General features: G+C 68.2%; 218 protein-coding genes and 1 tRNA gene (2 of these 219 cut by a window edge). 93 read left to right on the top strand and 126 right to left on the bottom strand.

Annotated elements, in window-relative coordinates:
- Positions 1-96: the 3' end of a carbohydrate ABC transporter permease gene (locus tag ACWF99_RS09470; RefSeq protein WP_452535593.1), read on the top strand. 717 nt of this gene lie to the left of the window's left edge; 96 of the gene's 813 nt are visible here — the last part of the coding sequence; the start codon falls outside the window, past its left edge; its stop codon occupies positions 94-96.
- 9 nt (positions 97-105) lie between these two features.
- Here ACWF99_RS09470 and ACWF99_RS09465 read toward each other — a convergent pair whose 3' ends face one another.
- The 8 genes from ACWF99_RS09465 to ACWF99_RS09430 all read right to left on the bottom strand — a co-directional run bounded on the left by ACWF99_RS09465 (position 106) and on the right by ACWF99_RS09430 (position 6,376).
- The gene (locus ACWF99_RS09465) at positions 106-1,035 is read right to left on the bottom strand and encodes a LysR family transcriptional regulator (protein ID WP_378627250.1); all 930 of its coding nucleotides are present in this window, start codon (positions 1,033-1,035) and stop codon (positions 106-108) included.
- Between the two features lie 107 nt (positions 1,036-1,142).
- Complete coding sequence (locus ACWF99_RS09460) at positions 1,143-1,814, bottom strand: O-methyltransferase (protein WP_378656229.1); 672 nt, start codon at positions 1,812-1,814, stop codon at positions 1,143-1,145.
- A 48-nt stretch (positions 1,815-1,862) separates the two neighbouring features.
- Positions 1,863-2,843, bottom strand: coding sequence for a hypothetical protein (locus tag ACWF99_RS09455; RefSeq protein WP_378627247.1), 981 nt, complete (start codon positions 2,841-2,843; stop codon positions 1,863-1,865).
- A 2-nt stretch (positions 2,844-2,845) separates the two neighbouring features.
- Entirely contained in the window at positions 2,846-3,175 is a 330-nt protein-coding gene (locus ACWF99_RS09450) for a type VII secretion target (protein ID WP_378627246.1), read from the bottom strand.
- 109 nt (positions 3,176-3,284) lie between these two features.
- Positions 3,285-3,830: a YbaB/EbfC family nucleoid-associated protein gene (locus ACWF99_RS09445; protein WP_378627244.1), complete on the bottom strand. Its 546-nt coding sequence runs from the start codon at positions 3,828-3,830 to the stop codon at positions 3,285-3,287.
- 143 nt (positions 3,831-3,973) lie between these two features.
- On the bottom strand, positions 3,974-5,695 hold the full coding sequence (locus ACWF99_RS09440) for an urease subunit alpha (RefSeq protein WP_452535592.1): 1,722 nt from the start codon (positions 5,693-5,695) through the stop codon (positions 3,974-3,976).
- A gap of 57 nt (positions 5,696-5,752) precedes the next feature.
- Entirely contained in the window at positions 5,753-6,064 is a 312-nt protein-coding gene (locus tag ACWF99_RS09435) for an urease subunit beta (RefSeq protein WP_378627242.1), read from the bottom strand.
- 9 nt (positions 6,065-6,073) lie between these two features.
- The gene (locus ACWF99_RS09430) at positions 6,074-6,376 is read right to left on the bottom strand and encodes an urease subunit gamma (RefSeq protein ID WP_101467224.1); all 303 of its coding nucleotides are present in this window, start codon (positions 6,374-6,376) and stop codon (positions 6,074-6,076) included.
- Between the two features lie 246 nt (positions 6,377-6,622).
- Between ACWF99_RS09430 and ACWF99_RS09425 the strand changes: the two genes are divergently transcribed.
- Positions 6,623-7,225 carry an exonuclease domain-containing protein gene (locus ACWF99_RS09425; RefSeq protein WP_378627240.1) on the top strand — a complete coding sequence of 201 codons (603 nt, stop codon included), beginning with the start codon at positions 6,623-6,625 and terminating at the stop codon, positions 7,223-7,225.
- Here the strand turns inward: ACWF99_RS09425 and ACWF99_RS09420 are convergent.
- Both ACWF99_RS09420 and ACWF99_RS09415 read right to left on the bottom strand, forming a co-directional pair.
- Positions 7,222-7,605, bottom strand: coding sequence for a PaaI family thioesterase (locus ACWF99_RS09420; protein ID WP_378628326.1), 384 nt, complete (start codon positions 7,603-7,605; stop codon positions 7,222-7,224). The genes ACWF99_RS09425 and ACWF99_RS09420 overlap by 4 nt on opposite strands.
- A gap of 268 nt (positions 7,606-7,873) precedes the next feature.
- Complete coding sequence (locus tag ACWF99_RS09415; RefSeq protein WP_378627239.1) at positions 7,874-8,578, bottom strand: TetR family transcriptional regulator; 705 nt, start codon at positions 8,576-8,578, stop codon at positions 7,874-7,876.
- Positions 8,579-8,660: 82 nt separating this feature from the next.
- On the opposite strand from ACWF99_RS09415, the gene ACWF99_RS09410 reads away from it, so the two are divergent.
- Together ACWF99_RS09410 and ACWF99_RS09405 are read left to right on the top strand one after the other, a co-directional pair.
- Positions 8,661-9,854, top strand: a complete 1,194-nt coding sequence (locus ACWF99_RS09410; protein WP_452535591.1) for an FAD-dependent monooxygenase — start codon at positions 8,661-8,663, stop codon at positions 9,852-9,854.
- A gap of 143 nt (positions 9,855-9,997) precedes the next feature.
- Positions 9,998-10,510, top strand: coding sequence for a L,D-transpeptidase (locus tag ACWF99_RS09405; protein WP_378627236.1), 513 nt, complete (start codon positions 9,998-10,000; stop codon positions 10,508-10,510).
- Positions 10,511-10,558: 48 nt separating this feature from the next.
- Here ACWF99_RS09405 and ACWF99_RS09400 read toward each other — a convergent pair whose 3' ends face one another.
- Complete coding sequence (locus ACWF99_RS09400; RefSeq protein ID WP_452535590.1) at positions 10,559-11,464, bottom strand: MerR family transcriptional regulator; 906 nt, start codon at positions 11,462-11,464, stop codon at positions 10,559-10,561.
- 70 nt (positions 11,465-11,534) lie between these two features.
- Here ACWF99_RS09400 and ACWF99_RS09395 point away from each other — a divergent pair, with 70 nt between their 5' ends.
- Complete coding sequence (locus tag ACWF99_RS09395; protein WP_452535589.1) at positions 11,535-12,155, top strand: maleylpyruvate isomerase family mycothiol-dependent enzyme; 621 nt, start codon at positions 11,535-11,537, stop codon at positions 12,153-12,155.
- A gap of 133 nt (positions 12,156-12,288) precedes the next feature.
- On the opposite strand, the gene ACWF99_RS09390 is transcribed toward ACWF99_RS09395, so the two are convergent.
- A complete protein-coding gene (locus tag ACWF99_RS09390; RefSeq protein WP_452535588.1) occupies positions 12,289-13,857 on the bottom strand; it encodes an MFS transporter in 1,569 nt (522 codons plus the stop codon).
- A gap of 165 nt (positions 13,858-14,022) precedes the next feature.
- Between ACWF99_RS09390 and ACWF99_RS09385 the strand changes: the two genes are divergently transcribed.
- The 5 genes from ACWF99_RS09385 (at position 14,023) to ACWF99_RS09365 (ending at position 22,477) form a co-directional block, all read left to right on the top strand.
- Complete coding sequence (locus tag ACWF99_RS09385) at positions 14,023-17,259, top strand: BTAD domain-containing putative transcriptional regulator (RefSeq protein WP_452535587.1); 3,237 nt, start codon at positions 14,023-14,025, stop codon at positions 17,257-17,259.
- A 93-nt stretch (positions 17,260-17,352) separates the two neighbouring features.
- Positions 17,353-17,517 (top strand): hypothetical protein, encoded by a 165-nt coding sequence (locus ACWF99_RS09380; protein WP_378627228.1) that lies wholly within the window; start codon positions 17,353-17,355, stop codon positions 17,515-17,517.
- Positions 17,514-18,026 carry a pyridoxamine 5'-phosphate oxidase family protein gene (locus ACWF99_RS09375; RefSeq protein ID WP_378627227.1) on the top strand — a complete coding sequence of 171 codons (513 nt, stop codon included), beginning with the start codon at positions 17,514-17,516 and terminating at the stop codon, positions 18,024-18,026. Before ACWF99_RS09380 ends, ACWF99_RS09375 begins: the two co-directional genes overlap by 4 nt.
- Before the next feature lie 1,986 nt (positions 18,027-20,012).
- Positions 20,013-21,050, top strand: a complete 1,038-nt coding sequence (locus tag ACWF99_RS09370) for an alpha/beta hydrolase (protein WP_452535586.1) — start codon at positions 20,013-20,015, stop codon at positions 21,048-21,050.
- Positions 21,047-22,477, top strand: coding sequence for a wax ester/triacylglycerol synthase family O-acyltransferase (locus ACWF99_RS09365; protein ID WP_452535585.1), 1,431 nt, complete (start codon positions 21,047-21,049; stop codon positions 22,475-22,477). Before ACWF99_RS09370 ends, ACWF99_RS09365 begins: the two co-directional genes overlap by 4 nt.
- 94 nt (positions 22,478-22,571) lie before the next feature.
- On the opposite strand, the gene ACWF99_RS09360 is transcribed toward ACWF99_RS09365, so the two are convergent.
- The gene (locus tag ACWF99_RS09360; protein ID WP_378627223.1) at positions 22,572-23,270 is read right to left on the bottom strand and encodes a hypothetical protein; all 699 of its coding nucleotides are present in this window, start codon (positions 23,268-23,270) and stop codon (positions 22,572-22,574) included.
- A gap of 110 nt (positions 23,271-23,380) precedes the next feature.
- Here ACWF99_RS09360 and ACWF99_RS09355 point away from each other — a divergent pair, with 110 nt between their 5' ends.
- From ACWF99_RS09355 to ACWF99_RS09300, 12 genes are all read left to right on the top strand, one after another.
- Complete coding sequence (locus ACWF99_RS09355) at positions 23,381-24,427, top strand: FecCD family ABC transporter permease (RefSeq protein ID WP_378627222.1); 1,047 nt, start codon at positions 23,381-23,383, stop codon at positions 24,425-24,427.
- Complete coding sequence (locus ACWF99_RS09350) at positions 24,424-25,584, top strand: FecCD family ABC transporter permease (RefSeq protein WP_452535584.1); 1,161 nt, start codon at positions 24,424-24,426, stop codon at positions 25,582-25,584. Before ACWF99_RS09355 ends, ACWF99_RS09350 begins: the two co-directional genes overlap by 4 nt.
- Positions 25,581-26,405, top strand: a complete 825-nt coding sequence (locus tag ACWF99_RS09345) for an ABC transporter ATP-binding protein (RefSeq protein ID WP_452535583.1) — start codon at positions 25,581-25,583, stop codon at positions 26,403-26,405. The genes ACWF99_RS09350 and ACWF99_RS09345 overlap by 4 nt, the downstream gene beginning before the upstream one ends.
- Before the next feature lie 62 nt (positions 26,406-26,467).
- A complete protein-coding gene (locus ACWF99_RS09340; RefSeq protein ID WP_279537543.1) occupies positions 26,468-26,857 on the top strand; it encodes a BlaI/MecI/CopY family transcriptional regulator in 390 nt (129 codons plus the stop codon).
- Between the two features lie 64 nt (positions 26,858-26,921).
- Positions 26,922-27,860 (top strand): M56 family metallopeptidase, encoded by a 939-nt coding sequence (locus tag ACWF99_RS09335; protein ID WP_378627217.1) that lies wholly within the window; start codon positions 26,922-26,924, stop codon positions 27,858-27,860.
- 255 nt (positions 27,861-28,115) lie between these two features.
- Positions 28,116-29,567 carry a DEAD/DEAH box helicase gene (locus ACWF99_RS09330; RefSeq protein WP_378627216.1) on the top strand — a complete coding sequence of 484 codons (1,452 nt, stop codon included), beginning with the start codon at positions 28,116-28,118 and terminating at the stop codon, positions 29,565-29,567.
- Positions 29,568-29,686: 119 nt separating this feature from the next.
- The gene (locus ACWF99_RS09325) at positions 29,687-30,547 is read left to right on the top strand and encodes a DMT family transporter (RefSeq protein ID WP_452535582.1); all 861 of its coding nucleotides are present in this window, start codon (positions 29,687-29,689) and stop codon (positions 30,545-30,547) included.
- Positions 30,548-30,598: 51 nt separating this feature from the next.
- Entirely contained in the window at positions 30,599-32,035 is a 1,437-nt protein-coding gene (locus tag ACWF99_RS09320; protein ID WP_378627213.1) for a GuaB1 family IMP dehydrogenase-related protein, read from the top strand.
- A 283-nt stretch (positions 32,036-32,318) separates the two neighbouring features.
- Positions 32,319-33,674, top strand: a complete 1,356-nt coding sequence (locus tag ACWF99_RS09315) for a hemolysin family protein (protein ID WP_378627211.1) — start codon at positions 32,319-32,321, stop codon at positions 33,672-33,674.
- Positions 33,667-34,731 carry a hemolysin family protein gene (locus ACWF99_RS09310; protein ID WP_378627210.1) on the top strand — a complete coding sequence of 355 codons (1,065 nt, stop codon included), beginning with the start codon at positions 33,667-33,669 and terminating at the stop codon, positions 34,729-34,731. Before ACWF99_RS09315 ends, ACWF99_RS09310 begins: the two co-directional genes overlap by 8 nt.
- Positions 34,732-34,875: 144 nt before the next feature.
- Entirely contained in the window at positions 34,876-35,241 is a 366-nt protein-coding gene (locus ACWF99_RS09305) for an ArsR/SmtB family transcription factor (RefSeq protein ID WP_452535581.1), read from the top strand.
- Entirely contained in the window at positions 35,238-35,762 is a 525-nt protein-coding gene (locus tag ACWF99_RS09300) for an SRPBCC family protein (RefSeq protein ID WP_378627208.1), read from the top strand. Before ACWF99_RS09305 ends, ACWF99_RS09300 begins: the two co-directional genes overlap by 4 nt.
- A gap of 12 nt (positions 35,763-35,774) precedes the next feature.
- Here ACWF99_RS09300 and ACWF99_RS09295 read toward each other — a convergent pair whose 3' ends face one another.
- The 3 genes from ACWF99_RS09295 to ACWF99_RS09285 are packed head-to-tail and all read right to left on the bottom strand — an operon-like array spanning position 35,775 to position 38,443.
- Positions 35,775-36,443: a TetR/AcrR family transcriptional regulator gene (locus ACWF99_RS09295; protein ID WP_378627207.1), complete on the bottom strand. Its 669-nt coding sequence runs from the start codon at positions 36,441-36,443 to the stop codon at positions 35,775-35,777.
- A 42-nt stretch (positions 36,444-36,485) separates the two neighbouring features.
- Positions 36,486-37,595 (bottom strand): MBL fold metallo-hydrolase, encoded by a 1,110-nt coding sequence (locus ACWF99_RS09290; RefSeq protein WP_378656177.1) that lies wholly within the window; start codon positions 37,593-37,595, stop codon positions 36,486-36,488.
- Complete coding sequence (locus ACWF99_RS09285) at positions 37,592-38,443, bottom strand: SDR family oxidoreductase (RefSeq protein ID WP_378627205.1); 852 nt, start codon at positions 38,441-38,443, stop codon at positions 37,592-37,594. The genes ACWF99_RS09290 and ACWF99_RS09285 overlap by 4 nt, the downstream gene beginning before the upstream one ends.
- Before the next feature lie 108 nt (positions 38,444-38,551).
- Here ACWF99_RS09285 and ACWF99_RS09280 point away from each other — a divergent pair, with 108 nt between their 5' ends.
- Complete coding sequence (locus ACWF99_RS09280) at positions 38,552-39,526, top strand: alpha/beta hydrolase (protein WP_452535580.1); 975 nt, start codon at positions 38,552-38,554, stop codon at positions 39,524-39,526.
- A 23-nt stretch (positions 39,527-39,549) separates the two neighbouring features.
- Here ACWF99_RS09280 and ACWF99_RS09275 read toward each other — a convergent pair whose 3' ends face one another.
- The 3 genes from ACWF99_RS09275 to ACWF99_RS09265 form a co-directional block, all read right to left on the bottom strand.
- Positions 39,550-41,187 carry an FAD-binding protein gene (locus ACWF99_RS09275; protein WP_452535579.1) on the bottom strand — a complete coding sequence of 546 codons (1,638 nt, stop codon included), beginning with the start codon at positions 41,185-41,187 and terminating at the stop codon, positions 39,550-39,552.
- Positions 41,188-41,259: 72 nt separating this feature from the next.
- Positions 41,260-42,324, bottom strand: a complete 1,065-nt coding sequence (locus ACWF99_RS09270) for an NAD(P)H-dependent amine dehydrogenase family protein (protein ID WP_452535578.1) — start codon at positions 42,322-42,324, stop codon at positions 41,260-41,262.
- Between the two features lie 25 nt (positions 42,325-42,349).
- Positions 42,350-43,138 (bottom strand): SDR family oxidoreductase, encoded by a 789-nt coding sequence (locus ACWF99_RS09265; protein ID WP_378656167.1) that lies wholly within the window; start codon positions 43,136-43,138, stop codon positions 42,350-42,352.
- A 122-nt stretch (positions 43,139-43,260) separates the two neighbouring features.
- On the opposite strand from ACWF99_RS09265, the gene ACWF99_RS09260 reads away from it, so the two are divergent.
- Both ACWF99_RS09260 and ACWF99_RS09255 read left to right on the top strand, forming a co-directional pair.
- Entirely contained in the window at positions 43,261-43,911 is a 651-nt protein-coding gene (locus ACWF99_RS09260) for a TetR family transcriptional regulator (RefSeq protein WP_452535577.1), read from the top strand.
- A gap of 71 nt (positions 43,912-43,982) precedes the next feature.
- The gene (locus ACWF99_RS09255) at positions 43,983-44,903 is read left to right on the top strand and encodes a 3-methyladenine DNA glycosylase (RefSeq protein ID WP_452535576.1); all 921 of its coding nucleotides are present in this window, start codon (positions 43,983-43,985) and stop codon (positions 44,901-44,903) included.
- Here ACWF99_RS09255 and ACWF99_RS09250 read toward each other — a convergent pair.
- Complete coding sequence (locus ACWF99_RS09250; RefSeq protein WP_378627192.1) at positions 44,900-46,642, bottom strand: BCCT family transporter; 1,743 nt, start codon at positions 46,640-46,642, stop codon at positions 44,900-44,902. The genes ACWF99_RS09255 and ACWF99_RS09250 overlap by 4 nt on opposite strands.
- 230 nt (positions 46,643-46,872) lie before the next feature.
- Between ACWF99_RS09250 and ACWF99_RS09245 the strand changes: the two genes are divergently transcribed.
- Positions 46,873-48,522 (top strand): LVIVD repeat-containing protein, encoded by a 1,650-nt coding sequence (locus tag ACWF99_RS09245; protein ID WP_452535575.1) that lies wholly within the window; start codon positions 46,873-46,875, stop codon positions 48,520-48,522.
- Entirely contained in the window at positions 48,519-49,145 is a 627-nt protein-coding gene (locus ACWF99_RS09240) for a DUF305 domain-containing protein (protein WP_452535574.1), read from the top strand. The genes ACWF99_RS09245 and ACWF99_RS09240 overlap by 4 nt, the downstream gene beginning before the upstream one ends.
- A 25-nt stretch (positions 49,146-49,170) precedes the next feature.
- On the opposite strand, the gene ACWF99_RS09235 is transcribed toward ACWF99_RS09240, so the two are convergent.
- From ACWF99_RS09235 to ACWF99_RS09215, 5 genes are all read right to left on the bottom strand, one after another.
- Positions 49,171-49,944 carry an isocitrate lyase/PEP mutase family protein gene (locus tag ACWF99_RS09235; protein WP_452535573.1) on the bottom strand — a complete coding sequence of 258 codons (774 nt, stop codon included), beginning with the start codon at positions 49,942-49,944 and terminating at the stop codon, positions 49,171-49,173.
- Complete coding sequence (locus ACWF99_RS09230) at positions 49,826-50,086, bottom strand: isocitrate lyase/phosphoenolpyruvate mutase family protein (protein ID WP_452535572.1); 261 nt, start codon at positions 50,084-50,086, stop codon at positions 49,826-49,828. Before ACWF99_RS09230 ends, ACWF99_RS09235 begins: the two co-directional genes overlap by 119 nt.
- 66 nt (positions 50,087-50,152) lie before the next feature.
- Entirely contained in the window at positions 50,153-50,809 is a 657-nt protein-coding gene (locus tag ACWF99_RS09225; RefSeq protein ID WP_452535571.1) for a GntR family transcriptional regulator, read from the bottom strand.
- Positions 50,796-51,527, bottom strand: coding sequence for a maleate cis-trans isomerase family protein (locus ACWF99_RS09220; RefSeq protein WP_452535962.1), 732 nt, complete (start codon positions 51,525-51,527; stop codon positions 50,796-50,798). The genes ACWF99_RS09225 and ACWF99_RS09220 overlap by 14 nt, the downstream gene beginning before the upstream one ends.
- Positions 51,528-51,592: 65 nt before the next feature.
- Entirely contained in the window at positions 51,593-52,333 is a 741-nt protein-coding gene (locus ACWF99_RS09215) for a maleate cis-trans isomerase family protein (protein WP_378627184.1), read from the bottom strand.
- A gap of 86 nt (positions 52,334-52,419) precedes the next feature.
- On the opposite strand from ACWF99_RS09215, the gene ACWF99_RS09210 reads away from it, so the two are divergent.
- Positions 52,420-53,385, top strand: a complete 966-nt coding sequence (locus tag ACWF99_RS09210; protein WP_452535570.1) for a D-2-hydroxyacid dehydrogenase — start codon at positions 52,420-52,422, stop codon at positions 53,383-53,385.
- Between the two features lie 12 nt (positions 53,386-53,397).
- Positions 53,398-54,792, top strand: a complete 1,395-nt coding sequence (locus ACWF99_RS09205) for an amidase (RefSeq protein WP_452535569.1) — start codon at positions 53,398-53,400, stop codon at positions 54,790-54,792.
- 67 nt (positions 54,793-54,859) lie between these two features.
- Here ACWF99_RS09205 and ACWF99_RS09200 read toward each other — a convergent pair whose 3' ends face one another.
- Both ACWF99_RS09200 and ACWF99_RS09195 read right to left on the bottom strand, forming a co-directional pair.
- Positions 54,860-55,354, bottom strand: a complete 495-nt coding sequence (locus ACWF99_RS09200) for a DUF3830 family protein (RefSeq protein ID WP_358072207.1) — start codon at positions 55,352-55,354, stop codon at positions 54,860-54,862.
- A 94-nt stretch (positions 55,355-55,448) separates the two neighbouring features.
- Positions 55,449-56,690: an aspartate aminotransferase family protein gene (locus ACWF99_RS09195; RefSeq protein ID WP_452535568.1), complete on the bottom strand. Its 1,242-nt coding sequence runs from the start codon at positions 56,688-56,690 to the stop codon at positions 55,449-55,451.
- Positions 56,691-56,796: 106 nt separating this feature from the next.
- On the opposite strand from ACWF99_RS09195, the gene ACWF99_RS09190 reads away from it, so the two are divergent.
- The 3 genes from ACWF99_RS09190 (at position 56,797) to ACWF99_RS09180 (ending at position 60,808) form a co-directional block, all read left to right on the top strand.
- Complete coding sequence (locus tag ACWF99_RS09190; protein WP_452535567.1) at positions 56,797-58,290, top strand: NAD-dependent succinate-semialdehyde dehydrogenase; 1,494 nt, start codon at positions 56,797-56,799, stop codon at positions 58,288-58,290.
- Positions 58,291-58,299: 9 nt separating this feature from the next.
- Positions 58,300-59,373: a tartrate dehydrogenase gene (locus tag ACWF99_RS09185; RefSeq protein WP_452535566.1), complete on the top strand. Its 1,074-nt coding sequence runs from the start codon at positions 58,300-58,302 to the stop codon at positions 59,371-59,373.
- A 226-nt stretch (positions 59,374-59,599) separates the two neighbouring features.
- Positions 59,600-60,808, top strand: a complete 1,209-nt coding sequence (locus ACWF99_RS09180; protein WP_378627175.1) for a molybdopterin-binding protein — start codon at positions 59,600-59,602, stop codon at positions 60,806-60,808.
- A 72-nt stretch (positions 60,809-60,880) separates the two neighbouring features.
- Here ACWF99_RS09180 and ACWF99_RS09175 read toward each other — a convergent pair whose 3' ends face one another.
- Together ACWF99_RS09175 and ACWF99_RS09170 are read right to left on the bottom strand one after the other, a co-directional pair.
- Positions 60,881-62,122 (bottom strand): SPFH domain-containing protein, encoded by a 1,242-nt coding sequence (locus ACWF99_RS09175; RefSeq protein ID WP_378627173.1) that lies wholly within the window; start codon positions 62,120-62,122, stop codon positions 60,881-60,883.
- Positions 62,123-62,124: 2 nt separating this feature from the next.
- Complete coding sequence (locus ACWF99_RS09170) at positions 62,125-62,556, bottom strand: NfeD family protein (RefSeq protein ID WP_378627172.1); 432 nt, start codon at positions 62,554-62,556, stop codon at positions 62,125-62,127.
- 107 nt (positions 62,557-62,663) lie between these two features.
- Between ACWF99_RS09170 and ACWF99_RS09165 the strand changes: the two genes are divergently transcribed.
- Together ACWF99_RS09165 and ACWF99_RS09160 are read left to right on the top strand one after the other, a co-directional pair.
- Positions 62,664-63,488: a DUF3097 domain-containing protein gene (locus ACWF99_RS09165; RefSeq protein WP_378627171.1), complete on the top strand. Its 825-nt coding sequence runs from the start codon at positions 62,664-62,666 to the stop codon at positions 63,486-63,488.
- A 112-nt stretch (positions 63,489-63,600) separates the two neighbouring features.
- Positions 63,601-64,413 (top strand): hypothetical protein, encoded by an 813-nt coding sequence (locus ACWF99_RS09160; protein ID WP_378627170.1) that lies wholly within the window; start codon positions 63,601-63,603, stop codon positions 64,411-64,413.
- 63 nt (positions 64,414-64,476) lie between these two features.
- On the opposite strand, the gene ACWF99_RS09155 is transcribed toward ACWF99_RS09160, so the two are convergent.
- The 10 genes from ACWF99_RS09155 to ACWF99_RS09110 all read right to left on the bottom strand — a co-directional run bounded on the left by ACWF99_RS09155 (position 64,477) and on the right by ACWF99_RS09110 (position 73,873).
- Positions 64,477-64,980, bottom strand: coding sequence for a hypothetical protein (locus tag ACWF99_RS09155; RefSeq protein ID WP_452535565.1), 504 nt, complete (start codon positions 64,978-64,980; stop codon positions 64,477-64,479).
- An 88-nt stretch (positions 64,981-65,068) separates the two neighbouring features.
- On the bottom strand, positions 65,069-65,464 hold the full coding sequence (locus ACWF99_RS09150) for a hypothetical protein (RefSeq protein WP_378627168.1): 396 nt from the start codon (positions 65,462-65,464) through the stop codon (positions 65,069-65,071).
- Between the two features lie 86 nt (positions 65,465-65,550).
- The gene (locus ACWF99_RS09145) at positions 65,551-66,600 is read right to left on the bottom strand and encodes a ferrochelatase (protein ID WP_378627167.1); all 1,050 of its coding nucleotides are present in this window, start codon (positions 66,598-66,600) and stop codon (positions 65,551-65,553) included.
- Positions 66,600-67,436: an NADH-dependent enoyl-ACP reductase InhA gene (gene inhA / locus ACWF99_RS09140; RefSeq protein WP_358181927.1), complete on the bottom strand. Its 837-nt coding sequence runs from the start codon at positions 67,434-67,436 to the stop codon at positions 66,600-66,602. The genes ACWF99_RS09145 and inhA overlap by 1 nt, the downstream gene beginning before the upstream one ends.
- A gap of 73 nt (positions 67,437-67,509) precedes the next feature.
- A complete protein-coding gene (gene fabG1 / locus ACWF99_RS09135; protein WP_101467171.1) occupies positions 67,510-68,226 on the bottom strand; it encodes a 3-oxoacyl-ACP reductase FabG1 in 717 nt (238 codons plus the stop codon).
- A gap of 84 nt (positions 68,227-68,310) precedes the next feature.
- Positions 68,311-69,315 (bottom strand): VWA domain-containing protein, encoded by a 1,005-nt coding sequence (locus ACWF99_RS09130; RefSeq protein WP_056810311.1) that lies wholly within the window; start codon positions 69,313-69,315, stop codon positions 68,311-68,313.
- Positions 69,312-70,268 (bottom strand): DUF58 domain-containing protein, encoded by a 957-nt coding sequence (locus tag ACWF99_RS09125; protein WP_378627164.1) that lies wholly within the window; start codon positions 70,266-70,268, stop codon positions 69,312-69,314. The genes ACWF99_RS09130 and ACWF99_RS09125 overlap by 4 nt, the downstream gene beginning before the upstream one ends.
- Positions 70,269-70,291: 23 nt before the next feature.
- The gene (gene moxR1, locus ACWF99_RS09120) at positions 70,292-71,455 is read right to left on the bottom strand and encodes a chaperone MoxR1 (protein WP_452535564.1); all 1,164 of its coding nucleotides are present in this window, start codon (positions 71,453-71,455) and stop codon (positions 70,292-70,294) included.
- A 176-nt stretch (positions 71,456-71,631) separates the two neighbouring features.
- Positions 71,632-72,993 carry an NlpC/P60 family protein gene (locus tag ACWF99_RS09115; RefSeq protein ID WP_452535563.1) on the bottom strand — a complete coding sequence of 454 codons (1,362 nt, stop codon included), beginning with the start codon at positions 72,991-72,993 and terminating at the stop codon, positions 71,632-71,634.
- A gap of 328 nt (positions 72,994-73,321) precedes the next feature.
- The gene (locus tag ACWF99_RS09110; RefSeq protein ID WP_378627161.1) at positions 73,322-73,873 is read right to left on the bottom strand and encodes an Rv1476 family membrane protein; all 552 of its coding nucleotides are present in this window, start codon (positions 73,871-73,873) and stop codon (positions 73,322-73,324) included.
- 283 nt (positions 73,874-74,156) lie between these two features.
- On the opposite strand from ACWF99_RS09110, the gene acnA reads away from it, so the two are divergent.
- The 3 genes from acnA to ACWF99_RS09095 all read left to right on the top strand — a co-directional run bounded on the left by acnA (position 74,157) and on the right by ACWF99_RS09095 (position 77,764).
- The gene (acnA, locus tag ACWF99_RS09105; protein ID WP_393282062.1) at positions 74,157-76,970 is read left to right on the top strand and encodes an aconitate hydratase AcnA; all 2,814 of its coding nucleotides are present in this window, start codon (positions 74,157-74,159) and stop codon (positions 76,968-76,970) included.
- 131 nt (positions 76,971-77,101) lie between these two features.
- Positions 77,102-77,671: a TetR/AcrR family transcriptional regulator gene (locus ACWF99_RS09100; protein ID WP_358072240.1), complete on the top strand. Its 570-nt coding sequence runs from the start codon at positions 77,102-77,104 to the stop codon at positions 77,669-77,671.
- A gap of 17 nt (positions 77,672-77,688) precedes the next feature.
- A tRNA-OTHER gene (locus tag ACWF99_RS09095) sits at positions 77,689-77,764 on the top strand.
- Positions 77,765-77,833: 69 nt separating this feature from the next.
- Here ACWF99_RS09095 and ACWF99_RS09090 read toward each other — a convergent pair.
- Positions 77,834-78,334, bottom strand: coding sequence for a MarR family winged helix-turn-helix transcriptional regulator (locus tag ACWF99_RS09090; RefSeq protein ID WP_378627158.1), 501 nt, complete (start codon positions 78,332-78,334; stop codon positions 77,834-77,836).
- 65 nt (positions 78,335-78,399) lie between these two features.
- Between ACWF99_RS09090 and ACWF99_RS09085 the strand changes: the two genes are divergently transcribed.
- The gene (locus ACWF99_RS09085) at positions 78,400-78,894 is read left to right on the top strand and encodes a cupin domain-containing protein (protein ID WP_378656115.1); all 495 of its coding nucleotides are present in this window, start codon (positions 78,400-78,402) and stop codon (positions 78,892-78,894) included.
- A gap of 76 nt (positions 78,895-78,970) precedes the next feature.
- On the opposite strand, the gene ACWF99_RS09080 is transcribed toward ACWF99_RS09085, so the two are convergent.
- The 6 genes from ACWF99_RS09080 to dpgA are packed head-to-tail and all read right to left on the bottom strand — an operon-like array spanning position 78,971 to position 87,921.
- Positions 78,971-82,807, bottom strand: a complete 3,837-nt coding sequence (locus tag ACWF99_RS09080) for a type I polyketide synthase (protein ID WP_452535562.1) — start codon at positions 82,805-82,807, stop codon at positions 78,971-78,973.
- Positions 82,808-82,854: 47 nt separating this feature from the next.
- Positions 82,855-83,901: a ketoacyl-ACP synthase III family protein gene (locus ACWF99_RS09075; RefSeq protein WP_378627154.1), complete on the bottom strand. Its 1,047-nt coding sequence runs from the start codon at positions 83,899-83,901 to the stop codon at positions 82,855-82,857.
- 32 nt (positions 83,902-83,933) lie between these two features.
- Positions 83,934-84,746, bottom strand: coding sequence for an enoyl-CoA-hydratase DpgD (gene dpgD / locus ACWF99_RS09070; protein ID WP_452535561.1), 813 nt, complete (start codon positions 84,744-84,746; stop codon positions 83,934-83,936).
- Positions 84,743-86,059 carry a (3,5-dihydroxyphenyl)acetyl-CoA 1,2-dioxygenase DpgC gene (gene dpgC, locus ACWF99_RS09065; protein ID WP_452535560.1) on the bottom strand — a complete coding sequence of 439 codons (1,317 nt, stop codon included), beginning with the start codon at positions 86,057-86,059 and terminating at the stop codon, positions 84,743-84,745. Before dpgC ends, dpgD begins: the two co-directional genes overlap by 4 nt.
- Positions 86,056-86,727, bottom strand: coding sequence for an enoyl-CoA-hydratase DpgB (gene dpgB, locus ACWF99_RS09060; protein WP_452535961.1), 672 nt, complete (start codon positions 86,725-86,727; stop codon positions 86,056-86,058). The genes dpgC and dpgB overlap by 4 nt, the downstream gene beginning before the upstream one ends.
- 48 nt (positions 86,728-86,775) lie before the next feature.
- Positions 86,776-87,921: a 3,5-dihydroxyphenylacetyl-CoA synthase DpgA gene (dpgA, locus tag ACWF99_RS09055; RefSeq protein ID WP_378656104.1), complete on the bottom strand. Its 1,146-nt coding sequence runs from the start codon at positions 87,919-87,921 to the stop codon at positions 86,776-86,778.
- 422 nt (positions 87,922-88,343) lie between these two features.
- Between dpgA and ACWF99_RS09050 the strand changes: the two genes are divergently transcribed.
- Genes ACWF99_RS09050 through ACWF99_RS09040 form a run of 3 tightly spaced genes read left to right on the top strand, consistent with a single transcriptional unit; the run spans position 88,344 to position 91,206 of the window.
- A complete protein-coding gene (locus ACWF99_RS09050) occupies positions 88,344-89,435 on the top strand; it encodes a hypothetical protein (protein ID WP_452535559.1) in 1,092 nt (363 codons plus the stop codon).
- Entirely contained in the window at positions 89,432-90,601 is a 1,170-nt protein-coding gene (locus ACWF99_RS09045) for a sensor histidine kinase (RefSeq protein ID WP_452535558.1), read from the top strand. Before ACWF99_RS09050 ends, ACWF99_RS09045 begins: the two co-directional genes overlap by 4 nt.
- Positions 90,601-91,206, top strand: coding sequence for a response regulator (locus tag ACWF99_RS09040; protein WP_378628320.1), 606 nt, complete (start codon positions 90,601-90,603; stop codon positions 91,204-91,206). The genes ACWF99_RS09045 and ACWF99_RS09040 overlap by 1 nt, the downstream gene beginning before the upstream one ends.
- An 85-nt stretch (positions 91,207-91,291) precedes the next feature.
- Here ACWF99_RS09040 and ACWF99_RS09035 read toward each other — a convergent pair whose 3' ends face one another.
- Positions 91,292-92,110: an alpha/beta hydrolase gene (locus tag ACWF99_RS09035; RefSeq protein WP_452535557.1), complete on the bottom strand. Its 819-nt coding sequence runs from the start codon at positions 92,108-92,110 to the stop codon at positions 91,292-91,294.
- A gap of 145 nt (positions 92,111-92,255) precedes the next feature.
- Positions 92,256-94,142, bottom strand: a complete 1,887-nt coding sequence (locus ACWF99_RS09030) for a thiamine pyrophosphate-binding protein (RefSeq protein WP_452535556.1) — start codon at positions 94,140-94,142, stop codon at positions 92,256-92,258.
- A gap of 461 nt (positions 94,143-94,603) precedes the next feature.
- Between ACWF99_RS09030 and ACWF99_RS09025 the strand changes: the two genes are divergently transcribed.
- From ACWF99_RS09025 to ACWF99_RS09015, 3 genes are all read left to right on the top strand, one after another.
- Positions 94,604-95,023: an acyl-CoA thioesterase gene (locus ACWF99_RS09025; protein WP_378627144.1), complete on the top strand. Its 420-nt coding sequence runs from the start codon at positions 94,604-94,606 to the stop codon at positions 95,021-95,023.
- Between the two features lie 287 nt (positions 95,024-95,310).
- Positions 95,311-95,730: a hypothetical protein gene (locus tag ACWF99_RS09020; RefSeq protein WP_452535555.1), complete on the top strand. Its 420-nt coding sequence runs from the start codon at positions 95,311-95,313 to the stop codon at positions 95,728-95,730.
- Between the two features lie 16 nt (positions 95,731-95,746).
- Positions 95,747-96,706: an MvdC/MvdD family ATP grasp protein gene (locus ACWF99_RS09015; protein ID WP_378627141.1), complete on the top strand. Its 960-nt coding sequence runs from the start codon at positions 95,747-95,749 to the stop codon at positions 96,704-96,706.
- A gap of 23 nt (positions 96,707-96,729) precedes the next feature.
- Here ACWF99_RS09015 and ACWF99_RS09010 read toward each other — a convergent pair whose 3' ends face one another.
- Together ACWF99_RS09010 and ACWF99_RS09005 are read right to left on the bottom strand one after the other, a co-directional pair.
- Positions 96,730-97,002, bottom strand: coding sequence for a helix-turn-helix domain-containing protein (locus ACWF99_RS09010; protein WP_266290315.1), 273 nt, complete (start codon positions 97,000-97,002; stop codon positions 96,730-96,732).
- A gap of 126 nt (positions 97,003-97,128) precedes the next feature.
- Positions 97,129-98,760, bottom strand: coding sequence for an ABC-F family ATP-binding cassette domain-containing protein (locus ACWF99_RS09005; RefSeq protein ID WP_378627138.1), 1,632 nt, complete (start codon positions 98,758-98,760; stop codon positions 97,129-97,131).
- 123 nt (positions 98,761-98,883) lie between these two features.
- Between ACWF99_RS09005 and ACWF99_RS09000 the strand changes: the two genes are divergently transcribed.
- Positions 98,884-99,648, top strand: a complete 765-nt coding sequence (locus tag ACWF99_RS09000; RefSeq protein WP_452535554.1) for an SDR family oxidoreductase — start codon at positions 98,884-98,886, stop codon at positions 99,646-99,648.
- A 66-nt stretch (positions 99,649-99,714) separates the two neighbouring features.
- On the opposite strand, the gene ACWF99_RS08995 is transcribed toward ACWF99_RS09000, so the two are convergent.
- Entirely contained in the window at positions 99,715-102,102 is a 2,388-nt protein-coding gene (locus ACWF99_RS08995; protein WP_378627136.1) for an MMPL family transporter, read from the bottom strand.
- A gap of 207 nt (positions 102,103-102,309) precedes the next feature.
- The gene (locus tag ACWF99_RS08990) at positions 102,310-103,377 is read right to left on the bottom strand and encodes a lycopene cyclase family protein (protein WP_452535553.1); all 1,068 of its coding nucleotides are present in this window, start codon (positions 103,375-103,377) and stop codon (positions 102,310-102,312) included.
- Positions 103,378-103,486: 109 nt separating this feature from the next.
- Here ACWF99_RS08990 and ku point away from each other — a divergent pair, with 109 nt between their 5' ends.
- The 3 genes from ku to ACWF99_RS08975 are packed head-to-tail and all read left to right on the top strand — an operon-like array spanning position 103,487 to position 106,262.
- Positions 103,487-104,389 (top strand): non-homologous end joining protein Ku, encoded by a 903-nt coding sequence (gene ku, locus ACWF99_RS08985; protein WP_452535552.1) that lies wholly within the window; start codon positions 103,487-103,489, stop codon positions 104,387-104,389.
- A gap of 15 nt (positions 104,390-104,404) precedes the next feature.
- A complete protein-coding gene (locus ACWF99_RS08980) occupies positions 104,405-104,941 on the top strand; it encodes a GNAT family N-acetyltransferase (protein WP_378627132.1) in 537 nt (178 codons plus the stop codon).
- A gap of 55 nt (positions 104,942-104,996) precedes the next feature.
- Positions 104,997-106,262, top strand: coding sequence for an NAD(P)/FAD-dependent oxidoreductase (locus ACWF99_RS08975; protein WP_452535551.1), 1,266 nt, complete (start codon positions 104,997-104,999; stop codon positions 106,260-106,262).
- Here ACWF99_RS08975 and ACWF99_RS08970 read toward each other — a convergent pair whose 3' ends face one another.
- Entirely contained in the window at positions 106,263-107,129 is an 867-nt protein-coding gene (locus tag ACWF99_RS08970; protein WP_452535550.1) for a MetQ/NlpA family ABC transporter substrate-binding protein, read from the bottom strand.
- A gap of 131 nt (positions 107,130-107,260) precedes the next feature.
- Between ACWF99_RS08970 and ACWF99_RS08965 the strand changes: the two genes are divergently transcribed.
- Genes ACWF99_RS08965 through ACWF99_RS08955 form a run of 3 tightly spaced genes read left to right on the top strand, consistent with a single transcriptional unit; the run spans position 107,261 to position 109,805 of the window.
- Complete coding sequence (locus tag ACWF99_RS08965) at positions 107,261-108,133, top strand: MetQ/NlpA family ABC transporter substrate-binding protein (RefSeq protein WP_379315017.1); 873 nt, start codon at positions 107,261-107,263, stop codon at positions 108,131-108,133.
- A complete protein-coding gene (locus ACWF99_RS08960; RefSeq protein WP_452535549.1) occupies positions 108,130-109,143 on the top strand; it encodes a methionine ABC transporter ATP-binding protein in 1,014 nt (337 codons plus the stop codon). Before ACWF99_RS08965 ends, ACWF99_RS08960 begins: the two co-directional genes overlap by 4 nt.
- Positions 109,143-109,805, top strand: a complete 663-nt coding sequence (locus ACWF99_RS08955) for a methionine ABC transporter permease (protein WP_378656069.1) — start codon at positions 109,143-109,145, stop codon at positions 109,803-109,805. The genes ACWF99_RS08960 and ACWF99_RS08955 overlap by 1 nt, the downstream gene beginning before the upstream one ends.
- A gap of 54 nt (positions 109,806-109,859) precedes the next feature.
- Here the strand turns inward: ACWF99_RS08955 and ACWF99_RS08950 are convergent, their stop codons facing one another.
- The 3 genes from ACWF99_RS08950 to ACWF99_RS08940 form a co-directional block, all read right to left on the bottom strand.
- Positions 109,860-110,360, bottom strand: coding sequence for a DUF4189 domain-containing protein (locus ACWF99_RS08950; protein WP_378627120.1), 501 nt, complete (start codon positions 110,358-110,360; stop codon positions 109,860-109,862).
- A gap of 242 nt (positions 110,361-110,602) precedes the next feature.
- Positions 110,603-111,157: an NADAR family protein gene (locus ACWF99_RS08945; RefSeq protein WP_378656065.1), complete on the bottom strand. Its 555-nt coding sequence runs from the start codon at positions 111,155-111,157 to the stop codon at positions 110,603-110,605.
- Positions 111,158-111,320: 163 nt separating this feature from the next.
- Positions 111,321-112,607 carry a PucR family transcriptional regulator gene (locus ACWF99_RS08940; RefSeq protein ID WP_452535548.1) on the bottom strand — a complete coding sequence of 429 codons (1,287 nt, stop codon included), beginning with the start codon at positions 112,605-112,607 and terminating at the stop codon, positions 111,321-111,323.
- Between the two features lie 159 nt (positions 112,608-112,766).
- Here ACWF99_RS08940 and ACWF99_RS08935 point away from each other — a divergent pair, with 159 nt between their 5' ends.
- Positions 112,767-113,390 (top strand): TetR/AcrR family transcriptional regulator, encoded by a 624-nt coding sequence (locus tag ACWF99_RS08935; protein WP_378656063.1) that lies wholly within the window; start codon positions 112,767-112,769, stop codon positions 113,388-113,390.
- 61 nt (positions 113,391-113,451) lie between these two features.
- Here ACWF99_RS08935 and ACWF99_RS08930 read toward each other — a convergent pair whose 3' ends face one another.
- From ACWF99_RS08930 to ACWF99_RS08890, 9 genes are all read right to left on the bottom strand, one after another.
- On the bottom strand, positions 113,452-113,880 hold the full coding sequence (locus ACWF99_RS08930) for a DUF4189 domain-containing protein (RefSeq protein WP_378627117.1): 429 nt from the start codon (positions 113,878-113,880) through the stop codon (positions 113,452-113,454).
- A 214-nt stretch (positions 113,881-114,094) separates the two neighbouring features.
- Positions 114,095-114,580: a DUF4189 domain-containing protein gene (locus tag ACWF99_RS08925; RefSeq protein ID WP_452535960.1), complete on the bottom strand. Its 486-nt coding sequence runs from the start codon at positions 114,578-114,580 to the stop codon at positions 114,095-114,097.
- A 116-nt stretch (positions 114,581-114,696) separates the two neighbouring features.
- The gene (locus ACWF99_RS08920; protein ID WP_378627114.1) at positions 114,697-115,104 is read right to left on the bottom strand and encodes a metal-sulfur cluster assembly factor; all 408 of its coding nucleotides are present in this window, start codon (positions 115,102-115,104) and stop codon (positions 114,697-114,699) included.
- The gene (sufU, locus tag ACWF99_RS08915; RefSeq protein WP_056810385.1) at positions 115,101-115,583 is read right to left on the bottom strand and encodes a Fe-S cluster assembly sulfur transfer protein SufU; all 483 of its coding nucleotides are present in this window, start codon (positions 115,581-115,583) and stop codon (positions 115,101-115,103) included. The genes ACWF99_RS08920 and sufU overlap by 4 nt, the downstream gene beginning before the upstream one ends.
- Before the next feature lie 3 nt (positions 115,584-115,586).
- On the bottom strand, positions 115,587-116,840 hold the full coding sequence (locus ACWF99_RS08910) for a cysteine desulfurase (protein WP_378627113.1): 1,254 nt from the start codon (positions 116,838-116,840) through the stop codon (positions 115,587-115,589).
- Between the two features lies 1 nt (position 116,841).
- The gene (sufC, locus tag ACWF99_RS08905) at positions 116,842-117,609 is read right to left on the bottom strand and encodes a Fe-S cluster assembly ATPase SufC (RefSeq protein WP_378627111.1); all 768 of its coding nucleotides are present in this window, start codon (positions 117,607-117,609) and stop codon (positions 116,842-116,844) included.
- 32 nt (positions 117,610-117,641) lie between these two features.
- The gene (sufD, locus tag ACWF99_RS08900; protein ID WP_378627109.1) at positions 117,642-118,820 is read right to left on the bottom strand and encodes a Fe-S cluster assembly protein SufD; all 1,179 of its coding nucleotides are present in this window, start codon (positions 118,818-118,820) and stop codon (positions 117,642-117,644) included.
- A complete protein-coding gene (gene sufB / locus ACWF99_RS08895) occupies positions 118,820-120,256 on the bottom strand; it encodes a Fe-S cluster assembly protein SufB (RefSeq protein ID WP_062983114.1) in 1,437 nt (478 codons plus the stop codon). The genes sufD and sufB overlap by 1 nt, the downstream gene beginning before the upstream one ends.
- Positions 120,253-121,047 carry a helix-turn-helix transcriptional regulator gene (locus tag ACWF99_RS08890; RefSeq protein ID WP_378656051.1) on the bottom strand — a complete coding sequence of 265 codons (795 nt, stop codon included), beginning with the start codon at positions 121,045-121,047 and terminating at the stop codon, positions 120,253-120,255. Before ACWF99_RS08890 ends, sufB begins: the two co-directional genes overlap by 4 nt.
- A 346-nt stretch (positions 121,048-121,393) precedes the next feature.
- Between ACWF99_RS08890 and ACWF99_RS08885 the strand changes: the two genes are divergently transcribed.
- The 5 genes from ACWF99_RS08885 to ACWF99_RS08865 all read left to right on the top strand — a co-directional run bounded on the left by ACWF99_RS08885 (position 121,394) and on the right by ACWF99_RS08865 (position 126,869).
- A complete protein-coding gene (locus tag ACWF99_RS08885) occupies positions 121,394-122,323 on the top strand; it encodes a rhomboid family intramembrane serine protease (RefSeq protein WP_452535547.1) in 930 nt (309 codons plus the stop codon).
- A gap of 79 nt (positions 122,324-122,402) precedes the next feature.
- Positions 122,403-124,121, top strand: coding sequence for a polyprenol phosphomannose-dependent alpha 1,6 mannosyltransferase MptB (gene mptB / locus ACWF99_RS08880; RefSeq protein ID WP_452535546.1), 1,719 nt, complete (start codon positions 122,403-122,405; stop codon positions 124,119-124,121).
- The gene (locus ACWF99_RS08875; protein ID WP_452535545.1) at positions 124,118-125,050 is read left to right on the top strand and encodes an ABC transporter ATP-binding protein; all 933 of its coding nucleotides are present in this window, start codon (positions 124,118-124,120) and stop codon (positions 125,048-125,050) included. Before mptB ends, ACWF99_RS08875 begins: the two co-directional genes overlap by 4 nt.
- Positions 125,047-125,829, top strand: coding sequence for an ABC transporter permease (locus ACWF99_RS08870; protein WP_378627102.1), 783 nt, complete (start codon positions 125,047-125,049; stop codon positions 125,827-125,829). Before ACWF99_RS08875 ends, ACWF99_RS08870 begins: the two co-directional genes overlap by 4 nt.
- Positions 125,830-125,897: 68 nt before the next feature.
- The gene (locus ACWF99_RS08865; RefSeq protein WP_378656042.1) at positions 125,898-126,869 is read left to right on the top strand and encodes a COX15/CtaA family protein; all 972 of its coding nucleotides are present in this window, start codon (positions 125,898-125,900) and stop codon (positions 126,867-126,869) included.
- A 74-nt stretch (positions 126,870-126,943) separates the two neighbouring features.
- Here the strand turns inward: ACWF99_RS08865 and ACWF99_RS08860 are convergent, their stop codons facing one another.
- Positions 126,944-127,309, bottom strand: coding sequence for a hypothetical protein (locus ACWF99_RS08860; RefSeq protein ID WP_452535544.1), 366 nt, complete (start codon positions 127,307-127,309; stop codon positions 126,944-126,946).
- Between the two features lie 76 nt (positions 127,310-127,385).
- Here ACWF99_RS08860 and ACWF99_RS08855 point away from each other — a divergent pair, with 76 nt between their 5' ends.
- Positions 127,386-128,351: a quinone oxidoreductase family protein gene (locus ACWF99_RS08855; RefSeq protein ID WP_378627098.1), complete on the top strand. Its 966-nt coding sequence runs from the start codon at positions 127,386-127,388 to the stop codon at positions 128,349-128,351.
- Between the two features lie 13 nt (positions 128,352-128,364).
- Here ACWF99_RS08855 and ACWF99_RS08850 read toward each other — a convergent pair whose 3' ends face one another.
- Complete coding sequence (locus ACWF99_RS08850) at positions 128,365-129,252, bottom strand: oxidoreductase (RefSeq protein ID WP_452535543.1); 888 nt, start codon at positions 129,250-129,252, stop codon at positions 128,365-128,367.
- An 89-nt stretch (positions 129,253-129,341) separates the two neighbouring features.
- Here ACWF99_RS08850 and ACWF99_RS08845 point away from each other — a divergent pair, with 89 nt between their 5' ends.
- On the top strand, positions 129,342-129,932 hold the full coding sequence (locus tag ACWF99_RS08845; RefSeq protein WP_378656035.1) for a TetR/AcrR family transcriptional regulator: 591 nt from the start codon (positions 129,342-129,344) through the stop codon (positions 129,930-129,932).
- Here the strand turns inward: ACWF99_RS08845 and ACWF99_RS08840 are convergent.
- The gene (locus ACWF99_RS08840) at positions 129,929-130,531 is read right to left on the bottom strand and encodes a TetR/AcrR family transcriptional regulator (protein WP_378656032.1); all 603 of its coding nucleotides are present in this window, start codon (positions 130,529-130,531) and stop codon (positions 129,929-129,931) included. The genes ACWF99_RS08845 and ACWF99_RS08840 overlap by 4 nt on opposite strands.
- A gap of 95 nt (positions 130,532-130,626) precedes the next feature.
- Between ACWF99_RS08840 and ACWF99_RS08835 the strand changes: the two genes are divergently transcribed.
- Positions 130,627-132,141, top strand: a complete 1,515-nt coding sequence (locus tag ACWF99_RS08835; RefSeq protein ID WP_452535542.1) for an FAD-dependent monooxygenase — start codon at positions 130,627-130,629, stop codon at positions 132,139-132,141.
- Between the two features lie 103 nt (positions 132,142-132,244).
- On the opposite strand, the gene ACWF99_RS08830 is transcribed toward ACWF99_RS08835, so the two are convergent.
- Positions 132,245-133,180 carry a heme o synthase gene (locus tag ACWF99_RS08830; protein ID WP_378628319.1) on the bottom strand — a complete coding sequence of 312 codons (936 nt, stop codon included), beginning with the start codon at positions 133,178-133,180 and terminating at the stop codon, positions 132,245-132,247.
- A 502-nt stretch (positions 133,181-133,682) separates the two neighbouring features.
- On the opposite strand from ACWF99_RS08830, the gene tkt reads away from it, so the two are divergent.
- From tkt to pgl, 5 genes are read left to right on the top strand one after another with little or no spacing between them, the layout of a single operon-like run.
- Positions 133,683-135,824, top strand: a complete 2,142-nt coding sequence (gene tkt, locus ACWF99_RS08825; protein WP_378656026.1) for a transketolase — start codon at positions 133,683-133,685, stop codon at positions 135,822-135,824.
- Positions 135,825-135,828: 4 nt separating this feature from the next.
- Positions 135,829-136,962, top strand: coding sequence for a transaldolase (tal, locus tag ACWF99_RS08820; protein ID WP_378627090.1), 1,134 nt, complete (start codon positions 135,829-135,831; stop codon positions 136,960-136,962).
- Positions 136,963-136,966: 4 nt separating this feature from the next.
- Positions 136,967-138,538: a glucose-6-phosphate dehydrogenase gene (gene zwf, locus ACWF99_RS08815; RefSeq protein ID WP_378627088.1), complete on the top strand. Its 1,572-nt coding sequence runs from the start codon at positions 136,967-136,969 to the stop codon at positions 138,536-138,538.
- A complete protein-coding gene (gene opcA / locus ACWF99_RS08810; RefSeq protein WP_452535959.1) occupies positions 138,535-139,443 on the top strand; it encodes a glucose-6-phosphate dehydrogenase assembly protein OpcA in 909 nt (302 codons plus the stop codon). The genes zwf and opcA overlap by 4 nt, the downstream gene beginning before the upstream one ends.
- Positions 139,436-140,221, top strand: a complete 786-nt coding sequence (pgl, locus tag ACWF99_RS08805) for a 6-phosphogluconolactonase (protein ID WP_378627087.1) — start codon at positions 139,436-139,438, stop codon at positions 140,219-140,221. Before opcA ends, pgl begins: the two co-directional genes overlap by 8 nt.
- 386 nt (positions 140,222-140,607) lie before the next feature.
- Here pgl and ACWF99_RS08800 read toward each other — a convergent pair whose 3' ends face one another.
- Together ACWF99_RS08800 and ACWF99_RS08795 are read right to left on the bottom strand one after the other, a co-directional pair.
- On the bottom strand, positions 140,608-141,678 hold the full coding sequence (locus tag ACWF99_RS08800; protein ID WP_378627084.1) for a hypothetical protein: 1,071 nt from the start codon (positions 141,676-141,678) through the stop codon (positions 140,608-140,610).
- A complete protein-coding gene (locus ACWF99_RS08795; protein WP_452535541.1) occupies positions 141,675-142,022 on the bottom strand; it encodes a hypothetical protein in 348 nt (115 codons plus the stop codon). The genes ACWF99_RS08800 and ACWF99_RS08795 overlap by 4 nt, the downstream gene beginning before the upstream one ends.
- A 130-nt stretch (positions 142,023-142,152) precedes the next feature.
- On the opposite strand from ACWF99_RS08795, the gene ACWF99_RS08790 reads away from it, so the two are divergent.
- Positions 142,153-143,055: a hypothetical protein gene (locus tag ACWF99_RS08790; RefSeq protein WP_452535540.1), complete on the top strand. Its 903-nt coding sequence runs from the start codon at positions 142,153-142,155 to the stop codon at positions 143,053-143,055.
- A 47-nt stretch (positions 143,056-143,102) separates the two neighbouring features.
- Here ACWF99_RS08790 and ACWF99_RS08785 read toward each other — a convergent pair whose 3' ends face one another.
- The 4 genes from ACWF99_RS08785 to ACWF99_RS08770 all read right to left on the bottom strand — a co-directional run bounded on the left by ACWF99_RS08785 (position 143,103) and on the right by ACWF99_RS08770 (position 148,405).
- Positions 143,103-144,785, bottom strand: a complete 1,683-nt coding sequence (locus ACWF99_RS08785; protein ID WP_452535539.1) for an ABC transporter ATP-binding protein — start codon at positions 144,783-144,785, stop codon at positions 143,103-143,105.
- The gene (locus ACWF99_RS08780) at positions 144,782-146,512 is read right to left on the bottom strand and encodes an ABC transporter ATP-binding protein (protein ID WP_452535538.1); all 1,731 of its coding nucleotides are present in this window, start codon (positions 146,510-146,512) and stop codon (positions 144,782-144,784) included. Before ACWF99_RS08780 ends, ACWF99_RS08785 begins: the two co-directional genes overlap by 4 nt.
- A gap of 38 nt (positions 146,513-146,550) precedes the next feature.
- Positions 146,551-147,516 carry an alpha/beta hydrolase gene (locus tag ACWF99_RS08775; RefSeq protein WP_378627078.1) on the bottom strand — a complete coding sequence of 322 codons (966 nt, stop codon included), beginning with the start codon at positions 147,514-147,516 and terminating at the stop codon, positions 146,551-146,553.
- A gap of 172 nt (positions 147,517-147,688) precedes the next feature.
- The gene (locus ACWF99_RS08770; protein ID WP_378656013.1) at positions 147,689-148,405 is read right to left on the bottom strand and encodes a hypothetical protein; all 717 of its coding nucleotides are present in this window, start codon (positions 148,403-148,405) and stop codon (positions 147,689-147,691) included.
- Positions 148,406-148,653: 248 nt separating this feature from the next.
- Here ACWF99_RS08770 and ACWF99_RS08765 point away from each other — a divergent pair, with 248 nt between their 5' ends.
- On the top strand, positions 148,654-150,777 hold the full coding sequence (locus tag ACWF99_RS08765; RefSeq protein WP_452535958.1) for a thiamine pyrophosphate-dependent enzyme: 2,124 nt from the start codon (positions 148,654-148,656) through the stop codon (positions 150,775-150,777).
- A 4-nt stretch (positions 150,778-150,781) separates the two neighbouring features.
- On the opposite strand, the gene secG is transcribed toward ACWF99_RS08765, so the two are convergent.
- Together secG and ACWF99_RS08755 are read right to left on the bottom strand one after the other, a co-directional pair.
- Positions 150,782-151,015, bottom strand: coding sequence for a preprotein translocase subunit SecG (secG, locus tag ACWF99_RS08760; protein WP_101468684.1), 234 nt, complete (start codon positions 151,013-151,015; stop codon positions 150,782-150,784).
- Between the two features lie 34 nt (positions 151,016-151,049).
- A complete protein-coding gene (locus tag ACWF99_RS08755; protein ID WP_452535537.1) occupies positions 151,050-152,645 on the bottom strand; it encodes an MFS transporter in 1,596 nt (531 codons plus the stop codon).
- Positions 152,646-152,881: 236 nt separating this feature from the next.
- On the opposite strand from ACWF99_RS08755, the gene ACWF99_RS08750 reads away from it, so the two are divergent.
- On the top strand, positions 152,882-153,412 hold the full coding sequence (locus ACWF99_RS08750; RefSeq protein ID WP_378627072.1) for an MmpS family transport accessory protein: 531 nt from the start codon (positions 152,882-152,884) through the stop codon (positions 153,410-153,412).
- Positions 153,413-153,483: 71 nt separating this feature from the next.
- A complete protein-coding gene (locus ACWF99_RS08745) occupies positions 153,484-154,269 on the top strand; it encodes an META domain-containing protein (protein WP_378656007.1) in 786 nt (261 codons plus the stop codon).
- A 72-nt stretch (positions 154,270-154,341) separates the two neighbouring features.
- Here ACWF99_RS08745 and tpiA read toward each other — a convergent pair whose 3' ends face one another.
- From tpiA to uvrC, 7 genes are all read right to left on the bottom strand, one after another.
- Positions 154,342-155,130: a triose-phosphate isomerase gene (gene tpiA / locus ACWF99_RS08740; RefSeq protein ID WP_452535536.1), complete on the bottom strand. Its 789-nt coding sequence runs from the start codon at positions 155,128-155,130 to the stop codon at positions 154,342-154,344.
- A 3-nt stretch (positions 155,131-155,133) separates the two neighbouring features.
- Positions 155,134-156,348 carry a phosphoglycerate kinase gene (locus ACWF99_RS08735; protein ID WP_378627067.1) on the bottom strand — a complete coding sequence of 405 codons (1,215 nt, stop codon included), beginning with the start codon at positions 156,346-156,348 and terminating at the stop codon, positions 155,134-155,136.
- Positions 156,349-156,353: 5 nt separating this feature from the next.
- Positions 156,354-157,370, bottom strand: coding sequence for a type I glyceraldehyde-3-phosphate dehydrogenase (gene gap / locus ACWF99_RS08730; protein ID WP_378627065.1), 1,017 nt, complete (start codon positions 157,368-157,370; stop codon positions 156,354-156,356).
- 216 nt (positions 157,371-157,586) lie between these two features.
- The gene (gene whiA / locus ACWF99_RS08725) at positions 157,587-158,570 is read right to left on the bottom strand and encodes a DNA-binding protein WhiA (protein WP_056810477.1); all 984 of its coding nucleotides are present in this window, start codon (positions 158,568-158,570) and stop codon (positions 157,587-157,589) included.
- Positions 158,561-159,625: a gluconeogenesis factor YvcK family protein gene (locus tag ACWF99_RS08720; protein WP_452535535.1), complete on the bottom strand. Its 1,065-nt coding sequence runs from the start codon at positions 159,623-159,625 to the stop codon at positions 158,561-158,563. Before ACWF99_RS08720 ends, whiA begins: the two co-directional genes overlap by 10 nt.
- On the bottom strand, positions 159,622-160,578 hold the full coding sequence (gene rapZ / locus ACWF99_RS08715; protein ID WP_358062678.1) for an RNase adapter RapZ: 957 nt from the start codon (positions 160,576-160,578) through the stop codon (positions 159,622-159,624). Before rapZ ends, ACWF99_RS08720 begins: the two co-directional genes overlap by 4 nt.
- A 120-nt stretch (positions 160,579-160,698) precedes the next feature.
- Entirely contained in the window at positions 160,699-162,684 is a 1,986-nt protein-coding gene (gene uvrC / locus ACWF99_RS08710) for an excinuclease ABC subunit UvrC (protein ID WP_452535534.1), read from the bottom strand.
- A gap of 181 nt (positions 162,685-162,865) precedes the next feature.
- On the opposite strand from uvrC, the gene ACWF99_RS08705 reads away from it, so the two are divergent.
- On the top strand, positions 162,866-163,279 hold the full coding sequence (locus ACWF99_RS08705) for a hypothetical protein (protein ID WP_452535533.1): 414 nt from the start codon (positions 162,866-162,868) through the stop codon (positions 163,277-163,279).
- Positions 163,280-163,303: 24 nt separating this feature from the next.
- Here ACWF99_RS08705 and ACWF99_RS08700 read toward each other — a convergent pair whose 3' ends face one another.
- On the bottom strand, positions 163,304-163,996 hold the full coding sequence (locus ACWF99_RS08700; RefSeq protein WP_452535532.1) for an HAD family hydrolase: 693 nt from the start codon (positions 163,994-163,996) through the stop codon (positions 163,304-163,306).
- An 80-nt stretch (positions 163,997-164,076) separates the two neighbouring features.
- Between ACWF99_RS08700 and ggt the strand changes: the two genes are divergently transcribed.
- The gene (ggt, locus tag ACWF99_RS08695; protein ID WP_452535531.1) at positions 164,077-166,029 is read left to right on the top strand and encodes a gamma-glutamyltransferase; all 1,953 of its coding nucleotides are present in this window, start codon (positions 164,077-164,079) and stop codon (positions 166,027-166,029) included.
- Between the two features lie 89 nt (positions 166,030-166,118).
- Here ggt and ACWF99_RS08690 read toward each other — a convergent pair whose 3' ends face one another.
- The 4 genes from ACWF99_RS08690 to ACWF99_RS08675 all read right to left on the bottom strand — a co-directional run bounded on the left by ACWF99_RS08690 (position 166,119) and on the right by ACWF99_RS08675 (position 169,184).
- Positions 166,119-166,604: a PH domain-containing protein gene (locus ACWF99_RS08690; RefSeq protein WP_452535957.1), complete on the bottom strand. Its 486-nt coding sequence runs from the start codon at positions 166,602-166,604 to the stop codon at positions 166,119-166,121.
- A 2-nt stretch (positions 166,605-166,606) separates the two neighbouring features.
- Positions 166,607-167,083, bottom strand: coding sequence for a 6,7-dimethyl-8-ribityllumazine synthase (gene ribH / locus ACWF99_RS08685; RefSeq protein WP_378627052.1), 477 nt, complete (start codon positions 167,081-167,083; stop codon positions 166,607-166,609).
- A gap of 25 nt (positions 167,084-167,108) precedes the next feature.
- Positions 167,109-168,353 (bottom strand): bifunctional 3,4-dihydroxy-2-butanone-4-phosphate synthase/GTP cyclohydrolase II, encoded by a 1,245-nt coding sequence (locus tag ACWF99_RS08680; RefSeq protein WP_378627050.1) that lies wholly within the window; start codon positions 168,351-168,353, stop codon positions 167,109-167,111.
- 207 nt (positions 168,354-168,560) lie between these two features.
- Positions 168,561-169,184, bottom strand: coding sequence for a riboflavin synthase (locus tag ACWF99_RS08675; protein ID WP_378627048.1), 624 nt, complete (start codon positions 169,182-169,184; stop codon positions 168,561-168,563).
- A gap of 549 nt (positions 169,185-169,733) precedes the next feature.
- Here ACWF99_RS08675 and ACWF99_RS08670 point away from each other — a divergent pair.
- On the top strand, positions 169,734-170,204 hold the full coding sequence (locus tag ACWF99_RS08670) for a hypothetical protein (protein ID WP_378627047.1): 471 nt from the start codon (positions 169,734-169,736) through the stop codon (positions 170,202-170,204).
- Here the strand turns inward: ACWF99_RS08670 and rpe are convergent, their stop codons facing one another.
- Positions 170,205-170,861, bottom strand: coding sequence for a ribulose-phosphate 3-epimerase (gene rpe, locus ACWF99_RS08665; protein ID WP_378628313.1), 657 nt, complete (start codon positions 170,859-170,861; stop codon positions 170,205-170,207).
- 153 nt (positions 170,862-171,014) lie between these two features.
- On the opposite strand from rpe, the gene ACWF99_RS08660 reads away from it, so the two are divergent.
- Positions 171,015-171,383: an anti-sigma factor gene (locus tag ACWF99_RS08660; RefSeq protein ID WP_378655992.1), complete on the top strand. Its 369-nt coding sequence runs from the start codon at positions 171,015-171,017 to the stop codon at positions 171,381-171,383.
- Between the two features lie 152 nt (positions 171,384-171,535).
- Complete coding sequence (locus tag ACWF99_RS08655) at positions 171,536-172,291, top strand: RNA polymerase sigma factor SigF (protein WP_266295523.1); 756 nt, start codon at positions 171,536-171,538, stop codon at positions 172,289-172,291.
- 28 nt (positions 172,292-172,319) lie between these two features.
- On the opposite strand, the gene ACWF99_RS08650 is transcribed toward ACWF99_RS08655, so the two are convergent.
- The 6 genes from ACWF99_RS08650 to ACWF99_RS08625 form a co-directional block, all read right to left on the bottom strand.
- A complete protein-coding gene (locus tag ACWF99_RS08650; RefSeq protein WP_452535530.1) occupies positions 172,320-172,664 on the bottom strand; it encodes an MmcQ/YjbR family DNA-binding protein in 345 nt (114 codons plus the stop codon).
- A 92-nt stretch (positions 172,665-172,756) separates the two neighbouring features.
- Entirely contained in the window at positions 172,757-174,115 is a 1,359-nt protein-coding gene (locus ACWF99_RS08645) for an RsmB/NOP family class I SAM-dependent RNA methyltransferase (RefSeq protein WP_387444445.1), read from the bottom strand.
- Positions 174,116-174,807: 692 nt separating this feature from the next.
- Positions 174,808-175,731, bottom strand: a complete 924-nt coding sequence (fmt, locus tag ACWF99_RS08640) for a methionyl-tRNA formyltransferase (RefSeq protein ID WP_378662499.1) — start codon at positions 175,729-175,731, stop codon at positions 174,808-174,810.
- Positions 175,731-176,270, bottom strand: coding sequence for a peptide deformylase (gene def, locus ACWF99_RS08635; RefSeq protein ID WP_378627041.1), 540 nt, complete (start codon positions 176,268-176,270; stop codon positions 175,731-175,733). Before def ends, fmt begins: the two co-directional genes overlap by 1 nt.
- A gap of 76 nt (positions 176,271-176,346) precedes the next feature.
- On the bottom strand, positions 176,347-177,366 hold the full coding sequence (locus tag ACWF99_RS08630) for an esterase/lipase family protein (RefSeq protein WP_452535529.1): 1,020 nt from the start codon (positions 177,364-177,366) through the stop codon (positions 176,347-176,349).
- Between the two features lie 62 nt (positions 177,367-177,428).
- A complete protein-coding gene (locus ACWF99_RS08625) occupies positions 177,429-178,106 on the bottom strand; it encodes a PadR family transcriptional regulator (protein WP_452535528.1) in 678 nt (225 codons plus the stop codon).
- Positions 178,107-178,192: 86 nt separating this feature from the next.
- Here ACWF99_RS08625 and ACWF99_RS08620 point away from each other — a divergent pair, with 86 nt between their 5' ends.
- Both ACWF99_RS08620 and ACWF99_RS08615 read left to right on the top strand, forming a co-directional pair.
- Positions 178,193-179,770: an HD domain-containing phosphohydrolase gene (locus ACWF99_RS08620; protein ID WP_452535527.1), complete on the top strand. Its 1,578-nt coding sequence runs from the start codon at positions 178,193-178,195 to the stop codon at positions 179,768-179,770.
- A 42-nt stretch (positions 179,771-179,812) separates the two neighbouring features.
- A complete protein-coding gene (locus tag ACWF99_RS08615) occupies positions 179,813-180,205 on the top strand; it encodes a nuclear transport factor 2 family protein (RefSeq protein ID WP_452535526.1) in 393 nt (130 codons plus the stop codon).
- 54 nt (positions 180,206-180,259) lie between these two features.
- Here the strand turns inward: ACWF99_RS08615 and ACWF99_RS08610 are convergent, their stop codons facing one another.
- Entirely contained in the window at positions 180,260-180,853 is a 594-nt protein-coding gene (locus tag ACWF99_RS08610; protein WP_378627034.1) for a TetR/AcrR family transcriptional regulator, read from the bottom strand.
- A gap of 81 nt (positions 180,854-180,934) precedes the next feature.
- Between ACWF99_RS08610 and ACWF99_RS08605 the strand changes: the two genes are divergently transcribed.
- The gene (locus tag ACWF99_RS08605) at positions 180,935-181,780 is read left to right on the top strand and encodes an SDR family oxidoreductase (protein WP_452535525.1); all 846 of its coding nucleotides are present in this window, start codon (positions 180,935-180,937) and stop codon (positions 181,778-181,780) included.
- A 21-nt stretch (positions 181,781-181,801) separates the two neighbouring features.
- On the opposite strand, the gene ACWF99_RS08600 is transcribed toward ACWF99_RS08605, so the two are convergent.
- The 7 genes from ACWF99_RS08600 to ACWF99_RS08570 form a co-directional block, all read right to left on the bottom strand.
- The gene (locus tag ACWF99_RS08600; RefSeq protein ID WP_452535524.1) at positions 181,802-184,024 is read right to left on the bottom strand and encodes a primosomal protein N'; all 2,223 of its coding nucleotides are present in this window, start codon (positions 184,022-184,024) and stop codon (positions 181,802-181,804) included.
- Positions 184,025-184,038: 14 nt separating this feature from the next.
- On the bottom strand, positions 184,039-185,250 hold the full coding sequence (metK, locus tag ACWF99_RS08595) for a methionine adenosyltransferase (RefSeq protein ID WP_101467096.1): 1,212 nt from the start codon (positions 185,248-185,250) through the stop codon (positions 184,039-184,041).
- A 214-nt stretch (positions 185,251-185,464) separates the two neighbouring features.
- A complete protein-coding gene (gene coaBC / locus ACWF99_RS08590) occupies positions 185,465-186,682 on the bottom strand; it encodes a bifunctional phosphopantothenoylcysteine decarboxylase/phosphopantothenate--cysteine ligase CoaBC (protein WP_378627030.1) in 1,218 nt (405 codons plus the stop codon).
- 28 nt (positions 186,683-186,710) lie between these two features.
- Entirely contained in the window at positions 186,711-186,989 is a 279-nt protein-coding gene (gene rpoZ, locus ACWF99_RS08585) for a DNA-directed RNA polymerase subunit omega (RefSeq protein WP_056810542.1), read from the bottom strand.
- Between the two features lie 27 nt (positions 186,990-187,016).
- Positions 187,017-187,601: a guanylate kinase gene (gmk, locus tag ACWF99_RS08580; protein ID WP_056810544.1), complete on the bottom strand. Its 585-nt coding sequence runs from the start codon at positions 187,599-187,601 to the stop codon at positions 187,017-187,019.
- Positions 187,602-187,607: 6 nt separating this feature from the next.
- Positions 187,608-187,928 (bottom strand): integration host factor, actinobacterial type, encoded by a 321-nt coding sequence (mihF, locus tag ACWF99_RS08575; RefSeq protein ID WP_056815410.1) that lies wholly within the window; start codon positions 187,926-187,928, stop codon positions 187,608-187,610.
- Between the two features lie 348 nt (positions 187,929-188,276).
- Positions 188,277-188,867 carry a TetR/AcrR family transcriptional regulator gene (locus tag ACWF99_RS08570; protein WP_378627029.1) on the bottom strand — a complete coding sequence of 197 codons (591 nt, stop codon included), beginning with the start codon at positions 188,865-188,867 and terminating at the stop codon, positions 188,277-188,279.
- A 30-nt stretch (positions 188,868-188,897) separates the two neighbouring features.
- Between ACWF99_RS08570 and ACWF99_RS08565 the strand changes: the two genes are divergently transcribed.
- Positions 188,898-189,242 (top strand): DUF6463 family protein, encoded by a 345-nt coding sequence (locus ACWF99_RS08565; RefSeq protein ID WP_452535523.1) that lies wholly within the window; start codon positions 188,898-188,900, stop codon positions 189,240-189,242.
- A gap of 4 nt (positions 189,243-189,246) precedes the next feature.
- Here the strand turns inward: ACWF99_RS08565 and ACWF99_RS08560 are convergent, their stop codons facing one another.
- Genes ACWF99_RS08560 through ACWF99_RS08550 form a run of 3 tightly spaced genes read right to left on the bottom strand, consistent with a single transcriptional unit; the run spans position 189,247 to position 191,665 of the window.
- Positions 189,247-189,903 (bottom strand): response regulator transcription factor, encoded by a 657-nt coding sequence (locus tag ACWF99_RS08560; RefSeq protein WP_378627026.1) that lies wholly within the window; start codon positions 189,901-189,903, stop codon positions 189,247-189,249.
- Entirely contained in the window at positions 189,894-191,018 is a 1,125-nt protein-coding gene (locus ACWF99_RS08555) for a sensor histidine kinase (RefSeq protein WP_452535522.1), read from the bottom strand. The genes ACWF99_RS08560 and ACWF99_RS08555 overlap by 10 nt, the downstream gene beginning before the upstream one ends.
- Complete coding sequence (locus tag ACWF99_RS08550) at positions 191,015-191,665, bottom strand: DedA family protein (RefSeq protein WP_378627024.1); 651 nt, start codon at positions 191,663-191,665, stop codon at positions 191,015-191,017. The genes ACWF99_RS08555 and ACWF99_RS08550 overlap by 4 nt, the downstream gene beginning before the upstream one ends.
- 191 nt (positions 191,666-191,856) lie before the next feature.
- Between ACWF99_RS08550 and ACWF99_RS08545 the strand changes: the two genes are divergently transcribed.
- Positions 191,857-192,924 carry a serine hydrolase domain-containing protein gene (locus tag ACWF99_RS08545; protein WP_452535521.1) on the top strand — a complete coding sequence of 356 codons (1,068 nt, stop codon included), beginning with the start codon at positions 191,857-191,859 and terminating at the stop codon, positions 192,922-192,924.
- A gap of 78 nt (positions 192,925-193,002) precedes the next feature.
- Here ACWF99_RS08545 and pyrF read toward each other — a convergent pair whose 3' ends face one another.
- The 8 genes from pyrF to ACWF99_RS08505 form a co-directional block, all read right to left on the bottom strand.
- Positions 193,003-193,824 (bottom strand): orotidine-5'-phosphate decarboxylase, encoded by an 822-nt coding sequence (pyrF, locus tag ACWF99_RS08540; protein WP_378628310.1) that lies wholly within the window; start codon positions 193,822-193,824, stop codon positions 193,003-193,005.
- A gap of 1 nt (position 193,825) precedes the next feature.
- Positions 193,826-197,188: a carbamoyl-phosphate synthase large subunit gene (carB, locus tag ACWF99_RS08535; RefSeq protein WP_452535520.1), complete on the bottom strand. Its 3,363-nt coding sequence runs from the start codon at positions 197,186-197,188 to the stop codon at positions 193,826-193,828.
- On the bottom strand, positions 197,188-198,303 hold the full coding sequence (gene carA / locus ACWF99_RS08530; protein ID WP_378627021.1) for a glutamine-hydrolyzing carbamoyl-phosphate synthase small subunit: 1,116 nt from the start codon (positions 198,301-198,303) through the stop codon (positions 197,188-197,190). The genes carB and carA overlap by 1 nt, the downstream gene beginning before the upstream one ends.
- The gene (locus ACWF99_RS08525; RefSeq protein WP_358111552.1) at positions 198,300-198,815 is read right to left on the bottom strand and encodes a PH-like domain-containing protein; all 516 of its coding nucleotides are present in this window, start codon (positions 198,813-198,815) and stop codon (positions 198,300-198,302) included. Before ACWF99_RS08525 ends, carA begins: the two co-directional genes overlap by 4 nt.
- A 12-nt stretch (positions 198,816-198,827) precedes the next feature.
- Entirely contained in the window at positions 198,828-200,126 is a 1,299-nt protein-coding gene (locus ACWF99_RS08520; RefSeq protein ID WP_378627019.1) for a dihydroorotase, read from the bottom strand.
- Entirely contained in the window at positions 200,123-201,076 is a 954-nt protein-coding gene (locus ACWF99_RS08515) for an aspartate carbamoyltransferase catalytic subunit (protein ID WP_378662449.1), read from the bottom strand. The genes ACWF99_RS08520 and ACWF99_RS08515 overlap by 4 nt, the downstream gene beginning before the upstream one ends.
- A gap of 76 nt (positions 201,077-201,152) precedes the next feature.
- Positions 201,153-201,788, bottom strand: a complete 636-nt coding sequence (gene pyrR / locus ACWF99_RS08510) for a bifunctional pyr operon transcriptional regulator/uracil phosphoribosyltransferase PyrR (protein WP_378627016.1) — start codon at positions 201,786-201,788, stop codon at positions 201,153-201,155.
- A 307-nt stretch (positions 201,789-202,095) separates the two neighbouring features.
- Positions 202,096-202,944: an SAM-dependent methyltransferase gene (locus ACWF99_RS08505; RefSeq protein ID WP_452535519.1), complete on the bottom strand. Its 849-nt coding sequence runs from the start codon at positions 202,942-202,944 to the stop codon at positions 202,096-202,098.
- A 99-nt stretch (positions 202,945-203,043) separates the two neighbouring features.
- Here ACWF99_RS08505 and ACWF99_RS08500 point away from each other — a divergent pair, with 99 nt between their 5' ends.
- From ACWF99_RS08500 to ACWF99_RS08490, 3 genes are all read left to right on the top strand, one after another.
- Positions 203,044-203,601, top strand: a complete 558-nt coding sequence (locus tag ACWF99_RS08500) for a TetR/AcrR family transcriptional regulator (protein WP_378627013.1) — start codon at positions 203,044-203,046, stop codon at positions 203,599-203,601.
- Between the two features lie 63 nt (positions 203,602-203,664).
- A complete protein-coding gene (locus tag ACWF99_RS08495) occupies positions 203,665-204,246 on the top strand; it encodes a GNAT family N-acetyltransferase (protein WP_452535518.1) in 582 nt (193 codons plus the stop codon).
- 199 nt (positions 204,247-204,445) lie between these two features.
- Positions 204,446-204,736 (top strand): hypothetical protein, encoded by a 291-nt coding sequence (locus tag ACWF99_RS08490; RefSeq protein ID WP_452535517.1) that lies wholly within the window; start codon positions 204,446-204,448, stop codon positions 204,734-204,736.
- Between the two features lie 139 nt (positions 204,737-204,875).
- Here ACWF99_RS08490 and ACWF99_RS08485 read toward each other — a convergent pair whose 3' ends face one another.
- The 5 genes from ACWF99_RS08485 to ACWF99_RS08465 all read right to left on the bottom strand — a co-directional run bounded on the left by ACWF99_RS08485 (position 204,876) and on the right by ACWF99_RS08465 (position 210,843).
- A complete protein-coding gene (locus ACWF99_RS08485; protein WP_452535516.1) occupies positions 204,876-205,787 on the bottom strand; it encodes an EamA family transporter in 912 nt (303 codons plus the stop codon).
- Positions 205,788-205,927: 140 nt separating this feature from the next.
- Positions 205,928-207,460 carry an FAD-dependent monooxygenase gene (locus ACWF99_RS08480; protein ID WP_452535515.1) on the bottom strand — a complete coding sequence of 511 codons (1,533 nt, stop codon included), beginning with the start codon at positions 207,458-207,460 and terminating at the stop codon, positions 205,928-205,930.
- 151 nt (positions 207,461-207,611) lie between these two features.
- Complete coding sequence (locus ACWF99_RS08475) at positions 207,612-208,787, bottom strand: tetratricopeptide repeat protein (RefSeq protein WP_452535514.1); 1,176 nt, start codon at positions 208,785-208,787, stop codon at positions 207,612-207,614.
- A 128-nt stretch (positions 208,788-208,915) separates the two neighbouring features.
- Positions 208,916-210,250, bottom strand: a complete 1,335-nt coding sequence (locus ACWF99_RS08470; protein WP_452535956.1) for a DoxX family protein — start codon at positions 210,248-210,250, stop codon at positions 208,916-208,918.
- Positions 210,250-210,843: a M15 family metallopeptidase gene (locus tag ACWF99_RS08465; protein ID WP_378627001.1), complete on the bottom strand. Its 594-nt coding sequence runs from the start codon at positions 210,841-210,843 to the stop codon at positions 210,250-210,252. The genes ACWF99_RS08470 and ACWF99_RS08465 overlap by 1 nt, the downstream gene beginning before the upstream one ends.
- A 90-nt stretch (positions 210,844-210,933) precedes the next feature.
- On the opposite strand from ACWF99_RS08465, the gene ACWF99_RS08460 reads away from it, so the two are divergent.
- Positions 210,934-211,608: a response regulator transcription factor gene (locus tag ACWF99_RS08460; protein WP_452535513.1), complete on the top strand. Its 675-nt coding sequence runs from the start codon at positions 210,934-210,936 to the stop codon at positions 211,606-211,608.
- 10 nt (positions 211,609-211,618) lie between these two features.
- The gene (locus ACWF99_RS08455) at positions 211,619-212,704 is read left to right on the top strand and encodes a sensor histidine kinase (protein WP_378626997.1); all 1,086 of its coding nucleotides are present in this window, start codon (positions 211,619-211,621) and stop codon (positions 212,702-212,704) included.
- Between the two features lie 20 nt (positions 212,705-212,724).
- Here the strand turns inward: ACWF99_RS08455 and ACWF99_RS08450 are convergent, their stop codons facing one another.
- Positions 212,725-213,300: a TetR/AcrR family transcriptional regulator gene (locus tag ACWF99_RS08450; protein ID WP_378626995.1), complete on the bottom strand. Its 576-nt coding sequence runs from the start codon at positions 213,298-213,300 to the stop codon at positions 212,725-212,727.
- Between the two features lie 98 nt (positions 213,301-213,398).
- On the opposite strand from ACWF99_RS08450, the gene ACWF99_RS08445 reads away from it, so the two are divergent.
- The 7 genes from ACWF99_RS08445 (at position 213,399) to ACWF99_RS08415 (ending at position 222,182) form a co-directional block, all read left to right on the top strand.
- The gene (locus ACWF99_RS08445; protein WP_452535512.1) at positions 213,399-214,364 is read left to right on the top strand and encodes a quinone oxidoreductase family protein; all 966 of its coding nucleotides are present in this window, start codon (positions 213,399-213,401) and stop codon (positions 214,362-214,364) included.
- A 94-nt stretch (positions 214,365-214,458) separates the two neighbouring features.
- Entirely contained in the window at positions 214,459-215,130 is a 672-nt protein-coding gene (locus ACWF99_RS08440; protein ID WP_452535511.1) for an HD domain-containing protein, read from the top strand.
- Between the two features lie 218 nt (positions 215,131-215,348).
- On the top strand, positions 215,349-215,816 hold the full coding sequence (locus ACWF99_RS08435) for a VOC family protein (protein ID WP_452535510.1): 468 nt from the start codon (positions 215,349-215,351) through the stop codon (positions 215,814-215,816).
- A 61-nt stretch (positions 215,817-215,877) separates the two neighbouring features.
- A complete protein-coding gene (locus ACWF99_RS08430) occupies positions 215,878-216,501 on the top strand; it encodes an alpha-ketoglutarate-dependent dioxygenase AlkB (RefSeq protein WP_452535509.1) in 624 nt (207 codons plus the stop codon).
- A gap of 107 nt (positions 216,502-216,608) precedes the next feature.
- Positions 216,609-218,582, top strand: a complete 1,974-nt coding sequence (locus ACWF99_RS08425) for a UvrD-helicase domain-containing protein (protein ID WP_452535508.1) — start codon at positions 216,609-216,611, stop codon at positions 218,580-218,582.
- A 51-nt stretch (positions 218,583-218,633) separates the two neighbouring features.
- On the top strand, positions 218,634-219,827 hold the full coding sequence (locus ACWF99_RS08420; protein ID WP_452535507.1) for a serpin family protein: 1,194 nt from the start codon (positions 218,634-218,636) through the stop codon (positions 219,825-219,827).
- A gap of 111 nt (positions 219,828-219,938) precedes the next feature.
- Positions 219,939-222,182, top strand: a complete 2,244-nt coding sequence (locus ACWF99_RS08415) for an NERD domain-containing protein (RefSeq protein WP_452535506.1) — start codon at positions 219,939-219,941, stop codon at positions 222,180-222,182.
- Positions 222,183-222,335: 153 nt separating this feature from the next.
- On the opposite strand, the gene ACWF99_RS08410 is transcribed toward ACWF99_RS08415, so the two are convergent.
- The 5 genes from ACWF99_RS08410 to ACWF99_RS08390 all read right to left on the bottom strand — a co-directional run bounded on the left by ACWF99_RS08410 (position 222,336) and on the right by ACWF99_RS08390 (position 226,072).
- Positions 222,336-223,292: a hypothetical protein gene (locus tag ACWF99_RS08410; protein ID WP_452535505.1), complete on the bottom strand. Its 957-nt coding sequence runs from the start codon at positions 223,290-223,292 to the stop codon at positions 222,336-222,338.
- Positions 223,293-223,531: 239 nt separating this feature from the next.
- Positions 223,532-223,798, bottom strand: a complete 267-nt coding sequence (locus ACWF99_RS08405) for a YciI family protein (protein WP_378626984.1) — start codon at positions 223,796-223,798, stop codon at positions 223,532-223,534.
- Positions 223,799-223,801: 3 nt separating this feature from the next.
- Positions 223,802-224,320 carry a transcription antitermination factor NusB gene (gene nusB / locus ACWF99_RS08400; protein ID WP_378626982.1) on the bottom strand — a complete coding sequence of 173 codons (519 nt, stop codon included), beginning with the start codon at positions 224,318-224,320 and terminating at the stop codon, positions 223,802-223,804.
- 2 nt (positions 224,321-224,322) lie between these two features.
- The gene (gene efp, locus ACWF99_RS08395; RefSeq protein WP_067452307.1) at positions 224,323-224,886 is read right to left on the bottom strand and encodes an elongation factor P; all 564 of its coding nucleotides are present in this window, start codon (positions 224,884-224,886) and stop codon (positions 224,323-224,325) included.
- 64 nt (positions 224,887-224,950) lie between these two features.
- Entirely contained in the window at positions 224,951-226,072 is a 1,122-nt protein-coding gene (locus ACWF99_RS08390; protein ID WP_378626980.1) for a M24 family metallopeptidase, read from the bottom strand.
- Between the two features lie 161 nt (positions 226,073-226,233).
- On the opposite strand from ACWF99_RS08390, the gene ACWF99_RS08385 reads away from it, so the two are divergent.
- Both ACWF99_RS08385 and aroC read left to right on the top strand, forming a co-directional pair.
- Complete coding sequence (locus tag ACWF99_RS08385) at positions 226,234-226,707, top strand: prepilin peptidase (protein WP_378626978.1); 474 nt, start codon at positions 226,234-226,236, stop codon at positions 226,705-226,707.
- Between the two features lie 182 nt (positions 226,708-226,889).
- A protein-coding gene (aroC, locus tag ACWF99_RS08380) for a chorismate synthase (protein ID WP_452535504.1) crosses the window boundary here: on the top strand, positions 226,890-226,946 show its beginning. 1,152 nt of this gene lie beyond the right edge of the window; the window shows 57 of its 1,209 coding nt (coding positions 1-57); it begins with the start codon at positions 226,890-226,892; the stop codon falls past the right edge of the window.

Below are 226,946 nucleotides of genomic sequence, written 5' to 3'. Positions count from 1 at the left end.
GCGCTGGCGGGTCTGGCCTGTCTGCCGGTGCTGCTGCTGTATCTGGTGCTGCAGCGCCACATCGTCAATGCGTTCGTGCGGTCAGGACTGAAATGAACGACGACTTCACGCCGTCAGAACCTGGTCGTCGGCCAGGGCAGGTGCCGTGGACGCGAGACAGTCCAGAAACATCGCCACCGCCGGATTCTGTTCGTCGGCCCGCCACACCACGTGCAGATCCAGGGTCGGGACCGGATCGACCAGTTTCACCGCTACCGGGTCGGTGTCCGAGGACCCCATACCCGCCGAGACTGCCCGCGGCAGCGAGGCGAATCCGACCAGTGGGCGTACCGAGACGATGTGGGCGGTGGCGCCCGGATCGTCGGCGATCTGGGTGATGTTCAGCGAGATCCGGGTCTGCGCGGCCGACCGCAGGATCGCGTCGTACATCGCCGGACACTGATCGCGGGCGAACAGCACGCAGTCCTGATCCCGCAGTTCGGCGAACGGCACGTGCGAGCGGTGGGCCCAGCGGTGCTGCCTGCCGACCACCGCCACCAGCGGTATCCGGTGCAGCAGACGCCGGTACCGGAAGTCGGCGGTGCTGGGGTGGCCGTAGACCATGGCCAGGTCGAGGGATCCGTCGGCCAGCGCGGCCAGCTGCGGCCCGGTTCGCTTCTCCCACAGCGACACCGAGATGCCGGGGTGGCGGTCGGTGAGCTGGGCCAGCGCGTCGGGCAGGATGTGCTTGCTGGCGGGCAGGTTGTAGCCGACGTTCAGGCTGCCGGCGCGACCGGCGGCGGTCGCCTTCGCGGCCTGGGCGGCCCGGTCGAGCTGGGCGATGATCTGGCGGGCCTGCAGCTCGAACTCCCGGCCCGCAGGTGTCAGCCGCACCTCGTGCGAATTGCGCGCGACCAGCTGCACTTCCAGGGACTTCTCCAGCTTCTGCAACTGAGCGCTCAGGCTCGGCTGCGTCAGATGCAGGCGCTGCGCCGCCCGTCCGAAATGCAATTCCTCGGCGAGCGCGATGAACGAGACGAGATGACGGAATTCCATGATGGCGGCTCCTGAAGTCGAACAGTCCCACGCTAGCGGCAGCGAACAACCTCCCGATGAATCCCGGGCGCCCGGCAATGACCCTGCGCATTGCCGGGCGGTGAAGATCAGGAATTCGGGCCGTTCACCACGGCGTAGGCGAATCCGTCCCACCCTTTCGCGCCGACGGTCTGGATGACGGTCGCGTCGACACTCGGTTCGGCGGCGAGCAATTCGATCAGGTCGCGGCTCGCTCGGGCATTGGGATCCTCGGTCTGCTCGTCGGCCACCGCGCCCGCGCGCACCACGTTGTCGACGATGATCACCGAGCCCGGGTGGGTCAGGCGCAGCGCCCACTGCACGTAGTTGGAGTTGTTGACCTTGTCGGCGTCGATGAAGACCAGGTCGAACGGTTCGGTCAGATCCTCGGCGACACCGGGCAGGGTGTCGAGGGCCGCGCCCACCAGGATCTCGACGCGCTCCCCCACGCCGGCGCGGTCGAGGTTCTCGCGCGCGACCTTGGCGTGGCGGGGTTCGAATTCGAGGGTGACGACGAGACCACCGTCGCCGACCGCGCGCGCCAGCCACTCGGTGCTGTAGCCGCCGAGCGTGCCGATCTCGAGCACCCGGCGCGCTTTCGCGGTGCGGGCCAACAGGTTCAGCAGTTTGCCCTGGGGTGGGGAGACGTCGATGGCGGGCAGCCCCGCATCGGCGTTGGCGGTGAGTGCGGGCGCTCCCTCGTCGCCGACGAGCGTGGTGACGAGGTAGCTGTCGACATCGGCCCAATCGTTGATCGTCATAAACGCAGTCTGCCACCGAGCACGGGCCGGCACCGGCTTCCTCGGCCGCTACTTCGCGGTCTCGACCTCGGTCACGCCCTGGATGATCTTCACCGCGCTCTGCGCCAGCATCTTCGTATCGATCAGCGCCTGCGCCAGTTTCACCAGCATCTGCGAGACCGTCACCGTGGCCAGCGAGATGTCGAGCAGCGCCCTGGCGATGAGCGCGGGGGTGGCGGTTCCGGCGGAGGCGATGAGCAGTGCGGTCATCTCGGCGAGCATGCCGGCGAGATTGCTCAGGATCTCGACCACGATCTCGCGCACTGTCTCGACGATGCCCTTCATCGCCGCGTTGCACTCCGACAGCACCTCGGCGACGGCCGCCTTCTCGGCGATCTTGCCCGTCAGCTCGGTCGCGGTGGCCACGTAGGCTTCGGCGGCGGCGCCCGCCCATTCACCGATTCCGCTGTCGAGCGCGGTAGCCCACTCCTGCGCGGTGGTCGTCAGACTCTCGGCGATCGCCTTCCACGAATCCGAATACGCCTGGACCATATCCGGGCTGCCGGTGATCGATTCCAGTGATTTGCGCATCGGTTCGACGTGCTCGAGCATCCAGGTCATCAGTTGCGAACCGAGGAAGTTGAACGGGTCGAACTTCGCCAGTGTGGAGGTGCCCTTGATCGCCTTGCTGAACATCGTCGCCGCCGACGCCCAATCACCCGCGGTACCGGCCGCTTTGGAGATGGCGTCGACCTTGGTCATGATCGACCCGTCGCCGGTCATCGCGTTGTAGAGGCCGAGGCCGTTCTCCCAGGTGTCACCCTGGAGCGTGCCCTTCATGATGCCCGCGTCGGGTTCGTCCCCACCCGTCGGCCGACCCACGTTGCTGAACAGGAAGTTGCTTTCCTGGTAGTAGGTGTCCCGATAGTCGACACCGTCTTGGAGCAGGTCGTTCTCAGGAGCTTCGCCGTCGTCGAAGGTGCTCACCGTGCCGGGCAGGACGGTGTGCTCGTTGAGGAACGTGCCCGCCGCGTTGGGTCCGTCGGCCATGGTCAGACGTTCCTTTCGATCTCGGCGGTCTTGCCCGTCAGATCGCCGGCCCGGGTGGTGTCACACGTTTCGAAGGTGTCGGCGGCGGTGCGGAGTTTGCCCGGCATCTCCGTGGTCAGGGTGTCGAGCTGCGCCAGTGCCTCGGTGATGTCGTCGTGGAGCGAGTTGAGGGTGCTCACCGCGTACGGCTTCACGAGCAGGCCGTAGCCGTCGTCGGCATGGGCGAGATAGTTCGCCGCTTCGAGCGCCTTGGCGACCCCGCCGGACACGCCGTCCACCGAGCAGGCCTGTGACCTGATCGCATCCAGATTCACATTCACCAGACTGGTCACGCAGAATCCCTCCTCCGGCGAACTCGGTCGAGTCCGCAGCTCTCGATCTAGTTGGACGCGCCCCGACCCCGTTCGGTTCCCTCGAATGTGTGCCGGGTTGTAGCGGTGGCTACTGCAACCAGGATTTGCGCTGGTAGAACATGTCCTCGTCGGACGGCTCCTCGGGCGCGACAACCCGATCCCGGTCGGGTTTGCGGGTGGCGGGAGCCTCGGGCGCGGACGGCCACGATGCGATAGGTGCGGCCGCAGCGGCGGGCGGCGCCGAGGGCGGCACGGGCGCCGGCGAGGTCGGGTCGAGGTCAGGGAACCGGTCGCTGTACTGGCCGACGATCGCCGCCCCGGCCTCGTCGGTGCCGACCGTGTCATGGACCAGGCCGGTGACCTGATCACGCAGGCGCGCCTGGGCGCGGTGCGTGCAGGCCATGAGTTCGGTCGCCACGGCGGTGGGATCCATGCCGCGCACGGCGGCCGCCAAAGTGATCGCGGTGGTCGAACCGTTGGCGTCCACGGTGACGCTGATCCGGCCGTCGGCCGAGGTATCGGTGACGCTCACCGCCGTCATCTTGGCGTGCAGCTCCTGGTAGCGCTGCGCCTTCTGTTCCAGGTCCTCCGCCCAGCGCGACAGGTCCGCGGCGGCGTTGTTCAGGTCGTCCATGCTGTGTTCCCCTCCCGCCGGGGTCCCCGGCGCTGTGCGGCGGAAGGCGTGCCGAAACCCGCCCCGCTCGGATCGCGACGAGCCTAATGGACACAGCCGCGACAGCGTTCGTCAGCCCGGCACGGACGCAGCGAAGGCGGCGCTCAGAAAAGGAAGTAGCGCTGGGCCATCGGGAGTTCGGTGGCGGGTTCCTCGGCCCAGACTTCGCCGTCGATACGGACGGTGAAGGTGTCGGGGTCTACTTCGATGTGGGGCATGGCGTCGTTGTGGGGCATGTCGGCCTTCGTGACGCGGCGAGCGTTCTTGACCGGCACCAGCTTTCGGCGCACGTTCAGACGGTTCGCGAGGCCGTCGTCGATGGCCTGTTCGGAGACGAAGTGCAGGGAGGTCGCCGCCGCGGCCGGGGCCGCGGCCCCGAACATGGGTCGTGGGAGCACGGGCTGCGGGGTGGGGATGGAGGCGTTGGCGTCGCCCATCGCGGCCCAGGCGATCATGCCGCCCTTGAGAACCGCGTGCGGTCGGACACCGAAGAACGCCGGTTCCCACAGCACCAGGTCGGCGAGCTTGCCGACCTCGATCGAGCCGATCTCGTCGTCGAGTCCGTGCGAAACCGCCGGGCAGATCGTGTATTTGGCGATATAGCGCTGCACGCGGGCATTGTCGGCCGCGCCGTCACCGGGCAGGGCGCCACGGCGGCGTTTCATCACGTGCGCGGTCTGCCAGGTGCGCATCACCACTTCACCGATGCGGCCCATCGCCTGGGAGTCCGAGCCGATCATGGAGATGGCGCCCAGATCGTGCAGGAGGTCTTCGGCGGCGATGGTAGACGGGCGGATCCGCGATTCGGCGAAGGCCAGGTCCTCGGGGATCGACGGACTCAGGTGATGGCACACCATCAGCATGTCGAGGTGCTCGTCGAGGGTGTTGACGGTGTGCGGCCGGGTGGGGTTGGTGGAGCTGGGCAGCACATTGAGATGAGAAGCGACAGTGATGATGTCGGGTGCGTGGCCCCCGCCCGCACCCTCGGTGTGGTAGGCGTGGATGCCGCGGCCCGCGATGGCGGCGAGGGTGTCCTCGACGAAACCGGCCTCGTTCAGCGTGTCCGAGTGCAGTGCCACCTGCACGCCCGCCGCGTCGGCGACGGTGAGGCAGGCGTCGATCGCGGCCGGAGTGGAGCCCCAGTCCTCGTGCAGTTTGAAACCCGAAGCGCCGCCGCGCAATTGCTCCCACATCGATTCCTGGCTGACCGTGTTGCCCTTGCCGAGCAGCACGATGTTCATCGGCCAGTGGTCCAGGGATTCCAGCATCCGGGCCAGGTGCCAGGAGCCCGGTGTCACGGTGGTGGCCTTGGAACCCTCGGCGGGGCCGGTGCCGCCGCCGATGAGGGTGGTGATGCCGCCGCCGAGCGCCTCGTCCATCAGCTGCGGGCAGATGAAGTGGACGTGGCAGTCGATGGCGCCCGCCGTGAGAATGCGGCCGTTGCCCGCGATGATCTCGGTCGACGGGCCGACGACGAGGGCCGGGTGCACGCCCGACATCGTGTCGGGGTTGCCTGCCTTGCCGATACCGCAGATGCGGCCGTCGCGGATGCCCACGTCGGCCTTGATGATGCCCCAGTGGTCGATGATCACGACACCGGTGATGACGGTGTCGGGTGCGCCGTCGGCGCGGGTGGCGCGCGACTGGCCCATCGACTCGCGCAGCACCTTGCCGCCGCCGAACACCGCTTCCTCACCGGCGAGTCCCGGTCCGCCACTGCGGTCTTCGGTGATCTCGACGATCAGGTCGGTGTCGGCCAGGCGAAGACGGTCGCCGGTGGTCGGCCCGAACAGTTCGGCGTAGCGGGCGCGGCTCAGTTCGGTCATCGGCTCTCTCCCGGACGTCGCGGCGAGCGGGCCGCCGCGCGATAGTTTTCGGTCAACTCAGGCATCCAGGTGCCCCGGCGGGTTCATGCTGATGCCGTAGACCTCGCGGGTACCGCCGAGCGGAACCAGCGAAATCCGCTGCGGCAGACCGGGTTCGAATCGAACCGCCGTGCCTGCGGGAATATCCAGCCGGTGCCCGTGGGCGGCCTCACGGTCGAACTCCAGCGCGGCGTTGGACTGCGGGAAATGCACGTGGCTGCCCACCTGAACGGGGCGATCGCCGGTATTGACCACATCGAGCTCGACGCGCACCGCGCCCGCGTTCAGTTCGATCGTGCCCTCGGCACAGAGGTATTCGCCGGGAATCATGGGTCTCGCCTATCCGATCGGGTGGTGCACGGTGACGAGCTTGGTGCCGTCGGGAAACGTCGCCTCGACCTGCACGTCGTGAATCATCTCGGGCACCCCCTCCATCACATCCTCACGGGTGAGCACCGACCGCCCCGACGACATCAATTCCGCCACGGTCCGCCCGTCCCGTGCTCCCTCGAGCACGTGATCGGTGATCAACGCGATCGACTCCGGATGGTTCAGCTTCAACCCCCGCGCCTGCCTGCGGCGCGCCAGCTCGGCCGCATAGCTCAGCAGCAGCCGTTCCTGCTCGTGCGGCGACAGGCGCATACGTTCTCTCCTCGGCGGGTGGTGGTCGGTGAGCGACATTCTGGCACGTCCCGCGACCGCGCGGCGACCGCCGCCGAGCGCGACCGGGGACGACCCCGAGGCGGTTAACGAGATGTTAACGATGGGTCCAGGATCGGCCCGGGAACGGCCGGCTCACCGGCCGAGCGGCGGGTGCGCCGGTGCCACGGATCGCCGCGCCACGAATATCACTGGAGCGCACCATGACGCGCCCGTACCGTCACCCCCATGAACGATTGGACCGGCCTGCTCAACGTGGTCGACGTGGAAGCCACCTGCTGGGCGGGCGACCCGCCCGCCGGACAGGTCAACGAGATCATCGAGATCGGGATCACCGTGGTCGATCTCGCCGCCCGGACCAGGGTGAGCAAGCACGACATCATCGTGCGCCCGGCCCGGTCCACGGTGAGCGATTTCTGCACCGAGCTCACCACTCTCACCCAGCGGCAGGTCGACAAGGGTGTCGAGTTCGGTGAGGCGTGCCGCCGCCTGGCCGACGAGTTCGCGGCAGGCGAGCGGCCGTGGGCGAGCTGGGGCGACTACGACCGCAAACAGTTCCGCACCCAGTGCGCGGCCACCGGCGTCGGCTACCCCTTCGGCCCGGAGCACACCAACGCCAAGCAGGTCTTCGCCGAGTCCTACGACCTGCGGCGGCGCCCCGGCATGGACCACGCACTCCGGATCGCCGACATCCCCCTCGAAGGCACCCATCACCGCGGTGACGACGACGCGTGGAACATCGGCGCGCTGGTCGTCGAGGTGCTCGGCCGCGGCGGATGGCGGGTCACCACCGTCGATCGACCCGAGGGCTATCGGCGGAGGGACCGCTAGGCGGCGAGATTCTGGAGGCGGACCTGGCCGCGGGCGACGGTGCGACCTTCCGCGTCGGTGATGACGACGACCCAGAGCTGCTGGCTGCGGCCGCGGTGGATGGGGGTGGCCTCGGCGGTGAGGAGGCCCTCGCGGACCGCGCGCAGGAAGTCGGTGTTGTTGTTGACGCCCACGACCGAACCACGCTCGCCGAACCAGACGCCGCCGCCGACGCTCGCGAGAGTTTCGATGATGGTGCAGTAGACGCCACCGTTCTGGATCCCCGCGGGCTGGTGCAGTTCGGGGCGCACCTGCCATTCACCGCGGACCCGGTCGGGGCCGACCTCGGTGTAGCGCAAGCCGATGAGGTCGGTGAAGGTGCCTTCGCTGGCCTTGGTCATCAACTCGGGGGTGACATCGGCCAGGGACAGGGGCGTTTCGCTCATACGGTCCGGTTTACACCATCCTAAACGGCGCTCGGCAGCCGGTAAGACGTAGCGGCGGGCTCCGTCTCGAAAACAGAGCCCGCCGCGGCAGGATGGCGGAGTCGACCGCAGCCCTCGGGACCACCGGCTCATCCGTACGCCGAGATCAGAGTAGGTCAGGCTTACCTAAGTCGTCAAGTGCGCGCGCAATCGTCTCATTAATGTCTCATAATTCGTCTCATAATTAGTCCTTGAGATACCGATACACGGTTGCGCGCGAGACGCCGAGGGCGGCGGCGATCTCCGAGGCGCTACGGTGCTCGACCCGGCTCATCCTGCGCGCCGCGGCTACCCCCTTCTCATCGAGCAGGGTGGGCCTACCACGGTGCGCCACAACAGCATTCGCTTCGTCGGGGTACAGCAGATCCACCCCGGCCAGCACTTCCGCACGCAGGGCAGCCGGCGATTCGTCCGCGAACAACACCACCGGGTCGCTGAGCACGCCCAATGCCTGTACGGCGCGCACGCGGTCGGACAGCGTCGGATTCGGTCCCGCCACCAGCACGTTCGCTGCCAGCACCAAGTCGCGGAACCGCTCGAAGATGCTGCCCGACGCGGCGAGCGCGAGATCGTTGACGTTGAGGCGCAGCAGATATCGATGCTCGATGTAGACCTCGAGAATGCCTTCGAGAGCCTGCCTGCGAGCGACCCGCGGATCGGGGTCGGCCGCCGCGGCCACGGCGTCGGCGAGGGCGACGAGCAGCGGCTCGGCCAGTCCGGCGAGGATGTCGTACTTGCTCGGAAAGTGGTAGAGGACACCGGCCTTGGAGATGTCCAGCTGGTCGGCGATCGCCCGCACCGTCGTGCGGTGGTAACCGTGCGCGCCGAACAGATCCATCGCGACGGCAAGGATGCGCTCCCTGGTGCCGACCGCTGCGTCATCACTCATCGGCGCATTCTATCCCTTGACTGACCACCGGTCAGGAGCTTACCGTGAAAACTGACCAACGGTCAGTCACTGAGGAGTCGTCATGTCGACCAGTCCCCGCATTCTCATCTCCGGCGCCAGCATCGCCGGGCCCACTCTCGCCTACTGGCTCGCCCGCCAGGGGTTCCGTCCCACCGTCGTCGAACAAGCTCCGGCGCTGCGCGCGGGCGGCAACGGCGTCGATCTGCGCGGCGCGGCGGTCGGTATCGCCGAATCCATGGGGGTGCTGCCCGCGTTGCGCGACCTCGCCACCGATATCCGGGCGCTCACCTTCGTCGATGCCGAGGGACGACGCGTCGCCGGTATGCCGACCAGCACCTTCGACGAGCCCGGCGATATCGAGGTGATGCGCGGCGACCTCGCCCGCGTTCTCTACGACGCCACCGCTCACGACGTCGACTACCGCTTCGGCGACACCGTCGACACCATCACCCAGGACGGCGACGTGGTGCAGGTGAGTTTCGCCGGTGGCACCAGTGCGGAGTTCGACCTGGTCTTCGGCGCCGACGGATTGCATTCGCGGGTGCGCAATCTCGCGGTGCTGAGCGAGGCCGAGGCGGCGCACCCGCTCGGCATCGGCTTCGCGACCGCCACGGTGGATGTGAGCTTCGGCGCGCGGCGGGAGGTGACGCTGCACAACACGCCGGGCCGCGTCGCCGGAGTGTATCGATCCGGCGATCACCGAGACGCGCAAGCGTTCTTCGCGTTTCGCACAGCGCGTGAGTTCGACTTCCCGCGCGACAGGCCGTCACAGATCGAGCTACTGCGCGAACAATTCGCCGGCGCTGCCTGGGAAATCCCGGCCCTGCTCGACGCCGCCACCGCCGATCCGACGTTCTACCTCGACGCGATGACGCAGATCCGCATGCCGAACTGGTCGCGCGGCCGTGTCGGTCTGGTCGGCGATGCCGCCTACTGCCCCACCGCGTTCTCCGGTTCGGGCGCCGCCCTCGCCATCGAAGGCGCGCATCGTCTCGCCACCACCCTCGCCGAAAGCGACGGCCACGCCGCCGCCTTCGCCCGCTACGAACACGACTTCCGCCCGATCGTGCGAGCTCGCCAGCGTTCGGTCGGCCCCGGCAGCGCCATGCTCGTCCCCGCCACGAACACCGGGATCTGGCTGCGCAACCAGCTCACCCGGCTGATGGTGTTGCCACCGCTGGCGGCCCGCGTGTTCCGGGCGAACCCTCCCGCGGCGGCCCGGGTCGATCCGCTGCGGCGCATGACGCGCCGGTAGCCCGGCCCTGGGCTTGCTCAACACGATCGTAATACTCCATGATCGCTGTACCTCTATGTTTCCGAGGCTTGTGTCGATGGTGAAAGCTCATGTTCTGGGCGTACGACGACCAGGGGTGGGCGCGGCGAGAGAGGCAAGATTTCGTGAGTAGTAGTCGTATTCCCCGATGGGCCGTGCAGGCGGCGATGTGCGCGGCGGTGGTCGGGGCCGCGGTCACAGCACCCGTTCAGGCCGAACCACTGTGGCCCGGCGGGCCCGATGTGCCCGGCGTGCCCGCCATCATTCCCGCTCCGCCGCCCGAGCCCGTGGTGGCCCCGTGCAGCGAGAAAGCCCGTGCGTGCCTGCAGTTGTCGACCAACAACGCGTGGTTGATGGACAACGGCAAAGTCACGTTCGGGCCGAGCCCGATGTCCCACGGCCGCCCCGGTTACGAAACGCCGCCCGGAGTCTTCAAGGTGGCCTTCAAGAAGCCGTTCCACTGGAGCACCCTGCACAACGCCCCCATGGAGTACGCGGTCTTCTTCAACGGTGACATCGCCTACCACATCGGACCCACCGAGGAGCAGTCCCATGGCTGCATCCGCCTGACTCCGGAAGGCGCCAAGGCACACTACGAGTGGCTGGAGCCGGGCGACATCGTCGAAGTCGTTCCCTGAGTTCTGCGTCGTGAAAAAAAGGGAGGCCGTTCATCGGCCTCCCTTTTTTCACGTCACCGAGGCGGTGAGGGCATCGACGAGCCAGAGTTGGGTGGTGCCGGAGGTGGCGGCTTCGCCGGTGAGAGTTGTTGTGAGGTGCCAGTATCGGCGGACTCGGTGGTCTGCGCCCGCGGCGTCGACGAGGAGTTGGCGGCGGAAGGACGGGGTGTCGTGGCGGTCGCGGGCGGTCGCGTGGATCGCGACGTAATGGTCCAGTTCAGGGCCGGGGCGGGGTGGCTGGCCTGCGGTGACGAGGGGTGCGACCGCGACGCAGGCATCGGCTACGTCGAACAGGAGGCGGCGTTCGTCGCGGATGCCGGGGGTGCTGCGGTGGCGGATGGTGTCGTACACGGCGGTGGCGATCTCCGGATCCGATACCGCGGCAATCAGTTCCGCGTAGGCGAGGAGGTGTTCGGGGTGGGCGTCGGGTGCCAGCTCGGGGACGTTCATGCTGAGGAAACCGTCGATGGCCGCGGCCGGTAGTGGGGTGAGTTGGCGGCGCCAGAACGTGACGAGCACATCGTGGGCCGCTCGCGGATCTACCACGGCGGCAAGCAGATTCAGGTGTTCGTCCTGCCGGTCGGGAGCGGCCGATTCGACGGCGCGCAGGAGCGCCCGGCGACGGTTCAGCTCGTCGAGTTCGTCGTCGACGGCGACGCGTTCGGCCGCGATCACCTCGGCGAGCGAGCGGGTGCCGTCGAGCACGTCCTCGATCGACGCGAGTCCGATGCCGAAGGAGCGCAGCCGGCGAAGCAGCACCAGCCGGTCGACCGCGCCGGGTTCGAACACTCGATGTCCGGTGGGCGTGCGCGCCGCGTCCAGCAGGCCCGCATCGCAGTAGTACCGGACTGTTCGTACCGCGACGCCGGTCCTGGTGGCGAGCTCGCCGATCGTCAGATATGTGATGTGAGTCACTTTCGCTGGCACCTCCACCTCGGTGGAACTCCTACGGTACCGAGGACGCCCACGCGAAGGAGAACCGACGATGACCGGACCGGACACGAGGAACGACACGATCTGGCAGGCGGTGGCCGACGAACGCACCACCCTGGTCGAATTGCTGCGCGGCCTGCCCGCATCGGCATGGGACACCGCGTCACTGTGCGAGGGGTGGCGGATCCGGGACGTCGTGGCCCACCTGGTACTGGCCACCCGCGTCACGGTCACGGCCTTGCTGGTGAACCTGATCCGCGCTCGCGGCAACACCGACCGCCTCATCCATGACACCGCTGTCCGGCACGCCGACCGGACACCGACCGCCGAGTTGCTCGCCGAACTGCGCGCCACGATCGACTGCAGGGTCATCCCGATCGGCACCACACCGATCGATCGGCTGATGGATCTGCTGGTGCACGGGCAGGACATCGCCGTCCCGCTCGGCATCGACCGGGTGATGCCACCTACGGCAGCGCAACTCGCACTGGACCGCGTGTGGACGATGGGCGCACCTTTCCACGCGCAGAATCGGCTGGCCGGATACTCGTTGCGAGCCACCGACAGCTCCTGGACCGCGGGCAACGGCACACCGATCACCGGCACGGCGGCAGAACTACTGATGGTTGTCACCGGCCGCACCTCCCCCGATGAACGAGCCGACCGGCGGTAGTCGCCGACGCACAACTGCGGGATCTTCGGCGAATCCCTTCGAAATACCTTGTAGTGCAACGAATTACAGCGATCCGCAGCACCCGGCGAACTGGTGCTGCGGACCGCTGTCGGTCGGTGAGATTTCGCGACCGTCAGACAGCGACAGTGGTTCGCTCGGCGACACCGCCTGCTTCCGTAACCTCCGTTGTCTCCGGCACCGAGGTCGCCCCCGCCGGGATCCGCCGCAGCAACGCCACCGCCAGCACCGCACCGGCTGCCGAGAGCACCGCAGCGGTCCACGCGGCGGCGTTGAGTCCGTTGGTGAACGCTTCCCGAGCAGCCAGTACGAGCGGATCGGCGAGGTCGGCGGGCAGCGACCCGGCCGAACTCAGCGCTGCAGGAAGGGTTTCCGAGGCGGCTCCCTCCGCGTCGGACATATCGGCGCGGTAGATGGCCGCGCCAACGCTACCGAGTAGCGCGACGCCCAATGCCACGCCCAGGTCGCTGGCGGTGCTGTTCACGGCCGAGGCCGCGCCTGCCTTCTCCGCCGGGGCCGCACCGATGACCAGGCCCGGGATCAGGGCCATCGCCGGGGCGATGCCCGGGTAGAGGACGTAGAAGCCGACGATGAGCAGCGGTAGCCCGGCAACGCTACCGACCTGGGTGAGCACCAGGTAGCCGACGGCCGAGACTGCCAGGCCCGCGGCGATGAGATAGGCGGGACGAACGCGGCGAGCGAGAGCGGGGGTGACGGTGGAAACGATGACCAGGCCGGTGGCGGCGGGCAGAATCCACAGCCCGGCCTGCAGCGGCGACTGGGCCGCGACCAGCTGCAAGTACTGGGTGAACAGCAGGTACACCCCGCCCAGGGCGACGGCGGCCAGCATGTATACACCGAGCGACCCACTGAACGTGCGATTCGCGAACAGTCGCACGTCGAGCAGCGGATCGGCCAGGCGCAGCTGCCTGCGGACGAAGACCACCGCGAACACCACACCGGCGAGCAGAGTGAGCAGCGATTCGGCGGCGAATCCGGTCTCGGCCAGCTTCTTCACGCCGTAGACGAACGGCAGCAGCGCGGCCAGCGACAACGCGACACTGATCGGATCGAGTCGACCCGCGCTCGGCGCACGGTATTCGGGAATCAGCACCGGTACCGCGGCAACGACGACCAGCATGACCGGCACACCGATGAGCATCGACGCACCCCACCACAGCGAGGCGAGCATCAGACCGCCCAGCAGCGGCCCGAGCGCCACACCCGCCGACACCGACGCGGCCCAGAGGCCGATGGCGGTGGCGCGCTGCCTGTCGTCCCGGAACATGGTCGTGATCAGTGACAACGTGGCGGGCATGACGGCGGCCGCGCCGAAGCCCATCACCGCCCGGGCGGCGATCAGCAGTTCGGGGCCCGGCGCGAACGCGGCCAGGATCGAGGCGGCGCCGAACAGCACGGCCCCGGCCAGCAGCAGCCGGCGGCGGCCGAGCCGGTCACCGAGGGTGCCCATGGTGACGAGGAAACCGGCCATCACGAAACCGTAGATGTCGTTGATCCACAGCAGCTGACCGCTGCTCGGCGACAGGTCGGCGGCGATATACGGGGTAGCGAGGAACAGCACGGTCATGGTCAGGAACAGCAGGACCGTGGGCAGGAGCAGGACCGCGAGCCCCAGCCATTGGCGGGTACCTGCCCGCTCGGGGACATCGGTGAACTCGGACATCAGGAGTTTCCCTTCGAGGACGATTCGAACTGGGATCGACAGTGCCGGGCCGTGCTTCAGGAACCCTTCGGGTCGACTCCAGACGACCTCGAGCGGTTGTCCGGCGCGATGGCCGAGGCGCAGCGCCGCCCGCCGTGCGCCGCCGGGCCGTTTAGGGTGGGTGACATGCGTTTCGGAGTGCTCGGTCCGTTGGCGGTCTGGACCGACGGGGGACAATCCGTCCGGGTTCCAGAGCTCAAGGTGCGGGTTCTGCTCGGCGCACTGCTGGTCGAACCGGGCCGGATCGTGCCCACCGACCGGCTCGTCGAGCATCTGTGGGATACGGCCCTGCCCGCCAACCCCGCTGGTTCGTTGCAGACGCGAGCCTCACAGTTGCGCCGGGTTCTCGGCGACGCCGAGGTGGGCGGGCGCGAGCTGCTGGTGTCGCGCTCCCCCGGCTACCTGCTCGAGGTCGCCGACGGCTCGGTGGACTCCCAGGTGTTCCAGCGATTGCTCCACCGGGCGCGCGCCACCGACGACACCGCCGCTCGGGCAACGCTTCTCGCCGAAGCCCTGGCGTTGTGGCGGGGTGAGGTCCTGGCCGACCTCGCCGATCACGAGTTCGCGCGGATCCCGGTGCTGCGGCTGGAGGAACAGCGGCTCACCGCTGTCGAGGAACTCGCGCAGACCCGGATCACGCTCGGCGAACACGATCAGGTCGCCGACGAACTCGGTGAACTCACCGCGCTCCATCCGCTGCGGGAACGGTTACGCTCGGCCCACATGCTGGCGCTGTACCGGTCGGGACGGCACGGCGAAGCCCTGGAAACCTACCGTCGGCTGCGCGAACACCTCGCCGAAGAGCTCGGCCTCGATCCCAGTCCCGAGCTCACCGCATTGCATCGTGCTGTGCTGGAACAGGATCCGGCTCTCGGTGCGCCCGCGCGGCCCGCGCCCGCGGCACCGGTGACACCGCGCCGGAACCTGCCCGTGCCGCCCACCTCCCTGATCGGGCGCGCGGACGATCTCGCCGCGGTCGAGGCGCTGATCGGCGCCGAACGGCTGGTGACGCTCACCGGGCCGGGCGGTGTCGGCAAGACCCGCCTGGCACTGGCCACCGCGGCCGCGCATCCGGCGCGCGACGGCGTGCTGTTCGTCGAGCTCGCCGGACTGTGCCTGGGCACCGACACCGACAGCGCGCTGACGACGGTCATCGAAGTCGTGGCGGGTGCCTTCGATGTCCGTGACGATTCGGCCGGTTCGAGCCCGTTCCCGGTGCCCGGCAACGGCTCTCAGCTCGACCATCTCGCCGAGGCGGTGCGGGCCAAGCAGGTGCTGCTGGTGCTGGACAACGGCGAGCACGTCGCCGACGCGGCCGCCACGGTGGTGTCACGGCTGCTCGCCGCCGCACCGGAGCTGCGGGTGCTGGTAACCAGTCAAGTGCCACTGAATATCGCGGGCGAGCACATCCGGCCGGTGGCACCGCTGGCCCTGCCCACCGCACCCGCCGCCGGACCGGGGTCGAGCGAGGTGGAAACCTCGCCTGCCGCACAGCTTTTCGTCGAACGGGCCCGCTCGAGCGCGCCCGGCTTCGCTGTCACCGACGACAATGCGGCGGCGATCGCGACGATCGTCACCCATCTCGACGGCCTGCCACTGGCACTGGAACTGGCGGCGACGCGAGTCCGCGCGCTCGGGGTGCACGTGCTCGCCGAACGGATCGAGGACCGTTTCACGCTGCTGTCGTCCGGCTATCGGGACGCACCCGATCGCCAGCGCACCCTGCGTGCGGTGATCGACTGGAGCTGGGAACTGCTCGACGAGCCCGAACGTGCTGTGCTGCGGCGGCTTTCGGCCCACGCCGACGGCGGCACGCTGGAATCGGCCGAGACCGTCTGCGCCGGTGGCGACATCGCGGGCGCCGAGGTCGCGGAGTTGCTGGCCCGTTTGGTCGACCGCTCCCTGATCATCACCCCCGCCACCGATACCCGCCCGCGCTACCGGCTGCTGAAGTCGGTCGCCGCCTACGGTGCGGACCGATTGCGCGACAGCGGCGAGGAACCCGACACCCGGCTGCGCCATCTCGCCTACTACCTCGCGTTCGCCGAACTGGCCGACCAGCACCTACGCACCGGTGACCAGCGCCGCTGGCTGTCCCGGCTCGATGCCGAGTCGGCCGACCTGCGACGGGCACTCGAGACCGCCCGTGCCGCAGGCAGATCCGAGGACGCGCTGCGGTTGGTCAACGCCCTCGCCTGGTACTGGGTGATGCGGGGACGACTCGCCGAGGGCATCCGGTCACTCGACATCGCTGTCGCGGTATCCGGCGAGACCGCGCCCGCCGCACGCCGGGTTGCCCTGTTGTGGCGCGGCGCTCTCGAGATCGGCGCCGGCCGTACGGTCGATGTTCTGCCCGCCCTCGCCGAGCGACCCACACCCGCCGAACTGCGTGCCCGCTGGTACCTCGCGCACGTCTACTCCGGATTCGCCGCCCACCAGGGCATGGACGACGCGGCCGACCTGCGAAACGCCTTCGCCGACAACGCCGATGACTGGGGCGTCGCGGCGGCCTCGGTGTCGCTGGCGCGCGACGCCTTCGCCCGCGGCGACCTGATCGGCCTGAGCGCGCACGCCCAGCGGAGCCGGGATCTGTTCGCGAAGGTGGGCGATCGCTGGGGCCAGGCCCTCGCCGGATTCCTGCTCGGCAGCCACGCCGAGGTGACCGGCGACCTCGACGCCGCCCGTGACCACCACCGGGGCGCGCTGGCCACCGCCGAGGAACTCGGTCTGTGGACCGAAGTCGGCGAGCGGCTCACCTCGCTCGGCCGGATCGCACTGCTACGCGGTGAGCTCGACCGCAGCGCCGAACTGCACGAACGGGCCCGTCGGGTGGCAGTCGACCAGGGACACTTCGTCGGGGAAGAATCCGCGGTACTCGGGCTCGGTCTCGTCGCGCGCCGCCGCGGCGACCTGGCGGCGGCGCGCGAGTACCTCGGCACCTGGCTGGACTGGCATCTGCGGGCGGGGTCGCATTTCGGTGCCGCCCTGATCCTCGCCGAACTGGGCTTCACCGCCGAACTCGCCGATGACGCCGGCGAAGCCGAACGGCAGCACCTGCGTGGACTCGGCTGCGCCCTGCGCACCGGCGACCCCCGTGCCCACGCACTCGCGCTGGAAGGCCTGGCCGGAGCGCGGTCGCTCGCCGGATTCTCGGCCCACGCCGCGCGGCTACTCGGTGCCGCCGACGCACTGCGCCGGTCCACCGGCGCCCCGTTGCCCGAGGCCGAACGCGGCGACGTCGACCGCATCGAGGCGCGCATCCTCGCCGACATCGGAGCGAACCGGTTCGCCGACAACCTCGCCGAGGGTGAGCGAGCCGAACCCTCGACCCTGCACCTCGCGGAAGTCCCGAACCGGCCCTGAGCCCACTGCGGACACCGTCGACCGACCTCGATCGCCCGACCGCCTCGAGTAGACCCTGAGTCCGTCCGAAGCCCACCCGGGCACGGTGAATCCATGACTCACACCGTGACCGACAGCTCCGATCTCCCGGTGACCGACCACGTCCGCCGCTACCTCGCCACCGACGGGCGTGACGGCTTCCTCGACGGCGGCACCACCGACCTCGTCCTCACCACCGTCGGCCGCCGCGCCGGCGCACGCGTGGAGGATCAGCAGTGAGCAACCGCACCCGCGCCCACGTGCACACGTTCGCCGATATCAAGCCCGACTTCGACGCCATCGTCGGCGCCGTCAACTACGCGACCATGACCACCGTCGACGCCAAGGGACGCCCACGGTCGCGCGTCCTGATTCCGGTGTGGGAAACCGATTCCGACCACCCGGCCGGCTGGCTCGGAACCTACCGCACGCCGGTGAAGGCCGCCCATATCGCGGGAAATCCGCATGTGACGTTTTCCTATTGGAGCCCGGCACAGAACACCGTCGCCGTCGACGCGGTCGCCGAATGGACCGATGATCCCGGCGAGCGCGCACACGTGTGGGATCTGTATCGGCACGGCAGTCCACCCGGTGCCGGCTACGACCCCGGACAGTTCTGGCAGGGCGCCGACGACCGGGCCTTCCAGGTACTTCGCCTCACGCCGTGGCGCATCCAGGTGCTGCGGCGACAAGATCTGGTCAGCGGAATTCCGGCACGTCTCTGGCGGGGCAAACTCCAGGGGGATTGACAGATCCGGCGGCGAACGTGGCCGTTCATCGTCGGATCTGACGGGATTGGACGTCCGTACAGGTCACGGCTCGATCCTTCGTGACAGGTACCAATACCCACCGGCACTTCCATCAGGAAGGATCTCTGCCCGAATTGCACGAATCGGACGATTTCCTTGCCGTAGGAAATGAGCGGAGCTACGTTACCCCCATCACAACAGAGATCTGATTGTGATCCACATTCCGACCGACGGTACGACCATTTTCCGGCGGAATGCTTACCGATCATGCAAGGAGATTCACCATGGGTTCGCTGACGGAAATAATGATGGCCGCAATTGCGGGACTGGGTTCCATGGTCGAGGGCGACGGCCTTCTCGCAGCCTTCCTCGGCTCGGTCGAGGCCTTCTTCCCGTAAACGCGCCGCCCGACCAACGATAATTACTTCATCACCCGAGGAGAAGACACAATGGGATCCCTGTACGAATTGATGGCGACCGGCGCAGGCAGCTTGAGCGACGCCGTCCTGCCTTTCATTCAGGCGCTGATCACGGTCAGCGGCGGGACGCCGACGCCGGGTAAGTAACACACGGCGACACAGTCGGGGGCGGGCCGTTGACGGTCCGCCCCCGACCCATTCCTACCTACCACCCACGCCAGGTGTCAACGCGTCATTTCAATAGCTGATCGACATGATTCACGCCAGGTCCGTCTCGGAAAAAAGAGGATTGCCGACGTCGGTGCGATCGCCGGACATCCAGCACCGGGGCGAACCACTCGACAACAGGAAGCTACGAAGCTACGGCCGTTTCGCCCGATGCGGCCAGAACCCCTCATCGAAGAACCTCACGCCGCAAGCCACAGTCTCCACTCACCCAGCCTCACAGAGCAGCCGCTGATCAGACTACCCAGCATCGGCATCACCCCCCCTTGACGCACTTGCGGCGAACGAGGACGTTCACGGTGGAATCCTGGTTTACTGTGCCAGACAGTCGCGGTAACTACAGGTCACACGCAGTCCGGCCGACAGTGACGGCAACCACTGAGCAGCTTCCATCAGGAATGAAAAGAATGAACGATTCACGATGAGTGAAACATCGCCTTGCCACACATCTACGACGGCGCTACGTTACCGGCATCACATCAGTTACCGATGGTGAGAGCCACCCGAACCGAGGGACCACCCCAGTTCCGGGGGCTGGACAACAGCGCAAGGAGAAACACCATGGGCTCATTCGATGAGCTGCTACTCGGCGTCCTGGGCGGAATGGCGTCCGCGAACTCGGGCGACCTCCTGCTCGGGACTTTCCTGGGCTCGGTGGAAGCGTTCTTCCCGTAACCCCGACCACCCGTCGGCATCGTCGATTCAGCCCAGATGCTGAATTTCCCCATATTCAGGAGTAACACGTGGGATCCTTTTACGAATTGTTCGCGACGGGCATGGCCAGCCTCGGCAACGGCGCGCTGCCGTTCGTCGACGCCCTGATCAGCCTGAGTGGCGGCACGCCCCTCGGCGGCGCATAGCCACCGAGCGGGCAATCGCCGTCGATTCCCGACATCATCGCAGCGGTTTATCCGGCTGTGATCAGACCTTTCACCCGAGCAAGGAGATTCACGATGGGTTCATTGACCGAGATCATGATGGCCGCGATCGCCGGACTGGGTTCCGCGGCCGAAGGCGACGGCCTGCTCGCCGCCTTCCTGGGTTCGGTAGAAGCCTTCTTCCCGTAGACCCGACCCGCATCGGCACTTCGGCTCGTTCACCGAGCCTGATCCACCTCATCACCAGGAGTTAGACATGGGTTCCCTCTACGAACTGATGCAGACCGGCGCCGGCAGCCTCAGCGACGCGGCTCTGCCCTTCATCCAGGCGCTGATCAGCGTGAGCGGTGGCACGCCCACCCCGGGCAAGTAGATCCAGCGCAGGTAGTTCAGCGCGGTACGGGGTCGGCCACGGTGTGGCCGGCCCCGCTTCCGCCCCGAGAAGTCAGCAGGCTCGCAACACCATGAAGAACGAAATGCTCCGCGCGATCATGTCGGCCGTCTGCGTCCTGGCTGTGGCCTCGACGCCCCTGTTCGTCGACCGCGCGCAGGCTTCGGCCGCGCCCGGCGCGCGCCTGATGAGCCAGACGCAGTCCGGCCAGGTCGCCGACATCAGCGTCTACTCCCCCGCCATGGATCGCACGATCGCCCTGCGGGTGCTCCGGCCGGTCGACACTTCGACCCCGGCACCGACGCTGTATCTGCTGAACGGCGCGGGCGGCGGCGAGGATTCGGCCAACTGGCCCGGTCAGACCGATGCCGGTGGGTTCTTCGCGGACAAACACGTCAACGTCGTCATCCCGATGGAAGGCGCGTTCAGCTATTACACCGACTGGCAGCGACCCGACGCCGGCCTGGCGAAGAACCTCGAGAACAACGGCAACAACATGTGGACGACGTTCCTCACCCGGGAGCTGCCGCCCGTGATCGACGCCGCCTTCGGCACCAACGGCGTCAACTCCCTCGCCGGTATCTCGATGGCGGGAACCTCGGTCCTCGATCTCGCGATCCAGGCGCCCGACCTGTACCGCAGCGTCTCCGCGTACAGCGGGTGCGCGATGACCAGCGATCCGATCGGCCGCGCCTTCGTCTCCCTCGTCGTGCGGATGGGCGGCGGCAACACCGAGAACATGTGGGGTCCCGAGACCGACGCCGCCTGGCGCGAGCACGATCCCTACGTGCAAGCCCATCGTTTGCCGAATATCCCGATCTATATCTCCGCGGGCACCGGATTGCCGGGACCACACGACACGTTGTCGAATCCGCGCGTGCACATCAACGGAAAGAATCCGACTTCGATTCTCACGAATCAAATGCTCGTCGGCGGTGGCATCGAAGCCGCGACGGCGTATTGCACCGCGAATCTGGCGCAGCGCACCCGAGAACTCGGCCGCACGAATATCACCTACAACATCCGACCGACCGGTACCCACTCGTGGGGCTACTGGGAGGACGACCTGCACGTCTCCTGGCCGATGATGGCGACAGCACTGGGCATATGAGCGCCGAACTCCGGGTGGGCTCCCGGCGACTGAGTCCGCGCGACGCGGTGTTCGTCTACGACGAAACCGACCGGCACCTGTCGAACATCGTCGCGGTCTACTTCGCCGACGCGTCGGGCCACGCCCCGCTGACGATCGAGCAGGTACTGGACTGGGCGCGCGCGAGGATCGGGCACGCGGAACTGTTCCACCGGCGCTTGCGGCGCGTCCCGATGGACCTCGACCTGCCGTACTGGGAGCCCGACCCGACCCTGTCGGTGCGCGACCACGTCAGCCTGGAGGTCGCGGCTTCGTGGGACGACGCCCGCGCCCGGATCGCCGAGATCACCTCCGCCCGGATGGATCTGACACGACCACCGTGGGAGATCCATGTACTGGACCGGGTCGACGGCGTACCGGCGATGCCGGGCACGACCACCGTCGTGGCGCTGAAGTTCCACCACAGCGCCGGCGACGGCGTGGCGACCCGGGCACTCGAGGGGCGGCTGTTCGGCACGGAACCCGCGCCCGCGATCCGGCTCGACGAGGCGCGGCCGCTGACCACCGCCGTGCGCACCGCGGGCGCGCTCGCGGCGGCGCCGGTGCGCTTCGTCGCCGGTCTGCGCCGGGCGCGGAAGGCGCAGGACGAGCTGCGGGCCCTGATCGATGCGGGTACCGTCCACGATCCCGTCGCCGAGCGCCCGGCCACACGGTTCAACCGGGACATCCACGCGGAGCTCACCTTTCACCTGTCACCGATTCCGATGCCGGAGGTACTCGCCGCCAAAACCGCGGCGCCCCACCGGGTCACGATCAACGACCTGATGCTCACCGCGATCTCCGGCGCACTGGCCGCCTACCTCGCCGAACACGACGAAACGCCCGACGGCGCGCTGGCCGCCATGGTGCCGATGTCGATGCGCGGTGTCGCCGAATGGGATTCGGCGAATCAGCTCAGCCAGATGATCGTCGACCTGCACACCGACATCGTCGACCCGATCGAGCGGCTGACCGCGATTCAGCGGTCGGCGAGCCGCGCCAAACAGCGCACCGCCGACCCGGTGGTGCAACGCACCGACCGGCGGGTGCAGACCGCACCCGCGCTCCTGCTGCGCGCCGCCGGATGGGCAAGGGCGCAAAGGCGTTTCGACGACACGGCGACAGTGCCGTTGTGCAACACCACGATCAGCAATGTGCCGCCGGTGACCGACACGCTGGTCTTCTGCGGCAGGCAGGTTCGCCGCGCGGTCGGGTCACTGCCCATCCTCGACGGCGACGGCCTGCGTCACCTGATCACCTCGCAGGGTGACGAGATCGTCATCGCGGTAACGACGAACGCCACGATGATGCCGGACCCGGAGCATTACGGCGAGTTGATTCTCGCCTCGTTCCGCACACTTGCCGCCGCCCTGCACGCCCTCGGGAAAGTGGCGCCTACCAGCGCGTGAGCGGCGGCCGCCCGACCGAGCCCGCATACGCGATCACCGAATTCGCGCGGCGGATACCGGCATGAGATCCTGGTGATCAACCGTCCAGATCTGGCTAGCGCTGCAGGCAGCTGCTGCGGCGCACCGGGAGGCCGCGTTCCTCGAAGGCGCCGAGCAGGAGCTGGCCACGGCGCGCGCCCGCGGAGACATCGGCGCGTGCCAGATCGGGGACGTAGGTCGCCGCGCCGATGATGGATTCGCCCACGAGGGTCCAGAACCGGCGAGCGGGCAGACCGGAGCAGCGAGTGAGGACCGATTGGAGCGGAATCAGCGACGACGCGCAGCGCTGGGCGAGCCAGACCGCCATGGCGGCTTCGCAGGGGAAGGCGACCGCACCCGGCTCGGAATCGCAGTCGACGACGCGAATCGTGGTGTCGGACAAGCCTGCCCAGTCGATGCCGCCGTCGTTGTCGTGGTGGATCCACAGGTTGTCGCGGCCGGGATCCCATGCCTGCGCGTCCATCACGAACAGTGCCGTGACGCGGCCCGCCACGGCGTGGATGAGCGCGGTGGCCACTACTTCGGCGGCGATCTCGTCGTTGATCATCTCCGCGGCGTGACGCCGGTACATCAGCTCGACGCGGCCCTCGGACAGCCCGTTGGGCACATGCCACCATCGCCGTTTGCCCTGCCCGCTCATCGCCGCGACGGCATACACGCGCGGATGCTCGGGTTGCAGCGCTTGCAACCTGGCACAGGCACGGTCGAACGCGGCGGTGGTGCGGGAAGTGGCGGTGGTGACGGGCTCGGACATCGAACCTCCTCGAACGTTGGTTCCCGTGACGATGATGTCTCGGAACATAGGTTAGGCTTACCAGACTTCACAAGTCGTGTCCGGTTTCGAGGCAGGAGAAGTTCGTCGCCGTGATCCACCCTGGCACCGTCAGACGTCGTCGTCTGACCGGGCTTCTGCTGCTCGTTGTCTTGCTCACCGTGGCGGTGGTGGCGAGCATTGCCATCGGCACCCGCTCGCTCACACCCACCACGGTGTTCGACGCCGTCACACACGCTTTCGGCTGCGACGGCGGCCCGTTCCGATGCCCGGCCCGCTCCACCGCCGAGGAAATCGTGCGTGAGCTGCGTCTGCCGCGCACCGCATTGGCCCTGGTCGCCGGAGTGGCGTTGGGCGTCGCGGGCGCGCTCATCCAGGGGTATACCCGGAATCCGCTCGCTGATGCCGGATTGTTAGGACTGAATGCGGGCGCGGGCTTTCTGGCCGCGCTGAGCATCTTCCTGTTCGGGTTCACCGCGCCCGCGCAGTACATCTGGTTCGCCTTCGCCGGGTCGGCGATCGCGGGGGTGATCGTGTTCGGGGTCTCCTCGATCGGTGGGGGCAAGGCGAGTCCGTTGAGCCTGATCCTGGCCGGCGCCGCGGTCACCGCCTTCCTCCAGGCGATGACCAACGCGATCATCGTGCTCGACAACGCGGCGCTCGACACCTATCGGTTCTGGGTGGTCGGCAACGTGGCCGGGCGCGAAGCGGAAGTGTTCTGGCAGGTTCTGCCGTTCCTGGTGGTCGGCGTCGGCATGGCCATGGCCGCGGCCCCCAGCCTGAATCTGCTGAGCCTCGGTGACGATGTCGCCCGCGGACTCGGCGTCGACGTCACCCGGGCGCGGGCCTTCGGCCTGCTCGCAGTGGTGCTGCTCAGCGGCGGGGCGACCGCGGCGATCGGGCCGATCGCGTTTCTGGGCCTGGTGGTTCCGCACATGGCCCGGACCATCACCGGACCGGACAACAAGTGGCTGATCCCCTACTCCGGGCTACTCGGCGGGTTGCTGCTGCTCGTCGCCGACACCGCCGGGCGGGTGATCGCCCGCCCCGGTGAACTCCAGGTCGGGGTGATGTTGGCCGCGATCGGCGCGCCGTTCTTCATCGCGTTGGTGCGTCGGAAGAAGTTGGTGGCGCTGTGAGTGGAGTCGAGATGGGCAAAGCCGCCGACCAGGTTGCCGCCGAACCCCCGAACGCCGACCGAGCGGATCGCGCAGTGACCCAGCTGCGCCGAGTGCGCCCCGCGCTGCGGGTCGGGCCGGTGTCGCTGGTGCTGCGGCCGGTCGTGTTCGGCGTCGTCGTGGCACTGGCGGTCGCGGTGTTCGCACTGTTCTGCCTGGACATCGCCGTCGGCGATACCCATATCCCCCTGGGACGCGTACTCGACGTGCTCGGCGGCGGCGGTACCAGATCCCAGCGCTTCATCATCATCGAATCGCGCTTGCCGCGTGCGCTGACGGCCGTGGTCGTCGGCGCCGCGCTCGGATTGTCGGGCGCGCTGATGCAGTCGATCCTGCACAACCCACTGGCCGGGCCGGACGTCCTCGGCATCACCACCGGCGCCAGTGTCGGCGCTGTCGCGGTGCTGGTCGGCAGCGGTGGTGCGACAACCGGGCTGGTCGCGACCGTCGGAGCCCCGATCGCCGCGCTGACCGGCGGCCTGTTGACCGCGGTCGTCATTTATCTCCTGGCGTGGGGTCGCGGGGGCGGCGGCGAACGTGGTGTCACCGGGTTCCGGCTCGTCCTGATCGGCATCGGCGTGAACGCGGTCCTGATGTCGGTGATCAGCTGGCTGCTCACCCGTGCCAGCCTGACCGATGCCGCCCGTGCCCAGCTCTGGCTCACCGGTTCGCTCAACGGAGCCGACATGTCGAGAGTGGTGCCGGCCGTCGTCGCGCTGTCCGTGGTGACCGTGGTGTCGCTGGTGTCGGCGCGCACGCTGGCCGCGCTGCGCCTCGGCGAGGACTCGACCCGGGTGCTCGGTGTGCGGATCCAGTCGCAGCAGGCGCTGCTCATCGGCGCGTCGGTGGTGGCGGCCTCGGTGGCGACCGCGGCTGTCGGGCCGGTCGGATTCGTCGCCCTCGCCGCACCGCAGATCGCGAGAATGGCGCTGCGGACCGCGGGTGAGCCGCTGATCGCCTCGGCGCTGACCGGTGCCGCACTGGTCGCGGGGGCCGATGTCATCTCGCGCGCGCTGCTGCCCGTCGACCTGCCGGTCGGTATCGTCACCGCCGCGCTCGGTGGACCGTTCCTGCTCTACCTGCTCGTCCGCATGAATCGGAAGGCCACGCTCTCATGACCAGCCCCGCTCATCGCCTCTCCGCCGACGCCGTCTCCCTCGGCTACGGCGAGCGGGTGATCGTCGACGAGCTCAGCCTCGACATCGCGCCCGGCGTGGTCACCACGGTCATCGGCCCCAACGGCTGCGGCAAGTCGACCCTGCTGAAATCGCTGGGCAGGCTGCTGCGCCCCAGCGCGGGACAGGTCGTCCTCGACGGCAAGGCCATCTCGTCGATGAAGACCAAGGACGTGGCCAAGGTGATCGGCATGCTGCCGCAGACTCCGGTCGCGCCCGAAGGGCTCACCGTCGCCGATCTGGTCGCGCGGGGACGTCATCCGCATCAGTCCTGGTTGCGGCAGTGGTCGGCCGACGACGAGACCGAGGTCGCGGCCGCGCTGGCCCAGACCGGTATCGCCGACCTGGCCGACCGGACCCTCGACGAGCTCTCCGGCGGCCAGCGCCAGCGCGCCTGGATCTCCATGGCTCTGGCCCAGGGCACCGACATCCTGCTCCTCGACGAGCCGACCACCTACCTCGATCTCGCGCACTCGCTGGAAGTGCTCGACCTCGTCGACCGGCTGCACGCCGAGTTCGGGCGCACGGTGGTGATGGTGCTGCACGATCTCAACCTCGCCATCCGCTACAGCGACGAGCTCGTGGTGATGCGCGCGGGCGCGATCGTGGCGCGGGGCAAACCGGCCGACATCGTCACTGCCGAGCTGCTCGCCGAGGTCTTCGGGCTCGAGGCCACCGTTTTGACAGATCCGGTCTCGGGGCGGCCGATGATCGTCCCGATCGGGACCCGGCACGTGCACGGCGCGGTCGGGTATGACGAATGACACACAGCAAACACCCCGTTACGACAATCTGTAGTACGCATGTTTGTCGTTGAGGCCGTAAAATCGGTGGGATGGCAGGTCTCGGCGAACTCGAAAAAGCGGTCATGGACCAGTTGTGGTCGGCCGATGAGCCACTGACGGTGCGGCAGGTCCACGAAGCGCTGGCCGCGCGGCGCGAGCTCGCGTACACCACGGTGATGACGGTGCTCCAACGACTGGCGAAGAAGGACCTGGTGGTTCAGCGACGCGACGATCGCGCGCATCGATACGCACCGGTTCACAGCCGCGACGAATTGGTCGCGAGCCTGATGGTCGACGCCTTGCAACAGGCCGACGCCGCAGGTAGTCGCGCCGCGGCGCTGGTGCACTTCGTGGAGCAAGTGGGCAAAGACGAGGCGGATGCGCTGCGCGAAGCACTCGCCAAGCTCGAATCCGACGAAAACAGCGGCTAGACTCCCTGGCGGCTCTCACAATGGAGTGAGCGCCCCTGGCCCCACAACGCAGTGAGCAGAGTCGATGAACGCAACCGCGGCAGTCTTTGCTGGTCTCGCCTTGCTTCTCGCAGGGCCGGTACCAGCGCTGCTCAGTCGCGCTACCTGGGTGCACCGCAGCCCGCGCGCGGCGCTGGTGTTGTGGCAGGCGATCGCGCTGGCCGCTGTGCTCAGCGCCTTCGGATCCGGGCTGGCCATCGCCAGCCTGCTGCTCGTCCCCGGCCCCGACGGTAGGCCCACCACCTCGCCCACCCAGGAGATCGACGCGCTCGGTCTGCCGCTGTGGACGCTGTATGTGCTGGTCTTCGCCCTGACTCTGATGGTCGGCGCCCGGCTGATGTTCTCGATCGTGCGCGTCGGTGTGCACACCCGGCGCCGCCGCTCCCGTCATCGCATGCTCGTCGACCTGCTCGATCAGGGCGGCCCGGTGCGTCGCGCCGCCGACATCCGCGTGCTGGCCGCCACCGAACCCATCGCCTACTGCCTGCCCGGCCTTCGCCAGCGGGTCGTGATCAGCGAAGGCACGCTGACCAGCCTCGACGACTCCGAAGTCACCGCCATCGTGAGCCACGAACGCTCACACCTGCGCGCACGCCACGATCTGGTGCTCGAGGCGTTCACCGCCGTCCACGAGGCCTTTCCCCGGGTTGTCCGCAGCAAGGCCGCGCTCGGCCAGGTGAAACTGCTGATCGAACTGCTCGCCGACGACTCCGCGGTGAAGGTCACCGGGCCCAAGCCGCTGGCCCGCGCCCTGATCGCCTGCGCCAAATCCACCGCACCGCAGGGGGCACTCGCCGCGGGCGGACCGAGCACCTTGATCCGCATCCAGCGGCTCGCGAGCACCACCGGAGACGTGAGAGTCGCCACCGCCGCCTACCTCGGCTCGGCCGCGATTCTGGTCGTGCCGACCCTGGCCGTCGCGGTGCCATGGCTGCAGGAGCTCAACCGGCTCTTCCACGGCTGACCTGGCGATCCGCCGCCAGGTCTCCCCCGCGCGCGCGGCGCGGCGACCGCACCACCACTGCCCGATTCGCGGCGGCACAGACCTTGCCACAACCACTTCGCTGACCAGCCTGTTTACCCAACCGAGCCCGAACACGCCTATCCTGGGAGACCGGTCCTTCCTGCTGGGCCGCACCCCGCTCACGCCGAGGCGCGTATTCGGGTAATCGGCGCCGATCATCGTTCGGCGCGATTCGCAGCCCAACGAAAGGCCACCTTGACCAACTCTGCCGTGCCCAACGAACCGACCTTCGCCGAACTCGGCCTGCCCGTCGAACTGGTGCAGACCCTGCGCAACGCGGGCATCGACAAGCCCTTCCCCATCCAGGCCGCCACGATCGGCGACGCCCTCTCCGGGCGTGACGTGCTCGGTCGCGGCCCGACCGGCTCGGGCAAGACCCTCGCCTTCGGCCTGCCGATGCTGACCCGCCTGGCCCAGGGATCCCCCTCCAAGCCCGGTCGCCCGCGCGGCCTCGTGCTGGTGCCGACCCGCGAACTCGCGACCCAGATCGAAAAGGCCCTCGAAGAGGCCGCCCGCTCGCTGGGCCTGCGCGTGGCCTCCGTCGTCGGTGGCGCACCGATCAAGCGTCAGGCCGACCGCCTCGCCCGCGGTGTCGACCTGCTCATCGCGACCCCCGGTCGCCTCGACGACCTGATCAAGCAGCGCGCCGCCGACCTGTCGGACGTGACGATCACCGCGCTCGACGAGGCCGACCACATGGCCGACATGGGCTTCCTGCCCCAGGTCACCCGGCTGCTCGACCGCACCCCCAAGCAGGGTCAGCGTCTGCTGTTCTCGGCCACCCTCGACGGTGACGTGGACAAGCTCGTCAAGCGCTACATGCACAACCCGGTGACCCACTCGACCGCGCCCGCCGAGGCCTCGGTGAGCACCATGACCCACCACCTGCTCTACGTGCGCGACAAGAACATCAAGCGCACCGTGGCCACCGAGATCGCCGCGCGTGAGGGTCTGACCATCATGTTCGTGCGTACCAAGCACGGCGCCGACCGCCTGGCCAAGCAGCTGCGCGGCGCCGGCGTCGACGCGGGCTCGCTGCACGGCGGCAAGGCCCAGAACAACCGCGTCCGCACCCTGGCGGCCTTCGCCGACGGGTCGGTGCCGGTGCTGGTCACCACCGACGTCGCCGCGCGCGGAATCCACATCGACGGTGTCTCGCTGGTCGTGCACTTCGACCCGCCCGCCGAGCACAAGGCCTACCTGCACCGCGCCGGCCGCACCGCGCGCGCCGGTGAGGACGGTGTCGTGGTCACCCTCGTCACCGACGAGGAGCGTAAGGACGTCGCCGCGATGACCCGCAAGGCGGGCGTGCGCACCGACGGTGTCGACGTGCGCCCCGGCGACCGGAACCTGGTGGAGATCACCGGCGCCCGCAAGCCCAGTGGGATCGCACTGGCCGCGCCGGTCGCCCCCGCGCAGCCCACCCGCGCGGCGAACGGCGGCGGGCGTACTCGTCGTCCGCGCACCGGTGGCGCTCCGGCCGCCGAAGCGGGCCGTGGTGGCGCACCGCGCCGCGAGCGTCCGGCGCACGAGCCGCGCACGCGCTCCGGTGGACACGCCCGCACGGGCGACACGCCGACGAATTCTCGTCGTCGCGCCGCGCGTCCGGCCGCTCCCGCCGCGCACCGCAACCGCACGGCAAACTGAATCAACGCGTGGCCGAACCGATTACGGTTCGGCCACGCGTCTGTTTCCAGGTACCCGAACCCCGCGACTCTCATTCGTAGATCAGCGCCGACGAGCGCCGGATCCCGCACACTGAGCCCGTGACGAACCACGAGATCGCCACCATCGTGTGCGCGCTGATCGCGGCCATGTTGATCGCGCTGGGCGCCGTAGCGCAGCAGCGGGCGGCCGCGGCAGTGCCCGAAGGCACGTCCCTGCTCGGCGGCCTGCTCCGCAGCCCACGCTGGTGGTCCGGAATCGTCGGTGACACCGGTGGTTACGCGATGCAGGTTCTCGCGCTGGCATTCGGCGCGGTGCTGGTGGTGCAACCGATTCTGGTGAGCGCCTTGGTCTTCGCGCTGCCGCTGTCCGCACGGCTGAACGGGCAGCGGATCACCGCGCGCGCCGCCACGACCGCGCTGATCCTCGTCGCGGCGCTCGCGCTGTTCCTGATCGTGGGCGATCCGACAGCGGGCGAGGACACGGCGCCCTTCCGGGAATGGTTGGTGCCCTTGGCGATTCTGCTCGGCGTCGTCGTGGCCGCGGTCGTCGCCGGGCTGACGATCAGCAGCCGGTCGGGACAGGCGCTCGCTCTCGGTCTCGCCGGTGGCGCCCTGTTCGGGACGGCGGCCGCACTCACCGATCGCGTGGTCACCCTGTTCGGTGACGGGATCGGCGCGGTGCTCGGCGGGTGGCAAACCTGGACGCTGGTGGCCGCGGGCCTGCTCGGCGTGTACCTGCAGCAGCGCGCGTTCCAGGCCGGACCGCTGTCGGCCTCACTCCCCGCGGCGACCATCGCCGAACCCCTGGCCGCCGCGTTCCTCGGCCTCACCGCTCTCGACGAGCACCTGCGCACCAGCGGTCCCGGACTCGTCGTCGTCGGAGTCTGTGTCGTCGTGATGTGCGCGGCGACCGTGGCCCTGTGCCACACCAGAGCGGTCACCGCCGAGCCCACGCGCTGACACGGCGCGGGATTTGCCCGCCGCTGGGCTCACAGGGCTACTATCAATCAAGTGCGATTTCTTCCGGGACCCCAGCCGCCGTATGACCTGACCTACGACGACCTCTTCCTGGTCCCGAACCGGACCGATGTCGCGTCCCGGTTCGATGTGGACCTGGCCAGCGTCGACGGGACCGGTACCACCATCCCCCTCGTGGTCGCGAACATGACCGCGGTCGCGGGCAAACGGATGGCCGAGACCGTCGCTCGCCGCGGTGGCATCGTGGTGCTCCCCCAGGATCTGCCGATCCCCGCGGCCGCCGACACCATCGCGTTCGTGAAGAGCCGCTCGCTCACCGCCGACACCCCGGTCACCCTCGACCCCGATCGTTCGGTGTCCGACGCGGTGGCGCTGATGCACAAGCGCGCGCACGGGGCCGTCGTGGTCGTCGAGGACGGCAAGCCGGTCGGCGTCGTCACCGAGGCCGCATGCGCCGATGTGGACCGGTTCGCGCGCCTGCGCGAGGTCGCGTTCACCGACTTCGTCCAGGTGGCCGTCGAGGCGTCCCCGCGCGATATCTTCGACCGCCTCGCCGAGGCCCACGCCCAGCTCGCGGTGCTCACCCACCCCGACGGCACCCTCGCGGGCGTGATGACCCGCACCGGCACCGTCCGCGCGGGCATCTACACCCCCGCGGTCGACGCGAACGGCAAGCTGCGCGTCGCCGCCGCCGTCGGCATCAACGGCGACGTGGCCGCCAAGGCGAAGGCCCTGGCCGAGGCGGGCGCCGATGTGCTCGTCCTCGACACCGCGCACGGCCACCAGACCAAAATGCTCGAATCTTTGCGCACCGTCGCCGATCTCGGCCTCGGCCTGCCCCTGGTCGCGGGCAATGTGGTTTCCGCCGAGGGCACCCGCGATCTGGCCGAGGCGGGCGCGACCATCATCAAAGTCGGTGTCGGCCCCGGCGCCATGTGCACCACCCGCATGATGACCGGCGTCGGTCGCCCGCAGTTCTCCGCCGTGGCCGAATGTGCCGCCGCGGCAAAGGAACTCGGCGTGCACGTGTGGGCCGACGGTGGCGTCCGGCACCCCCGCGACGTGGCGCTGGCGCTGGCCGCGGGCGCATCGAACGTGATGATCGGTTCCTGGTTCGCCGGTACCTACGAGTCCCCCGGCGACCTGCGCATCGACCGCGACGGCAACAAGTACAAGGAGAGCTTCGGCATGGCGTCCAAGCGTGCTGTCGCCGCCCGCACCGCCGCCGACAGCAGCTTCGACCGCGCCCGCAAGGCACTGTTCGAAGAGGGTATCTCCAGCTCGCGGATGCGTCTGGATCCCGAGCGTCCCGGCGTCGAGGATCTCATCGACCACATCTGCTCGGGTGTGCGCAGCTCGTGCACCTACGCCGGTGCTCGCTCGCTGCCGGAATTCCACGACAAGGCCGTGCTCGGCGTGCAGTCCGCCGCCGGCTTCGCCGAAGGCAGGCCGCTTCCCAGCGGCTGGTGAACCGCGCCCGCGGCGGCCGATCGAACCCTTCGATCGGCCGCCGTCGGCGGGCGGAGCCGCGCCGCTGACACATCATGGGTGGGCACGGATTACTATGGAGTTGCCGATCACGGCACATGCTCGACTCCCGCCTCGAAAGGATCCAGTTGTCACCCGCGTCCAAGGGCGCCACACAGGAGGGCTCCTCTACGGAGCCGGGTGACAAACCCGGCGTCCTCCTTTCCGCAGCGTCCGTTCGATCCCCCGGTTTCCCTACCGCGCCCCCACTCGGGTGGTGCTGAGGATGTCCATCGTTCTGACCGTGCTCAGCCTGCTCGGCTTCGTCGCACTCACCCTCGGAACGGCGCTGTTCGTCGCCGCCGAGTTCTCCCTCACCGCACTGGAACGCAGCACCGTCGAAGCGGCCGCTCGGGAAGGTGACACCCAGTCACGCCTGGTGAAACAGGCCCATCACACTCTGTCGTTCCAGCTCTCCGGCGCCCAGCTCGGCATCACCATCACGACGCTGATCACCGGCTACATCGCCGAACCCGTCCTGGCACGGCTGCTCGATCCGCTGCTGGACGGCATCGGCTTGAGCGAAAACGCCGCGCACGGCGTCGCCTTGGCGCTGGCCCTGATCATCGCGACCTCGCTGTCGATGATCTACGGCGAGCTGGTGCCCAAGAACATCGCGATCGCCGAGCCGATGAAGGTCGCCCGGCTCACCGCGGGCCCGATGATCGGCTTCTCGGCCCTGTTCAAGTGGCTCATCCGTTTTCTCAACGGCGCCGCCAACTGGGTGGTCCGCAGGCTCGGCATCGAACCCGCCGAGGAACTGCGCTCGGCTCGCTCGCCCCAGGAACTCGGTTCGCTGGTGCGCACCTCCGCCATGCGTGGCGCGATGGATCAGCGCACCGCGCAGGTGATGGACCGCTCGCTGGAATTCGGTGAGCGCAGCGCCGAGGACCTGATGACACCGCGCGTGAAGGTCGAATCGCTGGACCGCCACGACACCATCGCCGACCTCATCGCCGCCGCCGCGCGCACCGGCTACTCCCGATTCCCGGTGGTCGACGGCGACCTCGACAACACCCTCGGCGTGGTGCACGTCAAGCAGGCGTTCACCCACCCGGGTGAACTGCGCAAGCAGATCCAGCTCAGCGACCTCGCCGTCGCGGTGCCGATCGTGCCCGCCAGCCTGGACGGCGACGAAGTCCTCGAGCGCGTCCGCGCCGACGGCATGCAGGTGGCCCTGGTCGTCGACGAATACGGCGGCACCGCGGGCATGGTGACCATGGAGGACCTGATCGAGGAGATCCTCGGCGACGTGCGCGACGAGCACGACGAGGAGGAGCGCGATGTGCGCCGGGTCTCCGACGGCTGGGACTGCTCGGGCCTGATGCGCATCGACGAGGTGTCGCGCGCGACCGGCTACGACGCGCCCGAGGGCGAATACGAAACCCTCGGTGGTCTGGTACTGGCCCAGCTCGGCCGTATCCCGGTGACCGGTGACGAAGTGGTGCTGCCCGCGTCCCGCGGTTCCGGGGGCGGCTGGATCGCCCGGGTGGAACGGATGGACGGACGGCGCATCGACCGGGTGCGGTTGATCCCCGTCGACGCGGCCAACCTCTCGGCACGGGAGAACGCTCATGGGTGACCTGTTCGGAATCTTGCTGACCGTCGTCCTGCTGGCGGGCAACGCGTTCTTCGTCGCCGCCGAGTTCGCCCTCATCTCCGCCCGCCGCGATCGGCTGGAAGCCCTTGTCGCCCAAGGCAAGAAGAAGGCCCAGACGGTGATCGAGGCGGGCGAGAACCTGTCGATCATGCTCGCCGCGGCTCAGCTCGGCATCACCATCTGCTCGATCCTGCTCGGCCGCGTCGGCGAGCCCGCGATCGCGCACCTGATCGAGCGCCCGTTCGAACTGCTCGGCCTGCCCGATCAGTTGCTGCACCCGGTGGGCTTCGCGCTCGCGCTGACGGTGGTGGTGATCCTGCACATCCTGCTCGGCGAGATGGTGCCGAAGAACATCGCCCTGGCCGGTCCGGAACGCTCGGCACTGCTGCTGGTGCCGATCCACCTGATGTGGTTGCGGATCGCCCGGCCGCTGATCGCGCTGTACAACCTGGCCGCGAACATGACGCTGCGGATGATGCGGATCGAGCCGAAGGACGAACTCGACGCCACGGTCTCGACGGTGGAGCTGGCCGAGATGATCGGCGAATCCCGCTCCGAGGGGCTGCTCGACGAAGAGGAACACCGCAGGCTCACCCAGGCTCTCGGCACGTCCGACCAGGTCGTCGGCGATGTGATGGTGCCGCTGGCCCAAGCCAGATCGGTGCCGCTGATCGGCAACGGGACCACCCTGGGCGAGGTCGAGGCAGCGGTGTCCGAGACCGGTTTCTCGCGCTACCCGGTCGCCGCCTCCGACGGCTCCCTGGTGGGTTACCTGCACATCAAGGACGTCCTCGACGAGGTCGCCGACGACAACGCGGGCCCGGACACCGTCATCCCGCGCACCGACATCCGCCCGCTGCCCACGGTGAGCACCGGAACTCCGCTGTACGAGGCGCTGGCCCGGTTGCGCCGCACCAGTAGCCATCTGGGACGGGTGGTCGACAGCCGTGGCAACACCGTCGGCGTGGTCGCCCTGGAGGACCTGATCGAAGAGTTCGTCGGCACCGTGCGCGACGGAACCCACCGCCTCGCCGAATAGGCCGCCCCGGCAACCGATCTCCGCCTCGGCGCGGACAGATCACGACAACGGCCCGACCAACCGGTCGGGCCGTTGTCGTGTGCCGAGACCACCACCAGCGGTCCACTCTTGACAATTGGTAACTGGTCGGTTACCAATTGAGAGGTGGACGTGTTCGAGGCCCTGGCCGACTCCGTGCGGCGCGATCTGCTCGAGCGGCTCGCCTGCGCACCGGCCAGGGTCGTCGATCTCGCCGCGGAATACCCCATCAGCAGACCGGCGATCAGCAAACATCTCCGGATACTCGCCGACGCGGGCCTGGTCTGCGCCGAACCGCACGGCCGCGAACGCCACTATCGCCTCGCCCCCGCAGGGCTCACGCCGTTGCACGACTATCTGGAAAAGCTGCGACCGGCCCGGCCGCCGATTCCGGAGCACGCGCTCGACGGTCTCGATCTCGAAGTCCGCCGCACCACCCGGGATCGCCGAGCCACGACCAGCACCGATAGCGACAAGGAGCAGACCGCATGACCATCCCCACCGCGACCGGACACCGCCGCGACCTCGCCGACGGCATCTACTGCGAATGGACCCGAACCTTCCGCGCGCCGATCGAGGACGTCTGGGCCGCCGTCACCGAGCCGCAGCGGCTCGCCCGCTGGCTCGGCACCTGGACCGGCGACCCGACGTCGGGTGAAGTGAAGTTCCAGATGACCTTCGAGGGCGAGATGCCCCCCGAGCGATTCCGGATCGACGAATGCGATGCCCCGCACCGGCTGCGGGTCACCACGTCGATGCCCTACGACGGAGAGAATCCCGAACACTGGCAGCTGCGCCTGGACCTCGCCGAGGAAGGCGGCGTCACCACCCTGGTCTTCGCCCAGAACGTGCCCGATCCCACCATGGCGGAGAACGTCGGGCCGGGCTGGGACTACTACCTCGACCGCCTGGTCGCCGCCGAGACCGACCGCGACCCGGCCACGGTGACCTTCGAGGACTACTACCCCGCATTGTCCGAGCACTACCGCAAGGAATTCGGGCGCGCCGGCTGATCGCCGACTCGGCTACACCGGTTCGCCGGGTCGGCGATCCAGGGTCCCGAGTCCGTGGATCAGAATGCTCACGGCGACGTCGATCAGTTCGTCGAGCGGCAAGGGCGCGTCGGCCAGCGTCCAGTCCACCATCAGCTCGGTCATCCCGCCGGCGAACAGCATCGCCGCGATCGCCAAGCGATCGGTGGCGGGAACATGGAAGTAGGCGTCGGCGAAACCGGCGATCAGCTGGGCGAATTCGTGCATGACCGCGCGCCGGTGCACCTCGAGCTCCGCGCTGACTCCGACGACCTCGATGAAGATGACCCGGGCGCGGCGCGGGTCCGCGGCCACGGTCCGAACGAACGCGTCGACACTGGCGTGGGCCTGGGGAGCCAGATCGGGTTCGGCCCCCGCGAGCGCCGCCAAGGTCGCGGCGCGGACCTGGTCGATCTGACCGTCGTAGACCGCGCGCAGCAGTGCCTCACGATGAGTGAAGGACTCGTAGAAGTACCGCTCGGTCAACCCCGCGCGGTCGCAGATCTTCTTCACCGACGACGCCGGATAGCCGATGGTGCCGAACAGTTCCAGGCCGGCCTCGAGGAGCGCGTCTCGACGCTCAGCGCTTCGACTCGCCTTGTCCCGCCCACCGTAGCGGCGCGACGGAGCTCGGTTCCCGGACGGAGCGTCGGTCTCGGTCACTGTCCTCCCGCATCCGGCTACCTGATCTAGAAGGTCTCCATCCTAGTCATCGGCCCGAGGTGGGATCGCGATCGTCCCGTAGTCGAGTCCGCCGTGGGTGAAAGTCGGCACGACCGGCCACTGCCGCTTCCAGTTCGCGCATTCCGAGGAGGGAACGACTTGCAGCCAGCGCGGATCGCGCGGTGACCGGGAAGCCATGGTCTTCTCCTTGACCATGGAATCGTACTGATCCAGCGAGTCTTCGAGAGTGTTCGCGTTGAGGACGACTTCGCGGCCGTAGAACTGCGCCTGCTGCCGGACCCCGGGAATCCTGGACAGTTCCGGTTGCCAGCTGTCGGCGGCCATCCCGTTCTCCGAGGACACCCACACACCGTCGGGCGTGTTCACGCACAGCGAGTGGTTCCCGTCGGTGTGCCCGGGTGTCCACAGCAGGCTCACCCCGACACCCAACTCGACGTCACCGTCGAGGACCTGCAGTCGCTCGGCGGGGACGCCGTCCATACCGCCGTCGACGTACCAGGCCCATTGCATCGGGTGCACCGATTCCAGCGTGCCGAGTTCGGTGCGCTGCACCAGCATCCGCGCGTTCGGGAACAGCGGGTCACGGGGCCCGGACTCACCGTCGATCGGCTCGTCGCTGCCCATGATCATGCGGATGTCCTGCACGTGCAGGTGGTCGAAGCTGACGTAGTCGACATCCTCGTTGCGCAGGCCCAGTCGGGGCAGCACCGCCTCGGGATCGTTGTAGTACTTGACGAACAGCGACTCCGCGCGCAGCGTGCGCGAGAGCTTCTGCAGTTTCGCGTAGAACGGGGCCTTGCCCGATCCGGCCGCGACGGTGGGCTCCCAGACCAGCGTTCGGAGCGCGCCGTCGAATCCTTCGAATTGGACCACGAACATCCGATTGATGATCGAGATCATCGGGTTGGGGCCGATCGAATAGCCCTGGAAGGCGAATCGCTGCGGATACGGGGCGGCGGCGATGTCGAAGCTCTTGACCGCACGCACCTGCCCCTGCCGGAGGAACCGCTCGCGGTAGCGGAGGGCGCCTTCGCGCACCGCCTCGAGCCGGTCGCCGCGCGGCCACACGTCGTGGACACCGGCGAACTCCGGTATCGGCCGAATATCGCCGAGCGCGTCGGTTGTGGTCATTTCAGGGTTCCTGTCGTCGGCGTGGGTGGAGGTTCGGTGGGGCCACAGACCTTGTGTTCATAGTCGGCCCGGCTCGATGAATCATGAACAGCGGCAACCTGATCCGGGACCATGCCGAACAGGACACGGTCGCGCAGGGCGGCCGGGAGGACGTTCACCGCGCGCAGCAGCGGTCCGAGGTAGCGGGGCACTGTCACCTCGAATCGAGGGTGTTCGATCGTCCGGGCAACGGCGCGGGCAACGTCGGCGGGCTGGAGCAGTGCCACCGCGCCGGTGGCGGTGCCGGTCGCCAATTCGGTGTCCACCACGGTCGGCATGATCACCGAGAGTGCGACCCCGCTGCCGCGCAGTTCAGCGCGGACCCCGCTCAGGTAGCCGAAGACGGCGTGCTTGGTCGCGGCGTAGGAGGACTCACCGGGCGGGGCGAGCTTCGACGCGGCGGAGGCCACGGTGATGATGTGCCCGGCGCCTCGCGCGCGCATGGCCGGTGCGGCGAGGGTCACCCCGTTGATCACGCCGTGGACGTTCACGTCGAACTGCCGTCGCCGCGCCGCTTCGGGTTCCCGATCGAACCGGCCCACCCACATCACCCCGGCGTTGTTGACGAGCACATCGAGCGGTCCCCACTCCTGCTCGACGGTGGCGAGGAACGTCGCGAACGAATCCCGGTCGGCGACATCGACGCCGAAGCCCCGCACCCGCGCCCCCAGTTCGGTGGCGGTGGCGTGTGCCGCCGATTCGTCGATGTCGCCGATCGCGACGCGCGCACCCGCGCGGGCGAGCCGCGCGGCGATCTCCCTCCCGATCCCACGCGCACCGCCGGTCACCGCGATGACCTGCCCTTTCATTGACTGTCCCAGTTTTGACATGAAGTCATGTCAACAAAGTACAGGACTGTCGGGCATTTTGACATGAGTTCTTGTCAGTTGCCCTGTTGTCCGAGCATGATGCACGGCATGGATCGAAATCTCGTCGCGACACCGTCGCGCGCCAGCCGAATCGTGGCGGCGGTCATGCTGCTCACCGTGCGCCGACTGGGCTCACGGCTCCCCGCCACTCGCACAGGCGTCCGTATCGGACGCGCGGCAATGCACGGGTTGCGCCTGGTCATGCCGTCCTGGACGGTGGCGCGTTTTCCCGTCCACGAACACGCGGACACCGAATTCGCGGTCCGCGGCGAGTGGGTGAACGCAGTACCCGAGCCGCGGGAGCCGGTCGTCTACTACCTGCACGGCAGTGCGTACTTCTCCTGTTCGCCGGGCACCCACCGCGGCCTGGTCGGGCGGGTGGGTCACGCGAGTGGGCGCCCCGTGTTCGCCGCGCGGTACCGGCTCGCGCCCGAGGACCCGTTTCCCGCGGCACACGAGGACGCGCTGCGTGGCTACCTCTGGCTACTCGCCCGCGGGCATCGACCCGCCGACATCGTCGTCGCCGGAGACTCCGCGGGCGGGCACCTGGCACTGGCCCTCGCCGGTGAGCTGGCCCGGCGGGGGCTTCCACAACCGTCCGGGCTGGTGCTGTTCTCGCCGCTGGCCGACCTCACCTTCGGGCTGGCCGCGACAAAGGAACCGGCGGTGCGCGACCCGTACGCCTCGGCCATCACCGCAAACCGGCTGATCGGCATGTACGTGGCGGGGGCAGACCTGACCGATCCCCGCCTGGACGTCGCGGCGGGGATCGTCCCCGGCTTTCCGCCGATGCTCATCCAGGTCGGCGGGCTCGAGGTCTTGCAGGCCGACGCCGAACACCTCGCGGCGACCGCCCGCCGCGTCGGCGTGCGCTGTGACCTGCAGATCTGGCCCGGCCAAGTGCACGTCTTCCAGGCCGGTTATCTGGCCGTCCCCGAAGCGGTCGCCGCCTTGGCCGAGGTCAGCGCGTTCGTCACCGAGATCGATCGAGCGAGCGGCCCGCCGGATCGGATGCCCGCATGATCAGCCGGCGTCTGCGAGGGTCCTCACCGAGGTAGCAGCGGCTGGGCGCTGTGGGTGCCCGCCCGCCGCCCCGAGAAGATGCAGTCGGCCAGCGACAGGCCACTGATGTAGGAGTTCGAACAGACGCCGACCGCCGCGCGCCCCGCGGCGAAGAGTCCCGGCACGACTCCCCCGCTCTCGAGGCGAACAGCGCCGGTGTCCTCGTCCACCAGCAGGCCGCCGAGAGTGAGCATCGGCATCGGGTAGGTGAGCCGCGCCTTGAACGAGATATCCAGCAGGGCGAACGGTCCGGTGCGCAACGGGCGGCGGAGGTCGTCGGGCTTGCCCAGCGGATCGGGGCGGTTGTCCTCGATGGCGCGGTTGTGCGCGTCGAGGGTCGCGCGCAGTGCGGACGGGTCGATCCCGGCCCGTGCGGCAACCTCCTCGACGGTGTTCCCCGTGACGCGCCCGATCCGCAGCAAACGCTCGGTCTGCATTCGCTGGAACCACACCGACTGTGCGCCGATCTGGCCGCGAGCTTCGGCCTCCAGCTCCGCGTCGACGAGCAGCCACGCGCGATGACCTGGGCTGGTGGCGATGGCCGCGCCGAGAGCCGCGCCGTAGCGGGACTCGTCGATCATGCGCTCGCCCAGGGCATTCACCGCGATCGCTCCGAAGAACGCGCTGGGCGGCGCGATGAACCGCCAGGTCGACAGCGCGTCCATCTTGCCGCTCGCCGCGCCGATGTCGAGCGCCATGGTGATGCCGCTGCCGTCGTCACCGGCGCTCCCCAGCGGCAGTCCCTGCGACCACGGATACGCGGGGGCGTGCCGTGCGACCATCTCCCCGTTCGCGATGAACCCGCCCGTGGTGAGCACCACGCCGGATCTCGCCTGGATCCGGACCGGCACACCGTATCTGCGCTCGATCCGGGCCAGCAGCTTTTCCACCGCCCGGCGCAAACCCTGGTGATACACACCGGGTTTCGCCGAGATCCGGGCGAGCGCGGCGAATCGGCGCCGTACCGCCGCGGGTGCGTCGGCGATCGTGAGCGCCTCGATGCCCGTCACGCGCCCGTCCTCGACAACGAGCCGAGCCGCCCTGGTGCCGGTCCGGACGCGAACGCCGTGCTCGGCCGCCGACGCCGCCAGCGGCCCGAACAGTGCCTTGCCCGAGACGCCGGGGCCGTGCGTGCGGTGACCGCGTTGACGCGGTTTCGCGAGATCCCGGTAACCGCCGGAGTTTTCGCTGCCCGAGTAGTACAGGTAGTAGTCGTCGGTCGGATAGGACGTCTTGTACGGGCACACCGAGGGCTGGAAGGGCACGCCGTGCCCGGTCAGCCAGTCGATCATCGCCGGGGACTCTTCGCAGAATCGGCGCAGCGTCGCGGCGCTCACGGCGTCACCGACCTCGGCCTGCAGGTACGCGAGCATGGTGTCGACGTCGTCGTCGATGCCCGCGTCGCGTTGCACCCAGGTGCCGCCGCCCGCGTACACGATGCCACCCGACAGCGCCGTAGCGCCGCCACCCAGATACCGGTCGACGGCCAGCACCTCGGCGCCGGATTCCCGCGCGGCCAGCGCGGCGGCCGCTCCCGCTCCGCCGTATCCGACGACCACGACATCGGCTGCGTCATCCCAGGCCCGCACTTGTCCACCCTTCCGAGCACGGGCCGACCGCATCGTCGCCCGATCAGCCGAACTATAACGTGTTCTAGATTTTCGGCACCAGTCGAGTCGCGGAACGGCGGGCCGTCAGGACACCAGTCCACGGCCGGTGGTGAGGGGCAGATCGGTGGCGGTCAGCAGGCCGGGACGGGCCTCGACCACGGCCGAGACGGCACTGACCAGGCGGGCGGCGGTGCCGACCACACCGGCGAGAGCGTGGTCACCGTCGCTGGTGAGCTGAAGGTCGAGCCGGTAGTCCGGTTCGCCCTGGATTTCGACCCGGTAGCCACCCTTTCCGGTCGGCTGTGGCCAATCGGGAGCCAGGTCGGGGTGCAGGCGGGTGACGTGTTCGAGGGTCAGCACCTCGCGGCCGGCGCGGATGCCGTGGACTTGGAAGCGCAGCGCGGCGGCCGTACCCGCGGTGATGGTGCGGTCGCCGACAGTCAGCTCACCGGTGGCCGGTAGCCGTTCGAAATGCTGTGTGACGGAATCGAGTTCGATATCGAGCGCGGCGGCGAGCTGCCGGATGACGCTGCCCCAGGCAAGGGTGAGGACGCCGGGTTGCAGCAGCATGGGCAGGGCGTCGAGGTCACTGCCGAATCCCATGATGTCGAAGACGACCTTGGGATTGTCGTAGGTGGAATAGTCCATGATCTCCGAGCAGATGATCCGGTCGATCCGTTCGGAGCCACTGGAGAGCAGCAGCGGCAGCCAGTCGTTGGCCCAGCCCGGGTCGATACCGTTGACCCACAGGGACGCACCGCCTTCCTCGGCGGCCGCGACGATCGGGGCGATCGCCTCGTCGGGCAGGGTGCCGTACGGGTATTGCAGGAAGACCGGACTGCTCGAGACCACATTGATGCCGGCGCGCAGGAACCGTTTCAGGTCCTCGACCGATTCCATCAGCCGGTCGTCGGCCATGGCGGTGTGCACGATGCAGTCGGGTTTCATGGCCACCAGGGCGTCGGCATCGGTGGTGGCGGTGATGCCGGTGACGACGGACAGCCCGGCGAGCTCGCCCGCGTCCTTCCCGGCTTTGGCCGCGCTCGATACCCACACGCCGACGAGTTCCAGTTCGGGCCGGGCGATGATGGAACGCAGTGCTCGCGCACCGACGTTTCCGGTGCTCCATTGGATTACACGGTAGGTCATGTCAGATCCTTTGCGCGGGAGTGGATCACAGGTCGGGCAGGCCGAGTTCGAAATTGGGGCTTTCGATGCCGCCGTCGACCTCGAGAATCTTGCCGGTGACGTAGCCGCCCGCACGGGAACTGAGGTAGACGATGGCCGCCGCGATTTCCCAGGGCTCGCCGAGCCGACCCAGCGGGGTCGCGGCTTCCATCGCGGCCTTGATCTCGGGTTGACTCGCAACGACATCCAACGCGGAGGTGAGTACCGACCCGACCGCGATGGCATTGACGCGGATGCGGGGCGACAGGTCGGTGGCGGCCAGCCGGGTCCAGTGCGCGAGAGCGGCTTTGGCGGTGCCGTAGGCGAGGAAACCACGGCCCGCGGTGCGGCCCATCATCGAGGAGATGCTGACCACCGAGGCGTTGTCCGACTCCAGCAGGTGCGGTACCGCGGCCTGGGTGAGCGCGTGCGCGGTGGACACATTGAAGCGGAAAGCCTCCTCCAGGAACTCCGGGGAGGTGGTCATGAAGGTATTGGGCATGGTGCCGCCGACATTGTTGACCACGATGTCGATGCGGCCCAGTTCGGCGGCGGCGGTGTCGGCGAAGGCCTTCACTGCGGCCAGGTCGGACAGATCCGCCGTAACGGTCACGGCACGGCGGCCCAGGGCGCGGATCTTCCCGGCGACCTCGTCGAGCTGTTCGGTGGTGCGGGCGGCGATGGCGACGTCGGCACCGGCTTCGGCGAGCGCGAGCGCGGTGGCCGCGCCTATACCGCGGCCGGCTCCGGTGACGATGGCAACGCGACCGTCGAGCCGGAAGGCATCCAGGATCATGGCGCAAGTTCCTCTCCGAATATCGCCGCATGTGTCTGCGGTCACACGCAGTTTTAAGAACTATTGCTTAACTGTCAAGGATCAGCTCTCATTCTTGCCGGGGAACGGCTACTGTGCGGACTGTGGCAGGGACAACAGCGCGGGAGCGCATCATCGTCGCGGCGGAGCGTCTGATCGCCGAGCACGGACGGTCGGTGCCGCTGCGCGATATCGCCGCTGCCGCAGGTCAGCGAAACAATTCAGCGATCCAGTATCACTTCGGATCCCGCGACGGGCTCATCGAAGCCGTGGTCGAGTTCCGGCTGGCCACGCTGGAGGTGCGGAGACTGGAATTGCTCGCCGAACAAGCGGGCTCGAACCGACCGCCGGGCCTGCACGGGCTTCTCGAAGCCCTGGTGGTGCCCATGTTCGAGCTCGGCGAGCGGCACGGGATCCGCCACTACGCGCGATTTCTCGAACAGATCCACCCCCACCCGGCCGTCTCCGACGCGGCCAATCTGGACAGTGCGGGCCGCACCTCCGTGCGGGTGATCATGCAGGGCCTGGACCGGGAGCTCACCACCCTGCCACCACGGCTGCGGGTGCGCCGTTTGCGAGCACTGACCACGATGCTCTTCGCGCTCTTGGCCGACCACGAACGCGCGGCGGAGGCGGGCGAGGCGCGCGCCGCGGACGCGCGAGCGTGGGGAGACATCATCGACATGCTCGCCGGAGCACTGGCCGCTCCCGTCAGCACCCGCGACGCAGTGGTGCGCACCGCTCGGGCGACCTGAGACTGCCGATACTCCGCGGACCCGCTTCGGGGTGAATCCACCGCGAAGAACCGGTGCGGGAGAATAACCGGGTGAGCACGCAGGACAATCTCGACCACGCTCTCGACCTGCGGGTATTGCCGGCGGTCGAGTGGCGGGTCGCTGCGCGCGCACACCGTGACCGGCTCGATCGGCTGGTCGGGCCGTACCTGGAGCGGCGGGCGGCGGGCACCACCCATCCGGTCATCGATTTCTTGTTCACCTACTACGGCCATAAGCCGTCGCAGCTGCGGCGATGGCATCCGGGGTTCGGGGTCGGACTGTGCGATGCGGGTGACTACAAGGGTGCGCGGGGGTATTACGAGCATCCGGCTGAGCACAGAGTGTTCACGGCCGACCCGGCCTACCTCGCCAAGCGGCGCGACACGATCGGGTTCGTGTCCGGACTGCTCGCCGCGACAGCGAGACGTCCGGCGCAGTTGTCGTGTTTCGGGCTGCACGAATGGGCGATGGTCTATCGCACTGACGACGTGCGGCATCAGCAGGTTCCGCTGCGTCTGGGACACTCGGGGACGGACGCGGTGGTGGAGTCGATGTCGTTGCGGTGCACGCACTTCGACGCGTTCCGGTTCTTCACCCCGGAGGCGGTGGGGCGCAATGCCGAACCGCTCACTCGCGCGGACCAGGTGCAGCGGGAGCAGCCGGGCTGTCTGCACGCGAATATGGATCTCTACAAGTGGGGTTTCAAGCTCGCACCCCTGATCTCCTCGGACCTGCTGCTCGATTGCTTCGAACTCGCCTGCACCGCACGGGAACTCGACATGCGGGCCAGCCCCTACGATCTGTCGGGCTTCGGCTACGAGCCGGTGCGCATCGAAACACCGGCCGGACGAGCGGAGTACGTCCGATCCCAGGCGGCGATCGCCGAATCCGCGGACGCACTGCGGGATCGCCTGCGACTGACCTGCGCCGAATTGTCGTCGGCGCAGGCCAGGATCGACGCCGCGGACTAGCCGCGTTCGGTACCGGCGACGGGGGGATCGTCGGCGACTTCGACCTTGTCCGGCGAGGCCTCGGTGACGAGAGCGAAGTCACCCTCGTGCAGTTCGGTGCCCTGGTCGACGGCGACCTCGACCAGTTCGATGCCGCGATCCATGCGCAGGATCAGCGGGTCGTCGCGCAGGTCCTTGTACAGCGACACGCACATCGCCACCATCACCACCAGGAACGGCAGTGACACCACGGTGGTCAACGCCTGGAGGCCGGTCAGAGCGCCGCCGAGATTGTCGGAATCGGCGATCACCAGCATGATCGCGGCGACCGCGCCGGTGGCCGCGCCCCAGAAGATGACGACCCACTTCGACGGTTCGATGCTGCCGCGTTCGGACAGGGTGCCCATCACGATGGAGGCCGCGTCGGCACCGGAGACGAAGAAGATCGCGACGAGGATCATCACGACCACCGTGGTCACCGAGGTGATCGGGTACTGGTCCAGCAGGTGGAACAGCGCGAAGTTCGAGTCGACCGAGCCGTCCGGTTCGGTGAGGTCACCGTGTTCGGCCTGTTCGGCGATGCCCGCACCACCGAAGATCGCGAACCACAGCAGACTCACCACGCTCGGCACCAGCAGCACGCCGGTGACGAACTGACGGATGGTGCGGCCACGGCTGATCCGCGCGATGAACATGCCGACGAACGGCGTCCACGAGATCCACCAGGCCCAGTAGAAGATGGTCCAGCTCGACAGCCACGTCTGCATCGCGTCGTCACCGGCGCCGGTGCGCGAGGCCATGGTCGGCAGGCCCTCGATGTAGTCACCGATCGAGGTGGGCAGGATATTGAGGACGAACAGTGTGGGGCCCGCGATGAACACGAACGCCGCGATCGCAAGGGCCAGCACCATATTGATGTTGGACAGCCACTGGATGCCGCGTTCGACGCCCGAGACCGCCGACAGCACGAAGGCCACGGACAGGCCCGCGATGATCGCCACCAGACCGATCTTTCCGATGCCGTCGATCCAGCCGTTGAACTCCATGCCCGCGCCGATCTGCAGCGCGCCGAGGCCGAGGGAGGCCGCCGAGCCGAACAGGGTCGCGAAGATCGCCATCATGTCGATCGCCCGGCCGCCGATGCCGTCGGCGTGCCGGCCCAGCAGCGGGCGGAACACCGAGGAGATCAACTGCGAGCGGCCTTTTCGGAATGTGCCGTAGGCGATGGCCAAGCCCGCGACGGCGTAGATCGCCCACGGGTGCAGTGTCCAGTGGAACAGCGTGGTGGCCATGGCGACCTCCGCCGCGGCCGGCGAGCCCGGCTCGGCGGTGTGCGGCGGGGGGTTCACGAAGTGCGACAACGGTTCCGCCACACCCCAGAACATCAGGCCGATGCCCATGCCGGCGCTGAACATCATCGCGATCCACGACACGGTGCGGAATTCGGGTTTCTCGTCGTCGGCGCCCAGCGGGATCCGGCCGTAGCGGCTGATCGCCAGCCAGATCACGAACACCACGAACGCGGTGGCGGTGAGCACGAACAACCAGCCGGTATTGGTGATGACCCACTTCTGAGCGGTGCTCGCCGCGGAGGCGAGGCTCTCGTCGTCGAGGACACCCCAGGCGACGAAGGCGAGTGCGCCGATCGCGGTGGCGCAGAAGATGAGCAGATCCAGCCTCGGCTTGCCCGGCGACCCACCGGCTACCGATCCGCCCGGCGGCGGTGCGGTGCCGGAACTTCCTACGACATCGTTCGACATGGGTCCGAGTCCTCTCCGATCGCGGAAACTCCCCGCCTTTTCAGACGCGCTGGTCGTGCAGAGCAACCGTACAGCGTATGGGTGGCGACCCGAGGTAAGCGCGAGCCCCGCCCAACACCCTGTTCCCCGAAACACCCTTCGGCAACCATTCGACCGGCTTACTATTCGTGATGCGGCACAACTGTCTGAGCCAGTTGTGTTGGCCGCATCATTGATTCGGGAGGGCAACGATGCCATCACGTCCGCACACCGACACACGACCCGAGGCCGGGCCCGCGATTCCGCCGGGCGATTCCGGTGCGGCACCGCCGAACAGCCGACGACATTCGCTGGTGCGGATTGTGGCGGCAGCCGCGATCACCGCACTCGTGGCCGTCGGCCTGCCCTCCGGTGCGTCAGCCGATTTCGGCGCCGACCTGAGCGGCGCGGTGCAGGAATTCCTCGATGTGGGCCGAACGGCGGTGCCGCGGGCCGATTGTGGACCCGGATCGCTGCCGGAGAACGGATTGCAGGGCGACGTGCCCGCCGGTGACCGGGACAGCGGGCGCAGCACCCAGGGCTACCGCTGCAATATGTCGATGGTCGGGGGCTACGCCGGGCGCGGAGCGGGCATCACCTCCACCAGTTTCGAGCACTGCGCCTACATGGGCACGTTCTTCCCCGGCAACATGCTCAGCGAGCACCCCGGTGTCCAGGTCCTCGATGTCTCCGATCCGGCGAATCCGAGGCTGACCGCGACCCTCGCCGAACCCGCCATGCTGGCTGGCACCTGGGAGACGTTGAAGGTCAACACGGCTCGCAAACTGCTCGTCGGGACGGGTGTGCCGGTCGGCATCGGAGCCGGATACCTGTCGGTGTACGACATCTCCGATTGCGCGCATCCCCGGCTGCTCAATCCCGGGACCGGCTCGAATCTGCTGATGCCGCTACCGATCACGACACACGAGGGCGGGTTCTCCCCCGACGGGCGCACATACTGGGCGTCGGGCCTTGTCCCCGGTTTTCTCAGTGCGATCGACCTCGCCGATCCAGCGAATCCCCGGGTGATCTGGCAGGGGCTGACGGGGATCGAGGCACACGGGCTCGGGGTGAGCCCCGACGGAAACCGGCTCTACATCTCCGCCCTGGGCGGATTCACCGTGCTCGATGTGAGCGCGGTGCAACGCCGCGACCCGAATCCACATGTCCCCCATCTCGGCCGCACGTTCTGGACCGACGGCTGGGCCACCCAGCACAGCGTGCCCGTGACCTATGACGGTGTGCCCCACCTGTTCACGGTCGACGAGGGCGGTTCCGGTGGCGTGAAACTCATCGATGTGTCCGACGACAGCGCGCCCCGGATCACCGCCAAGATCAAACTCGAGATCAACCTGCCCGCCAATATCGACGCAGGCATCGGTTCCTCGATGGGCGGTTCGGCGTTCTCCTACGAATCGCACTACTGCACCGCCGACCGTCCCGACGATCCGACCGCCATGGCCTGCGGCTGGATCTCCTCCGGTATCCGGGTGTTCGACGTCCGCGATCCCGGCGACATCCGCGAGATCGCCTACTTCAACCCGCCTGCCCGCACCGGACGCAATCTCGAGATCTGGAACTCGCCCCATGCCCTGGCCTCGATCATCGGCATTCCGGTGATGAGCGCCCCGGCGGCATTGCGGTCGATGGCCGAGGGGCTGTTCGATCCCGCGCAGGTGCTGACCGCGCGGGCCGGCGATATCGCGTTCGGCGACCTGTCCACGGACTGGTGCCTGTCCCCGCCGGAGTGGCGTGGCGATCAGCTGTATGTCACCTGTTCCGACAACGGGTTCATGGTGTTGCAGCTCGACAACGAGGTGTACACACCGCCCGCGAATCAGCAGTCCACGGTCGGGTCGTGACCGTGAACCGGGTGATCCGCGTGGCGTTCGCCGGGGCCGCTGTCCTCTTCCTGCTGGCACTCGGGGCGGCCCTGCGGCCGCTCTTCGTCACCGAGACAGCCACGCCCGCACCGGTTCTCACCAGGACGGAGCTGGGCTTCGTCCAGGACATGACCGCGCACCACCAGCAGGCGCTGATCCTCACCGAGCGCCTCGACCCGGCCGCGGATCCCACCGTGCGCAGGCTGGCCGCCCAGATCGCCGACACTCAGCGCGTGGAGATCGGCACCCTGCTCGGCTGGACCCAGCTGGCGGGCGCCGCCCCCACGGCCGACGTCCCGATGACCTGGATGGCGGGAACCCACCACCACTCGACCGCCGCGCCGACCACGATGCCCGGTATGGCCACCATCGCCGACCTCGACACCCTCGCGGTGGCCCGTGCGGCCGACGCCGAAACCTTGTTCCTGCAACTGATGTACCGCCATCACGCGGGCGGGGTCACGATGGCCCGCGCCGCCGACACCCTGCTCACCTCGGGCCCGGTGAAACAGGCCGCCCGCGCCATGGCCCAATCCCAAAGTCAGGAAATGGGGTACCTCGGCATGCTCCTCGACCTGCGAGGTGCCCGGCCCACTTCCTGATGAGACCGACGAGCGAGCTCACCCGTCAGGTGCGGTCGGTGAAGTGGGCGTTGAGCGCCGTCTGGGTGAGTTGGGTGTCGCCGTAGGTGAAAGTGCCGTGCTCGGAGAGCTCGGTGGCCGCGTCGAGCAGATGGCGGTAGAGCAGGCGGGCGATGCTGCCGCCCACGGTGACCCGGCGGACGCCGAGGTCGGCGAGTTCGGCCATCGACAGGCCGCCACCGGTCAGGCCCATGACGACGTTGAGCGGTCCGTCGATCGCCTCGACGAGCGTGGCGATCGTGGCGGCGTCGGCCGCCCCGGGGACGAAGGCGCAGTCCGCGCCCGCGGCGAGGTAGGAGTTGGCGCGGCGGATCGCCTCGTCGAGACCGGCGTCCACGAGCAGCGCGTCGGTACGGCCGACGAGCACGAACGGCTCACCGCTGGCGGCCACCGCCGCGCGCGCCGCCCGGACCCGGTCCACCGCGTGCACCTCGTCGAACAGCGGCGTGGTTCGGTCGCCGGTGAAGTCCTCGATGTTGCCGCCCGCCGCACCGGCGTCGATGGCGAGGGAGAGGGTGGTCGCCACATCCTGGGCGTCCGGCCCGTACCCCTCCTCGAGATCGGCGCTGAGCGGCACCCGCACGGAGCCGGTGATCTCGTGGATCCGCCGCATCATCGTCGAACGATCCACGCGGCCGTGCTCACCGTGCTCGGTGAAGAAGTCGTGATCGGGTCGACCGAACGAGAAGGCGACCCCCCGCGCTGGTGGTCGCGATGGCGGGAAATCCCACCGACTCCAGGATCCGCGCGCTCCCCGCATCCCAGGCATTCGGCAACAGGAAGCAGCCGTCGCGGTGCAGATCGACGAAAGCCTGTGCGCGTGTCCGCTGTTCGCTGTCCACGAGAGCTCCTGGTGGGAGTCGGGGTGTTCGTACGCGTCCATTCTGCCCGTCGCGCACCATCGCCTCGCACGTCACCCGCTCCCGGCTCAGCCACGACGGACCGACGTGACGACGGGGGCAACGAAGCTAGCGGTCGCGCAGGCGCCGCACCGCGTCGTCCATGTGTTCCACGAGCAGAGCGCGAGCACGCTCGGGTGAGCCGGCGCCGATCGCCTCGTGGAGTTCGACGTGTTCGCGGGCTTGTTCGCGCAGGTCGGGGTAGGTGGTTTGGAGAGCGCCCAGGCACATGCGGGTTTCGATGAGCAGGGTGCGGGCGGCGCGGACGAGGCGGGGGCTGTCGGCGGCGGTGACGAGCGCTTCGTGGAAGGCCTGGTCGGCATCGGAGACACCGGCGGCATCGCCGGCCTCGGCGGTGCGCCGCATGGCGGTGACGCTGGGTCGCAGTGCGGCGTAGGCGATGTCGCGGCGGCCGTCGAGGATGAGGTCGAGCGCACCGCCTTCCAGGGCGGTGCGGGCGCGGTAGATGTCGATGACGTCGTCGGTGGTGAGTTCGATGACGAAGATGCCGCGGTTGCGGATGCTGAACAGCAGGCCCTCTTGCACGAGGCGTTGCATGGCCTCGCGCACGGGTCCACGGGAGACGCCGAAACTGGTTGCCAGGTCGGCTTCCCCGAGTTGGGCGCCGGGCGCCATCGCGCCGCGCATGATCGCCTCGCGCAGGCGGTCGGCGATCATCTCCGCGGTGGACTGCTGGTTGACCGGCTCGAAATCAATGATCGACATGGCGACTCCCCTCCGCGAACAACGCGCCCAGCTCGGGAGCGACCGCGGTGACCCCGGCCAGCCGCAGACCTTCCCAGATGGTGACCTGGTTCGCCGTCAGCACCGGCTTGCCGAGCGCGGCCTCGAGTTTCGGGAGCACCTCGAGAGTATGCATCGCCGTATCCGGGATGAGCAGTGCCTGGGCGTCGGGGTGGTCGTTGGTGACGGCCAGGGTCAGGACCTGGTCGGGAGTGAGGGTGCCGACCTCGGCGGCGGTGTCGATCCCGGCGCTCGACATCGACACCACTTCGATGCCCGCGTCGGCGAGAAAGTCGACGAACAACCGTGCCACCTCCTCGGGGTAGCTCGCGACCACAGCCACGCGCCGCACACCGAGCGCCCGCGCCGCTTCGACGAACGCGAAACTCGTGCTCGAGGCTGGCACTCCGGTCGCCTCGGCAAGGCTCTCGACCTGACCGCGCGCACCCTGTGGCCCGTAGACGAAACTGCCCGAGGTGCACGCCCAGACCACGGCGGCGGGGTCTTCGGCCGCGAGCAAGGAAGCGCCGTGGCTCAGCTTCTCCGGGCTGCCCAGATCGAGCAGTTCGGGGACGGCGTGCAGGTCGGTGCCGTAGATGTGGGCCACCGGCAACGCGGCGCCGAGCAGGGCCGCGGCACGCGGGTAGTCGTCCTCGGCGGCGTGGTCGGGGTAGATGAATCCGATGGTGGGCGTGTGCATCTCGCTCCGTTCAGAAGACATTGACGAGCCACTTTCCTGGGCAGAATGTCGCGTCCTCATTCGTTTTAGAAGACATTGACGAGCCACTTTCCTGGGCCCATCATCGGGAGTTTCATCCGGCCGAGGCAGGCCCACATGGTCAGTTGATTGGCGGTGAGGACGGGTTTGCCGAGTGCCTGTTCGAGTGGCTCGATCACGTCGTAGGTCGGCAGGTTGGTACAGCTGACGAAGATCGCTTCCGAGCGGGGGTCGTCGGCGCCGAGTATCCGTTCGGCGATGGTGCGGTAGTTGACCTTCCAGATGCCGCCGCCGAGCCCGAGATGATCGGACTTGATCGTGGTGCAGCCCGCTTCGTCGAGGAACTCGTGCAGTTTGCCGGTGAGGATCTCGTCGTACGGGGTGATCACCGACATGCGGGTGATGTTGAGGTGCTTGATCGCTTCCACCAGGGCGCCGGAGGTGGTCACCGCGTCCGGTGCGCCGGCCAGGCAGATCGTTTCCCGCAGGGATCGTTCGTAGGCGAGCCCGTTGATGAAACTGCCCGAAGTACACAGGTAGGCAACGACTTCCGGTTCCACGTGCAGCACGTCGTGAGTGGCCGCCGTGAGGTGCAGCGGGTTGGACACGAGTTCGGCCATCGCCAGGGAGACCGGCACCGGTTCATAGGGTGTGCGGGCCAGGTGCAGACTCACCTCCAGGGGCGCCCACCGCCACAGTTCCCGTTCGAGGGCGAGGTCGAACGGCGCGATCACGCCGATACCTCGTTGGGCTACCGGCCCGTCGATGTCCGGGAAGCTGAACTCCACTGCGGCCCCTCTCGCGCTCAGCCGGGCAGACCTCCGAACACGATCGGATTGTTGACAATCATACGATCTGATCGTACGGTGTCAATGTGGAAAACGGGCCGATTGTCACCGTCCTACATCGTGACAGCCTGCCCGAATCGGACCTCATGGCCCCCGTTGCCGAGCGCGCCGACGTGCGTTACACCGAGGCCGACGGGCTCGCCGATGCGCTACACGGCGCCGATGTGCTGTTCGTCTACGACTTCCAGACCCGCGCCGTTCCCGGTGCGTGGCCCAGCGCCGATCGCCTGCGCTGGCTGCACATGGGCGGTGTGGGCGTGGACCCGGTGATGTTCCCGGAGCTGCGCGCATCCGAGGTGGTGGTCACCAATACCCGCAATGTCTTCGATACGGCCATCGCCGAATATGTCCTCGGACAGATCATCTCGTTCGCCAAGGACCTGCCCGGCTCGATCCGGTTGCAGCAGCGGCACGAGTGGCGGCACCGGGAATCCGAACGCGTGGCCGGGACCACGGCACTGATCGTCGGGACCGGCTCGATCGGCCGCACCACCGCGCGATTGCTGCGCGCCGCGGGCATGACGGTGCGCGGGGTCGGGCGCCGCGCCCGCTCCGGTGACCCGGATTTCGGCACCATCAGCGACGACCTGCACGCCGAACTACCCGGCGCGGACTACGTGATCGCGATCGCGCCGCTCACCGCGCGGACCCGGCACATGTTCGACGCCGCCGCGTTCGCGGCCATGAAACCGCATGCCAGGTTTGTCAATGTCGGGCGCGGGGAATTAGTGGTTACCGACGATCTCGTCGCCGCGCTCGGCAACGGTTCGATCGCCGCGGCCGCACTGGACGTGGTGGATCCGGAACCGCTGCCCGTGGGTCATCCGCTCTGGGATCTACCGAACGTGGTGCTCACGCCACACAATTCGGGTGATTTCCACGGCTGGCGCACCGAGATCGTCCGCGCATTCACCGACAATTTCGGCAGGTGGGAAGCCGGACTGCCGCTGGACAACGTTGTCGACAAGACGCTCGGGTACGTGCCCGGCTGAAGGAGCCCCGCCATGACGCAGCCCGATCTCCCCACCGATCCCACCGTGCTGACGGCGGTTCAGTTGGTCTCGGCCTATGCGGCCGGGCAGCTCTCCCCCGTCGAAGCAGCGCAAGCCTGCCTGGACGCCATCGCGGCCCGCGACGGCGCTCTCAACGCGTTCTGCCTGGTCGATCCGGACCGGGCGCTGGTGCAGGCGAAGGACTCCGAGGCGCGCTGGCAGTCGGGCCATCCGCGCGGGTTACTCGACGGTGTGCCGATTTCCATCAAGGACATCTTCCTGACCGAAGGCTGGCCGACCCTGCGTGGTTCCACCTGTGTCGACGCGGGCGGGCCGTGGCTGGTGGACAGTCCGGTCGCCGCTCGGCTGCGCGAGGACGGGATGGTGTTCGTCGGCAAGACGACCACCCCGGAGATCGCCTGGAAGGGCGTCACCGACAGTCCGCTCACCGGCGTCACCCGCAATCCCGCCGATCCCGCGACGACCGCGGGCGGATCGTCCGGGGGCAGCGCGGCGGCGGTGGCGGGTGGGATGACGCCGGTGAGCGTGGGCACCGACGGAGGCGGCAGCATCCGTATTCCGGCCTCGTTCTGCGGGATCGTCGGCTTCAAACCGACACACGGGCGGGTGCCGCTGTACCCGGCCAGCCCGTTCGGGCCCCTCGCCCATGCCGGGCCGATGACGCGCACCGTCGAGGACGCGGCGCTGCTGATGGACATCCTCTCGCTGCCGGATCCGCGTGACCCGACCGCGCTGGCGCCCACCTTGACGACCTTCCGCAGTCAGATGCAGCGGGATGTGCGCGGGCTGTCGGTCGGCTACTCCGCCACGCTCGGGTACGCCCAGGTGGACCCGGAGGTGGCCGAGATCGTCGAGAGCGCGGTGCGGCGCCTGGCCGAGGCCGATCTGACCATCGATGCGGTCGATCCCGGATTCGCCGACCCACGCGAAGCCTTCGAAACCCTCTGGGCGGCGGGTGCGGCCACCATGCTGTCGAAGTTCCCGGCCGGCTCCCGCGCGAACGTGGATCCCGGCTTGGGCGCGGTCTGGGCTCGCGGCGAAGCTGTCAGCGCCGTGGACTATCTCGACGCCCGCCATGTCGCGGCGGAAGTCGGCATCACGATGGGCACCTTCCACACCGCCTACGACGTCCTGATCACCCCGACCATGCCGATCACCGCGTTCGAGGCCGGCCACGATGTGCCGCCGGGCAGCGGGCTGCGCGGCTGGCCGGACTGGACCCCGTTCACCTACCCGTTCAACATGACGCAGCAACCCGCCATCAGCATCCCGGTCGGCACGACTCGCACCGGAATGCCGGTGGGCTTGCAGATCGTCGGCCCCCGGCATTCCGACGACTTGATCCTCGCGGTAGCCCGGCACGCCGAGTTCGTGCTGAACTCCTGAAACGTGGAGGGCGTTCACCACTTTCGACGCCGCCGAGGGATTCGGCGGCGTCGCAGCGGTCGCTGTCTCACGCGCGGGCGAACGCCAATGTCTCGCCCTCGACACCGCGCAACCACAGCCCGTTGCAGGCTGCCGCCAAGTCCGCGAGGCCGTCTTCGATGGTGGCGAAGACGCTGCCGGGAACCCAGCCGAGGTCGCCGTTGATCAGGAGATTGTTGCGGCCGTAGAACAGGGCGAGATCGGTGGCGCCCTGGGCGTGGTGGGCGGCGGAGCCCGGTTCGTAGCCGTAGGCCGGGTTGCCGATTTCCCACGGTTCGAAGTCGAAGAGGCAGACGTCGCCGGGAATTGGTGTGACGGTGGGGTTTTCGCGATGCGGGGCCGCCGTGATGCGGGGCACCAGCGCGTAGACCTCGTTGCGGGCGTATTTGGCGTGGAAGGCGTCGCCCTCCTGCGGGAGCGCATCCCAGACGGCGGCACACGTGCGCGGAGCTTCGTCGTCGAGCAGGCGCGCGCGGCAGGTGACGCCGGCTTTGGTGAGGGTGATGCTCATGTAGCGGGCCATCGGCTCCTGCTTCCTGTGCGGTGCGGGATTCCGGGGTTGCCCCGGTTGTGGTGCGAGTCCCCGCCCGGAACCCGAGCGGGGACAGCGTGGGGGACTACAGCTCGGCGAGGACTTCCGACCAGATCGCCAGGGCATCCTCGACCTGGGTTTCGGTGACGATCAGCGGCGGAATCATGCGCACGACGTTCATGTGCGCCCCGCAGGTGAGCAGCAGCAGCCCCTTGTCGACGGCGGCCTTCTGGGCGGCTGATGCGGTCGCGGTGTCGGGTTCGCCGGTCGGCGTGGTGAACTCGGCGCCGACGAGCAGACCGAGGCCACGGACGTCCCCGATCGCCTTCGTCGCGAGACTCTCGACACCGGAGAGCAATTGCGCTCCACGGACGGCGGCGTTGTCGACGAGACCCTCGGCCTCGATCACCTCGAGTGTCGCGACCGCGGCGGCACAGGCCACCGCGTTGCCGCCGTAGGTCCCGCCCTGCGACCCCGGCCAGGCCTTGGCCATCAACTCCCGCGACGCCGCGATGCCCGACAGCGGGAATCCGCTGGCCAACCCCTTGGCGATGGTGATCACGTCGGGGCGGACGTCGAAGTGCTGGTGGCCGAAGAACTTTCCGGTCCGGCCGAAGCCGGTCTGGATCTCGTCGAAGACCAGCAGGATGCCGTGCCGGTCGGCGCGCTCACGCAGGCCCTGGAAGAACCGGGTGTTGCCGGGGATGTAGCCGCCCTCGCCGAGCACCGGTTCGACGATGAACGCGGCGGTCTCGGCGGGCGAGGTGAGGGTGGCGAGCAGGTAGTCGAGTTCACGCAGCGCGAAGTCGGTGGCTTCCGATTCGCTCCACCCGTAGCGGAAGGCGGTCGGAAACGGGGCCACGTGCACCCCGGACATCAGCGGGCTGAACCCGGCCGAGAATCGGGTTCCCGAGGTGGTCATGGTCGCCGCGGCGACGGTGCGGCCGTGAAAACCGCCGTGGAAGACGATCACGTTCGGGCGCCCGGTGGCTTGGCGGACCAGCCGCAGCGCGGCCTCGACCGCCTCGCTGCCGGAATTGGCGAAGAACAGCGCGTCCAAGCCCTCGGGCAGCACAGCGCCGAGGCGCTCGGTGAGCTCGAGCAGCGGCCGGTGCAGCACCGTGGTGTATTGGCCGTGGATCAGGCTGGCGACCTGGGCCTGCGCCGCCGCGACCACGGTGGGGTGACAGTGCCCGGTGCTGGTGACGCCGATCCCGGCGGTGAAGTCCAGGTACCGGCGACCGTCGGTGTCGTAGAGGTAGCAGCCAGCACCGTGGTCGACATGGACGGGCGTGGCCTGCTTCAGGACGGGAGACAGCTCGGTCATCAAGGACTCCCCAGATTGTCTATTGTCGGATTGTTGACAATATGCATAACATGGCGGCAGGGTTCACAGCAACGGTTGATCCACCGCGTCGGGAGGCAGGCACCGCATGGACGAGTCCGGGGGCAGCGCGCAGCTGCTCGACAACCTGAGCGCCGCCGAACGGGCCGCGGTCGACAGCGTTCCGCAGGGGTTGTTCATCGGGGGCCGATGGCGTGAGTCCGCCGCCACGCTGCCCGTCCTCGATCCCGCGACCGGTGCGCGGCTGTGCGCGGTGGCGGACGCGAGTCCGTCCGACGGACTCGACGCGCTGGCCGCGGCCGCCGCCGCCCAGGCGGCCTGGGCCGACACCCCGGCACGCACCCGCAGCGACATCCTCATGCGCGCGCACCACGCGCTCCTGGCCGACACCGAACGCCTCGCCCTGGTCATGACGCTCGAGATGGGCAAGCCGCTCACCGAGGCGCGCGGCGAGATCGCCTACGCCGCCGAGTTCTTCCGCTGGTTCGCCGAGGAAGCCGTCCGCCTCGATGGCGGCTACATGCCCGCGCCGACGGGTGGATCCCGGTTTCTGGTGACGAAGCAGCCGGTGGGGCCGAGCCTGCTCATCACGCCGTGGAACTTCCCGATGGCGATGGGCGCCCGCAAGATCGCGCCCGCGCTGGCCGCCGGCTGCACCTGTGTGGTGAAGCCCGCTGAACAAACACCGCTGTCGATGCTGGCGCTCGCGGCGATCCTGGCCGAGGCGGGCGTGCCCGACGGTGTGGTCAATGTGGTGACCACCGCCGACCCCGGCGCGCTGATGACACCGCTCATCGCCGATCCGCGTTCCCGGAAACTCTCCTTCACCGGGTCCACCGCCATCGGGAAACTCCTCCTGGAGCAGTGCGCCCGCACCGTGATGCGCACCTCGATGGAACTCGGCGGCAACGCACCGCTGCTGGTGTTCGACGATGCCGATCTCGACGAAGCGGTCGAGGGCGCGCTCGCTGCCAAGATGCGCAATATCGGCCAGGCCTGTACGGCCGCGAACCGAATTCTGGTGCAGCGCGGCATCGCTGCGGAATTCGCCGAACGACTGGCCGCGCGGATGGCGGCACTGCCGATGGGCCGTGGCACCGAACCGGGCGTTGTCGTCGGGCCGCTCATCGACGCCGACGCCGTGGCCAAGGTGGAACACCTCGTGACCGACGCCCGCCGGCGCGGCGCCGAGGTGCGGCTCGGTGGCACGGCGATCGACGGACCGGGCACCTTCTACCCGGCGACCGTGCTCACCGGCGTCCCCGACGACGCCGAGTTGTGCCACACCGAGATCTTCGGACCCGTCGCCGCGATCGGCACGTTCGACACCGAGGACGAGGCCATCACTCGCGCCAACGACACCCCGTACGGGCTGGTGGCGTACGTGTTCACCGAGAACCTGCGTCGCGGCCTGCGCGTCTGCGAAGCGCTCGACACGGGCATGGTCGGCCTGAACCAGGGCGTGGTCTCCAATCCGGCCGCGCCGTTCGGCGGGGTGAAGGAATCGGGGCTCGGGCGTGAGGGCGGCTTCACCGGGATAGACGAATTCCTCGAGACCAAATACATCGGCGTCAAGGTTTAGGGAGACAGCGTGCGCACATACCGGATCGCGACCATTCCGGGCGACGGAATCGGCGTCGACGTGACCGTCGAGGCGGTGAAGGTGCTCGACCGGGTCCTGCCGGGCATCAACTGGACCGAGTTCGACTGGTCCTGTGAGAACTATCTGCGGACCGGTGCGATGATGCCCGCCGACGGGCCCGAGCAGCTCGCCGGGTTCGACGCGATCCTGCTGGGCGCCGTCGGATTCCCCGGGGTGCCCGACCACATCTCGCTGTGGGGCCTGCTGATTCCGCTGCGGCGCGCCTTCGGCCAGTACGTCAACCTGCGGCCGGTACGGCTGCTGCCCGGCACGGAATCGGCGCTGCGCGACCGCACCGCCGAGGACCTCGACATTCTCATCGTGCGGGAGAACTCCGAAGGCGAGTACTCCGAGATCGGTGGCATCCACAACCCGGGCAGGCCGGACGAATTCGTGCTGCAGGAATCGGTGTTCACCCGCACCGGCTGCGAACGGATCATCCGCTATGCGTTCGACCGCGCCGCCGAACGCTCGGGCAAGCTCTGTTCGGCGACGAAATCCAACGGGCTCATCCACTCGATGCCCTACTGGGACAGTATTTTCGAGCGCGTGGCCGCCGAGTACCCGGCGGTGCGGACCCGGCAGATGCACGTCGACGCCCTCGCCGCCGAAATCGTGCTCCACCCCGATCGCCTGGACGTGATCGTGGGCTCGAACCTGTTCGGCGACATCCTCTCCGACCTCGCCGCGGCCGTCACCGGCGGACTCGGGCTCGCGCCCTCGGGCAACATCAACCCCGCGGCGGACGCGCCGTCGATGTTCGAGGCCGTGCACGGTAGCGCGCCCGACATCGCGGGCCTGGGTATCGCCGACCCCGTCGCCCAGATCCTCGCCGGTGCCATGCTGCTCTCCCACCTGGGCGAGCACACCGCTGCCGCTGCCGTCGATCGCGCGGTCTGCGATGTGCTCGCCGCGGGTACGGTCCGCACTCCGGACCTGGGCGGCACCGCCACCACCGCCGAGCTGGGCACCGCCATCGCCGACCGCGCCGCCGAGCTGGCGAACGCCCTCACCGGAGCGTGAACCGAACCCGCCGGCTCCTCCCCCGCCGCTGACCGCCCGGACGTCGGAACACGCAGCCCGCAGACCTGCGGGTCACCCGCTCGTGACGCCGAACTGCGCACCGAGCGGCATGCGCGCGCGTGAGCACAACGTCATCGCGAGGCAACTGCCCAGAAAATCGCAGGCAATCGGTGGTGCGCACGATGAGTCCCAGTATCGGTGACGGGTCCTCGGAAGGCGGAACGTGGTGACGAGCGCACGGGTGGGCGTAGTTCCGGCGGTGCAATGTGGGCTGGGGCTGGTGCGCGCGCGAATAGCCGCCGAGCTCGAGCCGATCGCGGTGCGTGAGCGACCCGTGGCCGAGGCCGTGGGGGCGACCCTGGCTGTCGCCCTCGCCGCGGGCACTCCCCTGCCACGGGTGGACAGCGCCGCCATGGACGGTTACGCGGTGGCCGGCCCCGGACCGTGGTGGCGGCTGCACCAGCAGGTCAGCTACGCCGGGCGCGGCTGCTCGGTGGTGCTGGCACCCGGCGAGGCGGTACGGATCGCGACCGGTGCGGCGACCCCCCTGGGCACCACCGCAACCCTGCGCGACGAACACATCGTGACCACGAGCGTGTCCGGCAAACCGGTGGTGATGCGCGCGCCCGGCGCACCGGTGCGCGACGACACCCGCCGCCAGGGCGAACACTGGAGCAGCGGAACGGAATTGGCTCGCGCCGGCGCCCGCGTCTCACCGGCACTCGCTTCGGCGGCACTCAGCGCCGAAGCCGAAACCGTCACCGTGCGTGGACCTCTGCGCGCCGACGTGGTGATGACCGGTGACGAGATCCGCGCTGTCGGCCCGCTCGGCCCGGGCGAAACCCGCGACTCCCTCGGCCCGGTCATGCCGGAGTTCTTGCGCTGCTGCGATATCGAGAGCACCGGCCTGTGGCACCTGGCCGACAGCCGCGACCTGCTGCGCTCCTGGCTCACCCTGAAATCCCACGCCGACCTGGTCGTCATGGTCGGTGCCACCGGTCGCGGCGCCGCCGACCACCTGCGCACCCTGCTCGCCGACCTCGGCGCCCGCATCATCGTCGAACGGATAGCGATCCGCCCCGGCGGCTCCACCCTGGTCGCCCAGCTCCCCGACGGCCGGGTCCTGCTCGGCCTGCCCGGCAACCCCTTCGCCGCCGTCGCGGCCCTCTTGGCCGTCGGCCCGGCCATCGTCGACGCCCTCACGCTGCGCACGCCCGGCCCCACCATGTGGGGCCGCCTCTCCGACGCCGGAGTCATGGAAGGCGAAGCCACCCGGATAGTCGGCGTCCAGCAACACCCCGGCGGTGTCTGGCGCAGCACAGGCCCCGCGCACACCCCTCACCTGGCCGGTCTCATCGCCTGCCAAGCCCTGGCCATCCTTCCCCCCGGCACCGGCCGAGGCTCCCTCGTCGAACTCCTTCCCCTTCCCCACTGACCCGATAGCGTTGCCGCACAACAGAAACGGCCCCGGCGTGGAAGTCCGCACCGGGGCCGTACTCTGCTCGGATCAGCCGTGTTGCGGCGGCTGCCAGGGGCGACCGTAGGGGTCGTCCGGACGCGGGGCGGGGTGTTCCGCCGGGGCGATCGGAGGTGGGGTCGGGAGCTCCGGGTCGCCCTTGGCCACTGAGGTCTTCGGCCGGGGTACGGGGGAATCGAAACCTTCGACGGGGGTGCGGGCGGTGGCTTCCGCGGCGCGGACCGCTTCGGCGATCTTGGGGTCCGAGGCGGTTTCGAACCAGTCGGCCACGTCGGTGTCGTCTTCGATCTTCACCGGGGCTTCGTCGGCGGACGGTTCGTAGCGGAAGACGCCGTCCTCGCCCTTGGTGGCGAAGTTCTGGGCGAAGCCTTCGAGCGCCTTGCCGAAATCGCTGGGGACCAGCCACACCTTGTTCGCATCGCCCTTGGCCACCATCGGCAGGGTCTGCATGTACTGGTAGGCGAGCAGTTCCGGAGTCGGCTTGCCGTTCTTGATGGCGGCGAACACCTTCTCGATCGCCTTCGCCTGCCCCTGGGCCTGCAGGTAGGAGGCGGCGCGTTCACCCTGGGCGCGCAGGATGCGGCTCTGGCGTTCACCCTCGGCCGACAGGATCGAGGACTGCTTGCCGCCCTCGGCGGTCAGGATCGCCGCCTGCTTGGCGCCCTCGGCGGTCTTGATCTGCGCTTCGCGGTTACCTTCGGCGGTGAGGATCGTCGCGCGCTTCTCGCGATCGGCCTTCATCTGCTTCTCCATCGATTCCTGGATCGACGGCGGCGGATCGATGGACTTGAGCTCCACGCGGGCCACCCGAAGGCCCCAGCGGCCGGTGGCCTCGTCGAGCACACCGCGCAGCTGGTTGTTGATCTGATCGCGCGAGGTCAGCGTCTCTTCCAGGGTCATGCCACCGACCACATTGCGCAGCGTGGTGACGGTGAGCTGCTCGACCGCGGCGATGTAGTTGCTGATCTCGTAGACCGCGGCCTGCGGGCTGGTGACCTGGAAATACACCACCGAGTCGATCTGCAGGGTGAGGTTGTCCTGGGTGATCACCGGCTGCGGCGGGAACGACACGACCCGCTCGCGCAGGTCCACCTTCGCCCGGACACGATCGGCGAACGGGACGAGGAACGTCAGCTGACCGGACACGGTGCGCGAATAACGCCCGAGCCGTTCGATCACCGCCGCCTCGGCCTGCGGGACGAGGGCGATCGATTTGAACACCACCACCACGACCAACAGGACGAGGACGGCGGCCACGATCAAGGCAACCATTGCTAGGGACCCTTCCAGACGACGGCGGTCGCGCCATCGATCTTCATCACATAGACAGTCACACCGGCTTCGTACACTTCACTCGGGTCGAGCGGACGCGCGGTCCAGACCTCGCCACCGAGCTTGACCTGGCCCGAATACTCCGCGACCTGCTCGAGCACCAGCGCCGACTTCCCCGGCAGCGCATCGGCATTCGTCGGCGTGGGCGGCGGGGTACCGAACTTGCGGCGCAACAGCGGGCGCACCCCGAGGAACAGCACACCGGCCATCGCGGCGAACACCAGCGCGTCGCCCCACACCGGTAGGTCGGTGGCGGCGCTGACGCCCGCCGTGCCGAGTGCGGCCACGCCCAGCGTGAGCAGCATGAGATCCCCGGTGAGCATTTCGGCCGCCGCGAGAACGATGCCCGCGATCAGCCAGACTATTGCGGCCACCCTGCCAGCCTAGCCCCGATGACCGGTTTGCGGGCGGGCTCGTGTGATCGCCGGTCCCGGTGCGGCGGTGCGGCGCACTCTGTTCTGCGCGCGGTAGTTTCGGGGGCGTGAGTGCACGAGACAGCTACGGCGACATCTATTCCGGACACGATCGGACCAAGAAGAAGCCGGTGCCGACAGTGAGTGCCGAACGCGACCTGGTGGTGGAGGACGCGGCGAGCGGATTCTGTGGTGCCGTAGTCGGTTTCGATCGCAGCTACGACGGCGAGTTCGTGAAGCTCGAGGACGCGCGCGGGGCGGTGCGGTTGTTCGCGATGCGCGAGGCCGCGTTCCTGATCGACGGGAAGCCGGTCACGCTGACCAAGCCCACCACGACCGCGCCGAAACAGCCGGCACGGTCGGCCTCGGGGTCCACCCGCGTCGAGGGCCTGCGGGCAAGAGTCGCGCGGACCAGCCGGATCTGGGTGGAAGGCGTGCACGACGCGGCGCTCGTCGAACGGGTGTGGGGCCACGACCTGCGGGTGGAGGGCGTGGTCGTCGAACACCTCGAGGGCCTCGACAATCTCGGCGCCCGGCTCACCGAGTTCGAACCCGGCCGTGGCGCGCGGGTAGGGGTACTCGTCGACCATCTGGTGACCGGCTCGAAGGAGACGCACCTGACCACCGGCCTCGGCCCGCACGTGCTGGTGACCGGCCATCCCTACATCGACGTCTGGCAGGCCGTTCGCCCCGCCGCGCTCGGCATCGACGCCTGGCCGACAGTGCCGCGCGGCGAGGACTGGAAGACCGGAATCTGCGCGCGTCTCGGCTGGGGAACACCGCAGCAGGGCTGGCGCCGTGTCTACGATGCGGTCGGCTCGTTCCGGGATCTGGAAGCCCCACTCATCGGCGCCGTCGAGCGGCTCATCGACTTCGTGACCGAGCCGGAGTGAACGCACAGCAGGTCAGGCGGGTCCTGGCGCCGAAATCGATGACCCGCGTAGGCACCATCGACCACCTCGGTGCGCGCACGCGATCGCGGGCGAACCTTTATGCTCGATGATTATGTGCTCTCCCAGTGCCACGCTGACGCTGTGGGCCGGCTCCTGGCTGGCCGGTACCAGCGCGCCCGACGACGTGCTGGAGGCACTGCACGCCTGGGCGCCGCGCCACACCATCGCGGCGGGCGACCCGGTCACCGGCGGACGCACGGACCTGCCGTGGACCTCGCGCGGCGCGGCGGGCAACGGCGCCATGCCGCTGCTCAAGGTGATCCGCGAGGCGATGGCTCCGGCCGGGGCGCAGCTACGCCTGGTTCTGCCCGCACCGGGTGACGTCCGTGGGCTGCCGGTCGGCACCGCGTTCGCCGCCGACGCGATCGACGCCGAGGAGGGCCTGCTGCTCGGCGTTCCCGGCGAGCCCGGCACCGGCCTGATCCCGCAGTGGGACGACGACGACACCCTGCAGTGGACCGTCTACGGCGTCGATCTGCCGCGTATCGCGGGTCACGACATGTCGCTAGGCGAGGCCGAGTACACCATGCGCGAATCGGTACGCGACGCCGCCGACGCCCTGATGCAACTGCACACCACCTCGGTCGGCAACGGCGACGACGATCCGCGTGAACAGATCGAGGCCCAGCTCGCGGCCTATGCGCGCCACGCCTATCCCGACTCGATCCCGTTGCGCGCCAAGCGAATTCTCGATACCGCCGATCATGTGGCCGCGATCCTCACCGTCGCTCAGCACGAGCCGGCGTCCTCACCCACCTCGGCCACCGCACTCGGGGCGCACGAATCCCTGCTGCGGCCGCTGTGGAACACGATCCGCGAGGCCCGCCTCGTCGCGGTCCACGCCGCTGCCCGCCGCGACGGCTGACCTTCCGCATTCGGGACGCAAGGCGTAGTCACCGAGTCCGGTGGCCACGCCGGAGCCGATCCGTCAGTGTCGGTAAGGCTGCTGGTACTGCGGCTGTTGTGGATACGGCATCTGCTGCGGGTACGGCTGCTGCTGCGGGTACGGCATCGGCTGCTGTTGCGGATACGGCTGCGGGTACTGACCCTGCGGATACTGCGGCGGGTACTGCGCCTGCGGGTAGCCGGGGCCGGACGGGTGCTGCTGCGGATACGGCTGCTGATATTGCGCCGGGTACGGCTGCGGCGCCATCTGCTGATGTGCCATGTGCTGTGGCGGCATCTGTTGTGGCGCAGCCTGATCGGAGGAACTACTGAACGTGCGGATCAGCACGACCAGCACGATCAGCACGACAACGCCGATGATCACGTACCAGACCCACTCCGGGATCCCGCCACCACCGACGCTGACGCTGCTACCGCCCCCACGACGGGCCAGCACCGACTCCGCATCGCCCGCGAGAATGCCGTCGCCGGTGAGAAGACCACCTCCCCGAGCCAGTGCGGTCAGCGTCATCTCGGCATGGTTCATCGGGCCCTCCCCGTAGCGTCACCCGACCTTCGGGCGAAGGTCTGCGGCGATGCTAACGCAGAGATGCGCCGAAGGGGGAAGTGCCAGTTCAGAATCCGCCGAGGGCGACTTTGAGGTCGGGCACATCGAGCGACCTGAGCGTCGCGTCGCGGACCTGCGGGCAGGTGCGGATGGTGACGGTGTCGACGATGTGGCGGTTGTAGGCGATCGCGGCGTTGGCGACGGTGTCGTTGACCGTCCACAGTTTCATCGCGCCGGTGAACGCCACCCGCGCGACGCGCGGGCCCAGCGCCTTCCACGTCCCCTTCTGTCCGTCGAGGATGCCGCACAATTCCTCGACGGATGCCTGCGAGATCGTGGGCTCGGTGGGCTGCGGGGGCTGGGTCTGGTAGCCGGAGTCCCCGCCACAGCCGGTGAGACCGAGCGCGGCGGCGGTCAGCACCAGGGCGAACCCGGCGGCGCGGCGCGGCGTGGTCGAAATCATCGGAAATCCTCCGATCAGTCGAGCGCAACTGTGAAAAGGCTACTCCTCGAACCGGGGACTACCGGTGAATGGTTATCCGGTTGTGTTCAGCGCCGGACCGGGCGCGCGGGCGGTTCGCAGCAACCGGGGGCGCACAGGGCTCCGTCGACGGTGCAGCCGTACCCGGGGACCGTCCCGAGTTCGCGCACCGGACCGGCGCTCACGCGTTCGGCGATCAGTTCGACGATCATCCGGGAGAACCGCGGATCGGTGCCGGGCGTCCCCGCCCGGGCAAAGGCCATGCCGAGCTCGGCGGCGCGGGTCGACGCTTCGTTGTCGAGGTCCCAGATCACCTCGAGATGATCGGAGACGAAACCGACCGGGCACACCACCACGGCGTCGATGCCCTTGCCGTGCAGCACATCCAGGTGGTCGACGATGTCGGGTTCGAGCCACGGTACCTGCGGCGGGCCCGAGCGCGACTGCCACACCACGTCGTACTCGGCGAAACCGGTTGCCGCGGCACACAATCGGGCGGCTTCGGCGACCTGCCTGCTGTAGAGGCGGCCACCGTCGGCCGGCGGACCCGCCGACAGGTCGGCCGAGACCGGGATGGAGTGCGCCGTGAAGACCAGGCGCACGCCGTCGCGGCGCTCGGCCGGAATCTGTTGCACCGCAGCGGTGATCGCATCGGCGAACGACTCGATCAGTAGTGGATGATCGAAGTACTGGCGCAGTTTCACCAGCTCCGGGGCATCGGCACCGACCGCCGTGCGGGCACGGGTGATGTCTTCGTCGTACTGGCGGCAACCGGAATACCCACCCCATGCCGACGTCGGGAAGACCAGTGCCGAGCGCACACCGTCGGCGGCCATCCGCGCGACCGTGTCCTCGACCATGGGATGCCAGTTGCGATTGCCGAAATAGACCGGCAGATCCAGCCCGGCATCGGCGAGGTCGGCCTCCAGCGCCGCGATGATCTGCTGATTCAACGCGTTGATCGGCGAGACCCCGCCGAAATGCAGGTAGTGCTGCGCGACCTCGGCGAGCCGTTCGGGGGGCACCCCACGGCCCCGAGTGACGTTCTCCAGAAACGGGATCACGTCCTCGGGACCTTCGGGACCACCGAAGGACAGCAGCAGCAGGGCGTCCGGCATCAGCTCAGGGACATGTTCTCCGGGAACCACATATTGTGGCTGGCGCCGCCGTCGACATAGATGATCGAGCCGGTGGTGGCGGGCAGCCAATCCGAGAGCAGCGCCACGATCGACTTGCCGACCGCGCGCGGATCGTTGCCGTCCCAGCCGATCGGCGACGCACCGTCCCAGTACTGGTCGAGCTGGACGAGCTGCTTGGCATCGTCGGTCGCGGTGCCCGCGATGGCCTTGGCCGCGAGGGTCTTGATCGGGCCCGCGGCGATCAGGTTGGAGCGCACCTTCTTGGCGGCACCGACCTCACGCGCCACATAGCGGTTCACCGACTCCAGCGCCGCCTTGGACACGCCCATCCAGTTGTAGTACGGCATGGCCACGCGCGGATCGAAGTCCATGCCGACCAGCGAGCCGCCCTCGTTCATGACGGGGAGCACGGCGCGCGCGAGCGAGGCGTAGCTCCACGCGGAGATCTCGAACGACTTGGCGACATCGGGGCCGGGGCCCTCGAGGAACGGCAGCGAGCCGGGGCCCATGATCGAACGCGGCGCGAACGCGATGGAGTGCAGCGCGCCGTCGATGCCCTCGGGGGCCAGCTCACGCAGCTTCTCGGTGAGCGCGGCCAGGTCCTCTTCGTTGGTCACGTCGAGGCCGATGGCAGGCGGCACTTCCTGCGGCAGCCGCTTGGCGATGCGGTCGATGAGCCGCAGTCGGTCGGGAATACCGGTGATGATCACCCTCGCGCCCTGCTCCTGCGCGATCGCGGCCGCGTGGAACGCGATCGACGAATCGGTGATGATGCCGGTGACCAGGATGGTCTTGCCTTCGAGCAGTCCGCCCATGAGTTTTCGGTTCTCCTGAAATCAGTATGGTTGCCGCCACCTTGTCGGTGGCGCGGGGCGATCCGTTAGCGGATCAGTGACCCATGCCCATGCCGCCGTCGACCGGGATGACCGCGCCGGTGACATAGCGGGAGTCCTCGGAGGCGAGGAAGCTGATCACCGCGGCGACATCCTCTGCCTGGCCGAGACGCCCGAGGGGGATGAACTTCTTCGCGGTTTCCTTCAGATCATCGGGCAGCTCAGCGGTCATATCGGTTTCGATGAAACCGGGCGCGACCACATTCGCGGTAATCGAACGCGAGCCCAGCTCACGGCTGATGGAGCGAGCCATACCGATCACACCGGCCTTGGAGGAGGCGTAGTTGATCTGGCCGGGGCCACCGCCGAGCCCGACGACGGAGCCGAGGAAGATCATCCGGCCCCAGCGACCCTTGAGCATGGCGCGGTTGGCGCGCTTGGCACAGCGGAAGGCGCCGGTAAGGTTGGCGTCGATGACCCGCTCGAACTGGTCCTCGGTCATGCGCATCAGCAGGGTGTCGTCGGTGATGCCCGCATTGGCGACCAGCACCTCGACCGGACCCTGGTGCTCCTCGACCTCGGTGAACGCACGATCGACCGAATCACTGTCGGTGACATCGCATTTCACACCGAACAGACCCTCGGGCACCCCCGATCCGCGATGGGTGACGGCGACCTTGTGGCCGTCGGCCTGCAGACGCTGCGCGACCGCGAGACCGATACCGCGGTTACCGCCGGTGACCAGGACCGACCGGGATGTGACGTTCGACATAGGGTCCAACCTATCTGTTCCGATTCGTGCGCCCCGCGTCAGGGTCGCGCCGTTGCGACAGCTCACAACGCGGGGCGGTGGGAGCTAGGGCAGGCGTTGACGATAGAGCAAACTGACCACGACTCCCGCCGCGATGGCCAGCATGCCGAACAGCAGCCACGGCCTGCTCGCATCGCCGCGCGTGGTCTCGTAGCCGATCTGTTCCTCGAGGGTGTCGTAGACCGCGGTGAGCTCGGCCAGCGACGACGCGGTGTAGAAGTCGCCGCCGGACAGCTCGGCGATCTCGCGCAGCGAGTCGTTGTCGACCGGCACCTTCACCCGCTGTGAACCCTTGCCGTCGGAGTCCGGGATCTCGACCGTGCCCCATTCGGTACCGAAGGAGATCGTCGAGACCGGGATCCCCTTGTTCTTGGCCAGGCGCGCGGCGGTGAAACCGTGGCGCGGGTTGTCGACGTCCTTGTCGTCGGGCACGGTCTGCTTGCCGTCCGACATCAGCACCACCCGCGCGGGCGGTGGCGTCTCGGCGCCACCGAGGACGGCGGCCAGGGTGTCGATGGACTGCAGGGCCGTGAGGACGCCCTCGCCGGTGGCGGTGCGCTCGGCCAGCTTGATGTTGTCGATCGAGTGCTTGACCGCCTCGCGGTTGGTCGTCGGCGACACCATCACCGAGGCCGTGCCCGCGAACGTGACGAAACCGAGGTTGATACCGGGCGTCAGACCGTCGACGAAATCCTTGCCTGCCTTCTGCGCGACCTGCAACCTGTTCGGCTCCACGTCGGTGGCTTCCATCGACAGCGAAACATCCATCACCAGAACAACAGTCGCGCGGTTACGCGGCACCTTCTGCACGGCGGTCGGACCGGCCGCGGCGATCGTCAGCAGGACCAGGCCCGCCAGGATCAACGCGATCGGGACATGGCGCATCGGGCTCGGTCGCGACGGGGCGACCCGCTCCAGGATGGCCATGTTGCCGAACTGCAGCATCCGCTTGTGCCGGGCGCGCTGCACCAGCACGTAACCGAGCACGAGCAGGGCGACGACCGCGAGGAAACCGAGCCAGACGACGGCCGTGAAATGCGAAATACTCACTGGCGAGGCACCCGCCCGCTCGGGGCGCCGAGGCTGTGGCGCCGGGTGGACACGAACCGGACCACGTCGGCGATCCAGTCCCGATCGGTCTGCAGGGTGAGCACCGGCGCCCCGCAGCTGCGCAGCGCCTGCGCCACCTGCTCACGCTGGGCTCGGGCCGCGGCCGCGAAATCGGCGCGCAGCGTGGGAGTGACGCTGAACTCGCGGGTGCGGCCCGATTCGGGATCGTGCAGCACCACGTCGCCGCCGTCGGGCAGCGCGACATCGAGGGGGTCGAGCACTTCCACGGCGAGCAGGTCGTGGCGGGCGGAGATCGCGCGCAGGGAGCGCTGCCAGTCGACGTCGCCGAGGAAGTCGCTGATCACCACGGCCAGACCGCGTTTGCGTTGCGGCCGGCGCAGCGATTCGATTCCGGCCTTGAGATCGCCGCGCACGCCGTCGCGGGCGTGCGGGGTGGTGGCGATGCCACGCAGCAGGGTCTGGGCGTGCATGCGTCCGCTGCGCGCGGGGATGCGTACCAGATCCTGACCGGTCGCGACGACCGCGCCGATCCGGTTGCCGCCCCCGGAGGTGAGGTGGGTGATCGCCGCGGCCGCCGCGATCGCCAGATCGCGTTTGTGTACCCGGCCGGTGCCGAAGTCCAGGCTCGACGACAGGTCGACGACGAGCCACGTCTCGAGCTCGCGGTCGGCGATCATCTGCCGCACATGCGGATGGGTGGTGCGGGCGGTGACCGACCAATCCATCTGCCGCACATCGTCGCCCGGCTGGTACAGCCGTGCCTCCCCCGGTTCCGAACCCGGTCCGGGGATCAGCCCCTGGTGGTCGCCGTGCAGCACGCCGTCGAGGCGGCGCCGCACGGTCAACTCGAGGGTCTTGAGCGCGGCGGCCAGCTTCGGGTCGGTCAGTTCACCGGCACGGAACGAGGGCGGAGCGTGAGACGACACGGGCACGCGGACAACGGGTTCCGGCGCACTCACTGGGGCGCGACGGAGCCGGCGGGCTGGGACTGCTGCCCGTTCACCGCCTGCGGCACAGGCTGCTGCTGCTGGGGCGGCTGGGGCACCGGCGGCTGCTGCTGTGCGGCCTGGCCGTTGGCCTGCGGGGCGACCTGTGGCAGGCCGACCGTCTGGAGCACGCGCTTGATGACGTCCTCGGGCGAAACCTCGTCGGCCAGTGCGTCGTACGACAGCACCAGACGGTGACGCAGCACGTCCGGGATGACCTCGACGACATCCTGCGGAACCACGTAGTCGCGGCCACGGATCAGCGCGACCGAGCGCGCCGCGGCGATGATGCCCAGGCTCGCGCGGGGGGACGCGCCGTAGGAGATCCAGCTGGCCACATCGTCCATGCCGAAGTCGGCGGGCGTGCGGGTCGCGGTGATCACGCGGACCACGTAGTCGACGAGCGCGTGGTGCACGAAGACGTTGGCGGCCACCTTCTGCAGGCGGATGATGTCCTCGGGGTCGAGGATCTGGTTCGGCTCGGGCGCGCTCACACCCATCCGGTAGATGATCTCGCGCTCTTCCTCGACCGAGGGGTAGTCCACGACGACCTTGAACAGGAAGCGGTCGCGCTGCGCCTCGGGCAGCGGGTACACGCCCTCGCTCTCGATCGGGTTCTGGGTGGCCATGACCAGGAACGGATCGGGCATCGGGTAGGTCTTGCCGCCGATCGACAGCTTGCGCTCGGCCATCACCTCGAGCAGTGCCGACTGCACCTTGGCGGGCGCGCGGTTGATCTCGTCGGCGAGCACGAAGTTCGCGACGACCGGGCCGAGCTCGGTGTCGAATTCCTCGCGGCCCTGCCGGTAGATGCGGGTACCGATGAGGTCGGTCGGCACCAGGTCCGGGGTGAACTGCACCCGGGAGAACGAGCCGCCGACGACCTTGGCGAAGGTTTCCACCGCAAGAGTCTTCGCGACGCCCGGCACACCTTCGAGCAACACGTGTCCGCGCGCCAGAACGCCCACGAGCAAACGCTCGACGAGCCGGTCCTGACCGACGATAACCCGCTTGACCTCGTAGATCGCCTTCTCGAGAGTCTGGACGTCACGCTCCAGGGTGCTCGGCGTGGCCGTACCGGCGTCCTTCGCCAGCTTCGGCCCGCTCACACCTTCCGTCGAAGTCACCAACATCCCCGCTTTCGCTTTGGTCCTGTGCGTGCGGCACCAACTATTCCATTGAATCGCCCGGTGCGCCGCAACCGGCCAGTACTAGACGGGGATTCGTCATGCTCGTGACGCCGCTCACGCGCGGCGGCGAATGTGGCGCAAGCTGCATCGATCGCGGCCCTACCAGCGGCGATGGCCGCTCAGTCGGTGACGATGCGGACCGCGTACGGCATGATGCCGTCTTCGCGGACCGGGGAAATCTTCACGACATCCCCGGATTCAGGGGCCTCGATCATCTTGCCGTTGCCCAGATACATCGCCACGTGGGCGCTGCCACCGGGACTCCAGAACAGCATGTCGCCGCGTTCGCGGTCCTCGACGTCGACCCGGGTGCCCGCGTTGTACTGGTAGCCGCTGTAGTGCGGCAGCGACACGCCGATGCCGGCGAAGGCGTAGAGCATCAGGCCCGAGCAGTCGAAGCCGACCTTGTTGAAGTCACCGTGGGCGTCGCCGGTGCCGCCGTCGCGGATGCCGAGGGTGGGACCGTCCTCGTCGCCGCCGCCCCAGGCATAGGTGACGCCGAGTTGCGACATCGCGCGGTCGACCACCGTTTCGATCGCGGCCGAACCGGTGACCTGCGGTTGCGAGGGACGCGGCTTGGTTCGGCGCGGGGAGGCCGGGGTCGACTCGAGGTCGGTGTGTGGGCGCTGGCCCTCGTTGAGCTGGGCGGCGCGGTCGCGGGCGGCCTTGTCGGCGGCGGCGCGCGAGGCGGCGGCGTTGGCGGCGGCCAGCAGGGCCATCACCTCGGCTTCGCGTTGGTCGTCCCAGGCCAGGAAGATCTCGCGCTGGCTCTGCAGCCCGGCGACGGTCGAGCGGGCGACGTCGAGGGCGGACTGGGCCGCGCTGCGGTCGCGACGCAGGTTGTCGCGAGCCACGGCCTGGGTGTCGAATTCGGATTTCGCGATGTTCACCGCGGCTTGGGCGGCGTCGCGCTTCTGCTCAGCCCCGGCGGCGGCGTTGTCGGCGTCGGTCTTGGCCTGCCGCGCGGCGGAGTTCTGGTTGGCCTGGGCGACCTGGGCGCGGCGCAAACCGTCCAGGACCTGTCGCTGGTTCTTCGACACCATGCCGAGCACCTGCGCGCGATCCATCGCGGCGTCGGGGGTCGAGGAGGCGAGGTAGGTGACGACCGAACTGTTGGCGGGACGCACGTACGCCTGGGTGGCGACCTGATCGAAATCCTGGCGTGCCGCACCGACTTTCGCGCCCGCGTCGGCCAGCTGGGTCTGGCTGTCGGTGACGGCGGCCGCGGCCGCGTCGGCGGCGTCGCGCGCGGTCTGCAGGTCGACGAGTGCCTGGTTGACCGCTTCCCGTTTGCCCGCGAGCTGGTCGTCGAGTTCACGTAACTGCTGATCGGCCGCGGCGACGCGATTGATCAGTACGCCGATCTCACTGACCCGCGCGTCGACCTGGGCGCCCGCCCCGGCGATCTCACCGTCGGACGGATTGGGTGGAGGGGGTGGCACAGCAGCGACCGGTCCCGCGGCGAGCAGCACTGCTACCACCGCCAGCAAACCGATCGCTATTCGTAATAGACCTGGTTCGTCCTGCCTGCCCGCACTGCGCACGGCACCTCCGAGTATCTCGACTCGACATACGCCACCGGCGCATCAGCCGAAACACCGACCACAAGAGTCGACCAATGCCCCCTGTACCACTGCATTCACGATCGCGTTCATCGCAACCGTACGACACATAGTTCTCAAAGGAAACATCCGTCACAGTGGGGCGCGGCATCAATTCATAGATTGCTCGGAATTAGCCTGACGAAGGACAGCTTTCTACCCCAGAAAACAGACCGTTGGTCCGGAAATGTGACTGCAGTGAAACCGGTTAGTTGGTGGAACCGGCATCGACGCGCGAGGACGTGGGGGCCGCCGGTGCGTCCACCTCGGGCCCGCGGCGAACTTTCACCAGGTACAGCCCGGCGATCACGAGCACCATCAGCGTCAGCAACACCGTGGTGATGGCGCCCCAGGAAACGCCCTCCGGCTGCTCGAGCCGGTCGACGAAGGCCTGCACGGCCTCTTCGGGGTGGTTGCCCTTGTACTTGGCCGCGTCCTCGGCCCATTCCAGCCGCACCCGGCTGATGGTGTCGCTGTAGGTGCCCAGCCAGTCGTCGCTGAACACGGCGACAGTGCCGTGGGTGTTCTCGCCGACCTCGGTGGCCAGGTCACGTAGGCTCGAGTCGTGGCCGGGATTACCGGGAACGATGACGACGCTGAGCGGGATCCCCTCGGATCGCGCCTGCGCGACGATCGCCGCCAGTTTCTCCTGATCCTGACCCTTGGGGGCCGCGACGTGATTGTCGGCGAGGTCGGACGCGACGCTGCTCAGCACGGTGTTCGGCGGCAGTTCGGCCGCCATCGGCGCAAAAGTGGTCATCTTCCATCCGGTCTGTCGAGCCACGATCGCCGGTGTCGCGACGGGCGTCCAACACTGCCAAGGTGAGCGTCACTGCGTCTTCCCCGACTTCGCTCGTCAGGCACAGTACGCGACTCGGCGCCCGGCTACGCCTGCGCGGCACCACCGACGGCCCCCGCGTATTTCATAGGACAAGCGTACTGTTAGGATCGTACGGCGAGGAAACAGGCATCTCACGGTGCCGGATACCCCCTCCGAAGACGCGAGTCGCCGGCACAGCCCCGCCGGCGGCACACCCTCACACATGAGTGGAGCTGACGTGACGAAGATTGATACCTTCGGCGCCAAGGGCACGCTCGAGGTCGGAAGCAACTCCTACGAGATCTTCCGTCTCTCGGCTGTTCCCGGCACCGAGAAGCTGCCCTACGCCCTGAAGGTGCTGGCAGAAAACCTGCTGCGCACCGAGGACGGCGCGAACATCACCGCCGATCACATCCGCGAGATCGCGAACTGGGACCCCTCGGCACAGCCGAGCGTCGAGATCCAGTTCACCCCCGCGCGCGTGATCATGCAGGACTTCACCGGCGTGCCCTGCATCGTCGACCTGGCCACCATGCGTGAGGCCGTCACCGTCCTCGGTGGCGACCCGAGCAAGGTCAACCCGCTCTCGCCCGCCGACATGGTCATCGACCACTCGGTGATCCTGGACGTCTTCGGCCGCGCCGACGCGCTGGAGCGCAACGTCGACCTCGAGTACGAGCGCAACGGCGAGCGTTACCAGTTCCTGCGCTGGGGCCAGGGCGCCTTCGACGACTTCAAGGTCGTCCCCCCGGGCATGGGCATCGTCCACCAGGTCAACATCGAGTACCTGGCCCCCACGGTCATGGTCCGCAACGGCCAGGCCTACCCCGACACCTGTGTCGGCACCGACTCGCACACCACCATGGTCAACGGCCTCGGCGTGCTGGGCTGGGGCGTCGGCGGCATCGAGGCCGAGGCCGCGATGCTCGGCCAGCCCGTCTCCATGCTGATCCCGCGCGTGGTCGGCTTCAAGCTGACCGGCGAGATCAAGCCGGGCGTCACCGCCACCGACGTGGTGCTCACCGTCACCGAGCAGCTGCGTAAGCACGGCGTCGTCGGCAAGTTCGTCGAGTTCTACGGCAAGGGCGTCTCCGAGGTCCCCCTCGCCAACCGCGCCACCCTGGGCAACATGAGCCCCGAGTTCGGCTCCACCGCCGCGATCTTCCCGATCGACGAGGAGACCATCAACTACCTGCGCCTGACCGGCCGCAGCGACGAGCAGCTCGCGCTCGTCGAGGCGTACGCCAAGGAACAGGGCATGTGGCACGACGCCGACCGCGAGCCGGTGTACTCGGAGTACCTCGAGCTCGATCTGGGCAGCGTCGTGCCCTCGATCGCGGGCCCGAAGCGTCCCCAGGACCGCATCCTGCTCAGCGACTCCAAGAGCGCGTTCCGCTCCGACATCGTCAACTACGTCGGCGAAGGTGAGCTCACCGCGCTGGACGAGGGCGTCGACGAGTCCTTCCCGGCCTCGGACCCGACTGCGGTCTCCGCCGCCGCCGCCGACGACACCTACACCCCCGCGCACTCCGCGGCCAACGGTGCCAAGGGTCGTCCATCCAAGCCGATCGAGGTCGTCGGCGAGGACGGCAACAAGTTCGTCCTCGATCACGGCGCGGTGGTCGTCGCGGGTATCACCTCCTGCACCAACACCTCCAACCCGTCGGTCATGCTCGGCGCCGCCCTGCTCGCCCGCAACGCGGTGGAAAAGGGTCTCGCGACCAAGCCGTGGGTGAAGACCAACATGGCCCCGGGCTCGCAGGTCGTCACCGACTACTACGAGAAGGCCGGTCTGTGGCCCTACCTGGAGAAGCTGGGCTTCTTCGTCGGTGGCTACGGCTGCACCACCTGCATCGGCAACACCGGTCCGCTGCCCGAGGCGATCTCGGCCGCGATCAACGACAACGACCTCTCGGTCACCGCGGTGCTCTCGGGTAACCGCAACTTCGAGGGTCGCATCTCCCCCGACGTGAAGATGAACTACCTGGCCTCCCCGCCGCTGGTCATCGCCTACGCGCTCGCGGGCACGATGGACTTCGACTTCGAGACCGACGCGCTCGGCCAGGACACCGACGGCAACGATGTCTTCCTGAAGGACATCTGGCCCTCGGCCCAGGAGATCGACGACACCATCAAGACGTCGATCAGCCAGGACATGTTCCGCAACTCCTACGCCACCATCTTCGACGGTGACAAGCGTTGGCAGGGTCTGGCGACCCCGGAGGGCGACACCTTCGCGTGGGACGAGAAGTCGACCTACGTGCGCAAGGCGCCGTACTTCGACGGCATGTCGATGGATCCCTCCCCCGTCACCGACATCTCCGGCGCTCGCGTGCTGGCGCTGCTGGGCGACTCGGTCACCACCGACCACATCTCCCCGGCGGGCCCGATCAAGCCCGGCACCCCCGCCGCGCAGTACCTCGACGCCAACGGTGTGGCCCGCAAGGACTACAACTCGCTGGGCTCGCGTCGCGGTAACCACGAGGTCATGATCCGTGGCACCTTCGCCAACATCCGGCTGCGCAACCAGCTGCTCGACGACGTCTCGGGTGGTTACACCCGCGACTTCACCCAGGACGGTGGCCCGCAGGCGTTCATCTACGACGCCTCGCAGAACTACCAGGCCGCGGGCATCCCGCTGGTCGTGCTCGGTGGCAAGGAATACGGTTCGGGCTCCTCGCGTGACTGGGCCGCCAAGGGCACCAGCCTGCTCGGCGTGAAGGCCGTCATCACCGAGTCGTTCGAGCGCATCCACCGCTCCAACCTGATCGGCATGGGCGTTGTGCCGCTGCAGTTCCCGGCCGGCCAGTCGGCCGCGTCGCTGGGCCTGACCGGCACCGAGACCTTCGACATCGCGGGGATCACCGCCCTCAACGAGGGTGTCACCCCCAAGACCGTCAAGGTCACCGCCACCGCGGAAGACGGCAAGGTCACCGAGTTCGACGCGGTCGTGCGCATCGACACCCCCGGTGAGGCCGACTACTACCGCAACGGCGGCATCCTGCAGTACGTGCTGCGCAACATGATCCGCGGCTAACTGCTCGATCCGGTGGCGTGACATCGTGAGGTGTTGCGCCACAAGGGCATTCGTGTGCCCGTGAATAATGCGACAGCCCCCGTCTCGGTTCGCCGGGGCGGGGGTCCGTGTATCCGCTAGTTGGAGGAATCATGCCCAAGGTCAGCGACGACCACCTCGCCGCGCGCCGCAGCCAGATCCTCGACGGTGCACGACGCTGCTTCGCCGAATACGGCTATGACGGCGCCACCGTGCGCCGCCTGGAAGAGGCCATCGGCCTGTCCCGCGGCGCGATCTTCCACCATTTCCGTGACAAGGACGCTCTCTTCTTCGCCCTGGCCAAGGACGACGCCGAACGCATGGCCGAAGTCGCCGCCAACCAGGGCATCGTCCAGGTGATGCGCGATATGCTCGCCCGTCCGGAGGAATTCAACTGGCTGGGCACCCGCCTCGAGATCGCGCGCAGAGTCCGCACCGACCCCGAATTCCGCGCGGGCTGGACCCAGCGTTCGGCCGAACTGACCGCCGCGACGCTGGCCCGCCTGGAGCGTCGCAAGGCCGCCGGAGCCCTGCGCGACGACGTCCCCACCGACGTCCTGCTCGGCTACCTCGACCTGGTTCTCGACGGCCTCATCGCCCGTATCGCCTCGGGTCACACCAACGAAAACCTTTCCGCCGTACTGGATCTCGTCGAAGCCTCGGTGCGGCGCAAGGAATCCTGAGTTAGGCTCGGCGTGGCCATGGAGTAGTTCAGCAGGTAGAACGCCGACTCCACAGGACGGATGTCGCGGGTTCGATTCCCGCCTCCATGGCCACCGAACTTTCCCCGATTGCGCGCGGCGGGATCATCACGAGGCGCCCTTTCCCCGGCCGGGATCGGCAGGTCAGCTCGCCCACCCATCGAGCAGGGTTCGCGAGATCCGGTCCAGGGCGGCACGATCCGCGGGCGTCAACACCGACAGCATCGCCGTCTCGTTCTCGGTGTGTGCCACGACCACCGTGTCGACCAGCGCCCGGCCCTGCTCGGTGAGCGCCACCCGCACGGCGCGGCGATCCTCGCGGTCGGCGATGCGGCGGACCAGGCCCGCCGCTTCGAGCCGGTCGATACGGCCGGTCATCCCCGCGCGCGACAGCATCAAGGTGTCGGCGAGTACCGACGGGTTGAGCTCGAAGGGCGAACCCGAACGGCGTAGCGCCGCAAGCACATCGAACTCACCACGCTGCAAACCGTGTGCGGTGAACACGCTTTCGATCCGTGCCGTGGCGATGGTCATCAGCCTGCCGAGCCTGCCGAAGACCGCCATCGCCTCGAGTTCCAGCTCGGGTCGCTCCCGCTGCCACTGCGCCGTGATCGCATCCACCACGTCCGGTTCGCGTTCATCCATGGACACGATTCTATTCGCTGAGATATAGTTCGGTGGCGAATTATCAATCGACGAACGGAATGGTCATGACGAACACCCGCGACATCGCCCTCTGCCTGCCCGAGGATGCCGAGACGCTGGGCACCGAGAACGTGCGGATGCGCCTGCTCACCGATGCGAACGCCAGCGACGGTGCGGTGAGCACGCTCGAGGTCACCATGGCGCGGGGTGCCGACGGCGCCGCTCCGCACTTCCACACCCGCTCCGACGAGCTGTTCTACGTCGCCGACGGCGAACTCCAGGTCATGGCGGGCGATCGCATCCTCACCGTCGGCGCGGGCGGCTCGCTGGTCGTCCCGCGGCAGATGCCGCACGCCTTCGGCGCCACCCCGGACAGCGGCGCGCGCATCCTCATCGCCCTGATGCCCGGCGTCCAGCGCTTCGAGTACTTCCGTCTGCTCGATCGGCTCATCCACGGCGACGCCACCCATGAGGAATTCGTCGCCGCCCAGGAGGAATTCGACAACCACTTCGTCGACGCGCCCGCGTGGTGGGACGAGCGCAATGCCCACCGGGCCTGACGCCGGGCACCCGGCGAACCCCGTTGCCGCCGTACCGGACCTGATCGAGGACGCGGCACGGCGGCGGGACACCGCTCTACGCCGTCAGCATCTCCGTCAGATGATCGGCGATCGCGACAACGGTCGGCTGCTGCCAGAAGACGGTGGCCTGCAACTTGTGGCCGAACCGCTTCTCGAGCTTCTTGCGAATGGTCACCGTCATCACCGAATCGAGTCCCTGTTCCAGCAGCGGACGCCGCGGATTCAGATCCGCCGGATCGGGCAAGCGCATCTCCGCGGCGATCGTGCCCGACACCTCCGCCGCGATCAGCTCCCGCACCTGCTCGGTGGTCAGGTTCTCCAGCGACAGCACCGGACCGGACAGCGCCGAGCCGGCCGCTGAATCGTCCTCGGCCGGACGGTCGATGACCGGATACTCCATTCCGGTGACCCGGGCGATCACCGTGCCGTCCACCGTCGCGACCAACCCGTCCACGACATCGGTGCGCTTCGGATCCAGGGCGACCTCGATGATCACCTCGTCGGCCGGCTCACCGGCGCAGCGCACGTCATCGATCTGGACCACCATCCGCAGGACCGGTTCGCCGCCGAACGCGGCGGGCGCGATCGACATCACCGCATCGAGTACCGGCGCCCAGGTGGCGCTGGCGTCTGCCGCGACGCGCACTCGCGCGCGCACCACGTCGGCGCCGAAGAGCAATTCCTCGACACGCCACTCGAACCCGGTTTCCGGCACCCCGACCGCGGCCAGGCGCTGATGGACCACACCCGGTTCGACCGGGAACATCCGGCGTGCCGCCGGGTCGTCCAGGGCCGTGGGCAGCGGCACCCCGGCTTCGACCGGCACCGACGACGCCTCGGCGTGGATCAGCCAGGCGGCTTCCCGCTCGGGGTCCTCCCCCGGTGTCCGCGACGCGATCCGCAGCAGCCCACGATCCGGATCGTGCACGACCTGCACCTCACGCTCACCGTCGGTCAGCAAGGGATGCCGCATCGCCACTCCGGCCAGCTCGATCGCGGCGTCACCGAGCGCACCGGCCTGCCGGAAGGTCTCGACCAGCACGGCGGCGGGCACGATCTCGGCGCCGTTGAGCGCGTGACTGCCCGGATAGGGGCGGTTCTCGTCCACCAGCACCGTGTTCCAGATCCGCAGATCGCTCCCGGCGACGGTGCTCGAGGTGCCGAGCAGGGTGTGCGAGGCCGCCGCGTGCCCCTGGCCGGGCACCCGACCGGCCACCGAGGGCGCGTGCCAGAGCTGACGTCCCTGCCATGCGTAGCCGGGCAGGTCCGCCTGCGCCGCGGGCGGCTGCAAACGGTCCAGGTCGACGAGCAGTCCCCGGCAGTGCACGGTGCCGAGCGCGGCCAGGAAAGCCTGCTGCTCGGGAACGTCGCGACGCAAGGTCGTGCCGACGAACGCGTCGTCGATTCCGCTCTCGCCGAGCGTTTCCCGAATCGAGTGGGCGACGACCGGGTGCGGCGAGATCTCGAGGAAGTCGCGGAATCCGTCGGCCAGCGCGGCCTCGATCGCGCCCGCCAACCGCACGGGGTTTCGCAGGTTCGCGACCCAGTACTCGGCGTCGGTCGCCGGTTCGGCACGAGCGTCGAGCAGCGCGGTCGAGTACATCCGCACCGAATGCGGGCGATACTCCAGGTCGGCGCCCGCCGCCGCGAGCTCGGCGAGCAGCGGGTCCATGTGCGGACTGTGGAACGCCACATCGGAGGCGACGCGGCGCACCCCGATCCCGTCGTCGGGCCACTGCGCCAGCACCTCCTCGATCGCGCTCGGGTCACCCGACAGCACACTCGACACGGTCGATGACGCGATCGCGGCGACCAGATCAGTTCTGCCGCCGAGCTTTTCGTCGGCATCCTGCAACGGCATCGTCACCATCGCCATCGCTCCGTTGCCCGCGACCCGGCGCAGCAGGATCGAGCGCCGGCAGATCAGCCGGGCGCCGTCGGCGAGCGGCAGCGCCCCGCTGGCCACGGCGGCGGCGATCTCACCGACGGAGTGGCCGATGATGGCGTCCGGGCTCACCCCGTAGGCCCGCCACATCGCGGCCAGACCCGTCTGCATCACGAAGATCATGGTCTGGATCCGGTCGACGCCGTCGATCTCGTCGTCGATCAGTACCTGTCGCGGCGAGAAGCCGATCTCGGCCAGGAAGATCGGCTCCACCTCGTCGACCACCGCCGCGAACTCGGGCACGGCGAGCAGCTCGCGTCCCATTCCGCGCCACTGTGAACCGTGTCCGGAGAAGACCCACACCAGGCCCTTACCGAATTCGGCGGCCACGGTTCCCGTCACGACGCCGGGGTCCGGCCGTGCGGCGGCCAGTTCCCGCAGTCGTGCGATCAACTCGTGCTCGTCGCGGGCCACCACGGCCGCGTTGTGGTTCAGTCGCGACCGGTGATGGGACAGGGTGCGGCCGACCGCGTCGAGCGACACCGCGCCCGCCCGGTCGCTGACCCACTCCGCGAGCCGATCCGCGTACGCGCGCAGGGCGGCATCGGAGGCCGCCGAGAGCGGAAACAGCCGGAGCCCGTCGAGCTCGGTGCGCGGCGGCGCGACCGGTGGCAGGGGCGCGGTGGGCGCTTCCTCCAGCACCAGGTGCGCGACGGTGCCGCCGTAGCCGAAGCCCGACACACCCGCCCGCCGCGGACTGCTGCCCTCGGACCACGAGGTGTGCTCGGTGGCGAGCCGAATACCCGATGTGTCCCAGGGGATGTCCGGATTGAGCTCGGTCGACAGCGGCGTGCGCGGGATCTCGGCGTGCCGCAACGCCAGCACCGTCTTGATCACACTGGCCACGCCCGCGGCCCCCTCGAGGTGGCCGATGTTCGATTTCACCGACCCGATCAGGCAGGGGTCGCCGACCGGACGCACCGATCCGTAGACCGAGGCGAGCGCCTCGGCTTCCATCGGGTCGCCCAATCTGGTGCCGGTGCCGTGCGCCTCGACGAAATCGACAGTGGCCGGGTCGATTCCGGCGTGCCGGCAGGCCCGCGCCATGACGTGGGCCTGCGCTTCGCCCGACGGTGCCATGATCCCGTTGGTCCGGCCGTCCTGATTCACCGAACTGCCCCGGATGAGCGCGAGCACCTCGTCTCCCGCGCGCTGCGCGCTGTCCAGGCGGCGCAGCACCACGACGCCGCAGCCCTCGCCACGGCCGTAACCGTCGGCCGAGGCGTCGAAGGCCTTGCTGCGGCCGTCGGGGGCGAGCGCGCCCGCCGCGTCGAGGGTGATCGTCTGGCCGGGGGTGACGATCAGGTTCACCCCGCCCACGATCGCCAGGTCGCACTCACCGTTGCGCAGGCTCTGGGCGGCCAGGTGCAGCGCCACCAGCGAGGCCGAGCACGCCGTGTCCACCGCGATGCTCGGTCCGCGCAGATCGAACGAGTGCGACAACCGGTTGGCGACCGCACAGGTCGCCGCGCCGATGCCGGTCCACGCCTCGATGCTGGCCAGGTCCTCCAGCATCAGCGCGCCGTAGTCACCCGTGCAGACGCCGACGAACACACCGGTCTCGCTGCCCGCGAGTTCTCGCGGCGCGATCCCGGCCTGCTCGAGCGCATCCCAGGTGACCTCGAGCAGCAACCGCTGCTGCGGGTCCATCAGCGAGGCCTCACGCGGGGAGATGCCGAAGAATTCCGCGTCGAAGCGCTCGATCTCGTCGAGGAAGCTGCCACGGGTCACGGTGTTCTGGATGGCGGTCGCGAATTGTGGTGTGCGGTGCCGATATCGCGACCAGCGCTGCGGCGGTATCTCGCCGTAGGTGTCGCGCCCAGCCGAGAGCAGTTGCCAGAAGTCGGCGGGGGAACCGACGCCGCCGGGGAAGCGACAGCCGATGCCGATCACCGCCACCGGATCTACCGGGGTGTGGGAGGCGTTGTCGGAGACTGGGTGGGGCATAGCGTTCTCGTTCCTGGATGCGACGGACGTGAGATCGGGATGGACGCTCACGCGGTCCACCCCGGATCACGCAGAACCTTGATGACCGCGGCCGACAGCAGCACCCCGGGCGCCGAGCCGAACAGCAGCATGTACTGACCGGGCCCGAGTTGACCCGTGGTGATCAGATGCTCGAACGACAGGATCTGATCGCTGGCCGAGCAGTGGCCGATATCGCGCCCGAATTCCCAGGTCGACATCTCCATGGGCAATCCGAGCGGCACCATGCACCGCTGTTCGGTGGCCTCGCGCGAACAGTTCAGGAACGCGACGCGGGCGATGTCGCCGAGCTCGATGCCCGCGTCGGCCAGCGCCTGGCCGACCACCACCGGGATCTGCTCGCGCACCCGCGCCAGTGCCGCACCCAAGGGCGAGTCGGGCGCCGCGGCCACCTTGGCGGTGATCTCCTGCAGCCGGGCGAAGAAGTCGGGCGACTTCCCGAGCGAGACACCGGGCGGGAACATCGGTTCACTGGCCCGGTGGATCTCCTCGGCTTCGGGAATCGAGGTGTGGCACACCGACATCAGCTGGGCGAAGCCGTCGGTCTTGCTCAGCACCACCGCGGACGCGGCGTCACCGGCGACGAACAGCGCCGACATCTGCCACCGGTCCATCAGCGGGGTGCCGAAATTGTCGGCCGCCACCAGCAGCGCGGTGCGCCGGCCGGGATCGGCGCGCAGGTATTCGAATGCCATCGACAGGCCGGAGAACATTCCGTTGCAACCCTGCCGGATCTCCAACGCCGGGATCGGCCCGACGAGGTGACGTTGCAGGTAGGGATGTGGCAGCCAGCCTTCCGGGCCTTGCAGCCAGGTGCTCGCGTACAGCAGCAGATCGAATTCGTCGGCGGCCAGACCGGACCGTTTCACCGCGACTTCCGCGGCGCGCAACGCCATCTCCGGCGCGGGGATCGGACCGGCCACCGCCGCGCCGCCGAGCTCGTGGATCTCGGCGGTCTCGGCGGAGTACAAGCCCTGTGCGACAGCCTGTTCGGTGGTGACGGTCGAGGGGAGGAACGAGCCGAGGGCGGCGATGTAGGTATCGGGTGTTCGCATGAAGATCCTCAAGCAATCGAGTCGGTCTGGTCCTACCGTGCGGTCCAGTGCGGTAGACGTTTCTGGGCGAAGGCCAGCGGGCCCTCGGTCGCGTCGGCCGAGTCGGCGCGGACGCGCTCCCACGGGTAGTCGGCCTCGAAGGCGGCGGGCAGTAGCAGATTCGCCGACAGCGCGGCGGCTTCCTTGATCGCGCGAATCGACAGGGGCGCGCACGCGAGCACGTCGGCGGCCCAGCGGTCGACGCACGCGTCCAGTTCCGACCCGTCGACCACCTCGTTGACCACACCCAGCTCGTAGGCCCGGGTGGCCGACATCGGGCGGCCCGTGAGCAGATGTCCCATCGCGACGCGGTAGGGCACCTGCCGGGGCAGCCGGAAGACCCCGCCCGCGCCCGGGATCAATCCCAGTTTCGCCTCGGGGAGCCCGAATCGGGCGTCGGTCGACGCGATCACGATGTCGCAGGCGAGCGCGAGCTCGAACCCACCGCCGAGCGCGTACCCGGACACCTTCGCGATGATCGGTTTCGCGAAGGAGAAGCGTTCGGTCAGCCGCGGATACCCCGGCTTTCCCGCGCTGCCGAACGACGACCGGGTGCAGGCGCCGTCGCCGATCCGCTCGGCCAGTTCCGTCAGGTCCTGCCCGACCGAGAACGCCCGCCGCCCCGCCCCGCTCAGCACGACGGCCCAGATGTCGTCGTCGGCTTCGATGTCGTCCCAGATCTCGGCCAGCTCGGCGTGCATGGCGCGATTCATCGCGTTGAGCACCCGCGGCCGGTTGAGTTCCACCGTCGCGAGATGGCCGTGCTTGCGGTACTCGACGGTGTTCGATGTCGCCACGGTGGTCATCGCGGCGCCTTGCGGTCGAACCGCTCGGTCTTGGCCATGACATCCGGGGAGTACAGCCGCAACGCCTGGTGCAGCGCGAACTCCGCCAGATAACGGCGGAACACGTCCTGCGGTTCCTCGGCGACGACCAGCATGTGCTTGTTCGCGACCACGGCGGGCGAGGCGAGTCTGGCTGCGGCCCTGTCGATTTCGAGGTCCATATCGGCCGGTTCGGCGACGGTGTCGATCAGCGACCGCGCGTCCGATTCGGTCGCCCAGATCTTGCGGCCCCACAGGATCACCTCACGCGAGAGCCGGAAGTTCGCCGATCGTCCCAGGCGCAGGTTCGCGACGCCCGGGATGATGCCCTCCTGCGCGGCGGGCAGGCTGACGTAGCTGTCGGTCGCCGCGATGACCCGATCGAAGACCATGAGCAGCTGTGCCCCGCCTCCGATCGCGAACGAATCGACGGCCGCGACCCAGGGTTTGGTCGCCGGGACGGCGGGCCAGCTCGCCGCGTCCTCGGTGTGTCCGCGCAGGATCTTCGCGATGTAGCCGGTCTCGCGGCCCAGCAGGAAGTCGAGGAAGGAGATCTTGCCCTGGTGCAGGTGGGCGAGATTGATGCCCGCGCTGAAGACTCGGCGACCGCGATAGCGCGGATGGTCCATCACTCCGCCGCGGACCACGCCGACGCGGGTCTCGGGGTCGAGCAGTACCAGGTCGACCGCGGTTTCCATATCGGCGACGTGCTGGTTGTCCTCGGCGTTGAGGCAATCGGTGTTGGTGATCGTGATCGTCGAGGTGCTGCCGCTGCGCTCGAGGCGCGCCGCGGGCAGTGTGATCGTGCCGGTGGCACGGAAGTCGGCGATCAGGTCGAGGGCGGCCTCGGTGGGCGCGCGCATCGCGTCCAGAAGGTGATTGCCGAGGACCGGGTCCGCGAACACGGCCTGGAAGAAGATGCCCTGATCGATCTCCCAGCCCTCTTTCGCCGGCTGCGCCACCGCGGCGTCGGCGTGCACCTGCTCGGTGGTCGGGAGCAGGCCGGGATACAGCACGGTCACGGCCGCGGCGAGCGCGCTCAGCCGAAGACCACGCCGCAGGTCGTCGGTGGCCGTCCCGTAGACCACCGCGAGGTGCCGGCGCAGGAACTGCCGACGCAGGCGGCGCAGCACGCGGTGCGCGGCCGCGGCCGCGGCGGCCGCCGTCTCGTCCCGGTCGGGAACCGGTCCGAGTGACTCCAGCAAAGCGGCGTGTTCAGTTGCCGCAGCGCGCAATTCGGCCATGTCGTAGTCGAGCTGACCCACGATCGTGCGCGGGGTGATGACGATGGTCACGATGCCGCCCGTTCACGTCGCAGCGCGCGGTCCGATGCGGCCAGATGCGCGCCGAGCGCGTCTTCGAACCGGGTGCTCGGCGCGTCGAGCAGCAACCTGCGCCGGATCGCGATCTCGATTCCCGAGACCGCGCCGAAAAGCATGGCGCCCGCGGCGATCGAGTCGGCTTCGGCGCCGGGCTCGATGACGGCGTCCACCAGGCCGCAGTCTCTGGTCCGCTCGGCCGACAGCGCCCTGCCGAGTACCGCCAATTCCCGGGCCGGACCACCACCGGCCTGACCGGCCAGCCGGTAGACCGCCATCGCGGGCCACACCCCGCCCTCGCTCGCCGCCAGCTCGAAGACCGTGCCCGCCGCCATGATCCGGTAGTCGGCCACGAGCAGCAGCTCCGCGGCGGGCCCGTACGCGTCGCCGTCGACGAGGGCGATGACCGGCGCGGGGACCTGCTCGAGACGGCGCAGCGCGCCTTCCCATTTGTTCACGTCGCCGACGCTGACCGGACCCGGCCAGGCGAATCGCGAACCCGGTGCCGCACCGCCGATGCGCAGTACCACCACGCACTCTCCCCCGGCCGCCGACGCGTCCTCGGCCCGCACCGCTGCCGCGAGCACGCTCGCGGTCAGTTCCGGTGCGAGTGCACCGTCGGCCGCCACTTCGGTGGTGATCATCTCAGTCACGAATTGCCTTTCCACAGCATGGTTTTCACCCTTCGGCGCTCAGAACCGCAGCAGCGCGGTCTCGATCTGCGATCCCGGACCCATCGTCATGAGGACGCAGTAGTCGCCGGGCGCCACGCGGCCCTCGGCCAGCAGCCGCTCGTAGGAGAACAGAAACGATCCGCTGGACAGATTCCCGAAATCGCGCATGACGCTCACGGTGTGGCGCAGGTCGTGCGTGGTCAGACCCAGGTTGATCTTCACCGCGTCGATCACCTTCTTGCCGCCGGAGTGCACGATCCACTGGGCGATGTCCTTGCGCCGGAGCCCGGCGTCGCCGAGTAGTTCGTCGACGACCCGCTCGACGTGGGCGCCGACCTCGTAGGGAACCTCTTTGTCGAGATAGAAGCTGAACTTCCCGGCATCGTCGTCCCAGTCGTAGCGCATCGCGTCCACCGCCCGCGTGATCATGTAGCTGGCGCGACCGATCAGTTGTGGTGCACGGGACTGCGTGTCCGTGTCGGTGCCTTCGTGCGATTCGCCGGTGCTGATCGCGAGGGCGGCGGCGCCGTCGCCGAACAGGCTGTTCACCACGGCGGTCCGCATCGTTCCGTCGAAAACGTAAGCCGCCGAGCATGCTTCGGAGCAGGCCAGGACCGCCAGCCTGCCCGGGTTGGCGGCCGACCAGGAGGCCACCGCGGTCAGGCCGTTGAGCCCTGCGTTGCACCCCATCCCGACGACGTCGAGGCGCCCGGTGCTCGGCGCGAGACCGAGCTCGTTGATCAGCAGGGCGCTGAAACCCGGGGTGAGAAACCCGGTTGTCGTCACCGCGACCAGGTAATCCACGTCCTGCGGCTGTCTGCCGATCTCGGCCAGGCATCGCCGAATCGCCGCCGCCCCGGTGTCCACGCCGTACCGTCGATGCTTGCGCAGCAGGTCGCCTTGCGACTCCGACCGGAACTGCCCCGCGTCGTCGACCGGCGGCAGAGTGAGATAGCGGTGCTCGATCCCGCCGTTGAGGAAGACACCGCGGATCTTCGGGTCATCGATGGCCAGCAGATCGACCAGCTCGCGCTGGCTGTACCGCGTGGGCGGATTCGCCGATGCCACCCCGAGCAGGCGCGGTGTCGTCGATGTCGTGCCGGATTCGGTGTCGCGATCGACGCTGTGCACGCGTCGCGCGAACAGATGCTCGATGGTTGTCATGATCGAGGTCCAATCTTGTGCGATAGGCACCGCAAAGCCGCGAACAGCGGCCTACCGCAGTTGCGGTCGAGCGAGATGAAACAGTGCTTGAAGCACGCATCGACAGTGATGTGCGCGTGGTGTGGCGGCGATCGCCCGAACCTGCCCCCGCAAGGTTCCGGTCCCGGGTATACATGCCCCCGCAACCCGGTGTTAGGCCCAAACTTACTGTCGCCCAATGGATTTCACCAGGCCCCAATTTCTTGGGGGATGAACTCGTTACCAGGTGACCGCCGCCCCGATGAATGGCCGATTCCCACAATCCCGCACGGTCTCGAACCACGGCTAGAGATAGATGTGGACATTCGTCGATGACGAATGTCATCGGTGAACGTCTACATTGGTTTCTGGCGGGCGGTCGCGGCTCGCGGAACAGTCATGGGGTGGTAGCGGTCATACTGGAACGTGCGCCTTCGTCGAACGCGACCCGGCCCGATCGGACCGGCGCCGCCCTCGGCGTGCTGCGTGGGCTGTCGGCGCGGATTCCCCGCGACGCCGTGGACATCGCCGCGGCGGGCACCGTCGTGGCCGCGCTCGCGCTCGGCACCCTGACACTGATCGCGACCGTCACCACCGACACCGGGCATCGACCCGACCTCGCCGTGACCGCCGCCCTGCTCGCGGTGTGCCTGTCGGTCTATCTCCGCCACATCGCCTTCGCTGTCCGCGACGCCGTCCCGCCGGCAGCGCCCATCACCTCGGCGCTGCTGGCCGTACTGGTGGTCGGCGCGGCGCCGGTCCTCGGCGTCGCGTGGCTGAACACCGTGCACATCGTGGCGGTGGTCGTCGCGCTGACGCTGCGACCCGTGCTCGCCCTGCCCATCGCGGTAGTGCTGATCGCCGCCGTCGCGCCGTCGGCGGCACTGCTCGGCGCGACCGAGCAGGAGGCGATCTGGTTGCTGGTCACAACCGCGATGCGGGTGGTCGCGGTCTACACGCTGGTCTGGATGGTCGTCGCGTTGCGTCGGCTACGCAGCGCAGGTGCGGCGCTCGCCGAACAGGCCGTCGCCCGCGAACGACTGCGGATCGACCGCACCGTCACCCGAACCGTACATACCGCACTGGTGGCGATCACCGAGTCCGCCGATCGTGCGGCGAATTTCGCCGCACGGAGCGACCCGGTCTCGGCACGCGTCGAACTCGGTGAGCTCGTCGCCACCTCGCGCAGCGGCCTCGCCCAGGCGCGGCAACTGATCCGCAGTTTCCAGCAGACCGACTTTCGCCGTGAGCTCGCTTCCACTACAACACTTCTCGCCGCAGCGGGTGTCGTTGCCCGCATCGACCTGCCCGCCGAAGGACCGCCGGCACCGTCCGAGGAACCACTGCGCGCCGAACTGCGCCACCTGCTGGCGCGGCTCCTGCGCGACGGACCGACCGAACCGGTGCTGATCACTGTCCATCAGGTGGGTGGCCGCTGGCAGCTCGACTCCGCCGTCGAGCCCAGAACCGCCACCACGACAGGGGAACTCGGATGACCGAGGTGTCGCGCCCGCTCCTCGGTCCCTGGCTGGCGACCGCGCAGACCGCGCGGTTCCTCCTCGTCGGGACCACCTGCGCTACCGGCGCGCTGGCGCCCGCACGGGCGACCTTCGCCGGAACCGAGCAGGCAGGCCCGGCCTCGCTGTGGTGGATACTGGCGGTCGCCGTGGTCGCCGTCCACCTGTACCACGCCTTCGGCACGGTCGGCGCGGACCGCGAGCCAGGAAGCGCCGACGCCCCTCGCCCGCGGGGCTGGCCCATGACCTTCACACTGCTGAGTGGTCTCGTGTACCTACCGATGATCTGGTCACCGACGGCGTGGGGCATCAGCCAGGTGTTCTTCGTCGCCTCGGCCGCACTGCTCTCGCGCGGCCTGCCGCGCGTATTCCTCTGCGCGGCCCCGATCGCCGTCACCGCGGTCGGCACGCTGTTCGCCGCCGACCGCGTCGCGTCACGACACCCGGTGGCGGCCGCCATCGAGGTCGTGGTCGTGTTCACCGCCATCGCCGGGTGCCTCGTCGGCGTGGCGCTGCTGGTCCGCGCCGTGGCCCAGCTCGAACGCACCCGCACCGATCTCGCCGAGCAGGCCGCGGGCCGAGAACGCCTTCGGGTCTCGCGCGACCTGCACGACCTCCTCGGGCAGAGCCTGTCGGCCGTCTCGCTCAAGGGCGATCTGGCCGCGGCGTTGCTGCCCAGCGATCCGGGCGCGGCACGATCGGAAATCGACGGCATCGCCGCACTCGCCCGCGAGACACTGCAAGCGATGCGGCGGGTCACCCTGGGCGAGCACACCATCTCCCTGCGCACGGAAGCCGCCGGGGCCACTGCCCTGCTGTCGGCCGCCGGGATCGACACCCACCATCACATCGATCTTCCGCCGATGGCGCCCGAGGTCGACGACGCGTTCGCGTGGGCCACTCGCGAAGGCATCACCAATGTGCTGCGGCACAGCGCCGCCCGCACGTGCTGGATCGAAGCCGGCCGGCGGGACGGCACGTTGTTCTTGGAGATCGTCAACGACGGGGCGCACCGCAAGCCGGGGGCCGGCAACGGCCTGTCCGGTCTGGCGGAGCGGACGGCGGCGTTGTCGGGTACCGTGTCGGCGCGACACAGCAAGGACGGCCTGTTTCACTTGCGCGTCGAAATCCCAGGGGGGACATGATGATTCGCGTGCTCGTCGCCGAGGACATGCACATGATCCGGGGCGCGCTGGTGGCGCTGCTCTCCCGCGAGGAAGACATGGACGTGGTGTCGGAACTGGACCGCGGCGACCATGTCATCGCCGAGATCCTGCGCACGCGCCCGGATGTCGCGTTGCTCGACATCGACATGCCGGGCCTGGACGGACTCAGCGCCGCCAAGCTCATTCACGAACAGGTGCCCGAAACCCAGGTGCTGATTCTGACCGGGCTGAGTCAGCCGGGTTATCTGCTGCGCGCCTTGCACGCGCAGGTGCGCGGTTTCGTCGTCAAGGACGCACCGGCGCAGACGCTGGCCGACAGTATCCGCAAGGTTGTCGCCGGTGAGCGGGTGATCGACACCGACCTGGTCGCCGCAGCCCTCGAGACCGGTACCAGTCCGCTCACCACCCGTGAGGCCGATGTGATCCGGGCGGCCGAGACCGGGATCAGCACCGACGAGATCGCCACCACTCTGTTCCTGTCACCGGCGACGGTGCGCAACTACTTGTCGAACGCGATCACCAAGATCGGTGGGCGCAACCGCATCGACGCGATCCGCATCGCCCGCAATGCCGGCTGGCTGTGAGCTCGACCGGTCGCGACATCACGTGGCCGGGACACCGGAAAACCCGACGGCACTGTGCCGTCGGGTTTTCCGGCGCTTCGATGGTTCAGCGGGCGGCCGCGGTGATGGTCGCGACCACCTCGTCCGGATGTGACACCGGCGACGCGTGCGAGGACTTCACTTCACTGACCTGAGCTTTCGCGCGATCGGCCTGGAAGCGCTGCGCCGCGGGCGGCAGGATCTGGTCCTCGGTCGAGACCAGGTACCACGACGGAGTCGACGCCCAGGACGGGTCCCCGCTCGGCTCGGCCTGCGCGGCCGCGGAGGTAGGCCGCTGACGCGCGGCGAGCTGCGCCGCGACATCGGCGCTGACATCCTGAGCGAAGACCTCACCGAACTGTTCGGGTTTCAGCGTGACCTCGGCCCCGGTGTCGGTGGGCTTGATCTGCAATGCCGGACCGATCTTGCTGCCCGGGTACTTCGCGGGATCCGAGAGTGCTTGTACCGGTTCACCCTTCGCCGGAGCGAAGCCCGCGATGAAGACCGCGGACTTGACGTCCGGACGGTGCATATTGCTGATCACGGCACCGCCGTAGGAATGCCCGACCAGCACGACCGGCCCGGTGACGTTCGCGATCGCCGAGGTGACGGCGGCCGCGTCCGAACTCGGTCCACGCAGCGGATTCTCCGGCTGGACCACCTGGTAGCCCTGCGCCCGCAGTTTGCCCGCGACCGTGTCCCAGCTGGAACTGTCCGAGAACGAGCCGTGCACCAGCACGATGGTCGGCTTCGCCACGGCGGCGGCGGTCGTGGTGGGCGCCGGCGCGTCGGCCGATTCGGTATCGCTGCCGCACGCGGCGGTCGCGAACACCGCGGTCGCGGCCAGCACTGTCATGACATTTCGGAGCCGGACAAGCTTGTGCATAGCGTTCCATTCTCGTAGGCGTCGGTCTCTCGACTGAGAATCGCAGCCCGCTCCGAGGGCAGGTAGATACCGATGTGGACGGCGACCGATGGCAAATGTCACGGTCGCCGTCCACCCGGCAGCACGATCAGCTAATCCCGGGGGATCACGGAGGGCCGATGTCGCGCAGCTTCTCTACGTATTCCGCGTCGGCACTCGACCTTTCCGCCAGCAGGACATCCACCGCGGGCGGCAGCGCCGGGGGCAGGGCGGGGGCGGTGCGAATATCGAGGACATAGGGCTTGCCGTCCGCGACCGCCCGGAATCCGCGTTCGATCGCGCGCTGTAGTTTGCGCCCGTCGTCGACCACCTTTCCGTCGATACCGAACGTCTTGGCGATGTCCACGAAATCCTGTTCGGGTTCGCCCAGGCTCAGGTAGGTCGCCGGGTTGGTCGGCCGCCAGCCGTAGACCCGTTCGATCAGCCCGAGCCCGATCACCAGCGACGAATACTGTGCGTCGTTGACGACGATGTACAGCACCGGCAGATCGAATTTGCTGCTGGTCCACCAGGAATTGGTGTGGAACAGCGCCGAACCGTCACCGATGACATTGACGATGTAGCGCTCCTCGCGCACGGCGAGGGAGAATCCGATCGACGCGGGCAACGAGAATCCCAGCGAACCACCCGAGGTGCAGAAGTAGGCGTCCGGCGAATCGTACTGAACCACCTTCTGCAAGCTGCTGGCGATCGAGAACGCTTCGTTGAGCACGGTGATCGGCCGATCGAGGGTCTTCTGCACTTCCGCCAGCGCGAACGCCACCTGCTGACCGGGAATCGGCACGGGGACATCGACGACAACGGCCTCGGATTCTTCCGACACCACCGAATCGACGCTCTCGAGTTCGGCTACGGCCGCCGAATCGAGCAGCTGGAATTGTTCGGCGTCGGCCGAGAACGCGGCGTCGCGTTGCGCACCGAGCCGCAGAATGTTCGCATTGCGCGCTTGCGCCGACGCGAGGTCGAAGTGCGGGCTCGCGGCGATACCGGAAATGATCGGCGGCAGCGTCTTCTTGATGTCACCGAGGACACCGACCTCGGTGAAATAGTTCTTGCCGATCTGCCACGAATCATTGTGCAGCGCCACCTGAACCAGGTCCGCGGGCAGGATCGGACCCTTGTCCCAGCGGAAGATCGAGATCTGGGCGTGTGAGTTCACCCCGATCAGGAAGATGGTGTCGTAGCCACGCAACTGCATGTGGATGCCGTCTTGGATGGGCGCCAGTTCACCCTGCCAGTGCGGCAGGTCGTTCGGATAGTTCATCCGGCTCGCCTGGAACTCCGAGTACACGGCCGCGCCGAGCAGGTTCGCGAGACCTTCGATCTCCGGCCACGCGCCGGCCTCTCCGACGCCGTCACCGACCAGCAGCACCGGGTTGTTCGCGTTGGCGAGGGTCTCGACGGCCGCCGCGATCCCGGCCTCGTCGCCCGTCACCGCGTGCGCGATCCGGGTGGAGCGGGCCGGTTCCTGCAAGGTCGGCTGCTCGATCAGGAAATCCCACGGCATCGAGAGGAACACGGGCCGGAACGGCGGCGTGAACAATTCTTTGAACGCACGCTGCATGACGAGCGGAATCTCGTCCGCGCTGCGGATCTCGTGCGCCCATTTCGTGTACTGGCCCGCGGTCCGGACCAGATCCGATCCCAGCAGCGGCTCCTGGATCAGCAGATCACTGTGCTGCTGGCCGCACAGAACGAGTACCGGAATATTCGAGGTGTACGCGTCGAAAAGGTTTCCGACGATATTGGCGGCGCCGGGGGTGATGTGGACCAGTGCGACGCCGGGCCTGCCCGACGCGCGGGCATACCCCATCGCGGCGCCCATCGCGATGTTCTCGTGCAGGGTCGGGATGTACTCGACACCGTTCTCCGGAATGGTGGTGGCGTCGATCAGCGGGATTTCCTGGGTGCCGGGAACACCGAAGATGTACTCGATGCCGGCATCGCGAATGTAGTCGAAGATGACATCGCGCCCTAGTTTGGGTGAACTCATTGCAGTCCTGTCATACGGTCGAGATCGGGAGATGTTCTCGGCGCCGGTCGCAGCCTGGCGATGCCCATCTGGCCCTGTTCGGGCAGCAAAAAAGCCCTGACCTGAAGGCCGGGCTGATGGGGTCATCGAGAGTGCGCTGCGAGGGGCCGAGAAGCGGGGGTCACCGGCGTAAGCGCCGTAGAAAGCCCAACCTGGCCGGAACTTCGTTGTCTCACAACCATTTTGAGCACGCGAATGCCCGCTGGCTCAATGATGACCCAGCTTGCGGGCGCCGTCAATGGCAAGCGCGAATCCGACCGAACAACCTGGTAGAGCCCGCGCGCGTCGTGAAATTTCCGGCCGGGGCGGCGGCGATCGCAATGGGCGTAAGGCCACGGCAGCCATACCGGACCGCCCGGAATGTGTCCGAGATTGCACACGCACCGGGAACAAGCACGCGCGAGCCCCCGGTTATACGCCGTATGACGTTCTCCGTACCGGTCCTCGTCCGCGGCTACGAGCTCGACACCCAGGGCCATCTCAATCACGCCGTCTATCACCAGTACGGCGAGCACGCTCGGTGGGAGCTGCTGCGCGCGGCGGGCATCCCGCAGGACAAGTTCATCGCCAGCGGCGTCGGCGCGGTGGTGCTCGAGTCGACCATCAAGTACAAGCGCGAGCTGCGCGGTGGCGACGAGGTCACCGTGACGTGTGTGTTCGACTGGAAGGAAGGCGAGAAGGTCTTCCGCTTCCACCACCAGATCATCAAGCTCGACGGGACCGTCGCCGCGGAGATCACCGTCGTGGCGGGCGCGATGGATCTGACGGCCCGCCGACTCGTCGCGAACCCGGCCGACCACTTCCGCGAGCTCGCCGAGAATCCCGAACTGCTCGGCCTCTAGACACCACCCACGGCGCGGCAGGCACCATCGGGCACAGACCCGGAGCGGCCTGCCGCGCCGTTGTCCTCTGCGTTTGCTGCCCGATTGCCCGGGTGAACCCAGTTCCCACATCCGAGTTGTCCGAAATTCTTTCCCCACAAGGCGATCACGCGCCGCTCGGCGGTTTGCCCGGCGCTCCGCAAATCTTGCGAACCCACTCGGCGGACCACGCGTTCACGTTATGATCCGAAGCACCTTTTGGGGTTCTGGCAAATCGCGAGCAGACGAGAAGATCGGAGTGAGTGCCCATGACCGACGCCATCCACCTCCCCGCTACCGCGTCGTCCCGAGATCGGGGCCCCGCCTTGCGCGGACTGCTGGTGGCCGAGTCCGATCGCGACATCTCGGTGCGGGTCGACGGTGGTACCTGGACTTTCGACCGCCGTGACATCGTCCGGCTCACCGAAGACCGTGCGAGCGCCGGTGAACGTCAGGTGCGGGTCGACATCCGCCCCGGCGCCACCGCCGATTTCACCCGGCGCATGCGCGTCGAGCTCGTCGATCGGCCGATCACCCTCGCGCCGGAACCGTCGGAGGCGCTCGGCGACGAGCAACTGGCCCGCGCGACCCGTGGCTGGGCGGCGAAACTGCGCATCGCCGAACGAGGTGGTGTCACCGGAGCGACGTTCACCTTCCGCGACGGCATCAACTGCGACAGCCTCGACTGAAGCGGCCGCGCAAGTCATGGAAGGCGCTACCGACGCCGTGCTCATCGTCTCCGAAACCGACGACCTGCACGCCGATGCGCTGGCGTCGACCCTGCGCGAACACCACGGGCTCGACCCGATCCGGCTCGACCTGCGCGATTTCCCCACGGAGACAGGGAGTTTCCGGCTCGACAAAGCGGGCACCAACCGCGCGATGTCACATGTCCACGGTCTCGACGACGTCCGCGCCGTGTGGTGGCGCAGGCCGCACCCGTGCCGGGTGCCCACCGGCGTGCGCGCGGCCGACGACGCGTTCCGCCAGGCCGAGTGTGACGGATTCCTGCAGGGCATGCTGTGGTCGATCCCGGCGTACTGGGTCAACGATCCGGCCGCCGAGCGCACCGCGAGCCGCAAGATCGTCCAGCTCGAAACCGCGCAGCGGGCGGGTTTCACGATCCCGGAAACGCTGGTCACCAACGACCCGGACGAGGCGCGTAGTTTCGTCGAATCCCGGTGCGGGCCAGTGGTGTACAAGCGCACCGGCACCGGCCGTGGCGAGTTCTCGGAGACGAGGATCATCACCGGGCCCGAGCTGAACAGGCTCGAGTCGATCCGGTCGACGCCGACCACGTTCCAAGATTACGTGGAGGCCAGCTGTGATCTTCGGGTCGTCTGGGTCGACGGCGTCGAGTGGAGTGTGCGCATCGACTCCCAGGCGGGCGTCGGACGCATCGATTCCCGGCTCGACACCTCGGTCGCGTTCGCAGCGGATCGGCTACCGGCGTCGGTCAGCAAGTCCCTCGCGACCCTGATGGGAGCGCTCGGACTCAGCTTCGGCGTGGTCGATCTGCGCCTGGGCAGCGACGGCGAGTACTACTTCCTCGAGGTGAACCCGCAGGGACAGTTCGCGTACCTCGAGATCAAGACCGGCCTGCCACTGTTCGCCAGCCTGGCCAATCTGCTGGTCCGTGGCGACGGAGCCGTCGCAGGCTGGTAACGGCACCGTCGCGCGGCGCGCGGTCAGTCGGCCGGATTCTTGCGCCGATTGGCGCCACCGCGCCCACGCAGTTCTACATGTGACTCGACCAGCACATTGTGGATGAAACCGTACGAGCGGCCGGTGGATCTGGCCAGGGTGCGAATGGACGCGCCCGCCTCGTACTGCTTCTTCAGCTGGGACTGCAACCGGTCGCGGGACTTGCCCGTCACCCGGGTGCCCTTACCCAGGGCTGCCTTGCCGATCGTCGATTTACCCTTGGCCGACCTAGCGGCCTGTCTGGCACTGTCGCTCATGGCTTCCTCCGAGTCGCCGAGCACTTCTTCCAGGCTAGACACTCCACACTCGGTGATCAACGAAAACAGTGATCAAACTCACGCGATCCCGGCGAGTTCCGCCACGACACAGCGTTTCACCACGGATCAGGCGAGGTCGATCAGCTCCGCGTACTCCGCGGACCAGTGGTCCTCGGTGCCGTCGGGCAGCAGGATGACCCGCTCCGGGTTGAGCGCCTCGGCCGCGCCCGGGTCGTGCGTCACCAGCACCACGGCGCCCGCGTAGGTGCGCAGCGCCTCGAGGACCTGCTCGCGCGAGACCGGGTCGAGGTTGTTGGTGGGCTCGTCGAGCAGCAGCACGTTCGCCGCCGAGGACACCAGCCCGGCCAGGGCCAGACGCGTCTTCTCACCGCCGGACAGCGTGCCCGCCGGCTGCTCGAGCTGCGGACCGGTGAACATGAACGCACCGAGCAGGCTGCGCAGCTCCTGCTCCCCCGCGTCCGGAGAGGCGTGGCGGATGTTCTCCCACACCGAGGCCTGATCGTCGAGGGTGTCGTGCTCCTGGGCGAAGTAGCCGACCTTGAGCCCACGGCCCTGCTCGACGCCGCCCGCGGTCGGCGTCTCGACACCGGCGAGCAGTTTCAGCATGGTCGTCTTACCGGCGCCGTTGAGCCCGAGCACCACCACGCGGCTGCCCTTGTCGACGGCGAAGTTCACGCCGGTGAAGATTTCCAGGGAACCGTAGAGCTTGGTCAGGTCCTTCACCATCAGCGGCGTCTTGCTGCAGGCCGCGGGCTCGGGGAACCGGATGCGGGCGACCTTGTCGCTCACGCGCACGTCGTCGAGCTCGTTGATCAAGCGTTCGGCGCGACGCACCATCTGGTGTGCCGCAGCGGCTTTGGTGGCCTTGGCGCCGAGCTTGGCAGCCTGCTGACGCAGCGCGCCCGCCTTCTTCTCGGCGTTGGCGCGCTCGCGGACGCGGCGCTGCTCGTCGGTGGCACGGGCGTCGAGGTACTTCTTCCAGCCCATGTTGTAGACGTCGGGCTCACCACGCACGGCGTCGAGGAACCACACCTTGTTGACCACGTCGCCGAGCAGTTCCACGTCGTGGCTGATCACGATCAGGCCACCGTCGTGGTTCTGCAGGAACCCGCGCAGCCAGGTGATGGAGTCGGCGTCGAGGTGGTTGGTCGGTTCGTCGAGCAGCAGGATGCGATCGGAGCGCCCGCCCGAGCCGTCGGACGCGGAGAACAGGATGCGGGCCAGCTCGATGCGGCGGCGCTGACCACCGGAGAGAGTGCGCAGCTGCTGATCGAGCACGCGGTCGGGCAGGCCGAGGCTGTTGCAGATGCGCGCCGCCTCGCTCTCGGCGACGTAGCCGCCGAGCGAGGAGAACTGGTCCTCGAGGCGCCCGTACCGGCGAATCGCCTTGTCGCGGGCGGCATCGTCGGCCACCTCGGCCATCTCGACCTGGGCCTTCTCCATGTCGCGCAGCAGCACGTCGAGCCCGCGCGCCGAGAGCACCCGGTCTTTGGCGATCACATCGAGATCGCCTTCCTTCGGGTCCTGCGGCAGATAGCCGATGTCGGTGGAGCGGGTGATCTTTCCGGCGTACGGCTCACCCTCGCCCGCGAGGATGCGCAGGGTGGTGGTCTTCCCCGCACCGTTGCGACCGACCAGTCCGATCCGGTCGCCGGACTGCACCCGCAGCGCCGGCCCAGGGGCCGAGAGCAGGGTACGGACTCCGGCCCGGACCTCCAGGTCGGTCGCCGTGATCACAGAGTTCTCCTCAGAGTAAGACAAACGGGAAGGGCATATCGGCAAGAACCACTTATTTTACCGTCGACGCTGCCGGAAGCCGAACCCGGCGCTGCCCGATGTGAGCGTGGTTACTCTCTTGCCATGACTACCGATCTACTGGGCCGGACCGCCCTCGTCACCGGAGCCAGTCGCGGCATCGGGCTCGCGACCGCGGCCGAACTGCTGCGCCGGGGCGCGAACGTGCTGATCACCGCCCGTAAACCCGAACCGCTGGAGGCCGCGGCCACCGAGCTGCGCGCGCTGGGCCACCAGGGCCAGGTGAGTTTCATCGCCGGCAACGCGGGCGACGCCGACGCGCGCGCGGAAGCCGTGGCGAGGGCCGTCACCGAGTACGGCTCGCTCGACATCCTGATCAACAACACCGGCATCAACCCCGTCTACGGTCCGCTGATGGACGCCGATCTGGGTGGCGTCAGCAAGATCTTCGATGTGAACGTGGTGGCGTCGCTGGGCTATGTGCAGCAGGCCTACCGCGCGTGGATGGCCGAGCACGGCGGTGCGGTGGTGAACGTGGCCAGCGTCGCGGGCATCCGGTCGTCCGGGGTGATCTCGGCCTACGGCGCGTCGAAGGCGGCGCTGATCCGGCTCACCGAGGAGCTGGCCTGGCAGCTGGGCCCGAAGATCCGCGTCAACGCGGTGGCGCCGGGCGTGGTCAAGACCAAGTTCGCCGACGCGCTGTACTCCGACGACGAGGAGCGTGCCGCGAGCGTGTACCCGCTGAAGCGACTCGGCGAGCCCGAGGATGTGGCCCGGCTGATCGCATTCCTGGTGTCCGACGAGGCAGCGTGGATCACCGGTGACTGTGTGCGGGTCGACGGCGGGTTCCTGTCCACCGGCGGCATCTGAACCCGCCAGCTCTGAAACTCGCAGAGGCGGGCGGCGGTTCGGCGTGCCCGCCCCTGCGATGTCTTGTCAGTCCGAGGACTCGCGGCTTCCCGTCGAGGCCGAAATGCTCTCCTGCGCCCGCGAGTTCTCCCGCGCACCGTCCTCGGCCCGCGCCGGGTCGGCCCGCTCGGCCTCCGCTCTGGCCGCTTCCGCCCGCGCCGCCTCCGCCCGTGCGAGTGGATCCACGACGACGATCTCCGCCGGCCTGGCGGCGAGCGGATCACGCACCACCACTTCACGTTTCGACCGGGCCGAGCCGCCCTCGTCCAGGCCCCACCGATCGTGGAGGCGACGCAGGAATTCCGGTGCGTACCAGTTCGCGTCGCCCAGCACCTTCATCGCGGCGGGCAGCAGGAACCCGCGCACGAGGGTGGCGTCGACGATCACGGCCAGCGGCAGGCCGATACCGAAGGACTTCATGAAGGTGATGTCGGAGGCGAGGAAGCCGAGGAACACCAGGGAGATGAGAATCGCCGCGGCGGTGACGATACGTCCGACCCGTTCCAGGCCGAGCGCGACCGCGGTCTCGTTCTTACCGGTCCGGTCGTATTCCTCCCGGATCCGCGACAGCAGGAACACCTGGTAGTCCATCGCGAGCCCGAAGGCCGCGGCGAACAGCATCACCGGGACGGTGGCCGACAGGTCTCCGGTGACGGTGAAACCGAGCACCCCGGACAGGTGGCCGTCCTGGAAGATCCACACCAGCGCACCGAAGGTCGCGGTCAAACTCAGCGCGCTGAGGATCACCGCCAGCACCGGCAGCACCACGCTCCCGGTGAGCGCGAACAGCACGATCAGCATCATGATCACCACGAAGCCGAGCGCCCACGGCAGTGCGTTCTCGATCGCGGCGACCGAGTCGGCATTGGCGGCGGCCACGCCACCGACCAGCAACTCGCTCGGTGTCCGCACCGCACGCACCTGGTCGACCAGGTTCGCCAGAGCGTCGCTGTCACCGGTGGTCGGCACGATCGACAGGTAGACGGCCTTCTCGACCCGGAACCGCGCGTTGGCCGCGGTGGGTTCGAGGAGCAACCCGCCCTGGGTGTAGCTGCCGGTGGCGGTGTCGACGCGGCGGACGTTGTCCAGGTCGGACATGTCACGCGCGATGGTGTCGAGTCCCGCGGCGCTGTAAGCGCTTTCGGGCAGCACCGCGACGAGGGTGTGCTGGTCGCTCTCGCCGAAGTCGCGGGCCACGATCTCGGTGACCTGACGGGAGTCCATCGATTCCGGCAGCGTTCGTTCGTCCGGGAATCCGAGTTTCACGCCGAGGAACGGCGCGCCGAGCAGCAGCAGCAGCGCGGTGACAGCGAGTCCGATCGAGATCGGCTTGCGCATCACGGCCGTGGCCAGCTTGTGCCAGGCGCCCTCACCCGGCGCGGGCCGCGGCGCGCGCAGGAACCACCAGCCGAGCTGGCCCTTGTCGATGCGGGTGCCGATCAGCAACAGCGCGGCGGGCAGCGCGGTGAGCGACACCAGCGCGGCCAGTGCCGCGACGACGATGCCCGCGTAGCCCATGGACCGGATCGCCAGCAGCGGGAAGAACAGCAACCCGGCCAGCGCCACCGCGACGGTGAGCGCGGAGAACGCGACGGTGCGGCCCGCGGTGCGCAGGGTGGTGGCCACCGCGCCCGCCGGCGTGCGGCCTTCGGCCAGTTCGTCGCGGTAGCGGCTGACGATCAGCAGGCTGTAGTCGATGGCCAGGCCGAGGCCGAGCAGCGTCGCCACGTTGGTCGCAGTGACGGCCAGCGGCGTGAACAGGGTGAGCAACCACAGCGCGCCCATGGTGGTGAGCACTGTGCCGATCGCGACGAGCAGCGGCAGGCTCGCGGCGACCAGGCCGCCGAAGACGAACAGCAGCGCGATCAGGGTGAGCGGGAACGCGATGGCCTCGCCCTTGGCGATATCGGTCTTGCTCTGCTGCACCGTCTCGTGCATGAGCATGGCGAATCCGCCCGCCCTGACCTGCAACGATCCTTGTTTACCCGTCAGCTCTGCGGAGATGGCGGTGACGCGTTCGTCGATCTCGCGTTCGCTGCCGAGCACGCTGGCGACGATCAGGCCCTGCTTGCCGTCGACACTGCGCAGCGCGGGCTGGTGGGAGGTCCAGTACGACATCACCTCGGTGACACCGGCCCGTTCCTGCAGGTTGGCGACCAATGCCGTTGCCGCCGCGGTGGATTCGGGATCCTCGACCGAGGACTCGGTTTCCACCAGCAGCAGCAGGTTCGGCGGCGCCTGCCCGAACTCGGTGCGCAACACCTCGAGCGCGCGGCTGGATTCGCTCCCGGAGTCGGTGTATCCGCCGCCCTCCACCCGCTCGAACAGCGTGGCGCCCAGTGCGCCGAGCACCACCGCGAGCACCGCGAAAACGCCGAGCACCCAGCGACTGCGCCGCCTGGTGAATTCGAACACCGGATTGTCCCCTAACTCGTCACACCATCGCGCGAGGCGCATGTCGGCGTGCGGGGGCTCGGAGTAGTTCCGGCCGTCCCGCCTCGTCGGCCCGATCCTGTTGGCGGGTCGGCGCGTTCGCGTGGCGATCGTAGCAACTTCGTGGCGGCACCGCCGGGCCTCTGGCACACCCTTGCTCGTCCAGTCGGTGACGGGTCTCGGCTTCGGCTACCGGCGAGCCGCGCCGACGGCCGAGGTCACGACGGTGCGGCGCAGATTCGGCGGAAGATCGGCGAACAGCGCGCGCATCGCGGCGAGAGTGCCACCGAGGTCATCGAGGCCGGACAGATAGGAAAGCTGCAGGTGCGCGGGCAAACCGAAGAACGTCTCGAAGAAGACCGGTACCTCGCGTGGCGGCAGAGCCAGCAGCGCGCGCAAACCCGCGCGGCGCAAGGCCGCCACGGCCCGCGCGCTGGGCGTCCACACCGCGCCACCCGCGACAACGGTGTCGGCGGCGGCGAGCGCGGCGGCGACGCTGTATCCGGTCGCGGGGTGGGTCAACCCACCGGCCGCACCGAATCGGCCACGCCCGGGCATGCCGCCCTGTACCGGAAACCGCACCCGTTCAACGGGTTCGGCCCCGGTGAGCGCGATCCCCCGCACGCGTAACCGATGTTCGAGCCGGCGTCGCAACACGTCCGGCGCGAGCGCGGGTCGCCCGGCGAGGCAGGTCTCCTCGAACAGCACGGTGTCGGCACTCAGCGGTATCGCGTACAGAAACGACGGTGGGTCGTCGGGATCGGCCCCGTTGTCCGGCCGCCAGTCCATGAACAGTGTCGGCTCGAGTCCCGTACGGTCCACGACCACTCCATAGGCGGTCTGCTCGGCGCGACGCGGCGACCGGGCCAACCCCCGCGCGTCGACCACCTGCCCGGTACGGGTCAGCCCGCCCGCCGTCCGCACCGAGCGCGCATTCACCTCCACGGCGTGGTCGGCGATCACGGCCGCGCCGTCGAGCGTCAACGACGACTGCAGCGCCGCCGTATCGAAAACCTGATAGGTGCGATCGATCCGATGCTCGCGCACCGCCCACGCCGTCGGCCCGTCGATCGCCGCCGCGACCACGCCGGAATCGAGCCACCCGGGCAATTCATCGACCCACGCCGCATAGGTCGGCGTCCATACTCGATCCGGGCGTGGATCGATCACAGTGACGTTGCGCCCGGCCGCCAGCGCACGATGGGCAACGGCCCGGCCCGCCGGCCCGATCCCGCACACGATCACCTCGACACTCACGCGGCAATTGGATCAGACGCAACGATTTCAAGCACCGCCGGATCACGGGCGGGCACCTATTCGAGATCGCTTGCTCGCCCCGGCGCGACATTTCGACCATGATGGGTGGATGAGATCGATCTGGAAGGGCTCGATCGCTTTCGGGCTGGTCAATGTCCCGGTCAAGGTCTATACCGCGACCGAGGACCATGACATTCGGTTCCACCAGGTCCACGCCAAGGACGGGGGCCGGATCAAATATGACCGCGTCTGTCAGGTGTGTGGCAAATCTGTGCAGTACTCCGATATCGACAAGGCCTATACCTCACCGGACGGTGAGCAGGTGGTGCTGACCGACGCGGATTTCTCGAAACTGCCCGCGGCGGAGAAACACGAGATTCCCGTGCTGGAATTCGTGCCGTCCGACCAGATCGACCCGGTGCTGTTCGATAAAAGCTATTACCTCGAACCGGATTCCACGACGCCGAAGGCCTATCAGTTGCTGGCGGCGACCCTCGAACGCATCGACAAGACCGCGCTCGTCCATTTCACACTGCGCCAGAAGACCCGGCTGGCCGCATTGCGCGTGCGCGACGGTGTACTGGTGCTGCAGACACTGCTGTGGCCCGACGAGGTGCGTGCCGTCGAATTCCCGTCGCTCGACGACGCGCCCGCCCCGCGCCCGCAAGAACTGAAGATGGCCGAAACCCTCGTCGAATCGATGTCAGGAGATTTCGACCCGTCCGAATACACCGACGAATACCAGATCGAATTGCAGAAGCTGCTCGACGAGGCGATCGCCAGCGGCACCGGCAAGGTCGAGCCCGCCGCCGCGACAGCACCCGCCGAACAGGCCGATGCCGAAGTCGTGGATCTGGTCGCCGCGCTGCAACGCAGTCTCGAGACCAGCGGGCGCCGGGAAGCCGCCCCGGAGAAGAAACCCGCGAAAAAGGCCGCCAAGAAGGCCGCACCGCGCAAATCGGCCGCGAGCAAATCCACCGCGTCCAAGACCGCGGCCCGCAAGGGCGCGTAGGGCACACTGGCGGCTATGGACACCGCCATCGCTGTCGTGCCGATGGGTTTGGGACACCTGCGTCAAGTCCTCGACCTCGGCCATCAGGTTTTCGACACCACCATCAAGCCGTACACGTCGTGGTCGCTCACGGCCGTCGCCGAGCACCTCGACAGCCCCGACAACGCCTGCTGGGTGGCCCTGGATTCCGACCGGGTGGTCGGGTTCGTCCTCGGGTCGATGGAGTTCGAGCATCGCGACGACTGGGCATATCTGGAATGGATCGCGGTAGCCCCCGATATGCAGGGACACGGGATCGCGCGGCGGCTGGTGAACGTGTGCTCGGAGGCGCTGTTCGCCCGCGGCGCACGCCATATCGTCACCGATGTCGAGGACCGCAACAGCGCCTCGGCCGCGCTGATGACCAGCAGCGGATTCGTGCCCGCCGCGACCGTCACCCTGCTGGTGCGGCCCAACCCCGCCGCCCCCGACGACGACGCCGCACTGCCGCCGATCACCAAACGCGATCTCGTCCGCCGCGGCAGACTGTCGGTGGAGCACCCGCTGCGCTGACCCGCCGCCGGAGCGCCTCGAGCACATCACCCCTGGTCGGGCCTACTCTCGGCGGGTGGCTCCTACTCCGCGAGACGAGCACGACGGCGCCGAGCTGACCGTGGTGGCCGATATGTGGTCGCCCGCGTGCACTGTGATCCGCACCTTCCTGGCCCGCAACGAAATCGCTTGTCGCTGGGTGCAACCCACCGACCCGGCCGGCCGCGAACTCCTCGCGGACCACAGATTCACCGTCGCGGACACTCCGGTGCTGTTCGGGTCGGACGGGCGCACCCTCAGGCCCACCGATGAAGAGCAGCTCGCGCAGTGGGTGGGTCTGCACACCAAGCCCACCTCCGACAGCTACGACCTGCTCGTCGTCGGCGGCGGCCCCGCGGGCATGGCGGCCGCCCTCTACGGCGCGTCGGAGGGACTGCGCACGATCCTGCTCGAACGGTGGGCGATCGGCGGTCAGGCCGGGCTGAGCTCGAGCATCCAGAACTATCTCGGTTTCCCCGACGGCATCTCCGGCTCCGACCTCACCGACCGTGCCCGCAGGCAGGCGTGCAAGTTCGGCGCCGAACTCGTGATCAGTCTGCGAGCCGACCACCTGCGACCGACGGACCACGGTTTCGCGGTGCACTGCACCGACGGCATCACCGTTACCGCTCGCTCGGTGATCGTCGCGAGCGGCGCCACCTTCCGCACCCTCGACATCCCGAGCGTCGACAAGTTCAACGGCCGCGGCGTCTTCTACTTCTCCGCGCTCACCGAGGCTCCACTGTGTTCGGGCTCCGATGTCTACATCGTCGGCGGCGCGAATTCCGCCGGCCAGGCGGCGGTCTACTTCGCCTCCTGCGCGCGCAGGGTGATCATGCTGGTCCGCGCCGATTCCCTGGCTGTCGAGATGTCGACCTACCTGATCGAGCAGATCGAGGCGATCCCGGCCATCGAGGTCCGCACCGGCGTCGAGGTCGTCGACGCCTCGGGCGACACCCATCTCGAACACCTCACCCTGCGCGATCGCACGACCGGCGCCGTCGAGCAAGTGCCCGCGACCTGGCTGTTCGCCTTCATCGGCGCCGACCCGGCCACCGAGTGGCTCGACGGATCCTTCGCCCGCGACGACCGCGGCTACCTGCTCACCGGCCCCGATATCGCCATCGTCGAGGGGTCCGACTCCCCCTGGCCGTTGTCCCGCCCACCCCTGCACCTGGAAACGACCGTGCCGGGGGTGTTCGCCGCGGGAGACGTGCGCGCCTTCAACGGGCACCGTGTCGCCGGCGCCGTCGGCGAGGGTTCGATGGCCGTGATGCTGGTGCACAAGTTCCTGGGTGACTGACTACCTGCGGAACTTCGTTTCCAGCTCGCGCAGCGTGGCTTGCAGATCGGCGGCGTCGTTGGTCTTGAAGATTCCCGCGTAGCCCGTCTCCGCCTGTACCGCGGCCACCACCTCCGGATCATGGTAGAGCTGCGCGAGTTTCAGGTAGGTGGGGTTGTCCTTGTCGGCCGCCCGCGCGGCGAAGACGTTGATGTACTGCTTCAATTCCGGGCGTGCCGGATCGTCGGTGTAGATGACCTGCTGCTGGGTCAGGCCGGCGGGCCCGGCGAACGTGTCGTCGACGAACGCCGCGTCGACGCTGTCCAGTGACTGCGCGGTGAGCGTCGGATCGATCGTGATGAGCCGCACCTTCGAGGCGCCGGTGTCGACGTCGTCGATCGTGGAGTCCCAGCTCGCGCCGCCCTTCAGCACGATCAACCCCGCCGCCGACAGCCCGAGCAAGGGACGGACCTGTTGCGCCGGATTGTTGCTGAGCGTGATCTGCCCACCCCGCGGGATCTCGGCGACCGAGGTGTACTTCGTGGAGTACAGGGTGAGCGGGAAGATCTCGGTCGCGCCGATCGGCACGATCGTGTCGTTGTTGGCCACGTTGTAGTTGGCCAGGTACCGCACGTGCTGGAATTTGTTGAGGTCGACCTGTTTCTGCGCCAGCGCCGGATTGGGCTGCTTGTAATCGGTGAAGTTCACGTACTCGACGGCGATGCCCTGCTCGGCCGCCTTGCGTTTGTACACCTCCCAGTGCGGTTGTGCGATGTCGTTCACACCGATCCGCACCACGCCGTCCGGGTGGTCTTGCCCACAGCTCACCGCCCCCGTTGCCAGCGCGACCAGGACCGGAATCGCCAGAAGACGGCGCAGGATTCGCATTGTCCGCAAGTTAGACGGGCGTCCCAGTGTTTGCGAGGATTTCGCTCATGGCAAGTCAAACCGTTGTCGGCGGGTAGTGCCGACAGCTTGGATGGCCGAGTTCATCTTCTGCTAGCAATTCGGGAGTACAAGTGAAATTCCGTCGGACACTGGCGATCCCAGTGCTGATTGCAACCGCGGCCCTCACCCTGACCGCGTGCGGTTCCGATGACGACGCCTCGGGCACGGTCGTGCGGATCGGCACCACCGACAAGGACAAGGCTTTCGAGGTCTTCGAACAGAAGGCCAAGGAGCAGGGCATCACACTGAAGGTCACCAATTTCTCCGATTACAAGCAGCCGAATACGGCGCTGTCGCAGAAACAGATCGACCTCAATCTGTTCCAGCATCTGCAGTTCCTCGGCCAGTACAACGTGGCGAGCTCGGACACGCTCACCCCGATCGGCTCGACTTATATTGTGCCGCTGGGCCTTTACTCGAAGAAGCACAAGGCTCTCGCCGATATCCCCGCCGGTGGTGAGATCGCGATCCCCAACGATCCGACCAACCAGGCGCGTGCGCTGTTCGTGCTGCAGGCCGCCGGCTTGCTGAAGATCACCGGCACCTCGGTCCAGCCGACGCCCGCCGACATCGACAAGGCCGCGTCCAAGGTGCGCGTGACCCCGGTCGATGCCGCCCAGACCGCGTTGTCGCTGCCCTCGGTCGACGGCTCGGTGATCAACAACACCTTCCTCGACCGGTCGGGCGTGGACCCGAAATCGGCGCTGTACAAGGATGACCCGAAGAATCCGGCCGCCGAGCCGTACATCAATGTCATCGTCAGCCGCGCCGAGGACAAGACGAATCCGACGTATCTGAAGCTGGTCGAGATCTGGAAGGACCCGGCCGTGGCCACCGCGCACGCCGAAACCACCAAGGGCACCGCGGTCGCGGTGAACCGTCCCGGCGCCGAGCTCGAGCAGATCCTGGACCGGGTGCAGCAGGGCATCCGCACGGCCAAGTGAGTGCCGAACCCGCCGCTGTCGAATTCCGTTCCGTCACCAAGATTTTCGGCAGCGGCGACGATCGGCACACCGCACTCGACGATATCGACCTGCGGATCGAACCGGGTGAGATCTTCGGCGTCATCGGCTACTCCGGAGCAGGCAAGTCCACGCTGGTGCGGCTGATCAACGCGCTCGACAAGCCCACTTCGGGCGCCGTCACGATTTCGGGCACCCCGATCACCGGGGTGCCGGAGTCGGCGGTGCGCAAGCTGCGTCGCGATATCGGCATGGTGTTCCAGCAGTTCAACCTGTTCCGATCCCGCACCGCCGCAGGCAATATCGAGTACCCGCTGAAAGTGGCGGGCTGGAAACGGGCCGAACGCAAGGCCCGCGTGGCCGAACTGCTCGACTTCGTCGGGCTCACCGACAAGGCGCGCGCCTACCCCGATCAGCTCTCGGGCGGGCAGAAGCAGCGGGTCGGGATCGCCAGGGCGCTGGCGACCTCGCCCTCGCTGTTGCTCGCCGACGAGGCCACCTCCGCGCTGGACCCGGAGACCACGGGCGAGGTGCTGCGATTGCTGAAGAAGATCAACGCCGAACTCGGGGTGACCATCGTGGTGATCACCCACGAGATGGACGTGATCCGCGCGGTCGCCGACCGGGTCGCGGTGCTCGCCGAGGGCAGGATCGTCGAATTGGCCTCCACCTTCGACGTTTTCGCCGCGCCGCAGGCCGCGCCGACACGGTCGTTCGTGGCGACCGTGCTGCACAACCGGCCCGACGCGACCGAGCTGGATCGGTTGCGCGAGCTCCACGGCGGCCGGTTGGTCACCGTCGACATCGACGACCACAGCGGTCTCGGCGCGGCGCTGGCCGCCGCGACCGCCGCCGACGTGCGCTTCGAGATCGTCTACGGCGGGGTGAGCACGTTGCAGGACAAGACATTCGGCAGCGTCACCCTGGCGTTGCACGGGCCAGATGCCGCGCTGGATCGCGTTGTCGCCGACCTGGAACGGAAGGCGGGCTGATGGAGACCAACTGGGAGAAGCTGCGGCCCACACTGTTCGAGGCGATCGGGACCACCGTCTACCTGGTCGGCGTGACGTTCGTCGTCGCGGGGCTGATCGGGCTGGTGCTCGGGACCGCGCTGTACACGACCCGCAAGGGTGGCCTGCTGGCGAACGGGCCGATCTACTTCGTGCTGAATGTGATCGTCAATGTGGTGCGCCCTATTCCGTTCATCATCCTGCTGGCCGCGCTCGGCCCGGTCACCCTGGAGGTGGTGGGCACCACGATCGGCTCCGAGGCGGCGTTGTTCGTGATGATCGTCGCGGCCTCGTTCGGGATCGCGCGGATCGTGGAACAGAACCTGGTGACGGTCGATCCGGGCGTGATCGAGGCCGCGCGTGCGGTCGGCGCGGGACCGCTGCGGATCATTCTCACGCTGATCGTTCCGGAAGCGTTGGGGCCGTTGATTCTCGGCTATACCTTCGTGGTGATCTCGATCGTCGATATCTCCGCGATGGCGGGTACCGTCGGCGGTGGCGGGCTCGGTGATTTCGCCATTGTCTACGGGTATCAGCAATTCCAGTGGCAGGTCACCATCGTGGCGGTGCTGATCATCATCGCCGGTGTGCAGGGTGTGCAGTTCTTCGGCAATTGGCTGGCCAGGAAAGTACTGCGCCGCTGAATCCAGCAGGGGTACGGGCCTATTCGGTCCGTACCCCTGCCGCTTCGCGTTTCGCTACACGTTCGCCGTGCACGCGGACAGGATGACACTCGCCGCACGCGGCGACGCCGAACCCGGATCCGGGAACGGGGCCGCACTGATGCCGAGCACGTCCACCGCCGAGCGCTCGGCCGCGTCCAGGGAGTGATCCCACGACCAGCCGAAGCGGTAGTCCGCGCCTTGGGCCACCGCGCCGCACGCATTGCGGAATTCGACGACGACCTGGCAGTCGCGCACGCCGCACTCATCGAGCGCGGCCTGGCTCGCCGCAGCCCAGCTGCCGTAGTTCACCGCCGAGGCCACCACGGCGCGGCCCGATGACAACGCCAGCGCCCCGTACAGGTCACCCGACGCGGTCTCGAATCCACCATCGCGCGACACCGCCGTGTATCCCGGCGCCTCAGCGATCGCCACACCACTCGCCCCCGCGGCCGCGGGCCCGGCGTTCACCACGGTGAACGCCGCCACCGCGGACAGCGCGGCCACACCAAGGGCATAGTTGCCCAGACCAGACATCAGAGATTCTCCCCGTCGAAATACCGACTCCGAGCCTCGAAGCCGAACCAATCATGAACGGCCGCCGACTTCCCCGGAAATAGCTTTCCGGCATCGCCACGACACCATTCTGCGAACGTGTCATAGCGCCGAGACATTTCCGGCCACAACAGTTCTCGCTTGTCGAAACGCCCGATTCCTCCCGAACCGCTCGTCCGCCACAGACTAACAACACCCACCGACAAGTAGCGATGGACCGCTATCTACCGGCGAACCAACTCGTCCCGCGCCCGCATCAACGCGAACCCGAGCAGATTGAGCCCCTTCCACCGCGCAGGATCCAGCGCACCCGCATCATCGGCGGCCATCCCGATCCCCCAGATCCGGTCCACCGGACTGGCTTCGACGAGTACCCGCGCGCCGGTACCGACCAGATATTCCCGCAGCGCGTCATCCTGCCCGAACTTGGCCACGCTCCCCGCGACCACGATGTCGAATCGTGCTCGTTCCCAGATATCTTCGTCGAAGTCACGGATCTGCCTGCCGAGCTTCTTCGCCTGGCTCGGATGACCGACCTCGAGGATCTTCGCCGCGGTAGCCGCGTCCTCGAACAGCATTGCCTTGCGCCACATCATGTAGTGCTCGGCACTGGCGAATTCCACACCGTCGACTACGAATGTCGCCGGCCACCACTGGCTCAGGCTGCTCGAGCCGATCGTTCCGTCGCGACGTGGGCTGTGTCCCCAGAACGCCAGGTACTTCGGCGACGCGCCCTGCTCGATCGCCCGACACAACTGCTCTACCGATTCGGCGGTCATCACCCCTCCTAGTTTTAGTCTATATAACCATATACCAAAACCAGTTCACTGCGTTTCCCGATGCGCCGTCCGGTATTCGCTTGGCGGACTGCGGGATCGGCAGTCGAAGGCCCCGGCATCGCGACAGCTTCAGGGTCGCGACGCCGGGGCCGGAGGTGGGGGTTCAGGCCGAGCGGATGCCGTCCAGGTCGGAGTAGGGGTGGGGGGCGGGGCGGCGGGGAACTCGGGCTTCGGTGACGGCGGAGTGGGGGGCGGGGCCGGTGTGGAAGCTGCGGGCGATCATCGAGGAACGCAGTTGCCACAGGCCCGAGGACTGGGCAGGGTCGAGGCCGGTGAGTTGAGCTACCCGGCGCAGGCGGTAGTCGACGGTGTTGGTGTGGATGTGCAGCAGCCGGGCGGTGCGCTGGCGGTTCATGTTGTTGGCGATGTGCACGCGCAGGGTTTCGTAGAGCTCCGGGTGGTTGTCGAGGGGGGCGAGGAGTTCACCGAGCCGGGCACGACCGGGGCCGGGGCGAGTGAGCTGGTACTCCAGGGCCAGGTCGCCGAAGCGGTAGAGGCCGGGGGCACTGTCGAGACGCTCCACCATGTCCAGGAGTTCGTGGGCACGCTGGGCCGCGTCGGGGATCTCCTCCGTGGCCGCGGGCACCAGAGCCGCGGTGATATCGACATGCGCGGCCCTCGACAGCGCTTCGACCAATGCGTCGAGCTGCTCGCCGACCAGCAGATCGGCCGGGATCAGCAGCGTGCCGCCGTCGACCGACAGCAGCGACAGCACCTGCTCACCGCACCGGTGCGCCAATGCCGTCTGTACCCTGCGCAGCTTGCGCCGCGCCACCACCGCACCGTTGACGCGCGGGTCGCGCTCGTCGGGGTGCGCCCCGATCGAGAGTGCGAGCACCGAATACGCGTCGGAGACGGTGATGCCGACCTCGCGGGCCATGGTGACGGTCGACTGACCGGCCAGCAGTGCCGAGGTGAGGGTGTGCACCGCCGTGTGATGTTCGCCGACGGCCTCACGGTGCTCACGGATGTAGGAGCGAGTCACCGTGGTACACAACAGGTCCGAGATCTCGACCACCCGGCGGAAGCCGTGGATCAGACTCGCGCGATCGACGTCGGCCACCTCGTCGTAGACCGCGTCGAAGGAGAGCCGGAAGCCCTCGTGGAAAGCGTGCAGGATCGTGTCGATCGGCACGCCTTCGCGCGCCCAGCCCGCCGCCGCCACCGCGAGCCGGTTGAGCTTCACCTCCTCGTCGCGACCGTCCAGCATGCCGCCGACGATCTCCAGGCACATGCGGGTGACCGAGGTGACGTCACCGGCGATCACATCACCGGGTAGCGTCCGGCAAGTCGCGACATTGTCGACGAAGTGGCCGACCAACCGGCTGGTCATCGTCCGGACATCGCGCAGGGGCTGCCACAGGGCCGTCTCGTCCAGTGGGATCGTCATCGTCGACTCCTCCTTCTTCTACACCCCGGCGCCGCCGGTAGTGGTTGTGCTTCCGTCATGTCGGCCGATGTGATGGCCTACACTGCGGTTTCTCTGTGATCATGACTGTAGGGTGAGCAACCGCTCACCTTCTACTCTTCTTTCTGCCGAGGTCGATAGATGCCCCCGCAAGCCGATAAGCAGCGCAAACGCCCCAAGCAGGACCGGGCGAAAGAGACGAGAACACGCATTCTCACGGTGGCCGCTCATCTTTTCGGCACCCGCGGTATCGGCAATACCTCGACCAACCGGATCGCGACCGAAGCGGGCATGAGCATCGGCACGCTGTACCGGTATTTCAACGACCGCGACGAGATCGTCAAAGAGCTCAACGACAGCCTGTTTCTGCAGGTAGAAGAGCGCTACAGCCAGCTGCTCACCGCCAGTTCCGGCCAGTCCCCCCGCGATGCCGTGATAGGTCTGATCCGCTCCGCCGTCGACATCCTCGTCGCGAACGGGCCGCTCGTGCGCGCCCTGGTCGCCGATCTGCAGTTCTACGGCAGCGGTATCCCCGAATTCGAACCCCGGCTGCGGATGCTCATCAAGCTCTACATCATCCAGTTCATGGGCCCGATCAAGCACGTCGACATCGACGTGATGGCCTTCGTCGTGCTCAACGCGGGCTTCGCCACCGCGCTGCGTTCGGTCGAACTCGACGACGCCGAGCTCGACGCCATCATCGCCGGGACCGCCGACATGATCAGCGCGTGGATAGACTCGGTCGCCGTGGTCGAGAACGCTTAGTACACAACAGCAAAGGGCCCGGATCCTGCGTGAGGATCCGGGCCCACTCGCTACGCGACGGTCAGCGCGCGTTCGCCGTGCAGATCGCGTCGACGATTTCGGAGCCGCTCAGGCCCGCCGAGCCCGTGTTGGCCAGCAGCGCGGTCGGCGTCAGCTCGGAGAGGTTCTCGTACGCCTTACGCTCGGCCTCTGCCCGCGTCGCACCGGTCGACCACGCGATGCCGTTGTCGCTCTCGACCAGCACGGCGCAGCCGTTGGCCCACGTCGTCACCACGTTGCAGTCCGCCAGGTGGCAGTCGGCGATCGCGGCGGCCTGGGCGGCCTCGGGGCTTTCCTCGTTGACGCTGGTGCCGTAGATCGCCTGGCCGTCGCTCAGCGCGATCGACGCCCACTGGTCGCCTGCCGCACTCGCCGTACCGGCGCCCAGCACCGACCCGGCCGCAAGAACCGACGCCGCAACGGCGAAGACGGCCTTACCCATGAAACTCATTCGAAAGATCTCCTCTGGAACCTGTTCCGAAAGTCCGGAACCTTCAAGATCATCACTGATGACCCGGTGATAGCCAACCGTTCGGTGAAACATCACATCACCGCCGTCAGCACATGAATCCGGGCCCGCATGCTCCGCCGTGATCAGCGTCTGGGCCGAAGACGACACGAGCCCGGACCGCTGCGCGGCCCGGGCTCGAGAATCGCCGTGACGATCAGCGCGCGTTGGCGGTGCAGACCGTTTCGATGACATGACCGCCGGCCAGCTGCGACGAACCGACGTTGACGAGCAGGCTCTGCGGAGTGCCCTCGGTCAGCGCGAGGTAAGCCTCCCGCTCCGCGTCGGCGCGGGTCGGGCCCTTGCCCCAGGCGATGAATTCATCGTTCTCCACCAGGGCCGCGCAGCCGTTGACCCACACGGCCTCCACCATGCAACCATCCGCGGCGCACTGTTCCAGTGCGGCAGCCTCGGCCTCGGCGCGCGTGGGATAGCCGACCGAACGACCGTAGTTCGCCCAGTCGCCGTCTGCGGCCATCGCGCCCCACTGGTCGAGGCCGACCGCGTTCGCCGAACCGGCACCGAGCACCGAGCCGGCCGCAAGGCCGAGCGCCGCAACGGCAAGGCCGGCCTTACTCATGAAATTCATTCGAAAGATCTCCTCGTGAAACAGTTCCGGCAAGTCCAGAACCGTCAAGATCATCACTGATCGCCCGGTGACAACCAACCAGAACGGGAATCATCACACCGGAACCGGTCGACACATAACCGCAAAAAGGGCCCGGATCCAGCCAGGATCCGGGCCCGAAAAGTGCGGTGCTACACCGTGAAGCCGAGGGCGCGCAGCTGTTCGCGGCCGTCGTCGGTGATCTTGTCCGGGCCCCACGGGGGCATCCAGACCCAGTTGATCTTCAGGTCCTCGACCAGACCGCTGCGCACCAGCGCGTTGCGGGACTGGTCCTCGATGACGTCGGTCAGCGGACACGCCGCCGAGGTGAGCGTCATGTCGAGGGTGCAGATGTTCTCCCCGTCGACCGACAGGCCGTAGACCAGACCGAGGTCGACGACATTGATGCCGAGTTCGGGGTCGACGACATCACGCATCGCCTCCTCGAGATCCTCGAGGTGCTGAATCTGTTCGGCCGTCAACTCGACCTCGGCGGGTTTGTCGACCTCGGCTGCCGCCGCGACGTCCGGGGTCTGTGCGATATCGGTGCTCTCACTCATGTGGCAGACTCCCCATTTCCCATCGGTGCCTTGGTTTCCTCGGCCGAACTGATCTGCACGACAGCGTCTTTGAACGCCATCCACCCGAGCAGCGCGCACTTGACCCGCGCCGGGTACTTGCTCACACCGGCGAGGGCGATGCCGTCGCCGATCATGTCCTCGTCGCCTTCGACGGTGCCGCGGCTGGAGATCATCTCGCTGAACGAGTCGACCACCTTCAGCGCCTGCTGCACCGGCAGCCCGATCACCTGATCGGTGAGGATCGAGGTGGCGGCCTGGCTGATCGAGCAGCCCTGGCCGTCGTAGGAGACGTCGGCGACCTCACCGGCGTCGTCGATCTGCACCCGCATCGTCACTTCGTCACCGCAGGTCGGGTTCACGTGGTGCACCTGCGCACCGAACGGTTCCCGCAGCCCGCGGTGATGCGGGTGCTTGTAGTGATCCAGGATCACTTCCTGGTACATCTGTTCCATACGCATGATCTAGGCAACTCCGAAGAAGGTCTTGGCCTTCCGCACGGCCGCGACCAGTGCGTCGACCTCATCGAGGGTGTTGTAGACGGCGAACGAGGCACGCGCGGTGGCGGCGACACCGAACTTGCGGTGCAGCGGCCAGGCGCAGTGGTGCCCGACCCGGATGGCCACACCCTGGTCGTCGAGGATCTGGCCCACGTCGTGGGCGTGGATCCCGTCGACCACGAACGACACCGCGCCACCGCGGTCCACGTTCTCGATCGGCCCGACGATGCGCACCCCCTCGATCCCGGACAGACCGTCGAGCGCGGCGCCGGTGAGGGCGTGCTCGTGCGCGGCGACCGCGTCCATGCCGAGGTCTTCGAGATAGCGCACCGCGGCGGCCAATCCGACGACCTGCGAGGTCATCGGCGTGCCCGCCTCGAAGCGCTGCGGCGGCGGCGCGTAGGTGGTCTTCTCCATCGTGACGGTCTCGATCATCGACCCACCGGTGATGAACGGCGGCGTCTCCTCCAGCAGCGCGCGGCGGCCGTACAGTCCGCCGACACCCATGGGGCCGAGCATCTTGTGGCCGGAGAACGCGGCGAAATCGACACCGAGCTCGTGGAAGTCCACCGCCATGTGCGGCACCGACTGGCAGGCGTCGAGCACGACGAGCGCGCCGACCGCCTTTGCCCGGCGGACCAATTCGTCCACCGGAGCCACCGCGCCCGTCACGTTCGACTGGTGGCTGAACGCGAGAACCTTTGTCGCGGACGACAGTTCGAGCGAATCCAGGTCGATGCGGCCGTCATCGGTGATGCCGTACCACTTCACGGTGGCACCGGTCCGACGCGCGAGCTCCTGCCACGGAACGAGATTCGCGTGGTGTTCGAGCTCGGTGATGACGATCTCGTCGCCGGGGCCCACCTTGTAGGGGAACCGGTCGTCGCCGAACGCGTTGGCCACCAGGTTCAGCGACTCGGTCGCGTTCTTGGTGAACACGATCTCGCCGGTGTCGGCGCCGACGAAGCGGGCGATGTCGGCGCGCGCCTCCTCATAGGAGTCGGTCGCCTCCTCCGCCAGCTGGTGGGCACCGCGGTGCACCGCCGAATTCCGGGTGAGCAGGAACTCGCGCTCGGCGTCCAGCACCTGCAGCGGGCGCTGCGAAGTGGCACCGGAGTCCAGGTACACCAACGGTTTCCCGTCCCGCACCGTGCGGTGCAGGATGGGGAAGTCGGCCCTGATCCGGGCCACGTCGAGCGCTGGCACCGTCGCGGTCATGTCAGGCTCCAGCGGTCGCGGACGTGAAGCGCTCGTAGCCGTTCGCGTCGAGTTCCTCGGCCAGCTCGGAGCCACCTTCGGCGACGATCTTGCCGTTGACGAACACGTGCACGAAGTCGGGCTTGATGTAGCGCAGGATGCGGGTGTAGTGGGTGATCAGCAGCACGCCGCCGTCCGTACGCTCCTTGTAGCGGTTGACGCCTTCGGAGACGATGCGCAGCGCGTCGACGTCCAGACCGGAGTCGGTCTCGTCGAGGATGGCGATCTTCGGCTTGAGCAGACCCAGCTGCAGCACCTCGTGACGCTTCTTCTCGCCACCGGAGAAGCCCTCGTTCACCGAGCGGTCGGCGAAGGCCGAGTCGATGTCGAGTTCCTTCATCGACTCCTTCACCTCCTTGACCCAGGTGCGCAGCTTGGGGGCCTCGCCGCGGATGGAGGTGGCAGCGGTGCGCAGGAAGTTCGACATCGAGACGCCGGGGACCTCGACCGGGTACTGCATGGCCAGGAACAGGCCGGCGCGGGCACGCTCGTCGACCGACATCGCGAGGACGTCTTCACCGTCGAGGGTGATGGTGCCCTGGGTGACGGTGTACTTGGGGTGGCCCGCGATCACATAGGACAGCGTGGACTTGCCCGAGCCGTTGGGGCCCATGATGGCGTGCGTCTCGCCGGACTTCACAGTCAGGTCGACGCCGTTGAGGATCTGCTTCGACTCACCCTCGGGGGTGGTGATCTCGGCGTGCAGGTCCTTGATTTCCAAAGTTGTCATCGAATTGAAGTCCTTCGTGGGAAGTAGGTGAGTCAGATACCGACAGTGGCGAGTTCGGCCTCGATGGCCGCCTCGAGCCGCTCCCGGACCTCGGGGACCGTGACCTTCTGGATGATCTCGAAGAAGAAGCCACGCACCACCAGGCGGCGGGCGACGTCTTCGGGAATGCCGCGAGCGCGCAGGTAGAACAGCTGCTCGTCGTCGAAACGGCCGGTGGCACTCGCGTGCCCGGCACCGGCGATCTCGCCGGTCTCGATCTCCAGGTTCGGCACCGAGTCGGCGCGCGCGCCGTCGGTGAGCACCAGGTTGCGGTTCGCCTCGTAGGTGTCGGTGCCCTCGGCGGCCGCGCGGATCAGCACGTCGCCGATCCAGACCGTGCGAGCATCGCCCTTGGGCGAGGACGGATCGCCCTGCAGCGCACCCTTGTACAGCACATTGGACTTGCAGTTGGGCTCGGCGTGATCGACCAGCAGGCGCTGCTCGAAATGCTGGCCGGCGTCGGCGAAGTACAGACCGAACAGCTCCGCTTCACCACCGGGACCGGCGTAGCGCACAGTGCCCGACAGGCGAACCAGGTCGCCGCCGAGGGTCGCCGACACGTGGCGCAGGTTCGCGTCACGGCCCAGCTTCAGGTGATGCGCGGTGACGTGCACGGCGTCTTCGTTCCATTCCTGGACCGCGACGACGGTGAGCTTGGCGCTGTCACCGAGCACGAATTCGACGTTCTCGGCGTAGGTTCCGCTGCCGCGCTGGTCGATGACCACGGTGGCGACGGCGAAGTTGTCCAGGCGCACCTGCAGGTGACCGTAGGCGGTCTTGCCCTCACCGGGACCGGTGATAGTGACGGTGACCGGGTCCGACACCTCGGTTTCCGGGCCGACGGTGATCACGGTCGCCTCGGAGAAACCCGAGTAGGCCTGGGCGGCAACACGATCAGCGGGAGTGCCGGCCTGGCCGAGACGAGAGTCGGTGCGGCCCACCGTTTCCACGGTGACACCGGCGACTTCACTCACCTCGACGGTTGCCTGACCGTCGGCGGCAGCGGTGCCGTCGTGCAGGCCGCGCAGGCGGCGCAGCGGGGTGAACCGCCACGCCTCGTCGCGACCCGACGGGACCTCGAATGCGTTCACGTCGAACGAGGTGAAGACCTCGCCCTTGTTGACCGCGGCGCCCGCGCCAGGATTCTGGATCGGCGTCTCGAGCGTCGACATCAGCCCACGGCCCCTTCCATCTGCAGCTCGATGAGCCGGTTCAGTTCCAATGCGTATTCCATCGGCAGTTCCTTGGCGATCGGCTCCACGAAGCCGCGCACGATCATCGCCATCGCCTCGTCCTCGGTGAGGCCGCGGCTCATCAGGTAGAACAGCTGCTCCTCGGAGACCTTGGAGACGGTCGCCTCGTGACCCATCGTCACGTCGTCCTCGCGGATGTCGACGTAGGGGTAGGTGTCGGAGCGGCTGATGGTGTCGACCAGCAGGGCGTCACACTTCACGGTCGACTTCGACCCGTGCGCGCCCTTGTTGATCTGGACCAGACCGCGGTACGACGCGCGACCGCCACCACGCGCCACCGACTTCGACACGATGGTCGAGGAGGTGTGCGGGGCCAGGTGCAGCATCTTGGCACCGGTGTCCTGGTGCTGGCCGGGGCCCGCGAACGCGACCGAGAGGACCTCGCCGTGCGCGTGCTCGCCGGTCATCCAGACCGCCGGGTACTTCATGGTGACCTTGGAGCCGATGTTGCCGTCGACCCACTCCATGGTGGCGCCGGCTTCGGCCTTGGCCCGCTTGGTGACCAGGTTGAACACGTTGTTCGACCAGTTCTGGATGGTCGTGTAGCGGCAGCGGCCGCCCTTCTTCACGATGATCTCCACGACCGCGGAGTGCAGCGAGTCGGACTTGTAGATCGGTGCTGTACAACCCTCGACGTAGTGGACGTAGGCGTCCTCGTCGACGATGATCAGCGTCCGCTCGAACTGGCCCATGTTCTCGGTGTTGATCCGGAAGTAGGCCTGCAGCGGGATGTCGACGTGCACGCCCGGCGGCACGTAGATGAACGAGCCACCCGACCAGACGGCGGTGTTGAGCGCGGAGAACTTGTTGTCACCGGCGGGGATGACCGAACCGAAGTACTTGTGGAAGATCTCCGGGTGCTCCTTCAACGCCGTATCGGTGTCGAGGAAGATGACGCCCTGCTTCTCCAGGTCCTCGCGGATGGAGTGGTAGACGACCTCGGACTCGTACTGCGCCGCGACACCGGACACCAGACGCTGCTTCTCCGCCTCCGGGATGCCCAGCTTGTCGTAGGTGTTCTTGATGTCCTCGGGCAGGTCTTCCCAGCTCTCGGCCTGCTTCTCGGACGAGCGCACGAAGTACTTGATGTTGTCGAAGTCGATGCCCTCGAGGTTGGAACCCCAGTTCGGCATGGGCTTGCGGTCGAAGATGCGCAGCGCCTTGAGGCGCAGGTCGAGCATCCACTCCTCTTCGCTCTTCTTGGCCGAGATGTCGCGAACGACAGCCTCCGACAGGCCACGTTGGGCGCTGGCGCCTGCCACATCGGAGTCGGACCAGCCGTAACCGTAGGTGCCCAGCGAGGCGATGGTTTCGTCCTGGGTAAGCGGTTGTACCTGGTCGGTCGAGGTCGTCATTCGGCACTCCTTCCGGAGTCGTTCGTTCGTCCCGCCGCGGGCTGTGCGGCGGTTGGGGTCTTCGGCACCGCGACCAGCGGTACGTGGGTGGTGCAGGCGCAATCGCCGTTGGCGATCGTCGCAAGGCGCTGCACGTGGGTACCGAGCAGGTCGCGGAAAGCGTCCAATTCGGCGGCGCACAACTGCGGGAACTCCTCGGCGACATGGGCCACCGGGCAGTGGTGCTGACAGATCTGCACACCGGCGCCGACCTGACGGGTGGTGGCGGCGAAACCGGCCTCGGCGAACGCTTCCGCGATCTCGGAGACCTTGGCCTCGATCACCGGTGCGGTGTGGTCGGCGACGGGTTCGATGCCGTCGACGATCACGCGAACCCGCTTGCGCGCGAATTCGGCGATCGCGGCGTCGCCACCGATCTCGCCGAGCTGACGAATCGCCGCGCCGGCCAGATCGTCGTAGGCGTGACCGAGGTTGCCCCGGCCCGCCGCGGTGAGCTGGTACTGCTTGGCCGGTCGACCGCGCCCTTTCTGCTGCCACGGCGCGGAGCGGCTCGCCCGAGCCTGGCCCGCGTCGATCAGCGCGTCGAGGTGCCTGCGCACCCCGGCGGGCGCGAGACCGAGTTCGGTGCCGATCGCCGTCGCGGTGATCGGCCCCTGCTCGAGCAGCAACTGGACGATGGCCGCCCTGGTCTGCCCCTCGTGCGCGGTCGCCGCGGGGACAGCCGACGACCGAGCGCCGGTCGTCTTACGACCGTCACTTTCCACGCCTGTCCGCAAACCCACGGTTTTCACAACACCAGTGTGGCGGAATTGCTTCCCTAAATCTAATAAGGGTCACCTGACAAAGGGTGCCCTGACCTGCGATGAAGATCATCGGGGCGCTCCCCCGCCCGACAAAACCCCAGGTGCGGACCCTGCGGACCGATCCCGGTGGCTCGTCCGGGTGACCCATCGCACAGGTCGGCTACCGCGACCACCCGGCGCCCAGCAACACCGAACCCGGTCCCGAACGGTCCGCCCGGCACGCTCACGCGGCGTTGCTCGCAGGAAATATTCGCACCACAGCGCTCCGATTGACGATCCGGGTGCGCAGTGGCGAACGCGGCGGGCGCAGGGGGCGGTCTGGCACGATGGCAGGGTGTCGAACCCGCTCACACCCACGTGTGTCCGTCATCCTGATCGGCCTACCGGACTCGCGTGTACGCGATGCGGGCGGCCCGCCTGCCCCGACTGCCTGCGTCCGGCGGCGGTCGGGCAGCACTGCGTGGACTGTGTACGGCAGGGGCAGCAGGACGTGCGGCCGGTGCGGACCGTCGGCGGCGCACGCGAGGGTGGCGCGCTTCCGTACGTGACCTACGGGTTGATCGCGGTCAATGTGCTGGTCTATGTGCTCACCGCGGCGCAGGCCGGCAGTCCTATGTACAACTACCGCGGGTCGTCGGTGTTCCGGGAGTTCGTCCTGGTGCCGTTGCTGGTGGCCGACGGCGAGTGGTGGCGGCTGCTCGGGTCGGGGTTCCTGCATTACGGCGCGATCCATCTGCTGGTCAACATGTTCGCCCTGTATGTCGTGGGGCGCGACCTCGAGCAGGTGCTGGGCAGGATCAGGTACGGCTGCGTCTACCTGGTCTCGCTGCTGGGCGGGTCGGCGGCGGTGATGGCGCTGTCGGATTCGGTGACGGCGACAGCCGGCGCCTCCGGTGCGGTGTACGGCCTGTTCGGCGCTGTCACGGTGACGCTGATCCGGTTGCGGCAGAGCCCGACCCCGATGCTGGTGGTCATCGGCGTGAATGTGCTGATCAGCTTCTCGATCCCGGGAATCTCGCTGTGGGGCCACCTCGGCGGTCTGGCCGCGGGCACGTTGAGCGCGCTCGGCATCCTGTTCGTGCCCGGCTGGCTGTCGGCCCGCGATCAGCGATCCGCGCAGCGCATCGGCTGGGCGGCGCTCGGTGCGGTAGCGCTGATCTGCGTGGCCGTGATCGTCGCCGCCGCGCTCTCGTTGCGCTCGGACCCGGTGTTCGTCGGACCACCGGCCGTGACCGCGCCGACCCCTGTCGAAGCACCCAGGTAGTCCGCCGCGACAGGCGCACCTCCGGTGCGCGAACGACTGACGAACCCTGTCGCGTCCACGCACACTAGGCTCTGACTTCGTGGCGGTACTGGAGGGCGCGGCGCGCAAGACACTGGCGTTCGGGCGGCGAGCTCTCGGGCTCGACGTGTCGGCGCCCGATCACACCGTCGCGGTGCTGCATCGCGACGAGACCGAGGTCCCCGGGCTCGACAAGAGCGAACGCGCGCAACTGGACCGGATCCGGCTGATGGGCGCGACCGGCGCAGTATTGATGGCGATCGCGGCGCTGGGCATCGGCGCCCAACCCGTGCACCAGAATCCGGTCTCGGGCGTGCGGGTGCTCGGCATCTTCGCGCGAGCGCACACCGGATCCCTCGCGATGTGCATGTTCGGCACCGCGCTGGTGATCGGTGCGTGGTTGCTGCTCGGACGCTTCGCGATCGGCGGGCTCGCGGGTTCGCCACTGCACCGGCTGAGCCGCTCGCAACTGGACCGCACGCTGCTGCTGTGGATCATTCCGCTGTCCGTGGCGCCGCCGATGTTCAGCAACGACGTCTATTCCTATCTGGCACAGAGCGAGATCGCCGCCCGCGGCATCGACCCCTATTCCGAGGGTCCCGTCGCCGGACTCGGAATCGACAATGTGCTCACCAACAATGTGCCGACGATCTGGCGCGATACGCCCGCGCCGTACGGGCCGCTGTTCCTCTGGATCGGTCGCGGTATCGCGGAGCTCACCGGGGACAACATCATCGCCGGGGTCTGGGTGCACCGGTTGCTGGCGCTGGCCGGAGTGGCGCTGATCGTGTGGGCGCTGCCGCGGTTGTCGGTGCGCTGCGGGGTGGCGCCGGTGAGTGCGTTGTGGCTCGGTGCGGCCAATCCGCTGGTGCTGTTCCACCTGGTCGGCGGCGTGCACAACGACGCGCTGATGCTCGGGCTGATGCTGGCCGGGGTGGAGCTCATGCTGCGCGCGATCTACGGCGAAGGAGGCAGACCCGACCGGCTGACGGCCATGAATCTGCCACCCTTCGACAGCCGCGCCTACGGGTTGCTGATAGGCGGCGCGGTGGTGATCACGCTGTCGTCGTCGATCAAGCTCACCTCCATCATCGCGCTCGGCTTCGTCGGCATGGCGCTGGCCAGACGCTGGGGCGGCACGCTCACCGCCGTCGTCAAGGCCGCGGCTCTGCTGGGCGTCATCGCCGTGGCGACAACGCTTCTCATCGGTTTCGCCAGTGGGCTCGGCTTCGGCTGGGTCAATACCCTCAGCGTCGCCAATGCCGTCCGGAGCTGGATGTCGCTGCCGACCATCATCGGGATCGTCACCGGTTTCGGCGGTGTGCTGCTCGGGCTGGGCGACCACACCACCGCGCTGCTGTCGATCACCCGGCCCATCGCCGCGGTGGTCGCGGGCTACGTGACAGTCCGCATGCTCGTCGCTACCGGTATGGGCCGGCTCCATCCCGTCGGCGCGCTCGGCGTCTCGCTCGCGGCCATCGTGCTGCTGTTTCCGGTGGTCCAGCCCTGGTACCTGCTCTGGGCGATCGTGCCGCTGGCGGCCTGGGCCACCCAGCCGGTGTTCCGCGTGCCCGCCGTCGCCTTCTCGGCGGTGGTCTCCATGCTCGTGATGCCGCGCGGTGCGGAATTCCAGGTCTTCCAGATCATCGGCGCCGCGCTCGCGGCCGTCGTGTGCTTCGCGTTGTTCTTCGCGCTCACCCGGCACACGCTGCCCTGGCGGGCGCAGCCGGGGGTGTCGGCTCCGTCACAGGAGGGCACGGCTTACCGTGTGACATCGTGACAACACGCCTTGGACCCGCCGTTAGCGTCGACGGTGTGGTCAAGCGCTATGGCGAGACCACAGCGGTAGACGGTCTCCGGTTCGACGTGGAGCCCGCCCAGGTGTTCGCTCTGCTCGGCCCCAACGGCGCGGGCAAGACCACCACCGTCGAGATGTGCGAGGGCTTCGTGCGCCCGGACGCGGGCACGGTCCGCGTCCTCGGTCTCGACCCGATCACCGATTCCGAGCAGTTGCGTCCGCGCATCGGCGTGATGCTCCAGGGTGGCGGCGCCTACCCCGGCGCCCGCGCGGGCGAGATGCTCGACCTGGTCGCGTCCTACTCCGCCGATCCGATCGATCCCGACTGGCTGCTGTCGACGCTGGGCCTACAGGACAATCGCCGCACTCCCTATCGTCGCCTGTCGGGTGGTCAGCAGCAGCGCCTGGCGCTCGCGTGCGCGCTGGTCGGCAAGCCCGAGATCGTGTTCCTCGACGAACCCACCGCCGGCCTGGACGCGCAGGCCCGGCTGATCGTCTGGGAACTCATCGACGCCCTGCGCCGCGACGGCGTGAGCGTCGTGCTCACCACGCACATGATGGACGAGGCCGAGCAGCTCGCCGACCAGCTGGTCATCATCGATCACGGGCAGATCGTCGCCCAGGGCACGCCCGCCGAGGTCACCGCCCACGGCGCGGCGGGCCAGCTGAGATTCTGCGCCCCACCCAAACTCGATCTGAACCTGCTCACCTCGGCTCTCCCGGAGGGCTTTTCGCCGCGCGAGACGACACCGGGCACCTACCTCGTCGAGGGCGAGATCAACCCGCAGGTGCTGGCCACCGTCACCGCCTGGTGCGCCAGGATGGACGTGCTGGCCACCGACATCCGCATCGACCAGCGCCGCCTCGAAGACGTCTTCCTCGAACTGACCGGACGGGACCTGCGCGGATGAGCGAGACCACCAGCCGTTTCCTGCCCGGCACCTTCACCCCCGATCCGCGGCCCGCCTCGCGCGCGACGATGCTCACCGCGCAGACCGGGCTCGAGCTGAAACTGCTGTTGCGCAACGGCGAACAGCTGCTGCTCACCATGTTCATCCCGATCACCCTGCTCGTCGGGCTCACCCTGCTGCCGTTCGGCGACCTGGGCGAGCACCGGGTCGACCGGATCGTGCCGATGGTGATGATGACCGCGGTGATGTCGACCGCGTTCACCGGCCAGGCCATCGCGGTCGGCTTCGACCGCCGCTACGGCGCCCTCAAACGACTCGGCGCGACACCGCTGCCCCGCTGGGGCGTGATCGCGGGCAAGTGCGCCGCCGTCCTCATCGTGGTGGTGCTGCAGGCGATGCTGCTCGGCGCGATCGGTGTCGCGCTCGGCTGGCGCCCCGGGATCGGCGGACTCGCCCTCGGCGCGCTGGTGATCGCCCTCGGCACGGCCACCTTCGCGGCGATGGGATTGCTGCTGGGCGGGACGCTCAAGGCCGAGGTCGTGCTGGCGCTGGCCAATATCCTGTGGTTCATCATGCTCGGCATCGCCAGCCTGGTACTCGTCGGCGATACCCTGCCCACCGCCCTGACCGTGGTCGCCCGGCTCATCCCGTCCGGGGCGCTGGCTTTCGCGCTGGACACGGCGCTGACGGGGTCGATCGACTGGTTCGGCGTGGCGGTGCTCGCGGCGTGGGGCGTGGTGTGCGGATGGCTGGCGACCCGGCTGTTCCGGTTCCACTGACGTAACCAACGACGCGCTGTAGTAGCCCTGGTATCAGCGCCGAAATCCTGGCCGGTACCATTCCTGACGTGCTGTATCGCGCCTTCGTTGGCCTCGTCGACCGGCTGCCGCTCCCCTCGCTGCGGGTGCAGCGGCTCATCGCCATCGCGGTGATCCTGAGCCAGGCGGGAATCTCGGTGACCGGCGCGATCGTGCGCGTCACCGCCTCCGGCCTCGGCTGCCCGACCTGGCCGCAGTGCTTCCCCGGCAGCTTCACCCCCATCGGGGTGTCGGAAGTGCCCGTCCTGCACCAGACCGTGGAGTTCGGCAACCGGCTGCTCACCTTCGCGGTGACGCTGTGCGCCGGGCTGATCGTGCTGGCCGTCATCCGGGCACGGCGGCGCAGGGAAGTCCTGACCTATGCCTGGCTGATGCCCGGCGGCACGGTCGTGCAGGCGATCATCGGCGGTATCACCGTGCGCACCGGCTTGCTGTGGTGGACCGTCGCCGTGCACCTTCTCGTCTCGATGGTGATGGTCTGGCTGGCCGTGGTGCTGTACGCGAAGATCTGCGAACCCGACGACGGCATCGAGACCGTCCAGGTGCCCGCTCCCCTGCGCTGGCTCACCGCACTGTCGGGCGTGGCCCTCGCGGGTGTGCTGATCGCGGGCACGCTGGTCACCGCGGCCGGCCCGCATGCCGGTGACAAGAGCATCGAGCGGCAGGTCGAGCGACTGCAAGTCGAGATCGTCACCCTGGTGCACCTGCATTCGCAGTTGATGATCGGATATCTCGCACTGCTCGTCGGGCTCGCCTTCGGGCTCTTCGCCGTCGGCATCACCCCCGCCATCCGCAAGCGGCTGTTCGTCCTGCTCGCGCTCGTGCTCGCGCAGGGGCTGGTCGGTGTCGTGCAGTACTTCACCGATGTGCCCGCCGCGCTCGTCGCGATCCACGTCGGCGGGGCAGCGGCGTGCACCGCCGCGACCGCCGCACTGTGGGCGTCGCTGCGGACACGCGAGAAGGTCGACGTTCCCGCGGTGCCCCAGGCTTCCGTGCACTGACCCGTCACAACGAAACAGCCCGCGATCGGTATACCCGATCGCGGGCTGTTCGTCCGTATTCTGCGCCGCGGAGATCAGGCGCCCGCGAACAACTTCCAGTTGCGCGCCTTCGGGAACTTGGTCTGATGGGCGACCCAGCCGGCCATCTTGGCCCAGTGCGTCGGGGCGGGGGTCACGATCGAGCCCAGCTCGCGGCTCCACTCGTCGGTCTCGGCGAGGCCGTCGACGCGCTCCACGAGCGCCTTCGCGGTCGCCATGTCGCCGACCACCCGGTCGCCGAGGATGCCGTCGGCACCGACCAGGGTGATCCGCACGCCCTGCTTGCCGATGTACTGCGGCACGGCCGTTCCCGAACCACCGTGCTGGGCGAGGAACTTCACGATGGACTTCTCGACCTCGGCCGGCACCTTCACGGCCTCGGGGGCGGCGGTTGTACTCATGAACCGGAGTTTACCGGCAGGTAGTTTCCAGTCCAGCCTCGAGTGGCCTGGAACACGGGGTGTAGAAAGAGGACTCATGCGCGCGATTCAGGTTTCCGAGCACGGCGGTCCCGAGGTCCTGCAGTACGTCGAGCTGGCAGACCCGCAGGCCGGGCCCGGTCAGCTGCTGGTCGAGACCCAGGGTGTGGGCGTCAACTACATCGACATCTACTTCCGCACGGGCCAGTATCCGCAGGCGACGCCCTACGTCCCCGGATCCGAGGGCACGGGCATCGTGGTGGCGATCGGTTCGGATGTCACCGAGTTCGCCGTCGGCGACCGCGTCGCCTGGGCGTCGGCGCCCGGCAGCTACGCGGACCTGGTCGCCGTCGACGAGGCCGTGGCGGTGAAGGTGCCCGACGACGTCGAGCCGGCCGTGGCGGCCGCCGCCCTCCTGCAGGGCATGACCGCCCATTACCTCACCGAATCGGTGTTCTCTCCCGAACCCGGCGACCCGGTTCTCGTCCACGCGGGCGCGGGCGGCGTGGGCCTGCTGCTCACTCAGATGGCCGTCGCGAGGGGCGCCCGAGTCATCACCACGGTCTCCACCGACGCCAAGGAGAAACTGTCCCGCGAAGCGGGCGCCACCGACGTCCTGCGCTACGGCGACGACCTGGCCGCCCGCGTCCGTGACCTCACCGACGGCATCGGCGTGGCCGCGGTCTACGACGGTGTCGGCGCCAGCACTTTCGAAGCGAGCCTCGCCGCCCTCCGAATCCGCGGCACCCTCGCCCTGTTCGGCGCGGCCAGCGGCGCGGTCCCGCCCTTCGACCCGCAACGACTCAACCCCGCCGGTTCCCTCTGGCTGACCCGCCCGTCCCTGGGCGCCTACACCCGCGATCGCACCGAATTCCTGTGGCGTGCCACCGATGTCTTCGACTGGATCGCCGCGGGCACCCTGAACCTGCGCATCGGCGCCACCTATCCGCTGGCCGACGCGGCCCAGGCCCAGCGCGATCTCGCGGCGCGAAAGACCACCGGCTCGATCGTGCTGCTGCCGTAGCCCGGCTGTCCACTCACCCCAGGAAGGGGACACCGGTCAGTTCCTCGGAAGCTTCCCAGAGTCGGCGCGCGCTCTCGCGGTCCATCGAGCGAGAGCTGGAGCGCACCCGCTCCGGATAGCCGCCGATCTCGAAAAGTCCTGAGGGTCCGTAGTATTCACTCCCCTGCGCGGCCGGATCTGTCGCGGCACGCAGAGTCGGGAGCGCCCCCATGGCGGGGGTGCGCCCGAACAGGCGGGCGACGGCGAGATTCGGCAGACGGAAGACCGCCGGGGAGTACCGGAACACCTCGGTGCTCGCGCCGCCGGGATGAGCGGCCAGTGCGCAGGCCGACGTTCCCGCGAGCCGGCGATCGAGCTCATAGGTGAACAGCAGATTCGCCAATTTCGATACGGCATAAGCATTTCCAGCGGATCTCGCAGGGTCGTCGAGATCGATTCGCCCGAAGCGGTGGCCGATGCTGCTGACGGTCACCACCCGCCCGGCCTCGGCTGCGACGAGGTGATCCAGCAGCAGTCCGGTGAGCGCGAAGTGACCGAGATGGTTGATCCCGAACTGGCTCTCGAATCCGTCCTCGGTCGTGCCGGACAGCCCGGTGACACCGGCATTGTTGATCAGCAGATCGACGCGGTCGTAGCGGCTGCGCACCGTCTCGGACGCGGCACGGACCGACGTGAGAGACGCCAGGTCGAGAGCGACCGTGTCGACCTTCGCTCCGGGTGCCTGTCTCGCGATGCGCTCGGCAGCGTCGGCCGCCTTACCGGAATCGCGACAGGCGAGCGCCACGGTCGCGCCTCGCGCGGCCAGGGTTCGTGCGGTTTCGAAGCCGAGTCCGGTATTGGCACCGGTGACGACCGCGATTCGCCCGGCCAGGTCGGGGATGTCGGCTTCGGACCACTTCATGACAGCTCCTAACATGAACGATGCATTCACATTAAAGTGAACCAGTCGTTCATGTTATTGGCAAGGCACTCGAGAAGGATGGCACCGAGATGACCGACCGACCCCTGCGCGCGGACGCGCGGCGCAATCGCGAGGCGATCGCCGCCGCCGCACGCGAACTCGTCATCCGCGAAGGGCCGGGCATCGGCATGGACGAGATCGCCACGGCAGCGGGTGTCGCGACCGGCACGCTGTATCGGCACTTCCCGACCAAGCAGGATCTGATCGAGAGCATCGTGGCCGACCTGGCCGAGGGCATCGACCGGTCGCTGAACTCGGCGCTCGCCAGAGCCGAGGACGGGACCAGCTCGGCCATCGACGAGGTGATCGCACTACTGCGCCACGTGATGATCGATATGCGGCAGGAACGCCTGCTCCGGTTCGCCGTCGCCGGGGTCGCCGAGGACTCACTCCGCGAGATCCAGGCGCGCGGGCGTGCCGCCGTCGAGCAGCTGGTCGCCACCGCGCACCGCAACAATTCGCTCTACCCGGACGTCACCGCGGACGACGTGGTCCTCCTGCTGTCCACCGCGCCGACCGACGCCATGTCCGAGGTGGAGCAGTCGCGCTGGTTGACGCTAGCTCGCCGAGCACTCACACCGAACCCGGCCACCGGAGTTCGGAACCCGGCACGCGGCTAGTAGTCGCGGCCGGTCAGACCGCGGTAGACGAAACGGGTGATCGACTCGATCGCCTCCTCGTCGGTGAGGGTCACCGAGCCGTCTTCGACCATCCGCAACATCCCGTCGACCGCGGCGAACATCATCGCCAAGCTGGCGTCGACCGTTCCCGGCAGGCGTAGCCCCCGTTCCGGGAAGTCCGCCACGTGGTCGGCGATGTCGGTGCGCTGTTCGGCGCCGAAGCCCGCGATGATCCGGGCGAAATCCGGGCTGACCTGCGCCGCCTGGCCCATCGCGCGCAGGACCGAGGCGTGTTCGCGGGCGAAGGTCCAGTAGCCGCGGACGTGGTAGCGGACTGCGGCCGGGTCGGTGAAGTCACCGTTGTGCTCCGGGTCGGCCGCTCGCTCGTCGCTTGCCACCGCCATATCACGCAGAAGCGCTTGCAGCAGTTCCTCTTTGCTCGCGAAGTGGTTGTAGAACGATCCGGCCGCGCGGCCCGCGGCGGTGGTGATGTCGGTGATCTTCGCGTTCAGGTAGCCGTGTTCGGCGAAAACCTGCCGGGCGGCGTCCTTGAGCGCCTGCTCGGTCTCCGCGGATTTCTCGCGCCTGCTGCCCACCACCGGACATCACCTCCTTGACAAGCACGGTACCAACACTGAAACTGAATTCATATTCACTGAATATCAGTTCAGTTCTTGTCGCAGGAGGCATTGCCATGTCAGAGCAGGTACTCATCGCGGGTGCGGGCCCGACCGGTCTCACCCTCGCCCTCGATCTCGCACGGCGCGGCGTGCACGTCCGGCTCGTCGACCGGGCCGATTCGCCGTTTCAGGGGTCGCGCGGCGACGGCATCCAACCGCGCACCCTGGAGGTGTTCGACGACCTCGGCGTCATCGACGCGGTACTGGCCGCCGGGCGCGAGGTCCCGGTGATGCGCGCCTATTTCGCGGGGACCTTCGTCGGCGAGCGCCGCATGGCCGACCCGGTCGAGCCGACCGCGGATGTGCCGTATCCGAATACCTGGGTGCTCGGCCAGTCCGACACCGAGGCGATCCTGCGGGCGCGGCTCGCCGAGCTCGGGGTGACGGTCGAATTCGCCACGGCGCTGGTCGATTTCACCCAGGACGACGCCGGCGTCACCGCGACACTGCAACGTGGCAGCACATCGGAGACGGTGCGCGCGAGCTATCTGGTCGGTGCCGACGGTGGCGCGAGCACGGTGCGCAAGCGCCTCGGGATCGCGTTCGAGGGCAGCACCGACGAGTCGATCAAGATGCTGCTCGGCGATGTCCGCGCCGACTCTCTCGACCACGAGTACGGCTACTGGTTCGCCGCCGCGGCCGACCAGCCGATGACCGGTTTCGCCCTGTCCCCGCTACCGGGCGCGCGGCGCTTCCAGTTCGCCGCCCCGCTGACCGACGACCGCTTCCCCGACCTGGCCACCCTGCAGGATCTGGCCGACCGCCACGGCCCCGAGACAGCCTTGGTGCTGAGCGACCTGTCCTGGATCACGGTGTGGCGCCCCAATATTCGACTCGCCGAACGCTTCCGCGACGGCCGGGTGTTCCTCGCGGGCGATGCCGCCCACGTCCATCCGCCCACCGGCGGCCAAGGCCTGAACACCGGCGTTCAGGATGCCTACAACCTGGGCTGGAAACTGGCCGCTGCCCTCGGTGGCGACCCGGCCCCGCTCCACACCTACGAACCCGAACGCCGCACGGTCGCGGCCCGCATCCTCGGCCTGAGCACTGAGCTCCTCGACAAACTCGTCGACGGCGACGAGGACGCGATGCACCGCGGCCCCGAAACCCGCCAGCTCGCCATCACCTATCGCTCCCCCGCCGACGACGGCCCCCTCGTCGCGGGCGACCGCGCGCCGGACGCCACACTGCACGACGAAACCGGCCGCCCGATCCGCCTGTTCGACGTCTTCCGGGGACCCCACGCGACCCTGCTCCGCTTCGCCCCGACCAACGACTCACTCGACATCGAGCTCCCGGCCTTCGCGGCAGGCGCGAACTCCACATCCGTGTCCCCAGCGACACCGATCGACGGATCCGGCGTTCTCACGGTCGAGATTCGCCGCGTCGACACCCCGTCCGAGTCATCCACCCGACCGGCGTCTGTGACACTTGTCGACACCGACGGACACGCCTTCACTGCCTTTTCGGCGACGGCGGGCACCGACATCCTGATCCGACCCGACGGCCACCTCGCACGTCGCTGGTGAGCTTCCAGATCGGCCACTCCCCTGATCCGGCGAGGCCGCGACCGGACCAGGTCCGGACATGACAGTGGCCGGGCATCGCTGCCCGGCCACTGTTCCAGAAGTCTTACAGCCCGACGAGGCTGCCGATCGTGTCCCACCCGAGCACCGAGTCGACGGCCAGACCACAGAACACCACCGCGAGGTAGTTGTTCGACTGCAGGAACAGCTTCAGCGGCTTCACCGACTCGCCACGGCGCACCCCGGCGTAGAGCTGATGCGCCATCAGCAGGAACCAGGCACCGGCCACCAGGGCGACCGCCGCGTAGATGACACCGGTCGCGGGCACCAACGCCATCGTCGCGAGCACCGTCAACCAGGTGTAGATGACGATCTGCTTGGTCACCACCTGCTCGGTCGCGACCACCGGCAGCATCGGCACGCCGGCCGCGCGGTAGTCCTCCTTGTAGCGCATGGCCAGCGCCCAGGTGTGCGGCGGTGTCCAGAAGAAGATCACCGCGAACAGCACCACCGCGGGCCAGCCGATAGTGCCGGTCACCGCGGACCAGCCCACCAGCGCGGGCATGCAGCCGGCCGCGCCGCCCCACACCACGTTCTGCGAGGTCCGGCGCTTGAGGCCCTTGGTGTAGACGAAAACGTAGAACAGGATCGTCGCGACGACCAGCAACCCGCTGAGCAGGTTGGCCTGCCACCACAGCCAGGCGAAGGAGATCGCGCCGAGCACGACACCGAAGACGAACGCGTGCGAGGTGGGCACCGCCTCGCGGGCCAGCGGGCGGCGCGCGGTCCGCTTCATCACCTTGTCGATATCGGCGTCGGCCACACAGTTGAGAGTGTTGGCGCTGGCCGCGCCCATCCAGCCACCGAACAGGGTGACCAGGATCAGCCGGATGTCCACCGTGCCGCGGTCGGCCAGCAACATCGTCGGAATGGTGGCAACGAGCAGTAACTCGATGACGCGTGGTTTGGTGAGCGCGATGTAGGCAAGGGGCTTGCGCACTATCCGCGCGGCCAGGCTGTCGCCCTGGAGTCGGTCGGCCAGCGCCGTCGACGAAGTTCCGTGCGCACCGCTACTACCCGGCTCGTGACCGATCCGCACTGTTTCTCCTCGCACGCTGTGCTTCGCTTCGCATCCGGTAATGGAACGAGCAGCGCGCGGCTGCGGCGCGGCCACTACTACAGAGGATGGTAGACCCACTCACCTGCCGCTCCGCGCCAGACCCCCGCCACCGTGGGCGCGGTCACTACGCCCCACGAGCCCGCATCCCGGGCCCACGCGGCGGTGAACCCGCATCGACGCGCAGGTGAACGGCATCGCGACGGGCTCCGCCCGTGCGGCGGCGATGGTCTACACCGCACACCGCCGACTCACGGCGATCCGAACTAGACTCAACGCCAGGGTTCGCGCCAACCGCTGTAGCAGCACCACTAGGGTATTCCTGTACATCGGTACGCATCCCGGCCGCGTGCGACCCGCTGTCGAACATCATCGCCGCTGCCAAGCTATCGCCGTCGACGAAACCTAGGTCAGGAGAACTACGGTCGTGCCAGTCACAGACGACATTCGCGCCCTCACTCAGCGGAACTATCCCAGCGACTGGACGGACCTCGACACCAAGGCCGTCGACACCGCCCGGGTACTCGCTGCCGACGCCGTGCAGAAGGCGGGCAACGGGCACCCCGGTACCGCGATGAGCCTCGCGCCGCTCGCCTACACCCTGTTCCAGCGCACCATGCGCCAGAACCCGGCGGAGCCGCGCTGGGTCGGTCGCGACCGGTTCGTGCTGTCCTGTGGGCATTCCAGCCTCACCCTCTACATCGAGCTCTACCTGGCCGGTTTCGGCCTGGAGCTGACCGACCTCGAGCAGCTGCGCCAGTGGGGCTCGCTCACCCCGGGCCACCCCGAGTTCCGCCACACCGACGGCGTCGAGATCACCACCGGCCCGCTGGGTCAGGGTCTGGCCTCGGCGGTCGGCATGGCGATGGCCGCGCGGCGTGAACGCGGGCTGTTCGATCCGGACGCCCCCGAAGGCACCAGCCCGTTCGACCACTTCATCTACACCATCGCCTCCGACGGCGACCTGCAGGAGGGCGTCACCGCCGAGGCCTCCTCGATCGCGGGCACCCAGCAGCTGGGCAACCTCGTGGTGATCTACGACGACAACGAGATCTCCATCGAGGACGACACCGACATCGCCTTCACCGAAGACGTGGCCAAGCGATACGAGGCCTACGGCTGGCAGGTGCAGATCGTCGAGGGCGGCGAAGACGTGGTGGCCATCGAGAAGGCGCTGGCCGCGGCGAAGGCCGAGACCAGCAAGCCCTCGATCATCATTCTGCGCACCATCATCGGCTTCCCGGCCCCGAACAAGATGAACACCGGTGGCGCGCACGGCGCCGCGCTCGGCCCCGACGAAGTCGCCGCGGTGAAGAAGGCGCTGGGCTTCGACCCGGAGAAGTCCTTCGACGTCGACCCGGCCGTCATCGAGCACACCCGCAAGGCACTGGCCCGCGGCGCCGAGGCACAGGCGAAGTGGCAGCAGAGCTTCGACGAGTGGGCCGAGGCCAACCCGTCGAACAAGGCGCTGTTCGATCGCCTGCAGACCCGCTCGCTGCCCAAGGGCTGGACCGAGGCGCTGCCGAGCTTCGAGGTCGACCCCAAGGGCATGGCCACCCGCAAGGCGTCGGGCAAGTTCCTCGCCGCGGTCGCCGACGAGCTGCCCGAGCTGTGGGGCGGTTCGGCCGACCTGGCCGAGTCCAACAACACCACGATGCCCGGCCAGGCGAGCTTCGGCCCCGAGTCGATCTCCACCGGCGCGTGGAAGGCCAACCCGTACGGGCGCACCCTGCACTTCGGCATCCGTGAGCACGCGATGGGCTCGATCCTCAACGGCATCGCGCTGCACGGCCCGACCCGCCCCTACGGCGGCACCTTCCTCGTGTTCAGCGACTACATGCGCCCGGCCGTCCGCCTGGCCGCACTGATGCGGGTACCCGCCATCTACGTGTGGACCCACGACTCCATCGGCCTCGGCGAGGACGGCCCGACCCACCAGCCGGTCGAGCACCTGGCCGCGCTGCGCGCGATCCCCGGCCTCAACGTCGTTCGCCCCGCGGACGCCAACGAGACCGTCCACGCCTGGCGCACCGTGCTCGAGCGTGACTCCGACGAGCACACCTCGCACTTCCCGGTGTACGAGTCGCCGCAGCAGGACGGCCCGTCCGCGCTGGCACTCACCCGCCAGGACGTGCCGACCCTGGAGGGCACCAGCTACGAGGGTGTCAAGAAGGGCGGCTACGTGCTGGTCGAGGCGTCCACCGGCACACCGGAAGTGATCCTCATCGGCACCGGCTCCGAGGTCCACCTCGCGGTCGCCGCGCGCACTACGCTGGAAGAGCAGGGCATCCCGACCCGCGTGGTCTCGATGCCGTGTGTGGAGTGGTTCGACGTGCAGGATCAGGGATACCGCGACGAGGTGCTGCCCCCGTCGGTGCGGGCCAGGGTCGCGGTGGAGGCCGGTATCGCGATGCCGTGGCACCGATTCGTCGGTGACGCGGGTGAGGTCGTCGGCATCGACCACTTCGGCGCGTCGGCCGACTACAAGACTCTGTACCGCGAATTCGGTATCACCCCCGATGCCGTCGTCCGCGCGGCACTGCGTTCCACCGACAAGGTGAAGGGGTAAGACCATGGCACAGAACGAGAATCTCGCCGCGCTCTCGGCCGCGGGCGTCTCGGTGTGGCTCGACGATCTCTCGCGCGAACGCATCCAGTCCGGCAATCTCGCCGACCTGGTCGCGACCCGCAGCGTCGTCGGTGTCACCACCAACCCGAGCATCTTCCAGGCCGCGATGAGCGTGGGCCACGCCTACGACGCGCAGCTGAAAGACCTTGCGGCCCAAGGCGCCGACGCCGACGCGGCGATCCGCACGATGACCACCGACGATGTGCGCGCCGCCTGCGACGTGCTCGCGCCGGTGTTCGAGGCGACCGGCGGCGTGGACGGGCGGGTGTCGATCGAGGTCGATCCCCGGTTCGCCTTCGACGCCGACAAGACCGTCGCCCAGGCGATCGAGCTGTGGAAGATCGTCGACCGCAAGAACCTGTTCATCAAGATCCCGGCCACCGAGGCCGGTCTGCCCGCCATCACCTCGGTGATCACCGAGGGCATCAGCGTGAACGTGACGCTGATCTTCTCGGTGCCGCGCTACCGCGCGGTGATGGGCGCCTACCTCGACGGTCTGCGCAACGCCAAGATCGGTGGCCACGACCTGGCCAAGATCCACTCGGTGGCGTCGTTCTTCGTCTCCCGCGTGGACACCGAGATCGACAAGCGCCTCGAGGCGATCGGCACCCCGGAGGCCCTCGCCCTGCGTGGCAAGGCCGGTGTGGCCAACGCGCGTCTGGCGTACGCCGAGTACCAGGACGTGTTCGACGGCGGCGCGCACACCTCCACCTACAACCACCTGGCCGCACAGGGTGGCAACCGGCAGCGGCCGCTGTGGGCGTCGACCGGGGTGAAGAACCCGGATTACCCCGACACCCTCTACGTCACCGAACTCGTCGGCCCGAACACGGTCAACACGCTGCCGGAGAAGACGCTGCAGGCGTTCGCCGATCACGGTGAGGTGCTGGGCGACACGCTCAGCGGCCGTGGCGCCGAGGGCGCTCAGGTCTTCGCCGATCTGGCAGCGGTGGGTATCGATCTCGACGATGTGTTCGCGCTGCTCGAGCGCGAGGGCGTCGAGAAGTTCGAGAGCGCGTGGGGCGAACTGATCGAGGCCACCACCGGCCAGCTCGACATCGCGGCGGAGGGCAACTAGCACGATGGCCGGCACAGCATCGACGGATCAGGCGGCGGGGCTGTGGCACAACCCGCTGCGCGACGAACGCGACAAACGGGTCCCCTTCATCGCGGGCCCGTGCAGCATGGTGATCTTCGGTGTCACCGGAGATCTGTCCCGCAAGAAGCTGATGCCGGCCATCTATGACCTGGCGAACCAGGGGCTGTTGCCCCCTGGTTTCGCCCTGGTCGGCTTCGCCCGGCGCAACTACGCCGACGAAGACTTCGCCTCGGTGGTACTCGAGGCCGTGAAGAAGCACGCGCGCACCCCTTTCCGCCAGGAGGTCTGGGACCACCTGGCGGAGGGGCTGCGCTTCGTGCAGGGCAGTTTCGACGACGACGCGGCCTTCGCGACGCTCGCCGACACGTTGCGCGATCTCGACGAAACCCGCGGCACCGGCGGCAATTACGCCTTCTACCTGTCGATTCCGCCGAACATGTTCCCCGTGGTCCTCGATCAGCTCTCCGAGCACCACCTGGCTCAGGCCAAGCCGGACCCCGACGGGTACACCCCGTGGCGGCGCGTGGTGATCGAGAAGCCGTTCGGCCACGACCTGACCAGCGCCAAGGAACTCAATGCCCTGGTCAACCGGGTCTTCCCCGAAGAGCAGGTCTTCCGCATCGACCACTACCTCGGCAAGGAAACGGTCCAGAACATTCTGGCGCTGCGCTTCGCCAACGAGTTGTTCGAGCCGATCTGGAACGCCAACTATGTCGACAGCGTGCAGATCACCATGGCCGAGGACATTGGATTGGGTGGTCGCGCGGGCTATTACGACGGGATCGGCGCCGCGCGTGACGTCATCCAGAACCACCTGTTGCAGTTGCTCGCGCTGACCGCGATGGAGGAGCCGACCTCCTTCGAGCCGATGCAGCTCACCACCGAGAAGATCAAGGCCCTCTCGGCCACCAAACTCGTTGCGCCACTGGACGAGACGACCGCGCGCGGGCAGTACACCGAAGGCTGGCAGGGCAGCGAACACGTCGTCGGCCTACATCAGGAGGAGGGCTTCGATCCGCAGTCACGGACCGAGACCTACGCCGCGCTCACCCTGCACGTGGAGAACCGGCGCTGGGCGGGTGTGCCGTTCTATCTGCGCACCGGAAAACGCCTGGGCCGCAGGGTGACCGAGATCGCGGTGGTGTTCAAGCGCGCGCCACACCTGCCCTTCGACCAGACCATGACCGAGGAGCTCGGTCAGAACGCCCTGGTCATCCGGGTGCAGCCAGACGAGGGCATCACCTTGCGCTTCGGCTCCAAGGTGCCCGGCTCGGGCATGGAAGTGCGCGATGTGAACATGGACTTCAGCTACGGCGAGGCGTTCACCGAGTCCTCCCCCGAAGCCTACGAACGGCTCATCCTCGACGTGCTGCTCGGCGTGCCGTCACTGTTCCCGGTCAACGCGGAGGTCGAATTGTCCTGGCGCATCCTCGATCCCGTGCTCGCGCACTGGGCCGCGGGCGGCAAACCCGAACCCTACGAGGCCGGGACCTGGGGTCCCGGCTCGGCCGATGAGATGCTCGCGCGCAGCGGGCGGGAATGGCGGCGTCCGTGATCGTCGACATGCCCGACACCAACACCGTCGATGTCGGTAAGCGGATGGTCCAGTTGCGCGAGACCAACGGCGTGATCACCCAGGGCCGGGTGCTCACCCTGGTGGTGTGCACGCTGGACTCCTCCGAAGCCGAGGACGCGATCGACGCCGCCAACGACGCCAGCCGCGAACATCCCTGCCGGGTCATCGTGCTGGCCCGCGGTGACCGCGACGCCGACACCCGGCTCGACGCGCAGATCCGCGTCGGCGGTGACGCCGGTGCGGCCGAGGTGATCGTGCTGCGCCTGCAGGGCGCGCTGGTGAACCACGAAAGCAGCGTCGTCACCCCGTTCCTGCTGCCCGACACCCCCGTGGTGGCGTGGTGGCCGCGTGGCGCGCCGGAGTACCCGTCGATGGACTCGGTGGGCAAGCTGGCCAAGCGCCGCATCACCGACGCCACCTACGCCCCTGATCCGCAGGCCGCGATCAAGAAGCGCCGCTTCTCCTACGCCACCGGTGATACCGATCTGGCGTGGAGCCGCATCACCTACTGGCGGGCGCTGCTGGCCGCGGCGCTGGACGAGCCGCCGTTCGAACCGGTCACCTCGGTGACCGTGTCGGGCCTGGCCTCCGAACCCGCACTCGACACCCTGGCCGGTTGGCTGGCCTCCCGCCTGCACTGCCCGGTGATCCGCAAGACCGGGGAGCTGAAGGTGGAAATCCAGCGCGCCACCGATTCGATCGCCATCGAACGCCCGCAACTAGGAAGGACGGCCACGCTGACCCGCACCGGCGAACCCGACCAGCGGATCGCGCTGGCACGCCGGGAAACTCGCGACTGCCTCGCCGAAGAACTGCGCCGGCTCGACGCCGACGAGATCTACGCCGAAGCGCTCGCCGGAATCGAGAAGGTGACCTATGAGTGACCACATAGACGTGCACGACGACCTCGGTGCCGAATTCCCCGCCAACACGATCGAGATCCACGACGACGCCGAGCTGCTCGCCGACGCGGCCGCCGAACGCTTCGTCGACGTGATCGTCTCCGCCCAGGCCGAACGCGGCCACGCCTCGGTCTCGCTCACCGGCGGCAGCGACGGCATCCGCCTGCTCCAACGCGTGCGCCAGTCCCCCGGCGACATCGACTGGTCCGCCCTCTACGTCTACTGGGGCGACGAGCGTTTCGTCCCCGCGGGCGACAAGGACCGCAACGAACTCCAGGCCCGCGAGGCGCTGCTGGACTTCGTCGCGCTGAACCCGGCCCACGTGTTCCCGATCGGCCCCTCCGACGGCCCCTACAGCACCCCGGAGGAAGCCGCGGCTGCCTACGCCCAGGTCGTGCACACCGAACTCGACGAGCGCGGCGAGTTCGACCTCACGGTCCTCGGCATGGGGCCCGAAGGCCACATCGACTCCCTGTTCCCGCACTCACCCGCGGTCCAGGAGACAACGGATTATGTTGTCGCCGTACACAATTGCCCGAAGCCCCCGCCTACGCGGGTCACCATGACCCTGCCCGCGATCCACCGCTCCCGCCACGTGATGCTCGTGGTCAGCGGCGAAGGCAAGGCCGCCGCGGTGGCCGCCGCCGTCAACGGCGCCTCCCCCGACGACATCCCGTCGGCCGGCGCGGTCGGCATCGAATCGACCACCTGGGTGATCGACGAGGCCGCGGCAACAGGCCTGCTGCTCGACGACGAATAGAAGCGCCGATGGGCCGGGCCGTATACTGCGGGCCCGGCCCATCGGCATGTCAGAAGCCAGCCAATTCGGGTACAAATCGTCGGCCCCTATATCCACTGAAATCTGCGCGAAGGCGCACTATTCACCCGAGAATAATCGCAGCCGACAATACCGTTATTCCGTATCCCACGACTCCCGCACCGAATGCGATTCGACTATCTTTACGAAATCTACTCATTCCGAAGATCGACAACCCGATCAATGACACGACAACCAAGCCGCTTATCGTCCGATGGCCGACGCCAACAGCAGAGAATAGATAGAGTACGTAGAGGAGCACGAGTGAAATCAGCCACGCACTGGCCGCGCCGCACAGCAGCATGATAACAGCTTTCATAATTTGCATTTCAGGCCGTCATCGGGCCAGGTGAAGGCGGAAGTCCGTTCGTCAGGTTGTTGGCAAACCTTTGCCAGACAGTCCCGCTCGTCTCTGCACCGCCTGGAATCACCGACGCGCCACCAACCGGGCCCCAGGCATCCACCTTGAGTTCCCATAGGTTTCCGGTCGTTGGCAGCGCTTGAAAAGTAATTGTTCGCCCGGAACCCTCGACATGGCCATCCAAGGATTTGATAACGATCCCATCGGGGCCCGCATATTCGATAAGAACAGGCTGCCCACCGACCGGAGAGTCCAGCGAACATACTTTACCGGTCTCGACGGATGGACCACAGCCGCTGAACGGGAAATACTTATCGAAATTCTTTGCGATCTCAGCATGGATCTCGGCCGCAGAATACCCGGCCGGCGCAGTGAAAGGATATTCCTTCGTATAGCTGCCGTATCCCCCCGTGTTTTGCGGCAGACCGTATGAAAGGCCCGAATTCCCCTCCGGCAGGTTGGCGAACGCGTTCTCGATCGCAGACTGCACGGTCGCAGCCGCCGTACGCGCATTCTCCAATGCCGCTTTTACTGCGGTCGTAGACGCGTCTGCGCCCACCTGAAGCGACCCCGCTGCGACCGAATACGATGACGCGTCTGGCAACTGCGACAACAGCGTTTGATGGGTACTCGTCGAGATATCGACCGTGCCGTCGTCACCGACCTCGTAGCCGCTGGACTCCGCCGACTTCACGGCATTCACCACAGCAATTTTCGCAGCATCCAACGTGCTCGCGCCAGAATGCGCCGCAGCCGCGCCATCCTGTAACGCCGTAGCGAAGGTCCTCGTCGTGGTACGGATCTCCTCATGCTTGGTCCGCATGGCGTCCGCCGCACTACCTGTCCAGAAATCACGACCGGCATCAACCGCGCGGTACTGCGTGTCATCGAACGCTGTCAGCTTCTGCGCCTGCGATGACCACGCATCACCCCGCGCGGTCAATGTCGCAGGTTCCCACGCCAGCACGTGCGCCAGAGTGAGCGTGCTGATTTCCGCCGCCGCGACCGACTCCTGCTCGGTAGTCCCGACCGTGCTCATGCCAGCGCCGCCTGCTGAGCACCGATGTATCCCGCGTTCTGGGTGTCCTTGCTCTGGAACTCGGATACTGCGGTCGATGTCGCCTTGGACAAGGCGTCATATTCCGAGATCAACGTCTTCGCTGCCTCGGCGACCTTCGCGATCGCCGCCGTCGACACATCGGGAACCTTCGTTCCCGGCAACATCACTGCGGAATCACCGGTCTCGCCGGTAAATACTCCCACCATCTCGGACTCGGCCTTACCGAGCGTGGTAGCGAGCTCCTGTGTTCGTGTCGGATCAAGATCCAAATCCGATGCGCCAGCCATGATTCCCCATTTCCCGTCGTTCCCTTCGGCCGTCACCGTAGCGCATCGACGTGCCCGCTCCGACCCGATACCCTCAGCAGGTGATCCAGTGGCTGCCGGGTCACGCGAACGAAACAGCACTGTGACGCCGACGGCGGGCGGCAAAGTCGGACAGAAGGCTCAACCCATGGGGGACATCGACCCGGTCTCGGGTCATATCGAACAGCTCCAACGCGCGCTCACCGATGCGAGGGGCCGGGCGGTCAGTGCCGACGGGAGCCTTCGCCTCGAAGCCGGCGCGAACGGCACGATCCACAGCATCGAACTGGGCGAGGGTGGCGCCGAGCTCAGTGCGGCGGTGGTTGTTTCGCTGATTGCCGATCTGCATCGCGAAGCGGTTACCGAGGCTACCGCGACCATGCGGGCAGCGGTTGCGGCGCTGACCAGCGACCCGCGGCTACACGACGAACGCCAGGAGGTCGTCGACAAACTTTCCCGGCCCCGCATCGAGCCTGAAACTGTTGCGGCACCGAAGAGTTCCCCGCCGCTGACGCGTCCCTCTTCGACGAGCAGAGAAGGTGGGAGTGCTCCACGCCTGCGGAGCAACTCGCCGTCGGCCGAACCGCTGAGTCGGTCGACCTCACGTCAACCCGCGGAGCGCGGGAGAACGACAACCCGTCCGACACCGCCCCGGCAATCCACCGCGCCGCCGAACCTCTCGGAATTCGATCCGGTCACCTTCGCACCGCTGCCGAGGGCCAAACGCCCCGCGCCGCCGAATCAGCGGCCCATCGCACCCCATCCAGGCAACACGACTACTGACGCGCCCCCCAACCGATCGATCACCCACGACTCGCGCGATATCCCGGAACCGATCCGTGGCGACGCCCCGGATCCCGTCTGCGGCGACACCGAACCGGCGAGCGGATCACCGAGTGCCGAGCTGAATCCGGCGGAGTCCGACTTCGTCCCCGCCGATCCGTTCGCCCCGTGGGGCGATCCCGGTGACGGCACCGGAATCGCCCCGGGGAGTTGGCTTCCCGACGACAATCTACTGCTGTCCGATGACTGGTGGGACTGGCCACGATAGCGGCAGTACCAGAGAACGGGTCAGGTGACCGGGGTGAAGGAGCTCGTCTAGAAGTCGGCGTAGCGGCCTGCTCGGTGGAGGAGTTCTTCGTGGGTGCCGTCTTCCGCGATGTGGGCGTTGTCGAGGAAGATGATGCGGTCGGCGCGGTGGACGGTGCGCAGGCGATGGGCCACCATGACCACGGTTCGGCCGGACATCAGGCGTTCGATGCCCTCGTGGACCGCGGCCTCGTTCAGCGGGTCGAGGGCGGAGGTCACCTCGTCGAGCAAGACGATCGGGGCGTCTTTCAGCAGGGCTCGGGCGATCGAAACGCGTTGGCGCTCACCACCGGACAGGAGGGTGCCGCCTTCGCCGACGTTCGTTGTCCAGCCGCCGGGGAGCCGGTCGATCACCTCGTCGAGGCGGGCCGCGGTGGCGGCGGTTCGCACCTCGTCGTCGGTGGCGTCGGGGCGGCCGAGGCGGATGTTGTCCTCGATCGTCCCGTCGAACAGGTAGACGTCCTGGAAGACGATGGCGAACTGGGCCATCAGTGTTTCGGTGCTGATGGAGCGCACGTCGACGCCGCCGATGCTGACGGTGCCCGCGTCGACATCGTAGAAGCGGGCGATCAGTTGCAGGAGAGTGGTTTTGCCCGCGCCGGACGGCCCGACCACGGCCAGCCGTTGTCCGCGGGGAATCGTCAGCGAGACCTCGTCGAGCACCGTGCGGGTGCCGTGCCGGAAGGTGACGGCATCGAAGGTCAGGTCATGAGCCCGCGGTTCCAGGGGCGTGCCGGGTTCCGGCAAGGTTTCGGTCCGCAGCAGCGCCTCGAGGCGCACCAGCTCGGATCGGGCACCGCGCAGCCGGCCGCCGATATCAGCGAGGGACAGCAGCGGGTCGGCGCACCGAGCAGCCAGAATCAGGATCGCCAGGAATTCCGCCGCACCGATGTCTCCGCCGAGAGCCAGATACGTGCCGAGGGCGAGCAAACCGGTGAACACCGCTTGCACCGCGAGCGAGAGACCGAGGATTCCGGGCAGCGCCGTGAAGGCTCGGCGGCGCGAGGTGCGCGCGACTTCCTGGAGCGAACCGTCGAGCAGGTCGAACCGTTGCGCGGTACGCCCTCCGGCCCGCAGAACAGGCTGGGCCTGCAGATATTCGATCACCCGCTGCGCGGCGTCGTGGTCGCGTTCGTGTCGCTGCGCGTCACCGGCCGCCATCGCACGCCCCGACCGGACCTGGATAGCCGCCACGAGCGGCACGGCGGCGGCCGCGGCCAACCCCAGCTGCCAATTGAACACGAACATCACGACGATGATCGTCAGCGGCGTCACGGCCGCCGAGATGAGCGGCGCCAGCAGGTGTGCGAGCACGCTCAACGCCTGCAGCACACCGCGACTGGCGAGCACCGACACCTCACCCACCCGACCGGCCGTGTACCAACCGATGGGCAGTCGGGCCAGGTGGTCGCCGAGCCGGTAGTACACCCCGCGCAGCAGCGTGGTGCCGACGCGGAATCCGGAAAGGTCACTGCGGTAGCGCAGGACGGCATAGACGGCGACGGCACCACCCAGTGCGATCAGCCAGGGTCGGGCAGCGGCGGGGTCGTCACCGAACAGCTCCCGCAGTACCGGAACCAGCAGCGCATAGGACAGGCCCTCGGCGACCGCGGTGACCGTCATCAGCGCGACCGTGCGCCGAACCGGACCTGCGTAGTCGGCTCCGAGCACGCGCAACAGCATGCGAATCATCGTGGGTCTCCCTGTAGTTCCGCGGTCACCGTTCGGTGCGCGTGCCAGAAGTCGGCGAATCTTCCCGGTCGGGCAAGCAGATCCGCGGGTCTGCCCTGTTCGACGATCGTGCCGTTGTCGAGCATCACGACGGTGTCGGCGTCGGCGATCGTTTCCAGCCGGTGGGCGATGACCAGGATGGTCCGGTCACGTCCCAGCGATGCCAGCGCCTGCCGGACGGCCTGCTCGGTCTGCGGGTCGGCGAAGGCGGTCGCTTCATCGAGGACCAGTACCGGAGTATCGGCGAGCAGGGCACGAGCCAGCGAAATCCGCTGTGCCTCACCGCCGGACAAGACCGCATCGTCGCTGATCACCGTGTCGTAGCCGTGCGGCAGTTCGAGGACGCGGTCGTGGATGTTGGCCAGGCGGGCCGCGCGTACCACGGCGTTACGGTCGGCAGAGGGAACGGCGAGGGCGATATTGTCCGCGACCGAGGCCCGCAGCAGCCGCACGTCCTGGAAGACGAACGAGACCGTCCGATAGAGCTCGCGGCTACCGAGTTCGCGCAGGTCGACGCCGCCGAGGGAGACCGTGCCGTGGGTCGGGTCGAAGAACCGCGGCAGTAGCTGGACCAGGGTGGATTTGCCGCTGCCCGACGGTCCGACGAGTGCGGTGACAGTGCCGGGCTCCAGTACCAGGTCGATCCCGCGCAGCACTTCGTGTTCGGCGTCGTAGCCGAACCGGACGTCCGCCAACCGCACGCGATGCCCCTGCGGCATCCTCGGTCGGGTCGGCTCGGGCAGCGGCGCCTCGTCGAGTACGTCGCGTATCCGGCCTACCGCGCGCCGCGCGGCCTGGAGGTCGTCGAAACCGTGTCCGAGGGCCGCCACGGGGGCGGTGAGCCCGATGCCGAGCAGCAGGAACGGCAGCAGATCGGCCGGGGCCATTCCGCCGTTCGTGATCAGCACCGTGCCGCCGATCAGCACCACCAGCAATACGAACGGCGGCGACAGCGCCACCTGCATGCCCGCCGCGATACCCGCCAGGCCACGCACCATCCGCAGGAAGATGTCGGCGAAATCATCAGTGGCGGTGCGGAATCGGCGATGGGCGCGTTCGGACCCGCCGAAGGCCTTGACCACCGCGATGCCCTGCACGAACTCGACGACCGAGCTGGCGATACCACCCATGGCAGTGTCGAAATCCTGCTGTTCGCGCAGCCGGGTGGGGGTCATCATCAAGGGGACGAGCGCGATCGCCAGCACCACCGGAATCAGGGTGATGAGCGTGAGCCGCCAGTCGACGGTGAACAGGTAGATCAGCGAGACCGACGGCACCGCGAACGCCGACACCAGTTCGCCGGGCGCGTGCGCGATGAAAGGATGCACCGCGCTCACGTCGTCGCCGACGATCTTCGCCAGCTCACCGGTGCGTCGCCGCGCGAACCAGCCGATCGGCACCCGACCCAGCTGATCGGCCAGTTGCCGCCGCAACGACAGCTGGACACGATCGTCGAGGAGGTGACCGATCGCCGAAGAGCCTGCGGTACACAGCAATCGGACGAGCAGCCCCACCGCGCCGGCCAGCACGACGAGCCACGCATGAGCGTGGTCGACCTCGCCGGGCGACAACAGGATTCGGCCCAGCTCGACCACCGCCAGCAAAGGAGCCAACCCGGCCACGGCCCCGACGACCTGCAGGATCACCACCGCGCCGAAACCGCCGAGATACGGCCGAAGCAAGCTCATGAGACTCGTTGCCCGAGTGGGCTGTTCGTCGACGGTGGTCATCGACGCACTCCCGAGCGCACAGCCAGGTGGCTTCGCAGATGGTCGAGGATCTCCGCGCGGGCGGGTCCAGCGGCCGGGATCAGCCCCCGCATGCTCAGGAAACCGTGTGTCGCCTCGGGATAGCGGGTCAGCGTTACCTCGACCCCCGCTTGCCGCAGACGATCGGCGTAGGCGGGCGATTGATCTTCCAGCGGATCGAGACCGGCGGACTGGATGAGGGTGGGGGCGCCACCGGCGAGATCGTCGTGGAACATCGGCGATATCTGTCGCGCGTCGAATCCCTCGGGGAGCGCGATGCGTTGCACCGCACGGCAGTTCGCGGGGGTCGCGGTGGGGCTGTCCGCGTTCTCGGTGAACGAGGGATAGTCGAAGACCCCGTCGGTCCAATCGAGTTGGGGGTTGATCAGTACCTGCGTCCGCAGGTCACGAATGTCGAAGGCGGTCAACGCCGCGAGGGTGGCACCCGCGCTACTACCGAGCAGCGCGACCCGAATACCGTCCGCACCCCACTCCCCCGCCCGCGCGACAAGAAGCGGTACCGCGTCGCGGGCATCCTCGACAGCGGCGGGAATCGGATGCTCGGGCGCCAGCCGGTAGTCCACCGAGGCGACCACCGCCGGACACTCGGCAGCCAGGTGACTCAGCAGCCAATCGTCCTGCTCAGGAACTCCCGTGATGAACCCACCACCGTGAAACGCGACGATCAACGGCAACCCCGAACCACCGCCCACCGGCCGATGCACGCGAACACGCAGCGTGCGACCGGCCAGTTCGAGCGTGTGATCGGTACCGAGCGCACCGCGATGCGACCGACCGGTGATGAACGTCCCGAAAGCCGACCGACGCAACTGCTCCTGCGCCGCACGCCCCTCGACAACCTCCGCCGGGGTGATCGAATCCCAATCCGGCCCACTCTTCAGTGCGGCCAACACCCGCATCCGAACAGGAACTCTGCCTCGCATGATCTGCCTCCTGGCGCTCACTCACCGCCCGCCTCCCGGCGGCGTAGCGCTACCCTGACAGCCGCGACCACCACTGCGCTTTCGGAAACATGCGGTCACCTCGCGAGCAGGTGCTGCCGCAGCCCTTACGCCATTCGCGCGATCACCGATTCGCGGGGCCCATTGCCGGCTGTCAGCCCAGGACCGCGCGTGGATCCGGAAGGTACATACCGGCTTTGCCGCGCACGGTACTCCACATCGCGAATCCCATCACCGGAGTGTTCTGGGCGATCATCATCTGCCGGTTACTCAGGTCGATCACCGCGGGTACGACGACGGTGCCGAAGCTCATCGCCTTGTTGGTGACGGCGCCGAAGCTGGCCGGGTGTACACGATCGGATATCAGCGCGGCGACGGCGCACGCGCCACCCTTCATCGCGAAGGCGCTCGGGCGCCGAATCGAGCGGGCGAATTCATCGACCTGCCTGGTGAATCCGGCGACGGTGGCGGGTGAGATCTCGCCCGCATGGCCGACACACACGGCCAGTTCGATCGGATTCAGCGAACTCTTGATCACCGCCCCGACGCCGATCAGCGACAGCACCGGACCGACCCAACTCCGGCTCACCTGGAGCCCACCCATCGTCATGTGGTGGGCAACCGCCGCCAGATAGGCCTGCACCGCCGCGCTCTCCTGCGGACCACCCGGCGGCGAGGATTGCTGCGGCGCAGCGTAATTCGCCTGCGGTGCACTGTAGTGAGCAGGAGGCTGCTGGTATTGCGGTTGCTGCGGCGGAAAGTTCGGCTGCCCGTACGGCTGCTGCGCATACGGCTGCTGCGGCGGCGCCCCGAAAGGCCCCGACTGCTGCTGATACCCCCACGGACCGCCCGGCCCACCTGGCGTCGTCATAGCCCCTCCTTCACCGTCCCACCTGAACACCGGACACTACCGGCTGCCCGAACCACCCCAACACTCCAGCTACGACTCTCTCGGTTGCGGGATTCTTCCCCCTTTCTGGTTCTCCCTGGATCCGGCCGGACAGGCACTAGCATCGGGTTCTTGGCATGCCGACGGTTCGGACGTCGACTCGACTGCGGGCGAGGAGTGTTGCGGTGGCGCTGGGTTCGCTTGACCTGGATGGGGCGTTTCGGGCCGCGATGGACGGTCTCGTCGTGTCCGATCGGATCGACGCGGTCGGGAGCATCGATGCCACGTTCGGGGTGGAGTTGTTCGAATCCCAGGCTGCCAGCAGGCATCTCGATCTGGTGGCGCGGCGGTTGGGGGCCGCTGGGCAGGGCTACTACAGCATCGGGTCTTCGGGACATGAGGGAAACGCGGCAGTGGCGGCCGCGCTGCGCGTCGATGATCCGGCGTTGTTGCACTATCGGTCGGCAGCGTTCTTCGTGCAGCGATGCCGCCAGATTCCGGGGCTGGATCCGATTCGGGATGTGCTGCTGGGGGTTGTCGCGGCGGCCGCCGATCCGATTTCCGGTGGTCGGCACAAGGTGATCGGCAGCGCGGCGGCATCGATCATTCCGCAGACCTCGACCATCGCCTCACATCTGCCGCGAGCCGTGGGGCTGGCATTCGCGTTGGATCGTGCTGCGAAGCAAGGGATTTCGTGTCCATGGCCTGCCGATGCGGTGGTGGTGTGCAGTTTCGGGGACGCGTCGGCCAATCATTCGACGGCGGTCGGGGCGGTCAACGCCGCCCTGCATGCCGCCCATCAGGGTGTGCCGATGCCGCTGGTGTTCGTCTGCGAGGACAACGGGCTCGGCATCAGTGTGCCCACCGCGCCGGACTGGATCGAGCGTGCCTACGGTCCACGGCCGGGTCTCACCTACCTCGCCGCCGATGGCTGCGATCTGCCCGATGTTCTCGGCGCCGCCGAAGACGCGGTGAATCTGGCACGGACCTGGCGGGTGCCGGTCTTCCTGCACGTGCGCACTGTCCGGCTCGGTGGACACGCCGGGTCCGATGTCGAGTCCGCCTACCGTGGTCCGGCCGATATCGCCGCTGACCTAGCCCGAGATCCCCTCCTCGGCACCGCCCGCTACCTGATCGCGGCGGGTGCCGCTGACGCCGGCGACCTGCTCGAGCGCTACGAGCGGATCGGTGCCCGTGTGCGGGAGACCGCCGACAAGGTGGTTCACGAGGCTCGCCTCGATTCCGCGGCGGCCGTGATCGCGCCGCTCGCGCCGACTCACCCCACCTCGATCCGCGAAGACGTCACCCGCTGTAGCCCGTCGACTCCCGCACCACAGGCGCCTGACTCCCGGATGACACTGGCTCGAGCGATCAACCACACACTCGGCGAACTCCTCACCAGAGACGCCGATGTGCTGGTATTCGGCGAGGATGTCGGCCGAAAAGGCGGCGTCTACGGTGTCACGAAGGGCCTCAGAAAACGCTTCGGAACACGTCGGGTCTTCGACACCCTCCTCGACGAACAGTCCATCCTCGGCACCGCGCTCGGTACCGGGTTGGCCGGATTCATCCCGATCCCCGAGGTCCAGTATCTGGCCTACATCCACAACGCGGCCGATCAGATCCGTGGCGAAGCGGCCACTCTCCAATTCTTCTCCAACGGGCAGTACCGCAATCCGATGGTGGTACGCATCGCGGGCCTCGCCTATCAGAAGGGCTTCGGCGGCCACTTCCACAACGACGATTCCCTGGCCGCGCTGCGCGATATCCCCGGCGTTGTCGTAGCGGTGCCCGCGCGCGCCGACGACGCCGCAGCCATGCTGCGCACCTGCGTCTCAGCGGCCCGCGTCGACGGCCGGGTATGCGTGTTCGTCGAACCGATCGCCCTGTACCACACCAGAGATCTCCATCCAGGCGACGAAGCCTGGCTGGCCTCCCCCACCACCGACCACATCCCGATCGGCGCAGCACGCACCTACGGCGACGGCACCGACCTCACCATCGTCACGTTCGGCAACGGCGTCCCGATGAGCCTGCGCACCGCGAATCGCCTTGCCGCCCAAGGAATTCACACACGAGTACTCGACCTCCGCTGGCTCAATCCCCTACCGGCCGCCGACCTGCTAAACCACGCCGCAGCCACCGGCCGGGTCTTGATCGCGGACGAGACCAGGCGCAGCGGAGGCGTCTCCGAGTCGGTTTTCGCGGCGCTCATCGACGGCGGTTACCACGGCGCGCTCGCGCGGGTCACCAGCGCGGACAGCTTCATCCCGCTGGGACCGGCGGCGGACACAGTCCTGCTCGGTGAATCAGCGATCGAAGCAGCGGCCCGGCGGATCGTGTCGTCGAGCTGACGCGTCAGGCGAACTTGATCTCGAGGCCGATGCCGAGGATCGCGATGAACCAGACGATGCCGACGAAGATGGTGATGCGGTCGAGGTTCTTCTCGACGACGGTGGAGCCGGACAGACTCGACTGGACGCCGCCGCCGAAGAGGCTGGACAAGCCGCCACCCTTGGCGCGGTGCAGCAGCACCAGCAGCACCAACAGCAAGCTGGTGATCACAAGGAGGATATCGAGGAACAGCGACATGAGGTTCATCCTAGGTGGTGTGGGACCGACTGGTCTAACCAGGCTCGACTGCGACCAGGTGTGAGACCGTGTGGGGGCCTGCGGAGTACTGGGCGACGGTCTCTTCGATTTCCCGGTCACGGGCGGTCAGGCGCACCTGGTGCTGGTGCATGTGCTCGGCCCATGACCGCACGACGAAGGCCTCGACGAACCGGTCGACGGTGCCGACATCGCGGTAGAGCCGCCATTCCATCGCGCCTGTGCGCTGCCTCGATCGCCCGACCAGCGCCATCGAGTCGGTGAAGGCGGCGACGTCGGCGGGTGGCACGTCGTAGCCGCGCATCACCAGGACGGGGCCGTCCTCGGGTTCGGGCTCGACGACGAGTTGCGGTTCTGGCCAGTACGCCGCCGGGGAGAGGTCGATCTCCTCGACGTTGTGCCGGATCGGCCACCATAGGGTGCTCACGGCACAGCACGCCAGCAGCGCGGCCGCGATCAACAGTGCCGTCACGGCACCGTAGGCACCGGCGACCAGGCCCCAGAGCAGGGAACCGATGGCCTGCCCACCCATGAACACCAGCATGTACACCGACAGCCCACGGGCGCGCACCCAGGCGGGCAGCAGCAACTGCATGGTCGAGTTCAGCGTCGCCATCGCCAGCAACCAGGCGAGGCCGGATCCCACCAGCAACACGAGCACCACCACCACGTGGTGGACCAGTGCGGTCGCGACCGCACCCATGCCGAACAGGACCGCGGCGAGCGCGAGCCGCTGGGTGGGGGTGAACAGGACCCGCAGGCGTGACAATCCGAGCGCGCCACACACCGCGCCGAGCCCGAGCGCGCCGAGCAGCAGACCGTAGCCGGAGGACGACAGGCCGAGTCGGTCGTGGGCGATCACCGGCAGCAGCGACCACACCGCGCTGGCGGGAGCGATGAACAGGATCGCGCGGAACAGCACCCGCCGGATCGCGGGCGCGGCCCGAATGAAGCGGGTGCCCGCCTGCAGCGCCGCGAGGGGCCGCTCGCTGGGCAGCGGACTCGTTCGCGTCGGCCACTTCGACACCAGCAGCACCGCGACGATGCCGACGAACGACACCGTGTTGAACCCGAACACCACGGTCGGCCCGGCGATCGAGACGATCACACCCGCCACGGCGGGCCCGACGGCTCGGCCGATATTGACGCTCATGCTGCCCAGCGCCGCCGCCGAGGTGATCTGGTCGCGCGGCACCAGCTCGGGCTGTACCGCCTGCCAGGCGGGCGCGGTGAGCGCCTGCCCACAGCCGAGCAGGAACAGCAGGCTGAGCAGCACCGCGGGCGTGGTGTGGCCGGTGGCGGTGAAGACGGTGAGGGTGAGCGAGGCGACCGCCATCCCGGTCTGCGCGCCGATCAGCAGCCTGCGCCGGTCGACCAGGTCGGCCAGCACGCCGGACGGGATCGACAGCAACATCACCGGGAGGGCGAGCGCGGTCTGCACGAACGACACCAGTGCCGCGGCGTTCGGTTGGTCGATGAGGATCCACTGCGCGCCGACCGTCTGCATCCACGTGCCCAGATTCGACACGAGCTGGGCGATCCACAGCGCCCGGAACACCGGTGAACGCAACGGGGCCCAGGTCGAGATCCGCTCCGCCGCCACTGTGCTCACCGGTCGAGCATATCCCTGGCGACCGCAGATCCCCGGCCAGCACTCCGTGCCGAGGCAGCGGGACGACAGTGGCGACGGCTTCCGCGACAGATCCCCGTGATCGGTCAGAAATACTGTGGTGCAAGACAATAGAAGAGCGAATCGTCGATGCGGTGTTATCTTCTGGTCGCTTTCGAGCGATCAGTACAGAGCTCCCGTTTCGTTCGGCGGGCCTGCACGACACGGAGGAAAATCGCATGACTGTCCCACCCGGCCATCCGCAGCAGCCCTATGGCCAGCAACCGCCGCCTTACGGCCAGCAGCCCTCGGGTGGCTACCCGCAGCAAGGTGGCTACCCGCCCCAGGGTGGTTACCCGCAGCCGCCGCGCAAGAAGAAGGTGTGGCCATGGGTGCTCGGCGGGGTGCTGGTGGTCCTGCTGCTGGTCGTCGGCGGATGTGTCGCGCTGGTCGGCACGGTCGCCAATGAGATCGAGAACGAGGTGAGCCGGGAGGTCACCGTCTCCTATCAGGCCGGCGGAACCGGTACCTCCACGGTCATCTACACCGATGGCAGCCTGGACGTGGTCACCGAGTCCGATACCGCGCTGCCGTGGTCCAAGGACGTGACGATCACCGGGCTGGTGAAGTTCGTGTCGCTGAGCGTCATGTCGGGCATCGACGGCGGAACGGTGTCCTGCAAGATCACGGTCGGCGGCAAGGTGATCGCCGAGGATCAGGCCACCGGTCAGCTCGCCAGCGCCAGCTGCACGGGCGACGCGGGTAAGTAGTTCCCCGCCGGATCGCGACCCGCCCCGAACATCGATGAGCAGTGCTCGGGGCGGTCCGTACCATCGGCTCCATGCGGATATCACCTCGTCCTCTGGCCGCCTCGCTCGCCCTGGTCGGCCTGGTGGCGGCCGGGTGCGGATCGACCGGGGAGGAACCGGTGGACGACACCGCCACGCCCATGGGCCACACCTATGTCTCCACCGAGGTCGTCGGCGACGAGATCCCGGGCGGCGGTCCGATGACGCTCGGCTTCACCGACGGACGGATCTCGGCGAACTCGGGCTGCAACTCCGCGGGCGGCACCGTCGACCTGAGCAACCACATCCTGCACACCTCGCCACTGGCGAGCACCCTGATGGCCTGTCCCGGCGACCGCGAACGCGCCGACGCCTGGCAGAGCAATTTCCTGGAATCCGACCCCACCTGGCGCCTCGACGGTGATCGGCTGACGCTGACGGGCAAGTCCGTCACCATCCATCTCACCGACAAGAAGATCGTGACTCCCGACAAGCCGCTGACCGGGACCGCGTGGGTGGTCACCACCATGCTCACCCCGGACGCGCAGATCCGCTCGACCACGCTCGACGAGGTGAGCCCGAATCTCACCATCGGTGACGGCGGCACCGTCAACGGCTCGGCGGGCTGCAACCGGATCACCGGCACCGCGGGCGTCGGTCCCGGCGACGCGGTGAACTTCGCCGTCGCCACCACCAAGATGATGTGCGCGCCGGAGGTGATGGAGGTCGAGCAGAACGTGCTGCGCGCGCTGGAGGGCCGAACCAGCGCCACCATCGACGCCGACACCCTCACGCTGCGCAACGACAACGGCTACGGCCTCATCCTGCACGCGCGGTAGCCGCACCCCGTTCACGAAAAGCGAAGGGCCGGAAACCACTCGGTTTCCGGCCCTTCGGTGTTCAGTGCCCGATCAGGGCAGCGGACCGCCCGCGGCGATCGCCGACAGGGTGGCGAACTCGTCACCCTTGAGCGAAGCACCGCCGACCAGCGCGCCGTCGATATCGGTCTGCCGGATCAGCTCGCCGATGTTCTTGGCGTTCACCGAGCCGCCGTAGAGCACGCGCACACCGGCGGCGACCTCCGGAGAAGCCAGCTTCTCCAGCTCGCCGCGGATAGCACCGCATACTTCCTGCGCGTCGGCCGCCGAGGCGACCTTGCCGGTGCCGATGGCCCAGACCGGCTCGTAGGCGATGACGACCTGCGAAATCTGTTCCGCCGTCAAGCCTTTGAGCGATCCACGCAGCTGCTCGAGGTTGTACTCGACGTGCGTGCCCGCCTCGCGGACACCGAGACCCTCACCGATGCAGACGATCGGGGTGATCTCGTTCTTCAGCGCCTGCTTGGCCTTGGCCAGCACGGTCGCGTCGTCCTCGTGGTGGTACTGACGACGTTCCGAGTGCCCGACCACCACGAAGGTGCAGCCGAGCTTCGCCAGCATCGACCCGCTGATCTCGCCGGTGTAGGCACCGGAGTCGTGCGCCGAGACATCCTGGGCGCCGTAGGTGATCAGGAGCTTGTCGCCGTCGACGATCGACTGCACACTGCGCAGATCGGTGAACGGCGGGATCACCGTCACGTCGACCTTCGCGAAGTACTTCTCGGGCAGCGCGAACGCCACCTTCTGCACCAGCGCGATGGCCTCGAGGTGATTGAGGTTCATCTTCCAGTTGCCCGCGATGAGCGGTTTACGTGCTGCCATCGCTCAGCCCTCCAACACCGAAATACCGGGCAGCTCTTTGCCTTCCAGGTATTCCAGGGAAGCGCCGCCACCGGTGGAGATGTGCGAGAAGCCGTCATCGGGCAGGCCGAGCGCCCGCACGGCGGCCGCCGAGTCGCCGCCGCCGACGACCGTGAACGCACCCTTGGAGGTAGCGGTCACGATGGCTTCGGCGACACCGCGGGTACCCGCGGCGAACTTCTCGAACTCGAACACGCCCATCGGGCCGTTCCAGAAGACCGTCTTGGCCTCGGTCAGCAGAGCTGCGAACCGCGACACCGACTCGGGGCCGATGTCCAGGCCGAGCCAGCCGTCGGGGATCTCGGTCGACGCGACGGTCTTGGTGTCGGCGTCGGCCGCGAACTTGTCGGCCACCACGATGTCGACCGGCAGGTGCAGCACGTCGCCGAAGCGCTCGAGCAGATCCTTGCAGGTGTCGATCATCTCGGCCTGCAGCAGCGAGCCGCCGACCGGAAGACCCTGCGCGGCAAGGAAGGTGAAGCACATGCCGCCGCCGATCACCAGGGTGTCGACCTTGGGGGCCAGCGCCTCGATCACCGCGAGTTTGTCGGAGACCTTGGAGCCACCGAGCACCACCGCGTAGGGACGGGCCGGGTCCTGGGTGAGCTTCTGCAGCACCTCGACCTCGGCCGCGACCAGCGTGCCCGCGTAGTGCGGGAGCTGCTGGGCGACGTCGTAGACCGACGCCTGCTTGCGGTGCACCACGCCGAAACCGTCGGAGACGAACGCACCGTCGTCGCCGACCAGCTCGACGAACGCCGCGGCGAGCTTGGCCCGCTCCGACTCGTCCTTGCTGGTCTCGCGCGGATCGAAGCGCACGTTCTCCAGCAGCAGCACGTCGCCGTCGGTGAGGCCCTCCGAGCGCGAGAGCGCGTCGTAGCCCACCACGTCACCGGCCAGCTGGACATTGCGCCCCAGCAGCTCGGCCAGTTTCGCCGCCACGGGGGCGAGCGAGAACTTGGCGTCGGGCTCGCCCTTGGGGCGGCCCAGGTGTGCCATCACGACCACCTTGGCGCCGGCCTCGACCAGCGCCTGAATGGTGGGCACCGAGGCGATGATGCGGCCCGGATCGGTGATCTGACCATTGTCGTCGAGGGGAACGTTCAGGTCAGAGCGCACGAGCACGCCCCGGCCTTCGACACCCTCGGCCAGGAGATCCTGCAGTGTCTGAACAGTCATCGCGTTCAGAGCGACTTGCCGACGAGATCGACCAGGTTGGCCAGACGGTTCGAGTAGCCCCACTCGTTGTCGTACCAGGAGACGACCTTGACCTGGTTGTCGATGACCTTGGTCAGCGGCGCGTCGTAGATCGACGAGTGGGGGTCGGTGACGATGTCACTGGACACGATCGGGTCCTCGTTGTACTTGAGGATGCCCTTCATCGGGCCCTCGGCGGCGGCCTTCATCGCGGCGTTGATCTCGTCGATGGTGGCCGGCTTCGCCAGGGTGGCGGTGAGGTCGGTGACCGAGCCCGTCGGGACCGGAACGCGCAGCGCGTAGCCGTCGAGCTTGCCCTGCAGTTCGGGCAGCACCAGGCCGATGGCCTTGGCGGCACCGGTTCCGGTGGGCACGATGTTCAGGGCGGCGGCGCGGGCGCGACGCAGGTCCTTGTGCGGCGCGTCCTGCAGGTTCTGGTCCTGGGTGTAAGCGTGGATGGTGGTCATCAGACCGTTCACGATGCCGAACGAGTCGTTGAGCACCTTGGCGATCGGGCCCAGGCAGTTCGTGGTGCACGACGCGTTGGAGATGATGTTCTGGCTGCCGTCGTACTTGTCGTCGTTGACGCCCATCACGATGGTGATGTCGTCGCCGGTGGCAGGCGCGGAGATGATGACCTTCTTGGCGCCGGCGGACAGGTGGCCCTTGGCCTTCTCCGCGGCGGTGAAGATGCCGGTCGACTCGACGACCACGTCGACGTTCAGGTCGGCCCACGGCAGTGCCGAGGGGCCTTCCTTGATCGCGAGCGCCTTGATGCGCTGCTCGCCGACCACGATGGTGTCGCCCTCGACGGAGACGTCCTGCGGCAGACGACCCAGGATCGAGTCGTACTTCAGCAGGGTGGCGAGGGTGTTGATGTCGGTGAGGTCGTTGACCGCGACGATCTCGATATCGGTCTCGCCGACGGCCTTCAGCGCCTCCACCGCACGGAAGAAATTACGTCCGATACGACCGAAGCCGTTGATACCTACCCGGACAGTCACGTTATCGCTCCTCAGCTTTCAAGCGGATTCATTCCGACGGTAACCACAGTAGTAGCCGCGCCAGCCTTCACGACAGCCACCTGTGAGTTGTGAGCTCCCCGGCCTCAGGCCTGCGGAGACCCCAGAATAGAGGGCAGAGCGGTCATGTATGACCGCTCTGCCCTAATCGTCGGATTCGCCACACCTTTCGGCGTGCGGAGTCTGTTGCGGTTCCTACTACGCGTCGTCGAGCAGTTCCGCGGTCACCGCGGACTCGGTATCGGGGATGCCGAGGTCCTTGGCGCGCCGATCGGCCATCGACAGCAATCGCCGGATCCGGCCCGCGACAGCGTCCTTGGTCATCGGCGGCTCGGCCAGCTGACCGAGTTCCTCCAGGGAAGCCTGCCGATGCTGCACCCGCAGCCTGCCCGCCGCGGCGAGATGCTCGGGAACATCGTCGGCGAGGATCTCGAGCGCCCGTTCGACCCGAGCCGCCGCCGCGACGGCCGCGCGCGCCGAACGACGCAGGTTCGCGTCGTCGAAGTTGGCGAGCCGGTTGGCGGTGGCCCGCACCTCGCGGCGCATCCGACGTTCTTCCCAGGTGAGCCTGGTGTCCTGCGCGCCCATCCGGGTGAGCAGGGCACCGATCGCCTCGCCGTCACGCACCACGACCCGGTCCGTGCCGCGCACCTCCCGCGCCTTCGCGGTGATGCCGAGCCTGCGCGCCGCGCCGACCAGTGCCAATGCCGCCTCCGGACCGGGGCAGCTCACCTCGAGCGCCGAGGAACGACCCGGTTCGGTGAGCGAGCCGTGCGCGAGAAACGCGCCACGCCATGCCGCTTCGGCGTCACCGATGCTGCCGCCGACCACCTGCGCGGGTAGCCCGCGCACGGGGCGGCCGCGCACATCGAGCAGTCCGGTCTGACGCGCCAGCGCCTCGCCTTCCTTCGACACCCGCACCACGTACCGGGAGGTCTTGCGTAGCCCACCCGCGCCGAGCACATGCACGTCGGAGCCGTATCCGTACAGCTCGAAAATCTCTCTGCGCAGTCGCCGGGCGATGGACCCCATGTCCACCTCGGCTTCCACGATCACCCTGCCCCCCACGATGTGCAGACCGCCCGCAAACCGCAGCAGCGCCGACAGCTCCGCTTTACGCGAGCTGACCTGCGACACCACGAGCCTGCTCAGCTCGTCCTTCACCTCGGCTGTCATCGCCACGAGACGCGCTCCTTTCCCACCGACCCCGAACGCTCATCTGGAACACTGTGCACATCTGAGGCACTGTGCCGTCTCTCGAATCGAAGCCCAGTCAGTTGCGGCCGCGGCGACCGGATCAGCTGATCCAGTGCGGCGGCAAGTTTTCCGGGATGATGCCGATCCGTTCCCGGCTCGGCGACATCGCAGAACGTTACCCGTGCCCGCAACTGTTCGGCGGCTCTTGCCACATGTTCCCGTTGCCGCCCCTCCGGCACCGACGCCGAGTCGACGAGCACATCGTCGACCGTGAAATCCGGTGCGTGCTGGGACAATACATGCAGATGACGCTCCGCGGAAAAGCCGGCTGTCTCGCCGGGCTCCGCCGCCAGATTCAGAACGAGCACCTTGCGGGCCCGCGTGCGCACCAGCGCCGCGTGCAATTGCGGCACCAGGACATGCGGAATGACGCTGGTGAACCACGAACCAGGCCCCAGCACAACAACATCCGCGTCGTCGATAGCCGAGGTCGCCTCGGGGCTGGCAGGCGGATCGGACGGAATCAGCCGCACCCGCCGGACCTTACCCGGCGTGGTCGCTACCGCAACCTGACCGCGCACGCACCGGCCGATCCGCGGATCCGACTCCAGGCCCGATACTTCGGCCTCGATGTCGAGCGGAATCGGCGACATCGGCAGCACCCGGCCGGTGATCCGCAGCAGCCTGCCCACCTCGTCGAGCGCGGCCACCGGATCACCGAGGATGTCGGTGAGTCCGGCCAGGATCAGATTGCCCACCGAGTGCCCGGCGAGCGCGCCGGTGCCGCCGAAGCGGTGCTGCACCGTCGTGGTCCACACACCGTCGGCGTCGTCGGACAGCGCGGCCAGGGCCATCCGCAGATCACCCGGCGGGAGCATGCCCAGCTCGGCGCGCAGCCGACCGGAGGACCCGCCGTCGTCGGCGACGGTGACGACGGCGGTGATCTGCCTCGTCAGCCTGCGCACGGCCGTCAATGTCGAGTACAGCCCATGTCCGCCGCCCAGCGCGACGACGGCTGGGTCGGCTTCGATTCCACTCATTCGCGCCCCAGATCCCGGTGGACGACGCGCACGACGTCCACCGCCACGTGCCCGGTATCGGCGCCGATGCGCTCACCCAGTGCCTCGGCGATAGCGACGCTGCGATGTTTGCCGCCGGTGCACCCCACTGCCACGGTCATGTATCGCTTCCCCTCTTGGCGGTATCCGGTCGTCGTCAGGTCGACCAGGTGTTTGCCGGTCTGCAGGTAGTCCCGCGCACCCGGCCTGGACAGCACGTAGTCGCTGACCACCGACTCCTGTCCTGTGTGTTCCCGCAATTCCGGAATCCAATGCGGGTTGGGCAGGAATCGCACGTCCAACACCATGTCGGCGTCGAGGGGAACACCGTACTTGAAGCCGAACGACTGCACAGTCAGTTGCAGTGCGGCTGGCGCGCCCGCGCCGTATGCCTCCTCCAGCTTGCGGTGCAGCTGGTGGATCGAGAGCTCGGTGGTGTCGATGACGAGGTCGGCGGCCCCCTTGACCGGGGCGAGCCTGGCTCGTTCGGCGGTCAGACCGGCCGAGAGCGTCCCGTCGGGGCTGTCGCTCTGCAGCGGATGACGGCGCCGGGCGAAGCCGAACCGCCGGATCAGCACGTCGTCGGAGGCCTCGAGGAACAGCACTCTGGTGCGGATGCCCGCGCCGCGCAACTGCTCGGTGACACCGGAGAGCTCGCCGGTGAAGAACCGGCTGCGCACGTCCATGACCAGCGCGAGCCGCCGGATCGGCGGGTCGGCCGCGGCGCCCAGCTCGATCATTCGCCCGATCAGCTCGGGCGGTAGGTTGTCGGTCACGTACCAGCCGAGATCCTCCAGCACGCGCGCGGCAGTGCCGCGGCCCGCGCCGGACAAGCCGGTCACGATAACCACTTCTACTGGTTGCTGTGTGTCGGTGACCGTCCCGGATTGCCCGGGTGCCGCCCCCGCATTGTTATTCGATTCGACGCGTGTCATGTCCTACCGGATCCGTTTCTGGGTGCCTTTCGATCATCCCGCACCGGTTCGGGTATCGGGCGCAGACACACAACGTACGGCACACGCAATGTTGCGTCCTGCGATACCGGCCGTCGGCGGCTACGGACTGTTGAGTGCCGCGAGCACCGCTTTCGCCGTCGAGACCCCGATTCCGGGCACCGAGGTGATTTCCTCGACAGTCGCGTCCTTGATTCTGGCGACCGAGCCGAAGTGGGTGACCAAGGCGGTGCGCCGAGTCTCGCCGAGGCCCGGCACCGAATCCAGCGCCGACGCCGTCATCCGGCGTGAGCGTTTGCTGCGGTGGAAGGTGATGGCGAAGCGGTGGGCTTCGTCGCGCACGCGTTGCAGCAGGAACAGCGCCTCGCTGTTGCGCGGCATGATCACGGGGTCGGCTTCGCCGGGCACCCAGACCTCTTCGAGTCGTTTGGCCAGGCCGATCACCGCGACATCGGTGATGCCGAGTTCGTCGAGGACCTCGGCCGCGGCGGCGACCTGGGGTGCGCCGCCGTCGACGACATAGAGGTTGGGCGGGTAGGCGAAGCGGCGCGGTCGGCCGGTGGTGGGATCGATGCCGGGGCGTGAGGCGGGTTCGTCGACCTCGTCGGGTTCGATCTCGACGGGTTGTTCGCGGTCGCGGGCCAGCCGGGCGAAGCGGCGGCGGGTCACCTCGGCGATGCTGCCGACATCGTCGGAGCGGCCGTCGCCCGCGGCTTCCTTGATCGCGTAGTGGCGGTAGTCGGACTTGCGGGCCAGGCCGTCTTCGAAGACCACCAGCGAGGCGACGACGTCGGTGCCCTGCACATGGCTGATGTCGACGCATTCGATCCGCAGCGGGGCACTGTCGAGTTCGAGTGCGTCCTGAATGTCTTGCAGTGCTTGCGATCTCGACGTGAGATCACCGGCCCGGCGGAGCTTGTGCTGAGCCAGCGCCTCGGCGGCGTTGCGCTGCACCGTCTCGGCGAGAGCCTTCTTGTCGCCGCGCTGCGGGATGCGCAGCGAGACCCCGGAGCCGCGCATCTTGCTGAGCCACTCCCCGATCTCCTCGGCGTCGGCGGGCAGTTCGGGGACCAGCACTTCCCGCGGGACGACGATGGCGGCGTCACCGTTCTGGTCCGCCATGGCGGCCTGCTCGCCGTAGAACTGGGTGAGGAACTGTTCGACCAGGGCAGCCATCTCGGTTCCCGATTCCGCGACGTCGAGCGCGTCGCCGGATTTGTCGACGACCCAGCCACGCTGGCCGCGGACGCGTCCGTCGCGGACGTGGAAGATCTGGACCGCGGCTTCCAGTTCGTCGGTGGCGAAGGCGATCACATCGGCGTCGGTGCCGGTGCCGAGCACCACGGCCTGCTTTTCGAGGGCCCGCCGTAGCGCCTGCACGTCGTCGCGCAGGCGGGCGGCGTTCTCGAAGTCGAGGTCTTCGGCGGCCTCGTGCATGCGCCGTTCGAGCGCGCGCACCATCTTGTCGGTCTTGCCGGACAGGAAGTCGCAGAAGTCCTCGACGATCTGGCGGTGCTCGTCGGCGCTGACCCGGCCCACGCACGGCGCGGAACACTTGTCGATGTAGCCGAGCAGGCACGGACGCCCGATCTGGCTGTGCCGCTTGAAGACTCCGTTGGAGCAGGTTCGCGCGGGGAACACCCGCAGCAACAGGTCGAGGGTCTCGCGGATGGCCCAGGCATGCGCGTAGGGACCGAAGTAGCGCACGCCCTTCTTGCGCGCGCCCCGGTAGACGAACAGTCGCGGATACTCCTCGTTGAGGGTCACCGCGAGCACCGGATAGGTCTTGTCGTCGCGGTATCGGACGTTGAATCGCGGATCGAATTCCTTGATCCAGTTGTACTCGAGCTGCAGCGCCTCCACCTCGGTGGACACCACCGTCCACTCGACAGCGGCCGCCGTGGTGACCATCTGCTTGGTGCGCGGATGCAACGAGTACACATCGGCGAAGTAGGAGTTCAGCCGGCTCCGCAGACTCTTCGCCTTACCCACATAGATGACCCGCCCGTGCACGTCCCGGAACTTGTACACACCGGGTTCGACGGGAATCGTGCCCGGCGCCGGCCGGTACGTCGCGGGATCTGCCACCCATCCAGCCTAGCGAGGGGCCCCGACAGGTCCGCACCGCCGAGGTGCCGACCGGAGCGGGCAGCGTTCGGCCACGACGGTTCCGGCGATCGCGGTGAACCGCGGCGGCGACAGGCCGGATGTGCCGAGCACGCCCCTGTGTAGCGTGGGACCTCGGATTCTGTGCCTGAAAGGACGTCCGATGAGCAACGCCGCCGCCCTGCCGCAAACCGGTGAAGACCTGTACGACGACGAGGTGACCCCGCACGGGGTCATGCCCGGCACGGTGCGCGGGGCGCGCCTGATCGCGGCGGTCGCCGCCGCTGTCGGCGTGGTGCTGATCGCGATCACGGTGGCGCTGGGTGGCTCGCTCGGCGCGCTGCTCGCCGGGTACCTGCCGTCCTTCGCGCTGGTCCCGCTGGTGCTGTTGTTCCGGCAGGCCGGTGACCTGGTGCGCAAGGCGGCGATCGGGGTCGCGGTGCTCGCACTCCTGGTGTCCTCGACAGGCATCCTCACCGGTCTGCCACCGGGGGCCGTCGGCATCGTCGCCAACGGAGCCGTCGCCGGCCTGCTCCTGCGACCCTCGGCACGCAGGTGGTTTCTGCGCGAACGCTGATCGAGGCGGTCAGGACCGAACGCGTCAGCCGCCCGTGCGGATGCCGTGCTCGGCGAGGGCGTCGATGAGCGCGCGCGGGCGGTCGATGGTGGGCAGCGGGTCGACGAGGGCGAAGCGGGCGCCGAGGGTGGTGGCGCCGCCGTCGGCCTCGGCGCTGTCGCCGATCATGAGGACGCGGTCGGGGGTGACGCCGAGGCGGTCGGTCGCGTCGCGGAAGATCTGCGGGTTCGGTTTGATGGCACCTATTTCGAAGGACAGCGTCATCGAGCCGATGAGGTCGGTCCAGCCGTGTTTCGCGAAGGCGGGGCGGATGTCGTAGGCGATATTGCTGACGATACCGATCGGGATTCCCTGGGCAGCAAGCGATTCCAGGACAGTTCCCGTGTCGGGATAGGGGGTCCAGGCGAGTGGGTCGGTGAGGCGTTCGTAGAGCCGGATCGCCTGGGCTTCGGGAACATCGGAGCCGCGCAGCACCTCCAGGTAGGCATACCGGTGCAGGGCGGGGTCGAGATCGCGGTTGTCCCAGGCGTGTTGGCCCACCGCGTCGAAGGTCATGAACTGTTCGACCGGCGCGGTCATCCGGCGCATCACTTCGGCTTTCGCCGCCACGTCGAACGGCGTCCCGTCGTCCCCGACCAGTTCGTGAGCCCAGGTCCGGTCGTCCTCCAGACGGAAGACCGTGCCGGAGAAGTCGAACAGCACCGCGTCGATGTCCATGGCAGCCAGGGTAGCGAGACGAAGACAGTGCGCCCGGAAAAAGATCGAATCGCGTCGTACCGCCGGGTTACCCTGGCTGGATGACGCCAAGGCGACGGACGTGGATCGGGGCCACGACGGCCGCAGTGCTCGCGGTGGGGGTACTGGCCGGATGTTCGACAGACGAGAAAGCGGCCGCGGAATGCACGAGCACGCCCAACGGCACTCCCGTGTCCGCGGCACCCACCACCGGCACAGGGGCGCCGACCTCGCAGAATCTCAGCACCAATCCTGAGATCGCGTCGGGCTATCGCTCGGACATGACGGCGGTGCGTACCAGCACCTACGCGGTGTCGACCGCGAACCCGATCGCCACCGAGGCCGCATGCCGGGTGCTGCGGGCGGGTGGCACCGCGGCCGATGCCCTGGTGACCGCACAGGCAGTCCTCGGTCTGGTCGAGCCACAGGCTTCCGGCATCGGCGGCGGCGCCTTCCTGGTGCACTACGACGCGAAGTCGCGCACGGTCGACACCTACGACGGCCGCGAGACCGCTCCTGCCGCGGCGACCGAGAACTATCTGCGCTGGGTCAGCGACACCGACCGCACCGAACCCGCGCCGAACACCCGCGCCAGCGGTCGTTCCATCGGCGTGCCCGGAGTGCTGCGGATGCTCGAACTCGCACATTCCGAACACGGGATGAGCGCCTGGAAGGAACTGTTCGATCCCGCGATCAGCCTGTCCGACAACGGTTTCGAGATCAGTCCGCGGCTGGCAGGCCAGATCGCCGAATCCGCGAAAGACCTGGCCGCCGACGAGGCCGCGCGTGGCTACTTCCTCGAAGCCGACGGCTCGCCCAAGAAGTCGGGCACCGTCCTCACCAATCCGGCACTGGCGAAAACGCTCTCGGCGATCGCGACCGACGGCGCGAAGGCCTTCTACAGCGGCGCCATCGCCCAGGATATCGTCGAGGCGGCGGGCAGCACGGCGGGCGGTCGCACCCCCAGCGCGCTGACCACCACCGACCTGGCGAATTACGAGGCGAAGAAGCGCACGGCGCTGTGCACCGGGTATCGCAAGTACGAACTGTGCGGCATGCCCGCGCCGTCCTCGGGCGGCAGCACCGTCGCGGCGACGCTGGGCATTCTCGCCAATTTCGATCTCCCGGCGCTGCGCCCACAGGAGCTCGATGCCAACGGCGGGCGTCCCGACGCGCAGGCCGTGCACCTGATCTCCGAAGCGGAGCGACTGGCCTACGCCGACCGCAACAAGTACGTCGCCGACCCGGATTTCGTTCCGCTGCCGGGCAATTCGGCGCTCTCGCTCGTGCACCCGCAGTACCTCAAGGAACGGTCGACGCTGATCGACCCGCAGCGCAGCATGGGTACCGCCAAGCCCGGCAACCTCGGGCCGGTCCCCCTCGGCAACGGTCCGCAGCCGCCCGAGCACGGCACCAGCCACATCTCCGTCATCGACAAGTACGGCAACGCCGCCGCCATGACCACGACGGTCGAATCGGCGTTCGGGTCTTTCCATCTCGTCGACGGGTTCGTGCTCAACAATCAGCTCACCGACTTCGCTGCCGACCCGGTCGACCCCGACGGGACACCCGTGGCCAACCGGCTCCAGCCCAACAAGCGCCCGCGCAGTTCGATGGCCCCGACCCTGGTGTTCGATCGTGACGATCAGGGCGACCGTGGCGAGCTGAAGCTCGTCACGGGTTCACCCGGTGGTTCGGTGATCATCCAGTTCGTCGTGAAAACGCTGGTCAATGCGCTGGATTGGGGTCTCGACCCGCAACAGGCGGTCTCCGGGGTGTCGTTCGGCGCGGGCAATACGCCGGTCACCGGCGTCGGCGGTGAGCACCCCGATATCAATGCGACCGACAACGGCGACCACGATCCCCTGGTCGAGAAGCTGCGGGCAATGGGCCATCAGGTGTCGGTGGCACCGCAGTCCAGCGGGCTCAGCGCCCTGCAGCACAACGGCAAGGACGGCTGGATCGGCGGTGCGGATCCGCGCCGCGAGGGAGCGGTCCTCGGCGATACCCGCTGATGCGCTGTCTGTGCGTCACTACTCGGTGGCGCACAGACAGCAGCGTTGCCGGCAATCAGTCGGCTCCAGGTGCCAACCGCTCAGCGAAGTCAGTTCTGCGGGGCGTAGCGGGCGCCGAGTTCGCGGACGCGCTCGATGGCGTCGGCGGCGTGGGTCTTGTCGTTGGAACGGATCGCCAGCATCGGGACGTAATCGTCGTCGGCCAGTTCGAGGCGGGCCCATGCCTTGCGGTCCGGGAAGGACGCGCCACGGATGTAGGTCCACGGGTACACCTGCTCGCCCAGGATGTTGCGCACCGCGACACCCTGGCTGCCCACGCGCACTCGCGGACGGGTGAGCATCAGTACCGCGCCCGCCCCGACCACCCCGATCAGGATCATCGCGACCTGATCGGCGACCCGGAAGTTCACTCCGGTCGACCCGGTGCGCAGCAGCAGCCCACCCGCGGTGAACGCGACGAGGATGACGATCGCGACCACGATGGCGGTGCGAGTCGCCCGGCGCGGACGCACCTGGAACTCCCAGCCCGCGTCGGGCTGGGGAGCGCTACGACGCCAGGTCCGCACCACCGGCACGGTCACACCGATCGCAGCGCGCGCAAGGTGAGCGCGGCATCGAGAGCGGCGGCGCAGGCCTGTTCGCCCTTGTCCTCCGCCGAACCGGGCAGCCCGGCCCGATCGCGCGCCTGCTCCTCGTCGTTCGTGGTGAGCACACCGTTGGTGACGGGGGTGGCCGCATCGAGCGACACCCGGGTCAGCCCGGCCGTCACCGCATCGCACACGTACTCGAAATGCGGTGTGCCACCCCGGATCACGACACCCAGAGCCACGACGGCGTCGTGCGTGCGCGCCAGTTCCTGCGCGACGACCGGCAGCTCCATCGCACCGGCGCAGCGCACCACGGTCACATGTTCGACGCCGGCTTCCTTGGCCACCCGTTCGGCATTCGCCACGAGGGTGTCACAGATCTCGGTGTGCCAGCGCGAGGCGACGATGCCGAGTTTGACGTCTTTGGCCTGCGCCAGAGCGAAGCTCGGGACACCTGTACCGCTCATCGTTGCCGCCTTTCGTACGAAGTGATCACTGCGCGGTTTCGCCGAGGTCGAGATCGTCGAGGCCGACCAGGTCGTGGCCCATCCGATCCCGCTTGGTGCGCAGGTAGTGCAGGTTCTCGGCATTGGCGCGCAACGGCATCGGGACGCGCTCGGTGATCGCGAGACCGTAACCGTCGAGGCCGACCCGCTTGGCCGGATTGTTGGTGAGCAGGCGCATCGAGCGGATGCCGAGATCGACCAGGATCTGCGCGCCGGTGCCGTAGTCACGGGCGTCGGCGGGCAGACCGAGATCGAGGTTGGCGTCGACGGTATCGCGACCGGTGTCCTGCAACTGGTAGGCCTGCAGCTTGTGCATCAGGCCGATGCCACGGCCCTCGTGCCCGCGCATGTAGAGGACGACACCGCGACCCTCCTGATCGACCATCTCCAGTGCCGCGTCCAGCTGCGGGCCGCAATCGCAGCGCAGCGAGCCGAAGACGTCACCGGTCAAGCATTCCGAGTGCACCCGCACCAGCACGTCCTCGCCGTCACCGATGTCGCCGCGCACCAGCGCGACGTGCTCGGCATCGTCGAAGATGCTCTGGTAGCCCACGGCCTTGAAATCGCCGTGCGCGGTCGGAATACGGGCCTCGGCCACCCGCACGACATGCTTCTCGTGCTTGCGCCGCCAGGCGATCATGTCGGCGATCGAGATCATCGCCAGGTTGTGCTCGTCGGCGAACACGCGCAGCTCGTCGGTACGGGCCATGTGCCCGTCGTCCTTCTGGCTGACGATCTCGCAGATCACGCCCGCGGGACGCAACCCGGCCATCCGGGCCAGATCGACCGCGGCCTCGGTGTGGCCGGGCCTGCGCAGCACGCCGCCGTCCTTGGCGCGCAGCGGCACCACATGGCCGGGGCGGGTGAACTCGTCGGCCTTGGCCTGCGCGCTGGCCAGCAGGCGCATGGTGACGGCCCGGTCGGCGCCGGAGATGCCGGTGGTGATGCCCTCGCGCGCGTCCACCGAGACGGTGTAGGCGGTGCCGTGCTTGTCCTGGTTCATCGCGTACGCGGGCGGCAGGCCGAGCCGGTCGCAGTCGTCGGCGGTCAACGGCACGCAGATGTAGCCGGAGGTGTAGCGGATCATGAACGCGACCAGCTCCGGGGTGGCCTTCTCGGCCGCGAAGATGAGGTCGCCTTCGTTCTCCCGGTCCTCGTCGTCGATGACGACAACAGCCTTGCCGGCCGCGATATCGGCGACCGCGCGCTCGATGCTGTCCAACCTGGTCACGTCTGCTTGCTCCGTATATTTGGCGGCCGGGGCCGCGGGTTTCTCGGCCCGGTGGGCCTCGATCTTCCCTCCCGGCGGGCACTCCTTCGTCGCACCCTCTGATCAGTCCAGATCGAGGCGGCCGAGAAACTGCCCTGGGGATGGCAATGACTTCCTACATTACGGCGTGGCCTCGGGGTGTTCGGTGAGGCCCGGCGCCGATCGGTGTCAGCCTCGCTGGGCGAGACGTTCCACGTACTTGGCGATGACGTCCACCTCGAGGTTCACGGTGGCCCCGACGGGGGCGGTGCCGAGGACGGTCAGGGCGAGGGTGGTCGGGATCAGGGAGACCTCGAACCAATCGCGGGATCCGTCGGCGTTCGGCTCGTCGTCGATGCCGAGCGCGGAGACGGTGAGGGAAACGCCGTCGACGGTGATCGAGCCCTTCTCCACCACATAGCGCGCGATGGAATCCGGCAGCGAGATCCGCACGACCTCCCAGTTCTCCGACGGGGTGCGCCGCAGCACGGTGCCGGTGCCGTCTACATGGCCCTGCACGAGGTGGCCACCGAGGCGGCTGTTCAACGCGGCCGCGCGCTCGAGGTTGACCGGCGATCCGGGGACCAAGCCGCCGATGCTCGAGCGCTTCAACGTCTCGTCCATGACGTCGACGGTGAAGCTGTCGCCGTCGATCACGTCGACGACGGTGAGGCAGACGCCGTTGACGGCGATCGAATCGCCGTGCCCGGCATCGGAAGTCACCAGCTTGCCGCGGATCGTCAACCGGGCGGCGTCGGTCAGCGCTTCGGTGGCCACGATCTCGCCAAGCTCCTCGACGATCCCTGTGAACATGCCTGACTCCCTTGTCGCGTCATCCGTACCCGTTGGGCCCAACAGCAGGTGGGTGGCCGCTATTCCCGCGAGGCCACCCAGCTCGTCGCACAGCCTAGTAGCGCGGCCCGTGAGCCCGGGTCGGGGGCCGAACCCGACCGCACGCAGCCCTTGATCACCGAAAGCGATCGGTAGCGCATCGATTCGGCTGCGAACGTGTATCGACATGACGCAACGCCGCCGTTAATCAATACGGCGGTTGTCGTTCAATCCAATTTTCGGCGAACCGATCCCCGGCATTCATCAGGCTGCCTTAGCCTGGTATTACCCGCCACTACGAACTGGAAACACGGTGAGTGTAATGCTTGCGCCCGCCGCGCCGTTGACGCAATATTGTTACGTCAACGATTCCTGCTGTTCAGCCAGATGTCGGGCCCTGGAACTGCAGGTTCTCCCGACATCATCGCCCGGAGCACAGCGGCTACCGGGAGTTCGCCCCAGGGATAGTCCACCACTCCAGGAAGACAACACTGTGGGTCACAACAGGTTCGCTATATGTGGGGGTGCCGCGTGAGCACATTGATCGATTCGACGCTGGAAATGCGCTGCGTGCGTTATCGGCGAGAACTGCACCTACCGGCCAAGATCGATTTCGATTCCCGCCGCATTCTGCTCCAGATCGGCGCGCACTACGGCGCGGTCACCATGCCCGGCGATCTGGGCGAACGCGTCCAGGCCCGATTGCGCGAGGCCGCGATCGCGGGTCCGGTGGTCGATCACCCCCGCGCGCGGCGCTGGACCTTCCTCACCGGCCCCTGCCGCCCGGACGCCGTCACCGCGACCGCGTCGGCCGAACTGTTCCGCCTGTACGCGACCGTCGCCTGCGCGGGCAGCCAGATCGTGCTGCCCTCCCCCGACGACGAGCGCACCGGCTACCGCACCTGGGTGCAGGAACCCGAATCCGGCGACCAGCGGCCGCCGGTGCAGGCCGTCATCGACGCGGCGCGGGCGCTGGGCACCCGCAAGCTCCGCGCGCTGTAGTTACGGCAGCCAGGCCGAGGTGGCCAGGTTGCGCAGCTTCTGCACGGCAGCGCCCGGGTCGGCCGTGTTGTAGACGGCCGACCCGGCCACGAAGCAATCGATTCCGGCCGCTGCCGCCTGCTCGATGGTGTCGTCGTTGATGCCGCCGTCGATTTCGACGACCAGGTGCAGCTCGCCCGAATCGACCAGATTGCGCACGATCCGCGCCTTCTCCAGCACGCCGGGGATGAACGACTGCCCGCCGAAACCGGGTTCCACGCTCATCACCAGCAGGGTGTCGAATTCGCGCAGGATTTCCAGGTACGGCTCGATCGGGGTGTTCGGCTTCACCGACAGCCCGGCCCGCCCGCCCGCGGCGCGGATATCGCGCGCCACCGCGATCGGATCATCGGTCGCCTCGGCGTGGATGGTGACGTTGTAGGCGCCCGCCTCGGCGTAGCTCGGGGCCCAGCGGCCCGGATCGTCGATCATCAGGTGGCAATCGAACGGAATATCGGTCGCCTTCAGCAGGCTCTGCACGATCGGCAGACCCAGCGTGAGGTTCGGTACGAAGTGCCCGTCCATGACGTCGACGTGCAGCCAATCGCATCCTTCGACCGCGGCGGCCTCGGCGGCCAGATTCGCGAAGTCCGCGGACAGGATTGACGGGGCGATCATCGGCTGGGACGGACGGGAGAACGTCGGAGTGGACACAGCGCGCCAGTGTAGCGACGGCGATGGTGATTGCCCTGCCGGGATATGGGTAGCCTTCTCAGGGTGACCAATTTTTCGGCGGAACATGGGCCCTTCGGCGCCCCGGTGGAGATTCGTGTGGCAGCACAGCTGACGCAGCTGCCAATCGTGCGCGGACTGGCCGAAACACTGGTGCTACTCAGTGATTTCACCCTCGACGAGGTAGCCGACGTGCGCCTCGCCGTGGATGAGGTGTGCTCGACGATCATCGCGATCGCCGGCCCGAATACGCTGCTCACCTGCGAATTCCTCGTCGGCGACTTCGAACTCCAGGTGCGCGTCGACGGTGTCGCTGCGGCGCAGGGCATGCCGGATCAGCGCAGCTTCGGGTGGCATGTGCTGCGCACGCTCTGCGACGAGGTCATCGCCGAGCAGCAGGATTTCGACGCAGGCGTGTCCGGGTATCCGACGACGGTCCGATTCCGCAGGGTCCGGGGGAAGGCATAGTGCACGGCGAGGACAACCAGCCCGACCAGCACGATCTCAGCGAACCCGACAAAACCGACTCCCCTGCCGCGGAGTCGGAGAACGGCGCAGAACCGGACAAGGAATCCCTCGAGCAGGAAACTCTCGAGGAGGAGACCGAAACCCCGGAACCGGTGTCCGGCTACGACGACGTCAGCGCCCTGTTCGAGCGTCTCGCGGCGACCGAACCGGGCAGCGTCGCGCACGCGGTCGCGCGCGATGCGCTGATCAACCGCTGCATTCCGCTGGCCGACCACATCGCCCGCAAATTCAGCGGACGCGGCGAGCCGTTCGACGATCTGTCGCAGGTGGCGCGTGTCGGTCTGGTGCACGCGGTGGACCGGTTCGACCTGAGCCGTGGCTCGAACTTCCTGTCCTTCGCGGTGCCGACGATCATGGGCGAGGTCCGGCGATACTTCCGGGACAACACCTGGGCGATGCGGGTCCCGCGGCGAGTCAAGGAAACCCACCTGCGCATCGGCGCGGCCGTGGATCAGCTCTCGCAGCGGTTGGGGCGCTCCCCCACCGCCAAGGAGATCGCCGCCGAACTCGATGTGGACCCCGACGAGGTCACCCAGGCCGTCATCGCGGGCAATGCCTATCAGCCGACGTCGATCGACGCGGCCTCGATCGGGCGCGACAGCGACGCGTCGCTGCTCGACACGCTCGGCGAGGAAGAGTCGCAGTTCGACCGGGTCGAGGAGTACATCGCGGTGCGGCCACTGCTGGCGGGCCTGCCCGAACGTGAGCGCCGCATCCTGACCATGCGATTCTTCGAGTCGATGACGCAGACCCAGATCGCCTCGCAGCTGGGAATCTCGCAGATGCACGTGTCCCGGATTCTCGCGAAAACCCTGGCACGCCTGCGCGAATTGTCCGAACGGGACTGACTCCGGGACAGGACAACGGCGTCCTCTCCTATGCACCTCGCCTCGCGCGCCGCAGCTTCGCGGGTGCGCGCAGCCACCAGGCACTGTCGAGTAGCTCGACGAGCTGCTGCGGGTCGACCGCGTCGAGATCGATGAGGATGTACGGGTACCCGTCATAGTGTGGGGTCGTGTAGAAGGCTCGGTCGCCGGAGGCCAGCAGCGCTTCCTTCTCCGTGGGCTCACAGAGCAGCACGAGGCCGCCTTCGGCTTCATCACGCAGTCGAGCGAAGCTCTTGCCGCCGACATTCAGGCCGGGACTGCGCCACCAGGTGCCTTCCGCCACACCCGGCAGTGCCGTCGCCATCGCGACCACCTGATCCCATGTCATCGCCATACGCCGATTCTCCTCCTCGGCGCTCGCTCCTCGCTTGGACAAATGGAACGGCGCCGCCCCCGTGCGGGGACGGCGCCGTCGTGCTGTCGCGGCTACTTCTTGCGCAGCGTCGCCAGGAACATGGCGTCGGTGCCGTGGCGATGCGGCCACAGCTGCGCGGAGGGGCCGTCGCCGAGATCGGTGACACCGGGCAGGAACTCGCGGCTGTCGAGTTCCTCGGCGCCGCTGCGGCGGACGAAATCGGCGACCACCGACACTGTTTCGGCGAGATGCGGCGAGCAGGTCGAATACACGACGACACCACCGGGGCGCACCAGATCCCATGCGGCGGTGAGAAGTTCACGCTGCAGGGTCACCAGCTCCGCCACGTCGGCCGGAGTCCGACGCCAGCGCGCCTCGGGGCGGCGACGCAGCGCGCCGAGGCCCGTGCACGGCGCGTCGACGAGGACGCGGTCGTAGCCGGGGGTCAGGCCACTGTCGCGACCGTCCGCGACATGCACGGTGACGGGCAGATTCCGGGTGGATTTGCGAACCAGTTCGGCACGGTGCTCGGCCGGTTCGACAGCGTCGACGGTGAACAGGTCGATGGCGGCGAGCGCCCCGAGCAAGGCCGCCTTACCGCCGGGACCTGCGCAGAGATCGAGCCAGCGCCCCTTGTCGGGGCCTTCCAGCGGCGCACGGGTGAGAGCGAGCGCGACCAGCTGGCTGCCCTCGTCCTGGACGGAGGCGATGCCGTCACGGACCGGTTCCAGCAGACCGGGATCGCCACCGTCGAGATACACCGCGTACGGGGACCAGCGGCCCTCCTCACCGCCGGTGACCAGCGCGAGCTCTTCCGAGGTGATCTCGCCGGGCCGGGCGACCAGGTGCACGACCGGGCGCTCGTCATCGGCCTTCAGGAGTGCGTCCAGCTCACCCGCCTGCGCTCCGAGTGCGTCGGCGAAGGACTGGGCGATCCATTTCGGATGCGCGTGCTCGAAGGCGAGCTTGCCGACCGGGTCGGCGGGGGCCAGCTCGGCGATCCACTCCTCGGCGGTCTTCTCTCCCGCCCGCCGCAGCACCGCGTTGACGAAACCGGCACGGCCCTGGCCGAATTCGGCACTGGCCAAGTCGACGGAGGTGTCGACGGCGGCGTGCGCGCTGGTACGGGTCCGCAGCAGCTGGTAGACGCCGAGGCGCAGGATGTCGAGGATGGGGCCATCGATCTCGTCGACCGGGCGGCCGGCGCACGCCGAGATCACCGCGTCGAGCTGCCCCTGCGAACGGCTGGCGCCGTAGGTGAGCTCGGTCGCGAACGCGGCATCGCGCCCACTGATCTTGCGCTCACGCAACAGTTTCGGCAGCGCGAGATTGGCATAGGCGTCGCGCTCACGCACGGCCCGCAGCACATCGAGGGCGACTTCGCGCGCGGGATCCACGGGCTCGCCGCGGCGCTTGCGTGGACTGGGCACGCTGGGATCGGGACGCTCGGGACGACGCTGAGCGGGCGCTTTACCCGCCGGCGCACCAGCATCCCGGTTGCCCGCACCACGGCCACGCGAGTCTCCTGCGCGCGCACCACGATCGGGACGCGACGCGCCACGGTCGGATCGTCCCGCACCGGACCGTGCCGTGCCCGTGCGTCCCGCGTTGCCACGATCATCGCGCTGGTCGGCCGAGTCACGGCCCTGAGCACGGTCGTCCGCGCCGCCGAAGCCAGGGCGGTCGTCGGCACGACGAGGTGCCTCGGAGCGCGGGGCGGCGTCGCGTCGGCCACCCACGTCACGTCCTTGCGCCCGGTCACTCGCGCCGCGACCGAAACCGGGGCGGTCGTCTTCGCGGCGGGGCGCGCCGGAGCGCGGACCGTCGTCACGTCGATTGCCCGCGTCGCGACCCTGCGCGCCGCGAGCGAAACCGGGGCGGTCGTCGCGGCGGGGTCGGTCGGAGCGATCCGTCCAGCGGTCGCCGTCCGCGCGCGGGGTGGTGGTGCCCTTCGCAGCGCGGGCGGCCCAGCCGCCGTCGACGTTCTTGCCGGTGATCTTGCGGTCGTCGCGGGGGCTGCCTCCGCGCGGCTCGCCGGACTTTCCGGTGGGTTTACGGTCCTCGCGGGGGCTCACGCCCTTCGCGGCATCGGCTTCACGGCGACGGCGACGGTCCGAGGCACTCATCCGATCACCGTGCCGGGCGCGAGGCGGGCGCCGCGCGCCCAGTCCAGGGCGTTCATCATCTTCTTGCCGGGCGGCTGGACCTGCCCCAGGCGGACCGCTGTGGTCGATGTTCCGACGAAGACGCCGGATTTGCGCACCTCGATCTCGCGTTCGGGCAAGGTTTCCTCCACCATTTCCACCGGGCCGAGTTTGAGGCGCAGCCCGTTCACCTCGGTCCACGCGCCGGGCGCCGGGGTGACGGCGCGAATGTGGCGGTGGATGGCGAGCGCGGGTTCGTCGAACCCGATCCGCCCGGCTTCCACGGTCACCTTCGGTGCGTAGGTCACGCCGTCATGGGATTGCGGAATCGCTTGCAGCGAACCGTCTTCCACGCCGTCCAGGGTCTTCTCGAGCAGCACGGCACCCGCTTCGGCGAGCCGGGCCAGCAGTTCGCCCGCGGTGTCGGTGAGCCCGATCTTCTCGGTCATCACCCCGTACACCGGACCCGTATCGAGGCCTGCTTCGATCAGGAACGTCGACGCGCCGGTCATGTCGTCACCGGCGTCGATGGCCGCCTGCACGGGAGCCGCCCCGCGCCAGGCGGGCAGCAGCGAGAAGTGCAGGTTGATCCAGCCGTGGGCGGGGATGTCGAGCACCTGCTGGGGCAGCAGCGCACCGTAGGCCACGACCGGGCAGCAGTCCGGTGCGAGCTCGGTGAGCGCGGCGACGAACTCGGGCTCGGACGGCTTGCGTGGCGTGAACACCGGAATGCCGTGTTCGTCGGCGAGCTGCCCGACCGGCGAGCGCAGGAGCTTGCGACCACGGCCCGCGACCGCGTCGGGTCGCGTGACCACCGCGACGACCTCGTGGCCTTCGCTCTCGATCAACCGGCGCAGCGACGGCACAGCGGGCTCGGGCGTGCCCGCGAAAACTACGCGCATCAGCGACCACCGCCGACACCGCTGGATTCGCGCACGGTGATCCCGCCGCGGAACCAGTCGGATTCGCGGATGGTACGCATCGCGTCCTTGCGGTCGGCCGGTTCGAGCCGGTTGATGAACAGCACGCCGTCGAGGTGGTCGTACTCGTGCTGCACACAGCGCGCGAGCAGACCGTCGGCCTCGAATTCGACCGGCGCACCGGTGACGTCGACCCCGCTGACCCGCACGCGCGCTGCCCGGCGCACGTCGTAACGCACGCCGGGGATCGACAGGCAGCCCTCGGGACCGACCTGTTCGTCGGCCCCGACGGCCGACCACTCCGGATTCACCACATGCCCCGCGGCGTCGCCGGTGTCGTAGACGAACACCCGCAGGCCGACACCGATCTGCGGCGCGGCCATCCCGACCCCACCGTCGTCGTGCATGGTCTCGGTGAGATCGGCGACCAACGTGGCGAGGTCGGGACCGAACTCGGTGACCGCGTCGGCACGAGAACGCAGGATCGGGTCGCCGAACAGGCGAACAGGCTGAATGGTCACGGCGGCTCCCGGGGAGGACGAATTGCGGTCGTCCCAGTCTAGTGACCCCGCGAGGCGCTTCCGTCCAGCCCGGCTGTCAGGAGTTGCCCGCGATGATCACCTCGGGGATGCCGGTGCCGAGCGGGACGGGCGCGCAGACCGGTGCCGGTGCCCGGACCGGGTCGAGGACGCGCTGGAGCAACTGCTGCACGAAGGGGTCGTAGACCAGGTGGAAGTGCCCGGTCAGATCGTCGGCGCAGAGGTCTTGCAGGACGAGGTTCTCGGCGCCCGCACCGCGCAGCGCGATGTTCGAGAACGGCTGGATCATCTCGTCGACGCGGCTGCCGACGGTGACGTACCGGACACCGGCCACGGTGTCGCCGCCCGCGTTGAGCTCCACCATGAGAGGTTCGCCCTGAGCCTGCTGGACCGCAGCGGTCGAGGTGACCTTCGCGAAGACATCCATCATGCCGGGAACGGCCTGCCCCACCGGGACCAGTCCGTACATGACCCCGCCGTAGCTGGGTGAGGCCAGGCCGACCCAGGTCCCGACCTTCGGCGCGCCCCCGAGCTTGTTGACATAGAACCGGCTGACGTTCGCCCCCTGCGAGAACCCGACCAGATCGACCTTGGTCGCCTTGGTCGCGACGAGGACTTCGTCGACGAATTGGCCGAGCTGGGCGAAACTGATCCGCATGTCCTCGGTGCCGTAGGTGTCGGCGCCCGGCGCCCCGCCGTAGTTCAGCGCGAACACGCAGTAGCCGGCCGACACCAGTTGCGGCCCGATTCCCGCCCAGTCGGAGTACGCGCTCGAGTCGGTGCCGTGCACCAACACGATCGGCCGCGGGTGCTCGGCGGTGGGCGTACACCCGAAGTTGTTGAGCCCCACCGGAACCGAGTTCGGGTTGGCCTTGATGTAATGGGCGGCATCCAGGTGATCGGCCTGCGCCGGACCCGCTTGCATCGGAATGACGGCGGGCCGATAGCCCGCCGGTTCAGCGGCGGCGATCGGCGCGAAGGACACACCGATCACCGCCGTGCAGGCGAGTGCCGTGACCGACATCGCGCCGCGCAATCGTGATGTTCCCCAACCCCACAACATTCCCAGTTGTTCCATGCCCCAAACATTTACTCCATGGGACCGACAACCGCACGCCGGGCAGGGCGTTCACGACGCCCTCACTTCTCGGGGGTTGCGTCACCCTCGGAGGAAACATCGTCCTCGGCGAGGATTCGATACAGCGCCCGCCGGGTCTCGGCGAGCACCTCGGCCGCCTTCGCCGCCTGCTGCGCCGTGCCGACCTGGGCCACCTGACCGACCGCGCCCATCACCTGTCCGACCAGTCCGCGCAGGTCCAGCGCCTGGGCGCCGACGTCCTGTTTGACCTCGGCCCACGGGTCGCCGAGATCCTCACGATGGGTCTCGACATAGGCCTTGCCCTCGTCGGTGAGCTGCGCGGTCTTGCGACCGGCCACCTTCTCGATGAGCACCAGGCCCTCGTCCTCGAGCTGGGCCAATGCCGGGTAGATGGACCCCGGGCTGGGGCGCCAGACATCGTCGCTGCGGTCGCGGATCTGCTGGATCAATTCGTAGCCGTGCATCGGGCGCTCGACGAGCAGCAGCAGCACCGCGGCGCGCACGTCACCGCGCCTGCCGCGCCCGCCGCGGCCGCGTCCGCGACCGAAACCGGGACCGAAGCCCGGTCCGAAACCTGGGCCGAAGCCCGGTCCGAAGTCGGGGCCGTGGCCATGACGCCCGCCGTGGCGGAACTGCTGCCGGTCGGGGCCGAATTCCCGGGGGCCCGGTCCGCGACCGCGCCGGAAGTGTCCGAATTCTCGGTGTTCTTGGTTCTGCATGACAGCCTCCTCAGGCTCTCTCGTTGTTCTTGACACTATCGACGATATATCGGCAATGCATCGAGCGCAAGGAGTAATCTGAATTCGTGACGGACCCGTCCCGACGACCCCTTCGGCTCGCCGAACTCGTCGCCTCGCTGTCACTGGCCACCGACCTCGGGCTCGGCCAGCCGCAGGAACATGTGCTGCGCCAGACCGTTCTCGCTGTCCGGCTCGCCGAGGCCGCGGGGTTGTCCGAGGCCGATCGCGCCGCGGCCTACTACGTCTCGCTGCTGGCGTGGGTCGGCTGCGTCGCCGACTCCCCCGAGATGGCGCGCTGGTTCGGTGACGACCTGCGGATCCGGGCCGACAGCTACAACGTCGACAAAACCGGATTGCCGATGATGGCCTTCCTGCTCGGGCACCTCGCCGAAGGCGGGTCGTCGCTGCGGCGGATCTCGATGACCGGCCGGTTCCTCGCGGGTGGGGTGCGCGACACGATGGACTCGTTCCTCACCCACTGCCGCACCGCGGCCGATATCGCCGACCGCCTCGACCTGCCGGACGCCGTCCAGGCAGCGCTGCCGCAGGCCTTCGAACGGTGGGACGGCCACGGCGTACCCGGCGGATTGCGTGGCGAGGCGATCATTCCGGTGATGCGTGTCGTGCACATCGCCGACGACGCCGAGGTCCATGCCCGGGTGGGCGGTGTCGACGCGGCGGTGCGAATGCTGCTGTCGCGCAGTGGCACCGAGTTCGATCCCGACCTGGTGGACCTGTGCACCCGGGGCGACGGCGCGTTGCTGGACGGGCTCGACCGGGTCGACGCCTGGCAGCAGGTGATCGACGGCTGCGCGGCGCTCGACAGGCTGATCGCCGACGACGAACTCACCGACGTCCTCACCGTCTTCGCCGACTACTCCGACGCGAAAGCGACCTGGTTCCTCGGTCATTCCCGGGCCGTGGCCGACTTGGCCGCCGCCGCGGCCCGCGAGTACGGCCTGCCCGCCGATCAGGCGGAGACCGTGCGGCGGGCAGCCCTGGTGTGTCGCCTCGGCACCATCGGCGTCTCGACGGGCATCTGGAACAAACCGGGTCCGCTGACCGCCTCCGAACGCGAACGGGTGCGGATGGTTCCGTATCTCACCGAGCGAGTGCTGGCGCGCAGTCCGCACCTGGCCGCGCTCGCCGGACCGGCTTCGATGGTGTATGAACGACTCGACGGGTCCGGCTATCCGCGCGGGCTCACCGGCTCGATGCTGCCGCCCACCGCGCGAATTCTGGCCGCCGCCCAGATGTTTCGCGCACTCGGCGAGCAACGGCCGCACCGACCGGCCATCGATCCCGGCGAGCGAGCCAGGATCCTGCGCGCCGAGGTGACAGCGGGACGACTCGACGGCGACGCCGTTGCCGCCGTACTGGCCGCGGCCCAGGGCCGAAGACCACGCAAGCGCGCGCAGATCGCCGGACTCACCGCCCGCGAACTCGACGTCCTCGCCCTGCTGGTGCGCGGCCGGTCGACCCGCGAGATCGCCCAGGCCCTCGGGATCAGCCCGCGCACCGCCGGCAGCCACGTCGAGCACATCTACACCAAAATCGGTGTCCACAGCCGTGGTTCGGCCGCGGTGTTCGCGATGCGCCACGGCCTGCTGCCCGATGAGGATCAACCGGCAAAGATCGGGTGATCACCCGATGTTCGACGTCGACACCGGTCGCAGACTTTCCCCATGACTACTTCGACCCTCACCCCGCAGACGACCTCCTCGGTCGCCGACCTGTTTCTCGCCGCGCTGATCCGGCGCGACTTCGCCGCGATGGCGTCCTACCTCGCCCCCGAGGTCACGCTGCGTGGCCTGATCCCACCCGGCCCGTTCACCGCGGTCGGCCCCGATCCGGCGATCGCGCGCTTCCGCGGCTGGTTCGGCGGACCCGACGACTTCGCCGTCGTCGACTCCGGCCGCGAACGCATCGGCGACAAGCTCGCGATGCACTGGCTGGTCCGCATGCGCCCGGCCACCGGCACGCCTCGCGTCGCCGACCAGCGCGTCTTCCTGACCACCACCGACGACGCGATCACCGCCATCGACTTGCTGTGCTCGGGTTGGCAGGCCACCGATTGACCTCCAGCCACGCGCAGTACCGCGCCGACGGACGACACCGAGCCCGCGCGGGTGCTATCCGGACTCCCGCGCCAGCTCGTCGATCCATCGTTCCAGCCGGGCGCCCTCGGTGACCATCAGTTGTGGGTCGCGGAACGTGTTGGTGAGCAACGAGATTCCCTGATAGGCGGCCACGAAGGCAACGGCGAGCTCGGCGGCGTCGGTGCGACCGAGGCCGGCGAACTGTTCGCGCGCCCACTCCACCAGCAGCCCGATCACGCGTGCGGGCTGTCCCCCGAAGGCGTCCTCGCGCTTGTCGAGTTCGGCGGCGAGTGAACCGGTCGGACAGCCGAAACGCGCCGCCATCTCACGTTGTTCGACCCAGCTGCGCACCATGGCCTTCAGCTTCTCGGCAGGCCCCGGCAGTTCGGCGAGTTCGGTGACGGCGCCCGACAGCACCTGCGCGTGCAACTCGATGACCGCGGCGATGAACTGATCCTTGGTCTTGAAGTAGTAGTAGACGTTGCCGACGGGGACGTCGGCCTCACGTGCGATATCGGCGATCGTCGTCTTCTCGATGCCCTGCTCGTAGAACACGCGCATCGCCGCTTGCACCAGGCGTTCCCGCTTCCCGATCTTCGGGCTGAGCTGCGCGTCCGATTTAGTCATACAACTAACTATAGACAGGGCGCGGTCGGTGGGATACCTTTGCGTCCAGCAAGTCAGTCAGCCAACTAACTAAGGATTCAGATGATCGTCGTCACCGGAGCAACCGGCAATATCGGCAGCACCCTGGTCGGACTACTCGTCGACGCGGGAGCACAGGTCAGGGCGGTATCCCGCGGCATGCGCCCCGCCGACCTGCCGGCAGGTGTCGAGCACACGGTCGCCGACCTGGGCGATCTCGACAGCCTCTCCCCCGCGCTACAGGGCGCTGACGCGCTGTTCCTGCTGATCACCGGCGAGCAGCTGATGACCGGCCCCGAGCCGGCCCTGCTGCTGAAAACCGCCGCGGACGCCGGCATCCGCCGGGTCGTCTTCGTCTCCTCGCAGGGCGCGGTCACCCGCCCACAGTCCGACGGCTACGCCCGGACCATCGCGTTCGAACAGGCCCTCGCCGAATCCGGCCTGGAGTGGACGGCCCTGCGCCCTGGTGCGTTCTTCTCCAACACCTTCGCGTGGATCGAACCGGTGCGCACCCAGCGGGTCGTCCCCGCACCGTTCGGCGACATCGGTTTGCCGGCGGTAGACCCCGCCGACATCGCCGCCGTTGCCGCCGTGGCACTGCGCGAAGAGGGCCATCACGGCCGCGCCTACACCCTGACCGGGCCCGCCGTGATCACCCCGCGCGACCAAGCCGCGGCGATGGCCGAAGCGATCGACGCCTCGATCACCTTCGTCGAGCTCACCGTGGACGAGGCCAAGCAGAACATGCTGCGCTTCATGCCCGAGCCGGTCGCCGACCACACACTCACCATCCTGGGCATGCCCACAGCGGACGAACAGCAGGTCAGCCCTGATATCGAGGAGGTACTCGGTCGACCGGCCACAACCTATGCGCAGTGGGCGAGGCGCCATCGGGCGATGTACGCCTGACCGGAACGCCGGGCGCCCTCGTCAGCCGATATCGACCGGGTCGATCTGCACGCGCAAGGGCGCGTCGGAGCGGTGCGAACTGCGGACGGCCTGGGCCGCGGTGAGGGCGCGGGCCAAGGGAGCGCCGTCCGAGCGGGCCACCCGCAGCAGCATGCGTTCGACCTCGGCGGGAGAATCGGTGCCGGAGAACGGTTTACGGGCCGTCGGCGGAAGCGGTACCGGGCCGAGGATCTCGGTACCGTCGGGAAGTGTGGTGGCGTCGAGTAATTCCGCGATCGACGCGGTGGTGCCGTCGATGGCGGCGAGCCGGACCGCAGGCGGAAAGCCGACCTCCGCGCGGGCCTCCAGCTCGGCGGCGGCATGGTTGACGGGGTCCCACCGGACCAGCGCCTGGACGGTGGCGAGGGACGGCTCGGCCATGACGATGACCTGGCCACGGGGGCGGACCAGGGCGGCCGCCCCCATCCACCGGCGCAGGGTGTCCTCGCTCGCGCGCAGGTCGGCGCGACCGAGCAGCGCCCAGCCGTCGAGCAAGAGCGCGACGCCGTAGCCACCGCGAACGAGGGGTTCCGCTCCGACGGTGGCGACGACCACCTGGGCGCCTGGTTCGACCGTGTCGAGCACTTCCCCACCACCGGAAGCACGGATCGGGACGCCCGAGAACGCACGCCCGAGCTCTTCGGCGGTGCGGGCCGCGCCGATCACCGTCGCCCGCAGCGCTCGCGCACCGCAGGCCTGGCAGCGGAACGCGGCTTCGGTGATGCCACACCATTTGCACTGCGGGCTCGCCGCTTCGCCATTGCCGGAATGCGGTAACGCCAACGGTCCGTTGCAGTGCCGGCAGCGCGCGGGGGTACGGCATTTCGCACAGGCCAGCGACGGGACGTATCCTCGCCGCGGCACCTGGACGAGCACCGCCGCGTTCTCCTTGATCGCGGAGCGGGCGGCCGCGAACGCGACGCCGGGCATCCGCACCGAGCGGGCCAGCGCGTCACGTTCCAGGGCGTAGTCACTGTCGCCGGGCGCGCTGATCCGGGGCGTCACCTCACGCAGCGTCTGACGATCGGCGAGAAGGTCACGCGCCCACCCGGATTCGACCACCGCCTGGATTTCGGCTGTCCGCGCGAAACCGGCGGCGACGAACGCGGCGCCTGTCTCGTGCGCCCGCAACATCGCCACTTCGCGAGCGTGCGGATACGGGGAACGCGGCTCGGCGTAGGTGTCGTCGCCGTCGTCCCAGATCGCGATGAGCCCGAGGTCACGTGCCGGCGCGAAGACGGCCGCGCGTGTCCCCACCACAATCCGCGCCTGCCCACGCAACACCGCCAGCCACCGCCGATACCGCGCTGCGGGCCCCAGCCCGGCTGACAGCCCGACAGCCGAATCACCCACCAGCGCAACACATTCGGCGAGCAACCGATCGAGGTCCCGCTGGTCCGGCACCATCAGCACCGCACTGCGACCGGCGGCCACCACCGTCGCCGCCAATTCCGCCAGCCGCGCCGCCCAGTCCTCCCCCGGCAACGCCTGCCACGCCGCCCGCACACCCTTCCCCTGTGCCAGCGCGCCGACGAACCCCAAACCGTGCGCATACCGGCCCCAGGCCGACGCGTCGACCTCGATGTGCGATTGCGCCGCGGCCGAGATGTTCGCACCGGTGGAGCCGTCCATACCAGTGGAACTGTCCGTGTCGGCCGAGCGCGAAAGATGCTCACCATCAACAGCTTCCGGTGCCGAGTCGCCCACGGCACCCGCACCTTGCGCTTCGGCGAGGGGCGGGTCTTCCGGCGGAGACGTCGAATCATCGGCGGTGTCACCAGCTCCAGCCGCCGAACGCGTCGATTTCTTCACGCCATCGGACTTCTTCGCACCGCCGGTTTCGGTGCGGGCGTGGCGCGGCGGGATGGCAAGACGCAGGACATCAGCGCGAGTTCCCGCATAGCGGGCGGCGACAGCGGTGGCCAGGCGCAGAATGTCCAGGGTGAGGACGCGTTCGGCGGAGACCACTCGTTCGAGCGGCATCATCTTGCCGTTGTGGTCGCTGCGCGGAAGACGTTCGAGCAGGTATCCGTCGACGAGCCGACCGGCGAAACGCACGCGCACGCGCACACCGGGCTGCGCGATCTCGTCCAGGTCAGCGGGGACGAGGTAGTCGAAGTCGCGGTCGAGGTGGGCAGGCGACAGCAGCGGGAGCACCCTCGCGATGGGGTGTCCCGCTGCTGTCGATGTTTCGCCCGCTGCCACGCGGTCCGTGGGTATTACAGGCCGACGGCCGCGCGCAGCTTGTCGGCGCGGTCCGTGTGCTCCCAGGGCAGGTCGACATCGGTGCGGCCGAAGTGCCCGTAGGCGGCGGTCGGCGCGTAGATCGGGCGCAGCAGGTCGAGATCGCGGATGATCGCGCCCGGACGCAGGTCGAAGACCTCGGAGATGGCGGTGGAGATGCGGGTCGGGTCGACCTTCTCGGTGCCGAAGGTCTCGACGAACAGACCGACCGGGGCCGACTTGCCGATCGCGTACGCGACCTGCACCTCGACACGGTCGGCCAGACCGGCGGCCACGACGTTCTTGGCGACCCAGCGCATGGCGTAGGCGGCCGAGCGGTCGACCTTCGACGGATCCTTGCCGGAGAACGCGCCACCACCGTGACGGGCCATGCCGCCGTAGGTGTCGACGATGATCTTGCGGCCGGTCAGGCCCGCGTCACCCATCGGGCCACCGAGGACGAACTTGCCGGTGGGGTTCACCAGCAGACGGATGTCGGAGGTGTCGAGGCTGGGCAGGTTCAGATCGCCGATGACGGCGTCGACGACCTTCTCGCGGATATCGGGTGCCAGGAGGTTGTCCAGGTCGATATCGGCGGCGTGCTGGGTGGAGATGACCACCGTGTCGAGGCGAACCGGGCGGTCGCCGTCGTATTCGATGGTGACCTGGGTCTTGCCGTCGGGACGCAGGTAGGGCAGCACGCCCGACTTGCGGACCTCGGTGAGCTTGCGCGAGAGCCGGTGCGCGAGCGCGATCGGCAGTGGCATCAGCTCGGGCGTGTCGGTCGTCGCGTAGCCGAACATCAGGCCCTGGTCGCCGGCGCCCTGGCGCTCGATCGCATCGTCGGAACCGCCGACGCGCGCCTCGTGCGAGGTGTCGACACCCTGGGCGATATCGGGCGACTGGGCACCGATCGCGATGTTGACACCGCAGGAGTTGCCGTCGAATCCCTTTGCGGAGGAGTCGTATCCGATCTCGAGGACCTTCTCGCGCACGATCCGCGGGATGTCGGCGTAGGCGGAGGTGGTGACCTCGCCCGCGACATGGACCTGCCCGGTGGTGACCATGGTTTCCACCGCGACCCGGCTGCTCGGGTCCTCCGCGAGCAAGGCGTCGAGGATGGAATCGCTGATCGCGTCACAGATCTTGTCCGGATGCCCCTCGGTCACGGACTCACTGGTGAATAGCCGACTACCTGTCGTACGCACAGTTATTCCCTCTCCCTCAACGGGTTACTCGTTCGGCTTGTGACGGTAACTTCTCGGTGCTACCGCGCAACCCTTCTCATCAAGACTATTCCAAACCACCGACATGGTGGCGAGTAAGTACCAAGCCACACCGCGAACACCTGCACGCGCGGTAGACTGCACGACCCTCGTTGCCGCGCAACCGTTTTCGCGCGACATCGACGCGAACTCCCGGTCAGCGCAGCAGCGGTACCAGCGCGTCGAGCACCCGGCTGGCCAGCAGCGCCTTCGAACCGTGATCGAGAGCAGCCTCGGTGCCGTCGGCACCGAGCAACCAGCCGTCGTTGGTGTCGACCTCGAACGCCTTGCCCTCCCCGACCGCGTTGACCACGAGCAGATCGCAGCCCTTGCGGGCCAGTTTCGCGCGGGCGTGGGTGAGCACGTCGCCGTTGTCGTCACCGGTCTCGGCGGCGAAGCCGACGATCGCGGTACCGGCGAGCCGTCCCTCGGTGCGGGCGTCGACCAAGCCGGCGAGGATGTCCTCGTTCTTGGTCAGCGGGATCACGTCGGGTTCGTCGGCGCCCTTCTTGATCTTCGCTGCGGCCACGTGGGTCGGACGGAAATCGGCGACCGCGGCCGCCATGATCACCGCGTCGGCGCCGAGCGCGTGCTTGTCGACCGCGGTCTTGAGCTGGTCGGCGGTGGTGATGTGGACGAGTTCGACCGCGGCGGGCGGCGCGAGCTCGATCGTGTTGCCCGCGATCAGCGTCACCTGGGCGCCGCGCTGGGCGGCGACCCGGGCCAGGGCGTAGCCCTGCTTGCCGGAGCTGCGGTTGCCGAGGAAGCGCACCGGGTCGAGGGGTTCCCTCGTGCCACCGGCGGTGATCACCACGCGGCGACCGGTCAGGTCGCGCGGCAGCGCGTCGGCACGTTCGAGCAGCAGCGAGGCCAGACCGAAGATCTCCTCCGGCTCGGGCAGCCGTCCCGGACCCGTATCGGTGCCGGTGAGCCGGCCCGACGCGGGTTCCATCACGTTGGCGCCGTGCGCGCGCAGCGTCGCGACATTGGCCACCGTCGCCGGATGCTCCCACATCTCGGTGTGCATCGCGGGCGCGAACAGCACCGGACATCGAGCCGTCAGCAAGGTGGCGGTGAGCAGATCGTCGGCGCGCCCCTGTGCGGCGCGCGCCATCAGATCCGCGGTGGCGGGGGCGATGACGACGAGATCGGCCTCCTGGCCGATCCGGACATGCGGCACCTCGGGCACGTCGGCGAACACCGTGGTGTGCACCGGCTGACCGGACAGCGCCTCGAAGGTCGCCTTACCGATGAACTGGAGAGCCGACTCGGTGGGAATCACCCGCACCTGGTGTCCGGTCTCGGTGAAACGGCGAACGAGGGCACACGCCTTGTAGGCGGCGATGCCCCCGCCGACCCCGACGACGATCCGCATGGTCTTTACGCCTCCGGACTAGAGATTGTCACTCGCCCTCGGTGTGTTCGAGCAGGTCGGAGTGGATTTCGCGCATGGCGACCGACAGCGGCTTCTCCTGCAGACCCGGCTCGACGAGCGGGCCGACGTACTCGAGGATGCCGTCACCGAGCTGGTTGTAGTAATCGTTGATCTGACGGGCGCGCTTGGCCGCGTAGATCACCAGGGCGTACTTGGAGGACGTGCGCTCGAGCAGCTCGTCGATCGGGGGGTTGGTGAGGCCGATCGGAGTGTCGTACGCGGGTACTGCGGTGATGTCCGTGCTCACTAGGGGTGGCTCCTGCGGGTTAGTGGGTCAAGAACTCGAATTTGTGCTAACGAACAACGATACCAACTGCTCACAAGCGGTCGTTACCTCGCTGTTCACGATGACCGTGTCGAACTCGTCACAGGCCGCCAATTCGACCCGAGCCGTCTCGAGCCTGCGCTCGATCACCTCGGGCGTCTCGGTGCCGCGCGAACGCAACCGCGAGACCAGTTCTTCCCAGCTGGGCGGCGCGAGAAACACCAGCAGTGCTTCCGGCATCGCCTGCCGGACCGACCGTGCACCGGCCAGGTCGACTTCGATCAGTACTGAAAGTCCGCTCGCCAGCGCTTCTCGCACCGGGGCGGCGGGGGTGCCCGATCGCTGCAACCCCCCATGGATGTCTGCCCATTCGAGCAGTTCGTCCGCCGCGATCATGGCGTCGAACTCGACTCGGGAAACGAAGCGGTAATCGAGACCGTCGACCTCGCCGGGACGGGGGTCCCTGGTGGTGGCCGACACACTGAAAACCAGTTCGGGCAGGCGTTCCCGCACGCACCGAACGACCGTGGATTTACCCACGGCCGAGGGGCCGACCAGTACTACCAGCCGGCCCTTCCGCGTGTTTTTGTCCACCAGACTTTAGGCGTCGAAGTCGAAGCGGGTGAGCAGCGCTGCGCGCTGCCGGGCACCGAGACCACGGAGACGACGCGTAGGCGCGATCTCCAGCTCGGTCATGATCTCCGCCGCCTTGACCTTGCCCACCTTCGGCAGAGCCTCGAGCAGCGCAGAAACCTTCATCTTGCCGAGAATCTCATCGGACTCGGCATCGGTGAGGACCTGCTTCAGGTTCGTTCCACCGCGCTTCAGGCGCTCCTTGAGCTCTGCCCGAGCGCGGCGAGCGGCAGCCGCCTTCTCCAGAGCAGCGGCGCGCTGCTCATCAGTCAGCTGGGGAAGGGCCACGGGTTCCTCCGTCTCATCGTTCATTGCCAGATCTACCGCCGGTTACCCGGACGGTCTGTGCGACCGTACCCACGGTGCGCGCCGATTGCGAACCCGACCCCCAGGTCAGGGCAGGATTACGCATGCCGTATGGCGCGCGCGGACCCGATGCGGTGACGGCTGATTCCGCTGTCCCGATCGTACAGTCGAATTCCTAAAACATACCCTCACCTGCGGTTATACCGATATGGGCGATGATAGCCACCAGGTAGCGTGAGTGCCGGGTGCCGCCCCGGCAAACCCGGTGGCGCGCGACCAGCGGGTTTCCTGAAAAAGCCCGCGTGTCGCCCGATTTCGCACAGCGTGTCGTCACGATCGGGCCCGAAACTGGTCGAGAACCGCGCCCGATGCGGTCGCTACGACGTCGTCGATCCAGTCCGGAATCGGGGCGGCACGGGCGATGTAATCACGGACCAGACCGTACGGAATCGCCTTCACCGCGGCGCCCGCGATGGCCAGCGAGCGGTCGTCGGCGACCCCGAATTCGGTCACCACGGCAGTCAGCAGCGCGGCGTTCATCTCGTCGTTGACACCGGCGATCGCGGCCCGCAGATCCTCGGCACCGACCTCGAGCAGTTCGTCGCGATGGAACATCTTCATCGCCCGCGCCTCGGTCGGGTGCGCGCGACAATAGCGCGGCAGAAACGTGGCCGCGGCCAACAGCGGCGCGGGGCCGGTCAGTGCCGTGATGAAGCCCTCGTGGAATCGGCGGATCGACCGCAGCCACAGGCGGGCGAGCAGTTCGTCACGTGAGGCGAAACGCACATAGATCGACCCGGCGTGCACGCCGGCGGCCCTGGTGATCGCCGTGACGGTGGGCCGGGTGATGGCGGGGTCGGCGAGCAGGTCGCGCGCCGCGTCGAGCACCTGCTCATCGGTGAAAAGGCGGGGTCTTGCCACCGGATCAGCCTAGTGGCACAGTTTATGAATATGGATTCAAGAACAAGATTTCCCCTCGCCGGAACCCTCCTGACATTCATCGGCACGGTGCACACCGCGCTCGGCGTCGCTGTGTTCGCCGCCGGCGATCAGGACGTCGAGCTCACCTTCTGGTTCACCGAGTTCGGCGTGGTCAGCGTCGGTTTCGGCCTCGCGATGATCGCGCTGGAGCGCGCACTGGGGTACGTGCCCGGCACAGTGCTGCTCGTGCTCGGCGTCGCGACGGTGTTCGGTCTCGCGTTCATGCCGCTGTCGGGGTTCATCACGGTGCTGCTGCCGCTCGGTGTCGGCGTCGTCGGCTGGTGGCGGGCCAGGAACGCGCGGGCCACGGCCTGAGCGGTCAGCCCTGCGCCGCACCCGCCCGCAGGTGTTGCAGGATGGCGAGTACCCGCCGGTTGTGCGCCTCACCGACCGGCAGATCCAGCTTGGTGAAGATCGCGTTGATGTGTTTCTCGACGGCGCTGCGGGTGACGTAGAGCTGTCCGCAGATCGCCGCGTTGCTCAGACCCTGCGCCATGAGTTCGAGCACCTCGCGTTCGCGCTCGGTGAGCCGGTGCAGTGGCGAGTCGGCACGATTGTGCAGCAGGAGCTGACGAACCACCTCCGGGTCGAAGGCTGTGCCGCCCGCACCCACCCGATCGACGGCGTCGAGAAACGAGCCGATCGCGGCGACCCGGTCCTTGAGCAGGTAGCCGATGCCGCCGGTGCCGGTGAGGAACTCCGCCGCGTGCCTGCGCTCGACGTACTGCGACAGCACCAGGACGGCGACCCCCGGCTGGTCGCGACGGATTTCCAGGGCCGCTCTGATCCCCTCGTCGACGTGGTCGGGGGGCATCCGCACGTCGGCGATGACCAGGTCGGGCGGGCGCACTCGCACGGCGGCGAGCAGTTCGGTCCCGGTGCCGACGGAGTCCACGATCTCGTGCCCCTCCGCGGTGAGCAGCTGGGCCAGGCTCTCGCGCAGCAGCGCGGAGTCCTCGGCCAGGGTTATCCGCACGGAACCTCCACGGTGATGATCGTCGGGCCGCCCGGCGGGCTGGCCACCGTCATGGTGCCGTCCAGTGCGGTGACGCGGGTGGCGATGCCGGTCAGGCCGTGTCCGGTGGGGTCGGCGCCGCCCTGCCCGTCGTCGTGTACCCGCAGGCGCACGATCGATCCCACACGGTGAACGCCGACCTCGACGGCCGTGGCGCCGGAATGCTTGATGGCGTTGGTGATCGCCTCGCTGGCAGTGAAGTAGCAGGCCGACTCGACCGGGCGCGGTGCGCGTTCGCCGAGGTCGACGGTCAGTCGAGTCGGAATCGGGGTGCGGTCGGCGAGAGCTTCGAGGGCGGCGCGCAGGCCGTCGCGGGCGAGCATCGCCGGGTAGATCCGCCAGGAGACCTCGCGCAGTTCGTCGAGGATGTGCCCGGTCTCGGCGATCGCGCGCCGGCGCAGGTCGGCGCGCCCGTCCTCGTCGGACGCGCGGTCCATCCGGCCGAGCAGGATCGACAACGCGACCACCCGCTGCTGCACACCGTCGTGCAGATCGCGTTCGATCCGGCGGCGTTCGTCGTCGATCACCTCGACCATCTCGGCGCGGGTGGTGGTGAGCTGGGCGACCCGCTGCGCCAGTTCGTCCTGTCCTGGACGCGTACTGCGCCGCAGACACCAGGCTTCGGCGCGCACCACTCCGAGCAAGCCCTGCACGGCCAGGAAACAGAGCACCGCCCCGGGAAGCGCCAGCACGGTGACCGTCGCCCAGGTGACCTGCCCGGGTTCGGTCGCGTCGACGATCGGCACCGCGGCGCCGGTGGAGGCGCCGTAGACCAGGGCCACCGCGACGACCACACCCAACCCCGACAGGGCCAGCACCAGCGCACCGAGCACGCCGACCAGCGCGCGAACAGCCAGGTACCCCGCGGCGCGCGGTCCACTCGGCACGCCGTTCGACCACACGCCGAGCAACCGGGTGAGGCGCCGGTGCTCGCCCCGGGCGATCCGCTCGGTGAGGCCCGCCGCGATCGGCGCGGCGAGGACACCGAGCAGGTCGAGCGGCACAGTGAGCACGCCGAGCAGATATCCCGCGACCGGTGCGGCGACGCGTTTCGACCGCGCCGGGGAGGTGCTCATCGCCCAATTCTCGCGTGCGCCTGCCGCTGACGCACGCGCCGCACGACGAACACGGTCGCGGCCACGAGGACGGCGGCGATCACCGCCTTCTGCAGGATGCCCGCATAGGTCTCGACGACGTGCCAGTTCTCGCCGAGGAGGTAGCCCGCGAACACGAAGATCGCGTTCCACACCAGGCTGCCCGCCGTGGTCAGCAGCGTGAACCGGCCGAGGGGCATGCGTTCGACACCGGCGGGAATCGAGATCAGGCTGCGGAAGATGGGGATCATCCGGCCGAAGAAGACGGCTTTGTCGCCGTGGCGGGCGAACCAGTCCTCGGTGCGGTCCAGGTCGGACAGCCGGACCAGGGGTAGCCGGTCGACGATGCGGCGCAGGCGGTCTCGCCCGAGCGCGGCGCCGAGTCCGTAGAGGGCGAGCGCGCCGGCCACCGAGCCGAGAGTGGTCCACAGCAGGACCTCGGCCAGGCTGAATCGGCCGCGACCGGCGGTGAAGCCCGCCAGTGGCAGGATCACCTCGCTGGGCAGCGGAGGGAAGAGGTTCTCGAGTGCGATCGCGAGGCCGGCGCCGAAGCCTCCGAGCTGTTCCATCAGCTGGACGGCCCAGCCCGCGATGCCGGTCAGTTCGGTCGAATTCCCTGTCGTATCCATGCTTTCGACGCTAGGGAGCCCGGGCGCTGTGATCAGTAGCGTCAACCACCCGGTCGACGCGGTACGACCGCAGTCGCAGGGTGGGGTTTTCCGCACCCCCGTCGCGGGGCCTGCACCATCGATACGGTCCGAGTAGCTACTTAGCGTCGAAAGCTATGCGACAGAAACTCTTTCGGGCCACAGTGGTCGTTGTGGGCACCGTTGTGACGGCCACGGTGGTGGCCGCTCTCGTCCTCGTGACGGCACGGTGGCGGGTCGTCGGGGATGTGGTCGAGGCCACGGCGCGCTGGAACGACACCGACGTGGTGGTGCGGGTTTCCGACGGCGAGCGGCAGCGCGAATGGCACCACGAAGGCAGCGCCGCCGGGCAGACGGGTACGCCGGGACCGCACAGCAGGTTCCGGATCGGCAGCATCACCAAGACCTTCGTCGCCACCGTGGTGCTGCAACTGGTCGACGAGGGCAGAGTCGAGCTCGACGGCCCGATCGCCGCGCAGCTGCCGGAGCCGATTCCGGGCGGTGACCGGATCACAGTGCGGCAGTTGATGAATCACACCAGCGGGCTCTACGACTACATGAAGGAACCGGGCATGTCGACGAACCGGTGGCGCGGTGACGACCGCTTCCGCGCGCACGCACCGCGCGATCTGCTCGCCACCGCGATGCGCCACGACCCCTATTTCGCACCGGGTGCCCGCTTCCGGTACTCGAACACCAACTACATCGCGCTCGGCCTGCTGATCGAGCACGTGACCGGCCACCGCTACGGCGACGAGATCCGCGAGCGTGTCCTCACGCCGCTGCGGTTGACCGCCACCACCGTGCCCGGCGACGACCCCCGCGTCCCCGCGCCCGCCCTCACCGCGCACCGCGACATCGACGGTGCCGGACGCGTGGATGTGACCGAGATGAACCCCTCACTGGACTGGGCCGCAGGCGAAATGATCTCCACCACAGCCGATCTCGACGCGTTCTTCGCCGCGCTACTCGGTGGGCGCCTGCTGAGCCCCGCGTCGTTGGACCGGATGCGGGAGACGGTCCCGATGGGCATGGGTTTCCACTACGGCCTCGGCCTGCAGCGTTTCGAACCTCCGTGTGGCGCCGACCTGTGGGGACACGGCGGTGAACTGCTCGGCTACGTCTCGTACGCGTTCCGTTCGACCGGCGGCCGGTCGCTGACGATGGTTCTCGGCTCGGCGGCGTCGTCGGACGCACTGTCGCTGTTCGCCACGGTCACCGCCACCTACTGCCTCGCCTGACGGAGTTCTCGCCTGACAGTGGGGCGCGACGACGAGGCCGGGGCAGCGTGTCGCTACCCCGGCCCGCCATGGCGTTCATCAGCGCTGCAGGAAGGCGAACTCCTCCTGCAACTGAGCCGTCTTGTCGCACAGCGCCGTCACCGACGGACCCGCGTTGAGAACCTCGCGCGACACCGCGGGCACGGCGGCGGCGAAATTCGCCTCGGTGACCAGGGCGCGGATGGAGTCCGCTCCCCCGCCCTGCGCGCCGACACCGGGCATCAGGATCGGGCCGTTGAGGCCCGACAGATCGGGCGCCTCGGTGAGCGTCGCACCGACGACCACGCCGACGGAACCGAAACCGGACCCGGCATTGCGGGCCGCGGCCTCGTCGACCATCGTCTGCGCGATGGTGCGCCCGTCCGCGGCGGTGATCCGCTGCAGTTGCGCCCCTTCGGGATTCGAGGTAGCCGCGAGCACGAATACCCCGCGGTGATTGTCCTTCGCCAGGCTCAGCGCCGGGTCGAGGGAGCCGAAGCCGAGGTACGGCGACACCGTCACAGCGTCCGAACCCAGCGGTCCGTCGCCGAGCCAGGCATGGGCGTAGGCATCCATGGTGGAGCCGATGTCGCCACGCTTGGCATCGGCCAGCACCAAGGTGCCCGAGGCCCGTAGCACCGAGATGGTGCGCTCGAGCACCGCGATGCCTCCGGACCCGTAGGTCTCGAAGAACGCGACCTGCGGCTTCACCAGGGCGACCCGCCCGTCGAAGGCCTCGACGCAGATCTCGGCGAATGCCTCGAGCCCGTCGACGTCTTCGGTGAGCCCCCACGCCCGCAGCAGCGCGGGGTGGGGGTCGATGCCGACGCACACGGGTCCGAACTGCCGCATGGCGTGCTGCAACCGGTGACCGAAGCTCATGTCAGCCACGCAGTTTCGAGTGCAGTTCCTGCAGCGAGCGCACCCCGATACCGCCGTTGATGCCGGCCTCGATGCCCTGCACCGCCGCGGCAGCGCCCTGCACGGTGGTGATGCACGGGATGTTCGCGCCCACGGCGGCGGTGCGGATCTCGTAGCCGTCCACGCGGGGGCCCGAGTTGCCGTAGGGGGTGTTGAACACGATGTCGATCTCGCCGTCGCGGATCTGCTCCACGATCGAGGCCTCCGGCATGCCGGTGGCCGGATCGGTGGATTCCGGATCCGAGTGCTTGCGTGCCTGTTCGCACGGAATGCCGTTGCGGCGCAGGGTTTCCGCGGTTCCCTCGGTGGCGAGGATGCGGAAGCCCAGGTCGTGCAGGCGCTTGATCGGGAACACCATGGCGCGCTTGTCGCGGTTGGCGATCGAGACGAACACGGTGCCCTCGGTCGGCAGCGAGCCGTAGGCGGCGGCCTGGCTCTTGGCGAAGGCGGTGCCGAAGTCGGCGTCGATGCCCATGACCTCACCGGTGGACTTCATCTCCGGCGAGAGCAGCGAGTCGATGCCGGAGCCGTCGGCGCGGCGGAACCGGTGGAAGGGCAGCACTGCTTCCTTCACCGCGACCGGCGCGTCCAGCGGCACGTGGCCGCCGTCGCCCTCGGGCGGCAGCATGCCTTCCTTGCGCAGGTCGGCGATGGTGGCGCCGAGCATCACGCGCGCACAGGCCTTGGCCAGCGGAACCGCGGTGGCCTTGGAGACGAACGGAACCGTCCGGCTCGCCCGGGGATTGGCTTCCAGGACGTAGAGCACGTCGTCCTTGAGGGCGTACTGCACGTTGAGCAGGCCCTTGACGCCGATGCCCTTGGCCAGCGCGATGGTGGAGCGGCGCACGGCCTCGATGTCGCTGCGGCCCAACGTGATCGGGGGCAGCGCGCAGGCGGAGTCACCGGAGTGGATACCGGCCTCCTCGATGTGTTCCATCACGCCGCCGAGGTAGACCTCGTCGCCGTCGCACAGCGCGTCGACGTCGATCTCGATGGCGTCTTCGAGGAAGCGGTCGACCAGCACCGGGTGATCCGGGTTGAGCTCGGTGGCGCGGGAGATGTAGCCCTCGAGAGACTGCTCGTCGTAGACGATCTCCATGCCACGCCCGCCCAGCACGTAGGACGGGCGGACCAGCACCGGGTAGCCGATCTCGCCTGCGATCTTCTTGGCCTGGGCCACCGTGGTGGCGGTGCCGTACTTGGGCGCGGGCAGTCCGGCGGCGACGAGCACGTCACCGAATTCGCCACGGTCCTCGGCCAGGTCGATCGCGGCCGCGGAGGTACCGACCACCGGCACGCCGGCGTCGGTGAGCCGCTGCGCCAGACCCAGCGGGGTCTGGCCGCCGAGCTGCACGATCACACCGGCGACGGTGCCCGACTCGGCTTCGGCGTTGTACACCTCGAGGACGTCCTCGAAGGTGAGCGGCTCGAAGTAGAGGCGATCGGCGGTGTCGTAGTCGGTGGAGACGGTCTCGGGGTTGCAGTTGACCATCACGGTCTCGTACCCGGCGGCCGACAGGGTCTGTGCCGCGTGCACACACGAGTAGTCGAACTCGATGCCCTGACCGATACGGTTCGGGCCCGAACCCAGGATGATGACCTTCTCGCGCTCACGCTGCGGCGCGACCTCGGACTCCGCACCAGGATCCAGCTCGTAGGTGCTGTAGTGATACGGGGTCTTGGCCTCGAACTCCGCGGCGCAGGTGTCGACGGTCTTGTAGACCGGGCGCACCTGGAGGCGGTGACGCAGCGAGCGCACGCCCGCCTCGCCCGCCAGCTCGGGGCGCAGTGCCGCCAGCTGACGGTCCGACAGGCCGTAGTGCTTGGCGCGACGCAGCAGATCCTCGTCGAGGACGGGCGCGTCGAGAACTTCCAGACGCAGCTCGACCAGGCCGAGCACCTCGGCGACGAACCACGGATCGACACCGGAGGCCAGCGCGACCTCTTCGACGCTCGCGCCGTAGCGCAGTGCGCGTTCGACCTGGTAGATGCGACCTTCGGTGGGCACGCGCAGGTCGGCGAGGATGGCTTCGATCGCCTCGCGCACCGAGGCCGGATCGCTGGGATCGGCCGGGGCCCACTGGCCGTCGTCGGTGGTCCAGAAGCTGGCGGCCTTGGTCTCGAGCGAGCGCAGTACCTTGCCGAGGGCCTCGGAGAAGTTGCGGCCCATCGACATCGCCTCGCCCACCGACTTCATGGTGGTGGTCAGCGTGGCGTCGGCGCCGGGGAACTTCTCGAACGCGAACCGCGGCGCCTTCACCACGACGTAGTCGAGGGTCGGCTCGAACGATGCCGGGGTCTCGCCGGTGATGTCGTTGACGATCTCGTCGAGGGTGTAGCCGATGGCCAGCTTGGCGGCGATCTTGGCGATCGGGAAGCCGGTGGCCTTCGACGCCAGCGCCGAGGAGCGCGAGACGCGGGGGTTCATCTCGATGACGATCAGGCGACCGTCGGCCGGGTCCACCGCGAACTGGATGTTGCAGCCACCGGTGTCGACGCCGACCTCGCGCAGGATCGCGATGCCGAGATCGCGCATCTTCTGGTACTCGCGGTCGGTGAGGGTCATCGCGGGGGCGACGGTGACCGAGTCACCGGTGTGCACACCCATCGGGTCGACGTTCTCGATCGAGCAGACGATGACCACATTGTCGTTGCGGTCGCGCATGAGCTCGAGCTCGAACTCCTTCCAGCCGAGGATGGATTCCTCGATCAGGACGTTCGCGGTCGGCGAGGCGGACAGGCCGCCACCGGCGATGCGGTCGAGGTCTTCCTCGTTGTAGGCCATGCCCGAGCCGAGGCCACCCATGGTGAACGAGGGACGCACGACCACGGGGTAGCCGAGGTCGGCGACGGTCTCGCGCACCTCGTCCATGGTGTAACAGACAGCGCTGCGGGCACTCTCGCCGCCGACCTTGGCGACGATGTCCTTGAACTTCTGCCGGTCCTCACCGCGCTGGATGGCGTCGAAGTCGGCGCCGATCAGCTCGACGTTGTACTTCTGCAGCACACCGTTCTCGTGCAGCGCGACGGCAGTGTTGAGCGCGGTCTGCCCACCGAGGGTGGCCAGGATGGCGTCGGGGCGTTCCTTCTCGATGACCTTCTCGACGAACTCCGGGGTGATCGGCTCGACGTAGGTGGCGTCGGCGAACTCCGGGTCGGTCATGATGGTCGCCGGGTTGGAGTTCACCAGCGAAACGCGCAGTCCCTCGGACCGCAGCACCCGGCACGCCTGGGTACCGGAGTAGTCGAATTCGCACGCCTGGCCGATCACGATCGGGCCAGAGCCGATCACCAGGATGTGCTTCAGATCCTCGCGGCGAGGCATCAGGCTCCTTCCATGAGACCGGCGAAACGGTCGAACAGATATGCGGCGTCGTGCGGGCCTGCGGCGGCCTCGGGGTGGTACTGCACCGAGAAGGCGCGGCCGTCGATCAGCCGGACCCCTTCGACGGTGCCGTCGTTGGCGCAGATGTGGGAGACCTCGGCCTTGCCGAACGGGGTGTCGAACACCTCGCCGCGCTCGCCTTCGAGGGCGAAGCCGTGGTTCTGGGCGGTGATGGACACGCGGCCCGTGCCCTCTTCGATCACCGGGATGTTGATGCCGCGGTGGCCGAACTTCATCTTGTAGGTGCTGCGGCCCAGTGCCCGGCCCAGGATCTGGTTGCCGAAGCAGATGCCGAACAGCGGGATTCCACGTTCCAGGACACCCTGGGTGAGCGCGATCGCGCCGACCTGGGTGGCCGGGTCGCCGGGGCCGTTCGACAGGAACACGCCGTTGGGGTTCAGCGCGAGGATGTCGTCGAGGGAGGTGTTCGACGGCACCACGTGGGTGCGCACGCCGCGCTCGGCGAACATACGCGGGGTGTTGGTCTTGATGCCGAGGTCGACCGCGACGACGGTGAACCTGTGGTCGCCCACCGGTTCGATCGTGTACATCGCGTCGGTGCTGACCTCTTCGGCGAGGTCGGCGCCCAGCATCGAGGCCTGGCCGTTGACCCGCGCGAGGAGTTCCTCGTCGGCGGCCAGCGCGGCGCCGGAGAAGATGCCCGCCTTCATCGAACCGCGGCTGCGCAGGTGGCGGACCACCGCGCGGGTGTCGATGCCGGCGATGCCGACGACGTCCTGGCGGTCGAGCTCGTCGGTCAGCGTGCCGGTGGCGCGCCAGTTGGAGGAGACCCGCGAGGGGTCGCGCACGGCGTAGCCGGCGACCCAGATCTTGGCGGACTCGTCGTCCTCGTCGTTCCAGCCGGTGTTGCCGATCTGCGGGGCCGTGGCCACCACGATCTGACGGGCGTAGCTGGGGTCGGTCAGAGTTTCCTGGTACCCGGTCATCGCCGTGCAGAACACGGCCTCACCGAGTGTCTGTCCCTCGGCGCCGAAGGCGGTACCGCGGAATACGCGGCCGTCCTCGAGCACCAAGGCTGCCTTTACTGTGCTCATTCATCGTCTCCCGTCGTCACCCTGGTCGAATCCGCGGCCCCGGCTGTCCAGGCCGGGTACACCGTCTTGTCGTCGCCCCGGAATCCGGTATCTATCTCGGTTCCGGTCGGCAGTGTCCAGCGAATTACCAGCACACCATTTTCCGTCATCACTTTGCCCGCGTGGCCGCGTTCGGTACGCACGGCTGTCACCGATTCCTGCGGAATCCAGATCACCGTGGCGCCGTCGCGTTCGAGCAGAATTCCGCGTTCGAACCGCGTCAGTTCGGCGGTCGCCCGGAATCCCAGGTCACCGACCGCGATCCGGTCCTGCCAGCTGGGCGCGATGGTGCTGCCCAGGTACATGCCGGTGGTCGGTTCCAGTAGTTGTGCGCCCAGTTCGGCCGGCACCGTCGGCAGTTCGCCGATCCGTGCCTGCTGTCGCGTGGCCTTCTTCTGCCAAGCCCGGTACATCAGCCACAGGCACACAATGAAAAATGCCAGCAGCCCGACTACCCACAGCGTTCTCTCCACGTCCTGGCCTCCCTAGATCCCGACCGCCTTGCCCTCGCGGGCAGTTACCCGGCCGCGCAGCACAGTGGCTGTGACCTCGGCCGGGAACGTCATGTCCTCGAACGGTGTGTTGTTCGAGATACTCGCCAGCTCGGCGCCGCGCACCGTCCACTCGGCGTCGGGGTCGATCAGCGTGAGGTTGGCGGGCTCGCCGACCGCGATCGGGCGGCCGTGGTCGTCGAGGCCGACGATCGCGGCGGGCTTCTCGCTCATCACCTTCGCGACGCCGCGCCAGTCGAGCAGGCCTGGCTCGACCATCGTCTGCACGATGATCGACAGCGCCGTCTCGAGGCCGAGCATGCCGGGGCGGGCTGCCGCGAATTCGCAGCACTTGTCCTGTTCGGCGTGCGGAGCGTGATCGGTGGCGACACAGTCGATGATGCCGTCGGCCAGGGCCTGGCGCAGGGCTGCCACGTCGGTGGATTCGCGCAGCGGCGGGTTCACCTTGTTGACCGCGTCGTAGGTCTCCAGGCGCGAGTCATCGAGCAGCAGGTGGTGCGGGGTGACCTCGGCGGTGATCGAGATGCCCTGGGACTTGGCCCATTTCACCAGTTCGACGGTGCCCGCGGTGGAGGCGTGGCAGATGTGCACGCGGGCGTTCGCGTCGCGGGCCAGCAGTGCGTCACGCGCGACGATCGACTCCTCGGCGGCGCGCGGCCAGCCGTGCAGTCCGAGGCGCGCGGCGTTGGGGCCTTCGTGCGCGATGGCGTTCTTGGTCAGGCGCGGTTCCTCGGCATGCTGGGCGATGAGCACTCCCAGCGAGTTCGCGTATTCGAGGGCGCGACGCATGATCAGCGGGTCGTCGACGCAGTGGCCGTCGTCGGAGAACATCCTGACCTGGCCGATACCGGCGGCCATGGTGCCCATCTCGGCGAGCTGCTTGCCCTGAAGGCCGACCGTGACGGCGCCGACCGGGAACACGTCGACGAGGCCGACTTCCTGGCCGCGGCGCCACACGTGGTCGGTGATGACGACCGAGTCGGCGACCGGGCTGGTGTTGGCCATCGCGAACACCGCGGTGTAACCGCCCAGTGCGGCGGCGGCGGAACCGGTTTCGATGGTCTCGGTGTCTTCGCGGCCGGGTTCACGCAGGTGCGTGTGCAGGTCGACGAAGCCGGGCAGCAGGATCTGGCCGTTGCCCTCGATCACCTCGGCATCGTCGGACGCCGTCAGACCGGTGCCGATATCGGCGATGCGGGTGTCGCGCACCAGGACGTCGACGGGGTCGCCTTCACCGTAGGGCTTGACGTTCTTGATCAGCAGCTCACTCATACCGTTTCCTCCTGACCGACGAGCAGCCGGAACAACACGGCCATCCGCATGTGCACTCCGTTCGAGACCTGCTGCAGCACAGCGGATTTCGGCGAATCCGCGACCGCGGAGGCGATTTCCATGCCGCGCAGCATCGGGCCGGGGTGCAGGACCACCGCGTCGTCGCCGAGCAGGGCGAGCCTGCGCTCGGACAGTCCGTAATTGATCGAATATTCGCGGGCCGACGGGAAGAACCCGCCGTTCATCCGCTCCGCCTGCACCCGAAGCATCATCACCGCGTCGGCGCCGGGCAGTTCCGCGTCCAGCGAGGACGAGACCCGGCAGGGCCAGGCCTCCACGCCGACCGGCAGCAGCGTGCGCGGCGCCACCAGGACCACTTCGGCACCGAGGGTGTTGAGCAGGGAGACGTTCGAGCGGGCGACCCGGCTGTGCAGGATGTCGCCGACCAGCACGATCCGCTTGCCCTCGACGTCGCCGAGGCGCTGGCGCAGGGTGAGGGCGTCGAGCAGGGCCTGGGTGGGGTGCTGGTGGGTGCCGTCGCCCGCGTTGATGATCGACGGGGCGACGCGGTTCTCCTCGCGCGCCCACTGCTCCATCCAGCGCGCGATCTGGTGCGCGGCACCCGAGGCCGGGTGGCGCACGATCAGCGCGTCGGCGCCCGCCGCGTGCAGGGTGAGGGCGGTGTCGCGCAGCGATTCACCCTTGGACACAGAGGAACTCGACGCACTCACGTTGATCACATCGGCGCTCATCCACTTGCCCGCGACCTCGAAGGACACGCGGGTCCGGGTGGAGTTCTCGTAGAACACCGTCATCACGGTGCGCCCGCGCAGGGTCGGCAGCTTCTTCACCTCGCGGCCGAGCAGGGCCTGTTCGAAGCGCTCGGCCTCGTCGAGGAGTTCGGTGGCGGTGCCGCGATCCAGGTCGGCAACCGTCAGCAAATGCTTCACGCCCCCACCTCGCTGACGCTCGGCTCCGGCGTGAACCATTGGATGGCTGTGTTCATGGTTCGGTCGCTACGCTCCCTCACTGCTCTTGACCTTCCTGATGCAGATACACACCGTCGCGACCGTCGTGCTCGACCATCAGCACCGAGATGTCCTCGGCGCGCGAGGTCGGCACGTTCTTGCCCACGTAGTCGGCGCGGATCGGCAGTTCGCGGTGGCCGCGGTCGATGAGCACGGCCAGCTGCACGGCGCGGGGGCGGCCGAGGTCGCGCAGGCCGTCGAGGGCGGAGCGGACCGTCCTGCCGGAGAACAGCACGTCGTCGACGAGAACCACCAGGGAGTTCTCGATACCGCCGTCGGGCACCGAGGTGCGTTCGAGCGGGCGGTGCGGGCGACTGCGCAGGTCGTCGCGGTACAGCGTGATGTCGAGGGAGCCGAGGGCGGGACGCACACCGGAGAATTCCTCGATCTTGTCCGCCAGCCGGTTGGCCAGGGTGGTGCCGCGCGTCGGGATTCCCATGAGAACCACCCGCGGTGCGTCGGCGTCGCCGGAATCCAAGGCGGTCTTCTCGATGATCTGATGCGCGATACGCGCTACGGTCCTGGTGACGTCCGATGGCGACAACAGCTCGCGTCCGGCCGCCACCCACTCGGGGGTGTGCCGCTGCGATGTTTCGCCCGCGCCGGTTTTGGCCGCCCGTTCGGGCACAGCCATGCCGACCTCCTTCCCCGCCTCACCGGACGGTCCGTTAAAGGATGCCTAACTCGCCCGTCAGCCTATCAGCGCCGCGAGGTGCCTTTGACCAGGTAGGCCCACCTGTGAGCGCGACCACGGAGCGCCGGTGGGCGACCGCTGCCGTGTCCGTGCTCACAGGCACGCCGAAAGTGCAGCGAGCGCGTATGTTTCACCCTCACGCGGGCTCGCGGTGACCGCCCCGAGGCGGGCGGTCGGTGATGGTGTTCACGTCGCCGGAGCGACCTCCACAACCACCGCCGCCCCGACGCGACATGGTTGCCTTCCGTCACACCCGCTCGGCGAGCACGACGCCGACCTCCGGGTCGTTCACCGCCACGTCTCTGCCGAGGGGAACGATCATGTCGTCCCAAGCGCGGAACCGGGTGTGCCAGCCGTGCCCGAGGAGCCACTGCTCCCCCGGGCGCCCGGCGTCCAGCGGCGGCATACCGGCGTCGTCACCGCCGACGAGTCGACGCAATTCTGCGTAGGGCGGAGCCTCGGGATCGACCGCGAACCGGCTGAGACCGAATCGGCTGCCGGGCGCGGACAGCGTCGTCAGCGTCGCCACCGTGCGGAGATGATCCTCGGGTGGGAGGTACGGGAGCGCGCCCTCGTCGATCCAGTGAGTCGGCAGCTCGGGCCGAAATCCCCGCTCGCGCAGCGGAACAGCCCAGTCGGTGCGCAGGTCGATCGACAGGACGTGTCGTTGCGTGGTCGGCGTGGCTCGCACTGCGCGCAGTACCGGCTCCTTGAAGGCGAACAGCTCGGGCAGGTCCAGTTCGTAGACGGTGACGTCGGCGGGCAGACCCATCCGGAACGCGCGGGTGTCCAGACCGGCGCCGAGCAGAACGATCTGCCTGCATCCGGCGGCGACGGCCTCGGTCACCCGGTCGTCGACCAGACGGACCCCGACGGATCTTCCCGCGAAGAACTGTTCGGCCACGGCCTCGACTCGCTCCCATTTCGCGGCGCCTTCCCCGGTGCGGGTGAAGTCACGCCGCGCCGCGTCGACGAACTCCGTAGCGAGCGGGTCGGCGTAGAGCCGATCCGGCCTGCGCGACTCCCGCTCACGGATCAGCGCGACGCCGATCGCTGTCAGCGCCACCCCTGCGGTAGGTGCGTTCACGTGTGTCATCTGCCCCTCCTTCAAACTAACTTGCCGACCGGCTAGTGATCTCGGTCATGATCCGACGGTAGGCTCCCCCTAGCCGGTCGTCAAGCAAAGGAAAGCCTCGTGGACGGACGTCGTAGCGACACCAGGGAACGCATTCGCACGGTGGCGATGGAACTGTTCTCCGAGCGCGGGTACGAGAAGACCTCGCTGCGCGAGATCGCCGAGCGGCTCGGTGTGACCAAAGCCGCGCTGTACTACCACTTCCGGACCAAGGAAGACATCGTCGTCAGCCTGTCCGACGATCTGCGCCGTGGCATCGACGACATCGTCACCTGGGCCGAACAGGCACCGCCGGGTTCCGAACGCGCCGAGCAGATCCTGCGCCGCTACAGCGCGCTGCTGCACAGTCTCGGCCGTGACATGGTGCGGTTCTGGCACGAGAACCAGCCCGCCTTCCGCGACCTCGGTTTCGGCGCGGGCCTGCGCTACCAGTTCCGCGTGCTCGCCGACCTCATGACCGCGCCCGACGCCGCCGCGCTGGACGTCTATCACGCACGGCAAGCGCTGCTCGCGATCAGCTGGAGCCTGTCGATGATGGGCGATCTCGACCTGACCGACGACCAGATGCACACCGCCGCAACGGATATCGCGATCGATATCCTCGCCAGGATCCACTGACCGCACGTCGTCGAGCCCCGGAAATGCGTTGCCCGCGAGCCCCTGCGTCCGCAATCATCGACCATGACCATCAGCACCAGCGCTCAGCCCGGGTCGACTCCCCCGCAGCGGATCGATCTGGGCGATCTGCTGCTGCGCCGGTGGCGCCCCAGTGATCTGACCCGCCAGTTCACCGCGCTGAGCGCCTCGCACGCACACTTGCACCCGTGGATGTCATGGGCCGGGCAGCCGCCGACGCTCGCCGGGCAACGTCGTTCCCTGCAGATCTCGGCCGCACACTGGCCGACGCCCGACGGCGGCTACCTCTACGGGATCTTCACCGCGAGAGGCGAGGTGGCGGGTGGCATCGGACTCCACGACAGGATCGACCCGGCCGCACTGGAGATCGGTTACTGGTGCCATATCGCCCACACCGGACGGGGAATCATCACGCGCGCCGCCCATGCCCTGACCACCGTCGCGCTCGCCCTCCCCCACATCGGTCGCGTCGAAATCCATTGCGACGCGGCCAACGTCCGCAGCGCGGCTGTTCCTCGGCGGCTCGGATACGAGCTGGTCAGCACTGCACCACGCCCGCGCACAGCGCCCGCCGACTCCGGCATCGGCATGGTCTGGTCGACCGTCGAGGACCCTCGGGCGGGCTGAGGAGATCGCTTGTCGCTCGATGACCCCCGGACTAGACTGTGACGCGCACCATATCGCGACGACGGGTTCGCACCGTCGCCCAGAGCGATCGTGATCCGATCGGAGCGCCGGGTCACGGTGTTCGATCGCGACCCCCCGCTCGTCGGGCCGGGCCCGAAGTCACTCCAACCCCGCTCGACCGCGCAAGGAGATGACCGTCATGGCGGTTGCCGTCGAACTCGAATTCACCGGCTCGACCCTCGAACAGTACGACCAGGACCTCGAGAAGATGGGCTTCGTGCACGGCGGCTCCGGCGGCCCCGGCCTCCTGTTCCACCTGGTCAGGAAGACCGACACCGGATTCCACGTCACCGACGTGTGGGAAACCCCCGAGCAGTTCCAGAGCTTCGCCGAGTCCACCCTCGGCCCCATCGGCATGGAAGTAGGCATGCCCAACCAGCCCACCATCGAAGTCCACGAAATCTACAACTACCTGGCGCAGGGAAACTGACACATGCCCCGTGCGAGTTCCGCGTCGAGAGCTCGCCCGGCGTGTTTTCCGATGAAGTGTCGGGCAGGATCCGTAGCTTCACTCCACCTGGCGGAGCACATCCCGGAGCCGGCGTTTCGAGCATGATCGGGACGGACGGTCACAGCGGTGCGGGCGGTTCCGGCGCGGACTGGCGGGTGGGCAGGGCGCTGATTGTCAATGCCAGCATGACCAGTGCGATGCCCGCGAGTTCCAGCAGGGAGGGGCGTTGCGCGAGGGCGATCGCGCCGACGACGGTCGCGGTCGCCGGGAGCAACGCGAGCAGTAAGGCGAATCGGGCGCGTCCCACCGCGGTCAGCACCACCTGATCCAGCGCGTAGGGCACGGCACTCGACAGCACGCCGACGCCGAGACCGAGCAGCCAGGTCCGCGGGTCGGCGAATACCGCGGCATCGATCGTCAGCTGCGGAATCAGCACGAACGGCGCCAGCAGCACCGCCGCGGCCGCCATACCGACAGCGAGGGAATCCTGGCCGTCACCGGTGTCGGCGACGCGCTTGCCGACCAGGATGTACGCCGCCCACAGGACCGCCGAGGCGAGAGCGAACCCCACTCCGACCGGCTCGACGTCGAACTGCACGCCGGCCAGCAACACCACACCGACCGCCACCAGCGCCACGGCGATCAGGTCGCGCGCCCGCCGCGACCCGAGCGTCGCGACGGCGACCGGACCGAGGAATTCGATGGCGACGGCGGTGCCGAGCGGGATACGCGCGATGGCCTCGTAGAACACGATGTTCATCGACACGGTGACGATGCCGAAGCCGGCGGCCGTCGCGATGCCCCGCCGTGTCCAGCGGGTTCGCCACGGCCGCCGCCAGGCCAGCAACGCGACCCCCGCCGCCGCGGCCCGCAACCAGGCGACAGTGGACGGCTCAGTGGTGTCGAACAGGAAGACGCCGAGTGCCGCACCCACATATTGCGAGGTCGCCGCGATGATGAACACCATCGGCACCGACCAGCCGGGCACCGCGCGCGTCGCAGGCTGGTCGGTTGTCGAGATCGCATTCATCCCAGGAGTAATCCACAGACGGGCACGGATTTCAACGCGAACCGGCCCAGGATCGAATGATCGAGGGCCGGTTCGCAATACCGGTCACGTGGCTGCCGGAAAGTCGACACCGGCAGCTGCGGAGTTTCGCGTTCGCGCGACTACCGGACGCCGAACCACCTGGTCAGCGCCGCGCGCAGACCAGCTGCGGCGGTGTCCGGCGCCTCGTCGATCGTCGCCGCCCAGGCGATGTGACCGTCGGGGCGGATCAGGAGTGCGTCGGCGGGACGATCGCCGGTCTTGGCCCTGTGGATGTCGACGCGCTGCGCCCACTCCCCGACGATCTCCCGCAGGTCGGCACGGTCGGCCAGGTCGAGGAAGACCGGTCGCGCGGCGCGCATGATCTCGGCGACGGCGGTGGTGCCCTGGTCGGTGTGCAGGCTCAGGTCGGGAGCGAAAGTACCGGTGAGCGAAGGGGTTCCGGGTACCGGGTAGCGCAGATCGGTGCCCGCGACGAGGGCTCCCATACGGCGCAGCGCGGGTTCGTCGGAGAGCAGTTCCTGGAATACCGTGCGCAGCGCCTCGGCGGCAGGGTCCTGACCCTGGCGAAGTGCCGCCTGGGCGCGGGTCTGCAGCAGTGCGCGACCACCGGCGAAGTGGCGTTCGTCGTGGTAGGTGTCGAGCAGGCCGGCCGGTGCCCAACCGTGGATGTCCGCGGCCAGCTTCCAGGCCAGGTTCACCGAATCGGTCATGCCGAGATTCATCGCGGCACCGGTGGCGGGCAGCAGGTGGGCCGCGTCACCGGCCAGGAAAACCCTACCCACACGGTAGTTTTCGGCCTGGCGGTCCTGGAACTGGTAGCGCGACAAGCGAGTCGGCACGCCGAGCGGAACCTCCGCGCCCAGCACACGCCGGACGCTGTGGCCGAGTTCGGCCATGGTCAGTGGTTCGTCGTTGTCGTATTCGGCGTCGTCGTTCTCGGTGGTCTGGAAGAACATCACGCGGTCCTCGGAGCTGACCCGTCCCAGCGCGAACACCCCGGTGTCGGTGTGGGTGAAGCCCGGATCGATCCGGCCGAAACCGGGCACCTCGAGGCCGCCGTCGTCGAGCACGGTCACCGACTCGTGCACGGCGACCACGGCCAGCCGGTTGACCTCCGGATAGGTGCTGCCGGGGAACCCGATTCCCGCCAGTTCGCGAATCCGGCTGCGGCCGCCGTCGCAGCCGACCAGGTAGCGGGCGCGCACCCGGTACGGTCCGTCCGGCCCGTTCACTTCCGCGATCACCGCGTCGTCGTCCTGGGTCACCGCGACCACTTCGTGTCCGCGCCGGATCTCGGCACCTAGGTCGACGGCGTCCTCGGCGAGCAGTTCCTCGACCCGCGCCTGCGGAATCGCCATGGCGTGCATCGGAGTTTCATCGAGGCCGGTGAAGTCCAGGTACACCCCGCCGAAGGGGAAGATCGGTTTCGGACTCGGGTCGCCGCTGACCGCCGTCATCCGGTCGAGCAGTCCTCGATAGCGCAGCACGTCCAGAATCCGCCCGCCGAGACCACTGGCCTTCTGCGCGGTGCCCGGCTGTTCACGACGTTCGAGCACCAGCGGACGCACCCCGGCCCGCCCCAATTCCCCCGCGAGCATCAACCCGGCCGGCCCAGCCCCGACAACGATCACGTCGGTGGTCATCTCTTGCATCTGGTCACTCCCGAATGTGGCTGGTCCCTGCATTGCCCAGCGATTCTGCAGCACCACCGGGGCCTTGCCGCAAGCCCCGGGGTGAGCTATAAGTTAGAAGGGGCAAGGAGATCCCGACTCCGATGATCTGCTGCGAACGGCCTCGACGACCTCAGCGCTGACGGTCATGCCGCAGTCGTGTGATGGCCTGCCGAATCCAGCTCTCGCGGTTCGCATCAGGCAGTTGTCGCTGTTCGAATTCGATCAGACCCTCGGCGGAGGCGTGATCGCCCATCACCATGGCGAGCAGTGTCTGGTAGTTGTCCGGCAGCACGGGAGTGGGTCGGGGCGTGGCAGTCCGCGTGGGTGGGGACGCGCGGCGGTCGGCCGGGGCGAGGGTCCGGTGCGGTAACCGCTGCAGGTTTTGCCGCGCCGCCGCGCTGCCCGCGGCGGCGGCACGCCGCCACCAGCGTTCGGCTTCCGCGTAGTCACCTCGGTCGAAGAGCAGCATCCCGAGGTTGTTCATGGTGCTGCGGTCACCGGCGTCGATGGCTCGGCGATACCACCGCTCGGCCTGCTCGTGCTGTCCGTCCTCGTCGAACAGCGCGCCGAGTGCAGCCATCGCGTCGGTGTCGCCAGCCTCGGCGGCTTCGAGGAACCAGTGCAGGGCTTCGGCTGCGCGGTTCGCGGTGGCAGTGCGGTGCAGCAAGCGCGAGAACAAACGCTGCGCGGCGTTGCGATCGTGCAGCAGGCGACCCAGCCTGTTCATGGCCGAAGCACTGCCGAGGCCGGCGCCTTGGCGATACCAGCTCTCAGCCTCGGTGACGTCACCTCGACGCTCACACTGTCGTCCGAATTCCGCCATGGTGTCGCCCCGGCGGGAATCGGCGGGGGTGGGGCTCGGCTCCTCGGCAGCTGGGTCGACGATCGCAGCCGACGAGGTCGGCGCCGGTATGCGTCGAAAGGTTTCAGCTCGGGGACGCCGCCGGGACGACTGCGTGGCAGCCCATCTGGCGTCCAGCACACCGCCCACGTAGGCGCCGGCGAAGACGACGACGAGGCTTCCGCCGATCATCGCGCCGCCGCCCTTCACCAGACCGATCCCGATCTCGTGGCTGTCACGCTGTTGGCGCAGCACCTCCCGGTATGGCGTGCTGCTGGTGCCGGTGCGGGAGGACTCGATGCAGACGGTCCCTCGTTCCATCGGCCTGTCACCGCACATCGGAGCCGCGGCCGGGTCCTCGAGCAACTTGATCACCCCGACGACTATCGGGACGAAGCCGAGGAAGAAGACCAGTAACGCGCCGACCATCAGTAGACCGATGGCACCGCTGACGAATTGCCGCACTGTCTCACCCCCTCCCCCGAGTGCGCCGATCGTCGGCCGCCTCGGCGCGAACACCTACGCGCCACGGGTCCGGCATCGCAGGGCCGCGAAGTATTCTAGCGAAAGCCGTACGGGGACAGCCTGTCCCGTTAGCGGAAGTACACATAGTCCTGGACCCAGTGGAATCCGCGGCTGCGCAAGGTGAAGGTGTCGGGGTCCTTGCGGTCCAGGGTGATCGTGATCGGGCGGTCGTGCAGTATTCCGCGTAGCAGCAGTCGGTCCGGGGTGGGTTTCTCGGAGGACAGTGTCGCGAACGGTGGTCCGGGGTCGACCGTGCCCATGGCGTTCATCGAGGTGAGCTCCACGTGTCCGTCGGGGCGGAAGTGGGCGTGCGCGGGTACCAGTTCGCCGTTCATCCGCTGGTAGGCGGCTTGCTGCGGGTCATCGAAAACCAGTCGCTGCCACCGTGTCTCGTCGGTGGTCAGCGGCGGGATCGGCAGCCCGTCGACGGTGAAATCCCGCACCTCCCAGATTCCGTACAGCGCGGATTTGGGGCTCGCGGCACCGGATTGTTCGTGCCAGACCACCCAGCGGTCGTAGCCGCTTCCCAGCGCGACCCACAGGCCCAACGCCGCCACCGCCCAGATCGCGAGTCGGTTCTTCCTGGCGTCGGTGAACAGCGCGGGCTGGGTCAGTGGCGCGCATGCGCGTTCCCGCACGAAGACATCAGTCAGGCGCCGCAGGTACGGAGCGAGCAGGAACACGCTGATCAGCAGCAGGTGCGCGGCGAGCAGTTTCTCCGGTATGTCGAACGTCATGTTCAGCAGGAGAATCTGCGCGGTACTCGCCAGTGTCAACGCGGCGCCGAGCACTGCGGTCCTGGACACGAACAGCAGCAGCCCCGCCACCACTTCCACCCCGCCGAGAGCCATCTCGTACGGATACGAGCTGCCGACCTGCAGCCACAACACCGAGGCGGGGCTCATCTCGCCGTACGGCCGCAACAGCTGAGCCAGTCCGGGGGCCGGCATCTGGGTAGGGATCAGTTTGGCGAACCCGAACCCGATCATCTGCCCGCCCAGAGCCAGCCGCAGGAACAGCGAGAACCAGGCGAGCGCGCGGGCGGGTACGGGACGACGGTCGACGGCTGTCCATACCGCGGCGCCCGTCGCCGCGACGACCAGCAGACAGAACACCAGTACCCAGACGGCGGTCTGGTCGCCCGCTCCGGAGTCCTGGTGTAACTCAGCGTCGACCCCGAAGACCGCTCGACCGACCGGCCCGGTGACGGGGTCGGTGATGGGCATGTTCCACGGCCCCGGGTATTCGCGAATCCACCGGCCGAGGATGCCGAGCAGCGCGAACGGGATATAGGTCAGGAGCAGGCAGAGCAGGCCGAAATAGATGATGGAGAATCGGAGGACGATCTGGGTCGGCACAGGCCGACCGGCCCGTGCTGCGACGGGGGCCGACGCTGTCGTGATCACTGCTGCATCCTCGGATCGTGGGTCGGGTCGGCGTACAGGGGCGGACAGCCGAGTTCCCCCGCGTCGGAGCGAAGTTCGTAATGCCAGGGTTCGTTCGCGTAGATCTGGCACAACCCGTAGGCGGCGCCGTGCGCGGACAGCCACGCCGCGCCGTCGGTCGGCCCGATATCGACCGCCTCGCCCGCTACGTGAGCGGACGTGGAAGGGGTTGCCACCCACCGAGCGGCTTCGGTTTCCGAGCCGTATTTCGAGACTGCCTCGCGCAGCAGCTGTTCCTGGTATTCCGGCGACCGCCAGCCACTGTTGACGACGAGTTCGACCCCGTCGTCCGCGGCATCGGCGGCAGCGGCGCGCAGGGCGGCGAGCAGATCGGAGTCGAGGTTGCCCACGGACGGATTCCCGTCGTCGAAGAGCGTCGCGCCGGGCGGACCGCGGTGGCCGCCGACCAAGGTGTCGATGGATCGTGCGACCGTGGACATGGTCGGCAACGACTGGTAGACGAGGACACCGACAGACGCCGCACTGACGATGACAACGGCGGCGAGGGCGGTCGATCGGAGACGGCGGATCGCCGGTTCACGGTGGTTCATGCCCCTCAGTCAAGGCAGCATGGTGTTGCCGACGCGTATGCGCTTTCGGATACGCCGACGATATCCCCCGGCTGGGAGAATCGAGCGTCTATGCGTGTACTGATCGTCGAGGACGAACCCTATCTGGCGGACGCCATTCGCGATGGCCTGCGCCTGGACGCGATCGCCGCCGACATCGCGGGTGACGGCGATGCCGCGCTGGAGCTGCTGAGCGTCAACACCTACGACATCGCCGTCCTGGACCGTGACATCCCGGGTCCCTCCGGTGACGAGATCGCCGAACACATCGTCGCCTCCGGTAGCGGTCTGCCGATCCTGATGCTCACCGCCGCCGATCGGCTCGACGACAAGGCGAGCAGTTTCGGGCTCGGCGCCGACGACTACCTCACCAAGCCGTTCGAACTCCGCGAACTCGTCCTCCGGCTCAGAGCGCTCGACCGCAGGCGCGCGCACAACCGGCCACCAGTGCGCGAGATCGCCGGGCTGCGTCTGGACGCGTTCCGCCGGGAGGTCTACCGCGACGGCCGCTACATCGCTCTGACCCGGAAGCAGTTCGCGGTGCTCGAAGTGCTCATCGCCGCCGAAGGCGGTGTCGTGAGCGCCGAGGAACTCCTGGAACGGGCGTGGGACGAGAACGCGGACCCGTTCACCAACGCGGTGCGGATCACCGTCTCCGCGCTACGCAAACGCCTGGGCGAACCGTGGGTCATCGCCACCGTGGCCGGTGTCGGGTACCGCATCAGCGACGGGCGAGACCGTGGGTAGGGCGCCCGGATTGAGTGTTCGCCTCAAACTCACCCTCAGCTACGCCGGCTTCATCATGGTCGTGGGTTCGCTGCTCATCGCCGCCGTGGGTGTCTATTACCTGTGGTACCTGCCCGAGGGCTGGATCTACACCAGCAGCGGCGATTTCTGGATCGATCGCGGCATGCTGCTGCGCTCCTTCGCGCCGTTCGTGACCATCGTGATGGCATTCCTGCTGGCGATCGGCCTGGTGGGCGGATGGTTTCTCGCCGGTTGGATGCTCACCCCGCTGACCCGCATCACCGCCGCCACCCGGACGGCCGCGAATGGCTCACTCGCCCACCGAATCCGGCTGCCGGGCCGCAGCGACGAGTTCCGCGAACTCGCCGACGCCTTCGACGTGATGTTCGCCCGGCTGGAAGCACACGTCAACGAACAGCGCCGCTTCGCCGCCAACGCCTCCCACGAACTGCGCACGCCGCTGGCGATCACCCAGACCCTGCTCGACGTGGCCCGCGACGACCGCACCCACGACACCGGCGAACTGGTCGACCGCCTCCACGCCGTCAACTCCCGGGCGATCGACCTCACCGAGGCATTGCTGCTGCTCAGCCGCGCCGATCAGCGGTCTTTCACCCGGGAACACGTCGACCTTTCCCTGCTCGCGGAACAAGCCGCCGAAACGCTGCTCGCCCTCGCCGAAGAACATGGCGTGATCCTGGAGACCTCGGGCGAGGTGACCCCCACCATCGGCTCCCACGCCCTGCTGTTGCAGCTGACGACGAATCTCGTGCACAACGCGATCGTCCACAATCTGCCCGCAGGCGGCATCGTGTGGGTCACGACCGGACTGCGCCCCGAGACGGTGGTGCTCACCGTCGAGAACACGGGCCCGGTCCTGCACCCCATGGTGGTTTCCACACTGGTCGAGCCGTTTCAGCGCGGCACCGAACGCGTTCGCGCCGACCACGCGGGCATCGGCCTGGGCCTGGCGATCGTCAACAGCATCACCGCGGCACACGGTGGAACCCTCGCACTCGATCCGCGTCCGGCCGGCGGACTGCGCGTCACCGTGCAGCTTCCGCGTCGGCCACTACCGCCGGCAGCACGGCGGTAGTCGGCTCCGGCACGGGGCGTTCAGGAGGTGCGCAGCACCGAACGCACCAATTCCGCGACCGCCGCACGCAAACGGTCGACCTCGCCCGCCCTGGCCAGTTGCTGTGCGAGTTCCCCGCCGACCGTCGACAACAACAGCGCGCCCACGGTGTCGGCGTCGATATCGGGACGGACCTCGCGCAGGAGCGTGCCGATGTGCTGCGCCCAGAATGTGTGGAATTCGGCGCTGCGCGGATGTGGCGGCATCGCCTGATAGGCCGCGATCAGTTCCACGTCGTCGGTGACCATGCACGTCATCGCGTCGAAGAAGGCGAGTAGCCGGTCGGTCGCCGGTGCGCCCGGTCCCAGTGGCGGTGGGCCGCTCGACACCGCCGCCATCAACGCGACGGCGCCCTCGGCGACGAGCTCGTAGAGCAGGCCCGCGCGGCTGCCGAACCGGTGGAAGATAGTGCCCTTTCCGACACCCGCCGCCGCGGCCACCCGATCCATCGTCACCCCGGCCGCGCCGTGTTCGGCCAGCAGCGCGGCGGTGGCATCGAGGATCGCTCGACGGTTGCGCGCGGCGTCGGCGCGTTCGGTGGGACGTCGGTCGGTCATCGCACCCGCTTTCTCGGCACCCGCCGATCCGTTGACAAGTTGACCGACGGTCCATATCGTTCGCATATCTGGACCGACAGTCAACTTATGGAGTTCTGATGCAGGCAATCGTAATGACCCGGACCGGCGCACCCGACGTTCTGGTGGCGCGCGAGGTCGGCGACCCTCGCCCGGGCGACGGGCAGGTCGTCCTCCGGACCGAGGTGGTGCCGGTGCTCTACCCGGAGACCAAGGTTCGCGCTGGCGCGTTTCCATTTCCCGCACCGCTGCCCGAGGTCTTCGGGTTCCAGGCGGCGGGCACGGTGATCGATATCGGCGCGGGCGTCGATCGGGAATTGCTGGGCGCCCGGGTGGTCGCGTCGACCAGCGGGTTCGGCGCCTACGCCGAACTCGTTGTCGCCGACGCCGATTCGGTGACACCGATCCCTGCCGACCTGACCACCGAGCACGCTGCCGCGATCCTCATGCCGGGGTCGGTGGCACTCGCGCTGATGCGGACGGCGGGTGTCGCGGCGGGCGAGACCGTCCTGGTCGAAGCGGCGGCCACCGGTGTCGGCAGCTGCCTCACTCAGCTGTGCGCCGCCGCGGGCGTGCGCGTCATCGGTACCGCGGGCGGGGAACAGAAGGCCCGGCTCGCGCGCGACAGCGGCGCGCACGAGGTGCTCGATCACACCGCGCCCGACTGGGCGGATCAGCTGGCCGATCTCCTCGCGGGCGGCACGGTCGACGTCGTGTTCGATTCCATCGGGGGCGCATCGCTGACGCCGCTGCTCGACCTGATCACGCCACTGGGTGGCCGAATCCTCAGCTACGGCTGGCTCGACGGCGCACCCGCACAGCTGGGTGCCACCGAGCTGATCCTGCGCGGACTCACGCTCACCGGCTGCGCGGGCACCGCCTGGCTCGGCGAAGTCGCCCAGCAGCGATCGGCGGCACTCACGGCGACAGCACAGGGCCTGCTGACACCCGTGATCGACGCGATCCTCCCCCTCGCCGACGCCGCGCGGGCGCACCGAATGCTGGAGGACAGGACCGCCTTCGGCACCGTGCTGTTGCGGCCATGAACCTTCAGCCTCCTTGAAACTCAGCGTATGCTTCAACCAACCTGAAGGTTGGTGGGCATCACGCAACCCGGGCACGCCGATAGGAGCAAACCTCATGTCACAGAACACATTCGGCATCGACTCGCTGGCACTACCGTCCACACCACTCGCGATCGACACCCACCGACTGATCAAGGAGGCCCTCGAAACATCGGTGTGCCATCACAGCATTCGCGGGTTCCTGTTCGGACGCGCCCACGCCGCCGAGCACGGCCTGCGGCCCGGCGCGGACTACGACGAGGAGCTCATGTACCTCATCTGCGCGCTGCACGACATCGGCCTGTCCGACCGTGCCGATGGCACACAGCGATTCGAGATCGACGGCGCGGATTTCGCGGCCGAGTTCCTCGAAGCGCAGGGCATCGACGATGAGCGCGTCGACATCATCTGGGACGCCATCGCCGCGCACACGACCGGCCTCAGCGACTCACCCGTGTACCGCCGTCGTCGACCCGCCGCCATCTGGATCGCGGTCACCGGCATCGGCCTCGACGTCGGTGGCGGCCCCGATGATCTACCCCCGGGATTCGCGGACCTGGTCCACGCCTCCTATCCACGCCTCGGCGGTACGCGGGTTCTCACCGACATCATCGAACGTCAGGCGGTCGGCGACCCGCGCAAGGCACCGCCGGGCTCGCTGCCGGGCGAGATCCTCCGGCTGCGTCATCCGGAATTGGTGCCGTACACGTGGGACACGGTTCTCGACACGAGCGGCTGGCAGGACTGAGCCCGCTGCCGGGATCGGCACCTGGTCGGCCGACAGTGCCCTCGGCGGACTCGGTCGACCGGGCTTCCGACGCGTCGCGATGCTCTGCGCGAAAAATCTGGCAATTCATGCGCAGGGGATGTCGAGAATGCACGGGCGACTCCGTCCCAGGGACACGAGAGCCGACCGGGCCTCGAGACGACGAGCGTCAGCGCGTCCGAAATTACGATCCGGCCAGAATGAGCCGTAACGAACCCGAGGAGAACATCATGACGGTCCACCGGATGGATCATGTCGGCATCGTGGTCGAAGATCTCGCGGCTGCTGTCGCGTTCTTCGTAGAACTGGGCCTGGAGCTGGAGGGCGAAGCGACGGTCGGGGGGCAATGGGCAGACGACCTGCTCGGATTGACGGGCGTCCGAGCCGACATGGCCGTCGTTCGGACACCCGACGGCCACAGCCGGGTCGAGCTCTCGACGTTCCGCTCGCCGACGACCACCCTGGCCGCACCGAACGCGCCGGTGAACATCCCCGGCATCCCACGCCTGACATTCGTCGTCGACGATGTCGAGAACGTCCTCGACCGCCTGCGCGCCCACGGCGCCGAACTCGTGGGCACGGTCGCCCGCTACGAAGACATCTGCCGCTACGCCTACGTGCGCGGCCCCGACGGCGTCCTCATCGGGCTGGTCGAGGAACTCCGCTGAGCGACACTCACCACGAGCCGTCTATCGAACATACATTCGAACACGTTGTAGACTGGCGCTCATGTCGCTGCCCCTGCAAGGTTCACTGTTCGACGGTGATGCGATTGCCCTGGGTTCCATCGAGGCGATCCGGCGCACCCCACTCGACGCGACCAGCTGGGTCGATGTGCTGCCAGGTTGGCTGAGCGGCGCGAGCCGGCTGTTCGATCGACTGGCCGAACGCGTCCCCTGGCACGCCGAACGCAGGCCGATGTACGACCGGGTCGTGGACGTGCCACGGCTGGTGTCGTTCTTCGGGGAGAACGACCCGCTCCCCGATCACATTCTGGTCGATGCGCGGGCGGCATTGACCGCGCATTACGCGGCGGAACTCGGTGAACCGTTCCGCACGGCCGGGTTGTGTTTCTACCGCGACGGCCGCGACAGCGTCGCCTGGCACGGCGACACGATCGGCCGCGGCGCCACCCACGACACGATGGTCGCGATCGTCTCGGTCGGAGCGCCGCGCTCTCTGCTGCTACGCCCGCGCGGCGGTGGCGCGAGCGTACGGTTCACGGCCGGGCACGGGGATCTCCTGGTGATGGGCGGGGCATGTCAGCGCACTTGGGAACACGCGGTCCCCAAGACCGCACGCCCCGTCGGACCCCGCATCAGCATCCAGTTCCGCCCCCGCGAGGTCCGGTGACCCGACCACGTCCGTTGGACTGATTCGGTCGAAACACTTTCTGTTGCTTGGTAATTCACCGATACTCGAAAGAACGGAGTATTACGGACCAAGCGGGGGTGGCCGAGATGACGTCCGGTAATGATGAGGAATTCCTGCGTCTGCGCGCGGAAGAGGCGCTCGCGCAGAGCGTCGTCGGGCTGACCGGGCGTTTGCGTGGCGTCTACACAGCGTTGCTGTTGGCGGGCAGACAGCGATGGCGGCTGTCGGTGTACCGGACCCAGCCCGCTCCGACTGGTCGGTGTGACGCGCTGCTCATCGGGCCCGGTGGAGTGTTCGCGCTCGCCGTGGTCGACGAGCTGCCGGACGACGACCAGGTGCGGCGGCTGCGCGCACAGGCCGAACAGCTGTTTGCCGGTGTGTCGATCGGACCGAATCGCAATGAGTTCGTCCGGGAGACAGTCGAGTTGGTGTTCGTTCTGCCGCCGGGCCGACGTGCCGGCGGCGATGGCCGGTTCGTGGTCGTCACCGACGCGACGGTGCGCACACTGATGGGCCGGCGATCGGTGATGCCCGCACGGTTGGCCGGCGACCTCGCCGAGCACACCGCCCAGCGCCATCGCGACTATCGTCCGATCGCCCGGCTCGCCCCCGCGCAGCCGCCCGCCGAGACAGACGGCCTGCTGGAGGTGGAAACGCTACATACCGACCACCTTGCCGGTGCGCTGGCCAAGCCGTTCCCGACCTGGCTGGCTTTCCTCGATCCCGCCCAGCTCGCGTTGGTAACCCGCAATCACAACGGTCCGGCACGGATCGTGGGTCCGGCGGGGTCGGGGAAAACAGTACTGGCGCTACACCGGATGGCACATCGTGCCCGCCGCAGCACCGGGCCGCTGCTGTTCACCACGTTGGTGAAGAACCTGCCGCCGTGCCAGGAGTCGGCGTTCGCGCGGTTGCTGCCCGATGCGGCCGGGCGGGCGGAGTTCACGAACCTGCACGCGTGGGCGCAGGCGTTCCTGACCGAGCGCGGGATTCCGATGAGAATGGAACTCAAGCGGGCCGACACAGCCTTCAACCTCGCGTGGGGGCGAGTCGGCAGGGCGGGCCCACTGGCGGAGATCTCGCCCGCGCTCCCCTACTGGCGCGAGGAAGTCGATCGGGTGATCAAGGGGCGTGGACTCGCCTGCGACGACGCCGGGTTCACCGCCTATGCCGAGGTGGATCGGCGTGGTCGCCGAGTGTCGTTGCGTACCGGTCAGCGCCGACACGTGTGGGAGCTGTACCAGGCCTATGAGGCGTACCGGACCGAGTGGGGATGCTTCGACGGAAACGATGTCATCACCGCAGCGCTCGACGAACTGCGCGCGCGTCCCCTCCGGCAGCCGTACGCGATGGTCGTCGTCGACGAAATGCAGGACATGACCGTGCAGAGCGTGCGGTTGGTTCACGCGCTGACCGGCGACGAACCCAACTCTCTGCTGTTCGTCGGCGACCGCCAGCAGCAGATCTACGCGGGCGGCTGGCGATTCGTCGATGCCGAAGTCAATATCGTCGGGCGCAGCGAGAAGCTCACCAAGAACTACCGCAACCGCCGGGAGGTCCTGCGACTCGCGGCGAGCCTGCCGGGCGCACGACCCGTCGAGGACCTCGATACCAGCGAACGGCAGAGCCTCGATCTCACCGACGCCGCCCTTCCCGACGGCTACGCCGGACGGCAGTACTGCGCGCGGGCCGAGCTGCACGGTCACATTCGTCGCCAGCTGGACAATATTGTCGCCCAGGGCATCTCGCTGTCGGACACCGCGATCATCACCATCACCAACGCCGAAGCGGAAGCCGTGCTCCGCCTATTGCGCCGCTGGGGAATCGCCGCGCAGGAGCTCGTCGAGTACCGCTGCGCCGACACCGACAGCGGCGTCAAGGTCGGCACGGTCTATCGCGCGAAGGGGTTGGATTTCCGCGCGGTGATCCATCCGTTCGTCGAGCCGGCGCCGCCGGGTACCGACGCCGAACGGGAGCGTCAGGATTTGATCATGCGCCAGCAGTTCGTCGCGGTCACGCGGGCCAGGGACTATGTCTGGCTGGGGATCGTCCGGGGCTGACGGAATTCGGCGACGTGGCGGATTGTCGGTGGCTGGTCGTAGGATCCGGGGATGGGGAGTTCACTTCTGCCGCATGTGCGGGCATCGAATGCGCTGACGGGGCGGTGGTGCGAAACATTCGGGGGCGGGGACGCGGTGGTGTCGGGGGCCGGATTGTGGCCACTACTCGCTGTGTTGGCGGGGGCTGCTTCCGGACGGGCGAGAGATGAGCTCGCCGCGGCGGTGGGGGTTCCGGCGGAGCAGGCCCATTCGGCGGGGCTGGACATGCTGAAATCGCTGGATACTTCGCGGGAGGTATCGACAGCGATCGGGGCGTGGGTTCGGCCGGGGCTGACCCTGCGCGAGGAGTGGGTTCGCAGTATGCCCGCCGGGACGGTCGGGGAGCTGGGCGATCCGGCGGCACTGGATGCGTGGGCGAACGAGCAGACCCGGGGGTTGATCAAGAAATTTCCGGTGCCGATCACCTCGGACACGGCGCTCGCGCTGGCGACCGCGCTGATGGCACGCACCCGCTGGGTGCAGGCGTTCGACGAGATCCTCTACACACCGGAAACCGGTCCGTGGCAAGGACATCGGGGACCCGGCCTGTACCGCACGAGCCATCCCGACGGCAGCGTGTCGGTACTCGACGACGAAGTGACCCGGGTGATCGTCACCGGCAAGGGCGAACTCGACGTGCACCTGTTGATCGGCGCGAATCCGCGGCACGGTCTGGCCACCGGCCTCGCAGCTCTGGACGGGACCGTCGACGTGCGGACAGATCTGCCTGTCGGCACGACGGCACCCTGCCTGTCGGTGAGTCGACGGGAGACCTTCGGCGGTGGCGACTCCGTGGTGCTGACCATGCCGCCGTTCGAGGTGGAGAACAAGCACAACCTCGCTCGCCATGCGGCGATGTTCGGCCTGTCCACCTCGATGAACGTTCCCGGTTCCCATTTCGCCGGACTCGCAGCGGATCCGCTGGCGCTGGGTGCCGCGGGCCAGGACGTCATCGCACGCTTCGACGCCGAAGGCTTCGAAGCGGCTGCCGTCACGGCCGTGGCAATGCGCCTCGGCAGCATTCCGCAGAAGACATGGTCGACGATCACATCGGTGAACATCGACCGCCCCTTCGGATTCATCGCGGTAGACCGGCCGACCGGCCTCGTCTTGGTCGCAGGTCAGATCACGAAGCCGCCGGTGGAATGGGTTCGGCCGGTCGGTGCGGAACCGGCGGGCAGACGAAACCCGGGGCCGCCGTGGTGAGATCGGTAATCGACATTGCCGAAGCCGTTGCTCAGCAACAGGATTCGGTTTCGATACGGCTAGTGGAGGCCGTATCCTGGTAGCAGTCCGCAGTCAGGTGCACAGGGGGTCGTGGTGATCGTCGTTGTCGCGGACGAGAGCGAACTCGAAGGCGCGGAACAGATCGTCGGCGCGGCACTCCGTGACCAGGCGTTTCGGGCGGGTGGCGTCGCCGTGTTCCGCTGTCACGTACCGGAGAGCCGGGGCGGGTCGGTCGAGGTCGACGCGTTGGTGTGCACGCCGCAGAGCGTGACCATCGTGGAGGTGAAGGGATTCACCGCCCGCCAGGAAGGCACCCTCGCCACCCCACCGAACGGGCCGTGGACCATCGACGGCGAACCGGCCGCGCTCTATCACGCCGTCCGGGTGCCGAACCCGTTCGTCCAGGTGCGCCGACAGGTGTTCGCGGCCAAGAGCCTGCTGCAGCAATCCGGAATCTTCGGCTGGGTGAACGCGGTGATCGCGCTGGTCGCCCAGCCCGGCGCCGAGATCACCATCGAGGAAACCAGGATCGCCGACGGGTACCGCGCGGTGCTGATCGATCGCGACGACGCCGGCGCGCTGCACGACTATTTCCAGGCCGAGAGCGGGCGCACGGTCCGGCTCAGCATCGATGACGTCACCCGGGTATTCGGTGCGTTGAACCTGGGCCATCTGTTGCCTTCCCCCGATGAACTGACAGCACAGGGCTTTCCGGCTGCTCTCGACCCGGCGGCCACTTCCCGGCCCATCGCCCCGACCGCTGTGGAGCTCGGCTCCCCCTCGGGGGCAGCTGATTCCGGCACCGCACCGAGTTCCCCTGCGGCGTCGACCGGTTCGGCTCGCGCATCTACACCCGCATTTCTCGCCGCGATCGACAGACTCGCCCATCGTCCCCCTACGGCGGTTCGCCCCGAGGATCCGACGTCGGCCCGCGCTGAAGGCGAAACGGAATCCCCCTCTTCGAGTGACGGTTTCACCAGCGCGCAGGCCGACGAGTCCGACGACGCGGCGTTATCGGCCACAGCGATCGGACCACCCGACGAGCCGACAACCGACGCCGAACCCGCCGAACAGGTGACTGACGAGACTTCGCCCCCCGACAGTGCCGAACTGGACTCGTCCCGGGACGACACCCCTGAGCGTGAGCCAACCGCCGAGGGCACTGCTCCGGAGAGCGAAAGCGCCACACGCGCTGAGACTTTCGACGACGACACGATCGACCTGGACGAGCCCGCACTCGGCGAAGTAGCCGAATCATCGGACGGTCAGTCCGAAAGCACTGTCTCGCTGAGCAAATCCGTCGCCGGCAATGAATCGGGTGCGATCGACGATCCACCGACCATCGAACGCCACGAACCCACGCCCGGGGGCGAGGTGGCCCCTGCGGGCGCACCTGCTGGTGCCGACGAAAACCCGACTGCCGAGTCGGTTCCCGCGGTCGGTACAGCGGCCGCGTTGGGCGCTGCTGCCATGGTCGGTGCCGCCGGGTCGACCCGCGAGGCCGAATTGCGGAGTACCCCTGCACAGGCGTACACCCCCGCCGTCGCACCGTCGTATCGTTCCCCGGAAACCCCAGCTCCCCAGCAACACCCGGAGCACTGGTCCGATTGGGTCGAACACGACCGAACGACGCGACAGCCGACCCTCTCGGACAGGTGGCGGTCGTGGCGGCGCGGGAACGGCCCATCACTGCGCGAGCGGTGGCACAACCGTCCCGTTCGGGAGCGGAGTACGCCCAGGCGGGGCCTGCGGGTCGGGCCCGGTGTCGCCTTGCTGCTGTTCATCGCGCTGTTCGGAGCCGGGTTCTTCGCGATCGCGGCAGTGCAGGCGAGCCGATTCGAGATGTCGGACTACGACCGGATGTGTGGCGAGGACAAGAAGCCGTTCCCGAACGCCGCGCCCTATGAGCGCGACGGCGCGCGCCCGATCTATCTGTCCGGTGACCTCACGACCATGGTCCACCCGGACGACCCGACCGCGTGGAACCCGGACGACCCGTCGACCGTGCAGCTCATCGCCTGCATGAAGCAGCTGGAACTGCGCGACCTCGTGCAGACCTGCCAGTACGACCCCTCCCCCGGCGCACCGGTGGGGCGCACCGTCAACCTCTTCCGCGCCACCTACGAGATCGTCGTCTACGAACTCCACACCGGACGCGAGGTCGCCAAGGCCACCATGCTCGGCGAACGCTATTCCGACAACCCGGCCAACACCGACCAGGACCGCTGCCGGGCAGCCGCCGACGCCCCCGACTACCTCGGCCGCCGCCTCGGCCAACCCTCGACAGCCCAGCTCACCGGCTTCCTCGCCCCACTGGTCCACGCCCCCCGCTGAACCGCTTGACCTCGAGCGCACTCGAGGTAGCAGGATTCACCTCGTGCCCCGAGCACAACCCGACACCGCGCCTACCCAGCGACGGTCGCGCCTCCGCCGGTTTCCTCGTACACCCACCGGCGGAGGCCGTCGGACTCTTCCCGGGTGTCACCTCTACGGTGCCGCGGGGCCCGGTTCTGTGGTCGGCTGCTCGCTGGATGCCGACTCACCGGCAGGCTGCTCGCCGGTCGCGTGCTCATCGGTGCCGAGTTGCAGTGCGCGAGCGAGTTTCACCTGAGCTCGCCGCAGGTCCTGGCCCACGATCTGCAGGGTGTGCGGCTCCGCGAGGCCGCGCTCACGGATCAGTTCGGTCACGTTGTCCAGACGCAGCAATGAGGCATCGAGATAACCCTGCAGGACGGCAATCCGATCGGCGGGCACTGTCTGAACAGTCCTGCTCGCCAGCGATTCCAGATCGCGCTGCGCCTTGAGGGTGTCGGAGGTGAGCACCGCGAAGACGCCCCAGAGGTCGTCGACCGCCACACCCGCGATCTGAGCACGCAGCGACTCGTACGATTCGTTGCGGCGTGCCGAGGCTTCTCTGACGTCGCGCAGCGCATCGTTGAGGTGCGATTTCATCGCGTCCGGAATGCGATAGACCTGATTGACCTCGGCTGTTCCGATTCGCTCGGCGACCCGGCTCACAATCGCCAGCGCGTCGTCGATATCGGTGAGCGCCACACGCAGCAGAGGCGCGGTCGCGTGAAACCGTGGATCCATCGCCTGCAGATCGTAGAACTCGTTGATCCGCTTGCCCGCCACCGCGATGTCGCGGCTGAGCAGTGCGATGTTCTCGTGCAGCCCCATGGCGTGCAGTCGCTGACCGACTGCGATATCCAGTGCCGCAGCGACATTGGGGTCGCTCGGTTCGTGGATGTGGTGGACTGCCGACGCGATCCCCGAACGAGAGAACGCCTTGGTGAAGAAGATCGTGCTGATCGACAAGGACAGACCGAGCAGGAAATCCGGTTCCGCCTTGAAGACGTGGCCGATGTTCCCCCGTGCCGAAATCAAGCTGACGCCGATCATCACAAGACCCAGTGCGGCCCAGAGATATTGCGCCCTCGTCATGTGCCGGCTGCTCAGCGCCTGGTTGTCGCCCATCTTCTCCCCCACTGCAGCGGCCGTACGCAGCCGCGACTATCTCACTACGCATCCTCCTGCACGACACCGTGATTCGCACCCCCGATCACGAAACTGCCGCCCCGCGATCGTCGCGTCCCGCCCCGTCGGGTGGTGTGCGAGATCCGCGGCGGTAAGACGACAACAGCCGCACGTTCACTCGGAACGTGCGGCTGCGCGAACGGGATTCACGCCGAAACGGTGATTTCCCATTCGTGGATCGTCAGGTCCGAGGCGCCGGTGGTGTGCAGCGGGTCGGAGTGGGCGATTGTCGTTGCGGCGGTGAGGCTTTCGGCCAGGATGACATACGCGCCGCCGGTGCCGTCGGTGAAGCCGCCGCTTTCCTGGAGCTGACCCTCAGCGAGCAGTTCCTGCAGGAAGCTGCGGTGCGGTTCGATCACCGAGGCGTCGAACGCCGGGGTGCGTTCGGCCATCACGAGGTACTTGCGCGCCACGCCTCAGGACTCCGACTCGCCGCGCGCGGCCTTCGTGGCGGCCGTCGCGGCCGCGGCGGCGCGGACCTGCGGCGCCACCTGCACGACCTGGCCGAGCACGCCGTTCACGAACGACGGGGAGTCGTCGGTGGACAGTTCCTTGGCCAGCTCGACTGCCTCGTCGACCGCGACGACCGGGGGCACATCGGTGGCGTGGAACAGTTCCCACACCGCGATCCGCAGAATGGCCCGGTCGACCGCGGGCAGCCGCTGCAGGGTCCAGTCCTGGAGGTAACCCTCGATGGTGCCGTCGACCCGGTCGAGATCGTCGGCGACGCCCTCGACGAGGGTGGTGGTGTAGGCGTGCACGGGGGCCACGCTCTGGTCGCGGGTCGCCAGCTCAGCGCGATCCGAGAGCAGCACGGAGACGTCGACATCGCGCGCCTCCGCTTCGAACAGCAGGTCCACGGCCCGGCGGCGCGCCTTGTGGCGCGCGCCGAGCTTCTTGAACGAGCCCTTCTTGTCTGCCGGGGAGTCGGTCACGATCAGCCGTTGACGCGGCCGAGGTAGCTGCCGTCGCGCGAGTCGATTTTCAGCTTGTCACCGGTGTTGATGAACAGCGGAACGGCAACCTCGGCGCCGGTCTCCAAGGTGGCGGGCTTGGTGCCGCCGGTGGAGCGGTCGCCCTGCAGGCCGATGTCGGTGTGCTGCACGACCAGCTCGATGGTGACGGGGAGCTCCACGAACAGCGGCGCGTCCTCGTGCACGGCGACCTGCACGCCCATGTTCTCCAGCAGGAAGCGGGCACCGTCACCGATGGTGGCCTCCGGGATGGAGATCTGGTCGTAGGTGTCACCGTCCATGAAGATGTAGTCGGTGCCGTCGTGGTACAGGTAGGTCATGTCGCGACGGTCGACGGTCGCGGTCTCGACCTTGACACCCGCGTTGAAGGTCTTGTCGACAACCTTGCCGGACACGACGTTCTTCAGCTTGGTCCGCACGAACGCGGGGCCTTTGCCCGGCTTCACGTGCTGGAATTCGATGATCTGCTGGAGCTGACCGTCGATCTTCAGCACAAGGCCGTTCTTGAAGTCGCTGGTGTCCGCCACTGTCCTCGGATCTCCTCGTTCGTATTACTGCGTACTGGGGGTTACTGCGTTCTGCGCGCCGACGTCAGTCGACGACGATCAAGTCCTTGCTGGTGCGGGTGAGCAGTTCCGGGCCCGCTTCGCGCACCACGAGCGTGTCCTCGATCCGGACCCCGCCGCGGCCGGGAAGGTATACACCAGGTTCGACGGTCACCGCCACACCAGCCAGAAGTGTACCGGTACTCGTTTTCGCCACTCCGGGTGCTTCATGGATCTGCAGCCCGACGCCGTGACCGAGACCGTGCACGAACTGCGGGCCGTACCCCGCTTCTTCGATGATCATCCGGGCCGCCGCGTCGACCTCGCTGGTCTGCGCGCCGGGTTTGAGCGCCTCGGTGCCCGCGCGTTGCGAGCGGGCGACCAGTTCGTAGATCTCCCGCTGCCAGTCGGCGGGGGGCCCCAGGACCAGGGTGCGGGTCATGTCGGAGTGGTAGCCGTTGACCACCGCGCCGAAATCGAACTTCACGAAGTCGCCGGTGGCCAGGACGGCGCCGGTCGGCCGGTGGTGCGGGATGGCCGAATGGGCGCCCGCGGCGACGATCGTCTCGAACGAGATCGCGTCGGCACCGTGCTCGAACATCGCCCATTCGAGGTCGCGGGCGACCTGCCTCTCGGTGCGGCCCGGACGCAGCAGGCCCCGCTCGAGCAGAGTGGCCAGCGCCTTGTCGGCTGCCGTGCACGCCGCGCCGAGCTGGTCGACCTCGTAGGGATCCTTGACCATGCGCAGCTGTTCGACCAGACCCGAGGTGGGGACGAGTTGCAGCCCGGTGCGCAGTTCCTGGAACGAGGTGTGCTGATCGACGGTCACCACGTGGCTCTCGAAGCCGACGCGACCGAGCTGCCATTCCCCGGTCAGCTCGAGAACGCGGCGCGCGGTGGCCCGGCAGATCTCGGCCTGCAGATCGGGGACCTGTTCGGCGACCTGAGCGGAGTACCGGCCGTCGGTACCGATGACGGTGCGGTCCTCGGCTCCGCGCATATCCCACGAATGCACCAGCACAACGGCATTGGATCCGGTGAAGCCGGTCAGGTACCGGATGTTGACCAGATCGGTCACCAGCAACGCGTCGACACCGTTTTCCACCAGCAGGCTCCGCAGGGCACCGCGCCGGGCCGCGTAATCGGGAGCCGTGTAGTCAGCACACATGGGTCAACGCTACCGCCCGACGGCCGACACGTCGGCACGCGATGCCCAGGATTTCGTGTCGGTGGGCGAGGTGGATACGGCATTGTTCACATGCGCGGACGTTATCCACATTCTCGGGTACGGCCCACTTTCGGCGGTCGCGGCCCAGCACGATCGATCCCATGACCACTGCCGCGTTCTGTTGCCTCATCGCCTGGTGCCTGCTGCTGGGCGTCATCGACATCCATGTCCGTCGCCTTCCCAACGCGCTGACCGGCGTGGGTGCGGCCGCGGTGTTCCTGTTCGCCTTCTCGACAGGGGAATTGGAGACCGCGGTGATCGGGGCCGCACTGTTGACGATGCCGTATCTGATCACCCACCTGCTCTCCCCGGCCGCACTCGGCGCGGGTGATGTGAAGCTCGCGGTGTCGCTCGGAGCTGCCGCGGCGATCGCCGGACCACCCGCCTGGGTGTGGGCCGCGCTGGCCGCACCACTGCTCACCGCCGCGGCCGCGGTGGTGCTGCTCGGCGGTGATCGGCTGCGTACGGTGCTGGGTCGTGGTCCGCGGCAGGTGCGCGCGGCACCGGCACGACGGCTGGTGCCACACGGCCCCGCGATGTGCCTGGCCACCGTCACCGCGATGGCACTGGCATGACCGGCGGCGCGACGCGCCGAGACGATCCCGGGCACGGGGTGTTGCCGGCGGTCCGGAACAGGCCGGTTCGGCCGGATCAGGGCGGCGGCCGCCACCGCGCGGCCCGGCTCGGCGCCGACGTGCCGCTCGTCACGTCGGCCCGCGTTCCCGACTACACGTGTCGACATGGGAAGATAGTCGGCGTGTTGCGCTGGATAACTGCCGGAGAATCCCATGGTCCCGCTCTCGTCGCCCTCCTG

It is taken from the genome of Nocardia sp. NPDC055002 (assembly GCF_053608825.1).
The sequence above is the reverse complement of the archived record's forward strand: the minus strand, read 5'-3'. Positions and strand labels throughout refer to the sequence as shown.

Bases quoted from the DNA above. Each gene is read 5' to 3' on its own strand.
- ACWF99_RS09465 (WP_378627250.1), bottom strand. From the start codon at position 1,035: ATGGAATTCCGTCATCTCGTCTCGTTCATCGCGCTCGCCGAGGAATTG.
- ACWF99_RS09460 (WP_378656229.1), bottom strand. From the start codon at position 1,814: ATGACGATCAACGATTGGGCCGATGTCGACAGCTACCTCGTCACCACG.
- ACWF99_RS09455 (WP_378627247.1), bottom strand. From the start codon at position 2,843: ATGGCCGACGGACCCAACGCGGCGGGCACGTTCCTCAACGAGCACACC.
- ACWF99_RS09445 (WP_378627244.1), bottom strand. From the start codon at position 3,830: ATGGACGACCTGAACAACGCCGCCGCGGACCTGTCGCGCTGGGCGGAG.
- ACWF99_RS09440 (WP_452535592.1), bottom strand. From the start codon at position 5,695: ATGACCGAACTGAGCCGCGCCCGCTACGCCGAACTGTTCGGGCCGACC.
- ACWF99_RS09435 (WP_378627242.1), bottom strand. From the start codon at position 6,064: ATGATTCCCGGCGAATACCTCTGTGCCGAGGGCACGATCGAACTGAAC.
- ACWF99_RS09430 (WP_101467224.1), bottom strand. From the start codon at position 6,376: ATGCGCCTGTCGCCGCACGAGCAGGAACGGCTGCTGCTGAGCTATGCG.
- ACWF99_RS09425 (WP_378627240.1), top strand. From the start codon at position 6,623: ATGAACGATTGGACCGGCCTGCTCAACGTGGTCGACGTGGAAGCCACC.
- ACWF99_RS09420 (WP_378628326.1), bottom strand. From the start codon at position 7,605: ATGACCAAGGCCAGCGAAGGCACCTTCACCGACCTCATCGGCTTGCGC.
- ACWF99_RS09415 (WP_378627239.1), bottom strand. From the start codon at position 8,578: ATGAGTGATGACGCAGCGGTCGGCACCAGGGAGCGCATCCTTGCCGTC.
- ACWF99_RS09410 (WP_452535591.1), top strand. From the start codon at position 8,661: ATGTCGACCAGTCCCCGCATTCTCATCTCCGGCGCCAGCATCGCCGGG.
- ACWF99_RS09395 (WP_452535589.1), top strand. From the start codon at position 11,535: ATGACCGGACCGGACACGAGGAACGACACGATCTGGCAGGCGGTGGCC.
- ACWF99_RS09390 (WP_452535588.1), bottom strand. From the start codon at position 13,857: ATGTCCGAGTTCACCGATGTCCCCGAGCGGGCAGGTACCCGCCAATGG.
- ACWF99_RS09385 (WP_452535587.1), top strand. From the start codon at position 14,023: ATGCGTTTCGGAGTGCTCGGTCCGTTGGCGGTCTGGACCGACGGGGGA.
- ACWF99_RS09380 (WP_378627228.1), top strand. From the start codon at position 17,353: ATGACTCACACCGTGACCGACAGCTCCGATCTCCCGGTGACCGACCAC.
- ACWF99_RS09370 (WP_452535586.1), top strand. From the start codon at position 20,013: ATGAAGAACGAAATGCTCCGCGCGATCATGTCGGCCGTCTGCGTCCTG.
- ACWF99_RS09365 (WP_452535585.1), top strand. From the start codon at position 21,047: ATGAGCGCCGAACTCCGGGTGGGCTCCCGGCGACTGAGTCCGCGCGAC.
- ACWF99_RS09360 (WP_378627223.1), bottom strand. From the start codon at position 23,270: ATGTCCGAGCCCGTCACCACCGCCACTTCCCGCACCACCGCCGCGTTC.
- ACWF99_RS09345 (WP_452535583.1), top strand. From the start codon at position 25,581: ATGACCAGCCCCGCTCATCGCCTCTCCGCCGACGCCGTCTCCCTCGGC.
- ACWF99_RS09335 (WP_378627217.1), top strand. From the start codon at position 26,922: ATGAACGCAACCGCGGCAGTCTTTGCTGGTCTCGCCTTGCTTCTCGCA.
- ACWF99_RS09315 (WP_378627211.1), top strand. From the start codon at position 32,319: ATGTCCATCGTTCTGACCGTGCTCAGCCTGCTCGGCTTCGTCGCACTC.
- ACWF99_RS09310 (WP_378627210.1), top strand. From the start codon at position 33,667: ATGGGTGACCTGTTCGGAATCTTGCTGACCGTCGTCCTGCTGGCGGGC.
- ACWF99_RS09300 (WP_378627208.1), top strand. From the start codon at position 35,238: ATGACCATCCCCACCGCGACCGGACACCGCCGCGACCTCGCCGACGGC.
- ACWF99_RS09290 (WP_378656177.1), bottom strand. From the start codon at position 37,595: ATGACCACAACCGACGCGCTCGGCGATATTCGGCCGATACCGGAGTTC.
- ACWF99_RS09285 (WP_378627205.1), bottom strand. From the start codon at position 38,443: ATGAAAGGGCAGGTCATCGCGGTGACCGGCGGTGCGCGTGGGATCGGG.
- ACWF99_RS09280 (WP_452535580.1), top strand. From the start codon at position 38,552: ATGGATCGAAATCTCGTCGCGACACCGTCGCGCGCCAGCCGAATCGTG.
- ACWF99_RS09275 (WP_452535579.1), bottom strand. From the start codon at position 41,187: ATGCGGTCGGCCCGTGCTCGGAAGGGTGGACAAGTGCGGGCCTGGGAT.
- ACWF99_RS09270 (WP_452535578.1), bottom strand. From the start codon at position 42,324: ATGACCTACCGTGTAATCCAATGGAGCACCGGAAACGTCGGTGCGCGA.
- ACWF99_RS09265 (WP_378656167.1), bottom strand. From the start codon at position 43,138: ATGATCCTGGATGCCTTCCGGCTCGACGGTCGCGTTGCCATCGTCACC.
- ACWF99_RS09250 (WP_378627192.1), bottom strand. From the start codon at position 46,642: ATGTCGAACGATGTCGTAGGAAGTTCCGGCACCGCACCGCCGCCGGGC.
- ACWF99_RS09245 (WP_452535575.1), top strand. From the start codon at position 46,873: ATGCCATCACGTCCGCACACCGACACACGACCCGAGGCCGGGCCCGCG.
- ACWF99_RS09235 (WP_452535573.1), bottom strand. From the start codon at position 49,944: ATGCGGGGAGCGCGCGGATCCTGGAGTCGGTGGGATTTCCCGCCATCG.
- ACWF99_RS09230 (WP_452535572.1), bottom strand. From the start codon at position 50,086: ATGGTGCGCGACGGGCAGAATGGACGCGTACGAACACCCCGACTCCCA.
- ACWF99_RS09225 (WP_452535571.1), bottom strand. From the start codon at position 50,809: ATGTCGATCATTGATTTCGAGCCGGTCAACCAGCAGTCCACCGCGGAG.
- ACWF99_RS09220 (WP_452535962.1), bottom strand. From the start codon at position 51,527: ATGCACACGCCCACCATCGGATTCATCTACCCCGACCACGCCGCCGAG.
- ACWF99_RS09205 (WP_452535569.1), top strand. From the start codon at position 53,398: ATGACGCAGCCCGATCTCCCCACCGATCCCACCGTGCTGACGGCGGTT.
- ACWF99_RS09200 (WP_358072207.1), bottom strand. From the start codon at position 55,354: ATGGCCCGCTACATGAGCATCACCCTCACCAAAGCCGGCGTCACCTGC.
- ACWF99_RS09195 (WP_452535568.1), bottom strand. From the start codon at position 56,690: ATGACCGAGCTGTCTCCCGTCCTGAAGCAGGCCACGCCCGTCCATGTC.
- ACWF99_RS09190 (WP_452535567.1), top strand. From the start codon at position 56,797: ATGGACGAGTCCGGGGGCAGCGCGCAGCTGCTCGACAACCTGAGCGCC.
- ACWF99_RS09175 (WP_378627173.1), bottom strand. From the start codon at position 62,122: ATGGTTGCCTTGATCGTGGCCGCCGTCCTCGTCCTGTTGGTCGTGGTG.
- ACWF99_RS09160 (WP_378627170.1), top strand. From the start codon at position 63,601: ATGTGCTCTCCCAGTGCCACGCTGACGCTGTGGGCCGGCTCCTGGCTG.
- ACWF99_RS09155 (WP_452535565.1), bottom strand. From the start codon at position 64,980: ATGAACCATGCCGAGATGACGCTGACCGCACTGGCTCGGGGAGGTGGT.
- ACWF99_RS09150 (WP_378627168.1), bottom strand. From the start codon at position 65,464: ATGATTTCGACCACGCCGCGCCGCGCCGCCGGGTTCGCCCTGGTGCTG.
- ACWF99_RS09145 (WP_378627167.1), bottom strand. From the start codon at position 66,600: ATGCCGGACGCCCTGCTGCTGCTGTCCTTCGGTGGTCCCGAAGGTCCC.
- inhA (WP_358181927.1), bottom strand. From the start codon at position 67,436: ATGGGCGGACTGCTCGAAGGCAAGACCATCCTGGTCACCGGCATCATC.
- fabG1 (WP_101467171.1), bottom strand. From the start codon at position 68,226: ATGTCGAACGTCACATCCCGGTCGGTCCTGGTCACCGGCGGTAACCGC.
- moxR1 (WP_452535564.1), bottom strand. From the start codon at position 71,455: ATGTTGGTGACTTCGACGGAAGGTGTGAGCGGGCCGAAGCTGGCGAAG.
- ACWF99_RS09110 (WP_378627161.1), bottom strand. From the start codon at position 73,873: ATGACCACTTTTGCGCCGATGGCGGCCGAACTGCCGCCGAACACCGTG.
- acnA (WP_393282062.1), top strand. From the start codon at position 74,157: ATGAGTGGAGCTGACGTGACGAAGATTGATACCTTCGGCGCCAAGGGC.
- ACWF99_RS09100 (WP_358072240.1), top strand. From the start codon at position 77,102: ATGCCCAAGGTCAGCGACGACCACCTCGCCGCGCGCCGCAGCCAGATC.
- ACWF99_RS09090 (WP_378627158.1), bottom strand. From the start codon at position 78,334: ATGGATGAACGCGAACCGGACGTGGTGGATGCGATCACGGCGCAGTGG.
- ACWF99_RS09085 (WP_378656115.1), top strand. From the start codon at position 78,400: ATGACGAACACCCGCGACATCGCCCTCTGCCTGCCCGAGGATGCCGAG.
- ACWF99_RS09080 (WP_452535562.1), bottom strand. From the start codon at position 82,807: ATGCCCCACCCAGTCTCCGACAACGCCTCCCACACCCCGGTAGATCCG.
- ACWF99_RS09075 (WP_378627154.1), bottom strand. From the start codon at position 83,901: ATGCGAACACCCGATACCTACATCGCCGCCCTCGGCTCGTTCCTCCCC.
- dpgD (WP_452535561.1), bottom strand. From the start codon at position 84,746: ATGACCACCGTGGCGACATCGAACACCGTCGAGTACCGCAAGCACGGC.
- dpgB (WP_452535961.1), bottom strand. From the start codon at position 86,727: ATGATCACCACCGAAGTGGCGGCCGACGGTGCACTCGCACCGGAACTG.
- dpgA (WP_378656104.1), bottom strand. From the start codon at position 87,921: ATGACAACCATCGAGCATCTGTTCGCGCGACGCGTGCACAGCGTCGAT.
- ACWF99_RS09045 (WP_452535558.1), top strand. From the start codon at position 89,432: ATGACCGAGGTGTCGCGCCCGCTCCTCGGTCCCTGGCTGGCGACCGCG.
- ACWF99_RS09040 (WP_378628320.1), top strand. From the start codon at position 90,601: ATGATTCGCGTGCTCGTCGCCGAGGACATGCACATGATCCGGGGCGCG.
- ACWF99_RS09035 (WP_452535557.1), bottom strand. From the start codon at position 92,110: ATGCACAAGCTTGTCCGGCTCCGAAATGTCATGACAGTGCTGGCCGCG.
- ACWF99_RS09030 (WP_452535556.1), bottom strand. From the start codon at position 94,142: ATGAGTTCACCCAAACTAGGGCGCGATGTCATCTTCGACTACATTCGC.
- ACWF99_RS09025 (WP_378627144.1), top strand. From the start codon at position 94,604: ATGACGTTCTCCGTACCGGTCCTCGTCCGCGGCTACGAGCTCGACACC.
- ACWF99_RS09020 (WP_452535555.1), top strand. From the start codon at position 95,311: ATGACCGACGCCATCCACCTCCCCGCTACCGCGTCGTCCCGAGATCGG.
- ACWF99_RS09015 (WP_378627141.1), top strand. From the start codon at position 95,747: ATGGAAGGCGCTACCGACGCCGTGCTCATCGTCTCCGAAACCGACGAC.
- ACWF99_RS09010 (WP_266290315.1), bottom strand. From the start codon at position 97,002: ATGAGCGACAGTGCCAGACAGGCCGCTAGGTCGGCCAAGGGTAAATCG.
- ACWF99_RS09000 (WP_452535554.1), top strand. From the start codon at position 98,884: ATGACTACCGATCTACTGGGCCGGACCGCCCTCGTCACCGGAGCCAGT.
- ku (WP_452535552.1), top strand. From the start codon at position 103,487: ATGAGATCGATCTGGAAGGGCTCGATCGCTTTCGGGCTGGTCAATGTC.
- ACWF99_RS08980 (WP_378627132.1), top strand. From the start codon at position 104,405: ATGGACACCGCCATCGCTGTCGTGCCGATGGGTTTGGGACACCTGCGT.
- ACWF99_RS08970 (WP_452535550.1), bottom strand. From the start codon at position 107,129: ATGCGAATCCTGCGCCGTCTTCTGGCGATTCCGGTCCTGGTCGCGCTG.
- ACWF99_RS08955 (WP_378656069.1), top strand. From the start codon at position 109,143: ATGGAGACCAACTGGGAGAAGCTGCGGCCCACACTGTTCGAGGCGATC.
- ACWF99_RS08950 (WP_378627120.1), bottom strand. From the start codon at position 110,360: ATGTCTGGTCTGGGCAACTATGCCCTTGGTGTGGCCGCGCTGTCCGCG.
- ACWF99_RS08945 (WP_378656065.1), bottom strand. From the start codon at position 111,157: ATGACCGCCGAATCGGTAGAGCAGTTGTGTCGGGCGATCGAGCAGGGC.
- ACWF99_RS08940 (WP_452535548.1), bottom strand. From the start codon at position 112,607: ATGACGATCCCACTGGACGAGACGGCCCTGTGGCAGCCCCTGCGCGAT.
- ACWF99_RS08935 (WP_378656063.1), top strand. From the start codon at position 112,767: ATGCCCCCGCAAGCCGATAAGCAGCGCAAACGCCCCAAGCAGGACCGG.
- ACWF99_RS08930 (WP_378627117.1), bottom strand. From the start codon at position 113,880: ATGAGTTTCATGGGTAAGGCCGTCTTCGCCGTTGCGGCGTCGGTTCTT.
- ACWF99_RS08925 (WP_452535960.1), bottom strand. From the start codon at position 114,580: ATGATCTTGACGGTTCTGGACTTGCCGGAACTGTTTCACGAGGAGATC.
- ACWF99_RS08920 (WP_378627114.1), bottom strand. From the start codon at position 115,104: ATGAGTGAGAGCACCGATATCGCACAGACCCCGGACGTCGCGGCGGCA.
- sufU (WP_056810385.1), bottom strand. From the start codon at position 115,583: ATGCGTATGGAACAGATGTACCAGGAAGTGATCCTGGATCACTACAAG.
- ACWF99_RS08910 (WP_378627113.1), bottom strand. From the start codon at position 116,840: ATGACCGCGACGGTGCCAGCGCTCGACGTGGCCCGGATCAGGGCCGAC.
- sufC (WP_378627111.1), bottom strand. From the start codon at position 117,609: ATGACAACTTTGGAAATCAAGGACCTGCACGCCGAGATCACCACCCCC.
- sufD (WP_378627109.1), bottom strand. From the start codon at position 118,820: ATGTCGACGCTCGAGACGCCGATCCAGAATCCTGGCGCGGGCGCCGCG.
- sufB (WP_062983114.1), bottom strand. From the start codon at position 120,256: ATGACGACCTCGACCGACCAGGTACAACCGCTTACCCAGGACGAAACC.
- ACWF99_RS08870 (WP_378627102.1), top strand. From the start codon at position 125,047: ATGAGCGAGACCACCAGCCGTTTCCTGCCCGGCACCTTCACCCCCGAT.
- ACWF99_RS08860 (WP_452535544.1), bottom strand. From the start codon at position 127,309: ATGAGTACAACCGCCGCCCCCGAGGCCGTGAAGGTGCCGGCCGAGGTC.
- ACWF99_RS08855 (WP_378627098.1), top strand. From the start codon at position 127,386: ATGCGCGCGATTCAGGTTTCCGAGCACGGCGGTCCCGAGGTCCTGCAG.
- ACWF99_RS08850 (WP_452535543.1), bottom strand. From the start codon at position 129,252: ATGAAGTGGTCCGAAGCCGACATCCCCGACCTGGCCGGGCGAATCGCG.
- ACWF99_RS08845 (WP_378656035.1), top strand. From the start codon at position 129,342: ATGACCGACCGACCCCTGCGCGCGGACGCGCGGCGCAATCGCGAGGCG.
- ACWF99_RS08835 (WP_452535542.1), top strand. From the start codon at position 130,627: ATGTCAGAGCAGGTACTCATCGCGGGTGCGGGCCCGACCGGTCTCACC.
- tal (WP_378627090.1), top strand. From the start codon at position 135,829: ATGGCACAGAACGAGAATCTCGCCGCGCTCTCGGCCGCGGGCGTCTCG.
- zwf (WP_378627088.1), top strand. From the start codon at position 136,967: ATGGCCGGCACAGCATCGACGGATCAGGCGGCGGGGCTGTGGCACAAC.
- pgl (WP_378627087.1), top strand. From the start codon at position 139,436: ATGAGTGACCACATAGACGTGCACGACGACCTCGGTGCCGAATTCCCC.
- ACWF99_RS08800 (WP_378627084.1), bottom strand. From the start codon at position 141,678: ATGAGCACGGTCGGGACTACCGAGCAGGAGTCGGTCGCGGCGGCGGAA.
- ACWF99_RS08790 (WP_452535540.1), top strand. From the start codon at position 142,153: ATGGGGGACATCGACCCGGTCTCGGGTCATATCGAACAGCTCCAACGC.
- ACWF99_RS08785 (WP_452535539.1), bottom strand. From the start codon at position 144,785: ATGATTCGCATGCTGTTGCGCGTGCTCGGAGCCGACTACGCAGGTCCG.
- ACWF99_RS08780 (WP_452535538.1), bottom strand. From the start codon at position 146,512: ATGAGCTTGCTTCGGCCGTATCTCGGCGGTTTCGGCGCGGTGGTGATC.
- ACWF99_RS08775 (WP_378627078.1), bottom strand. From the start codon at position 147,516: ATGCGAGGCAGAGTTCCTGTTCGGATGCGGGTGTTGGCCGCACTGAAG.
- ACWF99_RS08770 (WP_378656013.1), bottom strand. From the start codon at position 148,405: ATGACGACGCCAGGTGGGCCGGGCGGTCCGTGGGGGTATCAGCAGCAG.
- ACWF99_RS08765 (WP_452535958.1), top strand. From the start codon at position 148,654: ATGGACGGTCTCGTCGTGTCCGATCGGATCGACGCGGTCGGGAGCATC.
- secG (WP_101468684.1), bottom strand. From the start codon at position 151,015: ATGTCGCTGTTCCTCGATATCCTCCTTGTGATCACCAGCTTGCTGTTG.
- ACWF99_RS08750 (WP_378627072.1), top strand. From the start codon at position 152,882: ATGACTGTCCCACCCGGCCATCCGCAGCAGCCCTATGGCCAGCAACCG.
- ACWF99_RS08745 (WP_378656007.1), top strand. From the start codon at position 153,484: ATGCGGATATCACCTCGTCCTCTGGCCGCCTCGCTCGCCCTGGTCGGC.
- tpiA (WP_452535536.1), bottom strand. From the start codon at position 155,130: ATGGCAGCACGTAAACCGCTCATCGCGGGCAACTGGAAGATGAACCTC.
- ACWF99_RS08735 (WP_378627067.1), bottom strand. From the start codon at position 156,348: ATGACTGTTCAGACACTGCAGGATCTCCTGGCCGAGGGTGTCGAAGGC.
- ACWF99_RS08720 (WP_452535535.1), bottom strand. From the start codon at position 159,625: ATGAGTGGAATCGAAGCCGACCCAGCCGTCGTCGCGCTGGGCGGCGGA.
- rapZ (WP_358062678.1), bottom strand. From the start codon at position 160,578: ATGACACGCGTCGAATCGAATAACAATGCGGGGGCGGCACCCGGGCAA.
- ACWF99_RS08705 (WP_452535533.1), top strand. From the start codon at position 162,866: ATGAGCAACGCCGCCGCCCTGCCGCAAACCGGTGAAGACCTGTACGAC.
- ACWF99_RS08700 (WP_452535532.1), bottom strand. From the start codon at position 163,996: ATGGACATCGACGCGGTGCTGTTCGACTTCTCCGGCACGGTCTTCCGT.
- ggt (WP_452535531.1), top strand. From the start codon at position 164,077: ATGACGCCAAGGCGACGGACGTGGATCGGGGCCACGACGGCCGCAGTG.
- ribH (WP_378627052.1), bottom strand. From the start codon at position 167,083: ATGAGCGGTACAGGTGTCCCGAGCTTCGCTCTGGCGCAGGCCAAAGAC.
- ACWF99_RS08675 (WP_378627048.1), bottom strand. From the start codon at position 169,184: ATGTTCACAGGGATCGTCGAGGAGCTTGGCGAGATCGTGGCCACCGAA.
- rpe (WP_378628313.1), bottom strand. From the start codon at position 170,861: ATGATCGCCCCGTCAATCCTGTCCGCGGACTTCGCGAATCTGGCCGCC.
- ACWF99_RS08650 (WP_452535530.1), bottom strand. From the start codon at position 172,664: ATGGCGATGACATGGGATCAGGTGGTCGCGATGGCGACGGCACTGCCG.
- fmt (WP_378662499.1), bottom strand. From the start codon at position 175,731: ATGCGCGTAGTTTTCGCGGGCACGCCCGAGCCCGCTGTGCCGTCGCTG.
- ACWF99_RS08630 (WP_452535529.1), bottom strand. From the start codon at position 177,366: ATGGAACAACTGGGAATGTTGTGGGGTTGGGGAACATCACGATTGCGC.
- ACWF99_RS08625 (WP_452535528.1), bottom strand. From the start codon at position 178,106: ATGCAGAACCAAGAACACCGAGAATTCGGACACTTCCGGCGCGGTCGC.
- ACWF99_RS08615 (WP_452535526.1), top strand. From the start codon at position 179,813: ATGACTACTTCGACCCTCACCCCGCAGACGACCTCCTCGGTCGCCGAC.
- ACWF99_RS08610 (WP_378627034.1), bottom strand. From the start codon at position 180,853: ATGACTAAATCGGACGCGCAGCTCAGCCCGAAGATCGGGAAGCGGGAA.
- ACWF99_RS08605 (WP_452535525.1), top strand. From the start codon at position 180,935: ATGATCGTCGTCACCGGAGCAACCGGCAATATCGGCAGCACCCTGGTC.
- coaBC (WP_378627030.1), bottom strand. From the start codon at position 186,682: ATGCGGATCGTCGTCGGGGTCGGCGGGGGCATCGCCGCCTACAAGGCG.
- ACWF99_RS08565 (WP_452535523.1), top strand. From the start codon at position 188,898: ATGGATTCAAGAACAAGATTTCCCCTCGCCGGAACCCTCCTGACATTC.
- ACWF99_RS08555 (WP_452535522.1), bottom strand. From the start codon at position 191,018: ATGAGCACCTCCCCGGCGCGGTCGAAACGCGTCGCCGCACCGGTCGCG.
- ACWF99_RS08550 (WP_378627024.1), bottom strand. From the start codon at position 191,665: ATGGATACGACAGGGAATTCGACCGAACTGACCGGCATCGCGGGCTGG.
- pyrF (WP_378628310.1), bottom strand. From the start codon at position 193,824: ATGAGCTTCGGTCACCGGTTGCAGCACGCCATGCGGCAGTTCGGACCC.
- carB (WP_452535520.1), bottom strand. From the start codon at position 197,188: ATGCCTCGCCGCGAGGATCTGAAGCACATCCTGGTGATCGGCTCTGGC.
- carA (WP_378627021.1), bottom strand. From the start codon at position 198,303: ATGAGCACAGTAAAGGCAGCCTTGGTGCTCGAGGACGGCCGCGTATTC.
- ACWF99_RS08520 (WP_378627019.1), bottom strand. From the start codon at position 200,126: ATGAGTGAGCTGCTGATCAAGAACGTCAAGCCCTACGGTGAAGGCGAC.
- pyrR (WP_378627016.1), bottom strand. From the start codon at position 201,788: ATGGCTGTGCCCGAACGGGCGGCCAAAACCGGCGCGGGCGAAACATCG.
- ACWF99_RS08505 (WP_452535519.1), bottom strand. From the start codon at position 202,944: ATGACACACGTGAACGCACCTACCGCAGGGGTGGCGCTGACAGCGATC.
- ACWF99_RS08495 (WP_452535518.1), top strand. From the start codon at position 203,665: ATGACCATCAGCACCAGCGCTCAGCCCGGGTCGACTCCCCCGCAGCGG.
- ACWF99_RS08490 (WP_452535517.1), top strand. From the start codon at position 204,446: ATGGCGGTTGCCGTCGAACTCGAATTCACCGGCTCGACCCTCGAACAG.
- ACWF99_RS08485 (WP_452535516.1), bottom strand. From the start codon at position 205,787: ATGAATGCGATCTCGACAACCGACCAGCCTGCGACGCGCGCGGTGCCC.
- ACWF99_RS08480 (WP_452535515.1), bottom strand. From the start codon at position 207,460: ATGCAAGAGATGACCACCGACGTGATCGTTGTCGGGGCTGGGCCGGCC.
- ACWF99_RS08465 (WP_378627001.1), bottom strand. From the start codon at position 210,843: ATGAACCACCGTGAACCGGCGATCCGCCGTCTCCGATCGACCGCCCTC.
- ACWF99_RS08460 (WP_452535513.1), top strand. From the start codon at position 210,934: ATGCGTGTACTGATCGTCGAGGACGAACCCTATCTGGCGGACGCCATT.
- ACWF99_RS08450 (WP_378626995.1), bottom strand. From the start codon at position 213,300: ATGACCGACCGACGTCCCACCGAACGCGCCGACGCCGCGCGCAACCGT.
- ACWF99_RS08445 (WP_452535512.1), top strand. From the start codon at position 213,399: ATGCAGGCAATCGTAATGACCCGGACCGGCGCACCCGACGTTCTGGTG.
- ACWF99_RS08440 (WP_452535511.1), top strand. From the start codon at position 214,459: ATGTCACAGAACACATTCGGCATCGACTCGCTGGCACTACCGTCCACA.
- ACWF99_RS08435 (WP_452535510.1), top strand. From the start codon at position 215,349: ATGAGCCGTAACGAACCCGAGGAGAACATCATGACGGTCCACCGGATG.
- ACWF99_RS08430 (WP_452535509.1), top strand. From the start codon at position 215,878: ATGTCGCTGCCCCTGCAAGGTTCACTGTTCGACGGTGATGCGATTGCC.
- ACWF99_RS08425 (WP_452535508.1), top strand. From the start codon at position 216,609: ATGACGTCCGGTAATGATGAGGAATTCCTGCGTCTGCGCGCGGAAGAG.
- ACWF99_RS08420 (WP_452535507.1), top strand. From the start codon at position 218,634: ATGGGGAGTTCACTTCTGCCGCATGTGCGGGCATCGAATGCGCTGACG.
- ACWF99_RS08410 (WP_452535505.1), bottom strand. From the start codon at position 223,292: ATGACGAGGGCGCAATATCTCTGGGCCGCACTGGGTCTTGTGATGATC.
- ACWF99_RS08390 (WP_378626980.1), bottom strand. From the start codon at position 226,072: ATGTGTGCTGACTACACGGCTCCCGATTACGCGGCCCGGCGCGGTGCC.
- ACWF99_RS08385 (WP_378626978.1), top strand. From the start codon at position 226,234: ATGACCACTGCCGCGTTCTGTTGCCTCATCGCCTGGTGCCTGCTGCTG.